Below are 230,686 nucleotides of genomic sequence, written 5' to 3'. Positions count from 1 at the left end.
AGTTCGATGAGGGCCAACCCGGCGCTATCGGGACCGATGGCGCTGTTGATCACCACGTCATTGACGCCGGTAACGTGAATCTCGCCGCTGGCCGAAAGCGTATTCAGACGGCTGGTGCTCTCGGTGGTGACGCTCACTTCGTCCGCAGTGACGTTGGTTCCGCCGCTAATCAGGATCTGGTCCGCCGCCGTCACCGAGCCGCGCAGGGTCAAACTCTGGTCCGAGTGCAGAATCACGTCGGAGCCGTCGCCGCCCGCGTAGAGATCGCCCTTGATCTCACCCACCACCCCGGCGTTGAGCGCAATGGAGCCCGCCACCGTCTCCAGCGAGCCGGTCCAGTCCAGGTCGATATCCACGCCGTCGGCGGATTGACCGGAGTAGAGGTTGATGGCGCTGTAGGCCTGCACCTTGCCGCCGATGTAGAGCTTGCCGTTGGGGCCGTCCGGCGCGCCGATGTTGATCACCGCACCGCTCTGCGCCGCTTGCAGGGCGTAGACCCGTTCGGAGGCGGCGTCGCCGCTGGCCAGTTGACTCAGACCCAGTTGTTCCGCCCCAGTCGACCCCGCGCCCAGACCGATCGCATAGGGCGAGGTGAACAGGATGCGCCCGTCGCGCAGAGCCATCTCCACGTCGGGGTTGCCCGCGTCCATCTGGTAGACCGAGCCCACCGCGTGGTCGGCGTTGTTGGAGCTGACCACGCTGAAGCTGGCGTCGGCCAGGGCGCTCTGGATGTCGGCCAGCAGATCGTTGAGAGTGGCGTTGTCGGCGGCGCTCGCGGCGCTGATGGTCACGCTGCCCGCCACCTGGAAGTCCACCCGGTCGATGCTCAGTTGCAGGGTCACGTCGCTGTTGAGCTGACCGCTATTGCTCACCGCCCATTGGGCGCTGGCGATCTCGTTGACATGACCCGGGGCCAGAATCTCCACCGCGCCGGAGGCGTTGAGGTTGATGCTGGCGTCGTCCATCCAAGTGGACAATTGCGCCGAGCCCAGCAGGCGAATGCCCGAGACCGTGTCGTCATTGGGATCGGCGCCGCCCACCACGTCGATGGTTTGCCCGGCCTGCACATAGGTGCCCAGGCGCACCTGACGGTCGGCCTCGATGCGCAGGGTCGAGGCCCCGCCCAGATTCTGGAACTCCCGCCCCAGATAGCCGCCCGCCGCGTCGCGAATGGCGACCACATCGCCGCCGGAGGCGATCATGCCCTGGATGTCGGCGCCGTCGGTCGCGTCAATGAGAATGTGCGCTGCGGCGTTGTGCGCCGAGACCGCGCTGGCCCCCTGCACGATCACCCCATAGCCGTCATCGCTGCTCCCGCCGACGATCTCCACTTGCTGATTGGCGATGACGCTTCCGCCCACCACCACCGGGTCGTTATTGCTATCGGTCGTGGTCCCGCCGATCATCGCCTGCCCGGCGGCCTCGATGCGCGCCGTGGCCGACTCGGCGGACCAAGTGAAATTCTCGCTGAGCAGATTGCCGTCGCCATCGCGGATCTGCTCCACATTGGCCCCGGCGATCACCCGCCCCATCATCTGCAGGCCGGAATCCGAACGCACTGTGGCTTGCGCGCCGCTACCCGCCGTGGTGTGGCCGGAGACGGTAACGCCGCCGGATGTGGCGATGATCAAGCCCAAGCCATTGTCATCGGCCCCGGCGGTTCCGCCGTGCAGATCCACCACGCCGCTGGCCATCACCCCGGCAGTGAGCAGCAGTTGCTCACCCGCCGTGACGCTCACCGTGGAGTCGGCTCCGGCGAAGCTGACGCCTCCCGCGCCGATGCTCCCCCCGGCCACAAACGAGCCATAGAGTTCAATATCTTCGGCGCCGCTCACCGTGATGCTGGAGCCCGCCTGATTGGTGTTGAACAGCGCCGCTTCGTGCAGGTAGAAGCTCACGCCGTCGCTATTGGCCCCGCGCGCAGCCACGCTGATATCGCCATTGACGTCGGCGGCGCCCTCGTAATAGATCCAGCTATCGGAGTCCAACACCAGATTGCCGTTCGCGCCGGTGACGTTGACGTTGCCGCGGAAGATCAGGTCATCGGCGGAGGCCAGGGTCAGGGTGGCGTTGTCCTGCAACGCGGTGATGGTCCCGGTGACCATCAGGCCGAAGCCGGAGTGGCCAACCAGCGGATGGTCGGCGTCCAGGGCCTGGAAGTAGTCCAGATGGGTATGGAATTTGGCCCCGCCCTCAATGGAGAGCGCGCCGCTGCTGGTCACGCTGCCGGCAATCCACACATCGCGCGCAGCCGAGAGGCTCACGCTGGCGTCGGCGCCGATGATCTGCGCCACCGGCGCGCCGCTGCTGTTGTCGAACGCCACCCCCGCCATCACAGCGCTGCCGCCCTCGGTGTGCAGATAGGTCCCCGAGCGCGCATCCACCGTAGCGCCGTCAGCGGAGGCGGAGAGGATGCCCCCCTCCAGCAGGCTCAGGCCGGTGGCGCCATACACGTCCGCCAACCCGCCCGCGCCGGAGGCGATCACCGATCCGGCGATCTTCACGCTCTGGCTGGCGTTGATGTCCAGCACCCCGCCCGCGCCGGTGATTTCGATGCGGCTGCCCAGGTCAGTGGTGAGGCTGTTGAGGCCGTCATCGTGGTCGATGATATTGCCCAGGCCGGTGGTGCCGGTGATGTTGATCACCACCGCGTTCTCGCCCTCGATCCAGCCGCCGACGAGAATCTGTTCGGCCACGTTGAAGGTCAAATCGGTCCCGCTGACCCCGGCGTCGGGCAGCCCTTCGGGGTCGTGCAGATTCTTCGACTGCAGCGTCAAGTTGCCATCGACGTTGAAGGTGAGATGGCCGCCCGGGGCCTGCACGTCGCCGACGATGGTGAGATCCTCGGTGGTGAAGACCATCTCATCGCGAATGGCGGCGTTGACCACGCGCTCGGCCTGAGAGCCTTTGACCACAAGGGCGTCCTCGGCGTCGCCAATGAACATGTCGGAACCGGCAAACTGATGGCCGATCTCGATGCGGGTAAAGCCATCCTGCAGCGCCGCCAGATCCACCATGGAGAGGTCCAGGCTGCTGGAGTTGAGCACCCCGTCGCCATTGAGATCTTCGCCGTCATCCAGCACGCCGTTGGTGTTGATATCCTCGTCGGCGGTGAGGAAGCTGCGGTCATCGCCGCCCCATTGCTCGCCCGCCGAGCCGATGCGGTAGTTGTACAGGTCGGTATAGCTGCGGATGGTCAGCACCCCCGCGCCGCGCACCTGATCCTCGCCGGAGACAAAATCGATCTCGTCGGCGATGAAGGTCACCCCCGCCGAAGCCGAGGTGGTTTCGATGGCGCCGGACTCCAGGGTGAGCTGCGCATCGCGGCTGGTGAGGGTGATGCTCACCGCGCCGCTGGCCGAGAGGGCATAGGCGTCATCGCCATCCTGCACGCTGGCCACCCACTCGGAACCCGCCGTCGTCACCCAGTTCATGGCGTCGGCCCAGGCGTGGCCCACGCTGGGGATGAACAGACCGGGGTTGTCGTGCACGTGTTCATACTGCGGCGGCGGCGGCTCCACCCCGGGAACCACCTCCTGCGGAATCTCCTGCAGGCCATAGTCAAGCGAGGTCAGGGTGAGGCTGTCGGCCTCCTGCAGGAAGATCTCGCCCGCGCCGCCGGGGGCCACATTGAGGGTGAGCGCAGCCACGTCGGTGAGCAGCGGGTCGATGGCCGAGCTGGCGAAGCCTTTGGCTTTGAGAATCAGATGGCTGCCCGCGCCCTGGAAGGTGAGCCCCGGGGTGCGCAGAATGTCGCCGTCAGGGGCGACAAAGCGCATCCAGCCCGCGCCGTCGCCAGTCACCGCTGTACCCGCCGAAATTACCGGCGCTACGCGCAGATCGATATCGGCGCCGTCGCCCACCGCGCGCACGTCGATGTAGCCGTTATTCTTGGCGTGCAACTGCTGGTCGATGATGAGGGTGTCGCGGCTCTCCAGCACGATGTGGGGGCCGGTGATATCGGTTTGCAGGTCGATGGACTGACCGCTGATCCACAGCCCCACATCGCCCATGTCCAGATTGGCGCTCGCGCTGCGCAGGGTGATGTCGGCGCCGTAGTCAATGACGCCAAAGCGCTCCAACCCGGCGTCGAAGTCGATGCCCTGGGCGCCGTTGGTGATGTGGTTGCCGTTAAACAGCAGGTCGTGGCTGGCGGCGTCCAGTTGCAGATGCACCACGTCCCAGTCGCCGCCCGCGTCGGTGATGGTCACATCATTGCTGTCGGCGGTGACGGTGACGCTGTCGCTGCCCGCGCCCAGCTTGATGGTGTTGGCCGCGCCGCCGTTGGCGTCGGCCAGGGCGTCGGTGACGTTGAGGCCGGTGAGGATGTAGTCGGGAACCTCGCTGCCCTCCACCTCTTGTTCATAGTAGCCGGTCAACTGCGCGCGCTCGGCGCTGATTTCGCCGCTTAAGCCCATGGAGACGGCGGAGAAGTCCAGGGTGTTGGCCCCGCCCGCGTCGCGGAATTCGTCAGTGCCGAAGTTGTCCTGGAAGATGAAGGTATCGTCGCCGGAGCCGCCCACCAGCAGGTCGTTGCCCTCGCCCCCCTCCAGACGGCCCGCGCCGCTGCCGCCGTGGATCAGATAGGCCCCGCTCCAGGGCGCGTCTTCGTCCACGCCGCCGAACAGATCCACATCCGAGAGCACGCCCACGGTCTCGATGTAGTCGAAATCCGTGCCGCCATCGGCGACGATTTTGGAGACCCCGGAGAAGATCTGCCGCCGCCCCATGCCGATCACCAGCACGGTCTCATTGCCCGCCACGCTGGCGACCGGATTGCCGTAGGCGTCGGTGTCCATGTGGATGATGGAGAAGTGCTCCACCGTATCGTTTTCGGCGAAGTTGCGCGACCCCGCCCGATCGCCCATGTTCAGGTGCAACTCGCCGCCGCTGAAGCTGGTGGGATTGTCGACGCTGCCCGCCAGATAGACGGTGGGGATCTTGAAGTTGCCGATGGTGAAGCCCACCGTTTTGCTGATCTCGAACAGCCCCAGGTCGATCTTCACGGTGATGCTGATGGACAGATCGCCCGAGCCGCTGTTGTAGTCGAAATTGAGCGATGGCAGGTTCAGGCTGATGCCGAACAGCTTGGCCCCGGCGCCCATGGAGCCGTGGATGTCCAGCACCTGGTTGACGTAGGAGATGGACAGCTCGCCGCCGCCCCATACGCCGAACGACGAGGTGCCGATCTCCAGCCCGCCGGAGAGATTGAGGGCGAAATCGCCCAGGGAGTTGAAGAAGCCGGAGACCGACATGGAGGCCACGCCGAAGAAGTCGGCGGTGAGCTCCACCACCTGGATGCGCAGCACGCCGCTGCTGACTTCGACGTAGGCCGAACCCTGCATATCCAGCACGCCCAGCAGGCTCACCTCCAGGTTGGACAGGTCCACCCGGTAGAGGTTGGCGGCGATGCCCATGGTGGTGACCGAGCGGGTGTTCATCTGCAGGCGCAGATCGGCGTTGAGGTCGAACACCCCGCCGATGCCCCAGGAGGAGCCCGCCATGAACTCGGTGGCCACCGCCGCATCGATGGCCAGCCCCGGATTGGGGTCAAAGGCGTAGAGCTGCGCGGTGGCGGTGATGGAGGCGCGCAGCAGCAGCGCCTCGAACTGCGGCAGCGAAGCGGCGATGTGCAGTTCGGTGACCTGGGCCGAGAAGAGGAATTTGAACGCCCCCACCAGTTCGAACGCCCCCACCACCTCCAGGCTGCCCTGGGCGTCGGCGAGGAAGTAGGGCTGCGCAAACGCGCCGTCGATGGGCGGCGCAGCGCTGATGGTGATGCTGCGCAGGCCGTCCACGTCGGGAAATTCATCCGGCAGATCGTAGACGATATCCCGCATCAGGGTGTTGGCCTGAATCAGGAAGTCGGCGCTTAGGGAGAGGCCCAGGGCGTCCAGTCCGTCGGCGGCGAGTCCGGCGTCCAGCTTCAGGGCAAAGCCGTTCTCCTCCAGCAGCACCAGGCCGGTGGCGTCCAGGGTGAACAGGGTGGCGTCGCCCAGACCGATGGTGAGTTCGGCGTCGGCGTAGACCTGTAGCGCATCGCCCGCCAGTTCGAACTCCATGGCGCCGCTCAGGCCATACAGCTCTTCGCCCGCCACCGCCAGCCCCATCTCCACCACGCCGGAGGCTTTCAGGTACAGCTCGGAGAAATCCAGGGAGATGAGCGCGTCGGGATCGCCGGTCTCCACCAGGAAGGCGCCGCCTTCCATCTGGGTGAAGTCCACCGCCGCCACGCCCTCCGCCAACCCCAGGCCAAGGTTGAATTGCAGATCCATGGCCTGGGCGTTGGCGGTGACGCCATCCACCCCCACCAAACCCATATAATCAACGCTCAATTTGCCCGCCGCGAAGGCGCCGGGGTTGAGCAGTTCGGTGGACTTCATCAGCACGAAGCCGCCGGTGACGTTCTCCACCGACAGCCCCACCGCCGCGCCGTTGACCGCATCGTCGGCGTCGATGTCGTGGTCGCCGTCGGTATCGGCTTTGTAGGGACCGTCATAGCCCATGAAGCCGTAGGCGTTGGAGATCCCTACCGAGAGGGTCGTAACTGTGCGGGTTCCGCCATTGGTCAGGTTAACCGTCTCGGTGGCGCCCCAGGTGAACGCCGCCGCGCCATAGAGTCCCAGCGCGCCGCCAATCTCCAGCTCCGCCCAGGCGGTCTTGGCCTGCACGATGCGGTCGTCGAAGTCCAGATAGAGGGGATCGCCGCCGGTGGCGATCTCCAGCCCCGCCGGGTCGATCTTGCCGTCGCCGTCGCTGTCCGTATCGGTCTCGGCGGCAAAGCTGGAAGCGAAATCCACCGCCGGGATGAACGGATCCATCCCCGGCGGACTGGCGAACCACGCTGAGCCGCCGTTGAGATTCAGCGTCAGATCGAACGCCTGCGCGGTGACGCCGTCGATGCCCACCAGCCCGGCGGAGCTGACCTGCGCCTTACCGGCGAACAGCGACGGCGCAATGGCGATGGCTTGCGTGGGGTCCAGCAGCGCCAGCCCCAGGTCGATGTCGGTGAACTGGAAGCCGATGGCGTTGGGGTTGATCTCGTAGTCGTTAGTCGCGTCGCCGTCGCCGTCGGTGTCCTCGGTGAGCGCCGCGCCGGGGTCGGCGGCCAGCAGCGCCGCATCGCTGAGGAAGTAGCCCCCCTCGGCCTGACCAAAGAAGCCGTAGGCGTTGGAGACCCCCACGGTGGTGAGCGCCACCTCCAGGCCGGTGATCGTCTGGTAGTCAGCGGACAGGCCGGTTCCCAGGCTATTGGCCAGATCCACAAAGCCGCCCGGCGCCACCGAATCCAGGTCGGTGGGCAGGCCGGTCTTGATGTTCACCTGCGTAGTGGGGCCGCGCTCGAAGGCGAAGCCGCCCACCACGGTGAGGTAGTCGCTGATCTGCAGAATGCCCTGATCTACATAGACGCCAAAACGCTCGTTGCCGTCGAAGTCGATGTAGACCGGATTGAGCGGATCGCCGGTGTTGATCTCAAAGCCCACCGGATCGATTTTGCCGTCGCCGTCGTCGTCCGTGGTCTCCGCCGGGAAGCTGGCGGCCCAGTCGATGGCGGGAGGCCCCAAACCGCCCAACCACGCATCGGCGCTGTTGAGCTTCACTTGGATGCCCGTGGCGTCCAGGGTCAGACCGTCGAAGCCCACCAACCCGGCGCTCTCCACATTGAGCAGTGCGGCGTAGAAGTTGGGCAGCAGGCCGCCATAGCCGGGCAGCGCCGCCGCCGTGGGCTCCATCATCACCACGCCGCCGGTCACGCCGTTGATGGAAAAGCCGGTGGCGTCGGGGTTGATCTCGTAGTCGTTGGCGGCGTTGCCGTCACCATCGCTGTCCTCAGTGAGGACGGCGTCGGGATCGGCGGCCAGAATATCGGCGTCGCAGAGGAAGTAACCGCCCGGCGCATACCCGGCAAAGCCATACACATTGGCCATGCCGATGGTCATGGAGGCGGCTTCCGTGCCGGTGATGTAGGACGGATCGTCGGTGATGCCCAGCGCCGACAGCAGGCCGGAGTAGGCCCCGGAGAGCGGGTGCGAGCCATCGGCGATGTCCGACGGCAGGCCGGTGGCGGCGTTGACCATGTAGGTGGGGCCGCGCTCAAAGGCGAACGAGCCGGACAGGTGCAGATAGTCGGCGATGGTCAGGCGCGCGCTCTCCACATAGACGCCAAAGCGCTCGTTGCCGTCAAAGTCGATATAGACCGGCGTGGCCAGATCCGAGGCCGGGACTTCAAAGCCCGCCGGGTCGATCTTGCCGTCGCCGTCGTCATCGGTGGTCTCCGCCGGGAAGCTGGCGGCCCAGTCGATGGCCGGGGGCCCCAGCCCGCCCAGCCAGGTGGAGCCGCTGTTGACCTTCACCGCGATGTTGTTGGCCTCCAACTCGAACTCGTCCAGGCCCACAGTGGCCACGCGCTGGGCGTCCAGGCGCGCGGCGTAGAAGGTGGGCAGCAGCGCGCCATAGCCCAGATTGGCCGCCAGAGTCGGCTCCATCAACACATAGGCGCCGGCGATCCCCTCCAGCATCAGCCCCATGGCGTTGGGGTTGATCTCGTAGTCGTTGCTGGCGTCGCCATCGCCGTCGGCGTCCCAGGTGTGGGCCAGATCGGGATACTGGGCGGCGAAATCGGCGTCGGAGATGTGGTAATCCCCCTCCACCACTCCGGCGAAGCCGTAGGCGTCGGACACGCTCACCGACAGCGCCGCCACCTCCATGTTGTCGATCCAGGTGGGGTCATCGGTGATGCCCATGGCCGACAGCAGCCCGGAGTACATCCCCGAGAGCGGGTGCGAGCCGTCGGCGATGGCGGCGGGCAGACCGGTGGCGGCGTCGATCTGATAAGTCGGCCCCTTCTCAAACGCAAACGCGCCGGAGACGTGCAGATAGTCGCCCACCGTGAGCGTAGCGTTGTCCACCGAGACGCCGAAGCGCTCGTTGCCGTCGAAGTCCAGATAGAGCGACTGCCCGCCCGCGACCACCTCAAAGCCGGCCGGATCCAGCTTGCCGTCGTTGTCGCGATCTTCGCTGTCCAGCACGCCGTCGTTGTCCAGATCCTCACCGGCGTCCAGCACGCCGTTGCCGTTGACGTCCTCGGTGGTGAGCAGGCCGTCGTTGTTAAGATCCTCGCTGAGGAATGAGGAGGCGAAATCCACCGCGCCGGGGCCGTAGCCGAATGGCCAGGTCTCGCCGCTATTGACCTCAACCGACAGCCCCTGGGCGCTGAATTCCACCCCATCCACCCCCACCAGATCGGCGGCGTCCACATCCAGTTTGGCGGCGTAGAACGACGGCAGAAACGCGCCGGTGATGGGCGCGCGCGAGGCGATGGGCTCGAGGAAAGCGTAGGCGCCGTTGATGCCGGTCAGCGCCAATCCGGCGGCGTCGGGGTTGAGTTCGAAATCGTTGGCGGCGTTGCCGTCGCCATCCAGATCCCACGTGGCCACGGCGTCGGGGTCATCGGCCAGCAGATCGGCGTCGGAGATGAGGAAATCCCCCGGCGCATAGCCGAAGAAGCCGTAGCCATTGCTGATGCCGATGCTCATGGAGGCCATGGGCATATCTTCGATCCGCAGCGGATCGTCCATAATGCCCAGAGAGTCCATCAGGTCCGCACAGGCGGTCACCAGCGGGTGACCGATATCCACTGCGTCGGCGGAGAGGCCGGTGTTGACGTCGAAATTGGTGATTGGCCCCTCTTCAAAGCCGAAGCCGCCGGTCACGTAGAGGTAATCCGACAGCGCCAGCACGCCGCTCTGCACATTGACGCGATTGACGTAGGCGCCGTCGAAGTCCAGCAGGAAGGTCTCCGCCCCGGCGCTGATCTCCATGCCGGTTCCATAGGTGGTGAGGAAATCCACCGCCGGAATGCCGCGCCCGAAGGCCCAAGTCTCGCCCTCGTTGTACTCGATGGTGACGCCGTCGCCAGCGAAAGTCAGACCATCGACGCCGACGAACTCGGCGTGGGATGCGCTGGCCTTGAGCGCAGAGTAGTCGGGCAGGAACGGATTGACCGAAAGGAAATCGACCATGGCCAGGTCGAGATCCTCCATCCACAACCCCACCGCCTCAGAGTTGAAGGTGTGGTCGTTGGTGGGGTCGCCGTCGCCATCGGCGTCGGTGAGGGGGTCGGCGTCCCAGGCGGTGACGTAGTCGCCGCCGATGCCGATAAAGGCGTCGGCGTTGGACAGGCCGATCTTGATGGCGGCGGTGAGTTGATCCTCAATCACCGGGCCGTAGCCGAACAGATCGCCGCCGCTGCCGTTCTGCGCCGTCACCGTCTCCCACGAGGTCTCCAGATTGAAGGCCCCGTGCACATGGATGAAGTCGCTGATGTGGAAGGTGGCCACGCCGCTGAAGGGATCGGCCAGGGTATTGGCGAAGTAGTCGCTGTTGAACTGCATGCCCAGCGCGGTGTTGGCCGCCGCGTCATCGGTCTCGATGCCCAGCAGGCCGCCGTTGACCTGTTTGACCTCCAGGCTGAGGCGGTCGTCATACTGCTCGATGTCGAAGTAGAGCGAGCCGTCGCCAAAGCCGAACAGGCCGGTGGCGTCCTCAAACGCGCCATTGACCGAACCAAAGGTCAGAATGTCGAATGTCTGCCCCACCTCGGGCAGAAAGTCGTTGAGCAGGGTGATCTCCAGCGAACCGGCCAGGTCCGCCGCGCCGGTGATCTGCAACTGGTCGTAGCCGTCGTCGACCACTTCGACGCCGGGACCGGCGGTGAGCCCGCCAATCTCGATCTGCAGCGTCGCGCCGCTGGATTGGGTGTAGGCGTCCTGGGTGATGATGCCCGGCGAGTTGCCCGGACTGACCACGCCGTCATTGAGCACCGCGCCCTGCACCGCGCCGGTTCCGTTCAAGGTGGTCGACGCGTCGATGCGCAGCGCGGCGTCGGCGGGCAGCAGCGGCTGATCCGGGGTCAGATGCAGCGTGGCGGCGTCGGCGGCCTCCTGCGCGGCCAGATCGGCGTCGATATCCGCCGTCTGCGCGTCGTGGGCCAGCGCCGCTGCCGCCAGGATATCCGCCGACAGGAAGATGCGCTCCTCCAGCACCTCGGCCAGACAGCCCAGCGCATTGGGCGCTTGCTCTGTCCCGCGGGCGCTTGACGCTTGGGGACGCGGTTGTTTTGTCAGGCGACGACTCATCACCAGCCTCTTCCCGCCGAACGGGTTCTGCCAGGGGAATCAATGCGCCCAGCGCCCCGCCACCGCGCGCAACACAATAAAAAAAACAGAGAAAACTCTTTTCAAGACCAACATAAACAGGGTAATTATTTGCAGGATCCCTAGCCACAGGAGGAGAATATCCCGCCCTGCATAAGTCGACCACGGCCCAATCCCACGCTTTCCAGGGTAATCAATGGCTGTAACGGTTTGTACCCATCCAATTCTACTCAATACTAACTAACTCTATCCGCCACTCCCAACAAGTCGCCATAATTGGGCGGACTTGACTGAATGATCCCAAAACCGCTCGACGCCACCCTATGACCACACGCACGCCCCTCCTTGCGCTTATCGTGACGCTGCACAGCTGGCTGTACGCCACGCTGGTCCACAGCGCCGTCAACGACGTCTTCCCCGGCGACTACATCGCCCTGCCTGCGGGGGCCTCCAGCGCCACCCTGTATCACTTCCATCGCAAGCAGGAGGGCGCTTACGTCAGCGGCGCGCGCAGCAACGGCTACACTATCGACAGCGACTATCTGGTTCTGCGGGTCAATCATGTGTTGCAGGTGGGATCGCTGCGCGTCGCGCCGCTGCTGGTGACGGGGGCGGCGCGCGGCGCCGTGGACGGGGTGTGGCCCGCCAACAAACAGCGCGATGCGGGCGGCATGCTCGATACCCGTTTCGGCGTCACCCTCTGGCCCATCGCCGACGCCGCCAAGCGGCGCTGGCTGGGATTGACCGCTATGCTCATCGCCCCTACCGGAGAGTATGACGGGAGCGAGTTGATCAACCCTGGCGAGAACCGCTGGCGCGAGGTGGTGATGGCTGGATGGGTGCAGGGGATCGCCCAGCAGTGGACGCTGGAACTCATCGGCGAAGCGGCGTGGTACGGCCAGAACGACGCCTTTGCGGGGAGCAATACGTTCGACCAGAGGCCCAGCCAGGCGCTCACCGGCTACCTGCGGCGCGACGTGGGCGCGGGCCATTCGCTGTACGTGGGCGGACAACTCAACTGGGGCGGGGCGAGCGAACTGAACGGTCAGCCCTGGCGCGGCGGGACGCGCAATCGCCGACTCTTCCTGGGCGGGGTGTGGCGGGTCAGCCCACAATGGCTGCTCAATGGGCGGCTGGCGCGGGACCTCTCCATCGACACTGGCGACCGCATGCACACGGAGATGGCGCTGCGGGTGATTCGGCTGTTTTTTAACCTGAAGTGGAGAGTCTGCGCAGAGTTGGCGGAGCCAGGCGCAAGAGTTTACGCTTCGATCACCCGCAGCGGCGCGTTGCAAGCGTAGCCTTTGCCATAGGCGGTGGCCAGGGGCAGCGGCAGGCCGGTCTCCTTCTCCACCTTGCGGCGCAGACGGCGCACCAGATTATCGAGATTGCGATGCTCAAACACCGTATCCTCCTTACCCAACGCCGCCAGGGCTTCATTACGCCCCAACACGCCGTCGGCCACGCTTGCCAGCGCGTGCAAAAACAGCCGCTCCATATGGGTCAGGCTGACGTCGCCGCCATCGGGAGCGATCAGACGCCAGCTCTTCAGATCCAAGGTCCACCCACTGGCGGGGTCGGAGTGCGGCGCGCCCGTCGCCGACGCCAGTTGCGCCCGCCGCGCCAGAATGTTGCGGATGGTCGCCTCCAGCACCAACAGATCTCCGCCCTTGGGCAGGAACGCATCGGCGCCGCTCTGCAACCCGCGCACATGGTCCTTGGTCTGGCTCAAACAGGTCAAAATCACCGCGCCCAGCGCCGGATCGCGCTGTTTGAGCTGCTGGCAGATGACCATGCCATCTTCGCCGCTGGCCTGCAGCAACACGTCGATCACCACCAGATCCACCCGCTGCGCGCCCAGCAGATGACTCAACTCCGCGCCGGTGGCCGCCTGCAAACAGGCGAAGCCGCGGCTGCTCAAAAACAGCGCGATCTCCTCCCGGAACTCCGGGTCGTCATCCAGCACCGCCAGCGTCTCGCCGCCGCCCATTCGCCCTGTGTCACACTCCGTCGCCATCTTGAGCCGCCTCTCCTCGGCAAAGGGGCATGATTATGATTCGCACTGCGCCCCTTCCTTTAACCCCATACCAGATTGACGCCGTGCAGCGCAATATCGGGCGGCTGTTTTTGCTGGCGCTGCTGGCGCTGCTGAACCTGACCAACGAGCTGGCCGCCGCGCCGGTGACGCCGCCCTTGACGCTCACGGCGCACACCACCCGCGCCGAGTTCCAGGACGCGCTGGACTACTTTGTCGACGACGCCGCCGCGATGACGCTGGCGCAGGCGCAGCAGCAACGCTTCAGCCCGGTGCGCGGCGCGTTCAAATCCGGCTACAGCAGCGCCGCCATCTGGTTTCGCCTGCGCGTGCGGCTGGCGGCGGACGCGCCCGTCGACTGGATGTTGACATTCGGCCCCCCCTACCTGAACCACGTCACGCTCTATGTTGAAAACCCCCGCGCCGCCGATGGCTTTGAGCGACGCGAATATGGCGATCATGCGCTGCAGGAGCATCTCCCCAGCCGCCTGTTCGCCAGCCCGCTGACGCTGTCCCCAGAACGCACGCTCACGCTCTATTTCCGCATTCACAGCAGCAGCACGCTCTATCTGGATGGCGCATTTGTCCCCCTGGAGGCCTTTGGCGGTCAGGAGAGCGGCGCCACCCTGTGGATCGGGCTCTATCTGGGCGCCCTGCTCACCCTCTTCTTCATCAACGTCCTGGCGGGGATGTGGCTGCGTGATCGCGCGCTGATCTACTACGCCGTTTACGTGCTGTCGCTGTTCTTTTTACACAGCGGCTCCAAGGGGATGAGCAATCTGCTGCTGCTGTCCGACTGGCGCATGGACCTGTGGATGGGCGTGGGCGTGTATGGCGGCGTCATCGGCAGCAGTCTGATGTTCGACCAGCTGTTCGACTACGCCCGCCATCGCCCGCTGCTGCATCGCGCCATTCTGCTGCTCACGGCATTGAGCCTCATCGCCCTGCCCTTCTCGGTCACCCCCTACTACAGCCAGCATGTGGGTCTGTTCATCATCGGCGGGCAGGCGGTGGCTCTCTACACCCTGGGGATGCTGGCGCGGCGGGTGTTGCGCCGCCGCGCCCAGCCCCACGACGCGCTCTACCTGTGGGCCTTTGTGCCCCCCGCCATCTCCATGATTCTGAACCTGTTGGCGGTGTTTGGGGTGATGCATCTGGATAACAGCGTGCGGGATTTCTACCTGGTCTCGTCGCTGTTCCATCTGCTGCTGCTCAACTTCGCCCTGGCGCAGCGCATCAAGGATATCGACGCCAATCGCAAAAAGGCCGAGCGCCACGCCGAGGAGATGGAGCGCCGCGCCACCGAGCAGCGCAACTTTCTGGCGGTGCTCTCCCATGAGATCAAATCGCCCCTGGGCAAGATCTCCACCAGCGCACAGATGATCGCCCTCACCCACCCCGATATCCCCGAGGCGGCGCTGACCCGGGTGGGACGCATCCGCAACAGCGCCGTGGGGCTCAGCGATATGGTGGAGCGCATCCTCACCTCCGAGGCGCTGGCCCAGGGCATGCTCACCCTGCGGCGTGAACCGGTCGCGCTCACGCACGTCGTCGACAATGCGCTCACCGCCCTAGCCGAGGAGGAGCGCAGTCGCATCGCCATTCACATCGAGCCGCCGGATCTGCGTTTTGAGGTCGACCCCGACCTGCTGACGCTGGCCCTGAGCAACGCTCTGTCCAACGGCCTCAAATACTCCCCCGCCGACCAACCGGTGACGGTGCGCGCCAGTGTTGCGCACGCGATGTTGACCATTGAGATCACCGACCAGGGCGTGGGCATGAGCCCGCAGGATGTGGCGCGCCTCTCGGCCATGTACGCACGCGGCCAATCGGCCAGCGGCACATCCGGCGCCGGATTGGGCGGCTATATTCTCTATTCGGCGGTCCACGCCCACGACGGCCGGGTGCAGATCGACTCACAACCCGGCGTCGGAACCCGCCTGCGCATCACTCTGCCGCCTCATGCGGAGTAACGCGCAAACGCCCTGCAGACCAGGGCCTGCGGGGCGTTGTGATCGCTCCTCAACTGATGCGCCGGGGCCTCGCAGCCCCGGCGCTCACGCTCCCTACCACATGATCTTCTCGATGCCGTCGAAGTCGATCTCGGAGCCATCCTCCAGGGTGATGCTTCCCGCCGCATCGGCGTCGTCGAACACGATGGCGTCGAACTCCTCGCCGCTCTCGCTGCCCGGCACGTAGGTGTAGCCATCCTCGGTGTTGATGGTCCAGTCGCCCACGTCGCCCAACTCCATCACCGGGTCGCTGGACATGCCGTCCATGCGGATGACGTCGGTATAGCCATCGCCGCCGCTGATGAAGTCCGAGCCCTCGTTCATGCCGAAGATGAACAGGTCGTTGCCCGCATCGCCGACCATGAAGTCATCGCCCGCGCCGCCGGTCAGGATGTCGTCGCCCGCGCCGCCCTCCAGCCAGTCGTTTCCGCTGGTCCCGGTCAGGACGTTGTCGCCGCCATCGCCGCTGACCATATCCTCGGTCACCACCGCATCGACCTGCCCCACCTCACTCACAGCGCCATCAGTATCCGTCACCGAAATGTTGATGCTGCGCGTGCCGCTCTCCTCCACATTGAGTTCGAGGGATTGCAGCAGCGACTGGTAAGTATCGACGTCGTCGGCGCCGCTCAGCGCCAGGTCGCCGTCGCCGCCGAAGCCGCCGCCGCTGACCTGAATGTTGGTTCCATCCACCATGTAGATCGAAGAGCCGTCATCGGCGCTGTACTCGGTGACGTTGAAACCGCTGAAGCTGAAGCTGTCGGCGGCGTCGGCGCCATCGCCGATGCTCACCGTGGCGCCGCTCAGTTGCGTGCTGTCGCTGTCGCTGATGGACAGCTCCGGCATCAACGCCAGCGAGCCCGCACTCTGTTGAATGGCGTCCGGGGCTGCGCCCAGATCCAACTCGGCGCGATCAAACGCCGTCACCTCAAAGCTGAAGCTGCTCTCGTAGGTGTTGACGTTGTTCTGATCCGACGCCACGTTCATGGTCACGTTGAACGAGCCCGCATAGTCCGTCGGCGGGGTCAGCGTCAGCCCCGGCAACTCATCGTTGGTCAGGGTCCAGCTGCCATCTTCGTTCTCCACCCCAGCAGAGAGCGTGGAGCCGTCGGGGATGCCGGTGAGGGTGATCACCGCGCCTTCGCTGGCGTCAAAGGAGTGGGTGGCCAGATCCAGCGCGATGGCGCTGTTTTCCACCCCAGCGGCGTCGTTGACCGTCACCGTAGCGGAGTCAGCGTCAGCGGCGAACTCCACGGTGAAGCTCACCGTATCGGAGCCTTGCAGATCCAACGCTCCACTGTCGGCGTCGCGATCCATGGAGTAGGCCTGCATGTCGATCTGCATGGTCCCGTTGTAGTCCACCGGCGGTTTGATCTGCAGATCAGTCAGTTCGTCCGGCGTCAGGGTCCAGGTGCCGTCGCCATTGTTGGCGCCCGCCGAGAAGGTGGTGCCATCGGGATAGCCGCTGAGCACCACCGACAGGGTTTCGGAACCGCCGCCGTCCAGATGCGCCTCCAGCCCTTGCAGGGTGAACGCCTGATCCTCCACGCCGCCGGTCTGGTCGGCCACGCTGAGGTTGAACGACACGTCATCGGCGTCGGCGCTGACGGTCACGGTGACCGACTGCGTCACCGTCACGTCCGCCGCAGCGCCGGTTCCGCCCTCGCCGCCGGTGACGGCGAAGGTCAGGTCAAAGTCCGCCGAGCTGTCGGCGGGCGGCGTGACGGTGAGATTCGGCACGGTGAACACGCCGTCCGACTCCACCACATCGTCGCCGGAGATGGTCCAGGTTCCATCGCCATTGTCCGTCCCCACGCTGAGCGTCGCGCCGTCGGGAACGCCGCTAATGAGGATGTCGCCGGAGAGCGACTCGCTGCCATCGCCATCCGGCAGGGTGATAGAGAGATTCAGGTCGATGGCGGTGTCCTCCGCCCCGCTGGCCGCGCCGATGAAGACGTTGGGGCCGTCGGTGACCGCATCCACATCCACCGTGGCCACATGGCTCTGACTCAACGCCTCGCCATTGGCCTCGGTGGTGATGGCGGAGATGGACACCTCAAACGTTCCGCTGAAGTCCGCTGGCGGCACGATCTCCAATCCCTCCATCTCGTCGGCGCTGAACACCCACGTTCCATCCAACGGATTGTAGACTCCGCCGGACAGCGCCGCCCCTTCCGGCAGGTCGGCGTCGTCGATGACGAAGACCGTCACCTCGGAGTCGCCATCGTACTGGGTGATGCTGGCGTTCATGGCGATGCTGGCATCTTCCGCCCCGGAAGCAGCGGTGGTCATGTCGACGCCATCCACCACGCCGTCGCCGCCGCCTTCGCGGGCGTTGCCCAGCCCCGGCGCGTCGCCGACGTCGTAGTCGGCGTCCATGGTGATGGTCAGCGTGGTCTGATCGTCATAGCTGTAGTCGCCGTCATTCTCATGGGTCACGGCGGTGATGGTGAGGGTGAACGAATCGCCGTCAGCCATGCCGTCGGCAGGCGCAACGTGCAGATCCGCCAGTTGATCCTCGGTGACGATCCATACGCCGTTGCCCGCGTTCATACCGGCGTGAATGGCGTCGCCAGCGCCGTCCACACCCGCCGCCAGCATGGCGCCATCGGGCACGCCCTGAATCACGAAGTAGAGCTCTTCGGAGCCGTCGGCGTCGATCATGTCGGCGCTGATGTCGATGGCAACCTGGTGCGCGCCATCGGTAAACACTTCGCCGGTTTGCAAGTGGGGCGCATCATACTCCACGCCGCTGGAGTCGAAGGTAACGAACTTGTCCTGATTGGTCAGGCGGATCACATCGCCGCTTTCGGCAAAGTCCCCGGTGGCGTTCCCGGCGGTGAGCACCGAATCGCCCACTCGCACCTCGCCCAGCACCATGTTGGAATCCACGCCCACCGGGCTGATGGTGATGCTGTCGGGATCCACCTGACTGAAGTCGATGGTGTCGATGGTCAGCGATTCGAACCCATCCTGTTGATAGAACACGTCGGTGGAGAAGACGCCAACGCTATCGCCATCCACAAACACCTCGAACTCGTAGGCGTCGCCCTTGTTGCTGCCTTTGGCGATCTCCACATGCAGGGCGGTGTCCGGCTCCTGCATCTGGCCCACTTGGAAATTGCTCACCCCATCGGCCACGCCTGTGAGATTGACCGTCTCGGTCACCGTGTGGGTCTGCGTATCGCCATTGCTGTCCATGGCGGTGGCGCTGACCGAGAGGTCGAAGTCGACGTTGCTGTGCTCCGGCGTGATCAGGGTGATCCCCTCCACGCTATCGCCGCCGGCGATGTCGAACACATACTCGCCATCGACGTTGGCCACCAGCGCCTGGCCGTTCTGCATCAGGGTGACGCCGTCGGGGACGTCATCGATGGTGATGCTGGTGATGGTCTCGGAGCCATCCACATCGCCGCTCAGGGCCGACAGGTTGAGTTCAACGCCGCCCGCCTGGTCCTCCAGGCCGCTGGCGGAAACGTTGATGATGGGCTGGTCGGCGTCGGCGTCGACGGTGACGGTCAGAGTGGTGGTCACCACCTCCTGATCGCCTCCGCGCACCACTTGGGAATCGCCATTGTCATCGGTGTAGACGCCCTTCTCAGTGACCACCACATCGACGCTCAGGTCGAAGGTTCCGCCGAAATCCCCTTGCGGCACCACGTAGACGTCGCCCAGGGCGTCGCTATCGATCTGCCAGCGGCCATTGCCGATGAAGTGCAGACTGTCGGCGTTGGCGTCGTCGATCCACAGAGTGGCGCCATCGGGCAGATCGCTGATGATCACCGACAGCTGTTCGGAGTTGTCGGCGTCATCGCCCAGGGTGATGCTGGTCAGGTCCAGGTTGATGGCGCCGTCGGGGGCGCCGCCCGCATTCACCTGATCCTCCACCCCGTGGGCGCTGAGGTTCGTCGGAACCACCGGTTCATCGGCGTCGCCGGTGACGAATACGGTGAAGCTCTGGCTCACCGAAGCCGAGGCTTCGGCCACGCCGCCAGCATCATCGCCGCTGGTGGTGGGGTTGGACTCGGTGGATGTGGCGGTGACGGTCAGGTCAAAGCTCACGTCAGACTCCGGCGGCGGCGTGACGGTCAGGCCCGCCATGTCGTCGGCGCTCAGGGTCCAGGCGCCGTCGCCATTGTCAGTCCCGGCCGAGAGCGTCGCGCCGTCGGGCACGCCGCTGATGACGAAGCTGAGCGATTCGGAGCCATCCACATCGGCCATCTGCGAGACGATATTGAGCGAGATGGCGCTGTCTTCGGTTCCGATCACATCCTGTGCGGTCAGCTCCGGCGCATCGGCCACGGCGGCCACATCCACGCTCATGGTCCCGCTGGCGATGGCGATATCCTCGCCGTCGTCATTGATGGCCACGGTGAAGTCCAGCTCAAAGTCCGCGTCGCTGTCCGACGGCGGCAGGATCTTCATGCCCGGGAAATCCCACCCGGTGGTCTGCCCGTCGCCATTGGTCACCGCCTCCAGCAGCGCCGTCGGCACCGCCCAGGCGGTGGTGGTGATGGTGGTGGTCATGGGCGCGCCCTGATCATCCAACACCACGTCGCCATTCCCATCGGTCACCGGTTGACGCACGCGGGTGACGGTGGGCTGGATGGTCTGCCCATTCACCTCCAACACAGCGCCCTCGGCGCCCGGGTCGCTGGAGGTGATCAGCACGCTGCTCACCTGCTCGGAGCCATCCAGATCGGCGGTCAGGGAGATGCTGGGATTGAGGTCAATCCAGCTATCCTCATTGCCCGCAGCATCGGCCAGCGACAGGGTGGCGCCGTCGGCGTCGGCGGTCACCTCCACGGTGAAGGTTTTGCTGGTCTCGCGGGTGTCGCCATTGCTGTCGATGGTGCTCGAGGTGATGGTCAGCTTGGGATCGGAGCTGTCATTGGCCGCCGGGGTGTAGGTCAACCCGTCGATGGTGAAGCCGTAATCGACGCCGTCGCCGGTGGTGTGGGTGACCGTGAGCGCGCCCAGGTCGATCTCATAGGAGCCGTCGCCCAGATCGGTGATCAGACCGGCGTTGGGGCCGTCGATGGAGAGCGCCGCGCCATCGGGGATGCCGCTGATGACGATGGAGCCATCCAGCGACTCGGAGCCGTCGCGGTCCTGCAGCATGATGCTGTTATCGATGCTGATGGTGGTGTCTTCAGTTCCCTCGGCGGAGCCCTTGATGGTCAGTTTGTCGGCCACCGCGTCCACAGTGACGGTGAACTGGGTGTCCACATTGCTGCTGACGCTGTCGACGGTGTGGCCATCCTCGTCATAGTCGCGGGTGAAGGCGGAGACGTCGACGTCGAACGACTCATCGGAGTTGGAGGGCGGCGCCATGCGCACATGGCCATTCTCCACATCCTCGGCGGAGACGGTGTAGGAGCCGTCGGCGTTGTCGTCGGCGTTGACCCATTTATTGCCGTTGTAGACCTGCAGCTTGAAGCTCTCGTCGGAACTCAAGGTGAAGAAGCCCGCTTCGGAGCCGTCGGTGTCGATGAGATCGGCGTTCAGCCCCGGGCCATTGTCGGGGTCGTTGAGCAGGAACCATTTGTCCTCGGTGGCGGCCACGTCATCGGCGCTCAAGGAGCTGGCGTCGACGCCGTCGGCCACGCCGGTCACCTCTACGGTGAAGCCGTCGCTGACCACCTCCACGTCGGTGGTCAGGCCATTGGCGTCGGTGATGTTGGCGGAGATGGAGAGATCGAAGTCCACGTTGGAGTCCGCCGGGGCCATCACCTGCATGCCTTCGATATTGAAGGTCAGGCCATCGCCGCTATCGGTGACGTATTGGGCCGGGATGGTGAAGGTATCGCCGGTTCCGGTGGAGGTCCCCAGGTCGATGATAGCGCCGCTATCCGGGTCGACAATCTGCAGCGCCGCGCCATCGGGCAAGCCGCTGATGGTGACCGAATTGACGCTCTCGGAGCCGTCGGCGTCGCCCAGGGTGAAGGCGCCAGTGACGTCGATCCACTGATCCTCCAGGCCGCTGGCCGCGCCGGTGACGCTGATGGCGTCCACGTCGGGGTTCACCGTCACGGTGATGGTCTGCCCGGCGGTGCTGGCGGTATCGCCGTTCTCCGCCTCGGTGGCGGTGGCGGTGATGGTGAGATCAAACGTCCCCGACCAGTCGTCGGGCGGGGTGATGGTCAGATCGGCCAGATCATCGCCGCTGACGCTCCAGGAGCCGTCGGGATTTTCCGTCCCCGCCGACAGCGTGGCGCCATCAGGAACCCCCTCAATGGTGATGGCCAGGGATTCCGAGCCATCCACGTCGCTTAGCGACGAGGCGATATCCAGGCTGATGGCGTGGTCTTCGGTCCCCGCCGAATCATCCACCACCAGCGTCGGCATGTCGGCGTCGGCGGCCACGGAGACCGCGATGGTCCCGGTGGTGGTGGCGCTATCGCCATTCTCCGCCTCAGTGCTGGTGGCGGTCACCGACAGGGTGAAGTCCACATCCGAATCGTGCGGCGGCGTAATGGTCAGGCCGTCCAGCTCGTCGGCGGTGAAGGTCCAACTGCCGTCGCCATTGTCGCTGCCAGCAGAGAAGCTGGCGCCGTCGGGAACCCCGCTGATGGTGATGGCCAGCGTCTCCGAACCATCCACATCGGTGAGCGCCGAGGTCAGATCCAGCGCAATGGGCTGATCCTCGGTCCCCGCCGCGTCATGTAGCGTCAGGATCGGCGCATCGGCGTCGGCGGCCACGGAGACATCCACGGTTCCGGTCACCGTGTTGGTGTCGCCATTCTCCGCCTCGGTGGTGGTGGCGGTGACGCTGAGGCTGAAGTCCACATCGGAGTCGGCGGGCGGCGTGATGGTCAGACCATCCAGATCGTCGGCGGTGAAACTCCACGAGCCATCGCCATTGTCGGTCCCGGCGGAGAAGGTCGCGCCGTCGGGCGCGCCCTCGATGGTCACCGTCAGGGTTTCCGAGTCGTCCAGCGTATTCAGGTCGATCAAATTCAGCGCAATGGGCTGATCCTCGGTCCCGGCGGCGGCGTCATTAAGAACCACCGCGTCAGCCTGGGCGGAGATCGCCACATTCAGCGTGCCCAGAGTGGTGGCGGTATCGCCGTTTTCCGCCTCGGTGGAGGTGGCGGAGACGTTGAGGGTGAAATCGACGCTGGAGTTTTCCGGCGGCGTAATGGTCAGGCCATCCAGCTGATCGGCGGTGAAGCTCCAGGAGCCGTCGCCATTGTCCGTCCCGGCGGAGAAGGTGGCGCCGTCGGGCACGCCGCTGATGGTGATGCTGAGGGACTCGGACCCATCCACATCGGTCAGCGCCGAGGAGAGATCCAGCGCAATGGGCTGATCCTCGGTCCCGGCGGCGTCGTTGAGCACCAGGGTCGGCGCATCGGCGTCGGCGGCCACGCTCACGTCAATCGTGCCCGTGGCGGTGGCGGTGTCGCCATTTTCCGCCTCGGTGGAGGTGGCGGTCACCGACAGGGTGAAGTCCACATCGGAATCGTGCGGCGGCGTGATGGTCAGGCCGTCCAGTTCGTCGGCGGTGAACGTCCAGCTGCCGTCGCCATTATCGGTCCCGGCGGAGAAGGTCGCGCCATCCGGGGCGCCCGCAATGGTGATGCTAAGAGACTCGGACCCATCCACATCCGTCAGCGCCGAAGAGAGATCCAGCGCAATGGGCTGATCCTCCGTCCCCGCCGCATCGTTGAGCACCAGGGTCGGCGCGTCGGCGTCGGCGGCCACGCTCACGTCAATCGTGCCTGTGGTGGTGGCGGTGTCGCCGTTTTCCGCCTCCGTCGAGGTGGCGGTCACGCTCAGAGTGAAGTCCACATCGGAGTCGGCAGGCGGGGTGATGGTCAGCCCGTCCAGTTCGTCAGCGGTGAAGGTCCACGTGCCGTCGCCATTGTCGCTCCCGGCGGAGAAGGTCGCCCCGTCAGGCACGCCGCCGATGGTGATAGAGAGCGTCTCCGAACCGTCGGTGTCGGTCAACGCCGATGACAGATCCAGCGCGATGGGCTGATCTTCGGTCCCCGCCGCGTCATTCAGCACCAGGGTCGGCGCATCGGCGTCGGCGGCCACGCTCACGTTGATGGTTCCAGAGGTGGTGGCGGTGTCGCCATTCTCGCCTTCCGTGGAGGTGGCGGTGACGCTCAGGGTGAAGTCATCGCTGGAATCATGGGGCGGCGTGATGGTCAGGCCATCCAACTCGTCGGCGGTAAAGGTCCATGTGCCATCGCCATTATCGGTCCCGGCGGAGAACGCTGCGCCATCAGGCACGCCTGAAAGTGTGATGCTGAGGGATTCCGAACCATCCACATCCGTCAACGCAGACGACAGATCCAGCGCGATGGGCTGCTCTTCCGTCCCGGCGGCGTCATGCAGCACCAGAGTCGGCGCATCGGCGTCGGCGGCCACGCTCACGTCAATCGTGCCCGTGGTGGTCGCGGTGTCGCCATTCTCCGCCTCGGTGCTGGTGGCGGTCACCGACAGGGTGAAGTCCACATCGGAGTCGGCGGGCGGCGTGATGGTGAGGCCATCCAGTTCGTCGGCGGTGAAGGTCCACGTGCCGTCGCCATTGTCGGTCCCAGCGGAGAACGCCGCGCCATCGGGAACCCCCTCAATGGTGATGCTGAGGGATTCCGAGCCATCCACATCCGTCAGCGCCGAGGAGAGATCCAGCGCAATGGGCTGATCCTCGGTCCCGGCGGCGTCATTGAGCACCAGCGTCGGCGCATCGGCGTCGGCGGCCACGGAGATATCGATGGTCCCGGAGGTGGTGGCGGTGTCGCCATTCTCGCCTTCCGTGGAGGTGGCGGTCACGCTCAGAGTGAAGTCCACATCGGAGTCGGCGGGCGGGGTGATGGTCAGGCCATCCAACTCGTCGGCGTTGAAAGTCCACGTGCCGTCGCCATTGTCGGTCCCGGCGGAAAACGCCGCGCCATCGGGCACGCCTGAAAGAGTGATGCTGAGGGATTCCGAACCATCCACATCCGTCAACGCAGACGACAGATCCAGCACAATGGGCTGATCCTCGGTCCCGGCGGCGTCGTTCAGCACCAAAGTCGGCGCATCGGCGTCGGCGGCCACCGAGATATCGATGGTCCCGGAGGTGGTGGCGGTATCGCCATTCTCCGCCTCAGTGGAGGTGGCGGTCACCGACAGGGTGAAGTCCACATCGGAGTCGGCGGGCGGGGTGATGGTGAGGCCATCCAGCTCGTCGGCGGTGAAGGTCCACGTGCCGTCGCCATTGTCGGTCCCGGCGGAGAACGCCGCGCCATCGGGCACGCCTGACAGGGTGATGCTGAGGGATTCCGAGCCATCGGTATCGGTCAGGGCCGAGGAGAGATCCAGCGCGATGGGCTGATCTTCCGTCCCGGCGGCGTCATGCAGCACCAGAGTCGGCGCATCGGCGTCGGCAGCCACGCTCACATCAATCGTGCCCGTGGTGGTGGCGGTATCGCCATTTTCCGCCTCAGTGGAGGTGGCGGTCACGCTCAGGGTGAAGTCCACGTCGGAGTCGGCGGGCGGGGTGATGGTGAGACCATCCAGCTCGTCGGCGGTGAAGGTCCACGTGCCGTCGCCATTGTCGGTCCCGGCGGAGAACGCCGCGCCATCGGGAACGCCTGAAAGGGTGATGCTGAGGGATTCCGAACCGTCCACATCCGTCAGAGCAGACGACAGATCTAGCGCGATGGGCTGATCTTCTGTGCCCGAGGCGGTGTCGGTGAGGTTCAGCACCGGCGCATCGGCGTCGGCTGCAACCGAGATATCGATGGTCCCGGAGGTGGCAGCGGTATCGCCATTCTCCGCCTCGGTGCTGGTGGCGGTCACCGACAGGGTGAAGTCCACATCGGAGTCGGCGGGCGGCGTGATGGTGAGGCCATCCAGTTCGTCGGCGGTGAAGGTCCAGCTGCCGTCGCCATTGTCGGTCCCGGCGGAGAACGCCGCGCCATCGGGCACGCCCTCAATAGTGATGCTGAGGGATTCCGAACCATCCACATCCGTCAGAGCAGACGACAGATCCAGCGCGATGGGCTGATCCTCGGTTCCGGCGGCGTCATTGAGCACCAACGTCGGCGCATCGGCGTCGGCGGCCACGCTGACATTGATGGTTCCAGAGGTGGTGGCGGTGTCGCCATTCTCGCCTTCGGTGGATGTTGCGGTCACCGACAGGGTGAAGTCCACATCGGAGTCCGCAGGCGGGGTGATGGTCAGGCCGTCCAACTCATTGGCGGTAAAGGTCCACGTGCCGTCGCCATTGTCGGTCCCGGCGGAGAACGCCGCGCCATCAGGCACGCCGCCGATGGTGATGCTGAGGGATTCCGAACCATCCACATCCGTCAGAGCAGACGACAGATCCAGCGCAATAGGCTGATCCTCCACCCCCGAGGCGGTGTCGGTGAGGTTCAGCACCGGCGCATCGGCGTCGGCAGCCACGGAGACGTCAATGGTCCCAGTGGTGACTGCTGTGTCGCCATTGGCCGCTTCAGTGGTGGTGGCGGTGACGCTCAGGGTGAAGTCGTCGCCGGAGTCATGCGGCGGCGTGATGGTCAGGCCATCCAGTTCATCAGCGGTGAAGGTCCACGTGCCGTCGCCATTGTCGGTCCCGGCGGAGAAGGTCGCGCCATCGGGCGCCCCTTCGATGGTGATGCTGAGGGATTCCGAACCGTCGGTGTCGGTCAACGCCGAACTCAGATCCAGCGCGATGGGCTGATCCTCGGTCCCGGCGGCGTCATTGAGCACCAAAGTCGGCGCATCGGCGTCGGCGGCCACGGAGATATCGATGGTCCCGGAAGTGGTGGCGGTATCGCCGTTCTCGCCCTCGGTGGCAGTGGCGGTCACCGACAGGGTGAAGTCCACATCGGAGTCGGCGGGCGGGGTGATGGTGAGGCCATCCAGCTCGTCGGCGGTGAAGGTCCAGCTGCCGTCGCCATTGTCGGTCCCGGCGGAGAACGCCGCGCCGTCGGGGACGCCTGAAAGGGTGATGGCCAGCGACTCCGAACCATCCACATCCGTCAGGGCCGAGGAGAGATCCAGCGCAATAGGCTGATCTTCCGTCCCCGCCGCATCGTTGAGCACCAGCGTCGGCGCATCGGCGTCGGCGGCCACGGAGACGTCGATGGTTCCCGTGGTGGAGGCCGTGTCGCCATTGGCCGCTTCGGTGGTGGTGGCGGTGACGCTGAGGGTAAAATCGTCGCCAGAGTCATGCGGCGGCGTGATGGTCAGGCCATCCAGCTCGTCGGCGGTGAAGCTCCACGTGCCGTCGCCGTTGTCGGTCCCGGCGGAGAACGCCGCGCCGTCGGGTACGCCGCTAATGGTGATGGCGAGAGACTCCGAGCCATCCACATCGGTCAGAGCCGACGACAGATCCAGCGCGATGGGCTGATCTTCCGTCCCCGAAGCGGCGTCTGTGAGGTTCAACACCGGCGCATCGGCGTCGGCGGCCACGGCGACGTCAATGGTCCCGCTGGTGGTGGCGGTATCGCCATTCTCATCGGTGGTGATGGCGGTCACCGACAGGGTGAAGTCCCCATCGGAGTCGGCGGGCGGGGTGATGGTCAGGCCATCCAGCTCATCGGCGGTGAAAGTCCAGCTGCCGTCGCCATTGTCGCTCCCGGCGGAGAAGATCGCGCCGTCGGGGGCCCCCTCGATGGTGATGGAGAGGGATTCGGAGCCGTCGGTATCCACCAACGCGGCGGACAGATCCAGCGCAATGGGCTGATCCTCGGTCCCGGCGGCGTCATTCATCACCAGCGTCGGCGCATCGGCGTCGGCCTCCACGGAGACAGAGATGCTCCCGGTGGATGTCGCGGCATCGCCGTTTTCCGCCTCGGTAGAGGTGGCGGTGACGCTGAGGGTGAAGTCGTCGCTGGAATTCTCCGGCGGCGTGATGGTCAGGCCATCCAGCTCGTCGGCGGTGAAGCTCCATGTGCCGTCGCCATTGTCGGTCCCGGCGGAGAAGGTCGCGCCATCGGGAACCCCTGAAAGGGTGATGCTGAGGGATTCGGAGCCATCGGTGTCGGTCAACGCCGCCGACAGATCCAGCGCAATGGGCTGATCCTCGGTTCCAGACGCGCTCTCGCTGAGATTCAACGTGGGGGTATCGGCCACTGCATCCACGCTCACGTCCACCACGCCGCTCACGGTGTTGGTCGCGCCGTTGGCGGTCTCGGTGCTGGTGGCGGTCACCGTCAGCGAGAAGTCGCTGGCGTCATTCTCCGGCAGAGTCAGATAGAGACCATCCAGATCCTCGGCGGTGAGCGTCCACGTGCCGTCGCCATTATCGCTCCCCGCCGACAGCGCCACGCCGTCGGGCACGCCGCCAATGGTGATGGAGAGGGTCTCCGAGCCATCGGTGTCCGACAAGCCGGTGGAGATATTCAGCGGAATCACGCCATCTTCGCTGCCGGAGGCGTCTTCGGTCTCCAGCGCAGGGGATTCAGCGGTTCCATCCTCCTGCTGCGCAACGTTGGCGTCTTCGAAGGTCTCCTCCTCCTCTTCGGAGTCGGCGTCATCCTCCTGCGCGGCGGCCTGCTCCTCGGCGGGCGCCTCTTCAGTCAGCCCGGAGCCTGCGGCGGCCTGGGCCTCAGGGGCGGCGACCGCGTCCAACTCCGGCGCGGCAGGCGCATCGCTCTCGCCCGGGCCGGTCTCGACGGCGTCCACCGCCACCTCCGGCGTCTCCAGCGGCGCGGCGCCAACCTGTCCGTCGGCGACGACCTCAAACCCGTCCGCTCCGGCGCCGCCCAGGACCTCTTCGCCGCCCGCAGCGCCGCGCAAGGCGCTCTGCTGGGCGCCTTGCGAGCCGATATCGCCGCTCTCCTGCGCCACTTCGCCATCCTCGAGCGCATTGGCGAAACCTGTGTCCGGGATATCGCGGTTGCCCATCTGGATCATGGACATCCCCTGGAGATCTTCCACCTGGCTGCGCTGTCCGTCCTCGCCCTGGTTCTGCTCGGCGTCCAGGTTGACGGTGTTCACCTCCTGGAGAACCGTCAAATCATCGAGTGTCTGTCGCGCCTCGTCCTCATCGGCGGCGGCTTCCTTGACCTCTGTAGAGGGGGTGACTTGTTCTTCAGCCATGGCTTTTCTCCCATCGCGCCATCGCGTGATCTCTTCCGATCCAAACACGACAACGCAGCTATCTAATCAATGGTCTGTTGACCAGCCAGGGAAGCGCTCTCAATGGGCGCGCTGGCGAGCCGGCGATTGCAAATTAAATGTGATTACGACCTCACACGATCAGGAAGTTACGCGCGAAAATCGCACCCCTTGATCGCGTCACGCTCCTGGCCCCGCTGGACGGAAATTGCCCAGAAAAAGCGAGGAGGACTCGTGGCGTTTCAATTTTTAACCACCACTACAGGATACCAAATCGGCCCCAGCTTTCAATTAAATTTTCCCTGCAAAAATAACGACTTAGTTATGCAGGAAAAGCATTCTAACGCGCTGATAACAAAAACAAATGCCGCATACACCTTTATCCTTTTCACCCCCCAGCCTCACGTTTGTTACAAAAAAGATGGAGTGATTCTCAATAACAAGACCACTCCAGATCCAGCCCCTGCACACAGCGCCGACTTTGACTCACTCCTGTTATATACTGAGTCGAATTCAAAATTGGACATTGGCGATTTTGAGAATGGAAGATATCGAGGGCTTTGCCCTCGAACTCCCAAGATCAACAGCCACACCGTGATACGGGCCATCCATGGCCCTCAGCCTACGGGCTCGCTGCGCGAGTCCGATTTGGCGTTCCTGCCAAATCGTGGGCGCCGCCCACACCCGCTGGGGCCCCAGGCCCCAGACCCCGCCGTCGGCCAGCCGACGGCCAATAGTTAGCGCAAGCTGGACCTACGTCACGCAAACATTAGTCGTTCTGTGCAGTTTTGGTTTTGATTTATTATAGTTTTAGATGCAATCGGTTTGGCGAAATTTCCGGATTCCTGCTCAGTGATTTCCATAAAAAAAGTCCCACGCGAATCTGCGTGGGACTTTTTTTTTACATGCAAGACGCGATCAGACCAACGCCGCCGTCAACTCTCCTGGCGGCTCAAGAACTTGCTGATATCCACCTCATCAATCTGCTCGGGAGGCAGGAAGCGCTCGGCATACTGGGTGTAAATGCCTTGGCTGAGGAACAGATCAAACAGCTCGGCGTCGATATGCTGATCGTTGCGCATAAAGGACATGATGCGCAGCGACTCGCTCAAGGTCTTGGGCTTCTTGTACGGGCGGTCGGAGGCGGTGAGCGCCTCAAAGATATCGGCGATGGCCAGCATACGCGCTTGCAGCGTCATCTGCGCGCGCTCCAGCTTCTTCGGATACCCCGTGCCGATCATGGTTTCATGGTGGCCGCCGGCCATCTCGGCGATATTCTGCAACTCCGGCGGGAAGTGCAACTCGCCCAGCATCACCATGGTGTAGATGATGTGCTCGTTGATCTTGAAGCGCTCCTCATTGGTGAGGGTGCCGCGACCGATGCACAGGTTATACAGCTCGCCGTAGTTATACAGATTCTCCGGGATATCGATCTTCAGCCCCAACGCTTCGGGATCGTACGAAATGGGCGATTCGCTGCGGTCCACCACATGTTCAGGCTTGTCGCACAGCAGCTGCTCGGTGGCGGGCAGCGGGGCCGATTCGCCGACCAAACGGCGGGATTCCGCGTGAGAGATGCCCAAACGGTCGTCGAAATAGCGCTGCCAGGTGATCTGCGCAATCTGTTTGAGACGCTCGACCCGCTCCGGGCTCATGAACTCGCCGCCCACATTGCACTCGGCCACAAAGGCGAAATCATCCTGCAACTGCGCAAACGCCGCATCGCGCCGCTCGGCCAGCACGGCGGGATCCTCTTTGCCGTCGAGCATGCCCTGCAGATAGGCGATCTCGGCGTCGCGCCGCAACACCTCAAAACGGGTGCGCACCTCGTGCATGCGGTTGTAGATGGTCTCCAGCTTGGTCGCCTTGTCCACCACATACTCCGGCGTGGTGACCTTGCCGCAATCGTGCAGCCAGCCCGCCAGATGGAAGGCGCGCCAGTCGGACTCATCCATGTCGAAGGCGCCAAATGGCCCCTCCTTGGCGTCACAGGCGGCCTGGGCCAGCATTTTGCCCAGCTCCGGCACCCGCAGACAGTGGCCGCCCGTATAGGGGGACTTGGCGTCAATGGCCGAGGCCAGCACCTGGATGATGGATTCGAACAGCTCCTCCTGAATCTTGATCAGGTTCAGGTTGTCGAGGGCCACCGCGCCCTGCGCCCCCAGCGCTTCGACAAAGCTGACCAGTTCGGGATCGAACGCCTCCACCGCGCCGGTATCGGCGTTGATGGCGTTGATCAACTGCAGTGCGCCAATCACCCGCCCCTCGCGCGCCTTGAGCGCCACCGTCACCATGGAGGTGGTGCGATAGCCCGAAGCAGCGTCGAATTTCTTCGCCCCGGAGACATCGAACTGGCCGGTGTCGCCATACAGGTCATCCAGGCGCACGGTCTCGCCGGTGAGGGTGACATGGGTGGCGACATACTGATGAATGGGCTGTCCCTGCTCGTCATACAGCGGCAGTTTAAACGCCGGCAACGCATCGTTGCTGGACATGTAGGCGAAGCTTAAGGTGTCGTCTTCATTGCGCACATAGAGGGTGGCGCGGTCGGCCTGGGCGATCTCCTTGCCGCCCATGAGGATGCTGCGCAACAGGCGGTCCGGGTCCTTCTCCATGGACAGCGCGATGCCCAACTCCACCAGTTTTTCCAGCTTCTTTTGACTCAGCACCAGATCGCGGGTGCGCTCGGCCACCTTCTCTTCCAACAGCTCCGCGTGGCGCTCCAAGGTGGCGTGGGCCTTCTGCAACTCGGCGCTGTGGGATTCGATGCGCGCCTGCGCCTCCATCAACTGCGCTTCGTTGCGATCGCTCAGCTTGACCAGACGCTTGGTGGTCTTGAACAGCTTTTTGTAATCCTTGAGCAGCGTCTCAAAGGCGCCGGAGAGCTGCGATGCATCGCCGCTCTCCAACAGGGCCTGCCCGGTGGCGAGGACCGCCTCCTCCTCATGAAACGCATCGAAGCTCATGCCTCTTCCACCTCAACCAGATTGAACTCCGCCTCCTCCAGATCCTCGCCAAACTCCTCGCCCAGTTCGGCCATATTGTCGTCGTCGGCCAGGTGGCGCCAATTGATCACCACCGTGTTGCCGTTGGAAGCGGCCTCTTCGAGCATATCAAAAATGCGCATCAACACTTTGGCGGAGCTACTGTTGAAATAGACCAGTTCAAAGTCGAAGGTGATGGCGGCCCCCTCCTGGGCGCGCAGATGGCTCTGCAACGACTCAATGGGCGCGCCAAAAAAGGCGCTGACATCCTCCGGATAGGACTCGCCCTTCATGGAAAAGCGCTGCGCGGCGAAATCAAACCGCAATTCGGGGGCGCGTTCGGTCGCTTCAATCACAATATTTTCCATCAATCCACTCCTGCTTGCGCTAGATATAGGCTGTCAGCGCAAAGAAGGCCTCCCCCTCTTTGAGTTTGACAAAATCATAGTCCAAACCACCGGTGGCGCGGCGGGCGATATCCAACAACCCCACGCCTGCGCCTTTACTGCCCTCGGGCGTTTCGCCGCGCAAAATCTCTTTGTACAGCGTTTTCAGACCTTTGGCATCCAGCGTTTGAATATGCTCAAGTTTATCGCGCATACGCGCCACTTCATTCTGGTCAATGACATTGCCACACGAAACATAGCGTTTGCCATCCACCCGGCCCACGGCGAAAACGCCAAAGGCCATTTCATTAAAACCAAATTCACCGTTCTGCACGGTAATGCGCTCGCGCGAGTAGCGGATCACGTTCTGCACCTGTTCAACGAACAGGCTGAACATGTTGCGCGCCACGCTCTTCTCCTCTTCCTCTTCACGCAATTTCGCTTTGAGCGCCTGACCAACGCCCACCAAAATCTCCTCTGTCACATACCCGGAATAACAAAAAACCACCTCTTCATGATCCATGCCCCGCCTGTAATCCAGCAACTCCTGCGCGTTCATGGCGTTCTCCACAGACTCATCAAATCCCCTCACCGTGTAAATCAAGTTCATCCCAATATATGAGTGCATAGTGTCCTGCGCGCCTGAGCGCATGTCAAGCATTGCGCACACCCGCAAAAACATCCTGCAAAAGCAAAAAGATTGCCATCCTCTTTCGGCCACGCAATCCGCGCGCCGTGCTAGAGATTATCCCCATGACATGATATAAGTGGGATGTTTAGCCCGTTGTTGCATTCCTGAAACAAAACGCCGAACCACCCGATGCGTCGCAAGGGAGCCGCCATGACCTCTTCCGTCTTGCAACATTTCGCCCTGCGCCTGGGCGCACTGGCCGCACTGTGCGCTCTGCTGCTCCCCAGCCCGGCGCGCGCCGCAGATACGTTGGAGTTGCTGGTGTTTGAACGCCCGCCTTACTACGTCAAACAGTTGGATGGCTCCATGGGCGGCTTGGTGGCGGGACGCGCCGGCGAGGCGTTGCGTCGCGCCGGCGTCACGCCAATCTGGAAAGAGGTCGCCTCCAATCGTCATCTGAGTAAGATCAAGCGCAACCGCAAAGCCGCATGCGCGGTGGGATGGTTCAAAAACCCCGAACGCGAAACCTACGCCAAATTCAGCGACCCCATCTATCGCGACCGCCCCATGGCCGCCCTGCGCCGCGCCGAGGACGCCCGCTTTGACAAACTCACCTCTCTGCACGACCTACTGGCGGCGCAAGAGGTCAAACTGGGCATCAAACTGGGCTTTAGCATGGGCGCAGAAGTCGACGCCATGATGGCCGAACTGAAAACGCCGACAGTCAAGGTGGCGCAGGACAACATAGGCCTATTGCGCATGCTCTCCCATGGCGAAATCGACTACATGTTCGTCGCCGCCGAAGAGGCCGAATCGTTGCTGGGCAAGTTCGAGCGCGATGGCAAGAGTCTGACGGAGATGCACCCCGAAGGGGCGCCCGAGGGCAACAAACGCTATCTGCTGTGCAGCCAGAAGACCCCCGACGCCTGGATTGAAAAGGTCAACGCCGCCTTGGCGGATATGACGCCCAATTGATTGGCTGTGCGAGAGAGTCCAAGCATGGGCACTCCCTTCGGATCCGACGCCTTGGCCAGACTGTTGACCAAGCGCATGGTGAGAAAGGCGAAACTCCCGACGCTTTCTGTTCATAAACAGTCTGAATTCGACCGCATTCATTCGCCTGTCAACAGCGGACGCGCCCCATGAAATTGCGCTATAAACTCCCGACGCTGATTGTCGCCGGGGTGATCATCAACACCGTGCTGCTCAGTTCGTTGGCCTATGTGTTCATGGCCGACGCCTTGCGCGTCGCCAAGATCGAGACCTTCTCGGCGCTGCGCAATGACCGCATGAATGCGCTGCGCAAATTCCTTGAGACCACCGAGCGCGAACTGGCCGCCTTCAGCAGCGGCTCCGGGGTAAAGAACGCGCTGTTTGAGCTGGACGCCGCCTGGGCCGAACTGGAGCCGGGGAAGCGCGCCCAGGATCTGCGCGCCCTGTTCCCCGCCGCCCAACCCGAGGGCGTGGCCTCGGCCATGCCGTCGCCGCCGCCGCCAGGACTGGACACCTATTTCCTCACCCATCGCCGCATTCACCCCTGGTTCGCCGACGTCACCCGAGAGCTGGGCTATCATGACATGATGCTGGTCAACCTGGATGGCGACGTCATCTACAGCGCCATCAAAGGGGAGTATTTTGCTCTCAATCTAATCTCCGGCGGCGCCATGAACAGCAAGATCAGCCGCCTGGCGGATGCCGCCCTGCGCGAGGATGGCGCCAGCCGCGCAGAGCTGTTCGCCGACTTCACCCCCTACGCCGGCGATGACGAGATCCCAGTGGCCTTTCTGGCCGCGCCGATCCTGGACGGCGGCGAGAGTGTGGGCGCCCTGATCATCGGCCTGCCGCTGACCGCCATTAACGCCATCATGCAGTCGGAAGAGGGGCTGGGGGCCAGCGGCGAGACCTATCTGGTGGGCGACGACTTCCGCTTGCGCTCCGACTCCCGCGTGGACAAATATCAGCGCGCCCTGCGCGCCTCCCGCGACACCCCGTTGGTATTCCGCGCTCTGAGCGGTGAGCGCGCGGTGGAGCAGGGCGTGGGCATGCATGGCCGTCCCAGCCTGATCGGCTTCCAGGCGCTGGCGTTCCGTGGCGTCACCTGGGTGCTGATGGCGGAGATCGACATCGATGAGATGGAGGCGCCGGTGAATCAGTTGCGCCGGGTGCTGTTGGGGGTCTCGGTGCTGGTGATGATTGGGCTGGCGCTACCGGGCCTGAGCATGGCCCAGCGCATCGCCATTCCGCTGGGACGCATCGCCCAGGCCTTCATCGACTTCGCCAACACCCACAAGGCCGAGGCGATCCCTTACACAAATCGCGCCGACGAGGTGGGCGATCTGGCGCGCACCTTTGTGGACGTCAGTAGACAGATGGCCGAGAATATCGCCGCCCGTCAGCGCGCCCAGGAGCAGTTGGAGGACGCCTATGCGGTGATCACCTCCAGCATCAACTACGCCAGCCGCATCCAGCGCGCCATTCTGCCCGAAGAGCAGACCTTCAACCGCCTCTTCTCCGACTTTTTCATTCTGTGGCGTCCGCGTGACGTGGTGGGCGGCGACATCTACTGGGCCAGCAAGTGGCGCGACGGCGTCATCATCTGCCTGGGCGACTGCACCGGCCACGGCGTGCCCGGCGCGTTCATGACCCTGATCACCACCGGGGCCATGGACCGCGCTCTGCTGGAGACTCCCCAGGGGCGCCCGGATCTGTTTCTGCAAACCATCCACCAGGCGGTGCAGCGCACTCTGGGCCAGGATGGCGAGAGCGGCGAATCTGACGACGGCATGGAGTTGGGGGTGTGCTACTTCCCCCCCAGCGGCGACCGCATGCTGTTCGCCAGCGCCCGTTTCGACCTGTTCATCATCGAAAACGGCCAACTGACCGACCTCAAGCCCACCCGCAAGGGCATCGGCTATCGCGGCATCCCGTTTGATCAGACCTACAAACTCAACGAGATCCCCATGACGCCGGGCAAGCGTTTCTACATGACCTCCGACGGGTTGATCGACCAGATCGGCGGCAAGAAGCGTCGCGCCTATGGCAAGAAGCGCTTCCGTGAGCTGCTGCTCTCCCTGCAGAAGACGCCGATGTCCCAGCAGGAGGAGCGCATCATGGAGTCATTGGTGACGTATCAAGGGGGGGAGCGACGCCGCGATGACGTGCTGGTGATGGGCTTTGAAGCGCGCGGCGGGATTGCTGATGAATCCAACGCGCCTCCGTCAGAGCACGCGCCGACGGCATAGAGCGCGGCCCCGGGCGACCGCCGCAGCCGATTACAACCTTGGCGAGGCCAGCGCCTCAAAGATCTGACCGGCGGCCAGCCCGGCGTCGTTCATGGGGATCTCGCGCCCCACATGGGCGTCAAACCCGGCCCCGCGCAGCGCCGTGAGCGCCCCTTCGCACAGCATCCGATTCTGAAACACGCCGCCGCCCAGCCCCACCCGCAGCGCGCCAGGGTGATCAGCGGCGACGGCCTGAGCCTGAGCCAGCAGCGCGGCGATGAGCGTGGCGTGGAACAGGCCGCTACGTGCGGCGATGGCGTGATCCGCATCAGCCATGGCGGCGACCAGCGGCGCCCAATCGCTGACCCAAACCCCCTCGGCATTGCGCGCCAGCGGTAGATCCAGCGGCGCCGACGCCGCATCGCACACCGCCTCCAGCATCATCGGCCCTTGCCCTTCAAAACTGGCCTCGAGGCACACGCCGCACAGCGCCGACGCCGCGTCGAACAGCCGCCCCACGGCGCTGGTCACCGGCGCGTTGATTCCCCGCTCCCACGCCTGTTTCAGCAACTGGAGCGCCTCACGTGACAGACCGGGAGTCGCGAATGGTTGCTGCAGACTCCAGCAAAGCGCCGCCGCGCTGCGCCACGGCTGCCGCGCCGCCGCATCGCCGCCGGGCAGGGCGAACGGGCGCCAACTACCGACACGCTTCCAGGCGCCGGGACGCCCCAACAGCGCTTCGCCGCCCCACAGCGTCCCGTCACGGCCCAATCCCACCCCATCCCAGGCGAAGATCAGCCAGTCGCCGTCATACTCCGCCGCCAACTCTCCGGCCATCGCCGCCGCATGGGCTTCGTGGTGATACACCGGAATCAACGGCAGATCCTGCGCCCGCGCCCACTGGGTGACGCTGTAGTCGGGGTGGGCGTCGTGGGCGATCGCTTCGGCGCGCACGCCGTAGAGCTGCTGCAACTGCGCGGCGGTGGTCTCAAAAGTGCGCATGCCGCGCTGGGTCCCCGGATCGCCGATATGGGGCGAGAGGATCAACCGCTCCCCCCACGCCAGCGCCAGGGCGTTCTTCATCTGCCCGCCAACAGCCAGCAACGGACGCGCCACCGGCTGCGTCAGACGCAACTCCAGCGGCGCGCAGCCGCGCCCCAACCGCAGCGGACGCGGCGCGCCGTCGATAATGCGGAACACGCCGTCGTCGGCGGGGCGGCGGATGGGCCGATTGTGGTGCAGATAGGCCTGCGCCACGTGGGCCAGACGCGTCTCCACCTCGGCGTTGTCGGTGAGCACCGGCTCGCCGCTGATGTTGGCTGAAGTGCACACCAGCGCGGCGCCGAAATCCTGCGTCAGCAGATGGTGCAGCGGGCTGTAGGGGAGCATTAGCCCCACCTCCCCTAAGCCCTGCGCGATCCCCTCACACAGCGGCGCATCAGCGCGTTTGGGACACAACACCACCGGGCGCAGCGGATCGCGCAGCGCCTCGGCGTGGACAGGAGTTAACTCCGCCAGCGCCCGCGCCGCCGCCAGGCCATCGGCCCCACGCAGCGGCGGCATCACCGCCAACGGCTTATGCGGGCGCGGCTTCAGATCGCGCAATCGCGCCACCGCCCCAGCGTTGGCGGCGTCGCAGATCAGGTGATAGCCGCCGATGCCCTTGACCGCCACGATGCGCCCATCGCGCAGCGCCGCCACCGCGGCGCGCAGCCCCGTCTCATTGCCATTGAGACGCACGCCATCCTGCATAAAGGTCAGCTGCGGCCCACACGTCGGACACGCCAGCGGCTGGGCGTGAAAACGGCGATCCAGCGGATTCTCATACTCGGCGCGGCAGTCGTCGCAAAGGGGAAACGCCGCCATGCTGGTGTGGGGGCGGTCATAGGGTAGATGGTCGATGATGGTGTAGCGCGGACCGCACTGAGTGCAGTTGATGAAGGGGTAGCGGAAGCGTCGCTGGTTGGGGTCGCGCATCTCCGCCAAACAGTCGTCGCAACAGAACTGGTCGGGCGGGATACCCGCTTCCGCCGGATCGCCCTCGGCGCTGTGGTGAATCACAAATCCGCTGAGGCCAATCTCGACATCGATGGTTTCACGCCCCGCCACAGTTGGGCGCGCCAGCGGTGGAGCTTGCGTGGTGATGGCGTCGATGAACGCCGTCAGAGCCGTTTCCGGCGCCTGCGCCACAATCTCCACCCGCCCGGCGGCGTTGCGCACCCAGCCCGCCACCCCATACTGGTGGGCGATGCGATAGATGAAGGGGCGAAACCCCACCCCCTGCACGCGACCGATGACGCGCAGACTCACCGCCGCCAACGCATCAGCCACGCCGCGCCCCTGCATCGTCCGCTCGTAATCGAGGATATGTTGCAGACCGCAAAAGAGTTTTTTTCATAGAGTCAAACTATCAGAGCCCACACAGGCGCCAAAAGGGCAAATGCGCGCCAGCACCATTACAAATCGCACGTCCCCAGCACATCCGGCACGCTGTCATACACCTCCCATGCCGCCTGCGCCTCCTCCTCCGTCATCTTCTCATGGGCGTAGCCCCGCTGCACCATGACATACTCTCCCACCGCCAGGGGTTCGCCCTGCAGCATCAGCAGATTGACCTCACGCCGCACCCCTTTGGCCTCACACTCGGCCAGCAGTCCGTTGAGGCGGATGATCTTCATCGGTATGCCCAGACACATGACCGTCCCCCTTCCCAACAAGTTTGCCACAATTGGCGCTGTTGGCGGAGCAAATATCAGAAATTTCTTATACGCTAATAAAATCTATTGAATCTATATTTGAGAATATACTACACTTCTAATGAATGCAAAGCATATCGCCAGTCTATGATCAGAGTTTCTCAAGCTTGATCATGGAGTTGAGGATATTGCAAGCATGGGTGAGTTGGAGAACAAACGCCTCCCCGGGCGATGGACGGAACGGATTTCGGCGACCGTTCCGCCAAACAACGAGTCGGATATCAGGCCTGACAGGCCGCCCACCGCCTCTGCAATGCCAGCCGCTATTCACCACGCAGTTTGGAGAGCGTTTATCGGGTGAACACCAAAAAGGGGGGAAGCGCGAACGGTCGATGAAGACGCCAGGGTTGGCGCTCTGATCGATCCAGGTTTGATCGCCGCGCTGCGGCGAGCCGGTTCGCGCACTGAGCAATAGAGCGTTCCGAGGAGGTCTTGGGATTCACCCTGACCGCTTCTTCAGGAGGCCGACATGCTTATCCATGCCCCCGCGCCCGCGTCGCGATCCCACGCGCCCGAGACGTCTGTTCTGCCGGTAGGCATCGACAGACGCGGATTCCTCAAGCTCTGCACCACCGTGGCGGCCACTCTGGGTCTGCCCTACAGCGCCGGAGCCAAAATCGCCGCCGCCGCCACCGCGCCGGATCGTCCCATCGTGCTGTGGCTCTCCGGCCAGGAGTGCACCGGCTGCTCCGAGTCGCTGCTGCGCGCCGACCACCCCACGCTCGAACATCTGCTGCTCGACGCCCTCTCGCTGGACTACCACGAGACCCTGTGCGCCGCCGCCGGTCATCAGATCGAGGCGCTGCGCAAGGACACCGTGGAGAACAAAAAGGGGCGCTACGTGTTGGTGGTGGAGGGCGCCATCCCCCTGGCCGATAACGGCATCTACTGCAAAATCGGCGGTCGCACCATGATCGATCTGGTCACCGAAGCCGCCGAAGGCGCCCTGGCCATCATCGCCATCGGCTCTTGCGCCTCCTGGGGCGGCGTGGCCGCCGCCAGTCCCAACCCCACCCACGCGGTGGGCGCGCCCGAGGCCCTGAAGGGCAAAACCGTGGTCACCATCCCCGGTTGCCCGCCCAACCCGCACAACTTCATCGCCACCGTGCTGCATCTGCTCACCTTTGGCAAAGCGCCCGCCCTGGATGACAAGGGGCGGCCGCTGTTCGCCTATGGCAAACGGGTGCACGACCACTGCGAACGCCGCGCCCACTTCAACGCCGGTCGCTTTGCCGAACGTTTCGGCGACGAAGGGCACCGGCAGGGTTGGTGCCTCTACAAACTGGGCTGCAAAGGCCCGGAAACCTACGCCAACTGCCCCAGCCTGCGCTTCTCCGACGGCGCCGGCGGGGTGTGGCCGGTGAGCGTGGGCCACCCCTGCTTCGGCTGCACCGAACAGGGGGTGGGCTTCAGCAAGGGCATCCACCAACTGGCCGAGGTGCAGGAGAAGCTGCCGTCCGGGGTGCATCCCAATGTAGATGAGACCCGCGGCCAGGGGGTGACCACGCTGACCGCCGCCCTCACCGCAGGCGCTGTGGGCGCGGCGGTGGGCGCGGCGGGCGTGGGCCTGTGCAAAATGGAGCGCCGCAATCTGTCGTGCGAACTGCCGCCCGATAAGAGCAGCGACGCCGCCCAACGCAACAGCAAGAAATAGGAGGCGGCCATGGCCATCACCCGACGTGGATTCGTCCTCGGGGCCGCCGCCAGCGCCGCTGCGGCGCTGTCCCACCCCACCCCAGCCCAAGCCGGACGCGCGCCCAAGGAGCGCATCCCCGGCGCGCTGGGCATGCTCATCGACACCACCCTGTGCATCGGCTGCAAAGGGTGTCAGAACGCTTGTAAACGGGAGCTGGGGATGCCCGCCGACTCAGAGGGGCGCGACGACGCCCCCGAGTCGGCGCTGTACGACATGCCCAAAGGGCTCTCCCACACCACCGCCTGCGTCATCAAGCAGAGCGATGCGGGCGACGCGGCTAGCTTCGTCAAGCAGCACTGCCTGCACTGCGTGGATCCCTCCTGCGTGTCGGTGTGCCCGGTCAACGCCATGATCAAGGACCCGGTCACCGGCATCGTCAGCAACGATCCCGACCGCTGCATCGGCTGCCGCTACTGCGTCTACGCCTGCCCCTTCGGCGTGCCGCAGTTCGACTATGTGAGCGCCTATGGCCGCATCCACAAATGCGAAATGTGCCCCGAGCGCCGCGCTGCGGGCGAGCTACCCGCCTGCTGCGACGCCTGCCCCACCGGCGCCACCCTGTTCGGCCCGGTGGAGGAGCTCATGGTCGAGGCCCAGCGCCGCTTGAACGCCAAACCCGGCGAATCTCTGCTCTATCCGCGCGGCGATTTGAGCGGGCGCAAACAGGGCCATGAACGCCCTGCGCCGCTCTACATCCCCGGCGTCTATGGCCAGCGCGAACTGGGCGGCACGCAAGTGCTCTATCTGGCGGGCCAGCCGTTTGAACAACTGGGGCTGCCCACCGATGTGCCCGACGTCAGTTACGCCACCGTCTCCGAGGGCATCCAGCACGCCATCTACAAGGACATGATCGCTCCCACAGTGATCTTTGGCGGCCTGCTGGCGCTGATCCACCGGCGTGAGTCCCACGCCTCCGATGAGGAGAAGCGCGATGACCATTAACCATCGACCGTTAGGCGGGCCCATACTCACGCCGCTGTTCCTCGCCTTCGCCGTCATTGCCCTGGCGGGCGCGGTGGTGGTGATCGAACGCTTCGTGCTGGGTCTGGGCGCAGTATCCAACCTCAACAACGGCTACCCCATGGGGCTGTGGGTGGTGTTCGATATGGTGATCGGCACCGCCATCGGCTGCGGCGGCTTCGCCATGGCCCTGGTGGTCTACGTGATGAACCGTCGCGAGTATCACCCCATGATGCGCCCGGCGCTGCTGGCCGGGCTGTTTGGCTACGCCCTGGGCGGCTTCTCCATCGTCGTCGATCTGGGGCGCTACATGAACATGCTCAACATCTTCGTCCCCAGCCTGATCAACCCCAACTCGGTGCTGCTGGAAGTAGCGCTGTGCGTGTCGGTCTACGTGACGGTGCTGGCGGTGGAGGTCTCCCCGGCCTTCCTTGAAGGCTTGGGGCTGGGCTGGCTGCGCAAACCGCTGCGCAAAGTGATGTTCATCTTCATCGCCCTGGGAGTGCTGCTGCCGCTGATGCACCAATCGTCGCTGGGCACCCTGCTCACCTCGTTGGGCTATCAGCTCTCGCCGCTGTGGCAGACGCAGACGCTGCCGGTGATCTATCTGCTCACCGCCATCGCCATGGGTCTGGCCATCGTCATGGCCAAGGGCGCGTTGATGGCTCAGGGCGGCACCATGGAGATGGGGCTGCTGCACCGCCTGGCGCACCTGCTGCGCGCGCTGCTGGCGGTGTTCCTGTTGATCCGCTTTGGCGACCTGATCTGGCGCGGCGCGCTGGGCCTTGCGCTGGCGCCGGAGTGGAAGTCATTCACCTTCTGGCTGGAAAACGGCCTCTTCTTCGCCGCCCTGGCGTTCATCTGGCCGGGCGCGCGGCGCTCGCGCCACTGCCCGTGCCGGGTGCTGTTTTCCGCCATCTCCACCCTGCTGGGCGGGGCCATGCTGCGGCTCAACTCGTGGCTCATCGGCTACACCGCAGCGGGCGCGGATTGGCGCTACTACCCCTCCATTCTGGAGCTGGTGGTGACGCTGGCGGTGATCTCCTTTGAGGTGGTCGCCTTCCTCTACCTGGTCAAGAAGTTCCCGGTGATGCCGGACTTCGAACACCCGACACATGCGTAGGAGGTTGTCATGACTCAACGTATCGTCATCGATCCGGTTACGCGCATCGAGGGCCACCTGCGCATCGACTGTGAAATCCAGGATGGGCGCGTGGTCAAAGCGTGGTCGTCGGGCCAGATGTGGCGCGGCATCGAAGAGATCCTCAAGGGGCGCGACGCCCGCGACGCCTGGGTCATCACCCAGCGCATCTGCGGCGTGTGCACCACCGTGCACGCCATCACCTCGGTGCGCGCGGTGGAGAACGCGCTGGATATGGAGATCCCGCTCAATGCGCAGTTCATCCGCAACATGATCATGGCCGCCCACGGCGTGCATGATCATATTGTCCACTTCTATCACCTCTCGGCGCTGGACTGGGTGGATATCGTCAGCGCCCTCTCCGCTGATCCGGCCAAGGCGGCGCGCTTCGCCGCCGGTCTGTCGGACTGGGCGGGCAGCTCCGAGCAGAACCTGACGGCGGTGCAAGATAAGCTCAAAGCCTTCGCCGCCTCCGGGCAACTGGGCATCTTCGCCAACGGCTACTGGGGCCACCCGGAGATGCGTCTGTCGCCGGAGGCCAACCTGATGGCCGCCGCCCACTATCTGCAGGCGCTGGAGATTCAGCGCAAGGCCAACCGCATCGTCGCCATCCTCGGCGGCAAAACCCCGCACATTCAGAATCTGGCGGTGGGCGGCGTGGCCAACCCGGTGGACCCCGATAGCGCCGACGCCATCAATATGGAGCGGCTCTATCGCATCAAACAGTTCATCGACGAGCTGGCGCTGTTCGTGCGGCAGGCCTACATGGTGGACGTGGCCGCCATCGCCGCCAACTACCCCGAGTGGCTCACCATGGGCGCGGGCGTGACCCATGCGCTGTCGGTCCCCGACATGCCCATCGACACCCGCGGCGCTGAGTGTACGCTGCCAGGCGGCTTCCTCAAGGATGGCGACATCGCCCAGTTTGAACCCATCACCGGCTTCCATGATCCAACTTTTGAGAGCGCGGTGCTGGAGAGCAGCAAACACGCCTGGTACGCCGACGACGACAAACCGCTGCATCCGTATGAGGGCAAAACGCGGCCCAACTACACCGACTTTGCCGACGACGGCAAGTATTCGTGGGTCAAAGCGCCCACCTACAAGGGCGAACGCGCCCAGGTGGGGCCGCTGGCCAACGTGCTGGCCATGGTCGCCGCCAAACATGAGCCCACCACGCGCCACCTGAACACCCTATTGGGCACGGTCAAGGGGTTGATCGGCGCAGAACTGCCGCTTACGGCGCTGCAATCGACTCTGGGCCGCCATGCGGCGCGGGCGGTGCGCTGCGCGGTGCTGCTGGAGTCGCTGGATGATCAGTGGAACCGGCTGGTGGCCAATATCAGGAAGGGCGATCTGGAGACCTTCAACCAACCGGAGTTTCCCAAGGGCGCGGTGCAGGGGTTCGGCTTCCACGAAGCCCCGCGCGGCTGTCTGTCCCACTGGGTAGTGGTGGAGAAGGGCAAAATCGTCAACTACCAGGCGGTGGTGCCCACCACCTGGAACGCCGGTCCGCGCGACCAGGAGGAGCAAGCTGGACCATATGAAGCCTCCCTGGTGGGCAACAGCGTGGCCGACCCGGAACGTCCGCTGGAGGCGCTGCGCACCATCCACTCGTTCGACCCGTGCCTGGCTTGCGCGGTGCACATGGTGGATCCGCAGCAGCGCGAACTGACCAAGGTGCAGGTGGTGTGATGAACATCGTGGTGCTGGGATTGGGCAACCTGCTGCTCAGTGACGAGGGCGTGGGGGTGCGGGTGGTGGAGGCGCTGGCGCGCCGCGCCCCGCCCCTGCCCGATTGCGTCACCCTGCTCGATGGCGGCACGGCGGCCATGGATCTGCTGGATGAGCTGTGCGCCGCCGACCACCTGATCGTGGCCGACGCCATCAACGCCGAAACGCCGGGTGAGTTGATCACCCTGCGCGACGGCGAACTGGGGGCCTTTTTCCAGACCAAGATTTCACCGCATCAGGTGGGTTTCGCCGACGTACTGGCGGCCATGACCCTGCTGGACGGTGCGCCGCAGAGCATTGTGGTGCATGGGGTGGCGCCGCTGAGCCTGGAGACCGGCATGGCGCTGACCCCCTTGATTGCCGGGAAGGTCGAAACGCTGTGCCAACGGATCGTAAAGGAGATCAACACACTGCTGATTGATGCGCGCCAAGCACAGGCAGAGAGTGTATGAACCTCTGCCACAACCACACTCTGGCGCGCTGTGGCGGTCTACAGAGAGCCGCAAGATTTCTCTGCTCACCCCGACCGCCTGTCTCACGAAGTCAGGTATGCGCTGCTGTTGATGGCGGCGACCGCGCTCATTGGCTCAGAGCTGCCAATGCTGGTCACGCGGTCCCGCCCATGGTGGGATCAACGCATCGGGCGCATACTGGCAGGCGCGGGTCCGTCGATCGTCGAGCGACGGACCCGCGCCACTCCATGAAGCATCAGGGTTTGAAGAAGTGCGCGTTGAGCACGAAGTGCGTGGCGATGCCGCCCGCATAGCCCAAAGCGATCACAGGCGTCCAGCGCAGGTGGGTAAAGAAGGTGTAGCGCCCACGGGATTGCCCCATCAGCGCCACCCCGGCGGCGGAGCCGATGGAGAGCAGGCTACCGCCCACCCCCGCCGTCAACGTCACCAGCAGCCACTGCCCCAGATCCATCTGCGGCTGCATGGTGAGCACCGCATACATAATGGGGATGTTGTCGATCACGGCCGAAAGCACGCCCACGGCGATATTGGCCGCCGTCGGTCCCCAGCCGGCGTACATCGCCTCGGAGATCCACGCCAGATAGCCGATCATACCCAGACCGCCCACGCAGAGAATCACGCCGTAGAAGAACAGCAGCGTATCCCACTCAGCCCGCGCTACGGCGTTGAAGCTGTCAAAGGGGACGACCCCGCCCAGATCCTCATCGGTGACTTCGCGCCCCAGGCGACGGGCAATGGCGCGTCGCGACTGCTGATTGCCAAAGGTCTTGCGCAGATAGAAGCTATAGAATTTCAGATACGCCAACCCCATCATCATCCCCGCCACCGGCGGCAGGTGCAGGAAGTTGTGGAAGCCCACCGCAGTGGCGATGGTGGCCAGGAACAGGCCGATGATCACCAGTCCGCCGCGTTTGACAAACACCTGTTCATCGCTCTGCGCCGGCGCGCCCTGGGGTACGAAGAAGTGCATCACTGCGGCCGGCAGCAGGAAGGTCACCGCCGAGGGGATGAACAGATGGAAGAAGGTCCAGAAATCCACCACCCCCTTCTGCCACACCATCAGCGTGGTGATATCCCCAAACGGACTGAAGGCGCCGCCGGCATTGGCCGCCACCACCACATTGACGCAGCCCAGAGAGACAAAGCGCGGGCTCTCCTGACCCACCGCCAGCAGCACCGCGCACATCAGCAGAGCAGTGGTGAGGTTATCGGCCACCGGCGAGATAAAAAACGCCAGAATGCCGGTCATCCAGAACATCATGCGGTAGTTGAAGCCGCTGCGCACCAGCCACGAGCGCAACGCCTGGAACACCAGCCGCTCCTCCATGGCGTTGACGTAGGTCATGGCCACCAGTAGGAACAGGAACAGCTCGGCGTATTCGAGGATATTGTGGCGCATGGCCGCTTCGGCCACATGGGGCAGCCCATGTTGACTATAGGCAAAGGCGATCATTCCCCAGATCAACCCGGCCGCCAGCAGCACCGGCTTGGATTTGCGTAGTTTGATCACCTCTTCGCCCATCACCACCAGATAGGCGACCACAAACAGCATCACCGCCAGATAGCCGGTGGCGGTATGGGTCAGATCCAGCTGGGTCTCAGTGATTTCCGGCGATGCGGAGGCCCAGGCGCCGCCCGCCAGCGCCACAACCCCAAACAGAGACACGAACAGAGCAATCAGTCGATGGAGGCGCATGGAGATAATGGACGCAGTAAAGGGTGGAGGTGCGGTCTTTTCACAGACCGCACAGGAGGAATCCAGTCATCACACAAGGCAACGCAATTCACGCGCCATACTGGGGCGCCCGCCTCAAAAAACTCACGCCGAACGCCATGCGCGACAACGACGCCAGGGAAGATCTTCACAAACCGCGCGCCAAATCTGAAATTTCAGATGCAAAGAGACGCGCGCAGTTCGATCTTCCGGCACACGACGCGCCACGCATCGGACTGTGCTGATCATTGCCTTGTGCGCACAACTGCAGGCGACGGCTCTCGGCTGTTTAGCAGAGTCTACGCCTTGTGCGCAAGCATCGGCGTTCACGCCTGCCCACACGACTTATTTGGGCAGCGGCACCACCATCAGCGGCTGCTTGAGCTTATCCAGCAGTTTGTCGCTGCGGTTGCCAAAGATGACCTTGTAGAGCATGTCATGGCAGTGGCGACCGATGATGACGAACTCCGGATTAATGGCGTCCACCTCTTTGAGCAGCTTCTCTTCCAGCTGCCCCTCCACCATCACCGCATGACAATCCACGCCGCGCGCAATCAACTCATCGCGCTGGGCGTGAAGCTTGTGGCGCAGCTCTTTGAGCGCCGCCGCCGCATCGCGACGCGGCTGGCCGTCATCCACCTCGTTGCCTACATAGGCCGGTCCGCCCTTGGCGTCATGTGGCGGGACCACGTGCATCACGTAGAGGCGCCAGCCCATGCCCTTGGCCAACTCCTCGGACAGGGCGATGACCGGTTTACAGCTATCGGTCAGGTCCGTCAGCGCAATGATGCTTTTCATGGCACACTCTCCTGTCGCTTCCGGAGTCCCCGCTGCGCTTTTCTTCTGGCCGTCCCCCCCTCAACCCAAGCAACGGGCTGAAGCGGACAGAGCTTAAAAGGCTCTGCGGCTAGACTCACACACCACCACTATGAACGATTTCATAGTAGCGCTTCTCCAACTCCTGCTTGTGCCGGGTCTCCTCATCAGCCAGCCAGATGAACAGCTCCTGAATCGGTCCCGGCTCCGTCGATGCCGCCAGGGCTTGATACTGCTCCATGGCGGTGTGCTCGCGGTAGAGCGCATACTGCAACACCGCCTGATCGTCAGGCTTCTCGCCCAACTCCGGCAGGTGCACGGCATCAGAGAAACGGCCATCGCTCTCGGGCGTCTCCACCATGGCCTGAATCTGCTCGGCCAGATCGGCGCGCGCGCGCAGCTCGGCGAACAGGTCGTAGTGACGCTGCTCCTCGGTCGCCAGCTCCTCCACCAGATAGCGCAACGGCTTGCTCACCTTGTTGACCAAAGCGCCGTAGAAGTCCCGCGCGGTGCGCTCGAACTCGGTGGCCACGGCGAGGATATCATCCAGGCTCTTCTTATCCTTGAGTTGATTGAATCCGCTGCTTGGCGCGCCATTCATGGAAACCCCTCCCTTGTGCTGCGTTGAATGCGGGGCGCTCAGTGCCCAACAACTTCAGTGTGAGCCGCCGCGCCGATGCTTTCAAGCGCCTTTCAGATACGCATCCACACTGGCCGCCACGCGGTGGCCGTCGGCCACGGCGTGAATCACGTCGGGGCCATGCACGCAGTCCCCCGCCGCCCACAACCACGGCTCCGAGGTGCAGCCATCGGCGTCGGCCTTGATGCGTCCGCGATTCCACTCCAGCGCCTCGGTGAGGGCCTCGCCCAGCAGGCTGACGTCGGACATCTGACCGATCGCCTCCACCACCATGTCGGCGTGGTGGATCCGCGCGTCGGACTCATCGTACGACGGCGCAAAGCGGCCATCCTTGTCGAAGATGGAGAGCACCTTGAAGGTCTTCAGCCCCACCAGACCGCCGTTGTCATCCAGCACGATTTCACGGGGTCCGCGCGCGTCGTAAATTGCGATGCCCTCCTCGCCGCACTCGCGAATCTCGTCGGGGTCGGCCAGGAAGTGGGCGCGATCCTCCAGCGCGGTGACGGTCACGTCCAACTTGCCGTAACGTTGGGTCTGCAAGCGGCCCATGCTGCGGGCGATGTCCATGGCCACGTTGCCGCCGCCGATCACCACCAGCTTCTCGGGCACGACCACCTCTTTGCCCTCGGTGATGTCGCGCAGCAGATCCACCGCCTTGGTCACCGCCGGATGCTCGCTGCCGGGGATGCGAGTGCCGCGTCCCAGGTGCAGACCGATGCACAGCGCCACCGCGTCGAACTGCTCACGCAGCTGCTCCATGGTGATGCTCTCGCCCACACGGGTATTGCAGTGTAACTGCGCGCCCATATCCAGAATCACCTGAATGTCGCGATCCATCACGTCATACGGCAGACGGTATTCGGGAATGCCGTAGCGGAACATGCCGCCCGCATGGGGCCGCGCCTCGAAGATCTCCACCGCGTGGCCCATTTTGGCCAGATCGAAGGCGGTGGTCAGACCCGCCGGACCGGCGCCGATGATGGCCACCCGCTTGCCGGTGGCCGGAGCCGCCGTCCCCGCCGCCTGCTGGAAGTCCGCAGCGGTGGCGTTGTCGGTGATGTGGCGCTTGAGCCAACGAATGGCGATGGCCTCGCCCTCGTGGGCCGAGGCGCAGGCGTCTTCGCACTTGTGGGTGCACACCCGTCCGCACACCTGCGAGAACGGATTGGTCTCATACAGCAGCGACACACCGCGGGTGTAGTCGCCGTCGCGCACCGCTTCGATGTAACGGGGGATGGACATGTGCGCCGGGCAGGTGGCGATGCACAGCCCGCAGGAGACGCAGCGGTCGGCCTCGGCCAGCGCCTCCTCCACGGAGTAGCCGTTGACGATCTCGGCAAAACCGCCGATGCGCTGTTCAGGCTCCATTTCGCCCATATGGGCGCGCTTGGTGGGCGTCAAACGATGGCCTTCGGCGCGGGTGTAACCCTTTTCACAACTGTCCCACGCCTTCTTGTCCACCCCGGGGATGAAGCGGTAGGCGTCGGGGTCGCTCTCCACCCAGGTGTAGTGGTTGGACATGGTCAGCGAACTGGTCATGCAGACGTCCACGCACAGCGCGCACCAGCAGCAGCGCCCGTAGTCGATGCGCGGACGCAGCCCGGAGTTGCCGGAGACGGTCTCGATCCCGTCCACCGCCACCATGTCGATGGCGGCGTTCTGGCAGATCGCCTCGCAGGTGCCGCAGCCGATGCACAGCGCCGCATCGTTCTTGTGGAAGCCGCGATAGCGGTCCGCCGCTTCGCGATTGAGCGGATCTTTGATGGTCCCCGGCTCCCGCAGGAGGTTCTTCCAGGCGGTCAGGGGCGAGAGGATATCGCGCAGGGACATGTTATCTCTCCACCTCGGGCGGATAGGTGTGCAGGGAGACCATCAACCCGGCCACATCGGAGATGTTGAGGTTGACCATCATCATCTCCAGCAGCGCCACGGCGTGGGTATAGGACGGACCGCGCACGTTGATGCGACGCGGATAGCCGCTGCCGTCGGTGACCACGTAGTAGCCATACTCGCCGCGCGAGCACTCGCCGCGAATGTAGGTCTCGCCGTGGGGGATCTTCCAGTGCAGCACGTTGGGCAGCTTGGCCATCACCGGGCCGCTGCGGGGCATTTTGATGAGAATCTGACGAATCAGATCCACTGATTGCAGGATGTCGCGACGGCGCACATCGGCGCGGGTATAGATGTCCCCATCCTGGCCGGTGATCGCCTCCAGCTCCAGCTCGGGATAGACCAGATAGGGCTGGTCCAGGCGCACGTCATTGGGGCGGCCACAGGCGCGGGCGTTGGGGCCGGTGACGCCATAGGGCTCGATCCATTCGGGCTGAATCACCGCCTGACCCACGGTGCGCTTTTTGAACACCGCGTTGCAGAACATCACCTCCCACACATCCTTCATCACCCGTTCGATCTCGCGCAGAGTCTCCTCCATGCGCTGCTCGAACCCTTCGGGCAGTTTGCCGCGCACGCCGCCGGGCATGATGTACATGTGGTAGATGCGCGCGCCGGTCAGCTCCTCGAAGCGATCCAGCATCAGATCGCGCACGTAGGTGGTCCACTGCCCGGGCATGGCCATGCCGAACGCCCCCGCCTGACCGCCCATGTACATCAGGTAGCTGTTGATGCGCCCCATCTCCAGCACCATGGCGCGAATCCAGCGCGCCTGCTCGGGGATCTCCAGGCCCGCCAGCTCTTCGATGGCGGCGGCGTAGCAGTATTCGTTGAAGTCCGGCTCTGGCACGCAGACGCGGCAGACGATGGGGAACACCTGGATGAAGCTGCGCCGCTCCATCAGCTTCTCGAAGCCCCGGTGCAGATAGCCGACGTGGGTCTTGGCCTGCACCACTTCGTCGCCGCACACGGTCAGCTCCACCGACATATTGCCGGTGATGCCCGGATGCTGCGGACCGTGCCACAGTTTCAGGTATTTGCCCGAAGTCAGGTCGATATCCAGCGAGCCATCTTCGCGCTTGGCCGGGTATTGGGTGCGATCGGGATGATAGTCGAACATGTCACGCCCCCTCGGGATAGAGTTTGCGCTGCATGTACTCTTCCGGATCTTCGCTGGCGCGGCCCGGGCGATTGGTATAGGTCGCCTCGGCGTAGGCCAGGGTGTCGAAATCACGGCGATAGGGCGGAATCTCGGCCCACCCTTCGAGGATGAATTCGTCATCCACCCCGGGGCTGCCGGGGAAGTCGATGCCGAACATCTCCTTGAGTTCGCGCTGATAGGTGGCGGCGGTGGCCCACATGTCGTGGATGCTCTCCATGGTCGCGGTTTCGCGGTCGATGAAGCAGCGCAGCCCCACGTCCAGCGCAGCGGCGCGGTTGTGCAGCAGATAGGTGAGCTGAAACCGCCCCTCCTCCATCCAGTCCACCGCGGTGAGCAGCACCAGATGGGTGAAGCCCTCGTTATCGCGCAGGTGGGCCAGGGCCGGGCGCACATGGGCCGGGTCCACCGTGACGAACCACAGGTCCGCGCGGCGTTTGTCCAGCTCGCCAAGCGCGCAGCGAGCGCTCAGATTTTTGAGAATCGCATCCATGGCCATCACCAGTTGTAGTCCGGCATGTCCCAATCCAGAATCACCTTCTTCTGGTTGGCTTTGTACCAGTCAAAATTCTCCGCATAACGGTTGGCCCCTTCGGCCTTGCCCGCGCGAATCAGCGTTTTCAGATCCTCAAACCCCGCCAGCAGCGCCTCCGGGCGCGGCATGCAGCCGGTGATGTAGAGATCCACCGGCAGGTAGTCGGCCAGCTGCTTGATGGTGTTGTAGGAGTCCCAATACATGCCGCCGTTGATGGTGCAGGAGCCCAGCCCCACGACATATTTGGGGTTCTGCATCTGCTCGTAGGAGCGCACCACCCGCTTGAGGGTCTTCACCGACAGATAGCCGGAGATGACAAACAGGTTGGCCTGACGCGGGGTGGCGCGCCACTGCACGCCGAAGCGGTAGGCGTCGAAGCGCGGCGTCATCAGCGGACGCATCTCGATGGCCCCGCAACCGGTGCCAAAGCCCAGAATCCAGATGGAGTTGGCGCGCGCCCAGTTGAACAGATCCTCGACGATCTGCATGTAGGCGGGCGGATGAACCTCCGGGCGGGCGTCACAGTAGTAGTCGCGCAGCGGCTCGATCTCGATGGACTGGCCGTCGGGCGTGGTGACTGTGCGTTTTTCCAATTCCTCTTTCATAGCGTCCTCGGACTGCTCTTAAGTCTTTTGTATCCCGCGCGGCCTACACCTGCAGCAGGGCCAACACGCCGATGGGGGTGGCCCACAGCAGGAACCAGAGAATCGATTGCTCCACGCGGAAGCGCGGGAAGCCCACGCCGATGATCACCGCGAACATGTAGATGCAGAACACCTTGATGAACAGCTCCGGCCAGCTGGTCGCGCCGCCAAAGAAGAGGTTCATGTAGACGATGATCTTGGCGATGGAGAAGATCATGCGGTTGGTCTGCATCAGCGCCAGATAGGTGGAGTGGTACTCGGTGGGCGGGCCGATGGGGATCTCCTGGGGCGCCAGCACCACGTCGAACGGCGGACGCATCAGCGAGCCCAACAGCGACAGCATGGCCGCAACCACCGCCAGCGGATTGGTGAACAGGGTCCAGTTGAACACTCCGCCCTGCTGGGCGGCGACGATATCAGGGATGTGCAGGGTTTGATACTGCAACGCCACCGCGAACACCGCCAGCGCCATGGGCAGCTCCGAGGCGGTCACCTGGGACAGCCCCCGGGTGATGCCGATGGCCGCATACGGATGGCCGCTCTCGCCCGCCCCCAGCGCCATGCCCAGCATGCCGAAGAAGACGAAGTAGAGCACCAGCATCAAGTCCCCGGCAAAGGAGAAGTTAGAGAACATCTCCGAGCCGAAAATCGTCGGCGTGAACAGCAGCAGCCCGATGCCGCCGGAGAGGCGGAACACCGGCCCCAGGTAGTACATCACGCCGTGGGTGATGGAGCTGCGCAGGCCAAAGTTCTTCAGCAGGTCGGCGTAGTGCTGCCAGATGCGAATGCCATAGCGCCCCGCCACCCGCGCGGTGATTTTGTAGACCAAGGCGTGCATCAACATGCCGAAGTTGATGACGATGAACAGCGTCAACAGCGCGTAGGGGATTTTGATCCACTCGAAGCCCATATCCGTTCCCCCTGCTCAGGCGCCAACAGTCAAAAGATAGACGAACATCACGTAAGCCACGTAGTGCAGCGCGTAGGTCTGTCCGTTGCCGGTGTAGATGCGTCGCAGAATCTGCGCACTGCTGTGCAGCGCATCGCTGATCCAGTTCCAGAAGCCGGTGGCGATGGGCTGCACCAGGAAGCCCAGCGCCTTGCGGTACGGCGCATAGAAGTTCCACGCGAAGTGGGTGGTCTCGGGCCGGTACGGACGCTCGGCGGCGAAGGCGATATTGAACTGCCCCACCTTCTGCGCACGGCGGTTGGCCAGCACCAGAATGACGAACACCGTGCCGAAGATCCCGGCGACGATGCACATGATGGCGATGGGGTTCCAGTAGCCGAACTGACTGCTGATGGTGGTCCCTAGATCGCCCGCAGCGGACGGATTCCAGGTCAACCCGCCGTCGGGGAAGATCGTCTTCAGGAAGGCGTTGACCTTGCGCAGCGCCATACCCGGGAAGATCGCCACCGCCATGAGAATCGCCACGTAGATCATCTGCGGGGCGATGATCCAGAAGCCCGGATCCTTCACCCGACGATGCTCATCCTTCAACTGCCCCAGGAAGATCGTATAGATCAGGCGGAACAGGTAGAGGAAGGCGATGGGCCCGGCCAGGAAGATCAGCAGCATGGGCAGACGGGTATCGGCGTCCAGAATGGCGTTGTAGAAGATCCAGCGCCCAGCGAAGCCGGTCAGCGGCGGCAAACCGGAGACGGCGATGATGCCAATGAGCACGGCGATGAAGGAGAGCGGCATCAACTTGACCAGCCCGCCCATGCGATACATCTGCCGGGTGCCGGTCATCTTGGCCACGCCGCCCACGGAGAGGAACAGCATCGCTTTGTAGACGAAGTGGCCGATGACAAACATCAGCGCCATCAGCCAACCCAGATGGTTCATTAGCGCCAGACCGAACAGCGCATAGCCCATCTGGCCGATGGACGAATAGGCCAGCAGACGCTTGGCGTCCTCCTGGAAGATCGCCATGAGGTTGCCCAGCAGCGCCGACAGACCGCCGATCCACAGCATCACGTGGGTCAACTCCACCCCATAGAGCTGCTGTTTGCCCATGTTGAGCAACAGGATCAGGATGCCGAACAGACCGGCCTTGAGCAGAATCCCCGACACCATGGGCGACACATCGGTCTCGGCCTCGGCGTGGGCCCCCGGCAGCCAGATGTGCAGACCGATGGAGGCGGTTTTGGTCATGAAGCCCAGCGCCAGCAGGATGAAGATGGCCGGGGCCAGCGTGGTCGGCACCGAACCCAGCGCCGCGATGGGCAGCGCCGCATTGCCCTGCCCGGCGATGGCGAAGCCCGCCAGAATGGCGAACGCGCCGCCCAGGGAGAATAGAATATAGGAGAGCGCGTGGGGCTCGGACTCCTTGCCGCGCAGGATCAGGAAGTAGGAGCCCACCGTGAGCAGCTCCCAGGCGACGAAGAAGTCGAAGCTGGTGTGGGCTTCGATGAGCAGCGCCAGACCGCCATACATCAGCATCGCGCCGGGATAGAAGCCGATGCGCTGACCCTTCACATGGTAGCTGGCCAGCAGCGTCAGCGCGCCGCCAATCAGCATCACCGCGCCGAAGATCATCTGAATGGGATCGTAGTAGATGGTGCGACTGGCGAACCAGGCGACCAATCCGGCGATGGCCAGGGTGTTCTTCAGCGCAACCGGGAAGCGCTCCAGGACCACAAAGGCCAGGGCGAACAGCAGCGGGAATGTGTGCAGCGGGTTGCCGTAACCAGACAGCTCGCCCCACAGATAGCCCAGCCCCCACCCCAGCGCGATGGCCGCGCCCACCACGAAGGCGGCGCCGCTGTCGGCTTCGGGCTTGTCGGCTCCCATGTCGCCCTTGATGATGGCGCCGAACCAGCGCATCAGATAGACCGCTTCCAGCAGCGCGCCCGCCAGGATCAGGAACATCATCCAATAGCGCCCGTCGGCGGCCAGCAGGTGCATCAGATCCCACTTGGCGTAGAAGCCGGGGAACGGCGGCAGGCCGATGAGCAGCGCGGCGAAGGTGACAAAGGCCAGAATCAGCCACGGGCTGTGGCGCAGGGCCGCCCAGTCGCGCAGTTCGCGCCCTTTGACCAGGGCGGAGAGCCAGTAGAGACCCGCCTTGCCCACCCCATGGGCCACCAGCAGACCGCCGATGACATACAGGAATTTGTCGCCCAGCAGATCGCGCTGCGCCATTACCGCCAAGAGCAGGCCGGTCTGGGCGATGGAGGAGTAGCCCAACAGGCGGCGGTCGGCGCGCTGCGCCAGGGCGAACAGGTTGGAGCCGACGAAGCTGAACAGGCCGATGGCGGTGGCCGCCATGGTCCAGCCGCTCCCGCCCAGCAGCAGCATCTTGTCCGCCGCAAACAGCGCCGCCGCCCCCGACGCCACCGAGAAGATGGCGGAGAAGGCCGGGTGGGCCGATTCGTAGAGATCCAGCGCCCAGCCGTTGGCGGGGAACGGTTTGAGTTCGGTGACCACGGCGATGAACAGCAGGAAGAAGGCCAGCGCCGCGCCTTTGGCCACGCCGCCCATCATGCCGACGCTGTGCAGGTCGTCAATATTCAGGCTGCCGCCCGCATGGTAGACGAAGATAATGCCCACCAGCATGAAGATGGAGATCACCTGGGAGACGATCAGATACTTGAAGCCCGCGGTCAGCGCGCGGGAGTCCGCCGACAGCAGCACCAACCCGGCGGTGGCGATCACCACCAGTTCGAAGAAGACGAACAGGTTGAAGATGTCGCGGGTGGCGATGACGCCGCACAGCGCCATGGTGAGAATCAGCAGCACCGCCATGGCGCGCCGTCCCAACCGTTGCAGCGGCTCGCTCAAAGCGATGGCCGACAGCAGCGCGGTAAGGATCACCGTCAGCGACAGCGCCGCCTCGCTCAGCCCCATGCGCAAATTGATGGAGAACGGCGGCTGGAAGCCTGCGGTGCGGATGTCCACCGGCGCGGCGTTGCTGGTGGCGAACAGCCACACGCAGCCGCCCGCGATGAGTCCCATGACGGCCAGCGCCGCCAGCATCACCCGGTAGGCCGCGCCCTCGGCGCGGGCGGGCATCAGCCCCAGGAAGAACGCCGCGCCCAGCGCGACGGCGATGATCAGGATGGCGCTCACCATTTCAACTCCGTGTGGTCGGTGATGTCCAAACCGCCTTTGGTGGCGTGCAGCCGATAGGCGTAGGCCAGCATCAGCGCGGTGACCCCCAGACCGATGACGATGGCGGTCAGCACCAACGCCTGCGGCACCGGGTCGATCACCCGCTGCAGCGCCTCAGTGACGGGAACCGCCGCGTCGAGAATCGGCGCGGTGCGGCCCAGCATCCACCCCACCGCCACCAGCGCCACATTGACGCCGGTGCTGGCGATGGTGAAGGAGACGATCATGCGCAGCATGTTGCGATGGGTCAGGGCGCCGTAGAGACCGATGAGAATCAGCGCAAAGCCCGAGGCCATGGCGATTTTGGCGATCATTTGCGCTCCTCCGTGTCGGCGAGGTTGGCCAGCATGGAGCTGAACTCCGCCCCCACCTTCAATCCAATCAGGCTGTAGATCAGCGGAATCGCCCCCGCCGACAGCAGCGAACCAAAGGTCCCCAGGGGCAGAATGCGGTTATCCAGGAAGCCCCCCGCCAGCACCATGCCCAGCACGCCGATGCTCACGTAGAAGAAGCCGGAGCCCGACTCCACCCGCGAGATCAGCCCATGGCCGAACTTCTTGAGCGGATCGGTGAGCAGCAGCAGCAGCGTGGCCGAGGCCAGAATCGCGCCGCCCTGGAAGCCGCCGCCCGGCGTCAGGTGGCCGTTCAAGAACACATAGACGCCGAACAACACGATGAGCGGCGCCAGCAGGCGCGATCCGGTGGTGAGCAGCTCGCCGCTGGGCGGACGCGGCGCGGCCTGGGGCCGACTCTCCAGCGCCAGCGCCAGACCGAGGATGGCGGCGGTGAGGAACAGCACCGTCACCTCGCCCAGGGTGTCCAGGCCGCGATAGGTGACGATGATGGCGGTCACCACGTTGGCCGAACCGGTCTCGGCGGCGGTGTGCTGCGCGTAGTAGGCGCCGCTGCGGTTGAGGTCGGCGTCGGGGACGTAGCCCATCAGCAGATTGGCGAACACCCCGCCCAACCCCAGCAGCAGCACGATCACGGCGATGCGGTTAGTCATTGTCGCCTCCCCGCACCCGGGCCAGCACAAAAAAGAATAGGAAAGTGGTCAGACCGCTGCCGATGGCCGCTTCGGTCATGGCCACGTCGGGCGCAGCCAGCACCAGAAACAGCACCGAGGCCAGCAGACTGACCAGTCCGGCGGCCAGAATCGACGCCGACAGACTCTTGCTGAAGGTGGCGATCAGCGCCGCCGCCAGCATCGCCAGCACGGTAAATGCGGCGATGGCGAGCATCAGGGAACTCATGGCTCCTCTCCCGTGGCTTCGGCCAGACGATCCACCCGCGTCTGCGGGGCGGGACTCACGCCGCTGCGGTGGGCCGCACGGGCCAGCACCTGCGCCGACAGCGGGTTGGTGAACAGTAGGAACAGCCCCAGCAGCAACAGCTTGTTCCACCAATCCGGGTGCAGGAAGCCCACCCCGATAAGCAGCAACATCAGCCCCAGGGTGGTGGCTTTGGTCCCCGCCTGAATGCGGTTGTAGAGATCGGGCATGCGCACCAGCCCCAACCCGCCCAGCAGCAGGAACAGCGCGCCCAGGGTCATCAACACGGCGCCGATATCGGTCAACATCACAACCCCCGATCCAGATAACGCGCCGCCACAATGACGCCGAGGAAGGAGAGCAGCCCGTAAACCAGGGCCGCGTCCAGATAGATCGCCCGCTCGGCCAGCAGCGCGATCAGCGCAATGCCGCCGATGGAGGCCACCGTGGCCACGTCAAACGCGGCGATGCGGTCCGCCGTGGTGGGGCCGCAGACAAAGCGGTAGAGGGCCAGCAGCAGGGCGATGGCGATCAACACGCCCGCCACGGGAATCAGCAGGTCAGCCATACATCGCCTCCAGGTGCTTCTCAAAGCCGGTGACGATGGCGGCGGTGGCCGCCTCCACGTCGTCGGCCTGGGCGGTGACCCAGTGGATGAAGAGCCACTCGCCGTCCAGTTCAACGGTCAGCGTGCCGGGCGTCAGGGTGATGGCGTTGGCCAGCAGCAGACGTCCCATGCGGCTGGTGAGTTTGGTGCGCACTTTGACGAAACCGGGCGCAATGGGCAGCGACGGCGTCAACACAATGCGCGCCAGACGCAGGTTGGCCTTGACCAACTCCCACAGGAATACGAACAGGAAGGTCACGGCGGCGATGACGCCGCCGGGGGTGGCGCGGAACTCCGTCAACGGCGAGAGGCTGGCGGGCATCAAACGCGCGATAAGCGCAGAGGCCAGCGCGCCGATCAGCAGCACGTCCCACGCCAGGGAGCCGGAGAGCAGCAGCCAGAACAGGAACAGCGTGATCGCTGAGGCGAACACGGCGCGGTTTGCATCCATAACCCCTTCTCCCACCGATATTTTGGGGAGGGCGAATGGACCGACAATCGGCCCGCGCGGAGGTTTCCCCAAAATCTTCCTATCCAGTATAAAATGGAGATCCGGGGGGATGTAAACAGTAAATGCGAATTTTTGAATATACTTATTAGTAAATTTTTAATGACGCCATCATGACGGCCTCACAGGCTCTTGTTTCCATGGTGAAATTCTCTGCCTTCAGCCAGCGATCACGCAGTTAAATGCTGGTAATTTTATTTTAAAATCAGTGACTTTTGCGCAACAACCCAGCTTCAACGAAAGCCCTCGACGGCGCTGACTCGCCACTCTTCACTCCCGGCGCTCCGATACCCAGCACGTGAGATTGGCGATGCGCTCGCCCGCTTGGCGGTTTCGCTTGAGGGGGTGACAGCGGCGCGCGCGCGGCGCATTCTGGAGCCGCGCCGCAACCCCTTGACGCCCAATAGCTTACGCACACAGTCCAGGAGAGTCTCATGCAGTTGAGCGAACCGTCGGTGATGGCCACCGACTACATTCTGGCCGCCTTCGGGATTTTTCTTCTGGCGCGCCTGTGGCCGCGACTGGCGGGCCACAAAACGCGCGTTCTGTGGCTCCTCGCCTTAGCCTGCGGCAGCGTGGCCGCCATCGCTGGCGGAACCATGCACGGTTTTCAGCTCATGCTCGGCGAGACCGCCGCCGAAGCGCTGTGGCTGGCCACCCTGCTGGCCATGGGCGGCTTCAGCTTCTTCCTGCTGCTGTCGCTGGCCTTCTCGCACCTGACCGACAGTTGGCGTACGCTGCTGATCACCATCGCGGTGATCAAGCTGGCGATCTATATCGGCCTCACCAGCATCTCGCGGGAGTTTCTCCTGGTCATCGGCGATTATGGCGTCGCCATGCTGGTGGCGCTGGGGTTCCACGGCGCCAGCCAGCTGCGCGGCAAACGCCCCGGCAGCGCCGCCATCAGCCTCGGCATTCTGCTCACCTTCGTCTCCTCCGGGGTGCAGATATCCGGCTTCAGCCTGCACCAATACTTCAACAACAATGATATCTTCCATGTGCTGCAGATGGGCGCCACCTATCTGTTCTATCGCGGCGCGCTGGCGTTGACCGATCGCTCTGCCAAGTCGGCTTGAAGCGGTCGCGGAACCGGCTTCTGAGAAACAAAAGAGGGTGCTGCGCTGAGGCTCTGCCCAAGGCGCTTCCCCCCTCTGCCCAGAGGTCTCATTGCATGAGGCTCTGCTCCTGACCCGTCTGCAGCGCCCGCGTCGCCGCCTCCAGTTGGCGCACGTTCTCCCACCCCGCCGCCGCATCCGACAACGGCGCTTGCCGGTCGCCGATGCGATCCACAAAGTGACGACACTGATTGGCCAGCGGCATCGACTCCGCCACCGGCAGCGCCAGAGGTTCGTGGGAGCCATCCAGCGCATGGGCGGTGACGCTTTTCTCCGGCCCGTCATCCACCACGATCTGCCGCCGCGCACCCACCAGCAGCGTCTCCCGCGTCTTGCCCGGCTGCACCCGGCTCACATGGATCAACGCCTGCACCCCGTTGGCGTAGCGCACCGCCACATCGGCGGCATCCACTTGCCCGGGGTCCACCAGCGCCGCGCCATGGGCGTTCACACTCACCGCCGCCGCGCCCCCGGCCAGAAAGTGCGCCAGATAGAGGTCGTGACTGGCCAGATTCCACACCACGTCTGCATCCGCACGAAACGCCCCGGTGGAGGCGCGGCGGGAGTGGATATAGCGCAGCGCAAAATCCGCCTCGCCCTGCATCGCCGCCAACGCCGCATCCACCGCCGGGTTGTACAGGAGAATGTGCCCCGCCATGCAGATGCGCCCGCGCTCAGCGGCCAGATCGCGCAGCGCCGCCGCCTGCGCAGCGGTGGCGGTGAACGGCTTCTCCACCAACACATCCTTACCCGCCTGCAGCAGCGCGCGGGCGATCTCAAAATGGGAGGCCAGCGGCGTGGCGACAATGGCGCCCTGCACCGCGTCATCACTGAGGATATCCGCCAGCCGGGTGGTGAAGCGCGCTCCAGGCGGCAACGCAGAGGCCGCAATTACCGTGCGCCGGTTGTATACCCAGCGCAGTCGGCAATCCGCCAGCCCGGTCAACGTGGCCAGATACTTCGCCCCCCAGTAGCCGCAGCCGATCAACGCCAGATTGACCATATCGCTCCTCCCCAAGAATCTGAATTCATGCGACATCCTAACCGCCGCCAGGCTGAGTTGGCCACCTCATTGGATGGCTTTCTCCTGCAAAATCTGCTAGGTTGACTGCGCCCCTCGCCGGATTCACCGCCAGAATAAGCGACCGATCGCATGCCAGAAGAGACCTTGGAGAGCCGCTTCGGTCCGCTCGACCGGTTCGTCAAGTTCATCATTGAGAACCGGCACTTCACCCTGCTGATCATCGCCGTGACCATCGCCTTTGGCGCGCTCTCCTTCTTCAGCATGCCGGTGGCGCAGGATCCAGATACCGACATGCCCATCATCGACGTCCACCTGACGTTGCCCGGGGCCTCGCCGCGGGACTTCCAGCACTCGGTGCTCAAGCCTCTGGAGCGGGAATTCCGCTCCCTGCCGGATCTGAAAAAGGTCACCTCCGACGTCACCTACAATCGCGGCAAGATCGATCTGGAGTTCCAGTTCGGAACCGACCTGAACGCCCAGCGCGACGAGATCACCTCGCGCATCACGCGGATCATCGCGCAACTGCCTGCCGGGCTGGAGTATCACCTGGAGCTGGCGCGCTTCTCTGACTTCCTCTCCCCCTTCCTGCTCAGCATCACCTCAGACAGCGCCCCCACCGCGAAAATGCAGCAGTGGGCGCGGGTGCTCGAGGAGCGCTTGCGCGCGGTCAACGGGTTGAAGAAGGTGGAGGCCCTGACCCCGGATAAGAATATCGTGGTGGCGCTGGATGCGGCGGCCATGACCCATTTGCGCCTGACCCCGCAGCAAGCAGCCGACGCCATTCGCGCCGACAACGCCCAGCCCCCCGGCGGCCGGGTGGATCTGGTGGGGCAGAGCTTCCATCTTCTGGGCCCTGAACAGCGCTATCACAGCATGGCGGATATCGCCGCCACGCGCATTCTCACCGCCCAGGGCGACAGCGTGGCGCTGCGCGATATCGCCCGCATCGAGCCGCAAGCCCTGGGGGCCGACTACCACGCCCGCGATAACGGCGTAGCGGCGATTTTCGTCAAAGCCTCCGCCGACCCCAAGGCCAACATGCTCACCCTTAAGCAGCGGGTGGACGTGGTGCTGGAAACCCTGCGCCAGGAGTTGCCCGCCGGGATCAACGCCGGTTGGACCTTCGATCAGAGCCGCGATGTGGAGCGCACTCTCACCGGCCTGCTGGGCAATATCGCCCAGGGGGTGGCGATTCTGTTCGGCGTGCTGTTGCTGGCGGTGGGGCTGCGCTCGACCCTGATCATCAGTTCAGTGGTGCCGCTGGCGCTGCTGGCCTCGCTGATGCTGCTGTCGTTCACCCCTTACGGCATTCAGCAGGTCACCATCGCCGGCTTCCTCATCGCCCTGGGGCTGATCGTCGACAACAGCATCGTCATTACCGAAAACGCCTATCTGCTCAACACCTATCATGGCTACGACGTCAAGCACGCCGCCATTCGCGGCGCCAGTTCGGCCATCTCGCCGCTGTTCTCCTCCACCCTGACCACCATGCTGGCGTTCTCGCCGGTGTTCCTGCTGGACACCTACGCCAGCATCTACATGCGCAGCCTGTCGGTGACCATCTGGCTCTGCCTGGTCTCGAGCCTGGTGATGGCGGTCACCTTCGCCTCTTTGCTGCTCAGCACCATGGGCACCCGCGGCAGGCTGCTGGGGATCCCCAACCCGCCCAGCTTCCTCAACGCGCTGATTCCGTTTCGCGATCGCATCTACCGGCGCATTGTGCTCAAGCTCACTGCTCTGCGTTGGGTCATCATCCCGTTTTTTGTCGGCGCCCTGATGGTGACAGTCAACCATATGGGAACGCTGCCGGTGGAGATCTTCCCCCACCCCGGCGACGCCAACATGACCATCAACATCACCATGCCTCCCGGCGCCACGGATGGAGATCGCGACGCCCTGGCCAGACGGGTTGAGGAGCGCCTGCGCGCCAACGACGAGGTGCGGCGCTTCTCGGTGATGGTGGGGAGCTCCTATCCGTTTGTGAGTCTGGGACTCAACGAATTCGGCGACGTGGTGTTCCTGCTGGAGACCACCCACAACGACAAACCCGGTCTGGTGGCGCTACAGATGCGGCTATCGCGGGAGTTGGACGATCTGCGCCGCTATGCGCGCTTCAATTTCGCCACCTCCGACCCCGCCTCCGCCGGGCGCAAAAAGTCCAATCTCACCATCGAGCTGACCGGCGCCGACCACCCCGCCCTGCTGCGCTATGGCCGCGCCATCGACGACTTGATCCACCAAACCGCCGATGCGCGTTTGATTCAGAACGGCGCGCTGCCCAGCCGCCGCACCCTGCGCCTGATGCATAACCAACAGAAGGCCCTGGCCAGCGGCGTGGACAAACCGCGCATTGACCAATTGGCGGCCATGCTCACCTATGGCTGGGAGGTGGATCGCTACCGTGACGACACCGGACGCGGCTTCCCCATTCTGCTCAAGTGGGCCATCCCTGAACAGGCCCCGTGGAGCGTGCTGGAGGGGATCACCCTGAGTAACGCCCAGGGCCATGGCGTGCCCGCCAGCGACGTCGCCGCGCTGCGTTTCGATCCCGGTCAGACCGACATCCGCCACGTCAATTTCCAACCGCAGGTGGAGATCGATCTGTGGCTCAACCCCGGCGAGGACGCCGCCACGGTGGGCGCGCGCATTCTGGAGCGCGTACAGAAAGAAGCCCCGCCGCCCGCCGGAGTGAACATCGCCCTGGGCGGCGCGCTGAAGGATAGTCAGGAGAGCTTCCAGGGATTGGGCATGCAGACCGGGCTGGTGATTGCGCTGATCTTCGCGGTGTTCGTGCTGCAGTTCCGCAGCTTTCTGCAGCCCATCGTCATCTTCTCGGCCATCCCCTTCTCCATCATCGGCTCCATCTGGGCGCTCTCCTGGAGCGGTCAGAGCATCTCCTTTATCGCCGCCCTGGGCGCCGCCAGCCTCATGGGCATTGTGGTCAACGACTCCATTCTGATGGTGGAAGAGGGCAACCGCATCCGCCGTGAGAATCCCCATTGGGGCGTCGATCAAGTGGCCGCCGAGGCCGCCTGCAAACGCTTCATGCCGGTGCTGCTCACCTCGGTCACCACCATCGCCGGCATGATCCCGCTGGCGCTGAGCACCAGCATGTTCAAGCCGCTGGCGGTGATCATCATCGGCGGCCTGATCAGCTCCACGGTGCTGCTGCTGTTCCTGGTGCCCGCCCTCTACACCCTCTTCTCCCGCTTCCGCGCCGTCCCCAACGACGCCGCCCCCAGCCAGGATTCCGCCGATGCCGATCCCGCATAATCCTCGTCCGCTGCTGGCCGCCGCGCTGCTGGCCGCCTGCGCCCTGTGCGCCCTCCCCGCGCGCGCCGCTGAGACGCCGTTCCCGGTGGAGGTTCTGCCCTTGAGCCAAACCGAAACGGCGGGCGGCATCGACGCGGTGGGCACGCTGGAGCCGAGCCCGCGCGCGCTCACTTTTCGCGTCGGCGGCGACATGACAGAGATTCTGGTGGAGGACGGGGAGCCGGTGCGCAAAGGGCAGGTGATCGCCCGCCTCGACCCCTTCACCGCCCAGCAGCGTCTGCTACAGAACCGGGAGGCGCTGCGGGTGGCGGAACAGGCGCTCAAGCGAGCGCAGTCGCTGGTGAAGCGGGAGATCGCCTCCCAGGAGCGGTTGGATCAGGCGGAGTTGAATCTGGTGCAGCAGCGCACGGCGCTGCGCGAAGCGCAGGAGCATCTGAGCCGCCACACCCTGCGCGCTCCCGCCGCCGGGCGCATTCTGCTGGTCCACGCCGAGCATCCGGGGCCGGTCGCCGTGACCACGCCCATTGTCGCCTTCAAGGCCGATGACGCGCCGTGGCGCGCATCCATTCGCCTGACGGCGGCGCAGGCGGCGGCGGTGGACCCCGCCGCGCCGGTGGCCATCGCCTTCCCCACCCTGCCGGGCGCCGAGCCGATGACGGGCCGGGTGACGGAGATCGCCCGCGCCAGTGAGGAGAGCGGCTTTTTTTGAGGCCACCGTGGCGTTGACGGGCGCGCCCGCTGCGCCACTAAGCGCCGGGTTGCGTCTTTCCGCGCGTCTGGCCAGTCGGGAGCGCGCGGTGGGCTATCGCGTGGCGGTGGCGGCGCTGCATCTGCCCGAGGGCCAGCACGCCGAACTCTATGTGTTGCGTGAAGGGGAGTCCCAGGTCCATCTCACTCCGGTGCGCTTTGCCCACCTGGAGGCCGATGCGGCCATCGTCACCACGGACCTCTCCGACTACGCGGCGTATGTGACGCGCGGGCAGCATCAACTGCGCGATGGCGATAAGGTCAGGATTCTCCCAACTGAGAGTGAGTAAGCTGGGTTTATGATTGGGAATATATAGTCGCTAGCATCCAAAAGCGAACATATGGGCGCTGGAAGATATCGAGGGCTGCGCCCTCGAGCTCCCAACAACCAAACCGTGGGGCGCCGCCCTTTTTGTGAGATACTGCTTCGCCTGTGGCCGCTGGGGGCGCGGCCCCCAGACGATTTGGCAGGATTGCCAAATCGGACTCGCGCAGCGAGCCCGAAGGGTGAGGGCCATGGATGGCCCGAATCACCCCGCCGCTGACCAGTCGGCGGCCAATAGTCAGCGCAAGCTCCACCTGCGTCACGCAAACATTGGCCGTTCTGTGTATATCGGTTGCGGATGGCGATCGCCTTTCAGGTTCCGCAGAAGGTCTGGTAGACGCGCTCATCGGGCTTGGGCGACTCCTGGTAACGCGCCAACTCCGGCCCCTCCGCATAGGGCTGCGCCAACGCCGCCAACAGCGCCTGCATCGGTCCCAGATCGCCCTCTTTGGAGGCCGCCTCCAGCGCCTCCTCCACCCGATGGTTGCGCGGAATCACCACCGGATTGACCCGCGCCATCACCGCCTGCCCCGCCGCCAAACCGCCCGCATTGCGCTGCAGCCGCGCCAACCAGCGTTGGCGCCACCCAGTCAGCGACAACGCCTGCCCCAATTCGCCATCCAGCGGCAGGCCGTCGCGCAAGCCGTGGAAGGTGCGGGTGAAATCCGCGCCTTCATCCTGCATCCAGTCGAGCAGCTCGCGAATCAGCGCCGCATCGCCCTCCTCTTCGCCCTCCAGGCCGAACTTGTCGCCCATCATGCGCAGCCACAAGGCGTTGTAGCGCGGCACAAAGTCGCTGATGGCGGCTTCCGCCAGCGCCACCGCGCGATTCTGCTCGGCGTCCATAAGCGGCAACAGCGCCTCGGCCAGACGCGCCAGATTCCACTTGGCGATGGTGGGTTGATTGCCATAGGCGTAGCGTCCGGCGTGATCGATGGAGCTGAACACCGTCTCGCGGTGGTAGGCGTCCATGAAGGCGCAGGGGCCGTAATCGATGGTCTCGCCGCTGATGGCCATGTTGTCGGTATTCATCACTCCATGGATGAAACCCACCCGCATCCACTCGACGATGAGCGCCAGTTGCCGCTCGATCACCGCCTCCAGCAGACTCAGCGCCGGATTGGCGTCGCCCAGCCGCTCAGGATAGTGGCGCGCCAGGGCGTATTGGGTCAATTTGGCCAACGCGCTGAGATCCTGCCGCATGGCCACATATTGAAAGGTGCCCACACGCAGATGGCTGGCCGCCACCCGGGTGAGAATGGCGCCGGGCTCGGGGGTTTCGCGATAGACCCACTCGCCGGTAGCCGCCACCGCCAAAGAGCGCGTGGTGGGGATGCCCAGCGCCGCCATCGCCTCGCTGATGATGTACTCGCGCAGCATCGGTCCCAACGCCGCGCGGCCGTCGCCATTGCGCGAATAGGGGGTGCGGCCCGAGCCCTTGAACTGGATATCCACCCGCGCGCCGCTGGGGGTGGTCTGCTCGCCCAACACGATGGCGCGGCCATCGCCAAGCATGGTGAAGTGGCCAAACTGGTGCCCCGCATAGGCTTGCGCCAGCGGTTGCGCCCCCTCCGGCAGACGATTGCCGGTAAACAGCTCCGCCTGCTCCTGCTCGCTCAAAGTCGAGAAATCCAATCCCAGATCTTTGGCCAGAGGAGCGTTGAGCGCCACCAGGGTGGGGCGCGTCACCGGCGTGGGCGCCAGCGGGGTGAAGAGAAGATCCGGCAACGCGCCGAAACTGTTTTCCAATGACCATCCAACGGCTTTCATACGGACTCGCTTTCACAATCAGGCGCTTGCAACGCCATGGTCCCGCAAAAGGGCTTTGAGTGATGGAACCTCATAGGATCGACAAGGTTCCCGCAGGCGGGGAAAAAACTGCGCTGCTTATGCTGAGGCGCACGCTTGGCCAGGGGTTCATTTCACGCTGTGCGTTGCCTATAATCGCCCCATGATCGCGCGTGATGAGAAACCATGCGCACGGACCGCCGCCCGCGCCGGTCCGCCCCTTGGCGCCAGGCAAACGGACCCGCTTGATGCAGGTAGAACCGATTCAACAGGATGATCTGGAGCGCGTCTGCGCCTACTTAAGCGACCGCTTCGCCACCGCCTGCACCGCTGCCGACTGGCTGCGCGGTTTTCAACAACCGTGGCAGCGCAGCGCCCCCAATCATGGCTATATGTTGGTGGATGAGAGCGGCGCCATCGGCGGCGTCATCGGCGCCATCCACTCCCAGCAGCGCATTGGCCAAACCCCGCGCGCGGTGTGCAACATGACCAGCTGGGTGGTGGATCCGCCCTACCGGCAGATGGGCATGAAGCTGTTTCTGCGCTTGATCAAGCAGCGCGAATCCATTATCACCAACTACTCGGCCAGCCCCACAGTGGAGGCGATCCTCAAAGCCTACGGCTTCACCCCCTATCCGCAACAGGTGTTGGCTGTTCCCCATGCGCCACGGCCCTATCTCCCCGGCGGCGGCGTGCGCGCTGCGGAATCGGTGGAAGAGTTTCTGCCCTGGCTCACTCCCGCGCGACAACGCATCGCCTCGGACCATCAGGGGTGTCATGGACTGCGGCAACTGGCCATCGGCGGACCCGCAACAGGATTCGCCCATCTGCTGTTCTTCACCGCCCGCTGTCGCAACCTCCCCTGCATTGACGTCATCGACGTGGACAAACCGGAGCTGGTGAAAAAATATTGGCCGCGCATAGCGAGCCGGTTTCTGTTCAGCCACCGCGCGCTGGTGTCGCGCTGGCCGCTGCAGACCCTCAATGGCCACACGCTGCCCTTTGGACGTCTGCTGCGCACCGGCGGGACCGACTATCAACTCAATCGCGGCGACGATCTGCCGCGCCTGTCGCCACTCTACTCCGAATCGGTGACGCTGAGAGGGTGCTGAATAAGGCGCATTCGGGCAAACAGATCAGCGGCGCCACCTGACGCCAGCGATCTGGCGCCAGTGAGAGCAGACATCGAAAGCTGTGCGATCAAATCACCAGGGCGGTCCCATTCCGCCGCATTGTTCCTGGCGTTCTGCGCGCTTTGCCGCCATCCTGCGCCAACCGAATCGATAACATCTCACGTTTGGATAGTGACCCATGGACACCGCCATTCCCCCCTGCCCCAAATGCAACTCCACCTTCGCCTATGAAGATGGCGACCTGCTCATCTGCCCCGAATGCGGCCATGAGTGGAGCCCCGGCGCCGAGTCCGCCGCCGCCGATGACGAACTGGTGGTCAACGACGCCCACGGCAATCGCCTGCAAGTGGGCGACACGGTGACGCTGATCAAGGACCTCAAGGTCAAAGGCTCGTCGTCCACCGCCAAGGTCGGCACCAAGGTCAAGATCTATCGGCTGGTCGAGGGCGATCACAACATCGACTGCAAAATCACCGGCATCGGCGCCATGATGTTGAAATCGGAGTTCGTCAAGAAGGCGTGATTTCTCCCCTACGAGATATCTGGAATTGGGATTGGGGAGATATAAGATATCGAGGGCTTTGCCATCGAGTTCCCCAAGATCAACTACCACACCGTGGGGCTCCGCCCCACACCCCGCCGCCGACCAGTCGACGGCCAATAGTCAGTGCAAGCGGCGCCGACGTCACGCAAACATTAGTCGCTCTGTACAGTTTTGGTTTTGATTCGCTATAGCTCCGCACACGTCACGCAAACATTGAACACTCTGTGCAATGTATGTTTCATGTGAGTAGACGTTCGCACAATTCAAATGGCGCCTTTATGTCCCGCAAATCCTCCGCATCCGGCATCGTCTACTCCACCGAAACCGGCCGCGTCTGCCCCGACTGCGGCCAGCCCAAGGCCCAGTGCGTGTGCAAACAGGCCGCCGCCCCCAGTGGCGACGGCGTGGCGCGGGTGCGGCGCGAAACCAAAGGGCGCAAAGGCAAAGGGGTGACCACCATCGCCGGACTGGCGCTGGAGCCACTGGCTCTGGCGCAACTGGGCAAGGCGCTCAAGGCGCAGTGCGGCTCTGGCGGCACGGTCAAAGATGGGGTGATCGAGATTCAAGGCGACCACGTGGAGAAGGTCATGACCCACTTGAAACAGCAGGGGTTCAGCGTGAAAAAGAGCGGCGGCTGATGAGCATCACCATCTATGTGGACGCCGACGCCTGCCCGGTGAAGCAGGAGGCGATTCGCGTGGCCGAGCGCCACGGGGTCAAGCTGATTCTGGTGAGCAATCAATGGTTGCGCATTCCGCCCAGCCCGGTGGCGCGCATGGAGGTGGTGCCCGGGGGGTTGGACAAGGCCGATGATTGGATCGCCGAACACATCGGCCCGACGGATATCGCCATCACCGGGGATATTCCGCTGGCGGCGCGCTGTCTGGAGCGGGGCGCGCGGGTGCTGAACCACACCGGCAAGCCGTTCGACGCCGACTCCATCGGTATGGCGCTCTCCATGCGGGAGCTGAACGCGCATCTGCGGGATCTGGGCGAGATCAGCGGCGCGGGCCCGGGATTCCAGAAGAAGGACCGTTCAAGATTCCTCAATGAACTGGAGAACGCCATCCAGGCGCTCAAACGCGCAGGATAAGCTGAGAACTGATTGAATACGCAGAAGCCGCCAAGTGGAAAATCGGGACATTTATGGCCCGATTTTTCGGGGTCTGGGGCCTGCGGCCCCAGCGGGGCGTGGGGCGGCGCCCCACGGTGTGGCTGTTGACCTTAGGGGAGTTTGAGGGCGCAGCCCTCAATATCTTAATTTTTCCAATTCCTTCTATCCAATACAAGACCTCACAAACCCCATCACCAGCGGATGAGGCTGCGCTGGCGTGGAGCGGGTTTGCGGCACGAACAGGGTGGCCAGAAAGAAGCGGTGGTCGGGGAGCTCCACAATGCGCGCTTCCCCCTCGGCGTCGGCGCCGCTGAACACGATGGGCGCGCGCTTGAGCGCCGTCAGCGCATCGGCATGCAGGCCAAAATTACAGTAATAGGCCTCCACCGCCTCCAACTCCCCATACAGATCCGCCGCGCGGGTTCCCGGCGTCAACGCGATAGGCAACTCCCGCCCAGCCAGAGAGCAGGCCAGTTGTGAGATGAACAGCGTGCTGGCGTAGGGGTCATACTCGGCGTGGGCGGCGTCCTTGAGCCCCAGCAGATTGCGCGCAATCTCCAGCACCACATGCTGAAAGCCGCCACAGGTTCCCAATAGAGGGATGTCGTTCTCACGGGCAAAGTGGATCGCCGCCAGGGTGTTGGCCAAGCTCTTATAGGGACTGCCCGGGGCCACCCACACGCCGCTGTAATTCCGCAACGCCTCTGCATCCAGATGGGCGGTGGAGAGCCACTCCCCCGCCACCGCCACCCCGAGCGCCCGGGCAGCGTGTTGCAGCGCCCGCTCGGTGGCCACATGGGGCGCAAAGGCGGGGTCGTACTCGGCGATGAGGGCGATGCGGCGCATGGCCAGAATACCGATGACAATTACAGACAGCGCGCCAGGGCGTCCATGGCGGCGTCCACATCATCCTCATCCTGATAGAAGTGGGCGGCGAAGCGCAGCCCGGCGCCGCGCGGGGCGTGATACACCCCCTGGGCGGCAAGTTTGCGCGACAGCGCCTCGGGCTGGTGTCGCGGATGGGAGAACACCACGATGCCCGCGCCGGGCACGCCGTCGGCGTCCACCGGAGTGTGCACCTTGCACTCCAACTGGCGTAAGCGCCACACGAACTCGGTGGCCAGCGCCGTCACCCGCCCCTGCACCGTCTGCATGCCCGCCTCCAGGATCATGGAGACGCTCTCGGCCAGGGCCAGCACCCCCATCAAATTGGGCGTGCCGGACTCAAACCGCCGCATATCGCCGCGCAACTCGGTGGTGATAATGTCATGATTGCCCGCCGTGGCCACCGAGTGCCAACCCAGAATGCGCGGCGTGATCTGCGCCATGCCCTTGTCCGACAGCCAGAACAGCCCCTGCCCCTCCGGCCCCAGCATCCATTTGTGGCCATCGGCGGCCAGGGCGTCGATGTGCAGCGCATGGGGGTCCAGATCCAACGCGCCCAGAGTCTGGATGGCGTCCACCACAAACAGGGCGTCGCTATCCTTGAGCGCCGCGCCCAGCGCCTTCAGGTCCGCCAGGGCGCCGTTGGAGAACTGCGCCGAACTCACCGACAGCAGCCGCGTGCGCTTATTCACATGCTCCAGCAAGCGTACGGTGGAGACGCGACCATCGCGCTCCAGCGGCACGCGATGCACCGTCACCCCATGGCGCTGGGCGATATCCAACCAGATGATGGCGTTGGAGGGGAATTCGGCGGCGGTGGTGACGATCTCATCACCGGGCTTCCACGCCATGCCCAACGCCACCCAGCACAGCGCCTCGGAGGTGTTGGGGGCAAACGCCACCCGCCCGGGTTCGGTATGCAGTAGCTGCGCGCACACCGCCCGCGCCTGCTCATGCCGCCGCGCCAGTTCGTCATAGCGCGACGCCCCGTAGCGGTTGGCGTGGTCGGCCAACTCCATGATCACCCGCGCGGTGCGCTGGGGAATCGGCGCCACCCCGGCGTGATTCAGATAAACCAAACCCTGGGCAAACGGGAACTCGCTTTTGTATGGTATCGGATCAAGCATCCCTGCACTCCTTAGGAGAGGTCAAACCCATGAACGACGCAATTGATGCGCCCACCGCCTCGCAACGCAAAACCCTGTGGCTGGTGCGCGGCGAAAACGCCGCCCCGGAGACGCTGGCCAGCTGGAGCGATGGCCCGCAAGCGCGCTGGAGCGTGGTGATTGAAGATGGTCCGGAGATCGACCGCAAGCGCTATTTGGCCTGCCTGAGCGATCAACTGGACCTGCCGTTCTGGGCCTTTGCCGTGGCCAAAGCCTATCTGGACGACGTCGGCGAATGGCCACTGTTCGGCATGGCCGCCGAGGTGGCGCTGGAGTCCTATGAGGAGCACCAGGATATCGACCTGGCCGTGCGCGAGATCATCGCCGCCGTGCATCCGGTGTGGCCGGAGGTGACGGTGACGCGTATTGAGCCGATCACAGCCAGCTAACAGCTCCGCCTCTACTTTTCAAAATAGTAGAACGCCAGGAAGGTCAGCACGATAAACAGGATAGCACCAGCCAGAAAAATCAATTTATACGCCAGAGAGAAGCCGCCGCATTGAGGGCAGCGATTATGCTCTTCCGGATCATAACGACAATCACACTGGGTGCACGAACGCATCACCATTTCCGTTCTCCTTTGCCTTCTCCTGGCCCGACTACAGCATGCTGCAAAAGAGACCCCAAAAGCAGCCAAACTCGCGTCATGTCAAGATAATTTTTTGTTGCATTGGGCGCCATTGTGCGCCATGCTTGCACCGTGGCGCTGACGTTTGCCGTTCATACCAGATGTTAGCACCTCTATTTTCGTCCACCAATTCCCATTCTCACTTTTCTTGCGGCGCCCGGATGAATACCGCTCTCACAGAGTCCCTCTATGGCCTATTCCACAGGCGCCTGCAAAAGGTGACCGGAATCAACCTGCCCGAGAGCAAGGGCTATCAGTTGCAATGCGCCGTGGCCGCGCTGGTGGACTCTCTGGAGCAGCGCACCCCGGAAGAGTTGCTCACCCTGCTTGAGCAACGCAACGGCCAGGCCCAGGCCCGTTTCATCTCCAGCCTGACCAATAACGAAACCCGCTGGCTGCGCGACGACTCCTTCTACGCCGCCCTGCGCACCCACGTCATCCCCGGCCTGATTCAGAAGGTCAAACGCACCGGGAAGGCGCGTATCTTCAGCGCCGCCTGCTCCACCGGGCAGGAGCCCTACTCGGTGGCCATGCTGCTGCGCGAGCATGTGCGCCAAAGACCGCTGGATCGAGTCTATGTTGATCAAATTGAACTGATCGCCGGGGATATCGACGCCGACGCTCTGAGCCAGGCGCGATTGGGACGCTACATGGGGCTTCAAGCCACGCGCGGCCTGCCTGAGGCGCTGCGCGATCGCTACTTCCATCTGCTCGATGATGAGATTCAACTGCACGACGAAATTCGCCACATGGTCGCTTTCGTCCCCATCAATCTGGCCGAAGGGGTGCTGCCCAGCGGGCAATTCGACCTGATTCTATGCCGCAACGTGCTGATCTACTTCTCCCTCAACGGCGCTCAGGAGAGCACGGCGCATCTGGCGGCGAAACTCACCCCCGACGGCCTCCTGGGCTTTGGCGCCCTGGAGTCCTGCCGTCCCCATGGCGATTCGGTCAAGCTGCTGGAGATTGGCGGCTACCCCTTCTTCCGCAAACGCCACCTGTAACGCCCAACTCGCCGCTAAGCTAACGCTGCGTGGTCAACTCCGGCGGCTCATGCCCGCCAAGTTCGACTATTTTGCGCAACGCGATGCTGGCCTGCTCCAACTCGTAGCGCTGAATCAAAGGCTGCAACCCCGCCAACTGTTCGCGCAACGTCCCATCGCTCTGATGGGAAAGAATCTCATCGAGCACATCCTCCGAGGCGGCGTCGAATTCGCTGAGCAGCTGCGCCAAGCGCTGCAGGAGTTGCTGCGTACGTTCCTCGCCATACGCTGGCAGCGCCCCACGCGGCGCGTACGCCCACTCCTCCGCCAAACCCTCTTCAATGTTGTGCAGAATGCGCGCAAAAGCGGTCTGTAGCGCAGTGAGAGCACGCTCAATACGCTCGGCGCTGGGCGCGCTCTCCCGCAGCACCATCTCCAGATTGGCGGCGGCATCCTGCAGCGCCACCGCGCCAATAGTGGCGGCAACCCCCTTGAGGGTATGGGCATGCCCCGCCGCCTCATCCTGCCGCCCGCCTCGCACCGCTTCTTCCAAAACCGCCAGCGTGTGCGGCTGCCCTTGGGCGAATTTGGCCAGCAATTGCAGGTAGGCGCGCACCCGTCCGCCCACCCGGGCCACGCCGCGACACACATCCAAACCAGCAATCTGCGGAAGCTCCACCCCGCCTGCATCGGAAACGCGCTGATCCCGCGCCGCCAACGCCTCCGCCCCGCCAAGCCGCGCATTGGGACGAATCCACTTGAGCAACGCCGCATAGAGCTGCTCGGGCTCAATGGGCTTGCACAGGTGATCATCCATGCCCGCCGCCAGACTCTCCTCGCGATCACTGGTCATGGCGTTGGCGGAGATCGCCAGAATCGGCAGCGCGTCACTCGGCTTGCGCAGGCGAATTTGCCGCGTGGCTTGGTAGCCGTCCAGACGCGGCATCTGGATATCCATCAGAATGCAGTCGTAGGGGTTGGCCAGCGCCTTATCCACCGCCTCTTGACCATCACTGGCGGTGGACGCCTCAATGCCGGCGCGCTCCAGCATCTCCCGCGCCACCTGCTGGTTGATCTCATTATCCTCCACCACCAGCACCCGCGCCCCCGCCAGCGCATCGGGCGGGGTATCCTTGTTCTGACACGCGCCCACCGTGGAGACCCCGGTATGACGCTGCTGCAGGGCGAGTTCCAAGCGCCCAAGCATAGAGATAAAGGTCTGCTGCTCAATGGGTTTGACCAACACGCCTGTGATCACGCCACGCTCGCCGAACGCATCGCTGAGCATGCGCTCATCCCCCTGGGCAGTGGCCAGCAGGATCCGGGGCTTGTGCTGGGAATCCGCCTGCTGATGGATCTTCTCGGCAGCGGAGACGCCATCCATCTTCGGCATCATGTAGTCCAGAATCACCAACTCAAACGGCGCGCCCGCATCCGCCTCTTGCCGCGCCAACGTCACCGCCTCCAGACCATTGACCGCCTCCATCACCGGGCAGGAGAGTTCATGCAACAGGGCGCTGAGCACCTGTCGCGCGCTTTTGTTGTCATCGGCCACCAAGGTTTTGAGCGGACGCCACCCATCGGGCAGATCCGAGCGCGACTCCAGCGGCTTGCGCGCAATACGCAGCGGCAGAGTGAATGAGAAACGCGAACCCACTCCCGGGGTGCTCTCCAGTTCGATGCGCCCGCGCATCAACTCCACCAACCGCTTGCAGATGGCCAACCCCAAACCGGCGCCGCCAAAGCGCCGCGTGATGGCTGCGTCGGCTTGGGTGAAGGAGTGGAACAGTTTGCTCTGCTGTTCGGGGGCGATGCCAATGCCGGTGTCGGTGACGGAGAAACCCATGGTCAGCGCGTCGTCGTGCTGCTCGACGATATAGGCGCGCACGCTCACCGAGCCCTGCTCGGTAAACTTGATGGCGTTGCCCGCCAGATTGAGCAGCACCTGTTCAATGCGCAACGGATCGCCAATCAGCGTGGGCGGCGCATCCGGCGCTACGCTGAAACTCAAATCGATGGATTTGTCCTTGGCCTGCACCGTCAAGGTCGCCGCGATGCGCTCCATGGTCTCCTGCAAGGAGAAGGGGGTGGATTCGATATCCAGCCGCCCCGCCTCAATTTTGGAAAAATCCAGAATGTCATTGATAATGCGCAGCAGAGCCACGGCGGAGTCGTGCACCTTGCGCAGATAGTCCTCCTGACGCAACGTCAGGCGCGTTTGCAAACAGAGATGGCTCAACCCGATGATGGCGTTCATGGGCGTGCGAATCTCATGGCTCATATTGGAAAGAAACTGGCTTTTGGTCTGACTGGCCTCCTCGGCCTCCAGACGCGCCTGCTCCAACTGCGCATTGCTGGCGCTGAGCAATTGCATCTGCCGCTGACGATAGCCCTGGAACAACTGAATCACCAACCAGCCCAGAAACAGCGCCACCGCGTGGGTGACCATAATCGGCGCCTGCGTCTGCTTGGCGGGGGTCAGAAACGGTTTGGCGGGAATGGTGACGCTGATGCCGCCGCGAATCTGCCCGATGCGATAGCCCTGCTTGGCGTGGCAATAGAGACAGGCGCGGTGCACATATAGCGGCTCCATATAGCGGAACGTCTCGTCGCCGGAGAAGTACTCCAGCATGTATTCGCGCTCGCGCTCAAAACTCTTGAGCGCCTTGCTCTCCCACGCATCGGCGCCATTCCCCGGACGCAGTGGCTTGAGACTGGTGATGTGGTACTGGATGCCGCTCTTTTCGCGCGCGACTTCAGAAATCTGCCGCGTCATATAGGCGGGATTGATCAGGGTCAGACGCATCCCATCGGTGGTGGTCACATCCCGATGCGGCACATCCAGATAGGGATTGGGGGGCGTCTGCTTGGTAATGGGCGCGTAGAGACCGCCATGGCGGGCATTCCACAGACGGGTGGTTTCGATTTCGCGGAAGAAGGCGCGCCCCACATTGAGGGCGATCTGTTCGGTATTACGCTCGATGGTGTGCAGGTTCCACAACGCCGAGGCGCCAACCAGCAGAAGCCACAACAAGTGAGGCAGTAACGTCATGAGGTTCATGGCTGCACACCGCCCCACGCAGGAGAACGCAACCACGCGCCGTCTCACTGTGACAGCGCGTGACAAACCAGTTCAGACTATCTGTAAGAGATGAGTAAAGTCAAACAGATATCGCGGTTATCACACTTTGACAGCCAATTATCTGTTTTTTTAAATATAAAGCGAGTTCTCTGCGTCCAATTGCGCCAAACGCGCCATCACCCGCTCGAACACCTGATCCACCGACAACTCGGTCAGACAATCGCTCACCTTGCCGCCGCCACAACCGTCGCGCTGACACGGGCGACAGGGGAAGCCGTCATGGGCGATAACGCCGTCGGCGGCGCCCCACGGCCCCCAGTTGGTCTCCTGGCTGGGGCCGAACAGCGCAACCAGGGGGGTGCGCGCGGCGCTGGCCATGTGCATGGGGGCGGAGTCCACGCCGATGTACAGTCGCGCCGCCGCAATGGCCGCATAGAGGGACTTCAGACTCAACTGGCCGGTGAGATCCACGTAAGGGACGTCGATGCCATATTGGATCTCGCGCACAAAGTCCATCTCGCGCCCGTCGGGGCCGGAGGTGAGCACAATGGGCGCATCTGGCCCCAGTTCATGCCCCAAACGGTTGATCAGTTCGGCATTGTGGGCGGGTGGCCACGCTTTGAACATCCAGCGCGAGGAGGGGTGAACCAAGACGAAGGGGCGCTCCAGCAGCCCCTCGCGCCCTTTTCGAGCCAACAGCGTCTCCAGATCGGCGCGCGCCTGGGGATCCACCATCAACACCGGATGCTTCTGCTCGGCGTTGTGCGGCCGCACGCCCAGACGACGCAGCGAGTCCAGATGATTCTCCACATAGTGGCGGTCGCCCCCGGCCCAGCTCACCCAATGGGTCACCGCGCGTTTGTCCAGCCACGCCCGCAGCCACTTGGGTTTGCGCGTCACGCATGAGCGCACCGATGCGCCGGAGATCCACCCCATCAGCACGCCGCGATCCCCCGGGGTGAGGTTGATCGCCAGGTCATAGCGATTACGAATGGAGTCGTAGAGCGCCCATTCATGGCGAATTTTGGCCGCCAGGCCGCGCTTTTCGGGCCATCGCAGCACGATAATATTGTCGATATGGGGATTGCCCTCCAGCATCGACTCGGTGCCCGCGCCCACCGCCACATCGATCTGCAGGTGGGGGAAATTGGCCTTGAGCACGGTGAACACCGGGGTGGAGAGCAGCACATCGCCGATATTGCGCTTGTTGATCACAAGCGCGCGGCGCGCCTGGGACAGATCGGGATAACCGGCGTATTGGGTCAGATAGCGGGAGGCGGCGTTGCTCATCTCTTTTCCGATGCGGGGCGCTCGGGTATGCTCGGCGCCTGGATGGCTGAATAGGAAATTACGGGCCGTGCGGGGCCGCGTCGCCATCATAACGCCTCCCCACGCGCCCCGCCATGGAGCGCCGCGATGATTCACCTGATGATCTGTCCCAACCACCTGGCCTATGGCGGCACCCAACTGAGCGTGCGCCACTGGCTGCCCTATCTGGATCGGGACAAATACCGCGTCACCATCCTGGCCATGGGGCGCGGCGGTCTGTCGGAGTCGTTCGAATCCCTTTGGCCGGTGGTGTATGACGACAACAACTACCCCAACATCGAACGCCATATCGCCGAACTCAAACCGGACCTGATTCACTTCTGCGTGGCGGGCGGGCCGGACCTAGAGTATGTGAGCCGCGCGGCCAAATTGGCGCCAGTGACGGAGACGGTGATGTGTCCGCGCCCGGCCAGCAACGCCGCCGAAGTCAGCGGGGTGACGGTGATCTCCGAATACGTGAAGATTCTACAGCCGCCGGGGCAACAGGTCGCCATCACCGAACTGCCCTACGACCCCAACGCCTACCCCACCGAGGCCAGTTTCGACCGCGCCCACTTCGGCATCCCCGAAGAGACGCTGCTGGTGGGCTCATTCGGCAATCACCGCGCCGAGAACGCCCATTTCATGAAGCTGGTGCGCGACTTCGACCGCCCCGGCGTCCACTTCGCCATCCGCAGCGACATGCGCTACCCCTACTGGCGCGGACGCAATCGCATCACCGTGCTGCGCCAGCGCTTCAGCGAAGCGGAGAAGATCGCCTTCTTCCGTCTGCTGGACGTGTTCCTCTACCCCACCTCCAACGAGGCGTATGGTCTGGTGTTTCTGGAGGCGATGGCGCAAAAGACGCCGGTGGTGAGCTATGCGGATTCCTGCATTCCCGGCACCGTCGGCCCGGGCGGATTGCTGGCGGCGCGGCATGATCGCCGCCACCTGCGCGCGCAGTTGGATCGTCTGTTGGATGATGCCGATCTCAGACAACGCATCGGCGCGGCGGGGGCGCAACTGGTGGCTGAACGCAATGACCCGCAGCACATCGCCGATCAGTTTGACGCCTTCTTCAGCCACGCCCTGGCCAACGCCAAACGCGGTCGATATAGTCGCTAGCATTCAAAAGCGCACATATGGGCGCTGAAAGATATCGAGGGCTACGCCCTCGAGCTCCCAAGGTCAAAATCCAAACCGTGGGCTCCGCCCACACCCGCTTAAGGGTCACAGACCCTTAAGAATCCCGCCAAATTTCCGTAGGAAAATTTGTCCCATAGTCAGCGCAAGACCAACCAGTGTCACGCAAACATTGAGCGCTTTGGATTTGTGTCATTCTGGATTCAAGCGGCTATAGTCACCACGCCCCGTCTTGGCCGGGGAACGGCGCTACTCCTCCATCGCCTTGCGCTTGAGCGCCTGACGCTTGCGATAGATGGTGGAGGGGTTGATCTCCAGCCGCGCCGCCGCCTGCGCCACATTGCCCTGACACGCGGCCAGCGCCTGTTCGATGGCTTGTAGCTCCAGTCGCCACAACGGCAGGATCCCCTCCCCGCTGTCGCCGCCGCCCATGCCGCCGCTGTGGGAGAAGCTGGCGGGGGCGCCGCCCATGGCCGCCGCCACGGCGCTCACTCCTTCACCGCCCAACGGCGGCGGCAGCATGGCCGCAGTGGCCTCTTCGCCATCATGCAGCACCGCCACCTGACGCACCACGTTCTGCAGCTCGCGCACATTGCCGGGCCAGGAGTGCGCCATCAAACGCGCCTCGGCGTCGTCGGCGAAGCGCTCAAACCGCTTGCCCTCTTCCCGCGCATATTCGGCCAGAAACTTGTTGGCGATGAGCAGCACGTCATCTTCGCGCTCGCGCAGCGGCGGCAGTTGCAGCGGCACCACATGCAGGCGGTAGAACAGATCCTCGCGGAAACGCCCGGCGCGCACCTCCTCCAGCGGATCGCGGTTGGAGGCGCACAGAATGCGCACGTCCACGCTGATGGTCTGCTCCGAGCCCACCGGCTGGAACATGCGCGTTTGCAAAAAGCGCAGCAGCTTGCTCTGCAGATCCAGACTCAATTCGCCGATCTCGTCGAGGAACAGCACGCCGCCATCGGCGCGCGCGGCGGCGCCCTGACGATCGCTGGCGGCGCCGGTAAACGCGCCGCGCTTGTGACCGAAGATCTCCGACTCCAGTAGATCCTTGGGGATGGCCGCGCAGTTGATGGCCACGAAAGGCTTATTCGCGCGCGGCGACTCGGCGTGAATCGCCTGAGCGCACACCTCTTTGCCAGTGCCGCTCTCGCCGGTGATGTAGACCGTCGCTTTACTGGGGGCGGCGTTTTCGATCATGCCGTAGACGCCCTGCATCACCGCCGAACCGCCTAAAAATCCATGGAAGCGGGTGCGGTCGAAGCGTTCGCGGTAGTTCTCCACCAGCGCGCTCAGATCGCGCTGTTTGAGCGCGTTGTGCAGCGTCACCAGCAAGCGTTTGGAGGAGAAGGGCTTTTCCAGAAAGTCGAACGCCCCCAGGCGCATCGCTTCGATGGCCACGTCCACCGAGCCGTGGGCGGTGATGATCACCACCGAGATGGGCAACTCGTCGCGCTGAATGCGCTCAAGCAGCAGCATGCCATTCATATCCGGCAGCTTCAGATCCAGCAGCATCAGCGTTGGTGGGTCGCGTTCAATGCATAACTGCGCCGCCTGACCGGTGGCCGCATGGGTCACGCGCCACGATTCCGGGGCCAGATATTGCTGGTAGAGCGCCGCCATGGCGGGGCTGTCCTCTACCAACAGAACGTGGATATGTTCATCACGCATCATTGGAAATCACCTGCGACAAATCGCCTATAACACGTATATGGAATTGAGTATGACTTGTCGAATGGCGTCTCACAAGCCTTGGGACGCGCGGCATGAGTCATCGTCGCTGAAAAGATCGCCGCCGATCACATCACCAGCCAGTAAACGCCGCCTGCGCACAGCGCAAAAATGAGCGCCGCCAGCCACAGCGAGACCAGTCGCGGCGCGGCGAACCCTGCGGGCAGGCGCATCCAACCGGTGATCAGCGGCAGGATCAGGTTCTCTCCCTTGATCCGCCAGTAGTAGAGCGCGGCGGCGATGTGAATAGGAATGAGGGCGTAGAGCAGGCCGCCCCACTCCTCATGGAACTCGGTGAGAGCGTTGCTGATGGGGTAGCCCACGAGTTTGACCAGCGGGGCGTCGAAATAGAGGAAGGTGTTCTCATTGGTGAACAGGCCGGTGAGAGCCTGCACCAGCAGAACGCCCAGCAGCGCCACGATCATCCAGGCGCCCGCTGGGTTGTGTCCAGCATAGCGGGGGGGGCTCGCCGCCGAGCGCCTGGCGCAGATAGGCCCAGGCGACCAGCGGCGAGCGCACAAAGGTGAAAAAGCGGGCGCTGGAGCTGCCCACAAAGCCCCAGATCAGGCGAAACAGCACCAGCGCCAGAACGGCGTAGCCGAAGCGCGCGTGCAGGGTGATATTGGCCTGATTGATGGCCCAGATCGCCCCCCCCACACACAGCGCCAAGCTCCAGTGGAACAGGCGCACGGCCCCGTCCCAGACGCGGATGTTGCTCTCACCCTCTTGGTTCATTGCAGCCCCCCGGTTCAGTGATCAGTGCTTTTCGCGGAAATCGTCGTGGCACTCTTTACAAACTTTGCCCAGCGCCTGCACTGCAGGGCCCAGCGATTGCGGTTCAATGCTGCTGGCGGCGGCTTTGATCAGACCTTCGGTGGCCTCCACCATCTCTTTGTTATCCTTCTCGTAGTCGGCCCAATCGCTCCAGATTTTGGGCAGCGCGGTGGTCTTCACCCCCAGCGGCCCTTCGGTCTTGGCGCGGAACGCCTCCAGATTCATTTTGGCCAGAAAGTGCATGGTTTTGGCTTGGCGAATCACCACCTTCTGCGGCAGATCGCACTGCTTTTTAAGCACGCACACCACGGTTCCCATTCCGGCGCCAATCCCCTCCATCACACTCTGACGGTGGAGGACGATGGCGTCGTCATCGGCGTGGGCCACCACCGGCGCAATAGCCAGAGACGCGCCGAAAGCGGCTAGGGCGAACAGCTTCTTCATGGTCAGACTCTCCTGCAAATGTGATCAATAAAAGGGTATTTCCTGTCTGGCGAACGGCGAAACCACCGCCCACCTTGCGGTACGATTCCATAAGCGTCACAATTTTTCAATTCCCCATGACGCATCCCGTTGGTCGTTTGATGCGCTTTGCCCATCCGCCTCCCCAAGGAGCGCTTGATGATTCTGTTTACCGCCCCATTCCGCATTCTGTTCGTCATCGCCGCCGCATACGGTCTGGCGGCCATCACCGCCTGGAGCCTGTGGTTGGCGTGGGCGGAGAACGGCGTGTGGCCCTGGGACATGCTGCCTGGCGCCTGGCACGCCCATGAGATGATCTACGGCATGGGCGGCGCCGCCCTGGGCGGCTTCATTCTCACCGCCAGCGCCAACTGGACCGCCACTCAGATGCCCCGTGGACGCGTGTTGATCGCCGTGTTCCTGGCTTGGTTGGCCGGACGCCTGGCGCTGCCGCTCAGTCTGTTGCTGCCCGACCCGCTGGTGGCGCTGTTGGGCGCGCTCTACCCGCTGATGATCGTCTATTTGTTGCTGCGCACGCTGTGGGGACGCAGCACCCCCTGGAGCGCCTCGGCCATGTGGAGCGTGGTGGCGTTCGCCATCGCCAATATCCTCTCCCTGCTGGAGATCACCCAACTCTATGCGCCGCCCTGGGCCACCACCGGGCCGCGCCTGGGGGCGATGCTGTTCGTCGTCCTGGCCGCCATTATCGGCGGTCGCATCATTCCGCTATTCACCGCCAACTGGCTCAATCGCTTTGGCGGACGGCTGAAAATCGCCGCCGACCCCGCACTGGAGCGGCTGGCCATGGGCGCGCTGATTTTGGCCATCATCGCGCAGATTCTCGGCGTTGACGGACTGCTCGGCGCGCTGATCTACGCCATGGCCGCCGCCGCCCATGCTCTGCGTCTGGCCGCCTGGCGCGGCGATCTGACCCATAGCGAACCCCTGGTGCGGGTGCTGCACGTGGGTTACGCCGCCATCCCGGCGGGCTTCGCCCTGATCGCCTTCGGCGCGCTCACCGCCGGCGCGGTGGATTCGGTGGCGGCGCTGCACGTATGGACCATGGGCGTGGTCGGCCTACTGCTGTTCGGCATCATGGCCCGCGTCGGCCTGGGCCACACCGGGCGCCCCATCACCGCCAGCCGCCCCATCATAATCGCCTTTCACCTGATTCTCGGCGCCATGCTCCTGCGCGTGGTCACGCCGCTGCTGTGGCCCCAAGGCGAGCCGCTGTTGGCCTATCTGACGGCGGGCGGCGCGTGGGCGGCGGGCGCGGCGCTGTTCCTCATCGTCTACTGGCCCATCCTCAGCACCGCGCGCGTCGATGGCGAGCAGAAATAATCCGATACCGGCGGCGGATTGGCGCAACGCCTGCGCCGACCTTCCCATCACGCCGCTGTTGAGTCCCATTGTCGACGCCCTGGGCGCACACCCCAACGCCGTCATCACCGCGCCGCCGGGCTCGGGCAAAACCACCGCCCTGCCGTTGGCGTTATTGGATGCGCCATGGCTGGGAGAGGCGCGCATTCTGATGCTCGAACCCCGCCGCGTCGCCGCCCGCGCCGCAGCCGCGCGCATGGCCCACCTGCTGGGCGAAAGCGTCGGCGACACCGTGGGCTATCAGGTGCGCTTTGAGCGCAAACGCAGCGCCCGCACGCGCCTGGAGGTGGTCACCGAAGGAATACTCACCCGCCGGTTGCAGAGCGATCCGGAGCTATCCGGCGTGGGCGTGGTGATCTTCGATGAGTTCCACGAACGCGCGCTGAACGCGGATCTCGGTTTGGCGCTCTGCCTGGAATTGCAATCCCTGCGCGATGATCTGCGCCTACTGGTTCTCTCCGCCACCATCGACCCGGCGCCGGTATCCAAACTGCTGGGCGATGCGCCGGTTCTGGACGCCCCGGGGCGCATCTTCCCGGTGCAAACGCACTATTTAACGCGCGAGGATGACGCTTCCGTCGCCGCGCGCGTCGCGGCGGGCGTCAAGCAGGCGCTGCGCGAGGCCGAGGGGGATATCCTGGCGTTCCTGCCCGGCGCGCGGGAGATCCGCGCCGCCCAACGCCTGTTGGATGCGCTCCCCTCGGAAATCGCCGTGCTGCCGCTGTATGGCGATCTGGGCCGCGCCGAGCAGGATCGCGCCCTCGCCCCCGCCGACCACGCTGGCCGCCGGGTGATTCTGGCCACCGACATCGCCGAAACCAGCCTCACCATCCCCGGCGTCGCCATTGTGGTGGATGGCGGTCACTGCCGTCGCCCGCGCTTTCACCCTCCCTCCGGCCTGACCCGCCTGGAGACCCTGCGCATCTCCCGCCACAGCGCCGACCAGCGCGCCGGACGCGCCGGGCGCACCGGCCCGGGGGTCTGCTATCGCATGTGGCGCGAATCGACCCAACGTGGTCTCACCGAGTCCGCCGCGCCGGAGATGTTGGAGGCGGATCTGGCTCCGCTGCTGCTCGAACTGGCGCTGTGGGGCGCGCCCGACCCCCAACAACTCCCCTGGCTCACCCCGCCGCCGGAGGGGGCGTGCGCCCAGGCGCGGGATCTGCTCGTCCGCCTGGACGCCATTGACGACGCTGGCCGCATCACAGAGATCGGGCGGCGCATGGCGGAACTGCCGCTGCATCCGCGGCTGGCGCACATGATTCTCACCGCCCGCGATGACGCCGAACGGGCGCTTGCGTGTGACTTGGCGGCGCTGCTGGGCGAACACGACCCGCTGCGCGATGCGGGCGCCGACGTCGCCGCCCGCCTCAACGCCCTAGCTGCGCTGCGCAGCGGCACAGCGCGCGGACCCGCACTGGACGCCCTGCGCCACTGGCAGCGCGCGGCGCAGGCGGTGCGGCGCATCGCCGACGTGGCGGCGGACGTCCCCGGCGACGGCGATGCGGGCGCGCTGCTGTGTGCGGCGTTCCCCGACCGCATCGGCCAGCAGCGAACGGGGCAGCGCGGCGTCTATCTGCTGGCCAATGGCCGCGCCGCCAATCTGCGCGACAGCGACGCCCTGGCCGGTTCACCCTATGTGGCGGCGGCGCACCTGGACGCCGGAGAGCGTCAGGGGCGCATCTTCCTGGCCGCGCATCTGGATGAAGCCACCCTGCGCCAACGCATGGCGGCGGAGATTACCCAAGCCGATGAGATCGCCTGGGAGAGTCGCCTCGGGCGCGTGGTCGCCATGCGCCGCACGCGCCTGGGCGCGCTGGTCCTGGAGGAGACGCAGATTCCCCGTCCCGACGCGGAGGCGGTGCGCGCGGCGCTGCTGGCGGGGTTGCGGCAATTGGGCGTGCAGGCGCTTCCATGGTCCAAGGCCGCGCAGCAGTTGCGCGCGCGGGTGGGGCTGATGCGTCGCCTGTTCCCCGAGGAGAGCGACAGCTGGCCCGACCTCTCCGACGCCGCCCTGTGGGCCGATCTGGACAACTGGCTGGGACCGTTCCTGACGGGGATCACGCGGCGCGAACAGTTCAGTTCAATCCCGGTAATGGAGGCGCTGATGGCGCGCATTGACTGGAGCATGCAGCAAAAACTGGAGGCGCGATTGCCGACCCACTGGCGCGCGCCCAGCGGCTCCAATCTGCCGCTGGACTATGCCGCAGGCGCAGAGCCCATGCTGCGGGCGCGGGTGCAGGAGATGTTTGGGGTGAGCGAGACGCCGCGTCTGGCCGAGGGGCGCTTGGGCATGGTGTTGGAACTTCTGAGCCCGGCGCAGCGTCCGTTGCAGATCACGGCGGATTTGGGCGGCTACTGGGCGGGGGCCTGGGCCGAGACGCGCAAGGAGATGCAGGGGCGCTATCCGAAACACTATTGGCCGGAAGATCCCGCCAACGCCCAGGCGACCAACCGCGCCAAACCGAGAAAACCGTGAGCCCACGGGGAGAAAAGCGTCTGTGGCGAATTGGTTGTGGGCGGCGCCCCCCCTCTCGCCTAGCGGCGCGACGACGCCCCTCAGACGCCGCATCAGGCGATGCGCGCTGTTTGCGCTGCCGATTCCCGCCTCCCGCTCTAGCCGAGAGAGGCCGCCTCGTCCTGCCGTCGCCGCACAGCAGCTTTACGTGGTAAAATAGTGCGTCGCACCGGGTAGATAGTGTCGCGGATCCAGCTCAGCCCGCAGTGGAGTTTCGCTGCCCACAATGCGCCACCCTTTCATATCCGATGATTCGCACAGATCCAGCCGTTTCGGCGTGGACAGCTTTCTGCCTTGGCCATCTTTCACAATGCGGATTGCCGGATGCAACAGATCTTTCGGGTCATTGCGCAACACCACGCCCAGATAGCCATTCTCAAGCCGCACGAGGGTCCCGGTAGGGTAGATGCCAATACAACGCACGAACTTCTCCACCAACTCCCGATCCAGATGGTTGTCTTGATGGCACGCCTCCATCAAGACGTTCAGCACTTTGCGCGGCTCGACCGCATTATGATAGGCGCGCTCGGAAGTCATGGCGTCGAACACATCACAGATCGCCAGCATGCGCCCCTCCTGGCCGATGCTCTCCCCTCTGAGCCCGTCCGGATAACCAGAGCCATCGAGCCGCTCATGATGTTCCCGCATAGCCCGCAACATCGTCTGCGATGATGGCGCGCTGGGAAGGGTCTGGAGAACTTGCTGCGTAAACGCCACATGCATGCGCAGGAGAGCCCAATCGTTGTCGTTCAACTGCTCGCGTTTTTTCAAGATGTCGATGGGCACGCGAATTTTGCCCAGATCATGCAAAAGCCCCCCCATGCCAGCCTCTTGAATTTGGGCATAGAGCATGCCTTGCCAGAGGGCAAAGGCCATCATGTACACCGCCACGTTAACCGAGTGCAGAAACAGGTGGTCATCGCGGTTTGTTGGGTCCCGGATGATTCCTGACCTGTTTATGGAATAAGTGCGGATGAGTTAATTGCCAAGCTTTCAGAGTGGCGACTGGCGTTTTGTGATTCAAGGCTTTTTGCGGGATCTGCTGATTGTAGAGCCACGCATATCGAGTCAGTGTTGCAGCCAGATCTTGGCGTGAATCAAAGCGTGTGGTGGTCAGGATATCGGCAATGCGGCCATTGAAACGTTCGACCATGCCGTTGGTCTGAGGCGTACGCGGTTTGATGAGCCGGTGTTCGATACCATGGCGCGCGCATTCCACATCAAACAGATGCTTGCCAGTAGGCTGGCGCTCGCCCTCGGCGCTGAAGCGATCCGTGAAGCATTTGTCGTTGTCGGACAGCAACTTGACGATCTTAAAAGGAACTTTGGCCGTCAGGCGTTTGAGGAATCCAGTCGCGGTCTTGGCGGACTTGTCCGGGCACAACTCCAGATAGACCCAGCGGCTGGCGCGGTCGATGGCCACGAACAGATAGCGCCGTGAGGATTCATCAGGCATTTGAGGCAGGTATTTGTAGTCGACGTGAATATAGCCAGGCTCGTAGTCCTTGAAGGTTTTGACCGGCTTCTTTTCGCCTTCCGGTTGAGGGATCAGATCGCGTAGACGGGAGACCTTGTGGCGACGTAGACAGCGGTCCAGACCGGAGCGGCTGACATCGGAATTGACGAACTCGCGCATCACAATCAGTAGGTCGTCCAGGGGCAAAAGGAACGTCCGGCGCAACTCCACCGCCACAATTTCCTGCTCAGGCGTCAACGTCGTGGGCAGATGATGTGGCGTATGGGAATGGTCTTGGGTATCGTTACGTCCCTTCCAGCGTCGAATGGTGTCCACAGTAACGCCAAACTGTGCCGCCAGATGGCTATTGGGCAGGGTAGACTCCTGAATCTGTTTGCGGATCTTCGGCGTCGTGGTGGCGTTGGCGTGCAGACGGATTTCCATCAGATTCCTCCTGTTGCGCTTCCTCTGGCCTGTTGGACCAAATAGGCTCTGGCCTGGAATAGAGGATAGCTCAACACGTTTATGGAATCATCCGGGATTTTACAATTATCGACCCGGATTCAGTCTCACGGCGTTGTTTGCGCAGCGTGCGCCCATCCCAACCACCGCTCCTCACCCCAGACTACTTTGTCGACACCGTTTTGAGCTCGCGCCCCACATGAAAAAGAGGCAGGCGTCGGCGCACAGACGATATTGAACATGTGCGCTCCATTTGACTCAAAGCAGCAAGAGGAGGAGACAACATGAAAAAACTCGATTTCATCAAACGCAGCAACGGGCGCCACTGGGTCGGCGACGGCTTCCCGGTGAGCAACATTTTCTCCTACAGCGATATCGCCGAAACGGTCTCGCCCTTCCTGCTGCTGGACTACGCCGGACCCCACGAGTTCGCCCCCACCACCACGCACAAACGCGGCGTCGGCCCCCACCCCCATCGCGGCTTTGAGACCGTCACCATTCTCTATCAAGGCGGCGTCGCTCATCGCGACAGCGGCGGCGGCGGCGGCGTCATCGGACCCGGCGACGCCCAGTGGATGACCGCCGGATCCGGCCTGATTCATGAGGAGTATCACAGCGCCGATTACGCCGCCCAGGGGGGAATATTCGAAGCGGTGCAGTTGTGGGTCAATCTGCCCGCCAAGCAGAAGATGACCCCACCCGCCTACCAGGCGCTTACCCGTGCGCAAATTCCCCAGGTGGCGCTGCCTGATGGGGCGGGCAGCGCGCGCATCCTGGCTGGTGAGCTGGATGGCCAAACCGGCCCCGCGCGCACAACCACGCCCATGAACGTGTGGGATCTGCGCCTGCGGGCGGGCCATACAGTGAACGTGGCCGTAACGGATGGGCATACCGCATCCCTGTTCGTCTTGCATGGAAAGATTGGCTTTGATGCGGAGAACAGCGTCCAGAGCGCCGAGATGGCGGTGCTGGAGCGGGCGGGAAGTCGGATCACATTCACGGTGGAGGAGGACGCCACCGTGCTGCTCCTGAGCGGTCAGCCCATCGATGAGCCCATCGTCGGCCACGGCCCATTTGTGATGAACAGTGTGGCGGAGATCGAACAGGCTATGCAGGATTACACACGCGGCAGGATGGGCGCTGCGCCTCAATAAGGGTCTGCGCAGTTCGCGTATGGCGATTGCGTCGACGCGCAAAACGTCAAACTGACAGGTGGATACACGTTAAAGCGCCGCTGCAGAGCCCCGCAGCTTCAGCCCTCGGCCCCGCTGTCGAAGGCGGCGGCGCGCGCCTCGCGTTGGGCCTGCGCCCAGTCGGCCTGCGCCATCTCCCGCACCAGCTCGGAGAAGGGGATCTCCGGCACCCATTTGAGCTTTTCCCGCGCCTTGCTGGCGTCGCCCAGCAGGGTCTCCACCTCGGCGGGACGGAAATACATGGGGTCCACCCGCACGATGATCTCGCCGCTGGCGGCGTTGCGCCCCACTTCATTGACCCCCTCGCCGGACCACTCGATGGCCATATCCAACTCGGCGGCGGCGATCTCCACAAAGCTGCGCACCGAATGCTGCTCGCCGCTGGCGATGACGTAGTCGTCGGGCTCCTCCTGCTGCAGCATCAACCACTGCATGCGCACGTAGTCGCGAGCGTGGCCCCAGTCGCGCTTGGCGTCCATGTTGCCCAGGTAGAGACACTTCTGCAGCCCCGCCTTGATGCGCGCCAACGCCAGGGTGATCTTACGCGTCACAAAGGTCTCGCCGCGCAGAGGGGATTCGTGATTGAACAGAATGCCGTTACAGCCATACATGCCGTAGGATTCGCGGTAGTTGACCACAATCCAGTAGGCGTAGAGCTTGGCCACGGCGTAGGGCGAACGCGGATAGAACGGCGTGGTCTCGCGCTGCGGGGTCTCCTGCACCTCGCCATACAGCTCGGAGGTGGAGGCTTGATAGAAGCGCGTTTTGCGCTCCAAGCCATTGATGCGAATCGCTTCGAGCATGCGCAGCACGCCCAGCGCATCCACATCCGCAGTGTACTCGGGGCTCTTGAAGGAGACCGCCACGTGGCTCTGGGCGGCCAGATTGTACACCTCTGTGGGCTGGATCTCGCGCACCAGTTGGATCAGGTTGGACGAATCGGTCAGGTCGCCATAGTGCAGCGTGAGATTGCGCCCCTCATCATGGGGGTCGTGCACCAGGTGGTCGATGCGACCGGTGTTGAAGCTGGAGGCGCGCCGACGCAGGCCATGCACTTCATACCCCTTCTCCAGCAGAAACTCCGCCAGATAGGCCCCGTCCTGACCGGTAATGCCGGTGATCAACGCCCGTTTGCTCATGTCCGCTCCCACTACGTCCGTCGCTTTCCGACTCAATCTTGCTTTGACCTGAATGGCCCACTTGCATCATCAGGCCTCAAAAGAGACCCCTTAACCATTTCACAGGAGGCTATCGCCGCCGCAATGCCGCCAGTGCGGCATCGGCCAAACGCCGCGCCACCTGCTCGCCCGCGATCTGCGCGCGCCACCCCAGCAGCCGTTCGGCCTCGGCGGCGTCGGCCTGCACCCGCGCCGCCTCTCCGGCCCGTTTCAACCCCTCGGCCACATCCACATGCTCGCGCCAGTGCAGACCGCACTGATCAAACGCCGCCGCCACAAACGCCTCCAGCGTAATACTGGTTCCGCTGGCGATGACGCACTCCGCAGCCGAGTCGGGCTGATTGAGCCGCCACATCGCTTCCACATACTCCTCGGCCCAGCCCCAATCCCGCGCCACATGCAGATTGCCCAAACTCAGCCGCTCCCCCGACCCGCCCGCGATGCGCGCAGCGGCGTCGGTCACCTTGCGGGTGACGAAACGCTCGGGCCGCAATGGCGATTCATGATTGGACAGATGCCCCACCGCCACCGGCAAGCCATAGGCGCGGCGATACTCCCGCGCCAGCAGCGTCAGGGACGCCTTGGCCGCCGCATAGGGGCTGCGCGGCGCCAGCGGCGTCGCCGAATTGATGGGCGCGCCATCGCGCGGGTCAAAAATCTCAATAGAGCCCGCCAGAAACAACCGCGCGGACGTCGCGCCCACGCGCAGCGCCTCCAGCAGGGCCAACGCGGAATCCAAATGGCTGCGCCAGGTGCCCGCCGGATCAGCAAACGACGCCCCCACCGAACTCTGCCCCGCCAGATGGTAGATCTCATCGGGGGCGACGCGCTTCACCAACTCCGGCAACGCGGTCAAGGCGTCCGCTCCAGCCGCGCCCGCCACCCAGGCCACCGCCTCCGGCGCGCCGCCAACCGCTTGCAAACGCCGCTGCGTCGTCTCTGGCGGCGAGCGCATCAGTGCATGCACGCCATATCCGCGCGCTTGCAGCAGGCGCATCAGATAGACGCCATCCTGACCGGAGGCCCCGGTGATCAGCGCGCGGGGCATGTCACTCTATACCCACAGCCATGGATCCGCCACGCCCCGGCTTAACGCAATTCATCCAGTTGCGTCTCTTCCTGCTCCTCGGCCCACTTCTCGCGCACCGCCAGGACCTCTTCCATACGCTCAACGAACAACGGCGTTAAGTTGGGGTCGAAGTGCGTGCCCGACTCGCTCTGAAGAAGCTTAATCGTCTCCTCCACGCTCCAGGCCTTTTTGTAAGGGCGCTCAGTGGTGAGAGCGTCGAACACATCGGCAATGGCCACGATGCGCGCCTCAATGGGAATCTCCTCCCCCTTCAAACCGCGTGGATAGCCGCTGCCGTCCCACTTTTCGTGGTGACACAGCGCCACCATGCGCGCCATCTCCAACAGCGGCGCGTCCTGTTCGCCAATGATGCCCGCGCCAATATCCGGGTGCTGACGCATCACCCGCCACTCCTCATCATCCAGCTTGCCCGGCTTGAGCAGAATACGGTCGGCGATGCCGATCTTGCCGATATCGTGCATGGGCGCCGCCTGCAGCAGCAGCTCGGCGCGCTCCTCCGGCAGGCCGAAGGCCAACGCCAGAATCTTGGAGTAGTGGCTCATGCGGATGACGTGCAGGCCGGTTTCGTTATCCTTGAACTCCGCCGCCCGGCCCAGACGCTGAATGATCTGCTGACGGGTGGACTCCAGCTCTTCATTCTTGATGCGGATCTCTTCGGTGCGCTCGGCGACCTTCTGCTCCAGCACCGCATTCTGATTGGCCAGCACCCGCCGCGCGGTGACCAGTTGCAGATGGGTGGAGACCCGCGCGCGCACCACCGGCGGACTGAACGGTTTGGTGATGTAGTCCACCGCGCCCACTTCAAAACCGTGGGTCTCGTCGCTGCTCTCCTGCTTGGCGGTGATGAAGATCACCGGGATCTCGCGGGTGGCGGGATTCTCTTTCAGGCGACGACACACCTCATAGCCATCCATGCCCGGCATCATCACATCCAGCAGGATGAGGTCGGGATTGGTCAGAGGGATATCCTCCAGCGCGCTCTCGCCATCCAGAGCGACGCTGACGTCATACTCGTCGGCCAACGTTTCAAGCAGCACGTCGATATTGGTTTCGGTGTCATCCACCACAAAAATTTTCGACCCTTCGTGCAAGCTCATGCCTCTCCCCCATCAGCGCCCATGGCGCGCATCAGACTGTCCAACAGCGGCAGGGCGTCCTTGAATCGATAGCGCCCCACACACTTCTCCAACTCCGCAGCTTGCGCCGCCAAATGCGACGGCCACTGCGCGCCCGCCAGCCCCTCCAGCGCCGCTTTGCACTGCTTGGCCTGGCGCTTGGTCAACGGTTCGCGCAACCCCGCCAGCAACGTCATCAGCGCCGCTGCATCCATCGGCTCGCTGGGCGCCGTCGCCTGCGCCTGCTCAGACGCGGGCAGATTGGCCAACGCTTTGATCAGAATATCATGTAGCGGCTCCACCGCCAGCGCCGCCGCCATCACCGCATCCAGATCTTCCTGCCCCAGCGCGCGCTCCAGATCCCCCGCCGCGCTCTGCAACGAACGCGCGCCCAGACTGCCCGCCAACCCCTTATAGGTGTGTGCGACCCGCTCGGCCTCGGCGAACGCCCCCGCTTCTGACAAACGACGCATCTCGCCGGGCGCGCCCGCCTGCTCACTGGCGAATCGATGCAGCAGCTCCAGATAGAGTTTTGAGGAGTTAGCGCAATGACTCAACCCCTTCTGCGCATCCAGGCCGGGAATCGCCAGCGCCGTCAGCCACGGGGGCTGCTCGTCGATGATCCCATCCACCACCGGCGACGTCTCGCCGCTGACCCACTGCGACAACACCCGGAACAGCTGGTTGGGGTCCACCGGCTTGGAGACATAGTCATCCATGCCCGCCTCCAGACAGCGTTCGCGATCGCCGCTCATGGCGTTGGCGGTCATGGCGATAATGGGAATTTTATCGCCCAGCAAGGCGCGAATCTGACGTGTGGCTTCAAAACCATCCATGGTGGGCATCTGCACATCCATGAGGATCGCCTGGTAGACGGCCAGCTGCGCCTTCTCCACCGCTTCAGCGCCGTTATTGGCCACCTCCACCGCCATCCCGGCCATCTCCAACAGCTCGCACGCCACCTGTTGGTTGACCGCATTATCCTCCGCCAGCAGAATGCTCACTCCGCCCAACGCCAACGGCTCCACTGCACTTTTCAGCACATTGCTGGCGCTGCGCCGGGTCGGCGCGCGCGCGGCGTCGGCGTCGAACATGCCGATCAGGGCGTCAAACAAGGTGGAGGGGGTCATGGGTTTGATCAACCCCGCCAGCTCCGGACGCAGCTTGCGCAGCTCATCCACATCGCGCTGCTGATGCGGCGCATGCAGCGCCAGCGTGCGCCAGCTCTCGGGCATATCGCGACGCAGCATCTCCAGGGTCAGCGCCAGATCCTGCTGCGCGCTCTCCAGGCTCCACAACAGCGCGCCGCGGGCGCTGGCGCGCCAATCGGCGTCAAGCCCCATGTACTGCGACGGCTGCGTCACCCGTACGTCAAAGCCCATGGAGCGCGCCATGCGGGCATAGGATTGTGTCACCTCCCCCGCCTCCCCCGCCACCAGCATAGGCAGGTCGCGCAGATCCACCCGCGGCGTGGCGTGGGCGACGCCATCGGGGGCGATGCGCGCCTGCACGGTGAAGTGGAAACAGCTGCCGCGCCCCGGTTCCGACTCCACGCCGATCCGCCCGCCCATCAACTCCACCAGGCGGCGACTGATGGCCAGCCCCAGCCCGGTGCCGCCATATTTGCGCGTGGTGGAGGCGTCAGCCTGGGAGAAGGCTTGGAACAGTTTGCCCACCTGTTCGGCGGAGAGCCCGATGCCGGTGTCGCTGACCTCGAACTTCAAGGTGAGCAGTTCGCCCTCGCGCGCGGTTTCGCGCACCCGCACCACCACCGAGCCGCGCTCGGTGAATTTGATGGCGTTGCCCACCAGATTCAGCAGCACCTGATTCAAACGCAGCGGGTCGCCCACCAGTTGGTCGGGCATGCCGAAGGGTTCGTCAAAGGCCAGCTCCAGCCCCTTCTCCCGCGCCTTGATAGCGGTGAGCATGCCCAGATTGCCCAACGCGTCGCTGAGGCTGAAGACGCGATTCTCCATCTCCAGCTTGCCCGCCTCGATCTTGGAGAAGTCGAGGATGTCGTTGATCAGCCGCAACAGCGACTGCGAGGCTTGGTGAATCTTCTCCAGATACTCGCGCTGGCGCGGATCCTCGGTCTTGGCCAGGGCCAGATGGGTCATGCCGATGACCGCGTTCATGGGGGTGCGGATCTCATGGCTCATATTGGCCAGAAAGTCCGACTTGGCCTTGTTGGCGGCTTCGGCTTTGGCCATGGCCGCCATGAGCTTCTGCTCCGACTGCTTGCGCTCGGTGATGTCCTTGTGGATGCCGGTCATGCGCGTCACTTCGCCGCGCTCGTTGCGTTCGGTGGCCTGGCCGGAGGCCAGCACCCACAGCCACGACTCATCTTTGCAACGCAGACGGAACTCCGCCTCGTAGCGCGGGGTGTCGCCGCGCATATGCTGATCCAGCTGCGCCTGCACCGAAGGGATGTCCGCCGGATGCAGCAGCGTCAGCCAACCGCTGCCGGTCTCCTCAATCTCGCCCTTGGCGTAGCCCAACATGCCCAGCCACTGTTCGCTGAAGTAGGCCAGATCGGTTTTCGGATTCCAGTCCCACAGGCCGGTATTGGAGGCATCCAGAGCGATCTGCAGCCGTTGCCGACTCTCGCGCAGGGCGTCCTCCATGATCTTCTGTTTGGTGATGTCGGTGCGAATGGCGATGTACTGAATGGGGATGCCATGCTCATCCAGAAACGGCGTAATGGTGGCCGCGACCCAATAGCGCGAACCGCTTTTGGCGCGATTGCAGATCACCCCGCGCCACACCCGTCCAGAGGAGATGGTCTCCCACATTTTGGCGAAGAAGGCGGGCGGGTGCAGGCCTGAGGCGACGATACGATGATTCTGGCCCAGCAATTCGTCGCGCCCATAGCCGCTGATGGCGCAGAAGTTGTCGTTGGCGTAGGTGATGGCGCCATCCACATCAGTGATGCTGACAATGGCGTGCTGATCCAGCGCAAACTGCTGCTGTTTCAGATCCGCCAGCGCGGCGGAGAGCGCCTTGTGCGCCTTCTCCCGCTCGCGCACCAGACGCTGCATCAGGCTGCTCAATTGGCTGATGTCGGCGCCGCCTTCGGCGTTGAGCGGCGCTTCGCCCAGATCGCGCAGCAGGGCGTTGGCGGTGGCGCTCAGATCATCCACCACCTGGCGTTGAATGCGCGCATCCTCGCGCAGCTTGATATTGGCGTCATGCAGCTCTTTGGAGCTGAGCTCCAACGAGCGGTCGCGCAGGGTCTGATCGCGCTCGTTCTGCTGATAGGCGGCGTCCACGCGCTCGAGCATCTCGCCCATGCGCCCCAGAAACGCCTCCAGCTCTTCAGCGGATGCGCCACCCTGCGCCCGCGCCAGACGGGTAAACGCGCTGGAGATCGACTCCTCATCACTCTCCGGCTGAAAACCGAAGACGCGCTTGAACTGCCGCTTGAGCAGACGATGCACCCGCTTACCCTTCGTTGAGATAGGCGATGGTCATGGTCTGGTTGTGCAGCTTGCAATCCATCAGATCGCTGAAGGGGTTGATCTCGCCATAGGAGTAGAAACCGGTGGCCACCGCGCCGTCGGGCAGGGCGTCGAGTACGCTCTCCACCTCCTCGTCGACCTGATCGCCCATCACCAGCTTACGCCCCACGCAACTCACCAGAATGGCCAGACCGCCGCTATCGGCCTGCGCGCCTTTCATGGTCAAGCGCGCCGCCTCTTCGGCGCCGTCCAGCAGCCCATCCACATTTGCGTGCATCAAGCGCAACATGCCGTCCTGAACCACATCCCCGGCCAGCACCAGGGAGCCGCTGGCTTCATCCACGCTGAGGATGGTGCGAATCAACCCCTGTTCGCCGCCTTTGCCGGTCATCTCAAATGGGAACAGCAGCCCCGAGGCGGGCAACTGCTCGGCGTATTCGCCCAGATAGCTTTTGTAGATGTTGAGCGCCGGTTCGCCATCCAGTTCATACAGAATATTGCCTTCGCTGCGCGTCACCCGGCGCTCCGGCCCAAACGGCGACCAGCCGCCATAGGAGCCGTGGCTGAACTGCAGCGCATCGCCATACAGCCCCAGCAGCGCCACGCCGCGGGGATCGAGCGCCTCATCACACACCGTCAGGGTGCGCGTGAACTGGCCGCCATCGCCCGCCAGGCCGCCGGAGAGCGGGATGCCGCCGCCCAGAGCCGTGCTCACCCCCTGGATCAACGCCGAGCCATTCACCTCCACCCCCGGGGCGTAGATCAGCACCGCTTTGAGCCCCTCCGTGGGAAGCATCTCGCCCACCCGTTTGCCCGCCGCCTCCGAGTCGCCGATATCGGCGATGGCGTCGGCGCACAGCGCCACCGAGACCGACGCAAACCGCACCGCCGTGACCACACATGAGCCGTCGCTGACATCGCGACCGTCAATCTCGCCCGCCGTGGAGCAGCCGATCAGTTTGACAGAGGGCGCCGCCGCGCGCAGCGCGGCATGGAATCCGCCCGCTTCGAGCATCGTCACATCGCCAAACACAAACGCGATTTGGGGATCGATGGCCATCAGAGCGGAAAAATCCCATCCCGCGGCGTCATTTGCTGCAAAACTCTGCTGTTTGATCTGCATCCGCCCCCCCGTCAGGGAATTATTATTGTGTTGATTCAAGGGAACCTTTTGTCAGTTGATCGTGCAACTTGTCAGCCCGAGGCGCCGCCTCTTTGAGCTTATAACGACACACCAGTCGATACAAAGCCTCGATTTCGCCCTTCAGCGGCTCCGGCGGCGACAGCGCCAGCAAAGCCTCCGCTTGCACCCGCGCGGGTTTGGCCCGCCGCGCGCCTAATGACTCACGCAGCGACTCGACCATCTCCAGCGCCTGCGCCCGACTCCACGCGCCCTCCGCCGACGCAGACTGCGTCTCGGCGTCATTGAGCGCCTGCGCCTGCTGCCTCAGCGCCGCCAGCGGCGCAGCCAGAGACTCGGCCAAGATCCGCGTCTGCGCCAGCGCCGCCTGGAGGTCCGGTTGCGTTTGTTCGGCAAGCTCTTCGATACGACCCGCCGCCTGCGCCACCGCATCGAGGCCTAATGCGCCGCTTAACCCTTTGAGGGTGTGGGCCGCGCGCGCCGCCTCCCGCCACTGGGCTTGGTTTACGGAATCATCAATGCGCTGCGCCACATCGTGTTGCCCTTCAAGGAAGCCGCGCAACATTTTACGCATCAACCCCACGCTGCCATTGGCGGAGAGTTTCAGGCGTTCTGGATTAACGCCGGGGATGCTGGCGATCACCGCCTCCAGCGCCGCGTCCGATTGCGTGGATGACAATGGGTTATAATCAGCGCCAAGCGCGTTTACCGCCTCTTCGCCGCACAACACCTGCGCCAGGGTCTGGTACAACAACACCGGCTCAATGGGCTTGCTCACGTGGTCCAACATACCCGCTTCCAGACTCTTACGCCGGTCACCTTCCATGGCGTTAGCGGTCATGGCGATGATAGGCGGCGGCGACTTCAACTTCTGCATCAATTGCCCGCAGGCGGCGTATCCATCCAGAGTGGGCATCTGGATATCCATCAAAATGACGTCAAACTCCTCCTGCAAGCCCAACTCCACCGCCTTCTGGCCATGCTCGGCCACCGTCACCTGCATGCCCGCCATCTCCAACAGCTCCACCGCCACCTGTTGATTGAGCCGATTGTCCTCAGCCAGCAGCGCGCGTTTGCCGCGCAAGCAGAGTGGAGGCGGCGCCCCCCCCATGGGATCCCGCCGCAGCGGCGAGCGCGGCGCGTCTTCGCCATTGAGCAGGGGGTAGATGGCGTCAAACAGATCCGATGGCGTACTGGGTTTGAGCAGCGCCGCCGTCAACGGCGCATCCCCCAGACGCTCGGCGATACTCTCCTGTCCGCGCGCGCCATACAGCGCCACCAGCGCAGGCTTGGGCGTGGTCATGCGCTTGCGGTAAGTGAGCAGATGCGATAGCGCGCCAGCTTCCACAGCGTCAAAATCCACCACCCACAGCGCGCCTTCGCGCCCGGGGGGGATGCTCACCTGGGCGCCGTCGGCCAACGCCTCCTCGGCCACGGTAACGCCGAAACTGCGCAGCATCTCCGCATAGTTGCGTCGTGAAGAGTCGTTGGGGATCGCCAAGCGGGCGCACGCCTCGATATCGGTATGGAAATCCGGCGCGCGACCATTCTGCGGATCGCGCTTAAGCGGCAGCCACAGGATAAAACGACTGCCGCTTCCCGGCTTACTCTCCACCTCGATATCGCCCCCCATCAGCTCAGCCAGACGGCGACTGATGGCCAGCCCCAAACCGGTGCCGCCAAAACGCCGCGCCGCGCTGCTCTCCACCTGGGAGAAGGACTGGAACAGCCGCGCCATCTGCTCCAGATTCATGCCGATGCCAGAATCGCGCACCGAGAACGCCACCACCGGGCCATCGCCCCGCTCCAGAGGCTCAATGACGATGGCAATCTCTCCCTGCGGGGTGAATTTCACCGCATTACTGAGCAGATTGAGCAGAATCTGATTGATGCGCAGCGGGTCGCCCAGGTAGTGGGAGGCGAGGCTGGGGTCGCGATTGAGGGTCAGCTCCAGCCCCTTCTCGTCAGCCAGCAGCGACACCATGGCCAATAGATCGCGAATCAGAGCGTCCAGATTGAAGGGGATGCGCTCCACCTCCAGCTTGCCCGCTTCGATTTTGGAGAAGTCCAGAATGTCATTGATGATGCGCAGCAGCGACTGCGCCGAGGCGTGGATCTTGCGCAGATAGTCCCGCTGCCGCGCATCAACCACACTCTGCAACGCCAGATGGCTCATGCCGATAATGGCGTTCATGGGGGTGCGGATCTCATGGCTCATATTGGCCAGAAAGTGACTTTTGGCGTTATTGGCCTCTTCGGCCATCCGCCGCGCCTGCTCCAGCGCCTCCTGCGCGGCGCGCCGTTCGGTGGCGTCGCGCATCACCGCGGTGAAATAGCGCCGCCCCCCATTGACCCAGATAGAAACGGTCATCTCCACCAGGAAGCGCTCGCCATCGCTTTTGACCGCTTCAAACTCGCGCACCCGCCCCTCATGGGCCAACGCCCCCTGCATCACCGCGTGGACGAAGCCCGCATCGTGCTCGCCATGGCGCTCGGTGGGGATGAGCATGGTCAGCGGTTTGCCCAAGGCGGCGTCGGCGGCGTAGCCGAAAAAGCGTTGCGCCGCCGGGTTCCAAAAGCGAATCAATCCGTCGTCGCTGACGGTGATAATGGCGTCGTGTGCCGACTGCGCCACCTGGCGGAAGCGCGCTTCGCTCTCGCGCAGATTGCCCTCCGCCGCCAGCCGTTCGGAGATATCGCGGAAAGTGAGCACTGCGCCGCTCACACGCCCCTCTTCAAGCACCGGGTGGGCGCCATACTCCACCGGAAAGTGGCCGCCATCCTTGCGCCAGAACCACTCGCCGGTGATCTGCCGCGCGTGTCCGATCAGCGCGCCGCCCACCGGACACTCGGCGGCGGGATAGGCGGAGCCATCGGGCCGGGTGTGATGGGTCAACTCATGGATGCGCTCACCCAACAGCTCGTCACGGCTCCAGCCGAGCATCTGACAGGCGCTGTCATTGACGAAGGCAGCGCGCCCCTGGTCATCCAAGCCGATGATCCCCTCGCCCACCGCATTGAGCAGCAACTCATTGCGCTGATGCAGGGCGAAGATCTGCATATTCTGATGTTTGAGAATCTTCTCGGCGTGGCGCACCGCCACCACCAGCAGCAGCCACACACAGCCGAAGGCGGCGGTGAGCATCAGGCCGATATCCAGGGTCTGGCGTTTGAGATCCGCCACAAAGTCGGTGAAGTCGCTATAGACCTCAAACACCCCTTTGAGCTTGCCGCTCTCCAGATCGTTGACCGGGATGAAGGTCTCCAGCACATAGCGGTCGCGCAGCGGGCCATACAGCGCGGCGAAGGTTGCGCGCTTGCCATATTTGGAGGAGGGCAGACGCCATTTGACCGCGCGCTCAAATCGCGCCACGCCCACTTTACTCTCGCCAATCTGATTAAATTCACTGGAGAAGAGCGTCAGGCCATCGGGGGAGTAGATCTTGACCTTGATGACTTGGGAGTCATGCAGAATCTTCAGCAACTCCACATACACCGCCTGCTTCTGCGGCCGCGCCTTCTGCTTGGCGCCATCGCGGTCGGGGGGCGGGGTCAGATAGTCGGCGTAGCGCGGCCACAGCGTCTCGGTGAGCAAGCGCGCCAGCGCCACATTGCCCTGCTCGGCCATGCGCACATGGCTATCGATCTTACTGTTCCAGAACAGCAGCACCATGGGGATGCTGAGAATCAAAAACGCCAATGCGCTCACCAATGCAAAATAGCGCGTGATTTGAAACTCGCGAGCGATGCGTTTGCCTCTGAACATGGCCACCCATCCGCTGTGCGCCACGATTCCCATAGGCGCAGGATTTATGAGTCAGATATGCTGCATTTTTCGCAGCATAGCATGAGCGTTAGGGCAAAAGCCATTCACCCTTGAAGGGGGCGGGAGTGCGCCCAAACTCGCCAGGCTCGGCGATAGTGCGCCTGGGCGGCGCGAACATAGGCGGGGCCGTCGCCCAACGGCGAGGCGTCAAACGCTGGGCGCAACAAATGACGCTCGCGCGCCAGCAGCTTGATGTCGCTGGCCAAGCGGCGCGCGATGTCCACGTAAGCGTCGGCGTCGTCGGCGATCCACGCCTCCCGACCCAGAGCGCGCAACAGTGACGCGCTGGTGCGGCTGAACGGGACGGCGCCGCGCAGCGCCGCCACAGGAACCCCCATGCGCAGCGCCTCCATGACGCCCACGCCACCGTTTTGCGGAAAGGCGTCCAACAGGATATCCACCCGCCCCAAAGCGCGCAGATGGCTCTGCCGGTCGCCGCCGCCGAGAAAATCGAGTCGCGCCGGATCAATCCTCTGTGCAGCGAACAGATCGCTCACCTGTTGACGCAAAGGCTCGCTCTCCCAATCCGGCCCCTTGAACAGTAGATGGGCGGTGGGGGCCAGACGCAGCAGGCGCGCCCACAAGGCATAGCATTCCGGCGTATTCTTCACTGCGCGATGAAAGGCGCCGAAGGTGATGTGACCGTTGAGCACGCACGGCGGCGGCGCCGGGTCCGGCATCGGCTCCAGATCGCTCAAGTGCAGCACACAGGGCAGATCGGCGATGCGCTCGGCATAGTGCGCGCGCGGGGCGGCGGGCAACCACTCGGGATCCGCCAGCAGCCAATCCACCGCCCGCAGGCCGGTTCCGCCCGGGTAGCCCCAACCACTCATCTGCACTGGCGCCGGTTTGCGCGCCAGCACGCCCAAGCGCCTCCCCCGACTGTGGCCGGAGAGATCCACCAGAATATCGATGCGGTCATCCTGAATACGCTGCGCCAGGGCGTCGTCGTCCAGCCGCCACGCCTCGACCCAGTCGGCGCAACAGGCCGCCAGCCGCTGGCTGATCTCATCGCGCTGCGCATTGCCCGCGTAGGCGATGAGGGTAAATTGCTCCGGATCGTGATGCAGAAACAGGCTAGCGAAGACAAACGCGGCGGAGTGGCGGCGCAGATCCGCCGACAGATAGCCGATGCGCAGGGGGCGTTCGGGATTCCGGTCATTGGCGTGATGCGGCCAGCGCGCCATCCAGGGGTCGCCATGAATCGCCGCCCAGTCGCGCCGCGCCGCCTGCAGACGCGCCACCGACTCGGACTCGGTCAAATCCAGGGCGAACACCCGGTTGAGCAGCGCCTCGGCGTGTTGCGGATCGGCTTTGAGCGCCTGCTCATAGCAGGCCAGCGCCTGGGATGGCTGATTCATCTCCCGCAACAGCAGGCCCAGATTGTTCCAGGCGTCGGCATAGCCGATCTCCAGCGTCACCGCCTGCGCGTAGCAGGCGCGCGCCGCCTCCAATCGGCCAGACTGACGCAACGCATTGCCCAAATTGTTGTGCGCCTGCGGATGCTTCGGGTCCAGCTCCAACGCAGTGCGCAGCGCCTCTTCCGCCGCCGACCATTGGCTGCGCGCCAGATGCAGATTGCCCACAATCAACGCCGCTTCGACATCGCGGCGCGCCAATTCGGCCAACGCCGGGGGAAGCGCCTCATCCGACGCCCGCGCCGCCGCCATCCCCCCCCACGCCAACAACGACTGCCGATGTTCCGGCGCCCGCGCCAACGCCCTCTCCAGCGCCTCTTGCGCCGCCGCCAAACACCCGGCGTCGCGCAGCGTTATCGACAGATTATAGGGCCCCAACGGCGACTGCGGCGCAGCCTGAGCGGCGCGTTCATAGCACGCCTGCGCCGACTCCAACCGCCCCTGGGCGCGGTGCAGATTGCCCCAATTCAGCAGCGCTGCCTCGTGGTTTGAATTGGCCTCCAGCGCGCGCGCAAACGCCGCCTCGGCGCCGGGCGCATCGCCACAGGCTGACAACGCCGCGCCCCAGTGGGTCAGCAGGTCGGGGTTGCGCGGCGCCAGTTCCACCGCGCGCGCCAGCAGCGCCGCCGCCTCCCCCGGGCGACTCTGCGCCAGCGCCGCTGCGCCGCCATAGAACCACCCCTCCAGGCGCGCGGGCGCGCTGCGGCGCAACACGGCGCTCAGCTGCGCGGCCTCATCCCAGGCGCCGCGCTGGGCCGCCTGCGCCACGCGCTGCGTCAGCGCGCGCTCAGAGGCGGCGGCGTCTGGCGGTGTGCCGGGGGTATGTGCCATACCATCCACGCCGAAAGGAGCGCGCCGAAGCGCATTGTTGGGAGCAAAGAAAGGACAACGGACAGGCTACGCGCCGTTGCAGGCGCGTGGTTGGACGATCAGTTGGCCGAGAAGAAACCCTCAACCAGGAAAGGACCGTGAGCAGTCATGAAGTACTGTTTGACGCTGAGCAGATCGCTCTGATAGATCACGCCGTAATCCCGCCCCACAATCACCGTGGGCGGGGTCAGATTGATGTTCTCGTAGTCTTCCGACAGCCGCGTCTGCACGCCGCCGCCGATCATATTGGCCAGCTCGCCCAGTGCGTCGATGGTGGTGGGGTGGCGCAACGCCTCCAGCTCCTCCCCCGCCAGCGCGCCCGCCAGCGACAGCGCGGTATGCTCCGGGGTGGAGAAGTGAATGCCGCCTTGGATGGCGCCGTTGAAATTGACCACTGCAGTCACCTCCGCCTCGGGCGGCGCGTACTCATCATACTCCGGTTTGACCACCACCGGCCCCTCCTGCAACTCCTCCATCAGGAAGGCGATGAACACCTCATTGACCGCATCGGTGATATGCGTGGCCATCTCCTCGCGCATAAAGCCCATATGCACGATGGTCATCTCATTATCGGCGTTGCGGCCCAGCTCGCCCAACAGCGCTTTGGGGGTATCCACATGGGACAGCAGCAGCTTTTTAAACCCGCGGTAGTTCTTGCTGCTGGCTTTGATCAGGCGCAAGCCCACCCCGTCGGGGGCAAAGCGCGCAAAGCGTCCGACCAGGTACACATAGCGCGGCTCAAACCCCTCGCCGCAGTCCACCACGATTTCGCACTCCTCACCCATCGGACAGTCGGGCGCGGCCTCACCTTCCAGGTAGACGCTGGAGAAGCTGATGTTGCGACTCACCCCCATATAGGACTGCTCGGAGCCAAACCGCAACTCAATAGGCAACTGCAACGGCAGCCGCGTATTGATGCGTTTCTCCAGATCCTGGGTGGTTTTTTCGGCTTGGTCGACGCTCTCTTCCATCTTAACCGACGATCCTTTCCGTCAACTGCGCGTCAGGCGAAGGGATATGGCAGTTATGCGGATTTTTCGAGACATACGCAACCCCCTTCCTTGCGAATTTCCCAAATTCTCCACACACACCGGCAGCATGCTGCGACTATTCAACCACGGGAACCGGCTGGTGGTAGCGTGCGCGATAGAGAATGCGTTCGCTGCCTTCAGGACTCTGCGCAAACGCCGCCCGCGTATGCAGGGGGTTATTGCTGATCAGCCCCTGTCCCGCCTCCAGCCGGGTCTGCGCATGCCACGGCGTGTCGCTGTTCATCAACTCCGTCAACGCTGCGCGCGCAGCCGCCAACGTGGCGTCCTGTTTCCAGGAGATGGATTTGGTGCGCGCGGTGTAGCGCATATGCAGCCGTCCATCGGGCTGAACCGAAAACACCGGCCCCACCCGCTCAGGACGCGCGATGCGCTCGCCCTCCATGCGCGGCGGGATGCTCATCGCCTCCTCATCCATGAAGGCGCGGATAAAGTCGGGATCTTTATCGCGCAGCAGAATGTAGGCGATCTCATGATCGAGCAATCGGTTTTCGCCGCCGCTGGGCGCTTGTCGTTGGCAATAGAGGGTGAGTCCGCGCACTTGGCGATCTGCGGGATTATAATAGCCATCGGTATGCCAACCGATGGCCGACGCGCGGTAGGGAATGTAATCCTGGAACTGCGCCTTGGAGGCGCCGCCTGGGGTCAGCGCGGAGACGCCTTGATCATCGGCCGCCTCATTGCGATCCAGATCGCTCACCCCCAGTTGCGCCATCATGCCGGGCATGGGGTTGACGTCGCCCAGTCGCTCCGGCTGCGCCACCGCCACCAGCGCCATATTGGCCCGCGCGCACAGTTGCAGAATCTTACCCCGCTCCGCATCGCTCAGATGCGCCGGGTCGGCCACCTCCACCAGCAACTCTCCAGGCTGCGGATAACGGGCCAGTTTCTGATCGCGCCAGCGTTGGTACGCGCCATCATCACCCAAGGCGAACGGACCTTGGGAAGCGTGCACATGCATTCTATTCCCCTCTCCTGCTCTTCCTGCAAAAGCGTCTTGCACTTGCACAGAGCATAGCAGGATGGACAGGGGAATTCTGGGGAGAATCGCAGCCCCGTGAAGAGAGCGGCCCGATCAGTTGGGCGACGCCATCACGCCAAGCTCTTCGTAGACCTCATCGAGGAACACGCGGCGCTGAATCGGTTGGCTGAACAGCTCCACCGCCTGGGGGTCGGAGGCCAGGAATTGACCGGCGGCGTGGATCAACAGCTTGGAGAAGGTCTGTTTGTTAAACGGACTCGGCGTGGCCACCAGTTTCACCACCTCCAGAAACAGCGCCTGAATCTCCGCCGCCTTGGCCACGGGGTCCACCACGATCAACTCTTTACCGTGTTTTTCCAGCAGATTCAGATAGTCCTGTTTACTCACTTCAGAGGCGGTCATGACGGGCTCCAGCGGGGGGGGGATGGTTGGGAAAACAAAATCGCCGCGCGCAGGCTGGTTGAGAGACCCGCCTACGCGCGGCGAAATATTCAGCAGCTTGAGAAACTTACAGATTGTTCTCAGCTTGGAAGGCTTTGGCCTTTTCGCAGGCGGCGACCAAGTCTTTACTCAGCTCCGGCAGGCGATCGTACTCGCTCCACAACGTATCTTCCACCACGTCATGGATTTCGCCCGCCAACTCGGAGGCCAGGCGCTTGAGTTTGGCCAACTGCTTTTTCAACTCTTTTTCATCAGACACGATCTTAACTCCTCTTGCGTCACTTTTCCGGCAAATCACACGGATCCGCTTCACGAGTCGACAGACCGGTTTCGAACTGGTCAAACTCCAGCGGCTCTTCGCCGGGCATCAGATCGCTCAGATACTCTTTGAAGCAGCGCTCGCGATAGCGCTCCAAAGAGGCTTCGTCGCTCTCTTGCGCAGGGCCTGTGACGCCATCCAGTTCAAACCGCGCCCACGCCGCCATGGCGGCGATTTCGCTTTCACCGGCCCACGGATGACCGCCGCCCACCTCTTCAAAGTGCCCCTCATCGTCCACCCGCAGAACCCAAAACGCACTCTGCAAGCCGACCTCTTCGGGGGTTTTGCCAATCCAGTCGAGCTTCTTCAACGTCTCGGCGTCAACCACGCAGGTGGCGGTCCACTCGCGCGCTTGCGCCGGTTCGTAGGTGAAGTGCAGCGCGCCCGACTGGCTGGAGGTGAACTTATGGTAATCCGTGGCCGGCGCCTCCTGAATCAGCTTGCGCTGATAGGCGACAAAACGACCATTGCGGAACCCCACATGAAGCGAATACTCCGGCTTGGCCGCCGGGTCCGGCTCCGCCTTCGGCTGCGCCGCAGGCACAATGGGGATCACGCCAATACCGCTCACGGCGCTTCGCCCGCTTCGCCGTTGAAGGTGACGATGATGTCTTCGTCGCGCACGATGTACTGGCAGGCCAGACGGTGCGACGGCGCAATATCACGCACTTCAGCGTCTTCGATCTCGGCGTCGGTGAGCAGCTTCTTCTCTTTGAGGATCTCTTTTTCCTTGTCGGTCAGCGCGGAGCCCATTTTCTGGTCTTTGCTCAACAGGCTGACTTTGATCACGCAGGAGCCGCACTCACCATCCTGGCAATCAAACGGGATCTTGATCTTGTTCTTTTCCGCGATGGACAGCAGCGTCCCATTGTGACCGGCCACGGCGTAGACGGTTTTGTCGTTGGACATGGACGGCGAGGTAAAGGTGATATTGGGCATTACGGCACTCCTCTAATGGGATGATGGATTCACAACTTGGGATTACGCGCCAAGCGGCGCCGGGCGGTCGAGCACGCCCACATACTCTTCGGTGTACTCGCGACGACGCTCCTCGGCAATCTCCGGCGCTTCGGTCAAGGCGCGCTCGGGGATGCGAAAGTGACGCTCGCCAAACTGCACCGTATAGGCGACCTTTTCAGGGTTCTCATCGTGGATCTCCTCCACTTCGCCCACTTCGCCTTCCGCCACCAGCACCTCTTCGCCACGGGCCAGGGTGATGATGGGCATGACGCGATCGCGCTTGTCAAACACGGTCTCCACCCAGGGCTCTTCGGCGTCCTGCAACTCCTGCTCGCGACAGCCAACGCGCAGGTCCATATCGATGAAGTGCACCTCGTAGATCACCTGATCCTGCAGGAAGGTGCCCACATTGCGAACATAACCCAACGCGCCGCGGGGAGCCAGCTTCTCGCCAGGACGACGGCCGGGGAAGGTGCCATCGTTGCGAATGGCGCGAATCAAGCGCACCTGCTGGCCATATTCAAATTTCTGGTCGATCATATCCATGGGAACTCTCCTGCGGGGTGGGTCGGCGTGAATGGGCCCGAATGGGCGATCAGGCGGCCTGTCCGGCGGCGTCCAACAGCGCGTCGCGCTGCCGGGCTTCGGAGTAGGCCTGGTGGAATTGACGCATGCGCTCGGCGTCGGGCGCATGCTTGTGCAAGCTCACATAGTGGCGGATGGCCCCCAGCAACGCCAGGGCCTCGGCGCGGTCGATGAACAGACCGATATTGGCGTAGGCGTTGACCACGCCCTGGCTGCCGGAGTGTTTGCCCAACACCAGTTCGTGGGCGCGGCCCAGCAGCGCCGGATCGACGCCTTGATAGTTGCGCGCATCCTTGAGCAGACCATCTACATGGATGCCCGACTCGTGCATGAACACGGCGCTGCCCACCAAACTCTTCTGGCACGAGAGCTGCCGCCCGGAGGCGCGCTCCACATAAGCCGACAGGTATTGCAGGCGGTCGGCGGCCACGCCGGTCTCCACGCCGTGGATGTTCTTCAGGCCCACCGCCACCTCTTCCAGCGGGGCGTTGCCCGCGCGCTCGCCCAGCCCGTTCACCGTGGTGTTGGCGTGGGTGGCGCCGCCGCGAATGGCGGCCAGGGTGTTGGCGGTGGCCAGTCCCAGGTCGTCATGGGCGTGGATCTCCAGATCGATATCCAGAGCCGCGCGCAGACGTTGGAACTTCTCATAGGTGGCAAAGGGATCGAGAATGCCCAGGGTGTCGGCGAAACGCAGACGCTCGGCCCCGGCGCGCTGGGCGATCTCGCCCACGCGGATCAGAAAGTCCATGTCGGCGCGCGAGGCGTCTTCGCAGCCCACCAGGACATTCAATCCCATATCCCGGGCGCGGGCGGTCTGGGTGGCCACTTGGCCCAACACCCAGGCGCGATCCCGGTTTAACTTGTGACGGATCTGCTGGTCAGAGACGCTGATGGAGAGATCCACCAGATCCACCCCCAGATCCTGACTCAACTGCATATCGTCGGCGCGCATGCGGCCCCAGGCCACCAGACGCGCATTCAAACCCAAATCGGCGATGGCGCGAATCGATTCGCGCTCCTCTTCGCCCATGGCGGGAATCCCCACTTCCAGCTCCGGCACCCCCGCCTGGTCCAGCAGGCGGGCGATCTCCAACTTCTCTTCCAGCGTAAAGGCCACGCCAGCGGACTGTTCGCCATCGCGCAGCGTGGTGTCATCGAGAATGACGGGACGGTCGATGAAATTGTCGGACATGGGGGGGGCTCTCCCGCTCCAGGGCGTCGAGGAAACGATTACGCAGCGATCTGCATCGGCGCGTGGGTGTGGCAGTTCTTCGGGCACACACGCGAGCAGGAGGCGCAACCAATGCAATCATCGGCATTGGAGATGGTCATGACGTAAGCCACATCATCATCAAAATCGTCATCATCATCCATCAGATCGTCTTCCAGATCCAACTCGTCACGCTCGACCAGTTCGAACACGTCGCGGGGGCACACTTTGTAGCAGCGCCCGCAACCGATGCAGTTCTTATGGTTGAGGGTCTCCACATACTCGGGGGTCCACTCTTCGCCGCCACGGGTCAACGCGGTCATCACTTCCATTATTCGTCTCCTGGTTGCGCAGCGGGCCTTACAGCTCCGCCACCTCTTTGAACTGGCCGATGCGGCCCAGCGCCACATTGAGAAGCTTGTCGGCGTCATCCTTCATCTTCGACAACGACTCGAAGCTGAAGCGATGCACGTCGCGCACGTTGCGGTCCACCGCCACCAGCGCGCCGACGATGATCAGAACCGAACCGAAACCCTCGTGGGAGATGTTCACCACCGGGCGCGCCATCAAACCGCACTCCTGCTCGATGAGCATGGCGATGGCGTTGTAGTAGGCGCCCACACGCGACAGCGTGATGGGATCGGGATCGCCCACCACGGGGATCTCTTTGCGCTGCGCCTTGGTCATGATGAACGGCTTGAGCAGATCCTGGGGATTCAACTTGTCCTGCACGCCATAGGTGTCCAGGGCGCGCATCTGCTTGACCATCTCCTGCACAAACGCCGACTCGTAAATCGGATCATCAACTGCTGCGTCACTCATTGTCTGTCCTCATCTCCGAAGAAGTGGGGCGCGCCCCAGAATTATCGTTATGGTTGCTGATCACTCTTCCCAGGACTCTTCGAGCATATCCTCAAAGCGTCCCGGATCGCGGCGCGACTCGGCGTCGGCGGCGCGACGCATCCAGGGGGCGGGATCCCCCTGCATGCTGTGCTGGATGTCGCGGATCAGGGATTCAATCTGCGCGCTGTGCTCCAAACGCACCGGATTCACCCCCCGCGCCAGCATCTGTTTGGCCGCCGAGCCGCCCACCGCCAGGCAGTAGACCGCTGCGCATCCTTCCAACGCCGCCAGCCGCACCGGCAGCTTGTTCTCGTTGCCGTCCATCGCCTCACTGGCGAATTCGGCCACCTCTTTGAGGCTGGCCGCCTCAGGGTCGATATCGTAGATGGCCAGTTGGCGGGTGGCGCCGAAGTGCTGATTGACCTGTTTCAGATCATCGGTGGCGAATGCGACCTGCAAGCCCATGGCGGCCTCCTGTACGCTGTGATTAATGACGCGCAGCCGTCTGGAGAGGATGGCCATGGGGTGTCGTCTCCTGATTGTCAGCCTCGGCGTTATAGACAGAGCGATACGGCGCAACGTTGTGCATCTCGCGATGCATCAATTGATTGGCCAGCTCGAACAGGGCATCGCGGGCGCCGCGATAGCCGATCCAGCTTTTGGTCTGGGCGCCGATCCAGTCATACACCGGCATGCCGCAGCGCAGCGCCGCCAACCCCATCTCAGCGGCCAGATCGGCGACGTGGGTGTTGCCGATGAGCAGATCCGCGCCGTGCTTGTTGACCAGATCCTCCAGATCCTCCAGATCGCCGATCTTGACCTGGGCGTAGCTGCTCTCCTTGAGCCCCAGGGAGCCGGTGGAGGTGACGGCGGCGGTGACATTGGCGCCCACCTCGTCCAACAGCCCCTTCCAGGCGATCAGATGATCGGGATCGGAGGCGATGGCCACGCGGCGGTGGGTGAGGAAGAAGTGGGTGTCGAGCATGCAGTCCTGCAACTGACGGCGCTGCCGGTCGTACTTGGCCGGAACCGGCTGACCGCTCAGTTTGTGCAGCGCCATCAACAGCTCGTCGGTGGCTTTCATGCCCATATGCCCGCTCAGACGGGTGTGAGGCAGACCGGTCTTCTCCACCATCAGATTGGCCGAGTAGTCCTGGGTTTCGCCGAAGGAGATCAGCCCCAACGCCTGATGCGCGGTTTCGAAATCCTCAATGGTGGCGCCATCTTCGCTCACCGGGTTGAACTTGGCGTCGCCCAGGTGGCCATCCAGGGAGACCGACAGATCGGGAATGGCCACCGGCTCCAGCCCGAAATCCTCCACCATCTCCTTGAGGACCTCCACATCGGCGGGGGTCATGTGGGCGCTGGGCATCAGAATCACGCGACGGGTTTTCGGCGCGCTGGCGTCGGCGGCGTTGGGCACCAGATCCCGCACGCAGGCGCCCAGCACGTGGGCGTAGCCGGTCTCCAGGGAGCCTTTGAAGTCCGCCGTATTCACCGCCACCACACGGCAGTGGGCCAAATCGGGATTCTGCTCGCGGAAGTCCTTGACCACGCGATGGATGTCGGCGCCCTGGCACTCGGACAGACCGGTGGAGAGCAGGGTGATCAGCCTGGCCTTGCCCGCTTTGGCGAGCACGCCCAGACCTTCGTGAATATTCTCATCGGCGCCCATCACCGTGCTGACCTGATCCATGGCGGTGGTCTGCAGCGGGATCGGCTCGCGGAAGTGGCGCACGAAGAACACTTTGGCGAAGGCGGTGCAGCCTTGGGAGCCGTGCAGCATGGGGATCGCTTTGGACAAGCCCAGGGTCGCCAGGGAGCCGCCCACCGGCTGGCTCGATTTCGCCGGACGCACTGCCAAAGCTTTGTTGCGTTTGATCATTTCAGCCATTGGTCGCGCTCCTTACTGGTCCCACGGGGCTTTGGAGGTCACCGATTCCCAAATGGGGCTCTCCATGGTGTGGCACAGTTGGCGCGCCAGTTCGATCATGCCGTCATACCCGGCATAGGCGTATTCACGCTCCTGATTGATATCCAGGAACGGCAGGCGCCCTTTGAGCGCGGTGTACATGTTGCGCCCGCCCGCCATCAGCAAATCCGCCTTCTGCTGCGCGGCCACGTCCAGCAACGCCTGGGGCTTGCCATCCTCCAGCATGATCGCCTCATCGCCCATCAACTCCTTGATGCGCGCCTTGTCGTCTTCGGTGGACTTCTTGGTGCCGGTGGCCACCACGGTCACGCCCAGATCCTGCAGCGCCGAGACCACCGACCACGACTTCACGCCGCCGGTATACAGCAGCACGCGCTTGCCGGTCAGGCGCTCGCGCCAGGGCTTCAGCGCTTCGTGGATGCGCGCCTCTTCGCGGGCGATCACCGCTTCGGTGCGCTCGGTGAGGCTGGGGTCGTTGATGATGCGGGCGAACTGGCGCAGGGCGTCGGAGACGTCGCGCACGCCGTAGAAGCTGCCCTCGAACCAGGGCACGCCGTAGGACTCCTCCAGTTTGCGCGCCACATTGATCAGCGCTTTGGAGCAGACCAGCATGCTGGCCTCGGCGCGGTGCATGGTCTGCACTTCGCCAAAACGGGCGTCGCCGGAGAGGCTGCACAGCAGGCGCAGGCCCAACTCGTCGAACAGCGGCAGCACGTTCCAGAACTCACCGGCAATATTGAATTCGCCAATCAGGCTGATGTCGTGGACTTGGATGCCGTCCCGCTGCAGATGCGTCGGCACCGGGTCGGGCTCGCGGGTGCCGATGACGTGCTTGACCATGGTTTCGCCGGCGATGCGGTTGCCCAGGTTCTTGGTGCCGTAGAAACCGGCGGAGTCCACTGGAACCACCGGCACGCCGAACTTTTCCGAGGCGATTTGGCAGGCGGCGTCCAGATCGTCGCCGATGAGGGCCGGGATGCAGGTGTTGTAAACGAACACCGCTTTGGGGTTGTAGCGCTGCACCGCCTGTTTGATGCCGTGGATGAGGCGCTTTTCACCGCGCCCCATGATGATGTCCTGCTCGGTCAGGTCGGTGGTCATGCCCAGTTTGTACAGGGCCGGACCCGAGGAGCGCGCGCCGCGTCCATCCCAGGAGCTGCCCGCGCAAGCGATGGAGCCGTGGGTGATGTGGGCCACGTCGCCCAGGGGAAACAGGGTGATCATCGCGCCGTCGTAGCTGCACCCACCCGCCGCCGCCCCCGGTTTGGGTTTGGCGCAGCCCGATTTGGACTTGGTGTTGTGTTCGCAGGCCGGTTCGTCCAGCAACTCGGCGATCTCAGCGGGTTTCATCAGATGCTCTCCCGGTACGGCGAAATGTCGGATGCCAACGCCCATCACCACAGGCGCTGCTCACGGCTTCCCTACCGCAACCGGAATGCCAATTTTATCTCATTGTATTTGCACGTTTTTATTGAACACAAACAATGTCGCAAAAACGCCATTGCCCACGCTTTGTCGCATTTGCGACATCAACTTATACTTTTATGATTCGTAGTGAAATTGATTTAATTTCACTTTTATGATATTTTTATGATTCTATTCGCAGAGCGTCCACCCCGACGCCCCCAGCCCGATTTTTTCAGGAGAGACACGATGTACCCAACAAACCGTTTTTTCACATGGGAAGAGATGCAGGAGGATCCCGACCTGCGCCGCCAGGCCGAGCAGATGTACGTCGATTTGCGCGGCCCGGCGTTGGCCGAGAAGATCACCTACCCAGGCGCGCATCCAATCACCCAAGGCAACCTCAAAGCGCGCGGCGAGTTTCAATCGGCCAATCTGCTGGATCAGCAGACCTTCAACACGGTGGCGGCCAACATGGCCGGGCAGCGCGCCGACGACCAGGGCGTGGTCATGGGCTATGAAGGGCCCTCCACGCGCGACAGGGAGGGAATTCGCCTCACTTACACCGATGAGAATGTCCCGCCTGTGGGGTGGGATGACCCCACGCCGCGCGGCCACTTTGCCGGCGCGCAGGCGCCTGCTGTTCCGGCGCAGGTTCCCGAAGAGACGCTGGCCGCCGCGCTGCCGCACCTGGCGCGCCCCGGTTGGCCCGGCGCCGCTCCCGCAGCGCCTTTGCAGCAAGCGGGCGCCCAGGGCGGCGCGCCTGTCGCTCCCAGCCACCCGTTTGCTCCACAGACTCAACCCAACGCACAGCCGCCTGCTGCGCCCGTCCCGTTGAATGATCTCTCCGCCTACAAACCGCCACTGCCGTTTGCGCCCACCGCGCAGCAAGCGGCTGTACAGCCCGCTCCCAACCTCGCCGCCGCCAAGCCGCCGCTGCCGTTTGCGCCCACCGCGCCACAGCAGGCCGCGCCACAGCCAAGCGCGCCGACGCCCGACCTTTCAGCTTACAAGCCGCCGCTGCCGTTTGCCTCGGTGACGCAACCGGCCACCACGCCCGCCGCCCTCCCCCCACAGGCGAATGGGAGTCTGCTCCAGCCTGGCGCCAGAGCGCCTGCGCTGGCGCAAGAGCAGCTCTTCAACATGATGCAGATGGCCACCCTGCAGCCGGGCTCCGCCGAACATCAGGCGTTGCAGAATCGGCAGCAGGAGATCGCCGCACAGATGCAGCCCCCGTCGAACAGTCTGGAGGATCTTTTACAGCAACCGCAACGCCCGTGGGATGGCGATATTCGTCCAGCGCCCAGTCAATTTGAGGAGTTCCGTCAGGATGCGCGGGACGCCATTGGCGGCGTGTGGGACGGCGCGACTTTTGGACAGTTCTCCGAATGGATGAACAGCGGTGAAAACGGACCGCGCGTGCGGACGGACACGCCGCTCTATCAAGGCGCGCGCGATATCTCTGATGTCGCCACGCTGTTTGTTGGCGGCGCGGGATTGCTCAAAGGCGGGGCCAAATTAGGCGCGTGGAGCGCCGAGCAGGCAGGCAACTGGCTCCCCAGACTCCTCAATACCGGCGCTTACATTGCGGAAACCGCCGGTGAAAACGCACTGCTGGATGCCTCAAAGCGGAGCGCAGAGATCTTGACCGGACAGAATACTACCGATGCGCAAGGGCAACCGGCTCACGGCCTGCCTGCTGAAGTCAAAGCGATGGCGGACGCCACTTTAGCCGCCGACGCCCAGGGCCAACGCAATATTGGAAATACTCAGCAAGCCGCCAGACTTGACCGCACAGGGAAACAACTCAGCTATGCCAACGCAACATTAGCCTATAACGACGCCATTGCCGCAGGAAAATCCCGCACAGAAGCTTCTGGAGAGTTCGCCAAAGCGCTTCTTGCAGACAAATTGGGGGAGAAAGCACTCCAACTAACTGAAAAATATTGGCGGGTCCTCCCTAACCCTCTTGAGAAGGGTATTGGAGCTGGGCTCACAAGCTGGATTGGCTCTAAAGCGACAAACAGCTTGTTATCTGATTCACCAAACAACGAGTACGAAGAGGAGTATGGATATTATGTAGCACCATAAACACGTGATTGGCGGGAGCTACTCTGTTGGCTCCCGCCATCCAAAAAAAGTCGTAACAGAAAGAGGAATCAAAGACAACTGAAATAAAAAATGTGATCCTAGATGCTGAGCATAAAACATATGATCTGTGGAATATGCCCCAATATTTGACAAAGCCCCTCCATGCTCTTGTGATGCGTCACTAAACCCAAAATATAAAGGGATAATCAACAACAGGTATGGCATCCACTTATCCCACCACCACTCACCTTTATTTATATGATAAACATCACGCCACTCTTCATGAAAAATTAGTACGATAAAATGAACAAATGTGATACCCAGCGTGATGCAAAGCATCAGAAATTTCACTTGGTAAACAATATGCCCATAGAGTGAGTATTGCTCCCAACCAGGCAGATCCCATACGGATTTGGTCAATACGCGAATCTTCTCCAGCCACCCCACCCACGGCTCACTGGTGGGATAGAAATAGACTAACCACGTAATCATGCCAAACTGCAATGCGTAGCCCGTATAGACAATCCAGTTCTCTGGCTTGTTATGCAGCGGATAGTTGGCTGGGTGCTTTTTCATCACATAACCACACAATATTGGCAGCAATTATTACAGGACAGGCGCTTTCCAGGCACAGCCACATAAAAGCATCGCGCCGCGCCCAGTTTAACACTTCATCTGTCACTAGAAATACATCAATTTACACGACTCACACAGCAGTCAGTTCTTACCAGAGACAACAATCAATGAATAAAGCCACCATATTACGCCATAGACAACATGGGCGGGAGCTACTCTACACGCTCCCGCCCACCACACACAATCGTTACAGCATATGACACCAACAACAAATGGGTAGTGGCTCTGCTTAGCTGATTTTGTATAAATCTTGCATGAGTTTGACCATCGTTCTCACATGGACAGTGGAGAAAATAGATGGCCATGGTTCCCGTGCATTGCCCTGAATGTGGCAGCCAAAACGTTGTAAAGAACGGCAAACAGTCCAATGGAAAGCCGCGCTTTCGCTGCGACAATCCTGACTGCAAACGCCGCTATTTCCAAATGACCTATACCCACAAAGGGCGTCAACCAGAGGTAAAGCATCAAATCCTTGAGATGACTCTGAACGGAGCCGGGATTCGTGACACCTCTCGAGTCCTGGGCGTTGGGCGCAACACTATCACCCGAGAAATAAAAAAACACCGGAATCTCGCAGGTGAATCATCAGCTTCTGGCTGAGCTGACTCCTGAGACGCCGGTTGACGTCGTTCGGGTTGATCAAGCTGAAGCCGATGAAATGTGGTCCTTTGTCGGCAGCAAGGCCAACCCCCGTTGGAGTTGGCATGCCATTGAGCGCCAGTCAGGCCGCGTTCTGGCTTATGTCTTCGGGACTCGGAAAGATGCTGTGCTCAAAGAGCTGCGTAAACTGCTGGAGCCTTTTGGCATAGTCAAGCTGTTTACCGATGATTGGGGCGCTTACCATCACACCCCATTGGCCTCAAAGCATTTTGTGGGCAAGCGCAACACTCAGCGTATTGAGCGTAAGCATCTGACGTGGCGCACTCGCATCAAGCGACTGGCCAGAAAGACCATCTGCTTCTCCAAATGCGAGGTGATGCACGACACGGTCATCGGCCTGTTTATCAACCGCTACGAGTTTGGTTTAGAAATATAGCGATCAGCTAAACGGAGCCACTACCATTTTTTTGTTCGTTATTTTTCAATTTCTCGCTAGAGTAGAAGTTGACTGAATGCACACTATTTTTGAGCAGATCGTAAAAACAGACAGGACAGATTGGAACTGACTTGTTAGCAAGCCAACAAGTTGGCCCGCAGATTATGCGCGCGCCCAATCTTTGTTTATCTGACACATAATTTTGACCGCTCATTCTCACACAACTCAACACTCTCTTTCATTTGCAGGCTCGCCATACGGCGAAACACTCGCTCAGAACCCTCTATATATAGAGAGCGCGCCTGATGCTCCGATTCACACAGCTCGCCATCTTCATGGTGTTACTTACTGCGTTTAACTGGATGCAGGTTTCGCACTTTCTGCAAAAAGAGCGACTGCACTCCGCAGAACATCTTTCGCAGATTCAAACCATTCACAACGCCAGCATCATGATGCACCAGGCCATTGGCGACGTGGCCTATCAAGAGATCATCAATAATCCCAAAACGCTTGATCTGTTTGAACAAGGTGTCTCCTCCAGCGGCGCGGAGCAAGAGCGCTACCGCCAACTGTTGCGCCAACAACTCACCCCCCTTTACACCCAGTTGCGCAAAGAGGGCGTTATTCTGTTCCATTTTCACACCCCCGAATCCCGCAGCTTTCTGCGCTTTCATCTGCCGCACAAGTTCGGCGACCCGCTGGACGCTGTTCGCCCTTCTCTTCACTTGGCCAACAGTGAAAAGCGCCGCGTCACCGGCTTTGAACTGGGGCGCGTCAAATCGGGCTATCGATTCGTCTACCCGATCATTCGCCAAGGGCGCCATCTGGGCAGTGTTGAAACCAGCGTCTCCTTCGACCAGATTCGCGCCGCCATGGCGCGGATCGTGCCGGACCATCAGTTCCAACTGATCCTCAATCGACAAGCGGTCTATAACGCCCTGTTTGAGAGATGGCGCAGCGCCTACCCTGACTCCCAAATCAGCGATGACTATGTCTACGATGCGGTTTTTCACGCCTCGGCCCAAGAGAGTCCAGACTTCCGTAATACCCAATCGCTCAATCAGCAACTCACGCTCGACGCCAATCTGGCCGAACAGCTCGAACAAGGGACCCCGTTCGTCAAGCATCTCAAACAGGCGGGCGACACCTGGTCCATCGCCTTCCTCCCGCTGTTTGACCTCACCGGCGCCAAAGTAGGGCACATCGTCTCCTACGCCCGCGACAACCAGTTCGGTTTGTTTCAACAAGAGTCCCTGATCAGCACGACGCTGGGTAATCTGGTCCTCATTATTGTCCTCTTTCTGTCGTGGCTTCTGCTCAAATCACGGGAGAAAATGCGCGTTGAGAGAAACTTCCAAGAGTCCATTATTCAAACCATTGGCGATGGGCTCTACATCATGGACAACAGCGGCGTCATCACCGCGATCAACCCCTCTTTTTGCGAAATTCTGGGGTATGACAGCGATGAGATTATCGGCAAGGTGGGACATAATATTTTTCACTTTCACAATCATGAACAACACCGCACATCTGTTGAAGAGTGCCCCATCTTCAAACACACCTCACAAAGCGGCTCTTACCGCGGCGAGGAGACCTTCCTGCATCGGAGTGGTCACGCCATTGTTGTTGACGTCAGCAGTCGCGCGTTTTTCCTCAAAGGCAAGCGCGCTGGCTCAATCTCCGCCTTTCGCGATATCTCCGACAAAAAAGAACAAGAGAAAAACCTGCTGACGGCCATGCGCCAACTCAAAGAGAACAGCAAACTGTTAACGGCGCACCAAAACGAACTTAAGCGCCTTGTGGCGACTCGCAGCGACTCTTTGGAGCGCGCCGAATCCCTCGCCCACATTGGCAGCTGGCACCTGGATTTTGCCTCCAACTCACTCTCCTGGTCCAAGGAGGTCTACACCATATTCGGTCTGCCCAGCGACGCCGTGATCAGCATGAACCGATTTTGGTCACTGGTGCACGAAGAGGATCGACAACGCCTGAAAGGCTCCTGGCGCGCAGCCCTCAACGGCGCGCCGTACGACATCACCCACCGTATCCGTACGCCATCGGGCGTGAAGTGGGTCAACGCGCTGGCGCAGCTGGAGTTCGACGCTTTGGGAAGACCGCTGCTGGCCCACGGCGCGGTGCAGGATATCTCCGACAGGGTCAGTGCAGAACAGCAGATCAAGGAGAGCGAGATCCGCTTCCGCTCTCTGTTTGAAAACACCGCTGACGCCGTTTTGTTGCATCGCGATAAAATGGTCATTGATTGCAATCAAGCCGCGGTGCAGCTGTTTGGCGCGAGAAATATCGCCGAGATGATGCATCTACAGCTTCAGGACTACTCGGCGCCGACCCAAACCGACGCCGCACCCGCCGTAGTTCGCGCCGACGCCTTGTACGATGAGGCGCTGTCCAAAGGGAGAAAATCATTTGAGTGGATCTGCCGGCGACTGGATAACGGCGCCGAGTTCTCGGTGGATGTGCTGCTGACCGCCATCCCCGTTGGCAAAGAGATTGTGGTGCAGTCGGTGATTCGGGATATCACCGCACGCAAAGAGGCGGAGGAGCGGCTACGCAAGGCCAAACTTGACGCCGAACTCGCCAGTAAAGCCAAAAGTCTGTTCCTGGCCAATATGAGCCATGAAATCCGCACCCCCATGAATGGGGTCATCGGCATGCTCGACGTTCTCACCCACAGCGACCTCCAGCCAGCGGATCATGCCGCCGTTCAGACCATTAAAGACTCGGCCAATCATCTGCTTGGCGTCATCGACGACATCCTCGACATCTCCAAAATCGAGGCGGGTAAACTGGAGTTGACCTCAGCGCCCTTCAGCATTGAGGAGGCGGTGGATCAGGTCGCCCTGCTGATGGAGCGCGTGGCGGCGCAAAAAGAGGTGCGACTGAACGTGTTTGTGGACCCGGCCATCCCCCAACGCACGCTCGGCGACATCCTGCGTCTGAAACAGTGCCTCACCAACCTCACAGGCAACGCCATCAAATTCTCCGCCGGACTCCCGCGGCCGGGCAAAGTCAGCATTCACGCCCATCTGGAGCATAGAGATCAACGCGAAGCCCGCGTGGCGTTTATCATCCGCGATAACGGTATTGGCATCGCCAAAGAGCAGCTGGAAAAACTCTTTTTACCCTTCGAACAGGCGGACGCCAACACCACCCGCCGATTTGGCGGCACCGGTTTGGGTCTGAGCATCAGTCGCAATCTCATCTCCATGATGCAGGGCGATATCTCGGTGCAGAGCGAGCAGGAGCAGGGCGCGGCATTCACCCTATCCATTCCGTTCCAAGTCATTGCAGACACAACAGATGATCAACCAACCCTGGCCAATGTCGCCGTGGCCATTGTCGACCCAGACGGCGCACTGTGTGACCCTCTTTCGGCCTATCTCTTAAGCGCCGATGCGCAAGTCATCTGCGTCGACAGCGTGGCGCAGGGCGCACGCCACTTGGCGGAGCAACGCGCCATGGCTGACGAACGCTGTCTGCTGATGGTGGCGCCAGCATCTTGGGACGACCCCCAAGCGCAAGTGAAAAACACGCTCACAGACTGCGATACAGAGGGCGCCGTGACCTTGCTGTTGTCACAGCCAAGATTCAACCAAGCTGGCGACCGACAGATCCACAAAGTTGACAAGCAGTTGTTCCAAATTGATTGCTGCGTATTAAATAGAACGCGTCTGATTCAAACCATTTTAACCGTGCTGGGCTCCCACCAGCCTTTGGCCCTGCAACAGATCCCCATCATCCCGACCGATGCGTCTTCCCCCACCCTCTGCGCCTTGCCAAAATGCGGCGCGCAAACCTGCATCCTGGTGGCCGAGGACAATGAAATCAACCAAGAGGTCATTCGGCGACAGTTGAAACTGGTCGGCGTGTGCGCAAACTTTGTCAACGACGGTGAAGAGGCGCTGGCGTGTTGGGACCCGAACAGATACGCCCTGCTGCTGACGGACCTGCACATGCCCAATTGTGATGGCTATGCATTAACACGCGCCATCCGCCAGCAAGAGGCGCAATCTGGCGCCGCGCCCAGCCCCATCATCGCTCTTACCGCCGACGCCCAAAAAGAGGTGATGGATCAGTGCCGCGAAGCGGGCATGAATGGCTTTTTAACCAAGCCCATTGAAGTGGAGCGATTGCGCGCCGCGCTGGAGGAGTACCTCCCCCTGGCCCCGGCCAGCGCGCCACTGAGCGCCGAGACTGAGAGTAGAGAACAGGACCAGCAATCCGCCTCAGGAGCGCCGCAAATCCCGGGGTTCGAGTGTCAGAGGGCAATCCAACGCCTTGGCTCGCAACGGACGTATCAGGAGATTCTGCGCAAATTTCCACAATCCCATGCCCAAGCCATGGAGCAGATCGAGCAAGCTCTGGATGTTGGCGATCATAAGCTGGCGATCCACCACGCCCACACGCTCAAGGGGGTGGCGGGGAATTTAGGCGCCGTTGCTCTTCAAACCCAAGCGATGGCCCTGGAAACCGCCCTCAAACACGACGCCGACCTCACGGAGATTGAATCTCTCCGAGGCCAACTGAGCGACGAATTTTCGCACAGTTTGAAGACGATTATTGAACAGATTCTGCCCGCCTTCGCCCCCGCCCCGTCATCGTCCTCAGCGCAGGAGGCGCTTTCACCACAGGCGCTCATTAAGGAAATTCACACGCTTCACAAGAAATTACTGACCTATGACGCCAACAGCGACGACCACATCAAGGAGATCTTGGCCAGAATGGCGCCTGGAGATGACAAGTCCGAACTGGAAGAGATTGCCGCCTGCGTGGAGCAGTATGACCTGGACAATGCCGCGCAGATGCTGACCGCTTGGAGCGAAAAACATCTGGCGGAAGCGTGCGTAGAATCAGCTGTTTCATAGCCTTATAGGCGTGCATTGTGGTCCGCCCCACCGCGAATTGCGCATCTGAGCAGCATCCAACGAACCATCCTGCATTGGTCTAATTCTCGCATAATCAACTGGCGTTGCTTCTCATGTGTCGCTCTCCTACCGGCCAGTTTCGATGACGTCTCTGTTCTCTTCACGCGCTGGACGCATTGGCCTGCCCCTGTTGGTCTGCGCCATTGTGGCGCTTTACGCCGTTCTCACCGTGGACTCCCGCTTCAGCGCGCCGCGCTGGATCTATGCCGTTGGCGTCTCCTACTTCCGCATGCCCGGCGACCAAACCCTGCTCAACGGCTTCGGCCCCGCTTCGGTGTGGCTGTTCACGCTACTCTATCTGATCGCCGCCACCGCTCTGGGTCGACTACTGCTCACCGGCCCGGCGCGCGCCGCGTTTGACCTGCGCGATGCGCCCTATCTGTGTGTGAGCCTGGATATTCTGGCCGGATATCTGATCAGCATTGCGCTCAATCGCCTCATCACTCTGGCGCTGCCCAACCAGTACGCCGCGCCGCTCATTGTGGCGATTCACGCCGCCGCGCTGTTATTTCTGCTTTGGCAAGCGCGCGCGACGACGAAAGCGGTCGCCATGCGCGCAATGCTGCGCGTAGGACTGCCGCTCTCCGCGCTATATGGCCTGTTTGCGATTCTGGCCATACAGTATAAAAAAGCCCATGTGGCGGGCGATGGCGGCAGGTTCTTCTTTCGCTTGATCGACGATGGCGCCGCCTTCGCCGCGAGCGTCCACTTTCCGATCATCTCGCAACACTATGATGAGATTCTGTTCCTCTATCCGGTGCTGGCGCTGGGACGCGAACTGCCTGATTTCAATCTGCTGTGGCCCTATCTGCTGCTCTATGCGCTGATCAAATGCGCCGCCTTCATCGGGCTGACCTGGTTGATTTGGCGACTCTCGCAATCACGCCTGTTTGCCGGTGTTCTTGCCTATTGGCTCTTCTTTGGCAATCTTTCGCTGGACCCGTCTCACGTTTTATTGCTGTTTGACTCCGGCAACCCGATCTTCGCCATCCTCCACCCGGGCCGCGTCTATTCCGTGCTGCTGCCCGGCCTGATGATCTACGCGGTGTTCGCCGCGCAGAGCCGAAAGCTGGATGTCACGCCCGCCTTGCTGCTTGGAGTGGCCCTGGCGGCGCTGGGATTCGCCTCTACAGTGGTGAGTAATGCTTTGATTTTCGGCATGCTGGGAGCCAGCCTGGGCATCATCTCCATCGCCGAACGCCTCCAGCCGCAACCAGCAACTCCGGTCGCTCCGATTAATCCGCCGCTCACCCTCCTGACCGCCCTGACCCTGGCCACTACGCCCCTGCTGGTGGCCAACAACCAATTTCACTTACGCTTTGTCGCTGGCGGCGTACTGTTAACGACGCTGGGCATGCTGCTCTGGAGCGTACTGCGCTATCGCGCCCCAAACGAGCCTCCCACAGAGCAGAGCGCTCTGGACAGGCTGTTGCTGCTGGCGGGAGTCGCCCTGTTCGCCTATCTGCTTGGGCAGTTGTTGCTCGGCAATGCCGGCGTGGCGCTACTTTGGCATGACCATGTGTTTAACGCGCAGATTCTCGCCCGAGTGCTGCCTTTCCCACCCCTACAGCCAACCAGTCTACTGGACAACATCGGCCCGAATCACTTCTGTAACATCTTCCCCACCGAACATTGCGGCTATACAGGGCAGTACGTGCAGCACTATGGCCTGCCCTTCCTATTGGGATTTTTGGGACTCGTCCTGCTGGCGCGACGCAATGGAACAACCGTGGCGACGCCGCTGCAGCAGATGATGTTGCTGGCGCTGCTGCTGTTTGTGGGCGGCGTGCTGCTCTACGAATACACCAATGGCGCCGTATTGCAGGAGAATCAGAAGCTGGCGGTATGGTTGAAATCGCGGCTGGCGGAGCCGGGGTTCTATCTGGTGATCATCACTGTGGGCAGCGCATGGGTGCGCTGTGGCGGTCTGTGGCGCATTGCCATGGGAGGCGCATTGGCGGCGGCCATCGTGTGGGACGCCGCCGCCAATGTGGGCGCCATGCCGACGGATCAACTGCTGCTCAACGCCCGCTTTGTGTGGGGGTTGATCGCAGGCGGCGGCTAATCCGACTCACCGCCTGCGCGCCAAATATAGTCGCCGCAGAAGAGAATGAGACATTTGAAGCGAGAAGATATCGAGGGCTCCGCCCTCGAGCTCCCAAGATCAACAGCTACACCGTGATTCGGACCATCCCTGGTCCTCACCCTTCGGGCTCGCTGCGCGAGTCCGATTTGGCATTCCTGCCAAATCGTGGGCTCCGCCCATGTATGGTCCGCTCCGCCACGGCAAGAGAAAATGTCCATGTATGGTCCGCTCCGCCACGGCAAGAGAAAATGTCCATGTATGGTCCGCTCCGCCACGGCAAGAGAAAATGTCCACTGATGTGTGAGGCTTAGTCGCGCCCATGTATCCGGCCTGTTGATGAGGGGCTTGTCGCCCTCTGGCCCTGATGGAATTTGCGCGTGGCCCTCCTCAACACACCCTCGGCCTCTATGGGCCCTTGGGCGAAACAGGTTCTTGACCACGCAGGGCTATGCCGTTTCACGCCATCAATCTCGACTCTCTCTCGCAACCTGGCTGGTGGGATCTCTTTCTCTTTCCTTATCGGCCTGTTTTTCTTTTAGAGTTGTATTGCGCTCTCTCTACACAGCGGCGCTGGCCCCATAGGCCTCCTGCTTCACCAGCATCGCCCACGCGCTGCGCGCCATGCGGTTGGCCAGCGCCACCACTGCTCTATTTGCGCCGCGACGTTCCGACACCGACACTGCCCACTGGCTGCGGCGATCCGGCTTGTTTTCACACACGCGCAAAGCCGCCCGCGCCCCATGAATCAACAGGGTGCGAAGATAACCGTTTCCCCGCTTGCTGATCCCCGTCAGCCACGCCTTGCCCCCTGTGGAGTGCTGATTCGGAACCAACCCTATCCATGCCGACAGCTCCCGGCCATTCTTAAACGCCCGCACATCCCCCACCGACGCCAACAGCGCCGTCGCCGTGATCGGTCCCACTCCCGGGATCGTCATCAGCAATCGACACTGCGGCTCCGCCTTGGCCAGCGCCTCAATCTCACGCTCATATTTGCCGATGCGCTCATCCAAATGCGCCAGCTCATCGCGCTCATCCTCCAGAATTACGCGAAAATTGGCGCTCATTTCCGAGCTCTCATCACTCAAAATCAGCACAATCGCCCGCCGCGCCTGCTTGATGCTCTTGGGAAAGACAATCCCATACTCGGCAAGCAGTCCGCGAATCTGGTTCACCAACGCCGTGCGGTTCTTCACCGCCAGACTGCGCACCCGATGCAACGCTAGAATTTCTTGCTGGGCAACGCTTTTGATCCCCACAAAACGCATATTCGGACGCTGTACCGCTTCACATATCGCCTCAGCGTCCACGCTGTCGTTCTTGTGCCGCTTCACGTAGGGCTTCACATATTGCGGCGCCATCAAACGCACTTCATGCCCATATCCCTGAAATTTCCGCGCCCAGTGATGCGCGCCGCTACTGGCTTCCATCCCCACCAGGCACGGCGGCAGTTGCGCCATGTACTCCAGGAGCTCGTCTCGTTTCAGTCGCTTCTTGAGAACGCTTTTGCCGCGCGCATCGACGCCATGCAACTGAAACACGCTCTTGCCCAGATCAATCCCCAGTACCCGTACCTGTCCGTTTTCGATATGATTGCTCATGGTCCGCTCCGACTCCGTTTAGATGGAAAAACACACCACCATCTTGGCCCATTGCGAGGCCGTTTGGGTAGCGGAGCGGACCATTCCATTACACCCGCTTAAGGGTCACAGACCCTATGACGATTTGGCAGGATGGCCAAATCGGACTCGCGCAGCGAGCCCGCAGGGTGAGGGCCATGGATGGCCCGAATCAATCCCGTCTCCGGCCAGCCGGAGGCCAATAGTCAGCGCAAGCTTTACCTGTGTCACACAAACATTGAGGAGCCTGTGCAATTCTGAATTGCGGTGACTATATCAGAGCAGACACTCCTTGTGCGCCAGCTCCTCGGTGAGCACACGCTGGTTCTCACTGTAGTCCACCGGCAGGTCGATCACATGCACCCCGGGGGTCTGCAAACACTGGGTCAACATCGGTCCAAACTGGTCAGCGCTCTCCACACGACAGCCATGGGCGCCGTAGCTGTTGGCGTACTGGACGAAGTCCGGGTTGCCGTAGTCCAGACCAAACGATTCAAACCCCATCGCCTCCTGCTTCCACTTGATCATGCCGTAGGCGTCATCGCGCAGGATGATCACCACCAGATCCAGCTTCAGCCGCACCGCCGTCTCCAGCTCCTGACTGTTCATCATGAAACCGCCGTCGCCGCACACCGCTGCCACCTTTCGCTCCGGGCAGGTGATTTTGGCCCCAATGGCCGACGGCAACCCGGCGCCCATGGTCGCCAACGCGTTATCCAGCAGTACCGTATTGCGTTGATAGGCCAGGTAGTTGCGCGCCACCCAGATTTTGTAGATGCCGTTATCCAGGGTCAGGATGCCATCTTCGGGCATGGCCGTGCGCAGATCGCGAATGAAACGTTGCGGTTTGATGGGGAAGTCGTCGGAATCGCCGCGCTCGGCGATGCGCAGACGATTCTCACGACCAACCTTGTGGTAGTAATCGAAATCCCAGTGGGGCTGCGGCGTCACCTGCTCCACCAGCCGCTCGATGCTGCCCGCCACATCGCCGATCACCTCCAGCGTGGGGTAGTAGACGTCATCCACCTCGGCGGCGTAGAAGTTGATGTGGATCACCCGCGCGTAACCGCGATGGCCCATGATGGCCGGCGGCTTCTCCATCACATCGTGGCCCACGGCGATGATCAGGTCGGCGCGGTCGATGGCGCAGTGCAGGTAATCCCCCTCGGTCAGCGCCGCCGTGCCGAGGAAGGTCTCTTGGCGCTCATCAAGCACCCCCTTGCCCATCTGCGTATTGAAAAACGGGATGCCGGTTTTATCCACCAGCGCCTGTAGACTATCCGACACGCGGCGGCGATTGGCCCCGGCGGCCAGCATCAACAGCGGACGCTTGGCCTCCATGATGCGCTTGGCGGCGCGTTCGATGGCGATGGGGTCTGGCTGTGGGCGTCGCAACCACACTTTGGCCATATGGCAGTTATCGCTGCGCTCGCGGGCGATATCCTCCGGCAACTCCAGATGCACCGCGCCGGGACGCTGCTCCTCGGCGCGTCGGAACGCCTCGGAGACCATGCAGGGGATCTTGTCCGCCGACGGGATCTGCTCGGCGAATTTGGTGATGGGCTCCAACGTCGCCACCACGTCGATAATCTGAAACCGCCCCTGCTTGCTGCGTTTGATGGGTTTCTGACCAGTGAGCACCACCAGCGGCATGCCGCCCAACTGGGCGTAGGCCACGCCGGTGGTCAAATTGGTCGCCCCCGGCCCCAAGGTGGAGAGCGCCACCGCCGGGCGCCCTGTCAAGCGCCCATAGGTGGCGGCCATGAACGCTGCGCCCTGCTCATGCCGCGTCACAATCAGCTTGATGCTGCTGCTGCGCAGCGATTCCAGAAAATCCAGATTCTCCTCGCCGGGCACGGCAAAGATATACTCCACCCCTTGCGCTTCCAAACAACGCACCAGCAGGTCCGAGCCCTTGATGGACTCAGCGGCGTCCGTCTCCATATTCATCCCCCGTTTTGTGTGTGGCGACGCCCTGCGTCGCATGGTCAAACCGATACTCCGCCCTCCTCCTTAATGACCACATAAACACAGATTTCGTTCAACACTCTGTGTCACCCGCGCCAAGCACGGACAAACAAAAAAGGCGAGCCCTGCGGACTCGCCTTTTTGCCTGATCCCATCACTGGGTGACTGCATTTACAACAACGCTTTACGCCGCGTCATCCTCCTCGTCCCAATCGTCATCCTCATCGGTGAACGACAGGGTCGGTTGAATCCCCATGGCTTTGGCCAACCACGGCGGCGGATTGTTGCGGATCTTCTCCTGCAACCCGGCGATCAATTCGTCAATGGCGCCGCCGGTGGGAATCTTCAGCGGGTGGGCGCCCGAACGCACCACCTTGGCCGCCGCCGGACCGCCAATAGAGCACAGGTACATCAGGTCGCAGTCGGACATCATGCGCGCGCGCTCGGTGTTCTTGACGGCGGGATCCGGATCGCTGTCCTCCACCAACAGGTGCAGGGTGCCGCGGCTCTCCACCATCTCGGCGGAGTCGGCGGTGATGTCATAGACAATAAACTGTTTGCAGGAGCCGAAGTGGCCGTCCATCTGGCCCTCTTTGTTGGAGGCGAACGCCACCCGCACCGAGCCTTCCGCTTTGGGCTTCTGCCCATATTGCGGCGCCAGCGCCTTGGCCACGTTGTCATCCAATCCATCAGCCAAGCAGCGCGCCGCTGCGGTCACGCCCTCATTCACCTCAAGGCCCAGCGTCTGCGCCAGCATCTCCGGGGTGATCTTGGAGAACTTGTGCGCGGAAAACGGCGCACCCACCATCTCTTCGAGAGCCGCCACCAGGGTTTTGGACTCAATTCCAGGCAGGTCGCGCGCCGCCACGCCGATGCGCAGCGCCAGTTCGATGTTCTTGGCCATGGGAGATCTCCATGCAGGCAGGAAGAAAACAGACAAACATTATGACATAAAAAACGGGGGCCGCGAGGCGGCCCCCGGAAAGGCTGACTTTATTCTGCGCGCTTGGCGCGCAGTTCTGTCGGAAGATTGGGTTTGGGCATGGGGTCGATCATCAACGCCTCCCCATCATCCAACTCCATACGTCCGCCCCACTTTTCATCGCTGTCGAACTCCAGGGAGACCACCTTCGCTTCCAAGTCTTTCTTGGGCACGTAGCAGGTCATGACACCCTCGGGGTCCACGCGCAGCATCACTTTGGGCATCGATTCGCTCCTTAGCGGACGAGGTCGAAGTTGTAGTCGGTGGTGCCGTAGCCCTTGGTCTTGCTGTCCAGATCCTCGAGCACCGCGTTGACCAGGGTGGTGAGGATGTACATGGCGCCGTCGTAACCCAGGATCGAATTCCGATGCAGGTGGTGACGGTCATGGATGGGGAAGCCGATGCGAATCAGTTTGACTTCGTGCTCGGGGCCCTTGTGCGCAGTGTCGCGCTCCATGAATTTGCCGTAGCTGTTGCCGATCATGAAGTCGGGGCGATCGGTGAACAGCAGCGAACGGAAGTGCCACAGGTCTTTCTGAATGTGCACTTCGGCTTGCTGACCGTAGGGGTTGTCCTTGAGCATTTTGCTCAACTGCTTGGCGAAACGCTTGTTGGCGTGGTTCACCAGCACGTGCTTGGGCTCGGCGCCCAACTCCATCATGAAGTTGCACATGCCCATCACGAAGTCGGCGTCGCCGTAGATGCTGAAGGTCTTGCCGTGCAGCCAGGAGTGGGAGTCGGTGATCATGTCGACCAGACGACCGCGCTCCAGCTCGATGGAAGCCGGGATGGGCTTGCCGGTCAGCTCGGAGACCTTCATCAGGAACTCGTCAGTCCAACCCAGACCCATGGGGGGGTGCACCGCAGTGCAGTCGTGCTCGAGGGTCTCGGTGAAGTACTTCTTGGTCTTGATCAAGCCCCAGGGTTGCAGCAGCAGAGTATCGATGGCGTTGCCGCAATCCTTGACTTCATCGATGGTGGTGCCGGTGGAGTACATGCGGTACTCGCCGTCAGCCGGGGTGTCCAGCACTTCAGTGGGATCAGACAGCAGGGTGTAACCCACGCCCATCTCTTGCATGTAGCGCTTGAGGGTGCGGTAGCTGCCCAGGTAGGTCTCGAAACCGGGGACCAGATTGATCTTGCCGTTGGAGCCCTTTTCGATCTGGCCATTGTTGGCCTTGTCCACGGTGAAGTAGCGGACGATGCCTTCGAGCATGTTGTCCCAACCGGTGGTGTGGGAGCCGACGAAGCTGGGGGTGTGAGCCGAAGGAACCGGGTACTCTTCGGGGATCGCGCCGCGCTTCTTGGCGTTGGTGATGAAGGCGTGCAGGTCGTCGCCGATCACTTCCGCCATGCAGGTGGTGCTAACGGCGATCATCTCGGGCTTGTACAGGGCCAGAGCGTTCTCCAGACCGGCATCCATGTTCTTGTGGCCGCCGAACACCGCAGCGTCTTCCGTCATGGAGTCGGAAACACAGGCCACCGGCTCTTTGAAGTGACGGTTGAAGTAGGTGCGGAAGTAGGCCACGCAACCTTGCGAGCCGTGCACGTAAGGCAGGGTGCCCTGGAAGCCCAGGGAGCAGAGCACCGCGCCCAGGGGCTGGCACGCTTTGGCCGGGTTGACGGTCAGCGCTTCGCGCTTGAAGTTCAGCTCTTTGTACTCTTCCGTCGTGGTCCACTGGAACATCTCTTCCAGCTTGCCCATGTCGGCTTTTTCTTCGAATTTGTCCGCTTTGTTCTTGAGGATCTCTTTGTATTCCTCATCGCGGAACAACGGAAAACACGGTTTGGTCTCTTCGACGGTGTTACCCATGACGTCCTCGCTTCCCGCGCCACTAATCCGTGGACATCGGGATCACGTTAAAGTTGAGTTTGTCGCCCGCTTGCGGCAGGCATGGGGAGTCCGACCGGACCGCGCGCGGCGCGCGCGGTCCGTCAACCGGATGCCTCTCCCCAACCGAGGGAATGGCGTTGACCCACCCGGCGCCCAGAGGGCGGCTGCCGGGACAAGCGGGTCAGGATCCGCAGATCCTTACTTCCAAGGCGCCTTCATCTGGCTCCAGCACGGATTGTTCACAGTCATATCCATGTCGCGAGCGAAGATGGCGAAGCCGTCATAGCCGTGGTAAGGACCGGAGTAGTCCCAGGAGTGCATCTGACGGAAGGGGATGCCCATTTTCTGGAACACGTACTTCTCTTTGATGCCGGAGCCGACCAGGTCGGGCTTGACGCGCTCAACGAACTTCTCCAGCTCGTAGCCGGTGACGTCGTCATAGATCAGGGTGGCGTCTTTCATCTCGGGGATGGTGCGATCGTAGTCGTCGTTGTGGGCGAATTCGTAACCGGTGCCCACCACTTCCATGCCCAGATCTTCGTAGGCGCCGATGACGTGACGGGGGCGCAGACCACCCACGTACAGCATCACTTTCTTGCCTTCCAGACGGGGACGATACTTGGCGATGACCGCTTCCATGATCGGGGTGTACTTGGCGATCACGCGCTCGGCGCCTTCTTTGATCTTGTCGTCGAAGTTGGCGGCAATGGCGCGCAGCGACTCGGCAACCTTGGTGGGACCAAAGAAGTTGTACTCCATCCAGGGAATGCCGAACTTGGCTTCCATGTGACGGGAGATGTAGTTCATGGAGCGGTAGCAGTGGATCAGGTTCAGCTTGACCGAGGGGGTGTTCTCCATCTCGGCCAGGGTGCCGTCGCCGGACCACTGCGCTTTGACGTTCAGGCCCATCTCTTCGAGCAGGATGCGCGAGGACCAGGCGTCGCCGCCGATGTTGTAGTCGCCGATGATGGCCACGTCGTAGGGGCCGGCTTCGGGCAGCTTGCCTTCACGGTTGTCCAGCACCCAGTCGCGCACGGCGTCGTTGGCGATGTGGTGACCCAGGGACTGGGACACGCCGCGGAAACCTTCGCAACGCACGGGCACAACCGGCTTTTCGATGGCGGCGGAGGTCTTGCGGGCGACCGCTTCGATGTCGTCGCCGATCAGACCGATGGGGCACTCGGACTGCACGGAAACGCCTTTGACCAGCGGGAACAGCTCGTTGATCTCGTGGATCATCTTTTCGAGCTTCTTGTCGCCGCCGAACACCACGTCCTTCTCTTGGAAGTCGGAGGTGAAGTTCATGGTGCCGTAGGTGTTAACCCCGGTGTAGCCCACATAGTAGTTACGACGACCGGCGCGGGAGTACTGACCGCAACCCACCGGACCGTGGGAGATGTGGATCATGTCCTTGATGGGACCCCATACCACACCTTTGGAGCCAGCGTAGGCGCAACCACGGATGGTCATCACGCCAGGCAGGGACTTACGGTTGGAGGTAATGCACTTCTTGGCTGACTCCAGACCGGTGTCGTTGGGGGTCAGGTGCTTGGCGCGATCTTTCTTGGCCTTCTCGGGGTAAACCTCCAAGACCTCGTCGATCAGGCTTTGCGCTTCTTCACGCGTCAGAGCTTGAGACATGGATGGGACTCCTGGTATGGGAAAAAACGGCGCAGAGTTCCCGCCCCCGTCCGAGGACGGGTTTGGGAAACAGGCTCTGCAGTCGTGTGATACGGAATTTTAGCGCGATCCGCGTGATCAGGCAGTCGCTTCTTCTTGAGCGGTCTTGCCGACGATGGACTCGTCTTCTTCTTCCATGATGCCGAATTCCATCAACAGGTCTTCCAGCTCGTCCATGGTGATGGGGGTCGGGACTTGCAGGTTCTTGTTGGCGATGATCTTGTTGGCCAGCTGACGATACTCATCGGCTTGTTTGGCCTGGGGATCATACTCGATCACGGTCATGCGGCGGATTTCAGCGCGCTGCACCACGTTGTCGCGGGGCACGAAGTGAATCATGGTGGTGCCCAGCTTCTCGGCCAGCGCCATGATCAGCTCGTCTTCGCGGTCGGTGTTACGGCTGTTGCAGATCAGACCGGCGATGCGCACGGAACCGGAGGAGGCGTACTTCACGATGCCCTTGGCGATGTTGTTGGCGGCGTACATGGCCATCATTTCGCCGGAGACCACGATGTAGATCTCTTGGGCTTTGTTCTGACGGATGGGCATGGCGAAACCGCCGCACACCACGTCGCCCAGCACGTCGTAGAACACGAAGTCGAGGTCTTCTTCGTAAGCGCCCTCTTCTTCCAGGAAGTTGATGGCGGTGATCACGCCGCGGCCAGCGCAGCCGACGCCGGGCTCAGGACCGCCGGACTCGACGCACTTGATGCCGCCGAAGCCTTCTTTCAACACGTCGTCCAGCTCCAGGTCTTCCACGGAACCGGCTTCAGCAGCCAGGCTCATGATGGTCTCTTGAGCTTTGGAGTGCAGGATCAGACGGGTGGAGTCAGCTTTGGGGTCGCAGCCGACGATCATGATTTTTTTGCCTGCTTCGGCGATGGCGGCGCACAGGTTCTGGGTGGTGGTGGATTTACCGATGCCGCCTTTACCGTAGATAGCGCATTGACGCAGAGCCATGGGAACACTCCTTCATTTCAACGTGAATTCGTTTATGATGTGTCAGCCGCGCCTCTGTTGGTCACGGCGGGGTTCGCTTCTTGCCCCTCACTAGCGCAACCCCGGCGCCAATTTTGAAATTTTTATTAGAGCACTGTTTTTATTTATGTTTTTTTACTAACAACAACCCCCAGACACGAAGCGACAAATGCGACAAAGCACAAACAATTGTAGCGTTGTGGACAATTTGGACGAGCTGGATCTGGCGATCCCCAAACGCGCGCGCAGTCTGTTTAACCGATGCACCCTGCCCGCCGCCGCTTTGGGGGGGCTCCTCTACCAGCGCAAGCCCGCGCCATTGGCTCTCACCGGCGTGTTGGAGCTGCACAAGACGCTGTTTCAAACCTTGGAGCTGCTGGATAACCCGGGCCAGCGCGCCAAACTGTTCATGGATTACATGGACGCCACCTTCATGCTGAAGAACCCGGAAGAGATGGGGTATGCGCCCGGCGGCAAGAAGCAGCGCATCAAGGCCGACTACCTGCGCATGCTGCGCGGTTGGCTGTTCAATCCCGATGGCAGGGAGGCGGCGGTGCTCAAAGGGTGGGTTGCTTCGCGCTTTGGCTTGTTGCCGCGCTACCATGAAACCCAACTGGATGACTATGAGAGCGAGGCCTACCAGAACTTCCTTGCCATGCAGTCCGCCGGTCTCTATGGCACCAGCGCGCTGGAATCGCAACTGGACGTGCTCTACCACTACTGTCAATACGAGCTGAAAAAGCGCTTTGGCGATGAGGAGGAGTTCTGGCCGCTGTTTCGCGGCGTCAACGCAGTGGATCAGTATGAAGTGCTGGCCAAGGCGAAAAAGGGGCGTCGTGTGGTGTTGCTGAATAACCTCAGCTCCTTCTCAGAGGAGCGTGAGCGCGCTGATGAGTTTGGCGACTACATTCTGGAAGCCAAAATCCCGCTGACCAAGGTGTTCTTCTACAACCATCTGTTACCCGGCATGCTCAAAGGCGAAGAGGAGGTGTTGGTCATCGGCGGCTTGCTGGAGGTGCGCATCACCACGCTTTAAAGGCGTGTCGCATGTACGACAATCATTATAATTCAATTGCTTAATGCGTGACAAATGCAATTTTCAGGCGTCTGTGCGCGATTGTCATCCTGTACTCGTGAACGCGGATGGATGCGTGTTGCAGTTATATTAATGTTTATAAATCGCCATGCAAAAGTTCACGTTGCGCTCTTTGACGGAAATGATATGATTTGCATCTTTCCCCGGTCTTTTATTGACCTTACATGCGTGGCGCCAGACCTCTAAACACCGTCTCATAAGTGCGCCGCCGGAGATTAAGGCGTCGTTAACATGCTCTCTCGCCTCTCTTTTAGCGCAAAAATCGTCCTCTCCATCAACCTGCTGGTGATGTGCTGGTTCAGCGGAAACATGACAACCGTCTAAACCAAAATATCAGTTAGCTGTTCGCCTTTTCAGCCATTTTTTGGGATGGCTGAAAAGACTGCTTTTGGTGCGTCGTCCGACGCCGTTCTCTGGCCGCCTCAAGCTTTTCATCTCGTTCGGCCAGGATCTGCACATGCCGCCCTTCCAGGCGATCCTGTGGGGTGACGTAGTCGATGGCGCTATGGAGCCGCCGGGTGTTGTAATGCTCGACGTACTTTCCCACAACCCGTTGGGCATCTTCCAGCGATAATGGCGTCTGAGGCCGAATGCACTCACGCTTCAAACTACCGTGAAAACGCTCCAGTTTTCCGTTGCTCTGCGGATAGTAAGGCGAAGTCCTCACATGCGTCATGCCGGATTCCCGGATGAACGCCTTAAAATCGTTGGCAACGAACTGCGGCCCATTGTCTGAGATCAGCCGCGGCTTAGCTTCCGGATAGGCCTCCTGAGCTCGGAGCAGGACCACTTCAACCTCATCTTCCTTCATCGACTCACGAATCTCCCAGTGGAGGATAAACCTGCTACATCCATCCAGGACACTGCACAGATAGTAGAACGTCCCCTGGATATTCAGATAGGAGATGTCCACATGCCAGTGTTTATGCGGCTCCGAAGGCTGTTTGAACCCTGTGCCCTTCTGCGAGGGCGGTGGGCTCCAACGACGCATCAGCCCGGCAGTTCTGAGCACACGCAGCACTGAAGAGGGGCTGACCGCCACCACGCCTGCATCCAGCATCATGTAGGTCAGGCGCCGATAGCCCTCTGACGGATGTTCATAGGAAAAAGGCGACAATCGCTTCCCTCTCCCAATCGTCCAGAGCCAAAAATCTCGGGGAATACGGCCATTGTGGTCGTTAACCATTCCATAGCGCTTGCGCCATGAATAGAACTTGCCCCTTTGCACGCCTATCCAGTTGATAATCCGGCTCGTGTCGATTTCGCTCTTGTCTGACCAAAACGCCACGAAATCCACCACCGAATCCCGTATGTCCGGCTCCACCCAGCAGCCGTTCAGCTCACCCCAAGACTTTTTTTTAGCGCAACATGCGCCTCAAGAAGCTCGGACATAACCTCATTTTTGGTTGCCAACTTCGCTTCTAGTTCGGCAATCTGTCGATCACGAGCCTTTTGGCCGCGTTTGTCAGCCAAAGCCGCTTCGCCATTCTCAAACAAAGCCTTTTGCCAGCGATAGTACTGGCTGGGCTGAATGCCCGCCTCGTCACACAGATCCGAGAGAACCACCTTCTCGACCAGGTGACGGCGCACATAGCCTACCTTCTGCTCAGCCGTAAATCTCCGCTTCTTCCGTTCCATACAAACCTCCGCTTATTATCTACACATTATAAACGGCTTGTTTGTCATTTTCCAACTGAACCGAAACAGTGATGCTGGCCCTGGGCGTAATCTTCATCGCCTGGACCGGGCAGGCCAAAGAGGAAGAAGAGCTTGCATTCCTGGATGAAGCGCGCGCCATCACCGCCCAGGTGGAGGCGGCGCGTCAATACATGGAGACGCTGCAGAACGAGAAAATCTTCAATCCGGAACTTCTCCACGAAGCCCAGCAAATGGTCGCCAAAAGCGGGGCCAAAACCCCGGAACAGATCATTCAGGCCGCGCGCGGCTCGCGCTACTATAAATCCATTCCCATCGTCGCCAGCTGGACCATCGGCAACCACAAAGCCGAAGGCGCTGGCTATCAGTTCCGCGTGGTGCGCGAAAACGCGCGCAACCCGGACAACGAAGCCAAAGGCGTCGAGCGCGAAATGCTCGAACAGATGAAGCGCGAAAACGCCAAAGAGATCTGGCTCATCGATGATGACCTCAAAGCGATGCGCTACATGCGCCCCATCGTCCTCACCAAAGGCTGCATGGCGTGCCATGGCGCAAAAGAGGATGATGACAATGGAGACGGCCTTGATACGCTGGGTCTGAAAATGGAGGGGTGGAAAGTCGGCGAAGTGCGCGGCGCCTTTCAGATCATTGCCGATTTGGGCCCTCTCCATGCGCGCCTAAACAAAATCCGTCTGCATATCCTCGGCATTGGCGCAGGAATTTTGCTGGTGGTGGCGCTGCTGGTGATCTTCCTGGTGCGCTCCTTCGCCACCCACCCCCTGGCCCAACTGCGCCAGGTGTTGTTGCGCTTGAGCCAAGGCGAATTGACGGTGCAGACGCCCAAGCGCGAGGGCAATGACGAGATCGCGCTGATCACCCAGGCGGTCAACTCATTGGCGAATCAATTCCTGAGCATGATCGAAAAGGTGTTCCTGCATGTGAACTCCATCACCGCCTGTGTGGGCGAGCTCTCCATCGCCCGCGACGGCCTCTCCACCGACTCGCATAAGAACCATGCGCTGGCGCAGGACATCGTCGACGAGCAGCACCAAATCGACCAGGCCATGTCCGCCATCACCTCGGCGGCGCAGCAATCCTCCGCCAGCGTCGGCGAGATGAACGAGGCCAGCGAACGCGCATCAGTCAATATTCGCGGCATCGCCGACAATGCGGAGGTGATCTCCGGCAACATCAACACCATGGCCTCCGCCGCCGAAGAGATCACCGCCAACATTGCGGGCGTCAACGGCAGCCTGGAGCAGGTGGACACCTCGGTGAAGGAGGTCGCCACCTCCATCCGCGATCTGAACCTGGCGTTGAGCGGCATTCGCGATCTGTGTCAGGAGGCGCGTTCAGCTTCGGAAGAGGCCAATGTTGAAGCTCAGGGCTCTGCCAAAGCGATGCAGAAGCTGCACGACTCGGCGCGCGCCATTGGCGCCGTGGCCGACTCCATCAGCGGCATCGCCCAGCAAACCAACATGCTGGCTCTAAACGCCTCCATCGAGGCCGCTGGCGCCGGTGAGGCGGGCAAAGGCTTTGCCGTAGTGGCCAATGAGGTCAAAGAGTTGGCCGCGCAGACCTCCGAAGCCACCAAGCAGATCGCCAAAACCATCCATGAGATTCAATCCAGCGCCGATGCGGTGTCCCAGGCCAATCAAGGGGTGCTCACGCGCATTGAGGGGATCTTCAAAGCCAACGATGAGATCGCCGATCAGGTGCGCGAACAGAACGACAATATCGGCGGCATCTCCGGCAATATGGATGCGGTCTCCACCGCTGCGGCGGAGGTGACGGCGCGCGCCCAGGAGCTCAACGCCGCCGCTGAAGAGGTGGCGCGCTCAGCGCTGGAAGCGGCCAACGGCGCCAGCGACATCGCGCATTCCGCCAGTGAAGCCGCCAACGAAGGCGCCAGCCTGCTGCAACGCAGCGAAGAGGTGCGCGCAGGCTCCCAGGAAGTGCTGAAATCCGTTGAGTCCGCACGACAATCCATGACCGCCTCCGAAGCGCGCCTGAAAGAGATGCTGGAGAACTCCGGCCTGATTGACGGCGCCATTCACCACACCTCCCTACTGATCAGCACCACAGCGATTCCCGCCAAAAAGCTAGTGGAGTCCGCCGCCCAGTTGAATGCGGGGGATCAGCCGTTCGATGTGGCCAGCATTAAGAGCGCCCACTTGAAGTGGCTGGGCAAGTTGGAGGATGTCATTCGCGGGCGCACGGCGCTCAAACCCGAAGAGGTGGCCAGCGGCCGTGAATGCGCCTTCGGCAAGTGGTACTATAGCGATGGAGAGCAGTGCTTCGGGGCCATGCCCATCTACCAGAAAGTGGGCGAGGTCCATCTGCAAGTTCATGAACTTGCCAGGGAAACTGTCTCATTGGTGTCCAGCAAGCAGGTGGATCAGGCGTTGGAGAATATGGATCGCTTCAACACGGTCAAAGATGAACTGTTTGACCTGCTTGATAATCTGTATGACGAAGCCTGCGCCCAAAAAAGCACGCTGAACTGTATGAACAAGTAACGTTGCCGCTTGCTGCCGGGAACGACTGCGGATACAGAGGCCCCTATGCCCTACTCACTGGACGAAGGCCACAGCTCCGAGAGTGACATTCTCTGTCGCTTGGATGACATTGAAAACCCGGGGGGCGTGGTGATTCCCCCTTCACCCCTCACACCGCCAGGCGGTCTGGTGATCATTCGACACGGCGCCATGGTGCGCGCTTTTGAGAACCGTTGCCCCCACTTTGGCGTGGGCTTGGATGCGGAGACCGGCTCCCTACTTTTTGACTGGGAAGCCAAGCACTTGAAGTGTCGCAATCACTACGCGCGCTTTGCCATTGATGATGGCTCCTGCCATAGCATCGACTGCGACGAAGCCCCTCTGACGCCATTCCCCATCCGCGTGGAGCGCGGCGCCATCTTTCCGGCATAATCCCTGACCGAGTCGTTGCTGTCTCGCTATGCAATCGAAATTGTTCGGGCGATTCACCAAGCATTCCCGGACAATCGGCGCCCACGCTATGCACAATTCTGCGCAGGAGCCGTCTGATCAAAGAGGCAGATGGGCGCGACAGACCAACTGGTCAGATGGGCGGTTGGCGAATTCAGCATGACTCCTGCGGCTGACGCAGCATCAGGTCCAACGCATGAGGCCCGGCGCGGCCGAGATCCTCCAGGCAGGAGTGGGTGGCCTCCAGATCGCGCAACAGACCATCGTGCAGGCCATACACCAGCCCATGCACCGAGACCTTCTGACCACGTTCCCAGGCGTCCTGGACAATGGTGGTGCGCGCCACATTGGTGACCTGGTGCACCACATTCAGTTTGCACAGCCGCCGCCAGCGCTCCTTAGGATCGATAGCGTCGTCGATGAACTGTTTGTGGAATCCGTACACATCGCGCACGTGCTGTAACCAGTTGTCCACCAAGCCGTGGCGATTGCCCTCCAGCACCGCCTTGACGCCGCCGCAGCCGAAATGTCCCACCACCAGGATGTTGGGCACTTTGAGCACCTCCACAGCGAACTGCAACGCGCTGAGAAGATTCAGATCCGAGTGGTTAACCACATTGGCCACATTGCGGTGGACGAAGATCTCGCCTTGCTGTAGCCCGGTAATCTGATTGGCCGGCACCCGGCTATCGGAACAGCCAATCCACATATAGTTGGGCGTTTGTCCCTGCTCCAGCGTGCGAAAGACGTCCCGGTAATCCTCGGACATCCGTTGCGCCCACTCCTGATTGTTGCGAAACACCCGATCCATGTTGCACATGCGTCTTCCCTTTACCACACAAAAACAGCGCAATGGCCCCTGTATAAAGAGCCTTTACGACTGAAAGCCGATTTCAAACAGTTTATCCAATTTGGCTTTTTTCAGGGATTCCAATGTTGTGGGATTCGGATCCATCAACTTGACGGGGGCGGCGCTCACCTCGCGCAACAGCAGCAAAACGCCAAAGAAAAAGCTGTTGAGATAGGGTGCGCCAGCCAAGTCCACAGTCACCTGTTCATAGCGCTTTTTCTGCTCCATCTGGGCTTCGAGAAAATCGGTCAATGTCTTGAGCATGCCGAATGTGACGCTCGCCTCGATATGCAGACGCCGCCCGCCATCCATCTCCATGTGCCGACAGAGCAGATCCTGCTCATCCGTACGCCCGCTCATGGGAACACCCTCATGAAACATTCCGTCATCTGACAACCCATTGGTAGCATCGCTTCATTGTGTCAGTTTGCCGCCGCAGAGCCAACCTCTTTTGCATGATCAACAGGCGGATTATGGCTTCTGCATCCAGAGCCCCACAAACACCCCTTCGGCGCGCGCCGCATGAATCTGAAATGCGCTTTTGCTTTTGGGCAAATTTCGCGTCTCATGCAGATGCGCCGCCGCACTGGCGTCGGTCATGCCGTCCTTATAGCGCGCCATGAGGATCTCCGCCTCATCCGGGAAGATCCGCTGCATAGCGACCAGCACCTTCTCCACACTCTCAGCTATGGCGTCTGGACACGGCGCAAAACGATTATGCTCCACCGGCGTCAGACCATAATCCTGCAGGCGCGCCATGCCGCCCCCGGCCATGCGCGGCAACGGCACGCCGCGCGCCGCCCAGCGCCCCCAGCGTCGCAGCGCTTGTCGCGCCTCGCGCAGGAAGTCATTGTCTGTTTGATTAAACGATTGTGTGGCGGCCTGCATTGTCCTCGCGCTCCTTGATACAGAAAACCAGGGGGGATTTGGAAATCGCGCTGCGCAAACCGGCGGTGGCGACGCGCCTCACCCACAACATCTCAAATCAATATAATATTATAATGATTTTCTCGCAAGCCATTCGTGTCGGTCAACAAGAGAAAAATAGCGAAATATCTGATATTTTCTTGATTCCGCCCTAAAATCGTCACACCCTTCGGCTATATTTTTTCGGTTATTTCTGCAAATCCTTTCACACCCTCTTGGAGTCCTTGCCCATGTCATCCGCCCGCCGCGCAAAAATCATCGCCACGCTGGGGCCCGCCTCCAACTCCATCGATCAGATCGTGCGCCTGATCGACGCCGGCATGAACGCCGCCCGCATCAATATGAGTCATGGCGATCACGCCACCCATAAACAGACCATCGACAACATTCGCCAAGCCAGTCGGGAAACCGGTCAGGAAGTGGCGATTCTGCTGGACTTGCAGGGGCCGAAAATCCGCGTGGGCAATCTGGATGAGCCGCTGCAACTGCGCCCGGGACAACGCTGGCTGATCCTGCCGGAAGCGGTGTTGGAGTCCAACGGGGCGCCATCCAGCTTCCAGGATCGCATCATCCCCACCACCTATGCGGCGCTGGTTAACGACGCCAACGCAGGCGATCGGGTCATGTTCGACGACGGCAAACTGCTGGCGCGGGCGGTGGAGAAGGTGGAGACGGGTTTGGTGGTGGCGGTGGAGCATGGCGGATTGCTCAAGTCCCACAAGGGCATCAATCTGCCCGACTCCGACGTCTCCGCCCCCTCCCTCACCGCCAAGGACCAGAAGGATCTATTCTTCGGCATCAAGCATGAGGTGGATTATATTGCGCTGTCGTTTGTGCGCGATGATCGCTGCGTGAAGAACGTGCAGTACATGCTGCATGAGCGCAAACTGTTCATCCCCATCATCGCCAAGATTGAGCGACCGCAAGCCATTGAGAATATTGATCGCATCATCCGCGTGGCCGATGGCGTGATGGTGGCGCGCGGCGATATGGCGGTGGAAGTGGGCAACCACCGCGTACCCGCGCTCCAGCGCGACATCATTGAGCGCTGCCGCCGTGCAGGAAAATTGGTGGTGTGCGCCACGCAGATGCTGGAATCGATGATCTCCAGCCCGGTGCCCACCCGCGCCGAGGCCACCGACGTGGCCAACGCGGTGTGGGACGGCGCCGACTCGGTGATGCTATCGGCGGAGACCTCGGTGGGCGAATACCCCATCGACACCGTGGCCACCATGAGCCGCATTGTGGAGGAGGCGGAAGCCACTCCGCGCAGCGCCCCCATCTATCCGGACAACCACTCCATCGGCGGCGCCGCCATGGCCGCCAGCGCGCGCATGGCCGAACAGGTCAACGCCAAGTGGATCCTCTCCCTCACCGTCTCCGGCAACGCCTGCTGGGAGTTGGCGCAGTTCCGCCCCGGCTCGCCGGTGCTGGGGGCGGCGCGCTCGGTGGGCGCGGTGCGCCGCATGAGCCTCTACTGGGGGGTGCAACCCGCTCTGTTCAACTACACGCGGGAGGAGCATCCGGAGATCGAGCCCATCGTCATGCAGTTCATGCGCGACAAGCGGTTACTGGATGTGGGCGATAAAGTGGTGGTGACCAAGGGCACCTCCAAACTGGTCACTCACGGCTCCTCGGTCTCCATCCGCGTGGAGATTCTCAAGGACAACTTCGCTGAAGACACCGGCAAGCGTGGCGGACAGATCAATGAGGAGTCCATTGCCGGTAAAGGGCTGCTCTCCATCGACAATGGCCTGTGCGTCAGCTGCGGCAACTGCGCGGCGATCTGCCCCCATGAGATCTGGACCAACCCGCGTGAGGCGCAACCGGCGGTGATCGACCGCGCCCGCGTCGACGCCTGCAGCCTGGATGATGAGTGCATGCGCGTCTGCCCCACCGGCGCCATCACCCTCACCAAGGCCAGCGATATGGCCCTGGCGGTGGAGATTGAAGACGCCGATATGGCGACCACCTGACGCTGACGCGTCAGCCGATAAAAAAGCCGGGCGAATCTGAGATTCGCCCGGCTTTTTTATCGATCAGAGCAGTGGATTAGCGACTCACCCCCCACGCCCAAACAGCTTCTTGCGCAGACCGCCGAGGAAACCGCCGCTCTTGGGCGTCTCCTCCGCTTTCTCCTGCTCCCGCTGCGGCGGCTGCAGACCACGCGCCAGAGCATCGCGGAAGGCGTCATAACTCTCCTGCGGATCATCCCCCGGCTCCGCGCGCACCTTGTTGATCCATGCCTGCATCAGGATGCGGCAGGGATCGGGCATGCGGTCCAGCAGCGGCTGCATATCGTCGTAGTTCCACCCCGAGGGGATCAACTCTGGATCCTCTTGAATGGCGCTCAACTCCGCATGGGCGCGCGCTACCGCATCGCCGCTCTCCCGCGCCAGCCCCAGGGCCAGACGCATCATGTGGTGACTGCGCGACTGACGCGCATCGGTCAACATGGGAACCGCCTGATCCAGCGCCTTCTCACAGGCGTCCAGATCGCCATGCGTCAACTCCATCTCGGCGATATTGTGCAGGTAGTCCGGGTTATCCTCATCCTCTTCCAACGCCGCCAGCCACGCTTTGCGGGCGTCCTCCAGACGCCCTTGCCGCGCGGCGGTCTTGCCCAGACCGTCCCAGGTAAAGGCGTCGTGGGCGTCCAGTTCATTGGCCTTGCGCAGCGCCTCCTCGGCGTCGGCGGCGCGATCGGTGTGCATGCGCAACAGCGTGCCCAGAGTAAACCAGAGATTGGGCGCATTGGGGGCCAGGAAGATCGCCTTGCGGTAGGACTTTTCCGCCTCATCGAATTGACGGCGGTGATCGCGTTGCAGATTGCCCAACCCCAGCCACGGCGGATAGAACAACGGATCCAGGTCAATGGCGCGGCGATAGCACGCTTCGGCCTCGTCCACCCGCCCCAGATGGTTCTTGAGCAGATGCCCCAGAGCGTTCCAGGCCATGGCGTAACCGGCGTCGATCTCCACCGCGCGGCGGTAGGACTTCTCCGCCAAATCATAATACCCACGCTGCTCCAGGGTATCGGTGATCTTAAACCAGAACGCGGGGAAGCCGCCCCAGTCGCCCAGGGTCTCATCGCGCTCGCCGTTGATCACCGCCTCCAGCACCGCGCGCTCGTCCAGCTCGCGCCGCTTGATCCAGGCGTCGAGCCAATCGAACCAGGAGACGATGCCGCGCTCAAGCAGGTAGTACCAGTAGAGTTTGGAGACCTCGCGATATTTATTGGTCTCATCATTGAGGATCTGCTCGAGCTCCTCGAATTGGTGCGAACCCAACTGCGAGGCCAACGCCATGATGCGCAACCGCGCGGTAATGGAGAGAGAACGCGAGAAGGCCGGCAGCATGGCGTCCAGCTTATCGGCCACGCCCGGGGTGAACTCCTCCGGCGTGCAGGTGGGGTCAGGCCAGTTCCAGTGCGGCGGATTCTCCCACGGATGATTGAGCACCCCGCGGGAGATCCGGTTGCGGTCGGCCATCAACAGCTCGCCGCTTCCCTCCCCGCTGGTCGGGGCGTTGGGATCCGACGATTGCTGTGACTGGGACGCAGTATTATCCATCAGGCGCTCCGCGAATGAGGCCGCGCGCAAGCGGCACAAACATATTGGGTCATCAGTATTCCAGCATACAACGTCCGGCCGCCTGACAGAAACAAAAACCGCCATTTTTGATCACTTCAACACCCCTATCAAAACTGTGCGCATCAGCCGACATCACGCCCCATACGCGCCAGGATGCGCCGGGCAAAGGTCTCGTAGGAGTAGGCCTCGGCAATCTCATACGGGTCGCTTTGGGGCGTGCGCTCAAAGCAGGCCTTCAACTCCGCCTTATTGCGATAGAAGAGAATATGGTCGTCCCAGTGAGGCCCTTCGGCGTTGGCGCGATCATCATTGATGATGGGGTAGACGCCGCAGGCCGCCAACTCGGCCAAGCGCTGGGACTTCACCATATGCGGATGCGGAGAGAAGGAGTAGCGCGCTTCGTTGTACTTGGCCACCACCGCCTCGCCATAAGGCAACTCGCCTTTGAAATAGGGCGCAACGATGGGGTTCTTCTCCCAGAAGCGGCCCCACACCTCCACCTCATAATCCAACTCCGGAGCCAGTTCACACAGCCACTCCACGCTGGTGTCGCGCACCACTGAGGGGTAGAGATAGTCAAACACGTGCATAAACGGCAAATTGTAGCGCTGCGCCAGCGCCTCGACTTCGGCGCGGCTATAGTAGTCGCCCACTTCAAAGCGCTGTTTCACTTCCGCCAACAGCTTGGCCTCCTCCGCGCCCCCATTGCGGAAGTTACAGTGCGAGGAGCCCACAAAGACGATTTTACGACGCTCTTCACGGGGCGTGGTGAACGTGAAGCGCTGCAGATCCACGCACAGATCCTGCCGCTCAACGTTTGGAGCGTCGGTCTCGCGCAGCAGCACATCGAACTGGGGATAGGCGGAATAGCACAGATCCCGTTCGCGCCATGGCAACGGCTTGCCTGCACTGATCTGGGGCATAGGGTCCTGCCACCAGGAGACGTTCCACACCTCCGGATGCAACCACTCGTTATTCAAGTGGTTGATATTCACCACCAGATCTGGCTGAAACTCCCGCTGCTCCCGGAACCAGTGCGAGACATCCAGCCCTTCCAGTTCGTTCTGCTCGATGACAAAGCGCACAGGGCAGCCTAATTTCTCAAACGCATGAGCCAGGTTACGCGAAGCGTGTTGCATCACCGTGGTCATGCGCGAGGCCGCCAGCATCACCCGCGGAAGCCCGGCCTCATTGCGCGGCGGCAGTTGTTTGAGTTCCGCCGCCACGGCTTGGACACGCTCATTGCGACGCATGCGCGCCCCATCCACCAGCATCGCCGCCTGTATCGCCAACTGACGCTCATCGGCGCTATCGAGATTGAACTCAATGCGCGCAGGCAGGCGTAAACGGGTCTCCACCAGAAAATCCAGCATCGCGCCCTGCAGCGCGATGAGGGTCTCCGGCGCGTCGTCCTGGGGCGAGCCCAGATAGTAGCAGAGCCGCGGCGCGCTGATCGCCTGGTTCTGTTGAAACCGAACGCCCTTGCGCGCCTGCTCGGCGGCGCGCTGCGCATTGAGAAACAGCGTATCGCCATCGGCCATGGCCAGAGGCTGGGCATGCGCTGGTTTGGCGTGATTGTAGAACTGCTTGTACAGATCGGCCAGTGTCGCGCGCCCCGCCTCATCGTGCAGTTTGACCAGATAGGGATAGACCCCATACAGCGCTGGGTTAAGACTCACCGCGCGATTGAGCGGCTCAAGGGCCTCCGTCTCACGCTCAGTGGCCATAAGGACAATTCCCAGGTTGGCTTGCGCCTCGGCCAGATTGGGGTCCAAACGCAACGCCTCCCGGCACGCCGTTTCGGCCCCGCTCAGATCGCCGGTCTCCTTGCGCAGCGCGCCCAAGGTGCTGTGGTAGTGAGGATTGTCGCCATTGACCGCGATGGCGCGCTCCACCAGGATGAGCGCGCTATTCTGGTCGCCGCGCTCATCGTGCACGCAGGCCAGTAGATGCAGCGCATCCTCCTGGCGCGGGTCGCGATCGATAATCTCCAAATAGAGCCGCTCAGCATCGGCCGTGCGTCCGTTTTGATGCGCGGTCACAGCCTCTTGCAGGCGGGATATAATCTGCGGGTCCATAAGTCCCTCGCTTTCGTTGATTTCCGTTGGGATATAATCCGGAGCCAAGTGGTCCAGAGTGCGCATCGCCAGGGAGGCGACGCGATCATCCCGCGCCATGGCCAAGCGCGCGCCACGACCGATCAACTCGGCCGCCTGCGCGCCGGACTCCGCCCAACACACTGCAGGCCGGGCCCAGGCCAGATCCTTGGGAGACTCCGGTTGGCGCCACCACACAGCGTAGGGCAGTTGTGGATGCAGATGCGCGGGCTCCAGGCAATCCACATCAATGGCCAGGTGGGGGGCAAACTGAATGTACTGCGCTAAAAAGGCGTCATCTTCGATCAACAGCCCGCCGGGATCCGGCGACTCCACCCGCGTGTCGCACCCCAGCGCGGCGAAACTGTTGGCCAGATTGGCCCCCGCCGCTTCAGCGCGACCACGGGCGCCATGGATAAACACGCGCACCCGCTCACCGGGTTTGCGCGTGGGATTGAGCATTTGCGCGTGGGTCAAAAGGCGCGCGGCGCGCAAACGACGCATGGCCCCCACCTCATCCAGCAGCAGCGCCGCGCGCACCGCCTGCTGACGCTGCTCGGCGTCACCGGCGTCAAAACCGATGCGCCGCGGAAACAGCGGCGCGCGCTGTTTTTGGAAGAATGCGTACGGATCGCCGGTGAGCGGCATCAAGGTTGGCAATCCGCGCGCGCTCCAAGGATCCTTGCTGGGGACATAAAACACATGGCTTGAGCAGTCGCCTATATCCTGCTTCTGCGCCGCCTCGGCGCGCCCCTGCGCCTCATTCAGGAAAAACACCCCGCCCGCATAGGGTTCACAGGCTTGACCAACGGCAAAAGCGCCGATCTCGCGCCACACCTGCGCCAGCAGGGTCAACCCTTTGCGCTGGGCCGCTTGTTGAATCAGGGCGCAGGTGGTGGGATCGGGCGCCTCGGCGCCAGCGCAACGGGTCTGCCGCGTCAGCGCGCTCTCAACGCGCCCCTCCTCCAGATCCAGCGCCGCCAATTTGCCCCATCCGGCGCCATAGCGGGGATCGCGCCCCGTGGCGGTCTCATAGGCGATGCGCGCCTCGCCCAGGGCGCCGGTGGCGCGCAGGATATCCCCGCGACACACCCACAGGGCGGCGGCGTTGGGATCGATCTCCAAGGCGCTCTCCAAACTACTCAGAGCGTCGTCAAAACGGAGCTGCGCAGCCTGGGTGGTGGCGCGCATACGATACAGATCGGCGCGCTGGGGATATTGCGCGATCAGAAGGTTCAACTCTTTTTCAGCGCGCGGCAACGCGCCCAGAGTCAAGGCGTGGGAAACGCGATCCAACCCGTCGAGAAGCGCCTGGGCCGGTTTTGCGCTGTGGGTGGCGAACTGTTGGCGCAGCATGATGCACACTCTCCCGTCTTGCGGCAAAATTCGCCGCGTTGGCCGCCAGAGGGCGGCAGATGGCGCCGAATTCCGCTGACCTGGAGGCGGATCCTGGACGCTCTGGGAGAGACTCAGCAAAAAGCGTGCACAAACCCGCGATACGCGGCGGAGCTCTACTCGGACTGCTCAACGATGGTCCATATGTGACCATCGGGGTCGCTCAAGGTGAAGCCGGGGGCCTCCCACGCCGCCAGCGTTCCCATGGGGCTGGGCTCCAAACCGCGCCGCAACAGTTGCGCGTGCAGCGCGGCCGTATCAGCCACGCACAACCATAAAGCGCCCACCTGGGCGGCGCTCTGGGCGGCGGCGCGCGCCTGATCTTGCAGAATCACCTGGGCGCCGTCGCCGCGCAGCAGCGCCCACACCGGCTTGCCGTCGGCATGGCGCGCCGCCACCGCTTCAAATCCAAACGCTTCGGCATAAAACGCCGCGGATAGCGGCGCATTGCGCACCAACAGGCTCGGCGCCATCCACTGAAAACTGGGAGAATGCCCCATTCCTCTTGCTCCTCAATCCGTTTACGTTCAATCCAATCAAGCAAATTTTGGCGTGCAAAAAGGGGGGATGGTCACCCATCCCCCCTTTTGGTTCGACACCGCTGGCCACGCTTAACCGTTGACCACTTTCATGAAGCGGCCATTCTTATCCAGCAGGCCATTTTTCGGCGCGTCGGACGTCGTCATGGTCTGCTCTTCGGTATTGGCGTAGTCGACCCCTTCGGCGCCGGGGAAGTAGACGCCCAGGTTGCGGATGGTGTTCTTGCGCCATTTGGCCAACTCCTCCAGGCTGACCCCGGCGATTTTGGCGAAACGGCGGCGCTTCTCTTCGCTCTTGAAGTTAATCCGATCCCACTCCAGCGCGCGCAGCATGTGCAGATCCCGCGCGGTGAATTCGTCGGTCTCCATGGAGCCCTTGCCAAAGCCGAAGAAGGAGGTGTCGGCGAAGCTGAAATCGCCCGGCAGCGCGCCCATGTCCTTGGCCATGTGATACATTTCGGTCTGCGGCAACGGCGTGGCGATGTGAAACGACACCATATCCACGTCGATCTCCTCGGCCACCCGGAACGAGTCGCGAATCTGGTCCCAGGTCTCGCCGGGCGAACCGATGATAAAGTCGGAGCAGATCTCAAAGCCCAGCTTCTTACCATGCTCGATAATCTTGTAGGCATGCTCCAGATTCAGAGGCTTTTTCAGAATGTTGTCCAGCACCCACTGATTGCCCGACTCGATGGGAAGAATCAACTGGTAGGTTTTCGACGCCTTCATCTTCTCCAACAGCTCAGGCGTCAGCAGGAAGGTGGCGAGATTCACCGACTTCCACAGCAGATCGTAGTCACGCTCAATCAAGCCATCCAAAATGGCGTTGAAGCGTTTGCGATTGATCACCAACTGGTCATCAATAAACAGAATCTCGCGAATTCCCCACTCATTGTAGAGAATATCGATCTCCTCGAGCACATTCTCAGCCGAGCGCAGACGCACCTTCTTGCCGTCAATGGAGTGGGTGCTGCAGTAGGTGCAGTCGTAGGGGCAGCCACGACTGGTGACAGTGATGGCGTAGGGCTCGCGGCGCGCGTTCATCACATTGCCGTAGCTGTTGTTGCCCTGGAAATACTCGCGCATGCGGGTTTTGTGGTAGTTGGGGAACGGCACCTCATCCAGGGGCCGAATCTCCACCGTCGGCTTCTGGATCAATTGCTCGCCGTCCTTCCAGTAGGTCAGCCCTTCGAAGTCGCTCCAATCGGTGCGCCCGGCGTTGAGATCCTCCAGCAGTTTGGGCAGTCGACGCTCGCCCTCGCCCAACACGGCGAAATCGGCCACGCGGTCGCGCATGGCCAGTTCCGGCGAGGTGGTGGCGTAGACGCCGCCAAAACAGATAATGGCGTCCGGCAGCGCGCGCCGCACCGCTTTGGCGTATTCGTGACTGGAGTGGGCGTACTCCAGCGACATGCAGGTAATGCCGACAAATTGCGGGTTGAACTCGACGATGCGGTTGATCGCCTGCTCCATGGTGAGATTGCCGAGATTGGGATCCAGGGGCTCGACTTCGTAGGCCTCCTCCACCACGGCGGTGAGGATGCCCAAAGTGTACGGCGGGACCACCCATTGGCGTTTGCCAAACCAGGTGGAGTTGGGCTGCGTAAGCAGCACCCGTTCAATGGATTGTTGGGCCATGATGCGTAGACTCCCGTATGGTGTGCCTCTTTTGGGACCGCGTCCGTTGCGGGCGCCGGTCGCGCGACGTTGCGGCGACGGACTGACGCGCTCACAACGTGGGTTTGCCAGGGCGGTCACGCAATTGACGTGCCGCCTGCGCCGCCAGCGGGAGATAAAATGCAAACGCTTCTCACTCCCCGTCTTTTTTTGGATGCGCGCACAGCGTGCTTGTTCCCGCAAACAGAGCCATGGAACCCCTTTTTCAGCTGCGCGGCAAGGGACGTTATGACAACGCTGCGCAGAGCGCCCCTACCCCGTGGAATAACGATTGCATATACTGCGGCGGATCCGCCAAAGCCCGCGCCAGGATGCGCCAATCGCCTCGATTGGGAAAAATTCGCCCACCAAATCGCCTTTTTGCGAATAAAGCGGCAATTTTCTCCTGGACGGTCAAGACAACGCCACAGCCTGTACAGAGCCTGTTATGAGTGAAATCGACGCCCAAACTGACGCCCCGCCACTGGATTTTGGCCCTTTTTTGACCAACGGCTTTGGCGATCGCTATCTTCCGGCCATCAACCGCGAAGCGTTCTCCCGCCTGGGAGCAATGGCGTTCTATAAAGGTCATTTTGGCGAGGAGCTGGAGCGCGAAGACCATCTGTTCGTCTGTGTGGGGACCGACGGCGGCCTACTGATTCGCTATGTCATTGACCGCGGCGTTCCCCCGGGCAGCCGTTTCCTGTTCATCGACTTCCCCGAAATGATCGAACGCCTGCGCGAAGAGGGCCTTGAGGCGGACGATTTGCCCAAACGCATTCATCTGATCTCACCGGAAAATTGGGCGGAGTTCGCCATCAAAGAGTGTAGCGCCTCAGACTACCTCTATCTGGACAATATGGCGCAGACCAAGTCCATCGCCGTGCTGGACGCTGAATTCGCCCCCTATCTGGACCTTTGGCATCAGGTCAACAACGAGATCCAGCAGCTGCGCACCCACATCAATATGAGCGTGGGCACGCAGATCTTTATGCTGCGCTGTTTGGAAAATCTGCCGGAGAACCATACGCCAACAATCTGTTTGCGCGACTCCATGAAAGGGCGCGCTGCGGCGTTGCTGGCTGGCGGCCCCTCACTGGATGAGGCGTTGCCGTGGGTCAAGGCCAACCGCGACCGACTGGTGGTGCTGGCGGTGTCGCGTCTGGCCAAAAAGCTGCAAAACGCGGGCATCGTTCCCGATATCGTGTTCGCCATCGATCCCCACGACATCGCCTTCTTTGCCGCCCGCGAGATGCTCGAAGCCTACGAGCGCACCCTGTTCGTCAACATGTACCACTGCAGCTCCCTGCTGGTGGGACAGTGGCGCGGTCGGCGCGCCTACATCGGCACGCTGTTCCCCTGGGAGTGCGAACTGAACCCCGACAACCCCGTGTTCCCCGGCATCACCGTGTCGCACCAGGCGCTGGGCACGGCGGTGCAGATGGGCTTTGAGCAGGTGGTCCTGTGCGGCTTCGACCTGTGCTTCAGCAAAGAGGGCTTCACCCATGTGGCCGGCACCGTGGAGAGCGCCCACGGCCCCTTTATGGAGCAGACCCAATATCAGGTGGAAACCAATGGCGGCTGGATGGCGGAAACCCGCCACGACTTCTTCAACGCCATTCCCAGCCTGAGCCTTCTGGCGCAAGCGGGCGAAGCCAACGGCACACACGTGCTCAACCCCTCCCCAGCAGCGGCGCGCATCGACAGTGTCGAGCACGTCCCCTGGGAAAAGATCTCCTTGCCTGAGCCCTTCGACGCTTGGCAAACGCTGCTGGATACGCTGCCGCCAGACACCCCCGCAGCGCGACTGGAGCACTACAATATTGTGCTCAAAGAGCTTGATCGCGCCCGTGCGGAGATGCAGAAGGTGCGCAAGCTGGCGGTGGAGGGCATTGAGTGCAATGCGCGCTTCTTCGGCCGCAAAGGCAAACCGGCGGACTTCAAGTGGAAGCAGCGCATGGACGCCATTGAGGAGGAGATCAATGGCCAGCACCAGGAGATGGCGGTACTGGCCAAACGCTGGGGCATGCGCGAGTTCCTCAAACTCTCGCGGCCGGATAAAGAGAAGGAGTGGACTGACGAGGAGATCGAAGAGACCGGTCGCCGCTACTACGAAATCTTCCGTGAAAACGCCGCCTCGGTGATCAAGTGGCTCAACGAAACCCGCTCGCGGGTGGTGGCGCGTATTGAGGAGGAGAAGCCCAAGCCCAACCTCAAGATGATCATCAAGCAGTGGGAGGAGGATCATCAGCCCGCACGCGCGCAGCTCTATCTGCAAAAACGCGGCGAGAGCCTTGAGCAACTGCATGAGAGCCACGCCAAGCGTTTCCGCAACCTGTTTGACGAATATCAAAAGATGCTCGCCGAAGAGGATAACCCGCACAAACACTTCATCCAGCAAATGACCAACCCCATGGCGGCGGCGGGCAAGGCCAAACAGCTGTTCCAACACAAAGATATCGAACGCCTGAAGTTCTACCTGGAGGGATTGCGCCGCAGCGCAGTGGAGTTCCAGGAGGAGCATGTGGCCATGGCCGAAGGCTACCTGGCCGAGTTGGAGGGCCGCGACGCCGACGCCCTGGTCGCCTACGAGAAGGTGACCTATCCGCTGCTGATGCTCGATGCGTTGACCCGCATCAGCGGTCTGCACCTGACCTCGCACCAGATCGATAAAGCCCTGCCGGTAATGGAAAAACTGGCTGAAATGTCGCCCATTCGCCGACCCCACTACGCCACCCTGCTGGCCCTGACCGGGAATGGCGACAAGGCGATTGAGATCTATACCGAGTACCTGGAGCTGGCGCCGGAAGATCTGGTCACTCTGCTGAAACTGGCCAAGCTCCACGCCCAACGCAGTGAAGTTGAGCAGGCGCGCGCCGCGCTGGACAAGGTGCTCAAGATCGATCCCAAGAACCTGCCCGCCAAGGCGCAACTGGCCGAACTGGACGCCCTGGAGGCGTAAGTCAACCCGCAAGCCGGGACGCGCTGCGTCCGTCAACCCAAGGAACTGTCGAATATGTCCGAAACGATTCTGGTCACCGGCGGCGCCGGTTATGTGGGCTCCATCCTGGTGCGTCGTCTGCTCGAGCGCGATATCCGCGTGGTCTGCATCGATAATCTAATGTTCGGCGGCGAGGCGCTGCTGGATGTCTGGGGCCACCCCAATCTGCGCTTTGTGCGCGGCGACATCCGCGATGAGCAGTTGATGCAGTCGATCTTCAATGAAGAGTCGTTCCACGCGGTCATCCATCTGGCCGCCATTGTCGGCGACCCCGCCTGCGCCCGCGAGCCGGAGGTGACCCGCTCCATCAACTGGGACGCCTCGGTCAACCTGCTCAACCTCACCCGCGCACACAAAGTGCGTCGCTTCATCTTCGCCTCCACCTGCTCCAACTACGGCAAGATGGCCGACCCCGATGGCTATGTGGTGGAGGACTCCACCCTGGCCCCGGTCTCCCTCTACGCCGAACTCAAGGTGGCGTTCGAAAAGCTCCTGCTGCACGAAATTGAAAAATCGCCCGAGTTTGTCCCCACCAGCCTGCGCTTCGCCACCGTCTATGGCCTGTCGCATCGCATGCGCTTCGACCTGACCGTCAATGAGTTCACCAAGGAGCTGGCCCTGGGCAAGGAGCTGGTGGTGTTCGGCGAGCAGTTCTGGCGCCCTTACTGCCATGTGGCGGACTTCTCCAACGCCATGCTGGCGGTGCTGGACGCCCCCGAAGAGAAGGTCGCCTATGACGTCTTCAACGTCGGCGACACCAGCGAGAACTACACCAAAGGCATGCTCATCACCGAACTGCTCAAGGTCTACCCCGACGCCAACATCAAGCGGGTGGAGAAGAAAGAGGACCCGCGCGACTATCGTGTGCGGTTTGAGAAAATCGAGAACACCCTGGGCTTCAAAATCTCGCGCACCGTGCCCGAAGGGATCCGCGAAATCCACGATGTGGTGACGTTGGGAATCATCCCCGAGCCGGAGAATCAAAAGTATTACAACATTCCACACAGCGCGTAAGCCTTCGCGCCCGCGCTGTCAGGAGACCGCCGTGACCACCGTGCGCGCCATCGTCTACATCTCCCTGCTGCTGATGCTGGCCGGTGTGCTCTACGTCTCCATTGAAGTGTGGAGCGAGCATCAACAGACGCCCAAACTGGTGGCGGAAGCCCAAGCCCTGCTGCGCGCCGACCGCGAGCGACCCGGCGCGGTGACGCCCGCCGATCTACCGGACGCCTGGCGCACTGCGCTGCTTCAGGCGGCTGATCCGGGCTTTGCCGAGCACGATGGGTTGGATCGCAGCACGCCGGGCGCCGGAACCCACACCATTGCGCAGAACGTCGCGGCGATCATGCGCCTGCACATGGGGTTGGAGACGCGCGCGCGGGGCAAGCTCACCCTCTCGGCGCAGGCGCTGACCAAACAGTTGGGGCGCGATGCGGTGCTCACGCTCTATCTCAACCACGTCCCGTTGGGAGAGGCCCACGGCGCTGCGGTGGCCGGATTACCGGACGCCGCGCGCAGCTATTTTCAGACCAGTCTGAGCCAGCTGAGCTTCGATCAATTCCTTCAGTTAGTGGCCATGCTGGAGGATCCGGCGCGCTACCATCTGCAGGATCAGCCCGAGGCCAACGCCGCCCGCGTGGCGCGCATCCACGCGCTGCTGGATGGCCGCTGCAAACCCGACGGCGTGTTGGACGTGGAGTATGCGCGTTGCCCTTCCAGTGTACAGAACAAATGATTGGGGAATAAAAGAGACTGGGGCTTCGCCCTGGACCCACGAGGGCGCCGCCCTCGACCCGCACGGGCTCTGCCCGTGACCCGCCAGGAGGGACGCCCTCCTGGACCTCGATTCGTTGACTCCGTGCGCGCTTGGCTTTTCGTGCGCGTGCGACCCTTTTTTATGCCCTGTCGCGAGAGATCCTTATGGGACAGCCCCGGGAAAATCCGTTCAAACCGATCTATGCAGCCTGCAACAGCGGCAATTCGGCCCACAAACTGGCCAATCTGCCTGACGCTCCGCGCTATATCGATATCGAACTGACCAACACCTGCAACTTCCGCTGCCTGATGTGCCCCACCGGGACCCACATGCAGCAGCGGGACTCGGGCTTTATGTCGGAGGAGACCTTCAATCGGGTGCTCGAGCAGATCGCGCCGTACAAAATCCCTCTGCGCTTTATCCGCTGGGGCGAGCCGACCCTGCACAAACAGTTCGTCGAATTCCTCACCCGCGCCAAAGCCTTGGGCATTCCGCTGCATATGAACACCAACGGCAGCAAAATGGATGACGCCCTCATGGACGCGCTGCTGGCGATCCCCCTGGACAGCATCAAATTCTCCTTCCAGGGAGTGGATGCGCCCAGCTACGAAGAGATGCGCAACACCGACTTCTTCGCCGAACTGATGGATGTGATCAAAGCCCTGCACGCCAAGCGCGGCGATGGACGTTTCCCCTATCTGCACGTCTCCACCACCATCACCTATGAGGACGCCGAACGCGTGGCCGCCTTCCGCGCCGCCATCGAGCCCTACGCCGATATGGTCACCGTGGGCCGCACCATCCTCGAACACATGGACCCCAAGTCCATGCGCTGCTCGCAGAAGGACTTGGACACCCTGCTGCGGCTCAAGGATGCGGAGTCGGTGGTCAAGAAGCACCCCGAGTGCCCGGAGGTGTTCGACAAACTCTCCATCAACTGGGATGGCTCGGTCTCCGCCTGCTGCGGCGACTTCGACCAGCAGATGGTGGTGGGCGACATCAACGCCCAGAGCCTGGACGCCATCTGGCGCAGCGAACAGTTGAACCGCTATCGCGAAATGCTGGCGCAAATGCGACACGACGAGCTGCCCTTGTGTCGCACCTGCTACGACTACATGGGGCTGCAAACCCCCGGACTGCAACAGACCTGACGCCAATTGCGTCGGCCTTCACACCTCGAGTCGCCATCTATGCGTGAATTTCGCTTCTCTCCTGCGCGCGCGCTGCTGCTCTGCGCCACCCTCCTGCTGTGGGCGATGAGCACCCCGACCCATGCCCAGGGACGCGCCGCTGGGCCTCAGACAAGCGCCGCTTACGCCTTGGCGGTGTCTCAGGTGGCCAACTCCGCCCGCGTGCGCTTTATCAACGACTTCACCACCTCTTTTATGCAGACCCTGGAATCTGGACTGGCGCAACAGAATCAGAGTATTCCGCAAACCAAACGCGACGCCATTGAACGGGACATCCGCCGCGGCATCACCGAAGCCGTGGACGCCAACATGCGCCCTCTGCGCGCCATCGCCGCCGACTTGGTGCGCAGCGAAATTCCCCCGCAGATCCTGCGCGGACTGGATCAACTCCCCATCACCCAGCGTCAGGCCGCCATCCGCAGCCTCTCCTTCGAAGAGACCGAGCAGAATATGCAGCGCCTCTCCGCCTGGGGTGAACAGGTGATGCGCAATGGCGGCAACGTACGGGTCCGGATGGTGATGCAAAAGCATCTGCCCAGCCTGTTCCCCCCCTCGCGCTAACGCAACAGTCGGACCCGCCCGCCTCGCCGCCACCTCCTCTGCGCCCGCTTCCCTTTTGTTTCTATTATGTTACATTTTTCTTTCCATTCCCCTCCAACCTCCATAACAACAATTCGATCATGCAAATATAAATCTCAGCAAATTATTGATTTCTTATATTAATTCCATTCAATCCCATAAATGATTTTTGCATTGCGCCCCCCCAACAGAAACCGTTACATATAGAGTGTGTCTGTTACCAATCCGGGGGAGCTTTACCATGAGTCAGTCTGAAATGTTCGCCGCTTTCGATCACCTCAAAGCGCTGCTTGACAAGTGCAAGCAGGAGAACAATCCGCACAAACAACTCTGCCACATGCAGGCGCTCAAGACCTTTCTGGTCGCCTATGTGATCCAGCAAAACACCATCGCCCACCAAATGCGCAGCGGGACCGTGGTTGAAGGGGAGTTGGAAGAGGAGATCATCGCCAAATGCGCCGACTGCGCAGGCGACAGCCAGAAACTGGCGCAAAAGCTCCACAAGCTGCTCAAGCAGTATGAGGACGAAAAAGGGGTGGACTCCATGGAGTTCCGCGCCAAGGCATCGCAACTGATCAACAAATTCGACAAGAACCTCAACAAGTTCCGTGAGGTTATGACGCGCGCAGCCGCGTAAGAGGGGGGAATCAGCTCACGCGCAATACGCCACGGGGGGTGGCGGCGTCAAACCCGTTGCAGACCAGTTCTGCAACGGGTTTTTTCTTGCCTGAATGCGCCTGCTCCGCTGCGTCAACTTGTGCGACAAGCACGTTGAATGGACATCGAGCGCAAGGAGGCCCCCACCTCAATATTGTATCTTGCAAAAAATTGAATGATTTGACAGCTTAAGTGGCTGATATTTTCGCTTGCTGGCATCACGGCTTCGCTAGCAGACTCGACTTGATCATATTGCACAAACCATAGGTCACACAGCCAATGCCTTCAACCCGGACAGCACGCTTGTTTCGTCTCTTTTGCGCCGCCATTTGCCTGCTCCTGGCGCTGCCCGCACAAGCCTTGGCGCAAGAAGACGCCCCCACACCCGCAGCCCTCGAACTCGCCGCCATCGTCGCAGGCCAGCAGCAGTTGCAAAATGTCCTCAACGCCACCGCTATCAATCTGGAAAAGGGACTGCAGCCCATCGTCAAGCGCGAACTGGCTGCACATTTGGTTGACGACCCCATGATCATTCGCATCGTGGCGAAGAACATCAAAAACCGCCTGATCAGCGCTATGGCCGGAGAGTATGCCGACTTTCAAACGCGCAGCGCGCACATCTACATGAAGCACTTCAGCGATCAGGAGATTCACGACATGATCGCCTTCTATCACACGCCAACCGGCAAGAAACTCAGCGAGGTCACCCCCACGCTCACCGCCGAAAGCATCGCCATGGGCCAGGAGTGGGCGAAAAACGCCCTCCAAGGGCGCTTTGATGAGATTCTGCAACAGGAGCTGTCCGGGTTCGTGAAATAGATCAGGAAACAACCAATGCAGGACACGCCCCGATTAACAACTTTTGCTTTTCTGCTTTCATGATATAAATAGTTTTGCTTGGAGGACGCGACCTCTCTTTCGCGAAAAATGCAGCAACAGCAAAGGTCAGCGGTCAGCGCAAGAAAAAGCATAACGCAAAATGTTTATGCAAAACCTCCTTAGCCAGTGAGGATCGGGTCCAAGCCGACTGAATGGAACACCGCCACAGGAGCGCCACGCATGCCCCTGGAACAAACAGACGCCGCCACGCCTTCACCCGCCTCCCGCAAGCGCAGCCGACGCATCTCTTCGGCGTTTACCCGCGCCCTGCGCCGCCGCCATCGACAGCGCAGCGCCAAGGAGAAACGCATTGGGGTTATTCTCCTGAGCGTCTCTTCGCTGGTGTTTCTCTTCTTTCTGACCCACAGCATCATCACCGAACGCGCCCTGCCCGGCATCGCGCGCAGCGCCATCATGCTGGAGCCCAGCCGCGCGACCCTGCGCCGGGAAAACGCCTCGCCGCTGAAAAAGCGCTTTGAAAGCCTGGGCAATCGCGGCGTGCCCCGCATCATCCGCAGCGGCGATCTTATCCGCGTGGGAAATTACCGCCTGCGCGCCAACATCATTCGCGAAATGCGCGACTCCGGCAGAGCGGGACTCTACAATCCGAGCTTGGCGCAACTGGGCATGCACCCAGGAGAAAACTACTGCGTCATCACCGACTCCGTGGATAACTTCCCCTCCCCCGGCACGGGAAATCGCTTATGGATCGTTGCGCGCGGCTGTCGATCTCTCTGACCAGCAACACTCATCAAGATAAATTGTAAAAAATACCTCTCTGATGCCGCTCCAGACAGCGGGAAATCACACGCTTGCCAAATACAATGCGCGTGTTTGAGAATGGCACCGTAAAAATGCATCACTGAAACAGCTTGGATCGTCCAAAAATGGCGGTCCAAAAATCCCACACCAGAAAAAGCTCTCTAACTCAGAAAACTCAGTCATAGAGTTTCCGGGTCAGGGGTGGGAGGATGTATTCAGTGAGCATGTACAGAGAAGTGCGTTTGGCGGTAACCAGAGGCGGGATGAGCAAGCGCAAGGCGGCGGAGGCCTTTGAGCTGGATCCGCGCACGGTGCGCAAAATGATGGAGAACCCTGAGCCGCCAGGCTACCAGCGGAGCAAGCCGGTCAGATTGCCCAAACTGGGGCCGTTCACCGGGTTCATAGATCAGATTCTCAAGAACGATCTGGAGAAGATCAAGAAGGAGCGCCACACCGCGCAGCGGATATATGAACGGCTGTGCGATGAATACGGCTACGACGGGAAATATGGCGCGGTCAAGGAGTATGTGCGCGGCAAGCGTCTGCATCTGAAAGAGAAGTTTGTTCCCCTCAGCCATGCGCCCGGACACGCCCAGGTGGACTTTGGGCAAACGCACGGCGTGATCGGCGGCGTGGAGCGCAAGATCCACTTTTTCTGTATGAGTCTGCCCTACAGCGACGACAGCTTCGTTATGGGCTTCCCCGCGGAAACCACGGAAGCGTTTTGTGCGGGGCATAACGCCGCCTGTGATCACTTCGGCGGCGTTCCCCAAAGCATTCTGTACGACAACACCAGCATCGCCGTGGTCAAAGTTTACCGGGATGGTCGCCGAGATCTGACCGAAGAGATGATCCGGCTGCAATCCCATTACCTGTTCGATAGCCGCTTTGGCCGCCCGGCGCGAGGTAACGACAAAGGCAAGGTCGAGGGGCTGGTCGGCTACGCCCGACGCAACTTCATGGTCCCGGCTCCCCGCTTTGAATCGTTTGATGCGCTCAACGCTCACCTGCGCCAGAAATGCCTGGAGCGTCGTCAACAGACATTGCGAGGCTGTCAGCGGAGTATCGGAGAACGATTTTCCACAGACCAGGCGGCGTTCCTGCCGCTGCCGCCAATTCCCTACGACGCTTGCGAGAAGGTGAGCGCCAAGGTCACATCCCAGGCGCTGGTGCGCTATCGAACCAATGACTATTCGGTTCCGGTGCGTTATGGCTTTCACGATGTGCAGGTGCGGGGCTACATCCACGAAGTGGTGATCGCCTGTGGCGCTGAGGTGATTGCCCGGCATCCACGCTCCTATGCGCGTGAGGACGCCATCTATGACCCCTTGCACTATCTGGCGCTGCTGGAGGAGAAACCCAGGGCGCTGGATCAAGCCGCCCCGTTGCAAGGATGGGAACTGCCAGATGAGTTCGCCACCTTGCGCCGTCTGATGGAGTCCCGCCTGGGTAAAAAGGGCAAGCGGGAATATATTCAGGTTCTGCGCCTATTGGAGACGTTCTCCTTTGAACAGGTCCATTTTGCCGTGCAACAGGCGTTGAAGTTGGGCGCCATTGGCTTTGAGGCGGTCAAACATCTGCTGATCCGGCACATTGAACAACGTCCGCTCCGTTTGGATCTGTCCCGATATCCCTTTTTGCCCGAAGTGCATGTGGCGCGTACATCCGCCAGGGATTACGCCGCGTTGACGTCAGGAGAGCAACCATGAACGACTCTCCGCAGATCCTCCTGGCGCACCACCTCAAAGCGCTCAAACTGCCCACATTTTATCGAGAATATGAAAAGATCGCCAAACAGTGCGCGGCGGAAGGCGTTGATCATAGCCGATACCTGCTGCGACTGAGCGAACTGGAGTTGATTGAGCGGGAGCGGCGCATGGTGGAGCGACGTATCAAACAAGCCCGGTTTCCCACCATCAAGAGCCTGGACTCCTTTGATTTCCTGGCCATGCCCTCATTGAACAAGGTTCTGGTGATGGAGCTGGCGCGTTGCGAATACATTCAGCGCCGAGCCAATATCATCGCCTTGGGCAACAGCGGAACCGGGAAAACCCATATTGCGTTGGGATTGGGCCTGGCCGCCTGTCAGCAGGGGTTGGCGGTTGGCTTCACCACTGCCGCGTCGCTGGTACACCAGTTGATGGAGGCGCGCGACGAAAAGCAGCTGCAGCGTTTCCAGAGTCAGTTGAGTAAACACAAGCTGTTGATCATCGACGAATTGGGCTTCGTCCCACTCTCCAAAACGGGGGCTGAGCTGCTCTTTGAGGTGATCAGCCAGCGCTATGAGCAGGGTTCAGTGATGGTGACCAGCAACCTGCCGTTCGAGGAGTGGACGGAGGTCTTCGGCTCCGAGCGCCTCACCGGCGCCCTGCTGGATCGGTTGACCCATCATGTCCACATCCTGGAGATGAACGGCGAAAGCTATCGACTGAATCAAAGCAAACGGCAAAAGCGCGCTGCAGAAACAAAAGCTTCCTGCTCAAATAGCAAAACCGACCCTTCCTGAAACTGGCGATCCTGCCCACTTGCGGCTCCGGGAGAGGCGGACGCTCCGCTATCCCTGTGGAAAACGAAAACACGTTTCCCACAGGTCTGCCGCCTCTCCCTCATTCTGAATCTCAAGTGTGTTGAAAAGATGTTTTTGTTCGTTTTTTTAAAGACAAAGGAAAACGGCAAACCCCGTTGTGCGCTACGCGCCCAACCAATGCCCAAGTGATGCATTATTGCGGCGCCATGGTGCTGCATTTTTCAGGCGCCATTGACACGTGTTCACAATGGCTACACGATTCATTCCAATTTGGGGAAATTTATATGTTGAAAAAACTCTCTTTATTCCTGGTAATAACTCTTCTTCTTGGGGCGCAGCTGCCGACTTCGGCCCAGGCCGGGGACGCCCAAGCGATTCCACCGGAAGCCCATGAACTGGCGGCGTTGACCTACACGCGCGCCCAGTTTGAACAGATCATGACCACCATGACCACGATTATGACCCGCTCCATGAAGCCGCTGGTCACGCGTCTGGTCAAAAAAGAGTTGCCCAACGCCGCGCCGCAAAAAGTCGCCGGGATCGCCGGGCGGATCCAGGAAAAGGCCAGTGAAGAGATCATCCAACTCTTCAAGGCCAATTATGATGACTTCCTGACAATGGCCACCGGACTGATGACCAAACACTACACCCCCAATGAGATGCGGGAAATTGTGGCGTTTCTCAAAACGCCCACCGGCGCGAAAATGATCCGCACCGCCCCGGTGATGATGCAGGAGGGCGCTGTGATGGGACAGATGTGGGCGCAGAAACATCTGAAAGGGCGCGCAGGCCCCATCGTCCAAAAGCACCTCACCGCACAACTCAAACAGGCCGAAACCACCGTGATCCAGTGACATCGTCGGCGCTTCCCGCCGCATACTGAGCGCGAGGCGCGCCACCACGCCGAAATCCGCAGAACAGTCGCTCCTCCCAAGGCTGCCCTGCGCTTTTCGGCGCGGCCGCGCACAATCTCTACCCCCCTCGGCCACCCTCGCATTGGGCAAGATCAGTCAGCCGCTGACGCTTCCGCCATACGCCCTATTCCCACCCGCCACGCATCCACGAACTCCTCCAGGCTTTCGATAAAGTCCGGCTCATGATTCTCGCGGTTGATGGTCGCATGCACCACCACCGCATCCAGATCTGGCGGCAGACCTGTCGTCACGCTCCAGGTCAGGGCGTTGGGGCAATGCGGCAGCAGATATCGGTAGCCGCCGCGTATGGGCATACGCGTGATCTCAAACACCCCCCAGATGGTGTCATAGCGCCCCCAACTGGCGGCCTCATCCGATTCCAAATGCGCCTCAATGGCTTCGCACCACTTGGGCAAGTCCGCCATGGAGAGCGCGGCTTTCAGCCCCTGTTCATCCCAAGTCGATGCGGTTTGTGTGAAAAACTCCATTTTCTCTTCCTCCTCACCTCTGTTCGCGACTGCGCGAACGATCACGCATGTGCGTTTGCTTATAGCGAGAATCACTTTAATATTGACTGGTAATATATTAATTTGATATGTTGAACCCCTGATTTGCGCCGACCGTCCCCTGCGTCGCTCCAGACGCCCTGCAGCTTGTCGCCGCCCCACTCCGGCCCCGGCGCGCCCATCCCGTCACAATGGAGTACAAGATGAGTATTATCGAACACGACGCGGCCAATGCGTCGCCCCACTGCGATGCGCCCCACTGCCCCATGGAGGGGCGGATGCAGCGCGAAATCGCCAGCCTGCGCAACGAACTGCACGCCTCTTTACAAGATGGCGCCAATGTTCGCGAAGCGCTGGAAAATCATACCCGCCAGTTGGACAAAATGTGGCAAAAAATGGACGCCTTCATGCCCGCCTGGATGGGGTTTAAGGGCGTTGCCTGGATGCTGCGCCTGGTGGGTCAGATGCTGTTGATTCTCGCCACCGTGTGGATGGCCATCAAAAGCGGCATCGCCACCCCCAAAGGGTAGGAGGCGATCATGGCACAGACCCCTCCTGGGAGCAAAACAGGTCGTAAAAACAACCGCACAAAAGCGGATATCGCGAACGCTTCTCCGCCCCAGAACAGACCCAAGGATTGGCGCTACCGCGCCCAATACGCCGCCGAAGTCAAACAGCGTCTTCTGCGCGGACAGTGCTTGGCCGAGGCGGCGCGAGAGATGGGCTTTGATCTGGAACGCTTTAACAGATGGTTGCATCAACGTCCCGGCTTTGCCCGCGCGGTGGACGAGGCCGGTCATGCCATCGCCGCGCGCTCCGATGGCGCGCCTATGCGCTACCGGCCAGAGTATGGCGAGAAAATTCATGACCTCATGGCCGAAGGGTGCTCGTTGATCGAAGCGGCGGTCACTCTGGGTCTGCCCATCGATCGCTTCGACAAATGGCGCGCCGACCATCCGGCGTTTGCCGCCGCTCTGGTTCAAGGCGAGCGCGCCAGCCGCGCCTGGTGGCTCAAACTGGGCCGGGAGCATCTGCACGACAAAAGCTTCAACATTCGACTGTGGCAGGAGAATCTGAAGATCCGTTTTGATTTGACCGGCAAGTCCGAGGCCGAGACGGCAGCCGCGCCGCCGCAGGACCATCGGGCGTTTATCCCCCCCACGTTTGAAGAGTTTCTCAGGAGGTTGGAAGATGACGGCGTGGACCCCCCAAGCCGGGCCGCAAACCACCGCAATCGCGGCGCAAAGCGTTCCTGAACTGTTCTTTGGCGGCGCCCGTGGCGGCGGCAAGACCGACTTTCTGCTCGGCGACTTCCTGCAAGGCGTGCATCAAGGCCCGCAGTGGCGCGGGGTGCTGTTTCGCCGCCACATGCCGGAGCTTGACGAGGCGCGCCACCGCGCCGAGCAGATCTACCCCAAAGCCGGTGGCGTGTGGAGCGCCTCCCACCGCCGCTGGACCTTCCCCTCCGGCGCCACGCTCTCGTTGCGCCATCTGGAAAACGAGAGCGACGCCGACCGCTATCAGGGCCACCAATACGCCTGGATCGGCTATGACGAACTGGGCAGTTGGAGCAGCGACGGCCCCTATCGGAAATTGATGGCGTGTCTGCGCTCGGCCAGCGGCGCAGAGAATCTGCGCATTCGCGCCACCGGCAACCCGGGCGGTCCGGGGCATCAGTGGATCAAGGCGCGGTTTATCGACCCCGCGCCCACCGGTTTCCGCGTGTTTCGCGACACCGACACCGGACTGCCGAGGATGTTCATCCCGGCGCGGGTGGATGACAATCGCATCCTGTTGCACAACGACCCCGACTATGTGGCGCGTCTACGCGGGGTGGGCTCCAAAGCATTGGTCAAGGCGTGGCTGGGGGGGGATTGGAGCGCCATCTCCGGGGCCTACTTCGACCAGTGGGATAGCAGTCGCCACATTATCGAACCAGTGGAGTTGCCCACCCATTGGACCCGTTTTCGCGCCTTCGACTGGGGCTCGGCAGCGCCCTTCTCGGTGGGCTGGTGGGCGGTCTCCGACGGCTCCCTGCCACACATCGCCCGCGGCGCGTTGGTGCGCTATCGGGAGTGGTACGGCGCCACCGGGCCCAATCGCGGGTTGCGGCTCACCGCCGAGGAGGTGGCAGACGGCATTCTGGAGGCGGAGCTCCCCGGCGAGCGCATCCGCTACAGCGTCGCCGACCCCGCCATCTTCGCCACCGATGGCGGCCCCTCCCTGGCCGAACGCATGGGACGGCGCGGCGTCCCATTTCGCCCCGCCGACAACGCCCGCATCGCCGGCTGGGACCAGATTCGCGCGCGTCTCAAGGGCGACGCGGAGGGGCGGCCTCTGCTGCTCTGCTTCTCCCTCTGCGCCGACTCCATTCGCACCCTACCGTCGCTCACCCACGACATGGCGCGGCCAGAGGATCTGGACACCAGCGCCGAGGACCACGCCGCCGACGAGTGGCGCTACGCCTGCATGTCGCGACCCATCACCCGTGACGCCGACGCCGTGGGCGGCAAGCCGCGTTTCGAACGCGATCTCAGCTTCGACGAGCTGCGCGAACGCAACGCCAAACGCCAGCACAACGCCATGCTATAGCGATGCGACACAAAACCGCACAAAACGACCAGCGCTTGAGTGACACAACACCGGCTTGCGCTGACTATTGGCCGCCGACTGGTCGGCGGCGGGGTGATTCGGGCCATCCATGGCCCTCACCCTTCGGGCTCGCTGCGCGAGTCCGATTCGGCAATCCTGCCGAATCGTCTGGGGGCCGCGCCCCCAGCGGGTGTAATGGAATGGTCCGCTCCGCTACCCAAACGGCCTCGCAATGGGCCAAGATGGTGGTGTGTTTTTCCATCTAAACGGAGTCGGAGCGGACCATGAGCAATCATATCGAAAACGGACAGGTACGGGTACTGGGGATTGATCTGGGCAAGAGCGTGTTTCAGTTGCATGGCGTGGATGCGCGCGGCAAAAGCGTTCTCAAGAAGCGACTGAAACGAGACGAGCTCCTGGAGTACATGGCGCAACTGCCGCCGTGCCTGGTGGGGATGGAAGCCAGTAGCGGCGCCCACCATTGGGCGCGGAAATTTCAGGGATATGGGCATGATGTGCGTTTGATGGCGCCGCAATATGTGAAGCCCTACGTGAAGCGGCACAAGAACGACAGCGTGGACGCTGAGGCGATATGTGAAGCGGTACAGCGTCCGAATATGCGTTTTGTGGGGATCAAAAGCGTTGCCCAGCAAGAAATTCTAGCGTTGCATCGGGTGCGCAGTCTGGCGGTGAAGAACCGCACGGCGTTGGTGAACCAGATTCGCGGACTGCTTGCCGAGTATGGGATTGTCTTTCCCAAGAGCATCAAACAGGCGCGGCGGGCGATTGTGCTGATTTTGAGTGATGAGAGCTCGGAAATGAGCGCCAATTTTCGCGTAATTCTGGAGGATGAGCGCGATGAGCTGGCGCATTTGGATGAGCGCATCGGCAAATATGAGCGTGAGATTGAGGCGCTGGCCAAGGCGGAGCCGCAGTGTCGATTGCTGATGACGATCCCGGGAGTGGGACCGATCACGGCGACGGCGCTGTTGGCGTCGGTGGGGGATGTGCGGGCGTTTAAGAATGGCCGGGAGCTGTCGGCATGGATAGGGTTGGTTCCGAATCAGCACTCCACAGGGGGCAAGGCGTGGCTGACGGGGATCAGCAAGCGGGGAAACGGTTATCTTCGCACCCTGTTGATTCATGGGGCGCGGGCGGCGTTGCGCGTGTGTGAAAACAAGCCGGATCGCCGCAGCCAGTGGGCAGTGTCGGTGTCGGAACGTCGCGGCGCAAATAGAGCAGTGGTGGCGCTGGCCAACCGCATGGCGCGCAGCGCGTGGGCGATGCTGGTGAAGCAGGAGGCCTATGGGGCCAGCGCCGCTGTGTAGAGAGAGCGCAATACAACTCTAAAAGAAAAACAGGCCGATAAGGAAAGAGAAAGAGATCCCACCAGCCAGGTTGCGAGAGAGAGTCGAGATTGATGGCGTGAAACGGCATAGCCCTGCGTGGTCAAGAACCTGTTTCGCCCAAGGGCCCATAGAGGCCGAGGGTGTGTTGAGGAGGGCCACGCGCAAATTCCATCAGGGCCAGAGGGCGACAAGCCCCTCATCAACAGGCCGGATACATGGGCGCGACTAAGCCTCACACATCAGTGGACATTTTCTCTTGCCGTGGCGGAGCGGACCATACATGGGCGGAGCCCACGGTGTGGCTGTTGATCTTGGGAGCTCGAGGGCAAAGCCCTCGATATCTTCCATCGCCAAAACCGCTAATGTCCAATTTTGAATTCGACTTACAATATAGTTTCGGCACACAAAAAGCCGCGCCTGATTGCATCAGGCGCGGCTCTCTTTGCCCTTCCTGGTTGAGTTTAAAAGAGCTACTTATTGGCTCCCTTCTCCTCCGGATAGACATCGTCATAGCCGGTGATCATCGCCTTGACATACTGCATCGGCGGATGCCCGGTGAACGCCATGTAGACGTGGGCGATGAAGAAGATCAACATGGCGAACGCCGCCGCCACATGCACCAGCGCCACATCGCCCAGAGTCAGCCCCCAATTGGCGGGCCAGTCGTTGTAGTACATGTAGAGCAGGCCGGTGATCCAGATCACCGGGGTGATGGCGATATTGAAGCTCAGATAGGCGATGCGCTGCAGCGGGTTGTGCTTGAAGCGCACCGTCTTCTTATACGGGTGCGGCACGCTGTGGTCGAAGATCCCCACCGAGTAATACTTCATCACCGCCATCAGCCGCTCGGTGGTGGGGATATACTGCTTCCACTCGCCGGTAACCAGATGCCAGAAGATGGCGAACACCCACAGCCAGATCAGCACCCAGGCGCACGCCCGATGCCACCCCGCCGCCTCTTCATACCCCACCAGCGCATAGGCGCCGTTGACCTCGAAGCCGGTGATCATCAGGGCGATGATCAACACCGCCTGGAACCAGTGCCAGAAGCGTTCAAAGCGGGAGAATACCCGTTCACGTGTTTTCATGATCCATCCCCCCTCTCTCAAGAGCGCCGCATGGCTGCGATGATGCGAATCGCGCCGTGCAGCCCCACGCCGATCAACGCCAGCAGCGCGCCATACCAACCCAGAGTCGACAACCAGGGGATGCTGTCCCGCCCTGGCATGTAGAAACCGGTGAGCGACTCCAGACGTCCGTTCTTGGCGTGGCACTCGTTGCACCCCACCGCCTGCGCCTTGGGCGCCACCATGTGGGTGATGGGCCAGAAGTAGCGCGTCTCAACAAAAGCGTGCTCGCCGGAGTAGCTCACCCCGCGCGCCTTGAGTCCCGCCTCCAGCGCCTTATCCCAGTCATAGTGCTTCCAGAACGCCGCCTCATCCTTGCCGAACAGATGCGGCACGGCGAGGATGCGGTTCTTGACGTCGTACGGCTGCTTGCCGCGCATTACCTTGAATGGCCAGATGCGCGCATCGGCATCCGTCGAATCGCCGCCAAAAGCGTTGATGTTGACCACGCCTGTGGGGTCGATCTTATCCTCCAGCAGTTGATAGCGAATATTGCCGTTAAACCAGTAGTACTCGGGACGTACGTTGGCTTGCCAGACGAAGTCGCCCTTCTTGGGATGGTAGGTGGCGTAGCCGTCGGCATCCTTGATCACCTTTTTGGACTGGCCCGCCGTGGACCAATCCCACCAGGTTTTGGTCTTGCGTCCGCCACGGGCGAACTCGGGAATGTGGCAGGTCTGACACGCCACGCGGTCGGTATGGTCGTTGAGTTTGGGATGGTTGCTCTCCGGGTGCGGCGTCAGCCCATGACACGACTCGCAACTGGAGCGGGTGAAATCGGTCTTGCCCGGCACATCCACGCCGATGCGATCCACCGCCTTGGTGGCGTAGCGCGAACCGGTGACCTCATGGCCGCCCGTGGTGTGGCAGGTTTGGCAGGTAAAATTCAGCCCCTTGGCGTCCATGTGCACATCCAACGCCTTGTCGGGCTTGAACATGCTGGAGTCCAGATCGCCGTGCTTGACGCCGTCGCCGCCGCCGCCGAAGAAGTGGCACGCGCCACAATTGGCGCGGGTGGGCTGACCCACCTTCTGCGCCACCATGGCCAGATCCACCGGCTGCCAGATCTTGCCGGATTTGGGCGGAAACTCCTTGGGCTCATACACCGGATGGCCCGCCCCGGCGGGGAACTTCTTATATTTGCCGGTGGCGTCGTGGCACACCAGGCAATCCACGGCGTCCTGATTGGTCAGGTCGAACGCGGCGTTCTTCCAGCCATAGCCGATGTGGCAACTGGTGCAGCGCGGCCAGTTGGTCGCCGTGGCCACGCAGAAATTGTTGATGACGTTCTTTTTGCCCAGCATCTGCCCGGTGAGTTTGTTGTCAAACGCCCAGGTCCAGTGGGTTGTGCGCATCAGTTGATGCGAGGCTTTGGTGTGACACTTCAGGCACGCTTTGGTCACCTCCGGGCCATTCGCAAATGGTCCTTTCAGTTCAGCAAAGGCGCTGTGGTCCGCCGTCGACGGCGCGTTTTGTGGTCGTATCTCGCGATCTCCAGCCGCAATGGCTGACGTTGCGACGCCTCCCACCGTCGCCATGAGAACCATCCCTATGAGGATGTGCGCCACAGTGCGCCACCCCGATCCCCCCCGATCGACTCTGTTCATGGCCGCCCTCCCGTGTGATGCCGCTCTACAACATCGGATTGATAGAACTTATAGCGCCATAAACCAGAAACTTTTGCAACATGAACCGGTGAATGACTGATATTGCCTGGATTTATTAACCACGCAACAACCATCCTGAGCTTCTAAAAGTGATATCAATACATGGTGATTTTATGAGGCGCCGAATTCGGCTTTGAGGGCTTCCACCTGAGGCAGGATCTCCAGGAAGGCGGTGGCCAGTTGCGGATCGAACTGCTGGCCTGCGCCATCGCGGATCAGCGCAGCGGCGTCCTCCACGCTCCACGCTTTTTTGTATGGGCGCACGCTGGTGAGCGCATCATACACATCGCACACCGAGGCGATGCGCGCGGCCAGGGGAATCGCTTCGCCAGCCCAGCCGTGGGGGTAACCTGCCCCATCCCAGCGTTCGTGATGACCCGCAATGATCTGACGCGCCAGTTGGAACAACTCCGCCGGGTGGTCGCCCAGAATCTCCAGCCCGTAGACCACATGCTCGCGCATCAGGGCCATCTCTTGATCGTCCAGACGCCCTGGCTTGAGCAAAATGGTGTCGCTGATGCCGATCTTGCCAACGTCATGCATGGGGCTGGCATAGAGAATGTCGCGACTCTGCGCCTCGGACAGGCCGATGCGCAGAGCCAGCAGTTGGCAACTATGGCTCATGCGCAGCACATGGGCGCCGGTCTGGTCGTCGCGAAACTCCCCCGCCTTACCCAGACGACGGATCACCTCCAGCCGCGTCTCGTTGATCTCGGCGGTTTTTTCATTCACCTGGGCGTCCAACAACTCGGCGCGCATCTTCTGGCGTTTGAAATAGATGCGCGAACGCAGCATATTGCGCGCGCGCAACATGACTTCCCAGTTATCGAAAGGTTTGGAGAGGAAATCCTGCGCCCCTTCACGCAGCGCCCGATGGCGCGTCTCGGCGTCGGTCTGCGCGGTCAACGCCAGCACCGGCAGGTACTCCGCCTCGCCCACCGTGCGCCGCAACGCCGCCATCACCGCATAGCCGTCCAGCACCGGCATGCGGATATCCAGCAGCAGCAGATCCCAGGATTGCGTCTCAAACAGCGACACCGCCTCGCGTGGATCCTCCACGCCGTAGACCTTGTCGAACCCTTCCGCCTGCAGCATCGCCTCCAGCAGCGCCACATTGGCCGGATTGTCATCCACGATCATAATGCGCGAAGCGAGAATCTCCGCCTCCATGGCGTCATTGAGCTGCATACGAACTCTCTCTCAATAGCGGAAACACAAACCTGTGAAACACCCTCTTTGCGCCGCAATAACGGCGCCTAACGATTCGCCGCGCCACTCTGGATCAAGGCGCGCGCAATCAGCGTCTCCAGTTCAGCGAAATCCAATGGCTTGGTCAAAAAGCCAAAAAAGCTGCTCGCTTGCGCCTGGGCGCGCGTCGCCTCGGTGGCGTCGGCGCTCACCGCGATGACCGGCATATCGGTCAATGCGGTGGTCTCGCGCATATACTCCAACACCTGGAATCCATCCATATCCGGCAACCCCAGATCCAGCAACACCAGATCGGGCCGCTTAAGCGCCGCCTCGCGCAGACCGCTGCGGCCATCGGAAACCACCCGCAGCGTGGCTTGGGGAATGCGCTTGAACCACGCCTCCATCAAGCGGGCATTGACCGGGGCATCCTCCACATAGAGCGCCTCGAATGGCGTGGAGGGCAACTGCGGCGTCTCCTGCTCGGCCTGCGCTTCGCCGGTTTCTCGCAGCGGCGCGGCCCCCGCCCCGGCCAACGACGGCGCGTCCAACCAAAATACCGCGCCCACGCCTGGGGTCCCCATCACCTGCAAGTCGCCGCCCATCAACTGCGCGAACTGCCGACTCAACGCCAAGCCGATGCCCACCCCCTCCACTGCGCTGCGCTCGGCGCCCAGGCGCTGGAACGGCTCAAACACCCGACTCAGTTGATCCTCCGTCAGCCCCAGACCGGTATCGCTCACCACCACCCGGGCCGGATCCTCCGCCGTCGCCTGCAACAGCTCCACCAGCACCACGCCGCCTTCGCGGTTGTACTTGATGGCGTTGGAGATCAGATTGAGCACAATCTGCTTGAAGCGCAATGGATCCACATAGGCTGAACCCGCCACCCCCTGCAGAGGCGCCAGGGTCACCGCAACGCCCCGCTTGCGCGCCATCTGCGCCAGCAGGTCGATGCACTCGCGCACGATCTCCGGCAACGCCACAGTGCGCGGACTCAGGCTCACCTGGCCAGCTTCGATACGCGCCAAATCCAATACGTCGGTGATCAGCGCCAACAGGTGGCGGCCCGATTTCTCGATGTAGGCCAAGTGGTCATGCTGGCGTTGTGACAGCGTCTCCTGCGCCTCGCGCCCGAGCAGTTGCACAAACCCCAATATGGCGTTGAGCGGCGTGCGCAACTCATGGCTCATGGCCGAGAGGAACTCCGACTTGGCGCGGTTGGCTTGCACCGCCTGTTCGGTGACCCGCTCCAACGCCCGTTGGGCGCGGCGCATCTCGGTGATGTCCTCGCCGCTGAGCAGCACCCCTTCCACCCCATGGACCTCATCACGCAGCACCGCCTGCCCCCAGCGAATGCGGCGCAATTCGCCATCCGCCGCACGCAGGCTCATCTCATAGCGACGCCTCTCATCGCCCAACTGCGCCATGGCGGCGTCGAACTCCGCGCGCGCGCGGTCACGATGCCCTCCACTGGCGGGCGCGGCGTCAAACCACGCCATGCCATGGGCCTGCTGCGGCGACACCCCCAGCAGATCGCAGCCCACATTATTCAGCAGCGTCACCCGCCCCTGCCGGTCCAGCGACAAGATCACCGTATCGGCAATGGCCAGCAGCTTCTCGGCGCGGGATTTGACCGCCGCCAAATCCTCCTGGTCGCGCATGCGTGTGGTGTCATCGCGCACAATGCCGCTGAGGCGCCGCCGCCCCTCCTGGAGCTCGCCGCACAGACCACCGCGCATGGTGACCCAACGCGCCGCTACGCCGCTCACGCGGTGGGTCACATGGAGTGGTCCCGCGCCCTCCAGACACGCCTGCCAGGCGAACTCCGCCAGCAAGCGATCCTCTTCATGCACAGCGCCCAGATAGCCCCTCAGCGTGGCTCGCCCCTCGCGCCCATCCGTCACCCCCAGGAGTCGGGCCGCCGTGGCGTTGCACACCAGCGCGTCATCCGCCTCGCGCCACTGCCACACCCCCACGCCCGCCTGCGCCAAACCTTGCGCCAACGCATCGTCGCTCCACTGGGCTGAATCTTCCGTCACGTCGACCGCCTCACCCCTGCCTCCAATCTGCTCCTCTGCGCCAACTCAACACGTCCATCATGGCAAATTTCCACGGATTATTCCAATCATGCAAAACAGATTCTCCGGCGTTTGCGCCGCACTATTTGCGATTCCCTCCACATGGGGCATACTGAAGGCTCTCTTATCGCCCCACTTAGCAGGAGAACCCCCATGCGATTTCTCCACACCATGGTCCGGGTCGCCGATCTGGAGGCCTCGCTCCGTTTCTATCGCGATCTTCTGGGTCTGCAGGAGACCCGCCGCAGCGTCCACGAAAAAGGGCGCTTCACCCTGGTCTATCTGGCCGCGCCCGAGGATATCGAACGTCTCGGCGACGCCGCCGCGCCGCAGGTGGAGTTGACCTACAACTGGGACCCTGAAGAGTACTCGGGCGGACGCAACTTCGGCCATATGGCGTTTGCCGTGCGCGATATCTACGCCCTGTGCGCCGCGCTGCAGGATGCGGGCGTGACCATCAACCGCCCGCCCCGCGATGGCCACATGGCCTTTGTGCGCTCGCCCGATGGCGTCTCCATCGAGCTGCTGCAACAGGGCGAAGCGCTGGAACCGTGCGAGCCCTGGGTCAGCATGGACAACACCGGCTCCTGGTGAGACACGCAGACGCCTGACGCGTTCCTTCAATCACGCGGGGAGAGTTTTGTGGATAGCAGTTTGAAAGAGGCGATCCTCCGTCAACGGGAGATGCTCACGGGCCTGTTGATCAAACCCATGCGCAATCTGGCCAAAACCTGCGCCGGATTGATGAACGACCGCGCCGCCATGGAGGCGCTGCTGCAACGCATGTTGCCGGCCATCGACTACTGCCAACATCTGTTTGTACTCGACGCCAATGGCGTTCAGTTCACCGACAACATCACCCATGAGGGCCATGATGCGCGCCACTATGGCCGCGACCGCTCACAACGGCCCTACATGCAGGACATCATCGCCACCGATTTCAAACTCTCCGACGCCTATATCAGCCGCTACAACAAGCGCCCGTCGCTCACCGCCATGCAGGTGATCCGCGATGAGAACTTCAACGTCATCGGCTTTCTGGGCGCCGACTACGACCTGCGCGATCTGCCCGCCACCCAAGGGGTCTACCAGGAGCCCGCCGCCTGGCGGCAGATCAAGGGCGACCCGGCCATTCGCAGCGGCATCTTTCTACAAGAGCGGGTGCAGAGTCAGATGGACGCCCACATGGATGACGTGCTGGCGCTGATGGTCTCTCTCATCTGCGGTTATGGGGTGTTCCACGGCAAGCTGCACTTCTCCAGCAGCCGCGCCTCCATCTGGCTGGTCAACGATCCCTTCCGCTACCGCATTCTGAGCATCGACGAGTTGCAGGATCCTGATATTCTGCTCACCCTTCCGCCGCAAAAGTACATCGACCAGGCCATTGTTCCCATTGGCGACATCGAGCCGATCTTTGAGATGTTGCGACAGCTGCGATTCGCCGATGAAACCATCTATCTGCGCGCCGGTTCGCTCAATATCTGCAACGGTATGGTGTCGCTGAACTTCTCCTGCGACGGATCCCACTACATCCGTTACGATGAATTTTTGGGCAAAGGGTTGGATTTCTGGTTTGGCGCCGCCGCCAGCAACGACGCCAAATGCGCGCCCTGTGGGTGACGCCTCGGCTCTGCGTGAGCGTGTTGTCTGCGCTGTGTCCATTTGATTGTATGAGGCCTTCCTATGTGGATTTTTCTTGAAGGGGGACGTTTTCTCTCCCTGTCCGCCGATCCGAGCGATCCCGATCGCGTGCTGGCGCGCGCGCGCCTGCCGGGCGACCTGGAGACCGATTTTCCCGGCGCGCGGATCACCGAATCCGACGACACCGACTACCGCTTCAGCGCCAGCGTCACCCGCGCCCAGGCGTTGGCGGCCATCGCCCATGAGATTGAGGACATGGCCTACCCCAGCTTGCGTCGCACCGTGTGCAACGCCAATCGAGTCACCGCCATCCAAACCTGCAATCAGGCCATGATTGACGCGCAACAGCGCGCCCTGAAAGGTCAGGACCAGGTCTCCACCTGCGGCATCAATCCGCAGCATGATGACGACCTGCCGTACAAATAGACATGGCGCAAATTCACCACAAGACTCAGATTGGCGATGGATGATGGGTGCGGAACATTCGAACCGAGAAGCAGCCACGGGAATAGGGCGCGCCCTGGCGCGCCTGCTGACCGCTCTGGCGTTGCTGGTCAGTCTGTTTGCCGCGCCGTCCGCCCAAGCCGACGCCAACCCCATTACCATCGGCGTCACCCTGGGGTTGAGCGGCAAGTTCGCCCCCATGGCCGCCATGTCGGCAAATGGCTACCGCTTGTGGGAGGCTCACGTCAACGCCCAGGGCGGTCTGCTGGGACGCCCGGTCAAGCTCATCATCTATGATGATCACAGTGACAAACAGCGCGCCATCGCTCTGTATGAGAAATTGATCAACGCCGATCGGGTCGATCTGCTGTTTGGCCCCTACTCCAGCAGCGTCACCGCCGCCGTGGCGCCGCTGGCCGAACGCCATGGCTACCCCATGCTGGCCGCTGGCGCCGCCGCTGACACGCTTTGGCGCCAAGGCTACAAACATCTGTTCGGTCTGTTTATTCCCGCCAGCCGCTACGCCGTCGGCTTTCTGGAGATGATCGCATTAAACGGAATTCAGCATATCGCCCTCGTTGGCGCAGATGACCCCTTCTCTCAATCCATCCTGGACGGCGCCCGCGATTGGGGCCGTAAATTTGGTCTGCACGTGACGATTGAGGAGAGTTTTCACAAAGGCGAACACCATCTCACACCACTGGCGGAACGCCTGGCCAAAGCCGCCCCAGAGGCGGTGATCATGTGTGGCCACTTTGATGAAGCGGTGGACCTGCGCCGCGCCCTGGCCGCCGTCAAGTTCTCTCCACGCGCCTATTTCGCCACCGTGGGGCCCGCCATGGAGAGCTTCCGCGAACGCCTGGGCGCGAAACTGGCCGAGGGCGTATTCTCATCCTCCCAATGGGAGGTTGGCGCACGCTACACGCCAAATGATGAGGAGATTTTCCTGCATCCGTTTATTGAACGCTTTGGCGTTACGCCCTCCTATCAAGCTGCTGACGCCTTTGCCGCTGCACAAATTCTCGCCTATGCAATCCGCAAAACCGGCTCGATTGAGCGCCCGGCGCTGCGCGATCAACTGGCGAAAATGAATGCTGTGAGCATCATCGGTCACTACGGAGTTGACAGAAACGGCATGCAGATTAAACATTTCTCGCTCACAACCCAGTGGATTCAAGGACGCAAACAGATCGTCTGGCCGGAACAACTGGCCAGTGCGCCGCCACAATTCGACTCTTTGAGTCCATTACAGTAGACTCTGCGCCTATGCCGCATCGTCCTTTCAAACCGCTTTGGCGCAGCCTCACCTTTCGCATCGTGCTCATCGTCATGCTGTTCGCAGCATCACTGGCGGCCGCCCTGCATATCTCCCTGCAAAACAGCCTCGCCTGGTACCTGCAGAGCAACATCGCCCAGGATCTGAAACGTTTGGCCGATGACGCCCACCTGATCAGCGATGCCGGGCTGGAGGAGTTGTTGCGCGGCGGCGGCAGCGACAACCCCATCAAAGCCCGCATCGCCCGCGCCAAAACCGCCGGGCAGATCGATAATTTCATGCGTCAACGCAGCCTCATGTGGCTGCTGTATGCCGAAGATAAACTGTTTTTCCGCTCCCCGGATCTTGCGCCGCAACAGATCCCCAGCAGCTGGCGCAGCGTGCAATTGGAAGAGCCCATTCCCATCTCGTTTGCCCAGCGCCAGCTCTTCCTCTACCGCTTCACCTTCGACCCCTGGAATTGGGAGATCATCCTGATCAAGGATCGCAACGAATATGACGCGCTGCTCAGCCATCTGGATCACACCAAGCGCATCATCGCCCTGCTTCTGCTGCTCTCGACGCTGCTTCTGTTCGTGGTGCTGCAGCGGGTTATTCGCAAGCCGGTCAACGCCATCATTCATGATCTCAACCGCGGACGTCGTCCCGACTATGTTGGCATTTATGAATTTCAGTTCCTAGCCGAGCATATAAGCGGCATCATACGGAATTTGCAGGATAAAACATTCGAGGCGGAAAGCGCAAACCAAGCCAAAAGCGCATTCCTGGCCAAAATGAGCCATGAGATCCGCACCCCTCTCAACGCCATCCTCGGCATGGGCGAGTTGCTGGCGGACTCTCCCCTCAACGAGGAACAACGCCGACATCTGACTGTGCTCAACAACGCCAGCGACGGCCTGATGGCGCTGATTAACGACCTGCTGGATCTCTCCAAAATTGAGGCCGGACAGCTCACCCTGGCGGAAGAACCGTTTGAACTCCCTCCCCTCCTGACCAGCGTCCTGAGCCTGTTTGAAACCAGTTGTCAGGAAAAAGGCCTGCTGCTGGACATCAGCATCAACCCGACCACGCCGCAGTGGGTTGTGGGAGACGCCCAACGCCTGCGCCAAGTGCTGCTCAATCTGCTGGGCAATGCCGTGAAGTTCACCACCAAAGGCTACGTGCGCTTGAAAGTGGCGCCTTGGGAGGAGAGCCAGATCTTCTTTGAGGTCAGTGATAGCGGGATAGGCATTACTGAACAGGAACTTACACGCATATTCCTGCCCTTCCGCCAAGCCGACGACTCCATTACGCGCCGGTTTGGCGGCACGGGTCTGGGACTCTCCATCAGCCGCCACCTGGTGGAAGCCATGGGCGGCGCCATGGAGGTGCAGAGTACGCCTGGGCGCGGCAGCCGATTTCACTTTGTCCTGCCTCTACGGCCAACCTCGCGCGTGGTGATTGAACCGCGTCAAGATCAATACTCACCCTCGACGGATGAGCCCGCCGCCCCCCTTGACCGTCCTGTCGACATTCTTCTGGCCGATGACTCAAAAGATAACAGGCTGCTGATTCAAGCGTTTCTGAAATCATCACGATACCGTCTAACACTGGCGGAGGATGGCGCCCAAGCGCTCACCTTGATGAAAGCGCGTCCGTTTGATCTGGTGTTGATGGATATCCAGATGCCCATGATGGACGGCGTCACCGCAACCAAGGAGTTCCGCGCCTGGGAAGCGCTTAACCGCTCGACATCAACGCCCATCATCGCACTCACCGCCCACGCGATGAAAGAGGATGCCGAACGCTCTATAGCCGCTGGCTGTGACCGTCATCTAACCAAACCCATCAGTAAAAAACAGCTTCTCAACGCTCTGGATCACCATGTGGCAAGCCAATATTAAATCATTATGATACTTTTGCTTGACTGGCCGGTCAGCCCTGGCTACAGTGCAGACACGCTCGTCACATCTCTCTGCTCACCAAGCCTCCCGTCTCATCAAACACACGATACTGCTCGTTTTCTGAACCGCCTCTGGGCGGTTTTTTTATTGCCTGTTCCACCCGTCATCACTTTAGGAGATCGCGGCATAACCCCCGCGATGCGAACCCCCATGTCCTCTTCCAACCTGCAAGATCCCATGGCCCATGCGCTGGATGCGCCCGAAGACGCCGGCGTCGGCCCTGAAGGCGACGTGCAACGCTGGATGGCCGAACTCACCCTGGCCGAACGTCAGGAGAATCAATGGCGCAAAGAGGCGCGCATGGCGGTCAAACGCTATCGCGCCGAACGTCGTCTCGACCCCGATCATCAAGCCCCGCCCCTGTTCAACATCCTCTACAGCAACATCCAAACTCTGGCCCCGGCGCTGTATGGCCAGACGCCGCGCCCGGACATCCGCCGCCGTCACGCCGATGAGGACCCCATCACCCGCACCGTGGCGGAGACCCTGGAGCGCGCCGTCAACTGGCACATCGAGTCGGTGGACTTCGACGAGCAGATCAAGAATGCGCTGCATGACGCGCTGCTCACTGGACGCGGCGCGGTGCGGGTGGGTTTCAAAGCCGACTTTGACGTGTTGGTGGATCCGGCCACCGAGGAGTCGTTCGAAACCCCCATTCAGGGGCAGGCGACGCTGCAATACGTGCCGTGGGAGGATCTGCGCATCGGTCCGGCGCGCACCTGGGCGGAGGTTCCCTGGGTGGCGTTCCGCCATCAACTCACCCGCGCCGAGCTCAAACAGGCCTTTCCGCATCTGAAAAGCGATGATCTCACCTTCACCTATGCGCCGGAGAAGTGGAATCGGGCGGATGATGAGGATCTGCGCCAGGCGGATCTGTTCCGCCGCGCTACCGTGTGGGAGATCTGGGACTTGGAGACCCGCCAGGTGCGCTTCATCTGCCCTGGTTACATCAAGGCGCCGCTGCGGGTGATGGAGGATCCGTTGGGGCTGGAGGGGTTCTTCCCCATTCCGCGCCCCATGCGCTTTATGCGCGACACCTCCAGCATGATCCCCATGGTGGAGTATGGCCAGTATCGCGATCAGGCCCGTGAGCTGGACCGCCTCACCGGGCGCATCAACCGCATCATCGAGTCCATCCGCTTTCGCGGCATCTACGACCCCACCCTGGGGGAGGATTTGGAGAACGTGCTGGACGCCAGTGACGGCACCCTGGTGCCCGCCGGTGACGGCGCCACGGCGCTGCTGGCCCAAGGCGGCCTGAGCAACGCCATCTGGATGCTGCCCACTGAGTCCGCCGCCGCTGTCTTGGCGCAGCTCTATGGTCAGCGCGAGATGGTGAAAAACGAGGTGTGGGAGATCACCGGCATCGCCGACATTCTGCGCGGCGTGACCCAGCCCAATGAGACCGCCCGCGCCCAGAGCATCAAAGCCAACTTCGCCTCCATGCGCATTCAGGAGCGGCAGAAGGAGGTGGCGCGCTACTGTCGCGACTTGATCAAACTGATGGCGGAGGTGATCGCCGAACAGCTTCCCGCCGAGCGACTGACCGAGATGAGCGGCATCGTGCTGCCGCCGCCTGCCCTCAAGCTGTTGGGCTCGCAGCAATTGCGCGACTATCGCATCGACATCGAGACCGACTCCACCATGATGGCCGACGAACTGGCCGACCGTGAGAGCGTCACCACCGCCTTGACCAGCGTGGTGAGCTATCTGACCGGGGCCACGCCGCTCATCACCGCCGGGGTGCTCACCCCTGACGGCGCCATGAAGATGCTGCTGGCCGCCGTGCGCCGCTTCCGTCTGGGTCGCGATGTGGAGGAGGCGTTGGACGATCCGTCGAAGATGTTGCAGAGCGCCATGAACCCGGAGAAAGCGCAACAGATGCAGCAGATGCAGATGCATGCGGCGGTGCAGACAGCGCAGACCCAGGCGCAGCTGCAGGCCCAAGCCACCCAAATGGAGGCGCAGAACGCCCAGCGCAAGGCGCAGTTGGAGGCGATGCAGTTGCAGCTAAAAATGGAGCAGGTGGCGCTGGAGCGGCAGAAGTTGATGGTCAAAGCGCAGGAGGTGGCGCGGGATCAGCAGGAGGCGGTGGCCGAGGCCCACCAAGCTCAGGCCGAGCAGGCGGAAGCCGAACGCAAAACGGTGGAATCCATCGAAGCGGCGCGACTTGCCGAGGCGGAACAAGCCGAAGCCGAGCGCGCCGCCGTCCAGCAGGCTCAAGCCGAGGCGATGAGACAACAAGTACTGCAAGAAAAGACCCAGCAGCACGCTTACCATGAAGATCCCGCCATGGTCGGCGTGGAGCCGCCCTATGTGCGGCTGACGCCGGAGCGTGAGGCGTACTAATTGAAGAGACTGGGACTTCGCCCCAGTCCCCCGACCAGGGCGCCCTATAGCTTTGGACAGACCCATGTGGAACAGGAAAGATATTGAGGGCTGTGCCCTCAAACTCCCCTGAAGTCAACAGCCAAACCTTGGGGCGCCGCCCCAAACCCCGCTGGGGGCGCAGCCCCCAGACCCCGCCGCCGACCAGTCGGCGGCCAATAGTCAGCGCTAGCTCGAGCTGTGTCACGCAAACATTCGTCGTTCTGTGCAGTTTTTCGTTTCGCATGGCGAGAAAACGTCTCACCTCCACCTCTACCACACAATTTGCTCAACATTTCACAGGAGTTCCCATGGCTCGACAACGCTACTGGTGGCATGGGCCGCGCGATGTGCGCCCCTATCCGCCGGAATCCATCCAAGAGACCGCCGCGCGCAAAAGCGATCTGCAACTGCTGCGCGATCTGGACGCCACCATCGGCGGCTACCACAGCCCGGTGGATGGGCGCTGGATCGACTCCCGCCAAGCGCGCCGGGAGGATCTGAAACGCCACGGCTGTCGCGAATACGACCCCGGCGAAAAACGCGCTTTCCTGCAAGAGAAGCAGTCGCGGGAAAACGCCTTGGTGGATCGCGCCCGCGCCACCCTGCATCGACGCTTCCACGACAGCTGATCGCTAACGCTCAAACCCACACCGGACGGCCCGGCTTTTCTGCTTGCCGGGCCGCCCAATGCGCGTTAACAATTATCATCGGATAATACAAATGAGCAGTTTTTACTCACCCTGGTTGCGTGAAGAGCCAGCGCCCGTCTCCCGCGCAAATGACAGGATCGATCCGGAGCTGGCGGACGCCTATCACGACAACTACCCGGACCACTTCGAACGCCAGAACAACATCAGCCCCGACACCATGGGGCAACTGCGTCAGGAGTATGAAGCGCAACGCATCAACCACTATGTCAACGAGGAGAACGGCTCCTATCGCGACCCCAAGGCGGCGAAGATGGCCGCCATCTGGGATTGGAACATGGGCGGCGGTCGCAAAGAGACCGCGTTGCGCCACGCCTCGCAGATGCGCTTAATGGCGCAAAACGCCGTATCCGAGCAATCCGCTGCCCCCTCTGGACAAGGGTTTGCGCCTCCGGCGCAACCACCGCTTGGTCAAGGCGGTAACGGAGCGCCACAGTTCCAAGCGATCTCCCCTTGAGGGCAAGCTTGGTTTAAAGCGGCGCAAAAATATCCTCTACACATTGTCGAAACGGGACAAAATTCCGCCAATCCAATGGTGAATGGGGCCCATCAGGCTCAAGAGCACTCGACCATCGCCCCATCTTGGCTTGCGGCAGCGAGGAAAAACCCATACCAAATCTTTACAATGCCTGCCAACACTGCGCCTACCACCATTGGCCCCCAGCCGGTCAATGATGAGCAGTTCGGCGTGAATGGCAATACGCAAGAAGATTGGTTTGCTCTACAACGCCAATTACAGCCGGACAAAGAACGCGTCAATCGAAACTATGCGCAAAATGTAGCGAGAACAAAAGGAGACAACACCACCGGCATGATGCAACTTGCCAAAGATCCATTTGTGTTGGGTCCCGGATGATTCCTGACCTGTTTATGGAATAAGTGCGGATGAGTTAATTGCCAAGCTTTCAGAGTGGCGACTGGCGTTTTGTGATTCAAGGCTTTTTGCGGGATCTGCTGATTGTAGAGCCACGCATATCGAGTCAGTGTTGCAGCCAGATCTTGGCGTGAATCAAAGCGTGTGGTGGTCAGGATATCGGCAATGCGGCCATTGAAACGTTCGACCATGCCGTTGGTCTGAGGTGTACGCGGTTTGATGAGCCGGTGTTCGATACCATGGCGCGCGCATTCCACATCAAACAGATGCTTGCCAGTAGGCTGGCGCTCGCCCTCGGCGCTGAAGCGATCCGTGAAGCATTTGTCGTTGTCGGACAGCAACTTGACGATCTTAAAAGGAACTTTGGCCGTCAGGCGTTTGAGGAATCCAGTCGCGGTCTTGGCGGACTTGTCCGGGCACAACTCCAGATAGACCCAGCGGCTGGCGCGGTCGATGGCCACGAACAGATAGCGCCGTGAGGATTCATCAGGCATTTGAGGCAGGTATTTGTAGTCGACGTGAATATAGCCAGGCTCGTAGTCCTTGAAGGTTTTGACCGGCTTCTTTTCGCCTTCCGGTTGAGGGATCAGATCGCGTAGACGGGAGACCTTGTGGCGACGTAGACAGCGGTCCAGACCGGAGCGGCTGACATCGGAATTGACGAACTCGCGCATCACAATCAGTAGGTCGTCCAGGGGCAAAAGGAACGTCCGGCGCAACTCCACCGCCACAATTTCCTGCTCAGGCGTCAACGTCGTGGGCAGATGATGTGGCGTATGGGAATGGTCTTGGGTATCGTTACGTCCCTTCCAGCGTCGAATGGTGTCCACAGTAACGCCAAACTGTGCCGCCAGATGGCTATTGGGCAGGGTAGACTCCTGAATCTGTTTGCGGATCTTCGGCGTCGTGGTGGCGTTGGCGTGCAGACGGATTTCCATCAGATTCCTCCTGTTGCGCTTCCTCTGGCCTGTTGGACCAAATAGGCTCTGGCCTGGAATAGAGGATAGCTCAACACGTTTATGGAATCATCCGGGATTTTACATCTACCCAAACGATGGGTTTGTTCACGACCTTGCGTGGCTGATGCAGACGGATGAGACCCATTGGACCCAGCGACTTCTCTTTGACCCCAAGGCACGCCTCTATCAGTACAAACATGAATAATCCAAGCAAAAAGGAATCCGCGCCGCACGCCACAAGCTGGCTCTCCAAAGCGCTCCAGGGAACGCGCGCTTTTGTGCGGGATCTGGTGGCTGAATCCCTGGGAGAGATGCATCCGGCTCTATTCCCCATTACGGGAATTCTGCTGACGTTTTACATACGCCTCTTCCCGCCGCCAGACAGTGAAAACAGGGTCTACAAAACCGTTGTCGCCCTTTTGAATACGCTGTCGATTCTGCTGTGGTTACTACTGGCGTGGCTGGTTCTGATGGTGGGATTAGCGTTCATAGCGCCCTGACGCCCCGAGAGCAGATCGCCGCCAGAGAGTTCAACGCTGCTCAGTGAGCGCCAACTTGAGCCCGAAGCCGGCGAAAGCCAGGGCAAAGGAGCGTTGAATACGGCGCACCAGTCGTGGCGATGAAAGCACACGCGCCCGCAACGACGCCGCCAGCAGCCCATACACGGAAAACACCGCCCAGGTGAGCGCCATGAACGTCAGCGCCAAGCCGGTCATATGCCACAGCGGATGCGGATGACTCGCCGGAGTGAATTGCGGCAGGAAGGCCAGGAAGAAGATGGTCAGCTTGGGATTGAGCAGATTGAGCAGCACGCCATCGACAATGATGCGCCGGGCGCTGTGAGACTTGGGCTGCGTCATGGCGATCTGACCGCCCGCGCGCCACAGGCCCCACGCCATATAGAGCAGATAGGCGATGCCCAGCCATTTCATGGTCTGAAACAGCAGTGCGCTGGCGTGCATCACCACCGCCAAGCCCATCAGAGTCGCCAGCAGATGCGGCACAATGCCCAGCGTACACCCCACGGCGGCGATCAGGGCGGCGCGTCGCCCTCGAAACACCCCTTGGGAGAGGGTATAGATCACCCCGGTTCCGGGGATCAGCACCACCACCAGGGCGGCCAGAAGAAAGGCGACGGTCATGCTTGGCTCCTCCGATCTCTACCGATTTAGCGCGCTAACCACACCAGCCGAGCACGGCGCTCACCCCAGGTGGGCGCACGCCACCACTCGGCGTCACGCTGGTGGTAGCGGGTGACAAATTCGCTGTCATGGCTGAAGAGAATATCTGGGAACGCCTGCTTCAAGCGACTTAGCAACTCCGTCAGCAGCGCCAGCGAGCGATCGCGCTGGTTGACGTGGCGGCTGATGAAGTTGATGGAGTGGGTGCTGATGATCAACGGTAACCCGGCGCTGACCAAATCACGCGCCTGAGCCAGAATGGCGTCCAGATCCGTCGCCTTCAGGGCAGGCTCAAACTCCAAATTACGCGCCAAGTGCAGCATGCCATCGCGCTCTTCCGGTAGAGCGCCGCCAAACCACTGGACGCCTTTCACGCCATAGGACGCGGCCAGCGCCACACTCACCGCATCGCCACGGTAGCCAGGAAAGCAGGCCGACAGCGGCGCGCGGCCAAACGCCTCTTGGAACAGCGCCATGCCCTGGGCGAACCACGCCGCTTGCACCGCCTCCTCCATAGGCTGCTCAAACCCTCCTTGCCGCTGGCAAAGGGCGAAATTGAGCTCAGGCGTATAACTGGCCAGGTAGGGGATATCCCTCTCCGCCAGCGCGCGCAGCCGGTTGGCCAGATCGCCGCCCTGGCGCATCGCCTGTCGGTAGAGATGGTCGGAGAAGTGGGTGAATCCGTGAAAGCAGGGATCAAATACGCCCGACTGCGCCAAGCGCCGATACTCCGGCAGCAACACATCGTCCCACGGTTCAGGAAAACCTTGAGTGATTGGAATAACATGGAAAGCGTCGCCCCCCTCACGCCGCATGCGGCGCAGGTCGGGATTGGCGAGAATAAAATTGGCGGTGATGCAGGCAGGGCGGCCAGCGCTATCGCGCACATTGAGCAATGCGCTCTCAATGGCGTGCAGATCCACTGCCGACTCCAGCCCATAGAGGTTCCACGGCGTTTTGGGATCGACGCTCCCGCCAAGCCCCTGCAACCCCTCGGCTTGCGGCATCCCTGCCCGCCCCCAGTCATCACTCTGGATCAATAAAACGGGGCGCTTGAGAGATGGCCAATTCAGAACGCCCTGAGCTCTGCGCGCGATGCGCTGCAATCGGTGCAACAACCTCTCCCTTGCCAGGTGAAGCCCGGCGATACGTGATCAAAAACCTTTCCCATCACGAAAAATGGAATGCCTATTGCTGAAACATGGCAAACAAAGCCGCATCATCCGCAGTTCACATATGCGATTCAACTCTAACGCATTTTGCAATTATTGATCAAAAAAACAAGCTCATAGAGTGACGTTTGACGCCTGACCGACAGATCTTAATATCGACGGCATACTGATAGATTAAAATATATGCATATTGAACGAGTTTATGTTGTTTCTGGCGCCATCTGAACTTATCATTCATGTGTACTTACCACAATATACGCCTCTAATGACCCGACTGACTTAGGCTTCACCCCGTTTTAAGGAGGAAGACGATGAAAGGTTTGAGTCTACGCGCACAAATAATGTTGAGCTTGGGCGCTGTTCTCACGGTCACCGTCGTCGTTCTCACAACTGTGATGCTGAACTCCGCCAACTCGTTGATTGAGGAAAACGAGCGCGAGCGGTTGGAAAACATCTACGCTGCAGTCAACGCCGCCCTGGATGACCAGGAGCGTTCCGCCATTGTCATGAGCCAGTTGGTTGCGCGGATTCCAGCCGTAACACAAGCCATGGCGGACAATGATCGGGAGCCGCTCAAAGCCCTGTTCGCTGAAGGGTTCCCCAAGATGAAGGAGGAGTATGGCGTTCGCCAATTCCAATTTCACAAAGCCCCGGCCTTCTCCTTCTTGCGCGTACACAAACTCCAAAAGTTTGGCGATGATCTCTCCAGCTTCCGCCATACCGTGGTCAAAACCAATACGGAGAAGGTCCCTGTCAGCGGCCTGGAGCGCGGGGTCGCGGGCATTGGCATCCGTGGCGTAGCGCCGATTTTCCACAACCGTGAGCATGTGGGCTCAGTGGAGTTTGGCCTGAGCTTCAAGAAGTCCTTCTTTGATGCGCTGAAAAAAGAGTACCACGTCGATTTCCATCTCAAACTCCCAAAAGATGGCAAGTTCGAGACCTACGCCGCCACCCTCGACCCCAAATTCACCCTGGATAATGAACATACCCAGGAGGTGCTGGATGGGGAAAAACTGATCCACCCGGGTGAAACCGATAACGGGCCCGTCGTGATCTACGCCGCGCCAATTCAGGACTACTCCGGCAAAGCCATGGGCGTTTTGGAGATTATTGCCGATCGCTCCAAGACCGAAAGCATGCTGGCGCAAACCGTCTGGACCATCATTGTTTTGGGCGTATTGTTCATCCTGGTTGGGCTCGTCATCGCCTACATCATCGCGCGGCGCGTGCATCGCTCGCTGGGGTGTGAACCTGCGAATATCGCCTACATCGCCTCGGAAGTGGCCGATGGCAATATTCATGTCGATACGTCGCACTTCAACCCGGAGAATGTTGGCGCGTATTTGGCCATCCGGAAGATGATCAACACGCTCAACAAGTTGTGGTTGAGCATGTCGATTACGGCGCAAAGCACCATGGCGGTGGTCGATGAGATGGTGGGCACCCGCGACAGCCTCAACAAAGACGCCGATGAGAGCGAAAAGCTCTCGATGCAGGTTATTGAAGACAATGACCGCCTGGACCGAGAATCGCAAAACCTCACGGAAAGCATTCATAAAACCAAAGAGCACTTTCTCCAGGTATCTGAAGCCGCCGACACGCTCTCACGGGACGTCAAGCTCATCGCCCAACAGGCGGAGATGGCCAGCGGCAACGTCAACACCATGGCCTCCGCCGCCGAACAGATGGCCGCGAACTTGAGCCAGGTGAAAAGCAATCTGCAAAACGTGACCGAGGCGATTCACGGCGTCAACAATGCGGTTGGCCAGATGAAAACCTCCCAGAGCCAAGTGCTGCAGATGGCGCAACAAGCCAACGCCATCTCCAATGAGACCAACACGCAAGTCCAACAGGCGATTACGCAAATTGACAATCTCAACGTCTCCGCCAATGAGATCGGCAAGGTGGTCAACATCATCAACAACATCGCCAGTCAAACCAATATGCTGGCCCTCAACGCCTCCATCGAAGCCGCCGGAGCGGGCGAAGCGGGCAAGGGCTTTGCCGTAGTGGCCAATGAAGTCAAGGAGTTGGCCAGTCAAACCAGCGAAGCAACGCAGATGATCGCCAAGCAGATTGGCGCCATCCAAAATGACACCAAACAGGTGGTCGCCTCCATCCATGAGGTGACGGAGACCATTGGCAAAGTCATTGAGTCCAACCGCAGCATCAGCGACTCCACTGAAGCCCAGGGCGCGTTGGTGGAGAACATTCTGCAAGCCGCTCAGGATGTCTCCAACGCCACCGATGAGGTGAGCCATAACGCCACGGAATTGAGCACCGCTTCCGACGAAGTGGCGCGCGCGGCGCTGGAAGCGGCCAACGGCACCAACGCCATCGCTGAAGCCACCGACGGCATGAACCAAAAAGCGCAACTCGTTGCAGAACAAAGCAAAACAGCAAACGAACAAGCGCAGAGCATGGATGTCTCCTCCCAGGAGATTCTCTCGGCATCGGTGGCGGTGCAGAAGAAGATGATTGACGTGATCAGCCTCATGGGCTTCCTACACGGCACCATTCGCCACCAGAATCAGCTCACCCAGGTCATCGAGGAGAGCGCCACGCGCTTGAACTCAATTGCCCAGGAGATGTCCGGGAGCGGCCAGAGCGCGTTTGACCTGCGTACGGTGAAACAGGCCCACCTCGCGTGGCTGGGCAAGCTGGAGCAGGTAATTGTTGGACGTCTGGAGCTCTCGCCTGATGGCGTCACCGACCACCATGGCTGCGCTTTCGGCCAGTGGTGTGACTCCGGCGCGCCGGAAGAACTCAAGGCGCTGCCAAACTTCCAGAAAATGTACGCCACCCACGCCAAAGTGCACGAAGTGGCGCGTGAAGTGGTCAACCTGGTAGATCAAAACCAGGCGGACGAAGCCAAAGTCATGATGAGTCGATTCCAGAAGATTCGGGAGCAGCTGTTCAATGAGCTCGACGATCTGTACTACGATATTGAGAGTGTGGTGCAGTAAGCTGAGTACGCCGACATTTCTCTGAAGCTATCTTCAGCCCTGACGCCCTTCTCTCCGAAGGGCGTCGCTGTTTACAGTCTGCGCAACAATCCTTGGGCTATCGACGCAATAACCGATTGCGCGCCATCTCCAGCACCCACCGATCCTCCTCTTGCACCCCAAGCAGAAGCAGCGGGGCCACTAAGAAGGTGATAAACATGGCCAGCAAAGGCGCCAACAACCATGCGCCCGAGAGCTGCGGCCAGAATATCTGAGTGGCGGCGCCGACCACCACGCTACTCACGCAGCCCAGGGCCCACCCCCAGTAACGGCTTGACCACCATGTGATCTGCAAGTTCTTGCGCGCAATCCACAAGGGTTTGAGATTGCCGTAACACTGCCCGCTAGCCAAAGCCGCCGCCGCGCCATTCAACCCCCATAAAGGCGTGAATGCCGCCAATAGCAACGCCACCAAAATGGCAGCTTCCACCTCCATGCGGAATATTGCCCTCTCCTGCCCGCACATGATCAGCAGGTAGCCAATTGGACCCGTTACCAGTGTCACGACTTGACCGATTAACAGAATCTGCAACGCCCCCTGGCCCAGTTGAGAGAACGACTCTCCATATAGCGCCAGAAGCGGCTCGCCATACATCCACATAAAGAGAATAAGCGGTAGACCAATGCGACTGATCCAATCTGTGGAGACAGTGTAGAGGTACTGTGTTTTATCTCGACCATGTTCAGCCCAAGATGCTGAAAACATAGGCGTAATAACCATAAGAAGCGCCTGCAGAATCAATTGCGGTAGACTGATCAGCGCCTCTACGATGGCCAGAACGCCCAGAGCCTGCATGCCGCCGAAGCGGGCAATGAGCAATCGACACAATGGGCGCTGAACCAGCGTCACCAAAGAGGCGGAAAATCGATTCACCGTATAAGCGCGCCACTGCACTACGCCCTCGACTGCCGTTTGTGCGTCGGATTGCGGCAAACGTTGCAACTGACGATGAATATGCCGCCCCAAAAACAGCGCCATCACCCCTGTGGAGAGAACAACCGCCGCTACGTAACCGGGAAGCCCAAACCCAAAACTCAGCGCCACCCCCACCAACACAATACGCACAACAATCTGATTCAGTTGGGTGGTCTTGACCACTTGTGAAACAAGACCAAAGCTACGCAAAAGACTCGCGCCAATCCCGCTGATCACTTGCAATGGAATCAATGCAATGAAGATCCACCCCAACCACATCCATTCAGCGGGAATAGAGAACGCCGCGCTCCAAAATCCGGTGTCAATACCAATTGCCCAGAGGGCGCAGGTCGCCATTGTGGCAATCGTCACGGCCCGGAACGCGCTGCGCAGACAGCGCCGCAAGGTCAACAGCTCGCCACGCGCGACATGCTGGGGAGCAAAGCGCAACACGGTCTCGCCCATAGCCAGACCGGCAAACAGAATCAGCACGCCCACGGCGGTTTCAAACGCCGTAAACACCCCATATCCCTCTGCGCCCAGATGGTTGGTGACAAAGATTTTCAATAGAAATCCACCAACGACAGTCACTGCTGTCCCAAGCATGAACAGAGCGCTTTGGCCGAACATCTGTTGCACCATGGACTTGGACATCGTAATAGCTGACTGGTCGCAGAAGGTGGAACGCTCGCTATGCGCTGACGTTATGAGAGCGTTGAGCTTAGGCTTGGCGCAGGCCGGAGAAAAGGGGCGTTGAGCCCAATACGATGTTTGAGATGCATCTTACCGTGCAACGCAGCAAAACAAATCACTATGAATCTAAAAGATTGACTGGCCGGTCGCTTTATAGTATTATACAGATATGATGCAGAACACTTCGTCGTTCTCTCTCTTCCAAACGCCGCTGAGATCTCAGCGGCTTTTTTGTGTCTGGAATTCAATCCCAGCGCTAATGCCATTTCGCCAGTGTGAGGAGTCCCCATGCAAGACATCATCTGGAAACACCCAATCAAACGTCCGCCGCCGCCAGAAAGTTTGCAACCATCCGACATGAGCCCTTCAAGGCCAACTTCTGCGGCCGGCGTGAAACCAGAAATCTCACCGCCTCCAGTCGCTCCCGCCATGGAGCCCATGCCCAGCGCTCAGCCAGAAATCAACTCTCCGCCCCCCAATCCGCCTGAGCAGCAAGAGACGACGCCCTTTTCCGAATCCTCCTATACGCCGCAAGAGGTGGAATTGTTCAACGCCCTACCTCCTCAGGTGAAAACACTGTTTGAAAAGCGCGACGCCCAATGGGATCGCGCTTTTGAAGAGCGCCTGGGGCAACTTGGCGAGGCCCTGGAAAACATCAAGGGCATGGAGAAGCATCTGGTGGAAGAGGCCAAAGCCATTGGCAAAAGCCCGGACGCCTTGTTCAAAGAGATGCTTCAGGGTCATCGCGCCATGCGGGAAAACCCGGAGCAAACCGCACAGCTTCTGCAATCGGCTCTACAGCAGCGTTTTGCCAAACTTCGGCAGAAGCATCCCACTACGGCGCCGGAGAATTTGCAACCCACCCCGGAGATCGCCGCTCTGGCGATGCGTCTGCAACAGGTTGAAGCGCTGCTTCAACAGCAGAACCATCAACGCTATACCCACGCCGAAGGGCTAACCCGACACGCCATCGAGGCCTTTCTCAAAGAAGCCCATGACGACGGGCAGACCAAGCACCCTCACGTGGAGAGCGTCATGACGGAGATGATTCCGATCCTGCGCCTGATTCGTGAAACAAAACCCTGGCTCAACCCTATGGAAGCGCTTTCAGAAGCCTACCAACAGGCGCTGTGGCTCTCCCCGCGCACGCGCGGCGATCAGCTTGCCGAAGAGAGTAAACAGTGGCGCGACAAAGCGTCCAAACAGGCCAAGAAAGCGCGTTCCGCCATTAAGGGGGGAGCGCCGGCCTCCAAAGGTCAAGGACCGGGTCAGGCCAAACCCAAAACCATCAAGGAGACCATGCTGGAAGCCTATGATCGAATGAATGGCGAATACTAATCCCACCTTCGCGGCGCACGCCCGCACACAGCTCTTATAACTGTAATCATCACCAGGAGAATGAACACGATGTCTTCCCCCAATAGCACCTTCAGCGAAATGGTTGCCTCCACGCTGCGCGACCACAGTGACGAACTGCACGATAACGTCAGCAAGAACAACGCCCTGCTGCACCGCCTCAACGCCAACGGAAAAGTGGATCAGCGCGACGGCGGTTTGGAGATCGTTGAGCCCCTCGATTACGATGAAAACTCCACCTTCCAGCGCTACAGCGGCTATGACACCTTGAACGTCTCGCCGTCGGAGGTGATCAGCGCCGCCAAGTACGACTGGAAACAGGCCGCTGTGCACGTCACCGCCTCCGGTCTGGAGATGCGTCAGAACGCCGGTCGCAGCCAACTGTTTAAGCTGGCTGAAGCGCGCGTGGCCAACGCTATTCGCTCCTTCTCCAACAAGCTCTCCCAGGACGTCTACAGCGACGGCACTCTGCCCAATCAGATCAACGGCCTGCAGGCGCTGATCGCCGACTCCGGCCTCGGCACGGTGGGCGGCATCGACGCCAGCTCCTGGGCGTTCTGGAAAAATGCGGTGCAGTCGGCTGCGGCCCCTCTGGGCGGCGGCGCCGCCGTCACCCCCTCCAAAGACACCATTCAGGGGCTGATGCTGCCGCTGTGGCTGGAGCTGACCCGCGGCGGCGACAATCCCGACCTGATCGTCGCTTCCAATGACTACTACAGCTTCTATGAGGAGTCTCTCTCCGAGTACAAACGCTACGCTCCCAGCGACGAAAAGGCCACTGGCGGCTTTGTCTCGCTGAAGTACAAAACCGCCGACGTGATCTTCGACGGCGGCGCCAAGGGCGGCGGCATCCCCGACGCCCATATGTACTTCATGAACACCGACTTCCTGAAACTGGCGGTGCACAAAGACGCCAATCTCACTCAGGTGGGTGAACAGCGCTCCATCAATCAGGATGCGGTGGTGATCCCCATCATCTGGCAGGGCAACCTGATCTGCTCCAACCGCTCGCTGCAAGGCGTGCTCAAAGCCTGATCTGGTTACACTGACTGATCCCTTCCGACCCTGCTGATCGCGTCAGTGGGGTTTTTGCGTTTTGGGGGCGCTCCGCCCCCACTTTTTCACCTCAATTAAGGAGAGTTTCATGTCTCACTTTGCCACCGACGGCGCCTTGGGCGTCGATCTGAGCCATAGCCATGATAGCGCCATGTTTGCGCTGGGAACCCAGGTGCAAGGCTCCCAAGGCACCGTCTGGACCTACATCAAAGCCTCCGCCGCCATCGCTCAATATGACGCCGTGGGCATCGATGCCGACTTCACCGCCGCACCGCTGACCAAAGCCATGGCCGACGCCAACTACGGCGTGGGCTTTGCCCAAATCGCCATCGCCGCCGACGCCTACGCCTGGGTGGCGCGCTCCGGCGCCGGCATCCTGGTGACCGCACTGGCCAATTGCGCCAAAGAGGTCCCGCTTTACACCAGCGCCACGGCGGGCTCGGTGGACGATGACGCCACCTCGCAAACCCAGATTCTGGGTCTGACCCTCACCGCCGACAATGGCGGCTCCGCCGCCGCCGTGGCCGCCATCGCGCACCATCCGCGCGCGGCGGTCTAATCCCCACCGTTATTCCACTGAGTCTCCTCTTGGCCCCCGGCGCAACGCCGGGGGATTTTTTTCTCCCTTTTCCACAAGATGTGACGCCATTTGGCGTTCGCCGCTATTTATTGTCAGGAGAGTTCGCATGAACCCGTTTGCTATCGCCCCACCTCGTCCCAGCCATGTGGTGTTCAGCGCCCAGGCGGTGGAGGATCGCACCGCCTCCATTGAGGCGGGTCACTATGTGGCCAAAGAGATTCACATGGCCAAAATCACCCCGCCCGGCGGCCACTTGGTGGTGGAGCGCCCAGTGGCGGATTGGCTCGCCGCTCTGCGCTCCCAATGCGACCCCAATTTGGAACACTACGAGAACGCTTACGCCGCCTGGCGCAATAATCAGGATGCGCCAGTTCAGGGCACGCCGCTCAAAGAGTGGCCGCCCATCGGCGTGGCGCAGTTGGAGGCGTGCCGACAAGCCGATATCCACAGCGTGGAGGATCTGGCCAATATCTCCGATGGCGCGCTGGTCAAGCTGGGAATGGGCGCCATGGCGCTTAAGCGCAAGGCGCAGACTTGGTTGGAGAGCGCCGCCACCACCGGTCGCGCCACCGAAGAGGCGCTGGCGCTGAAAACGCGCATTAAAGAGCTGGAGCAGCAGATAGCCAAACAGAAACAGACCATTGAATCGCTGCAAACCAGCGCCAAACCCGCCACTCGCCGCCCCCGCGCGCGCAAAGCCGCCAGCGCCAAGACTCAGGAGTAAGCCCCATGAGCATGTTGGAAATTATTCAGGAAGCCTCGGATCTGTTGGGACTCTCGCGACCCGAAGTTGTCATCTCTTCGGTGGACAAAACTGTACGCGCGCTGCTGGCGGCGCTCAACGCCGAAGGCAAAGCGCTATCCCGTCGAGCGGACTGGAAAGCGCTGCATCAAGAGGTCACGTTCGGCACATCCGCAACATCTGAACAATACCGACTTTCCGATATTGCGGCAGACTTTGGACGACTCATCAACAACTCCATCTGGAACCGCACGACCAAACAACGCATTCATGGGCCGTTGAATCCACGTGAATGGCAGCAGATTCAAGCCACCAGCAATCCTCCCATGAATCCCACATATCGTATCGGCGGCGGGATGCTCTATCTCTATCCGCCCCCTGAAGCTGGGCAGAGCGTCAGTTTTGCCTACATTTCCACCTTTTGGTGCGAAACGCCAGATCATTACGGACGCACAAAATTTATGGCTGATAATGATGTGGGGCGACTGGATGAGCATCTATTGATGCTGGGGACGGTGTGGCGCTTTCTGCAGAGCAAAGGGCTTCCTTACGGCGAGCCGTTCGCACAGTACGAACGCGCCGTGCACAGCGCGCTGTCCCGGGACGGCGGGCGGCATGAGCTGGAGATGATTCCGGGCCTGGGGCAGTTCAGCGCCCCGCGTGCGCCGGATGGCAACTGGAACGTGTAAGACCGCATTCACAGGAGAAGATCATGAACTTTGGCTTTTTTGACCCACAGGATCACAAACGGCGCAGCGTCGCTGCGCTCCTTAAACAGCGCGACATCGATACGGGCGCGCCGCTGCAAGCGGACAAGAACTACTCCATGATGGCGGCGCAGGAGTTGGCTGACCCGGAGAACGCCACGCTCTCCCCACAGGAGATCCATTTCGCCGCGCAGGCGATTGACCCCACCATCGCGTTGGAGGCGAGCAGCGGCGGTGCGAACTATCTGCATTTGGCCGCTGAAAATGGCATCTTGTCCGCCAACGACCCACGCCCAGAACAACCAGCCAACGCGCCTATATATCTCGCGCAACGTTACTCCTCTTATGATTCAGAGGCTCAACAAAACCGATTCCAAGCCAGATCTCGTAGTGATGGGCCGCTCATTCGAAAACAACCGCAGCCTCAAGAAGAAAGCGCACCTTTTCGTCAGCCCAACACCTCTGCGGAATTAGGATTACATGACCCTGTTCCGCAACGGAACTTTATGGGCGTTCCCACTCAAAATGGAACACCGTCACACCCAGGATACACGGCTCAACCTCCACAACCCAACTCGGCAAGCGGCCCCCAATGGCCGAAAAATGACTTGGATAAGGATCTTTCTCGTGGAGAGCGCATGGGCGCTGTTTTGAATTCTGTGGAGGGGGAACGCAGACCTGTTTCGGTTCAGATGGAAAATGACAAACCAATCGTTCATAATGTAGAGATATTGAGCGGAGGTTTGTATGGAACGGAAGAAGCGGAGATTTACGGCTGAGCAGAAGGTAGGCTATGTGCGCCGTCACCTGGTCGAGAAGGTGGTTCTCTCGGATCTGTGCGACGAGGCGGGCATTCAGCCCAGCCAGTACTATCGCTGGCAAAAGGCTTTGTTTGAGAACGGCGAAGCGGCCTTGTCTGACAAACGCGGCCAAAAGGCTTGTGACCGACAGATTGCCGAACTAGAAGCGAAGTTGGCAACCAAAAATGAGGTTATGTCCGAGCTTCTTGAGGCGCATGTTGCGCTAAAAAAAAGTCTTGGGGTGAGCTGAACGGCTGCTGGGTGGAGCCGGACATACGGGATTCGGTGGTGGATTTCGTGGCGTCTTGGTCAGACAAGAGCGAAATCGACACGAGCCGGATTATCAACTGGATAGGCGTGCAAAGGGGCAAGTTCTATTCATGGCGCAAGCGCTATGGAATGGTTAACGACCACAATGGCCGTATTCCCCGAGATTTTTGGCTGGACGATTGGGAGAGGGAAGCGATTGTCGCCTTTTTCCATGAACATCCGTCAGAGGGCTATCGGCGTCTGACCTACATGATGCTGGATGCAGGCGTGGTGGCGGTCAGCCCCTCTTCAGTGCTGCGTGTGCTCAGAACTGCCGGGCTGATGCGTCGTTGGAGCCCACCGCCCTCGCAGAAGGGCACAGGGTTCAAACAGCCTTCGGAACCGCATAAACACTGGCATGTGGACATCTCCTATCTGAATATCCAGGGGACGTTCTACTATCTGTGCAGTGTCCTGGATGGATGTAGCAGGTTTATCCTCCACTGGGAGATTCGTGAGTCGATGAAGGAAGATGAGGTTGAAGTGGTCCTGCTCCGAGCTCAGGAGGCCTATCCGGAAGCTAAGCCGCGGCTGATCTCAGACAATGGGCCGCAGTTCGTTGCCAACGATTTTAAGGCGTTCATCCGGGAATCCGGCATGACGCATGTGAGGACTTCGCCTTACTATCCGCAGAGCAACGGAAAGCTGGAGCGTTTTCACGGTAGTTTGAAGCGTGAGTGCATTCGGCCTCAGACGCCATTATCGCTGGAAGATGCCCAGCGGGTTGTGGGAAAGTACGTCGAGCATTACAACACCCGGCGGCTCCATAGCGCCATCGACTACGTCACCCCACAGGATCGCCTGGAAGGGCGGCATGTGCAGATCCTGGCCGAACGAGATCAAAAGCTTGAGGCGGCCAGAGAACGGCGTCGGACGACGTACCAAAAGCAGTCTTTTCAGCCATCCCAAAAAATGGCTGAAAAGGCGAACGGCTAACTGATATTTTGGCTTAGGCGGTTGTCATGTTTCCGCTGAACCAGCACACGGGCCGCTGCTGTACGGCTGGTATTTCCATTACATGTTCACCAGCGGGGGGCTCTGAGCGTGTTTCTGCTGGGGGTGACCGGCTCCATGGGGTGTGGCAAGAGCCGCGTATCCAAACGCTTGGTGGAGCTGGGCGCGCACTTGCTGGACTCCGACCAACTGGCGCGGGCGGCGGTGGCGCCGGGCAGCGAAGGGTTGCGGCGGGTGGCCGAGTATTTTGGCGCCGAGGTGATCCAAGAGGATGGTTCACTCAACCGCCGCCGATTGGGCGAGCTGGTGTTTGAGAATCCCGCGCGGCGTAAGGAGCTGGAGGGGATCATTCACCCGCAAATTTGGCGCATGCAGGCGGAGAGTCTGACCCGCTGGCAGGCGGAAACCCCTGACGCGGTGGTGGTGCTGGAGATTCCGCTGCTGTTTGAGACCGGCGCCCAGCGCAAGTGCGATCTGACGGTCACGGTGGCGTGCGGTGAACAGCAGATGGCGCGGCTGGCGGAGCGCGGCAATATGGACGAGGCGACCAAACGGCGGGTGATTGCGCAGCAGACGCCGGAGGCGGAGAAGAAGCGACTGGCGGATGTGGTGATCGACAACAGCGGCCAATGGGAAGCTACTGAGGCGCAGATTCAAGCTCTGTGGGGCCAAGTGAATGGTCGCCAAGGGAAGGCGTGGCCCTGGCCTGGCGCGGAGTAGAAGTGTGTGCGGGAAATAGTGCGGTCTAGCGCTATTTAAGGTGGCAAATTTCCGTAGGAAATTTGACGAGGTCCAGGAGGCTGGCCTCCTGGCGGGTCGAGGGCGGCGCCCTCGTGGGTCCAGGGCAAAGCCCTGGTGGGGTCTGGGGCGAAGCCCCGGCATCTTTCATCTTTCCAACACATTCTGTGTTAATCTGATTGCGCAAAGATAGGCGACATCGGAGGGAGCCATGCCCAACACCATTCTGGAATCCATAACAGTGAGAGATCTGCCCGAGGCGTTGCGTCGCGCGGGGTTTGATCCTGATGAACCGGTGACGATAACCGTGCAGACCGAGCAGGAGCGCCGCATTGCCGCGCAAGCGTTGCAGGCGTGCATGGACCGGATCAGCATTCAGGCGCGGGAAAATGGTTTAACAGACGATAAACTTGAAGAAATCTTGAAGGATATCTGATTGATGCGGGTGGTTGTGGACACCAATGTCTTGATCAGCGCCGCACTCTCTTCCTCTTCCGCGCCGCGTCAGGCGCTTGATCGCGTACTTCACGACGGCATTTTGCTGATATCCGACAACTGTTTGGAAGAGTTGGCGGAGAAACTTCACCACCCCAAACTTGCGCGCTATCTGGATGCGGCGGAACGGGACACGCTGTTGCGCTTGATCCATCGGGTGGCGGTGCGGGTGGTGATCACTGAACCGGTGACGGCGTGTCGTGATTCCAAGGACGATAAATTCCTGGAATTGGCCGTCAATGGCGCCGCCGAGTGTCTGGTCACCGGTGATGCGGATCTCCTGGTTCTCCACCCATTTCGCGGTGTGCAGATCCTCTCTCCACGCCAGTTTTTGGATTATCCAACCCAATGACATGGTTGTTTAGCTGGAGAACATCTTCTCCAGCAACCGCCGGTAAACCTCAGTCAACGTCTCCAAATCCGCAATAGGCACGCACTCATCGACTTTGTGCATGGTCTGCCCCACCAGGCCGAACTCCACCGTTTGCGGGCAGACTTGGGAGATGAAGCGGGCATCGGAGGTGCCGCCGCCGGTGGCCAGTTCAGCTTGTTGACCAGTGGTGTTGCGCACCACTTCGCACATGGACTCCACTAACTCCCCGCCATCGGTGAGGAACGGCAGGCCGGAGACGGTCATGGTCAGGTCGTAGTCCAGATCGGCCAGTTTTTCGCGAATCAGGGCCTCCAGGGAGTCAGGGGTATGCTCAGTGGAGAAACGGATGTTAAAGCGCGCTTCCAGAGCCCCTGGGACCACATTTGTTGCTGCGCCGCCCCCTTCGATGCGGGTGAACTGCAGTGAGCTGGGCTGGAAGTATTGATTGCCCTGGTCGAACTCAATGGCGGAGATGGCGGCGATGGCGGGGGCGGCCAGATGGATGGCGTTTTTGGCCAGATGGGGATAGGCCACGTGTCCGGCCATGCCGCGAATGGTGATGACGCCGTTGACCGAGCCGCGCCGGCCGTTTTTGACCACGTCGCCCAGCACGGCGGCGCTGGTGGGTTCGCCCACCACGCAGTAGTCGAGGGTTTCGCCGCGCTCGTTCAGCCAATCGAGAATCTTGATGGTGCCGTTGACGGCGTCGCCCTCTTCATCGCCGGTGATGAGGAAGGAGAGGCTGTTGTGTTGGGCGAAGTGGGGGCGTTCGGTCAAAAAGCGCGCGGCCCCGGCCAACATGGCGGCCAGACCGCCTTTCATATCGCAGGCGCCGCGGCCGATGAGCAGGCCATCGACGATATCGGCGGCGAAGGGTTGGCTGCGCCATTTGGTCGCATCGCCGGGGGGGACGACGTCGGTGTGACCGGCGAAGCAGAAGTTTTTCCCGGTTTCGCCGATGCGGGCGTAGAAGTTCTCGATGTCGCCGAAGCGCAGGTGGTGGATGGTGAAGCCGAGGTCTTCCAGGTGGCGGATGAGGATGTCTTGGGCGCCGTGATCTTCCGGGGTGATGGAGGGGGCGCGCAGCAGCTCCAGGGCGATCTCCAGGGGGTCGCCGGAGCCGGCGGGGGCGATGGGGGAGGCGTTCATAAAGTCGTTTTGGTCCTTAAACGTGCCGGAGGCGGACATTTATGGCCGCCGCAGGCGGGATTCTTAAGGGTCCGTGACCCTTAAGCGGGTCCAGGGCGGCGCCCTGGCGGATTGTTAAGGCGGAGCCTTAACGTGTAATTCTTTAAATCGCGCCCCTATTTTCAAAAGCAAAATCGCAGATTTTGCTGGGGCGCTTCCTGACTCAATTTGCTCTGGCAAATTGAGAGAGGGGTCTGGGGAGGAGGCCTCCCCAGTATGCCGCCAACGGCGGCGGTGTTGGGCTTGCTCCCAGGCTTCCCAAAGGCGGCGGTGTTGGGCTTGCTCCCAAGCGTGATGTGCGCGAATGCATCGATGATGGCTTGTCAGCGCGTTATATGCTCACGCTGTATGGTATTTTAAATATATAAAATAATGTAGATTATACAGAAAACACTTTTCCATTGTTCCTGACCGATGACTTTTCTCCCGTCAGGCTTTCCCGCACACACTTTTCAACTTTCCCGGGCCGTGAGTCCGAGAGCATTCGCCGCCCTGCGGGCGACGGCCCTACGGGCCTGCTCACCGCCGTTTCCCCGTTTGCCTCCGTGCTGGCTGCACGCTTCTAGCCTCTCATGCAGTCCCGTGCTGGCTCCACCTTCTGTGGATGGGGAAACGGCCAAAAACAGGGCCAAAGATAACGGCAACTGCGCGGGGCTTTGCCCCACACCCCAGCAGGGCTTTGCCCTGCACCCACCAGGAGGATGATCCTCCTGGACCTGCGTAGCTCGGGACGGCTTGCGCCGTCCCGACCCAAAAGCATGTTCTTAGAACTCGCGCAGCAGCTCGTTGATGCCTGTCTTCGAGCGCGTCTGCGCATCAACAGTCTTCACGATCACCGCGCAATAGAGGTTCGGCCCCGGCTCGCCATTGCCCATGGGCTTGCCCGGCATGGCGCCCGACACCACCACCGAGTAAGGCGGCACATAGCCCATGTGAATCTCACCGGTGGCGCGATCCACAATCTTGGTGGATTTGCCCAAGTACACGCCCATGGAGAGAACAGAACCCTCGCCCACAATCACGCCCTCAGCCACCTCGGCGCGCGCGCCAATGAAGCAGTTGTCCTCAATGATCACCGGGTTGGCCTGCAACGGCTCCAACACCCCGCCAATCCCAGCGCCGCCGGAGATGTGCACGTTCTTGCCAATCTGCGCGCAGGAACCCACCGTGGCCCAGGTGTCCACCATGGTCCCGGAATCCACATACGCGCCAATGTTGCAGTAAGAGGGCATCAGCACCACGCTGGGCGCCAGATAGACCCCCTTGCGCGCCGCCGCAGGCGGCACCACGCGAATGCCCGCAGATTTGAAACGCGCCGCATCCCAACCATCGAATTTCAACGGCACCTTGTCGAAGAATTGACCATGGCCGCCCATGGGAACGTTGTCGTGCAGCTTGAAGAACAGCAACACCGCCTTCTTGGCCCATTGATTCACCACCCAGCCATGTTCGGCTTCCGGGTGATCCGGGTTCTTCTCGGCTACGCGCAATTCGCCCGCGTCCATCTTCTCGATGGTTTCCAACACCGCCTCGCGCACTTCGCCCTGGGTGCCGGAGTTGATTTCCGCGCGGTTGTCCCAGGCGGTTTCAATGATCTGCTGCAAAGACATGAGCGTTCCTTCCCTGTTTCACGAGCCATGTGAATTTAAAATGCACAGGGCGTTGAATGTTTGCGTGACGTTGGCTGGGCCAACGCTGACTACTGGACAAATTTTCGCAGAAAATTTGTCGGGATTCTTAAGGGATGCGTCCCTTAAGCGGGGTGTGGGGCGGCGCCCCACGATTCGGCAGGATTGCCGAATCGGACTCGCGCAGCGAGCCCGAAGGGTGAAGGCCATGGATGGCCTGAATCACGGTTTGGCTTTTGATCTTCAGGGGAGTTTGAGGGCGCAGCCCTCAATATCTTTCAGCTCCCGAATATTTTCACTCCAAACATCAATGCTTAGAGCGTAAAGGTCTGCGCCGCCTGCGCAATGCGCTGCATCGCTTCGCGGTTCTGCTCCGGCGTGGCCACCAGGGCGATGCGCACGTAAGGATCGCCCGGATTGCCCGCGCCGCCCAGGCAGTTGTCCCCGGTGCGGCCCAGATAGCCGCCCGGCAACACCGTGACGCCATAACGCCCAAACAGATGTTGCGCAAAGCGCTCGCCGCCGCCGGGAACCTCCAACCAGAGGTAGAAGCTGGCCTCGGGGCGCCGCACGTTCAGATGCGGGGAGAGAATCGCCTCGGATTCATCGAGCTTGGCGCGGTAGAGGGCGCGGTTGTCGGCCACGTGGGTTTCGTCGTTCCAGGCGGCGATGGCCGCGTGCTGGATGAACGGCGGCTGGGCGCAGCCGGTGTAGGTGCGCAACTGGAAGTAGCGCGCCAAAAGTTCGGCGTCCCCCGCCACGAAACCGCTGCGCGCGCCGGGCATGTTGGAGCGCTTGGAGAGGGAGTGGAACACCACGCAGCGTTTGAAATCAGTCCGCCCCATGGCCCAGGCCGCCTGCAGCAGTCCGGCGGGGGGTTCGCCGTCGTAGTAGATCTCCGAATAGCACTCGTCGCTGGCGATGACGAAATCATGGCGGTCGGCCAGCTCGATAAGGCTCTGCAACTCCTCGAGCGGATGCACCGCGCCGGTGGGGTTGGAGGGGGAGCACAGATAGAGCAGTTGGGCGCGGTCCAGAATCGCCGGGTCAAGATCCTGAAAACGCGGGCGGAAACCGGTCTGCGCCGTGGCGTTGACATGGATCGGCGTAACCCCGGACATGAACGCCGCCCCCTCATAGATTTGATAGAAGGGGTTGGGGGTGAGGATCACGCCATCCTGGACGGTGCGATCGCACACCGCCTGGGCGAAGGAGAACAGCGCCTCGCGGGTGCCGTTGACCGGAATCACGTGACGATCCGGGTCGATGGCCGAAGCGTCAGGGCCAAAACGGCGACAGATCCAGCCGCTGATGGCCTCGCGCAATGCCCGCTCGCCCCGCGTGGTGGGGTAGATGGCGATGCCGTCCAGGGCGTCGATCATCGCCTCGCGCACAAACGCGGGGGTGGCGTGCTTGGGCTCGCCAATGGAGATGTTCAGCGGCGTCAAATTATGCTCCACCGGGGTATTGCCCAGCAGGTTCGCCAGCTTTTCAAAGGGGTAGGGTTGCAGACGGTGCAGATCGGGATTCATGAGCCTCCCCGTTTGGGCAGGGGCGGCGGCGCAGGCGCGCGTCGGCTGTCCGCCCCGGAGTCGGTGGATGCGTTGACGTTGGGAGAGTAAATTGTGCTGGGATTATAGATATTTTGCGACAGCCAGCGCACCAGATCGCCCCAGATGTGACGGCTCTCCATTTGCGATGGCATGATCCCTGCGTGTTTCAGCTCGATGGTGATGATGGGGATGCGCTTGTGCAAACCGGCGTAACGCCCCAAAGAGCCCGGATAAGTGCCCAACAGGGACAGATAGAGCGGTCCGAAGCGTTTGGGCGGATTTTTTGGCGGACCGTCAAAATCCAGAATGCCGAATGGGGCGTGGATGGAGACGATGCAGTCCGGTTGGAACGCTTCGATCTCTTTGGCGATCCAACGGGATTCAGGCTCGGAGAGCGGCGCGCTTCCCGGATAGCGTCGCGGGTCGCGCTTGGTGCTGTTGATCCAGTAGTCCGGCGCCTCGGCGGCCCAGTTGGGGGTGGGGAAGTTGCGGTTCAAGTCCACCCCATTGGCGTTCATGCGCTGGGACTCCATGCGCAGCAGGCCATCGGGATTGGTCAGCGGGGCGATGCGCCAGTGGAACAGCCCGGAGTGGTGTTCGTTCAAGGTGCGCAGCCAGCGAAACACCACGCTGACCGAAGAGTACTCATCGCCGTGGATGCCGCCGATCACCAGAATGCGGCCGCGCGGTTTGCGTTCCGGCAGCGGCGGGTATTCCTTGATCAAGATGGGCAGGCCGTTGACCGAATAGGAACCGGTGGGCTGGAGATTCTCAGCCAGGCAGTCACGGGTGCTGACGCTGCCCAGTTTGGTTCCGATGAGCTGACAGGTTTGGTCAGCGTTGAGCAACGGTCCCGGGCTCTCCTGGTAGGGGTTGGCGCGCGCCGACTCCACGCTCAACGTCAGGAGCGCAAAGAGCCAGAACAGTCGCCACAGACGGCTGATGGGTGCACGGGCCATACGGGTTCTCAGGAATTTAAACGGTCTTGAGCCAACCGAGTGGTTGTACTGTACCAGCAATAGGCGCGTCAAACGGGAAAAAGATGCGCCCGTCGCCTTCAACATAATCGGGGCTGGGCGACAAGTCAGGCGGAATGCCATATTGTTCGCGGGTAAAGTTTCGGGTATATAATGGCCCGTTGGACTCTATCCGCGTGGGATCGGGTCATAGCAGGGAGCGGTAAGGCCGATCGGTATCAGATGATGCAACGGCGGAAATTTCTGCAATCCATGGTGGTTGGCGGAGCGAGCGCATTGGGCGGAAGCCTGATTCTGCCCGGCGCGGCGCAGGCGCGTTACCGAGCCGACGCTCGGCCCAACATCGCCCCGCGCATCAAGCCGCAGTTTGCGCAGTATCGCAGCATGGACGAGATGCTCAAACGGGTGCGCGATTTCAATAGCGCCCACCCCGGCGACATCTACGTTGAGCGCTGGCGCATTGGGCTGCTGCGGCGCGCGCACCATCGTTTCGATCAGATGGAGCGGGTGGTGGGCCACGCCAATTTCCATCTGCTCAGCTTCGACGAAGCGCTGAAGGTGGCCAATCGCTACAGCAAAGTGGGCCAGTTCACTGCCGAAGAGATGGATTTTCTCGAAGAGATCTTCTATCGCTCGGCCGATGAGTACGGCTTTATGGGCGACAAGCCGGTGCGCAACCTCACCGAAGCGGTGCCGCGTCGCGAAGTGGCCAAAGTGCCCTACACCGGCAACTATCTGTACCGCGGCGACGCCATGCGCGTGTACGACAAGATCCGCAAAGAGGTGGGGCGCAAAGTGGTGCTCACCTCCGGCGTACGCAGCGTGGTCAAACAGTTCCACCTGTTCCTGGCCAAGGCGGTGGAGAGCGACGGCAACCTGTCGTTGGCCTCGCGCTCGTTGGCGCCTCCGGGCTACTCATTCCACGGCGTGGGCGACTTCGACGTCGGCCAGCGCGGTCTGGGCAAGCTCAACTTCACCGTGCACTTCACCCAGAGCGAAGTGTTCCAGGGGCTGGCCGAACGCGGCTATCTGAAACTGCGCTACACCCGTGACAACCAACTGGGCGTGCGCTTCGAACCCTGGCACATCAAGGTGGTTTCCGCTTAATGACGGCTGTGCGCGGCTGATGGGCGGAGCGAATCCCTGGTTCGACGCCTGTGTGGCCATCGGCGCCAATCTGGGCGATGCGCTGGCCGTCTGCCGCGCTGCGGTCGCCGAGCTGGAGCGTCTGCCCGGGGTGCGGCTGATGGCCTGCTCCCACTGGTATCGCACTGAACCCGTCGGCCCCCCTGGACAGCCCTGGTATGTGAATGGCGCGGCGCGCGTGGAGACCACCCTCACGCCGTCGGCGCTGCTCAACACGCTGCTGTTGATCGAGCGCGACCACGGCCGCGACCGCACGCGCGAAGTCCCCCTGGGGCCGCGCACGCTGGATCTGGATCTGCTCTACTACGCCGACCGGCAATTGGACGCTCCGGATCTCACTCTGCCCCATCCCCGTTTGCATCAGCGCCGCTTTGTGTTGACCCCTCTGGCCGACGTGGCGGGCGCCTGGCGTCACCCGGTGGCGGGCAAAAGCGTTGACGAGATGCTGCGGAATCTGGATGATGGCGAGCGCGTAGAGCGTTTGGCCTGACGGAACCGAGGAGCGACGCGCCGGTGGGCGCGCGGTCAAATGGTTGTCATCCACAACGCAGACGCAATTGATACGATCAGTGGAAACAATAATCGGACGTTTTCCCACAATCTGGAAACTCGAAAATTCGGACATTTATGGCCGAATTTTTGGGGGTCTGGGGTCTGTGACCCCAGCGGGGTGTGGGGCGGCGCCCCACGGTTTGGTTGTGTGGGAGCTCGAGGGCGAAGCCCTCGATATCTTCCAATCTCCCAAACGACAACGCCCGCTTATTGTGTTCAACTGACCACAACATCCGCATTCTCAGGAGAGAGACAGATGCCTGGATCCGCCGTTGGGGGGACCGGGACGACCCTGTCGGCGCTCCGATGGGCTCGCGCCCGTCTCGCCATCCGTCTGGCCGCTTATGGTCAGTCGTCGTCCCCGTTATGCATCATCGTCCCGGACGCGCTTGTCAGCGGACAGGAGACGCCCCATGTCTCTTGACGCCGCCCCCGTGACCGCCCCCGCCCTGGCCCGTTTCAAGGCCGAGGGGCGCAAAATCGTCACCGTCACCGCCTATGACTACCCCTTTGCGCGCCTGTTTGATCAGGTCGGCGTCGATGTGCTGTTGGTGGGCGACTCTCTGGGCATGGTGGTGCAGGGCCAGGAGACGCCGCTGCCGGTGACCCTGGATGAGATGATCTACCATGCGCGCATGGTGGCGCGCGCCGCGCGTCGGGCGCTGGTGGTGATGGATCTGCCCTTCGGCGCCGCGCAGATCTCGCCAGAGCAGACCATGGCCGCCGCCGTGCGCGCCATGCAGGAGAGTGGCTGCGGCGCGGTCAAGCTGGAGGGCGGCGCAGTGATGGCCGAGACCATCGCGTTTCTCACCGCGCGCGGGATTCCGGTTGTCGCCCACGTGGGGCTGACGCCGCAGTCGGTGCGCGCGTTTGGCGGCTTCAAAGTGCAGGGACGCGGCGCCGCAGCGTCACAACGGGTGCTGGACGACGCCCTGGCGGTGGCGCAGGCGGGCGCCAGCGCCATCGTGCTGGAGGGGATTCCCGCCGCCCTGGGGGCGCGCATCACCGCCGAGGCGGGCTGCCCCACCATCGGCATCGGCGCCGGCGCGCAGTGCGACGGCCAGGTGTTGGTGATGCACGATCTGCTGGGCCTGTACGACGGCGTGCGGCCCAAATTCGTCAAACAATATCTGAACGGCGGTCAGCTGGTGAGCAACGCCATCACGCAGTTCGCCGATGAGGTGCGCAGCGGCGCGTTTCCCAGCGCCGAACACGCATTCAAAGGGGAGTAGGCATGCGATTACTGGAGAGCCGGGCCGATCTGAGCGCGTGGCAGAGCGAAACCTTGAGCGGCGGCCACAGCATCGGCTTTGTCCCCACCATGGGCTGCCTGCATGACGGGCATCTGTCGTTGGTGCGCACCGCCGCCGAGGAGAATGGCCGCGCGTTGGCGTCGATCTTCGTCAATCCGGCCCAGTTCGCCGAGGGCGAGGATTACGACCGCTACCCGCGCACCCTGGAGGCGGATATGGCGCTGCTGGAGCAGAGCGGGTGTGACGCGCTGTTCTATCCGCGTGAATCCGATATCTACCCGGAGGGGTTCCAGAGCATCATCGCGGTGGAGCCGCTGAGTTCGGAGCTGTGCGGCGCGGCCCGCCCCGGCCACTTCCAGGGGGTGGCCACGGTGGTGGCGATTCTGCTCAATCTGACCATGCCCACGCGCTGCTATCTGGGTTTGAAGGACTACCAGCAGTTCACCATTCTGCGGCGCATGGTGCAGGATCTGGCCATGCCCTACACCCTGGTGGGGATGCCCACCGTGCGTGAGGCCGATGGTCTGGCCATGTCCAGCCGCAACCGCTATCTGCAAGGCGCCGAGCGCGAGCAGGCGGCGGCGCTGTATCGCGGTTTGAGCGCCGCGCGCAGCGCCTGGAGCAACGGCGAGCGCGACCCGCAGCGCCTGGAGGCGACGGCGCGGGCGGCGTTGACCGAGGCGGGCATTGAACGCATCGACTACGTGGCGGCGCGGCATCCGCTGACGCTGGCGCCGTGGCAAAGCGCCGACCCCATTGCGCCGGTGGTTCTCATGGCCGCCCACGTGGGCGCGGCGCGTTTGATCGATAATCTGCGGCTGGATGACGCCGCCGCGTAAACACCTTGCATTGCCAGCCGTTGCAACGGCGCGGCGATGCGTTATGCTTTGTCATTGAGATTCTGTCAGGAGATCGCAGCAATGGATGTTTCCCTTCTCAAGTGCAAGATCCACCGCGCCCGGGTGACCGAGTGCCATCTGGATTATGAAGGGTCGTGCGCCATCGATGAGGATTTGATGGAGGCGGCGGGTCTGCACGAGTTCGAAGAGATTCATATCTGGAACGTTAACAACGGCGCCCGCTTCACCACCTACGCCATTCGCGGCGAACGCGGCAGCGGTATGATCTCCATCAACGGCTCGGCTGCGCGCATGGCGGAGATTAACGACTTCGTCATCATCGCCGCCTTTGCCCGCGTGCCCGAGGCGCAGGCCCGCGCGCATCAACCGCGCTTGGTCTACATCAACGGCTCCGAGGGCAATCGCATTGTCGGCGTGGGTCAACAGATCCCGGCGCAGGCAGCCTGATCGCGCCCTAATTATTCAGTCAACAGGCCTCCATGAGACGTAATCGGCGCAACCGCTTCGACTCCTCCTTGAACAAGCGACGCTTCGGCGGCGGGCCGCGGCGCAGCTGGCCCAAGTGGCTGTTGCTGCTGGTGCTGCTGGCGGGCGGCGCGGCTCTGGCCTTAAAGAGCTGTGACAGCCGTAAGGTGGAGCCCACCACCCGTTATGAGCGGCTGCCCACGCCGCCGCCCACCCAGTGACCCACGCTGCGCCCCTGCGCGCGGCGGCGCTGTGTGTGACGCTGACGGCGCTGCTGTGCATTGGCGTCACTCCCCAGGCGCGCGCTGCGGGCAGTCTGGTTGCGCCGCGCATTCAGGCTTATGAGTTGAGCGCCTCGGGCGCAGGCGCGGCGCTGGCGCCGGCCATGGCGCAACGCATGCTCGACGACGGCCAGGCCCTGCTGGCGCTGCGCATCGCCGAAGAGGCGCTGGGCGTGGGCGGCTCGCCATTGGAGGCGGCCCAGTGGCGGCGGGTGCAGGCCAGCGCCCACCAACGCCTGGGCCACGCCGCCGAGGCGTTGGCTGCACTGTCGGCGTTTCCCCCCGAAGCCATTGCCAATGACGCCGAGCTGAGTCTGCTGCGCGCCGACGCCTTGATGGGCGCCGAGGAGTTCGACAAGGCGCGTCAAGCCTATGCCGAGTTCCTGGTCAATCAGCCGCGCCATGCCCAGCATGCGCGCGCCCAGTTGGGGGTGGCGCTGTGTCATCTGCGTCTGGGCAATCTGGAGCAGGCGACCCTGCAACTGAATCTCTACGCCGCCCGCGCCGGGCGCCCTGAGCCCGATGTGGCTTTGGATCTGGCGCGCATTGAACTGGCGTTGGCGCAGGGGCGTTCGGCTGAAGCGCTGCATCGACTCAAACAGTTGCCGCAAGCGGCGGCGCAGGGGGAGCGGGCGCAGCGGGCGCGGCGTCATCTGGCGCGTATGGAGGCCGATCATCTGGCGCGCTCGGCGCGCTTTGACGAGGCCCTGGCGCTATTGGAGCAGAGTCTGGCTGCAGGCGGCGATGAACCCACCCGCGCGTTGCACGCCAAACTCTACCGCGATTGGCTGGCGCCCAGCGCCACCGTGACCGTCTACCGTCCGCGCAAACGTCCCGAAGCGCGTCAAAAGGAGCAGCAGGCGTGTCCGCCCGCCCTGCGCGCGGCGCATCAACGGCGCGACTGGCTGCGCGAAGCGCTGACCGGCCCCGAGCCGCTGGAGCGCAGCTTCTATCTGCGCGCGCTGCTGGAGTGGGAGCGGCGCGAGCCGTTGGGGCTGTTGCAGCCGGGCGGTTTGCTGACGCCGCAGGGGCTGGGTTTTGACGCCGACGCCCTGCCCGCGCCATTGCGCGCGCCGTTGGCCGAGGCGGCGCTGCAGGCGGGTCACGGGGAACAGGCGCTGACGTGGTTGGGCGCCGCCGACGAGCCGGAGGCCGACGCCCTGCGCTTGCGTCTGCTGGCTGAAGGGGTGTTGAACCAACAGGCGCACTCGCTGGATGCGCTGTTGGAGCGTTTGATTCCCGATGCCCGCAGCGTGTGGCCTGCGTGGCTGTTGGATGCGGTGACCGATGCGATGTTCCGTTTCACCCGCCAGGGCGCCGAGCGTGATGCGGGTCGATTGCGGCGTCTGCTGCGCGCGCAGCGGGCCGATGCGGCGGTGGATCTGGCGGCGCGCTTCCAACGCGCCTACGCCCAGGAGATGATGGGCGAGCGGCAGGCGGCGCTGTTGGGCTATTTGAACCTGATCTATGGCGAGGCGCCGCCGCAACCTCAAGCGCTGCGCTATCTGCCCATTACTCCACGGGCGGCGGCGGCGCGGCTGTTGGAGGCGCAGGGGCGGCGTGAAGAGGCTGCGACGCTGCGCCGCGCGGCGCCAAACGCGGTCACTCCTTCTCCTTGAGCTCCTTGAGCTCGGCCTTGATCAAAGCGCGCGCCGGATCTTTTTCCGGGAGTTTCTGCAACGCCTGCTGGTAGTGCCAGCGGGCGTTTTTGCGTTGCAGCAGCAGCGCATAGTAGCGCGCCAGCGCCAAGTGGCTGGCGCCCAGCCGCCCCTGCTGCCCTTCGATCACCCCCAGCACATAGAAGGGATCGGCCTCGTCGGGATGCTCCAGGGTCAGGCGTCGCAGCATGCGCGCCGCCTCTTCGGGCTCGCCATCGGCCTTGAGCGCCTGGGCCAGCCGCAAACGCAGGTCCGGATGGTCAGGACGTTGCGCCAGGGCGCGGCGCAGATCGCGCCGGGCGCGTTTGGCGTCGCCCATCTCCAGATAGGTCAAACCCCGGTGGCGCAGAATATAGAGGTCGTCGGGGGCCTCCTTGAGCAGCCCATTGAACTCCTCCAGCGCTTCAAGCAGACGCCCGGCGTAGAGCAGCGCCAGGGCGTGGCCGTAGCGCCAGGCGAAGCGTTCAGGGTCGGTGGCGGTGTAGCGCCCCTGCTTGAGCAGCTCCACAAAGTGGTTGGCCATGGCGTTGGGGTCGGAGGCGGTGCCCGCCATCAGTTTGGCCCGCGCGCGCAGCAGCCGTTCGCTCTGGTGGTCGGGCCGCACGGTTGTCGCCGGGGCGTGGGCCACCAGATCCTCAGCGGCGCTCAGACGCTCCTGGCCCAATGGGTGGGTCACCAGATAGGCGGGGGGTTTGACGCTCATGCGCTGTTCGCGATTGAGCAGATCCATGAAGCTGGAGACGCCGTGGGGGTCATAATGGGCGCCGCCCATATAGTTCACCGCCAGTTGGTCGGCCTGGCTCTCCTTCTGCCGCATGGCCGCCAGCAGACCGCTGCGCGCGGCCGCCTGTCCGCCGACCATGCCGGCCTGCACCGCTTTGGAGTTGCCGGAGGCCAGACCGGCGGCCAATCCCGCCGCCATGGTGATCAGCGACTGGATGGAGGCGCGGCGCAAGTCGGACTTGAGTTTGATGTGGTGACCGGCGGCCAAGTGCGCCAGTTCGTGGGCGATCACCGCCGCCAATTCGTCGCGGTTGCGCGCCATGGCCAGCAGGCCGCTGTGGAAGACGATCCGTTGATCGGCCAGGGCGAAGGCGTTCAAAGTGGGGTTGAGCACCACATAGTAACGCACCGAATCCTTGGGCAGACCGGCGGCGGCGACCAGCGGTTGGGCGATCTCATCGATCAGATCCAGCGTCTCCGGATCGGTCACCAGACGCAGGGGCTTGGCCGCCAGCGGCGAAGCGGCGCCCAGCGTCAGGCCCAGTGTCATCAGCAGAGTCAACAGCGCGGTGCAGCGGGGAAATCGCAACATAGAGCCTCGTGCGCGAGGGCGGGCGGGGGGAGTGGATTCTCATTCAACGCGTTCAGCCTAAACAATCGGCGAGAATATTGCTAGTTACCGACTGGGGCCGGTTAACACGCCCTGGAGACGGCCAATGGCGGGGCGAAGACCCGCGCATGGGGTCGCCGAGACGGAATTTTGGCGCTTGCGCAATGGAGGGTGTCCTATGACCAATCGATTCACCCGACTGGTGCACTTACGGCGTCTGCGGGAAGAGGCGTTGGGCGGCGAGTACGCCCGCACCCTGGCGCAGGTGCGCGATCTGCACGGCCGTATGCACGATCTGGAGGAGCAGACGCTGCAGGGCGAACGCGACGCGCGCGACGGTTTGAGCGATGTTGAACGTCCGCCCACGGCCCTGATTGATGGCTTTGCCCGCGGCCAGGCGTTCCGACGCAAGCGGCTGGAGCTGGAGATCAATCAGGCCCAGGCCGCCAGCGATCGCGCGCGCACTGTGTGGCTGTCGGCGCGCACCCAGTTGCAGCAGGCCGAAAAGCTCAGCGACCGGGCCGAGAACGAGCGCCGTAAAGAGATGTTCCGCAAAGAGTATCGCGAACTGGATATGGCGGGGGTGGTGCGCCACCATCGTCAGGGGGAATAAAAGGCGAAGATCATGCAGGCAATCGAACAACCCAAAGCGCTCCTTCCCACCCGCTGGGCCGCCTTTGTCGTCGGCTGGATGACGGCGCTGCTGCTGTTGTTGGCGCTCACCACGTCGGCCAATGCGCAGCAGGCCGCGCCCGCTCCCGGTCAGCCTCCGGCCGCGCCGGGGGACGCCATGGAGAGCGCTCCGCCAGCGGCGGTCGTGACCGATCAGGACAAACGCATCAAGGATCCGATTCAGCTGCTGCAGGCTTTGGAGAAGCGCCGCATGAATCTGGATGCGCGCGCCAAGCTGCTGGAGACCCGCGAAGCTGAAGTCAAGCGCATGGAGGAGCAGCTCTCCCGGCGCATCGCCGCCATGGAGGCGCTGCGCGCGGAGATCCGTCGCGATCTGGAGGAGGAGAAGCGCATCGATGACGCCAACATCGCGCGGCTGGCCAAGGTTTTCTCCAGCATGAAGCCGAAACAGGCGGGCGCGCAGCTCGAAGGCATGGAGCGCGCCACCGCGGTGAAGGTGCTGCGCGTATTGCGCGAGAAGACCGCCGCCAAGATCCTCGACAAGATGAACCGTCCGGCCGCTGTGGAGCTGGCCGACGAGATCGGCCTGACCATGGGCGAGCGCCGTCGTCGCCGCAATCAATAGGCGCGCGCAACAGCCCATCGACCCAAGCAAAAAAATGCTTAAGACGGGCGCGTGTGCTGACGATACTAACCTTGTTGGACGTCACTGGGCGCCGGGCGGATACAAAAAAAATCACGCCAGCGAAAAAAACCCTCAAGGGGCCCGCCGACGAACCGATACTTAACTCACCCGGCGGCGCTGAGCGCCAAGGGAAGCCGGGGAGAAAAAAAGATCGAACTCCAAAAAGAGCAATCGCCGCAGGAAGCGGACGAAAGCCGCAAAGAGAGTTCGGCGCAGAAATAAACTGAATCGTGTCGTAACTGGTGATAGGGAAACTCAAACAAGGGAACACGCCGAAAATTCGCAATACCCACTTGGCAGTCGAATACAGAAATTAGGGCAGGGTTGGCCCTATAAAATAGCTCAGCCCACCTCCATCCATGGAAGGAATTAACGCGCATTCCATTCTGGATAGCGCTTGATGGAGGTGATTTACCATGGCCTTGTACATCAATACCAATGTGACTTCGCTGAACGCTCAGCGAAATCTGATGAAATCCACCAACTCCCTGGGGAGCACGTTCCAACGCCTCTCTTCGGGTCTGCGCATCAACACCGCCAAGGATGACGCGGCGGGTCTGGCCATCAGCCAGCGCATGACCGCACAGATTCGCGGCCTGAACCAAGCCGTCCGTAACGCCAATGATGGCATTTCGGTGGCTCAGGTGGCCGAAGGCGCCCTGGAGGAGACCACCAACGCGCTGCAACGCATCCGTGAACTGGCGGTGCAGGCGGCCAACTCCACCTATAACTCGGACGACCGCGAGAACCTCCAAAAAGAGGTCAACCAGCTGTTGTCTGAGATCTCCCGGATCTCCGAGCACACCGAGTTCAACAAACTCACCGTGCTCGACGGCACCTACACGGCGCAGAACTTCCATGTGGGCGCGTTCTCCGGGCAGACCATCTCCATCACCATCACCGGAGCGTCGATCAACCATCTGTTCTCCAACACCACGGGGAACCCGGTTGTGACCATCAGCACCGTCAACGGGGCCAACTCCGCGCTGCGTCAAATCGACCAGGCGCTGGACAGCATCGCTGACATTCGCGCTGGCTTGGGCGCGGTGCAGAACCGGTTCGAAGCGGTGATCAACAACCTGTCCAACATCGTTGAGAACATGTCGGCCTCGCGTTCGCGCATCATGGATGCCGATATCGCCGCCGAAACCGCTCAACTGACGCGGGATTCCATTCTGCAACAGGCGGGCACGGCAGTGTTGGCGCAAGCCAATCAGCAGCCGCAATTGGCGCTGCAACTGCTGGGCTAAGGGATTCCGGCGCAGCTGGGTAAGGAATCGCGATGAGCGTGCTCACCGCCAACGACCCCCTGCGCCTTGATCCAGACAAAAGGGCATCGAGTATTGGGCAACGTCACAGCGGGCGAAAACCCAAGGCATGCGCAAGAGGTCCCAGGAGGACTGGCAATGACTGTTCACGGCACTGAGCGCGCAGCATGGCGCATTGGCCGTCGCGATGAAGAGGCGGCGGCGCCCCTTCAAGCATCGCAGAACGGTTTCGGTCGCCTGAGCGCCCATGTGTGGGGCGTCCAGCGCAGCGAAGGGATTGCCGGTCTGAGCATGATGGGACGCTTTTTGGAGATGCTGGGACCGCTGCGCGCGGCGCCGAAGTTGGGCATTGAGGGCATGGTCTTTTTGGCCGAGCTGGCCGATCTGGGCCGTCCTCAAGGCAATGCCCGGCAACGGATTCGGGATCTGGCCGATCTGGCGCTGCGCGGCGTGTTCACGCAGCGGGATCGGGATCTGCTGCGCAGCGCGGTGGCCAGGCTGATGGCGGAGCTGAATCGGGCGTCCAATGACGACCCCCATCTGGCGCGCAGCGAGGAGCTGTGCATCGTGACCCCGGATGGGCGGGCGCAGCCGTCGCAGAACGTCAGCTGGGCTTGCTTGAGCCTGGCTCCGACTCTGGACGCGCTCAATGACGCCACGCAGATCGCTGCCCACAATGAGGAATCCAACGCGGAAGAGATTTCGCGCATGTGAGAGGCGGGAATGATGTTCTTGATCCACAAAACGCGTACATCCGGCACACGCCTTCCGTTGGCGCAGCACACTGCGCTGCCGCAGGGCGAGATGATGGAGTTTGCGCGCGCCAATCAGCGTCAGACCGCCGCACAGGGCGCCAAAGCGACCACTCGGGCCGATGTGATGCTGGCCAACGGCGCGGCGCGGAATCGTCGGCATGCGCAATCCCGCTTGAGCGCCAACGTGCGTCAAACGCGGATCGAGCAGGGCGCGCTTGGCGGCGCGCAGCGGCAAGCCATGGCGCTCGGCGGCGTTGCGTCGCTGATCCAGGAGCCGCCGCAGGCGGAACAGACACACGAGCAGCGGACCCGGTTGCAGACGTTGGGGGCGGCCATGCGCGAGCTGGAGGGGCTGTTTGTCGACGCCTCGCCCTCGCCCAGGAGCCAACCCATTGGCGAGTGGCGCATTCGTAACGGTCGTCTGGTGCGCAGCGGCGCGCTGAACCGTCGTCGCCCATTGGCCAGACGGCGCCCGGCGCCGGAGCGTTCGCAGGAGGAGCAGGGCGGCGTGGCGGATGGCGAATTGGGATGGCTGATCGTCAATGAGGACGCCTCCCTGCTGCTCGATGGCTTGGGCTGGCATTCGGCCGGGGTGGCGATCCCCGCCTCTGCGCCCACGCGTCCCATCGTCGAAGGGTCGGCGATGCGGTGACCAACAGACACAGCGCAAAGGGGTTGGCGCAGACAATCGGTCTCAGGAAGAGACCCCAACGCCACAAAACCCACTTGCGCAGTTGACCCGCACAGTCGGGTCGGGGTTCGGGACTGGCCTCAGAGGTAAAGCGAACAGTTTCAATGCGCCAGGGATTCGGCGCGCAAGACCGCCGCAAGGGGCGGGCGTGACAATCGGTCTGACGCAGAGACCCCAACGCCACAAAACCCTTGAACGCGGTCGGCCCGGAAGATCGGGATGGGGTCCGAGACTGACCCCAAAGATGAGCGAACAGTCTCAGTGCGCCAGGGATTCGGCGCGCCAAACCGCCTCAGAGGGCGGGCGAGGAATCGGTCTCAGGATGAGACGTCAACGCCACAAAACCCTCTTGATGCGGTCGCCCGTTTGGTCGGGCCAGGGTTGGGATTGGCCCTGCGCAATTGAACATCCCGGCGCGCCATGGATTCGGTGCAACGCCCATCTTGGGGCCAGAACTCGGGTCGGTTCTGAAATTGGAAGAGACCCACCCCAGCCAAGGATGGAAATGTTTCGGATCAATCCGAAAAGACCACGCTGGGAGTTGTTGAGAGTGAAGATTGAGCAGATCAACGTCAGCGCCAAAACCCATCGGAAGATGGGCGGCGGCGGACTCCGCTTGGCGGGACGCCAGCGGCTGAATGAACAAGCATGCGCACGGGACGCCATGGAGGGCGGCCTGACGCCGGACGATCTCGCGAAGACGCTCGGATGCGCGCGCGCTTGGAACACCGCCCATAATCCGACCCAGGAGGGGTCGATCATGCGGCGCCATCATCAGGAAAAGTTGATGCGCAATCAACGCTTGACCAGCTTCCGCCAGGCAGTGGCCACGGAACGACTGGATTGGTTGGAGACGAAAACACAGGACGTTTGCGCCATGGAGTGCGCGACGTCCGCCGGGACCGGGATGCCGTTTTGGGCGGTGATGGGCTTGGCCGAGGATGGCCTGCGCATCGCCCGAGGCGCCGGAGTCAGGGTTTCATGACCCCGCGCCAGCAGCCCAGACGGAATCCATGCAGGATGCAACCGACCCTGATGCGCCATCAGGCCGGGCCCAGGATGGCCCAGCGGCGCCAGGGAATCGACGGTGGGACGGGAACGCCCGCCAACGGAGGATTCCACAATGGCTCTTTACATCAACACCAACGTTGCTTCTTTGAACGCCCAACGCCGCTTGAACCAGAGCACCACCAAGCTGAGCGGCATTTATCAGAAGTTGTCCTCGGGTCTGCGCGTGAACAGCGCCAAGGACGACGCGGCGGGTCTGTCCATCTCCACCCGCATGACGGCGCAGGTGCGTGGTTTGAACATGGCGGCGCGCAACGCCAACGATGGCATCTCGCTGGCCCAGGTGGCCGAGGGCGCCCTGGAGGAGACCACCAACGCGTTGCAGCGGATGCGCGAACTGGCGGTGCAGGCGGCCAACGGCACCATGACCACCAGCGACCGCGACGACCTGCACGCCGAGTTTGCGCAGTTGGTGTCGGAGATCGACCGGATTGCGCATACCACCAGCTTCAACGGCAAGGTGCTGATGAGCACCGCGGGCTACTCCGCCAAAATTCAGGTGGGAGCCTATAGTGGCCAGATGATTTCGTTCGTGATCAAGGCGGCCACCGCCAATGCGCTGGCCATCAGCGCGCTGACCATCAGCGGCACGGGCCCGAGCCGGGCGGCGTCGGCCATCAGCACGCTGGATTTGGCCATCAACAGCATCACTGACATCCGCGCCACCTTGGGCGCGATGCAGAATCGCTTTGAGGCGGTGGTCTCCAACCTGAGCAACCAGTCCGAACAGATGTCGGCTGCGCGCTCGCGGATTCTGGATGCGGATATCGCCTTTGAGACCGCGCAGTTGACCCAGCAGTCGATTCTGCAGCAGGCGGGTACGGCGATTCTGGCGCAAGCCAACCAGCAACCGTCGCTGGCGCTGCAACTGCTCGGCTAAGAGCGCGCAGTGAGGAGTTGAACGAGTAAGACAGCATTCATGACCGATGGGGGCCCGTGTGGAAAGCCTGCGGGCGCGCCAAGGATGGCGCACAAACACGGGCCCGGTTCGGCATGAAATCCCCTTCCGGCAAGGAGCGTCGGGAGGTCCCAGGGAGGGAGCCGTCAGGAGGACGGAGCGCCAGGGAGCTGACCAGGATCGGTCGGCGCGCCAGGGAGCTGACCAGGATCGGTCGGCGCGCCCAGGATAGGCGCGGCGCAAACGCAATGCGGCCCAAGGAGCGGGCCGCGCCCTTGAGCCTCCAGGAGGGATGGCGCAAGGGAACGGAGCGAGGAGAGCTCTTCGCTTCGCGGCAAAAAAGAGCGCGTCATGTATCGGGGCATTGCCCCGATGACCAAGGATCGGTCAGGGCGCGTTCTTACCGAACGGGAAGGAGTCCCGTTCAGCATGGCCACGGGAAGGCCATGTGGCGGCAGGACGCCAGGGATGGCGAAGGAAGGCCATAGGAAGGACCTTCAGAGCAGTACGGCGCCACGGAGTGGTTCTGGATGAACCGGCAGGGCGCGCTATTGAGGGGCTGGAAGCTCCGCAGAGAACGGATGGACTGGAAACGGCATGTGTCATCACATGCGTGCGTGAGCCCACGCGCCTTCAGGATGAAGACGACGACGGGAGCGCGCATCACAGAAAAATTCCCACAGGGGAATTGTGCTGTAAGCGAGGACAGGACGTCCTGCGGGCTGAACGGAAACAGCCCCGACCAATGGACTTAGGAATGATAGCGCCGGAACCACCGCGTTCCGATCATGGAGGATCATCATGGCTCTTTACATCAACACCAACGTTGCCTCTTTGAACGCCCAACGCCGCTTGAACCAGAGCACCACCAAGCTAAGCGGCATTTATCAGAAGTTGTCCTCGGGTCTGCGCGTGAACAGCGCCAAGGACGACGCGGCGGGTCTGTCCATCTCCACCCGCATGACGGCGCAGGTGCGTGGTTTGAACATGGCGGCGCGCAACGCCAACGATGGCATCTCGCTGGCCCAGGTGGCCGAGGGCGCCCTGGAGGAGACCACCAACGCGTTGCAGCGGATGCGCGAACTGGCGGTGCAGGCGGCCAACGGCACCATGACCACCAGCGACCGCGACGACCTGCACGCCGAGTTTGCGCAGTTGGTGTCGGAGATCGACCGGATTGCGCATACCACCAGCTTCAACGGCAAGGTGCTGATGAGCACCGCGGGCTACTCCGCCAAAATTCAGGTGGGAGCCTATAGTGGCCAGATGATTTCGTTCGTGATCAAGGCGGCCACCGCCAATGCGCTGGCCATCAGCGCGCTGACCATCAGCGGCACGGGCCCGAGCCGGGCGGCGTCGGCCATCAGCACGCTGGATTTGGCCATCAACAGCATCACTGACATCCGCGCCACCTTGGGCGCGATGCAGAATCGCTTTGAGGCGGTGGTCTCCAACCTGAGCAACCAGTCCGAACAGATGTCGGCTGCGCGCTCGCGGATTCTGGATGCGGATATCGCCTTTGAGACCGCGCAGTTGACCCAGCAGTCGATTCTGCAGCAGGCGGGTACGGCGATTCTGGCGCAAGCCAACCAGCAACCGTCGCTGGCGCTGCAACTGCTCGGCTAAGAGCGCGCAGTGAGGAGTTGAACGAGTAAGGCAGCATTCATGACCGATGGGGGCCCGTGTGGAAAGCCTGCGGGCGCGCCAAGGATGGCGCACAAACACGGGCCCCTATCCCTCATGAGATCCCTTGATGGTAAGCCAAGCAAGAGCGCCGCTGGCGTGGCGACAAATTGGCGGCGCATGACGGGAGCGGTAAAGCGCAAGACAGGATGCATGATCGATGGGGCCCGTGTGGAACAGCCTGCGGGCGCGCCAAGGATGGCGCACAAACACGGGCCCCATCGCTGATGTAATCCCTCGCCGGCGCCTACGTCGGCAAGTTTTCGGGCAAGAGTCGTCAACAAGACGCCAAGCCCGGGATGGATGGGGCCAGGTTTTGATTCACTTAGGCGCAACGCCATGGATGAAAGGGAGAGCGTATTGGGCGAAGAGAAGAGATATAAATCTTGAATATACAATCGGATGCGATATCGCTATTAGATCGACAACGCGCGCCGCACGGCGCAGCAGTTGGGGTCTTGCGGCGAGACGTGAACGCCAACATCGCTATGTTGATCACGCCATGGCATCCAGGCGACGAGCCAGACGTTTGATGATGTGCATCAGCGCTGCTCTTCGGAGATGCGCGACAGCGGCGTCCAAGGGGTCTGTGCATCGTCAGCTGCATGATGGCGCAGGCGCGTGGTCTGCCCGTCGCAGCGTGAGCAATGCGCGCGCACTCCCAGGGGCGCGCTGGAAAGCCATGGGATGGACTTTCCAGCGGTGGGAACGCTCAGGAGTGTGGGTTCAAGAAAAACCGGCAGGCGTGTAAAGGGGTTGGACGCCCCGTAAACCAGCAGGGCATGGGGTCAATGCAAACGGCATAGTTGGGTTGACTTCAGCCACGCAGGCGCGTTGACGCGTTGTTGATTCGCCATGGATGGCGAGGGAGGGCCAAAGAGTGGTCTTCTCCATATCAACGATGTGAAAGCGCAAGGGAGGGGTTCTGGATGGAACCGCTCTGACGCCATCGGGAGCTGGAGGCTCCTTAGGGATCGCGTCATTGGAATGTGACGCGTGCGCATGCCCGTCGGTCGCCACAGTGTGGGCTATGGCGCGCAATCGCCAGGGATGGCGAAAGAGGTCCAAGGGATTGGACTTCTGGCAGTGTGGCGCCAAGGAGAGTGGTTCAGGAGGAACCGGCAAGGCGCGTGAACAGGGGCTGGACGCTCCGCAAACAAGCAGGGCATGGAGTCAACGACATGCGCAGAGCGACCGTGGGTTGGCCGTATTCAGGATGAAAACGGCGGGTGTTGCGTTAATCAGCGATCCGTTCAGGATTGCGCCACTGCGTGCGGGGACAATGTCCAGGGGGGCCGGGTTTATGGCTCCAAAGGGAATCAAAGCACCATTAGCAGTAGGAACAGGAAGCGTTCCGATCATGGAGGATCATCATGGGACTCTACGTTAACACCAACGTCGCTTCGTTGACCGCGCAACGGAATCTGAACAAGACCAGCCAAAAGCTTGGCAACGTCTATCAACGCCTCTCTTCGGGCTTGCGCATCAACAGCGCCAAGGACGACGCGGCGGGCCTGTCCATCGCCACCCGCATGGGCGCGCAGGTGCGTGGTCTGAACATGGCGGCGCGCAACGCCAACGACGGCATCTCGCTGGCCCAGGTGGCCGAGGGCGCCCTGGAGGAGACCACCAACGCGTTGCAGCGGATGCGCGAACTGGCGGTGCAGGCGGCCAACGGCACCATGACCACCAGCGACCGCGACGACCTGCACTCCGAGTTTGCGCAGTTGGTGTCGGAGATCGACCGGATTGCGCATACCACCAGCTTCAACGGCAAGGTGCTGATGAGCACCGCGGGCTACTCCGCCAAAATTCAGGTGGGAGCCTATAGTGGCCAGATGATTTCGTTCGTGATCAAGGCGGCCACCGCCAATGCGCTGGCCATCAGCGCGCTGACCATCAGCGGCACGGGCCCGAGCCGGGCGGCGTCGGCCATCAGCACGCTGGATTTGGCCATCAACAGCATCACTGACATTCGCGCCACCTTGGGCGCGATGCAGAATCGCTTTGAGGCGGTGATCTCCAACCTGAACAGCCAGGCGGAGAACACCACGGCGGCGAAGTCGCGCATCATGGATGCGGATATCGCCTTTGAGACCGCGCAGCTGACCGCGCAGTCGATTCTGCAACAGGCTGGCACCGCCATCCTGGCGCAAGCCAACCAGCAGCCAGCCTTGGCGCTGAGTCTGTTGGGTTAATGGAAAGATTGGGCGGAGCCGCACATGCGTCTCCGCCCGTGTTCTCCCCTTATGGAGGCGCACGGGTTTCGCGGAAGCGCGTGTGTTGTCATGGCGTGGGGAAGCGTAGCGCTGGATGTGCTATGTAGCGGATAAAATGGGATTTTGTCCGCTTAAGACGCGAAACCGCCAGGGACCGGCAGTTTCTCGTCTGCAAAACATGACCAGGGACGGTCATCCATGCGTTGTTTGTACACAACGCACAGTTGTCAGGAGTCGGATATGGCGTCGCCAGACCATGCAGGCAAACGCGGCGTCATCCATGGAAGGATGGTCGGCAAGGAGTGTCGGCCACACAGCTAAGGAGTAGGCATCATGGGCTTATATGTGAACACCAACGTTGCTTCGTTGACCGCGCAACGGAATCTGAACAAGACCAGCCAAAAGCTTGGCAACGTCTATCAACGCCTCTCTTCGGGCTTGCGCATCAACAGCGCCAAGGACGACGCGGCGGGCCTGTCCATCGCCACCCGCATGGGCGCGCAGGTGCGTGGTCTGAACATGGCGGCGCGCAACGCCAACGACGGCATCTCGCTGGCCCAGGTGGCCGAGGGCGCCCTGGAGGAGACCACCAACGCGTTGCAGCGGATGCGCGAACTGGCGGTGCAGGCGGCCAACGGCACCATGACCACCAGCGACCGCGACGACCTGCACTCCGAGTTTGCGCAGTTGGTGTCGGAGATCGACCGGATTGCGCATACCACCAGCTTCAACGGCAAGGTGCTGATGAGCACCGCGGGCTACTCCGCCAAAATTCAGGTGGGAGCCTATAGTGGCCAGATGATTTCGTTCGTGATCAAGGCGGCCACCGCCAATGCGCTGGCCATCAGCGCGCTGACCATCAGCGGCACGGGCCCGAGCCGGGCGGCGTCGGCCATCAGCACGCTGGATTTGGCCATCAACAGCATCACCGACATCCGCGCCACCTTGGGCGCGATGCAGAATCGCTTTGAGGCGGTGATCTCCAACCTGAACAACCAGGCGGAGAACACCACGGCGGCGAAGTCGCGCATCATGGATGCGGATATCGCCTTTGAGACCGCGCAGCTGACCGCGCAGTCGATTCTGCAACAGGCTGGCACCGCCATCCTGGCGCAAGCCAACCAGCAACCGGCCTTGGCGCTGAGTCTGTTGGGGTAATTGTTCTGAGCGCATGATGCCTGGCGGCGCCTGAGCCCATGGATGGGCTATACAAGGCGCCGCCGCGCTCTAACTTCCGGCGCTGGCGCGCTGGGAGCTCGCCGTGGACAGCAGGAGCGTTCAGCGGCGACCGGATGGAGTCGATTCGGTATTGGGAACGGCTCATGAGCCATGGATGGCGATCGTTATGTCGCGTGAGCTGCGCCATGACGTTGACGGAGTAAGTTGCACAGGTGAGCCCCTCTCCTGACAGGGTGGGTGGGTTCGCATGGCCAGGGAAGGCCACACGACAGGCGTGTTCCGCTGTCGTTGTACTGATGGGAAGGAGCCCCGTTGCCGCAGCGTATGCGGTTGAGTTGGGTTAAGGAATCCAATGCAGTGATGTCATGCGCGGGCCAAGGGCCCGCCATTGACAGGGGGATTGGCGGCCACAGGCCGCCAGCGCCCCGCCTCCAATCATGGATGTCGCGCGCTGTGCCGCGCGTGATCAGGGGAGGAAGAGATTATGGCAATGACCATCACCACAAATGTGGTGTCTTTACATAAGCTTGACACATTGTCGCCAAGCTCGTTCGCAACCGGCTTGTCGCGTTTGGCCACAGGGCTGCGCGTCAATGGACAGGCGCACGCGCATGCGTTGACCGCCAGTCGGCGCCTGGAGACGCGTTATTTGGCGCAGGTGTTGGCGGGCTCCAACGTCATGGCCCAGTTGATGGGCCTGAATCTGGATCCACAGGCCAACTGTGATCCGGAAGAGTCGGCGTTGTGGCGGTTGGTTGAGGAGATCGACCAGGCGGCCAATCGATCTGGTTTACGCCAAAAGCGTATCGGTTTTGGGTTCTCCGATTTTGCAGAGGAGGAGCAGGCTGCGGGCGTGGATCGACACCGTTTTGAGAATGTTCTCAGCGCGTTGCGGCGTGAGGCGGACCGGGCGCTCATGCAGCAAGCCCAGCGCGCCGATGCGCGGCGGGCGCAGGAGCATGTGCGCCATGCCACCGAAGATATCGTGCGTCAGGCGGGTCTGGCGATTTTGGCGCAGGCCAATCAAAGCGCGCAGGCGACCCACTCTCTGCTGACGTGACGATGACAGCCAAGTTGAGCGGAAGGCGACGGTTTGTGCGCGCCTTTTGGGCGCCGAGAGCGCCGCTGAGGAGATCGCCAACCTGATCCGGTTGTGACGTATCGGGCAAACAGGGACGGCGATTGTCAGGCGGCTCACATAACACGCTGCGCCGAGGCTCGGCGTGTTGTGTGGATGATGTTGTGATGTTTGGCGACGCTCAGGTCCAGAACGGGGCCAGAGGTTGATGGCTTGAACGCCAAGGCCGCCCTATGCATAGGTGGAGCGGGAGAAGTGTGCGCTCTTTTCGCCAACAGAGTTGATGGGATCAACGGTGAACAGGGATGACGCATCCGTTTGCGCATGCTGCGAGCGGTCGTGTTCTCAAGGAGGAGTGCTATCGCATAGAGATCAGGGATGAGACGCGTATACGCGCGTAATTTTCGGACAGGGTTGGTCCGATGAAACGAACAGCCCACCTCCACCCATGGATGGGAACCAGACACGAAACACGATCTTGGTACGGGGGTAGACTATGTTTTCCATCAATACAAATGTGCAAGCTATTCGGGCCCAACGCAGTCTGTCGAAGGTGTCGACGGATTTGAGCACGACCTTTCAACGGCTCTCTTCGGGGGTGCGCATCAATAGCGCCGCCGATGACGCCGCTGGTCTGTCCATCGCCACCCGCATGAGCGCACAGATTCGCGGCCTGAACATGGCGGCGCGCAACGCCAACGACGCCATTTCGTTGGTGCAGGTGGCCGAAGGGGCTCTGGACGAAACCACCAACGCTCTGCAACGGATGCGGGAGCTGGCGGTGCAATCGGCCAATGGCACCTTGACCACCACGGACCGCACCAATCTGAACACCGAGTTCACGCAACTGGCTTCGGAGATCAACCGCATCTCCAGCGCCACTCAGTACAACGGCAAAACGCTGCTGAGCGTTGGTGGGTACTCGGGCAAGATTCAAGTGGGGGCCTATAGCGGGCAGAAGATCACGTTCCAGCTCTACAGCGCCACGGCGACTGCTCTGCAGGTGAAGACGCTGTCAATTGGCGGCAACTCCGCTTTGCCAGCGCAGTCGGCAATCTCGGTGTTGGACAATGCTCTGAACAGCGTGAGCAGCATGCGCGCGACGTTGGGTGCGGTGCAGAACCGGTTTGAGTCGGTGATCGCCAACCTCAACAACCAAGCCGAACAGCAGACGGCGGCGCAGTCGCGCATCATGGATGCCGACATCGCCTCCGAGACCGCCAACCTGACCCGGTTGTCGATTCTGCAGCAGGCGGGCACGGCGATATTGGCCCAGGCCAATCAACAGCCCGCCTTGGCGCTCAGTCTGTTGGGGTGATGTAAACGACATTCGGCGACGCCCAGGTCCAAGGACGGACCAGGAGTTGATGGCTTGAACGCCAGGGCGTCGCCCTATGCATCGGCATGGCGGGCGGGGATATTCCCGCTTGGCCAATGGCATTGGCTGAATGGCGAGCAGGGATGACGCATTCGTTTTCGCATGATGCGAGCGGCCGTGTTTTCTCAAGGAGGAGTGCTATCGCATAGAGATCAAGGATGAGGCGCGTTCGCGCGCAATAATTCGGACAGGGTTGGTCCGATGAAACGAGCAACCCACCTCCACCCATGGAATGGGAGCCATAACAAGCAACAGCAATTGGTGCGGAGGTAAGACCATGTTTTCTATTAACACGAACGTTCAAGCCATTCGGGCGCAACGCAGTCTGTCTGGTGTGTCGACGGATTTGAGCACGACCTTTCAACGGCTCTCCTCGGGGGTGCGCATCAACAGCGCCGCCGATGACGCCGCCGGTCTGTCCATCGCCACGCGCATGAGTTCGCAGATTCGCGGCCTGAATATGGCTTCACGCAACGCCAACGACGCCATTTCGTTGGTGCAGGTGGCCGAAGGCGCCCTGGACGAAACCACCAACGCTCTGCAGCGTATGCGGGAGCTGGCGGTGCAATCGGCCAATGGCACCATGACCACCACGGACCGGGATAATCTACAAACCGAGTTTGCGCAGTTGCAGTCGGAGCTTGACCGCATTGCGCAACACACCACGTTTAATGGCAAGTCGCTGTTGAGCGTGGGCTATAGCGCCAGATTGCAGATTGGCGCCTATAGCGGTCAGTTTATCTCGTTCCATATCAAAGGCGTGAAAGCCTCCACCATTGGCGTGAGTACGGGCGCGACTATCAGTGGCACCACCACCACCAGTCACGCAACGGCGGTCATTGGTTTGTTGGATACGGCGCTGAGCAGCATTACGTCCATTCGCGCGACGTTGGGCGCGGTGCAGAACCGCTTTGAGTCGGTGATCGCCAACCTGGATAACCAGGCGGAACAGCAGACGGCGGCCAGGTCGCGCATCATGGATGCCGACATCGCCGCCGAGACCGCCAATCTGACCCGGTTGTCGATTTTGCAGCAGGCGGGCACGGCGATTTTGGCGCAAGCCAATCAACAGCCGGCTTTGGCGCTCAGTCTGTTGGGATGATGTGACGATGTTTGGCGACGTCCAGGTCCAGGGAAGGACCAGGCGTAAGCCATGGCGTGAGCGCCAGGGCGTCGCCAATTTTGCCACCGTGATGGAGGAAATCCGTCACGGCAAGCCGCGTTGATTTGGCTGGAGCCAGGGATGACGCAAGCGCGCGCGTCGCATGAGCCGCCGCGCGTCTCAAGGAGGAGTCCTATCGCATAGAGATCAAGGATGAGGCGCGCGTGCGCGCGTAATTTCGGACAGGGTTGGTCCGATGAAACGAGCAACCCACCTCCACCCATGGAATGGGAGCCATGATAAGGGAAAAAACACTTGGTGCGGAGGTAGACCATGTTTTCCATCAATACAAATGTGCAAGCCATTCGGGCGCAACGCAATCTGACAAGCGTGGCGACGGACTTGAGCACGACCTTTCAACGGCTCTCTTCGGGGGTGCGCATCAACAGCGCCGCCGATGACGCCGCCGGTCTGTCCATCGCCACCCGCATGAGCTCGCAGATTCGCGGCCTGAATATGGCTTCACGCAACGCCAACGACGCCATTTCGTTGGTGCAGGTGGCCGAAGGCGCCCTGGATGAAACCACCAACGCCCTGCAGCGTATGCGGGAGTTGGCGGTGCAATCCTCCAATGGCACGTTGACCACCACCGATCGGGAGAATCTGCGGGTCGAGTTCGACCAGCTGCTCTCCGAGATCAACCGCATCAGCGGCGCCACCCAGTACAACGGCACCACGCTGTTGAGCAAGGGGTATACGGTCAAGTTGCAGGTGGGGGCCTACAGCGGTCAGAAAATCGCGTTCAGCATCAAGAGCGTGACCGCCACCGGGCTGGGCATCAGCGCCGATGTCACCATCAGCGGCACCAGCAACTACCAGGCGCAGGCGGCGATTACGTTTTTGGACAATGCGTTGAGTAGCGTGACGTCTATTCGCGCGACGTTGGGCGCGGTGCAGAACCGGTTTGAGTCGGTGATCGCCAACCTCAACAACCAAGCCGAGCAGCAGACGGCGGCGCAGTCGCGCATCATGGATGCCGACATCGCCTCCGAGACCGCCAACCTGACCCGGTTGTCGATTCTGCAGCAGGCGGGCACAGCGATATTGGCCCAGGCCAATCAACAGCCTGCGTTGGCGCTCAGTCTGCTTGGGTAGGCGTTGATGACTGCTTAAGGATGGGCGGAAAAAAGGGGGGTGCGCGGCTCTCGCGCCGCGCGCTCTCCCGGCCATGGATGGAAGGAGAGCCCCCATGAAGCATGCATTTCCTCACAAGACGGTGTGCGGCGTGAGCTTGAGCGGACCCCGCTCCGTCTCCAGGGCGCGTCGTCAGCAGCGGCCACAACAGGCGGCGATGGCGCAAGAGTCCTGGGATCTGGTGCGCCAGGAGTTGGGCCACGCCACGCGGGAGCTGGAGAGCCTGGATGCGCAGATGCGTCAAAATGGGCGCCGTGGGCGCGGCGTCCAGGGCGTCAATGCGCCGCATCGGGCCGAGGTGGCGGCATTGATTCGCGCCATGCGCGAGCTCTCGGGCATGTTGTCGTAACGACCAACGCAGACAGATGTTGGCCCGCTTGCGATGTAAACCCATAAAACTCTGAAAATAAGAGAATTATTTTAACGAATTGCGGCACAAAGCAGGGTTTTCCGGCATTGCGACGAGATAAACCAACGCAAAAATCGCGTTATGTTGAAAAAAACGCTCATGCTGACGTCAGAGCGTTCGATAAACAAACCGATAGGCCCGAAAAAACCAACGCAGGGCTTATCCAGATAACGGGAATTAAAGTGCTGATTTAAAGTATGAAATGATGTTTAGGGCGAAATTGCCCATAAGGAAAGCCAACGCGCCAGGGAGTGGTGAGAGCGTGGATGCGCAGAGCGAAAAATCGCCTGCTGTCCGCGCCGATGGCGTTTGCCATCCACGTTCCCCAACGTGCGTTGGCTTTTTGCGTTTTGCGCGCGGGAGTGCGCGGCGGAAAGGAGGCTGTTGAACATCCAAGGGAGCAATTCGGGCAGGGTTGGCCCAAGGAGCAACCCCTATTCGACCAAGGAAGGCGCGCTTTATAGAAGGAGGCTGGGACCGTGACGATACACCTTCACGGCAATGTCACCTCCCTGAAAACGCGGCGACAATTGGGACGAGGCGCCAACGCGTCAGCGTCGGCGGCAATGCGTTCGCGCGTGTCCAGCGCGGCGCGTGCGAGCAGAAGCGGCGAGATCCCCGAGGGGATCGCTTTTTCGCCTCAATTCATGTCGCGACTCAGGGGGAACAACCAAGCGATACGCAACGCCAATGACGGCATCTCCATCATCGACGTGGCCGATGAGGCGCTGCAGGAGACCGAGAGCGCCCTGACGCGTCTGCGCCGGGTGGTCATGTTGGTGGAGCGCGGCGGGTTTGCCCCCGCCGAGCAGCTGAGTCTACAGACCGAAGTGGACCAGTTGGTGGCGCGTATCGACCAGGCGGCGCAGCGGGTCAAGTGGCATGAGTCACAACTGCTGCGCGGCGGCGCGAATAGCGCGGGCGCCAGTCTGGATCTGGGATCCGGGCGCGTGGTGAGCTTTTCGTGGGATAAGCTCGGCGCGCAGGGTCTGGGTCTGGGCGAAGAGCCCGCAGCCGCCGTCAGCGCGCAGGCGCAACCGGACGTTGAGCGCGTGGAGAGCGCGCTGGCGGACGTGGGCGATCTGCGCATGGATCTCGGTTTGGCGCGCAATCGTCTGGAGCAGGTGATTGACGATCTGCAGGACGCTTCTGCGCGCGCCCTGGAGGAGCGGCAGGCGCGACGTCTGGACGGCGCGCAGGCGGCGTCCGTGGCCAATCTGACGCGCGACGCCATCGAACGCTATGCGCAGGGCGCCATCGACGCGCAGGCCAACCAGCATCCCATGCTGGCGCGGCTGCTGGCGGCGGCGCCCCTGGACGCGTTCGGGGAGAGGTAAAAGAGACAGCCGCGCCCTGGGCGCGCGCTGCGCGGGATTTGGATTGGTCCCGATAAGAGAATCAATCCACAGGCCAGGGGAGCGGCCGCACAGTCGAGCGCACGGCGACGATCAAGCCGTCAGCGCAGCGCTTTGGATGAGCGCGTCAGACTGTCCAACAAGCGGAGGCGTTCCGCACGGGGCCCGGGTTGGCCCGCGACAATGATTAACCCACCTCCGCCACGGATGGGGCAACGGCTTCGCTCATGGGGAGCGACGCATGCGGAGGAACCGCTATGCCAATATCAATCAATACCAACACGCTGGCGTTCAGCGCTGCGAATAATCTGAATAAGACGTCAAAGAGTCTGGCCAGAAGCTTTCAACGCCTGTCGTCGGGGTTGCGCATCAACAGCGCCGCCGATGATGCGGGCGGTCTGGGCATCGCCACCAATATGACGGCGCAGATCCGTGGTCTGAACCAGGCGATCAGTAACGCCAATGACGGCATTTCCATGGCCCAGGTGGCCGAAGGCGCCTTGAATGAAACCGATGATGCGTTGCAGCGCATCCGCGAATTGGCGGTGCAGTCGGCCAATGGTTCGTTGAGCACCACCGACCGGCAGAATCTGCAAGTGGAGGTCTCAGCGCTGATCTCGGAGATTCAGCGCATCGCCACCTCCACCGAGTACAACGGCTCCACGTTGATGTCCACTGAGGGCACCAGCGTGACGTTCTTTGTGGGCGCCAATCAGAGCCAAACCATCTCTCTGACCATCAAGGGGGCGCGCACCACCGACCTGGGGATCTCCCTGGTCAGCATCGGCACCAGCGCCTCCTGGGCCAGCTCCGCCATCACATTGGTGGATACGGCGCTGTATAGCGTGTCGGAGATTCGCGCCACTCTGGGCGCGGTGCAGAACCGGTTGGATATGGTGACGTCGGTGTTGGCCACCACCGCGCAGAACCTCACCGAGGCGCGTTCCAACATCATGGACGCCAACGTGGCCGCCGAAACCACCAATCTGACGCGTTCGGCCATTATTCAGCAGGCCGGCGTGGCGGTGTTGGCGCAGGCCAATCAGCAACCCAGCGTTGTGTTATCGCTATTGGGCTGATCGCCCTTTTCACACGCCGTTTTCCGAGATTTGCAAAACCGCTTTTCAACCCCGCCTCTGGCGGGGTTTTTTTTGTCTGCGCGCTCGGTTTGCGCGCCACTGAAGCGTCACAAACACACCATACCGTTATGTTTGCAAACCGGCTTTGGCAGAGTCTTTTGGAGTTATATAGTTGCTTGAATCCAGAATGACACACATCCAAAGCGCTCAATGTTTGCGTGACGTAGGCTGAGCTTGCGCTGACTATGGGACAAATTTCCAACGGAAATTTGTCGGGATTCTTAAGGGTCTGTGACCCTTAAGCGGGTGTGGGCGGAGCCCACGATTTGGATGTTGACCTTGGGAGCTCGAGGGCATAGCCCTCGATATCTTTCAGCGCCCATATGTTCACTTTTGGGTAGTGGCTCCGTTTAGCTGATTTTGTATAAAACTTGCATGGATTTGGCCATCGTTCTCACATGGATAGTGGAGAAAACAGATGGCCATGATTACCGTGCATTGCCCAGAATGTGGAAGCCAAAACGTTGTAAAGAATGGAAAACAGTCCAATGGGAAGCCGCGCTTCCGCTGCGACAATCCAGACTGTAAACGCCGCTATTTCCAAACGACCTACACCCACAAAGGGCGTCAACCAGAGGTAAAACGTCAAATCCTTGAGATGACTCTTAACGGCGCTGGGATTCGTGACACCTCTCGCGTCCTGGGTGTCGGGCGCAACACCATCACCCGAGAGATAAAAAAACACCGGAATCTCACAGGTGAATCTTCCACTTCTGGCTGAACTGGCTTCCGATACGCCGGTCGACGTGGTTCGGGTTGATCAAGCAGAAGCTGATGAAATGTGGTCCTATGTCGGCAGCAAGGCCAACCCTCGATGGATTTGGCATGCCATCGAACGCCAGTCAGGCCGCGTCCTGGCATATGTCTTCGGAACTCGGAAAGATGCTGTGCTCAAAGAGCTGCGTAAACTGCTGGAGCCTTTTGGCATCGCCAACCTGTTTACCGATGATTGGGGCGCTTACCATCGCGTCCCATTGGCCCCAAATCATTTCGTGGGCATGTTTCGGTTCAGTTGGAAAATGACAAACAAGCCGTTTATAATGTGTAGATAATAAGCGGAGGTTTGTATGGAACGGAAGAAGCGGAGATTTACGGCTGAGCAGAAGGTAGGCTATGTGCGCCGTCACCTGGTCGAGAAGGTGGTTCTCTCGGATCTGTGTGACGAGGCGGGCATTCAGCCCAGCCAGTACTATCGCTGGCAAAAGGCTTTGTTTGAGAATGGCGAAGCGGCTTTGGCTGACAAACGCGGCCAAAAGGCTCGTGATCGACAGATTGCCGAACTAGAAGCGAAGTTGGCAACCAAAAATGAGGTTATGTCCGAGCTTCTTGAGGCGCATGTTGCGCTAAAAAAAAGTCTTGGGGTGAGCTGAACGGCTGCTGGGTGGAGCCGGACATACGGGATTCGGTGGTGGATTTCGTGGCGTCTTGGTCAGACAAGAGCGAAATCGACACGAGCCGGATTATCAACTGGATAGGCGTGCAAAGGGGCAAGTTCTATTCATGGCGCAAGCGCTATGGAATGGTTAACGACCACAATGGCCGTATTCCCCGAGATTTTTGGCTGGACGATTGGGAGAGGGAAGCGATTGTCGCCTTTTTCCATGAACATCCGTCAGAGGGCTATCGGCGTCTGACCTACATGATGCAGGATGCAGACGTGGTGGCGGTCAGCCCCTCTTCAGTGCTGCGTGTGCTCAGAACTGCCGGGCTGATGCGTCGTTGGAGCCCACCGCCCTCGCAGAAGGGCACAGGGTTCAAACAGCCTTCGGAGCCGCATAAACACTGGCATGTGGACATCTCCTATCTGAATATCCAGGGGACGTTCTACTATCTGTGCAGTGTCCTGGATGGATGTAGCAGGTTTATCCTCCACTGGGAGATTCGTGAGTCGATGAAGGAAGATGAGGTTGAAGTGGTCCTGCTCCGAGCTCAGGAGGCCTATCCGGAAGCTAAGCCGCGGCTGATCTCAGACAATGGGCCGCAGTTCGTTGCCAACGATTTTAAGGCGTTCATCCGGGAATCCGGCATGACGCATGTGAGGACTTCGCCTTACTATCCGCAGAGCAACGGAAAACTGGAGCGTTTTCACGGTAGTTTGAAGCGTGAGTGCATTCGGCCTCAGACGCCATTATCGCTGGAAGATGCCCAACGGGTTGTGGGAAAGTACGTCGAGCATTAC

At 61.9% G+C, this 230,686-nt stretch carries 182 protein-coding genes (1 of these 182 cut by a window edge); 95 read left to right on the top strand and 87 right to left on the bottom strand.

What is annotated here, in order from left to right; translation table 11 throughout:
• A protein-coding gene (locus tag MAIT1_RS10360; protein WP_085442208.1) for a hypothetical protein crosses the window boundary here: on the bottom strand, positions 1-11,138 show its start. Its footprint begins 14,047 nt before the window's first position; only the first 11,138 of its 25,185 coding nucleotides appear in the window; it begins with the start codon at positions 11,136-11,138; its stop codon lies beyond the left edge, outside the window.
• A gap of 374 nt (positions 11,139-11,512) precedes the next feature.
• Here MAIT1_RS10360 and MAIT1_RS10355 point away from each other — a divergent pair, with 374 nt between their 5' ends.
• A complete protein-coding gene (locus MAIT1_RS10355; protein WP_158089423.1) occupies positions 11,513-12,457 on the top strand; it encodes a transporter in 945 nt (314 codons plus the stop codon).
• On the opposite strand, the gene MAIT1_RS10350 is transcribed toward MAIT1_RS10355, so the two are convergent.
• Positions 12,418-13,173 (bottom strand): response regulator transcription factor, encoded by a 756-nt coding sequence (locus tag MAIT1_RS10350; protein WP_085442206.1) that lies wholly within the window; start codon positions 13,171-13,173, stop codon positions 12,418-12,420. The genes MAIT1_RS10355 and MAIT1_RS10350 overlap by 40 nt on opposite strands.
• 83 nt (positions 13,174-13,256) lie before the next feature.
• On the opposite strand from MAIT1_RS10350, the gene MAIT1_RS10345 reads away from it, so the two are divergent.
• The gene (locus MAIT1_RS10345) at positions 13,257-15,164 is read left to right on the top strand and encodes a sensor histidine kinase (RefSeq protein WP_158089422.1); all 1,908 of its coding nucleotides are present in this window, start codon (positions 13,257-13,259) and stop codon (positions 15,162-15,164) included.
• 93 nt (positions 15,165-15,257) lie between these two features.
• Here MAIT1_RS10345 and MAIT1_RS10340 read toward each other — a convergent pair whose 3' ends face one another.
• The 4 genes from MAIT1_RS10340 to MAIT1_RS10325 all read right to left on the bottom strand — a co-directional run bounded on the left by MAIT1_RS10340 (position 15,258) and on the right by MAIT1_RS10325 (position 32,353).
• Positions 15,258-28,244, bottom strand: a complete 12,987-nt coding sequence (locus MAIT1_RS10340; RefSeq protein WP_085442204.1) for a hypothetical protein — start codon at positions 28,242-28,244, stop codon at positions 15,258-15,260.
• Between the two features lie 953 nt (positions 28,245-29,197).
• A complete protein-coding gene (locus MAIT1_RS10335) occupies positions 29,198-31,228 on the bottom strand; it encodes an HD family phosphohydrolase (protein WP_085442203.1) in 2,031 nt (676 codons plus the stop codon).
• Positions 31,225-31,614, bottom strand: coding sequence for a DUF1987 domain-containing protein (locus MAIT1_RS10330; protein ID WP_085442202.1), 390 nt, complete (start codon positions 31,612-31,614; stop codon positions 31,225-31,227). Before MAIT1_RS10330 ends, MAIT1_RS10335 begins: the two co-directional genes overlap by 4 nt.
• Before the next feature lie 19 nt (positions 31,615-31,633).
• Positions 31,634-32,353, bottom strand: coding sequence for a SiaB family protein kinase (locus tag MAIT1_RS10325; protein ID WP_143814772.1), 720 nt, complete (start codon positions 32,351-32,353; stop codon positions 31,634-31,636).
• A gap of 120 nt (positions 32,354-32,473) precedes the next feature.
• On the opposite strand from MAIT1_RS10325, the gene MAIT1_RS10320 reads away from it, so the two are divergent.
• Together MAIT1_RS10320 and MAIT1_RS10315 are read left to right on the top strand one after the other, a co-directional pair.
• Entirely contained in the window at positions 32,474-33,238 is a 765-nt protein-coding gene (locus MAIT1_RS10320) for a substrate-binding periplasmic protein (protein WP_158089421.1), read from the top strand.
• 167 nt (positions 33,239-33,405) lie between these two features.
• Positions 33,406-35,505, top strand: a complete 2,100-nt coding sequence (locus MAIT1_RS10315) for a SpoIIE family protein phosphatase (protein WP_085442199.1) — start codon at positions 33,406-33,408, stop codon at positions 35,503-35,505.
• A gap of 30 nt (positions 35,506-35,535) precedes the next feature.
• Here MAIT1_RS10315 and hypF read toward each other — a convergent pair whose 3' ends face one another.
• Positions 35,536-37,815, bottom strand: a complete 2,280-nt coding sequence (hypF, locus tag MAIT1_RS10310; protein WP_241893454.1) for a carbamoyltransferase HypF — start codon at positions 37,813-37,815, stop codon at positions 35,536-35,538.
• A 125-nt stretch (positions 37,816-37,940) separates the two neighbouring features.
• Entirely contained in the window at positions 37,941-38,180 is a 240-nt protein-coding gene (locus MAIT1_RS10305; protein ID WP_085442197.1) for a HypC/HybG/HupF family hydrogenase formation chaperone, read from the bottom strand.
• A 529-nt stretch (positions 38,181-38,709) separates the two neighbouring features.
• Here MAIT1_RS10305 and MAIT1_RS10300 point away from each other — a divergent pair.
• Genes MAIT1_RS10300 through MAIT1_RS10280 form a run of 5 tightly spaced genes read left to right on the top strand, consistent with a single transcriptional unit; the run spans position 38,710 to position 44,223 of the window.
• Complete coding sequence (locus MAIT1_RS10300) at positions 38,710-39,894, top strand: hydrogenase small subunit (protein ID WP_085442196.1); 1,185 nt, start codon at positions 38,710-38,712, stop codon at positions 39,892-39,894.
• Between the two features lie 9 nt (positions 39,895-39,903).
• Positions 39,904-40,878, top strand: coding sequence for a hydrogenase 2 operon protein HybA (hybA, locus tag MAIT1_RS10295; RefSeq protein ID WP_085442195.1), 975 nt, complete (start codon positions 39,904-39,906; stop codon positions 40,876-40,878).
• Positions 40,868-42,019, top strand: coding sequence for a polysulfide reductase NrfD family protein (locus tag MAIT1_RS10290; RefSeq protein ID WP_085442194.1), 1,152 nt, complete (start codon positions 40,868-40,870; stop codon positions 42,017-42,019). The genes hybA and MAIT1_RS10290 overlap by 11 nt, the downstream gene beginning before the upstream one ends.
• A 9-nt stretch (positions 42,020-42,028) precedes the next feature.
• Complete coding sequence (locus MAIT1_RS10285; RefSeq protein WP_085442193.1) at positions 42,029-43,732, top strand: nickel-dependent hydrogenase large subunit; 1,704 nt, start codon at positions 42,029-42,031, stop codon at positions 43,730-43,732.
• The gene (locus tag MAIT1_RS10280; protein WP_241893471.1) at positions 43,732-44,223 is read left to right on the top strand and encodes a HyaD/HybD family hydrogenase maturation endopeptidase; all 492 of its coding nucleotides are present in this window, start codon (positions 43,732-43,734) and stop codon (positions 44,221-44,223) included. The genes MAIT1_RS10285 and MAIT1_RS10280 overlap by 1 nt, the downstream gene beginning before the upstream one ends.
• A gap of 256 nt (positions 44,224-44,479) precedes the next feature.
• On the opposite strand, the gene nhaD is transcribed toward MAIT1_RS10280, so the two are convergent.
• The 15 genes from nhaD to MAIT1_RS10205 form a co-directional block, all read right to left on the bottom strand.
• Positions 44,480-45,940, bottom strand: a complete 1,461-nt coding sequence (nhaD, locus tag MAIT1_RS10275) for a sodium:proton antiporter NhaD (RefSeq protein ID WP_085442191.1) — start codon at positions 45,938-45,940, stop codon at positions 44,480-44,482.
• A gap of 363 nt (positions 45,941-46,303) precedes the next feature.
• Complete coding sequence (locus MAIT1_RS10270; RefSeq protein ID WP_085442190.1) at positions 46,304-46,756, bottom strand: universal stress protein; 453 nt, start codon at positions 46,754-46,756, stop codon at positions 46,304-46,306.
• A 115-nt stretch (positions 46,757-46,871) separates the two neighbouring features.
• Positions 46,872-47,375 (bottom strand): ferritin family protein, encoded by a 504-nt coding sequence (locus MAIT1_RS10265; RefSeq protein ID WP_085442189.1) that lies wholly within the window; start codon positions 47,373-47,375, stop codon positions 46,872-46,874.
• 81 nt (positions 47,376-47,456) lie between these two features.
• The gene (locus tag MAIT1_RS10260; RefSeq protein WP_085442188.1) at positions 47,457-49,244 is read right to left on the bottom strand and encodes an FAD-dependent oxidoreductase; all 1,788 of its coding nucleotides are present in this window, start codon (positions 49,242-49,244) and stop codon (positions 47,457-47,459) included.
• 1 nt (position 49,245) lies between these two features.
• Entirely contained in the window at positions 49,246-50,424 is a 1,179-nt protein-coding gene (locus tag MAIT1_RS10255) for an NADH-quinone oxidoreductase subunit D-related protein (RefSeq protein ID WP_085442187.1), read from the bottom strand.
• 1 nt (position 50,425) lies between these two features.
• Positions 50,426-50,989, bottom strand: a complete 564-nt coding sequence (locus MAIT1_RS10250; protein WP_241893452.1) for an NADH-quinone oxidoreductase subunit C — start codon at positions 50,987-50,989, stop codon at positions 50,426-50,428.
• Positions 50,962-51,603, bottom strand: a complete 642-nt coding sequence (gene nuoB, locus MAIT1_RS10245) for an NADH-quinone oxidoreductase subunit NuoB (RefSeq protein WP_085442185.1) — start codon at positions 51,601-51,603, stop codon at positions 50,962-50,964. The genes MAIT1_RS10250 and nuoB overlap by 28 nt, the downstream gene beginning before the upstream one ends.
• Positions 51,604-51,646: 43 nt before the next feature.
• On the bottom strand, positions 51,647-52,552 hold the full coding sequence (locus tag MAIT1_RS10240) for a respiratory chain complex I subunit 1 family protein (RefSeq protein ID WP_085442184.1): 906 nt from the start codon (positions 52,550-52,552) through the stop codon (positions 51,647-51,649).
• 15 nt (positions 52,553-52,567) lie between these two features.
• Positions 52,568-55,720: a proton-conducting transporter transmembrane domain-containing protein gene (locus tag MAIT1_RS10235; RefSeq protein ID WP_085442183.1), complete on the bottom strand. Its 3,153-nt coding sequence runs from the start codon at positions 55,718-55,720 to the stop codon at positions 52,568-52,570.
• A complete protein-coding gene (locus tag MAIT1_RS10230) occupies positions 55,714-56,073 on the bottom strand; it encodes a sodium:proton antiporter (protein WP_085442182.1) in 360 nt (119 codons plus the stop codon). Before MAIT1_RS10230 ends, MAIT1_RS10235 begins: the two co-directional genes overlap by 7 nt.
• Entirely contained in the window at positions 56,070-56,765 is a 696-nt protein-coding gene (mbhE, locus tag MAIT1_RS10225; RefSeq protein ID WP_085442181.1) for a hydrogen gas-evolving membrane-bound hydrogenase subunit E, read from the bottom strand. Before mbhE ends, MAIT1_RS10230 begins: the two co-directional genes overlap by 4 nt.
• Positions 56,758-57,012, bottom strand: coding sequence for a Na(+)/H(+) antiporter subunit B (locus MAIT1_RS10220; protein WP_085442180.1), 255 nt, complete (start codon positions 57,010-57,012; stop codon positions 56,758-56,760). The genes mbhE and MAIT1_RS10220 overlap by 8 nt, the downstream gene beginning before the upstream one ends.
• The gene (gene mnhG, locus MAIT1_RS10215; RefSeq protein WP_198947878.1) at positions 57,009-57,338 is read right to left on the bottom strand and encodes a monovalent cation/H(+) antiporter subunit G; all 330 of its coding nucleotides are present in this window, start codon (positions 57,336-57,338) and stop codon (positions 57,009-57,011) included. Before mnhG ends, MAIT1_RS10220 begins: the two co-directional genes overlap by 4 nt.
• Positions 57,338-57,598 (bottom strand): MrpF/PhaF family protein, encoded by a 261-nt coding sequence (locus MAIT1_RS10210; protein ID WP_085442179.1) that lies wholly within the window; start codon positions 57,596-57,598, stop codon positions 57,338-57,340. The genes mnhG and MAIT1_RS10210 overlap by 1 nt, the downstream gene beginning before the upstream one ends.
• Entirely contained in the window at positions 57,591-58,088 is a 498-nt protein-coding gene (locus MAIT1_RS10205) for a Na+/H+ antiporter subunit E (RefSeq protein WP_085442178.1), read from the bottom strand. Before MAIT1_RS10205 ends, MAIT1_RS10210 begins: the two co-directional genes overlap by 8 nt.
• Positions 58,089-58,579: 491 nt before the next feature.
• Between MAIT1_RS10205 and MAIT1_RS10200 the strand changes: the two genes are divergently transcribed.
• Entirely contained in the window at positions 58,580-59,221 is a 642-nt protein-coding gene (locus tag MAIT1_RS10200) for a DUF6962 family protein (RefSeq protein ID WP_085442177.1), read from the top strand.
• Between the two features lie 88 nt (positions 59,222-59,309).
• Here the strand turns inward: MAIT1_RS10200 and MAIT1_RS10195 are convergent, their stop codons facing one another.
• Positions 59,310-60,263, bottom strand: coding sequence for a Gfo/Idh/MocA family protein (locus MAIT1_RS10195; protein WP_158089420.1), 954 nt, complete (start codon positions 60,261-60,263; stop codon positions 59,310-59,312).
• 150 nt (positions 60,264-60,413) lie between these two features.
• Here MAIT1_RS10195 and MAIT1_RS10190 point away from each other — a divergent pair, with 150 nt between their 5' ends.
• Genes MAIT1_RS10190 through MAIT1_RS10180 form a run of 3 tightly spaced genes read left to right on the top strand, consistent with a single transcriptional unit; the run spans position 60,414 to position 64,594 of the window.
• Complete coding sequence (locus MAIT1_RS10190; protein WP_085442175.1) at positions 60,414-63,557, top strand: efflux RND transporter permease subunit; 3,144 nt, start codon at positions 60,414-60,416, stop codon at positions 63,555-63,557.
• Complete coding sequence (locus tag MAIT1_RS10185; protein ID WP_085442174.1) at positions 63,541-64,266, top strand: efflux RND transporter periplasmic adaptor subunit; 726 nt, start codon at positions 63,541-63,543, stop codon at positions 64,264-64,266. Before MAIT1_RS10190 ends, MAIT1_RS10185 begins: the two co-directional genes overlap by 17 nt.
• A 7-nt stretch (positions 64,267-64,273) precedes the next feature.
• A complete protein-coding gene (locus MAIT1_RS10180; protein ID WP_085442173.1) occupies positions 64,274-64,594 on the top strand; it encodes an efflux RND transporter periplasmic adaptor subunit in 321 nt (106 codons plus the stop codon).
• Positions 64,595-64,941: 347 nt separating this feature from the next.
• Here the strand turns inward: MAIT1_RS10180 and MAIT1_RS10175 are convergent, their stop codons facing one another.
• Positions 64,942-66,399, bottom strand: a complete 1,458-nt coding sequence (locus MAIT1_RS10175; RefSeq protein WP_085442172.1) for a protein adenylyltransferase SelO — start codon at positions 66,397-66,399, stop codon at positions 64,942-64,944.
• Between the two features lie 266 nt (positions 66,400-66,665).
• On the opposite strand from MAIT1_RS10175, the gene MAIT1_RS10170 reads away from it, so the two are divergent.
• The 4 genes from MAIT1_RS10170 (at position 66,666) to MAIT1_RS10155 (ending at position 69,187) form a co-directional block, all read left to right on the top strand.
• Positions 66,666-67,529: a hypothetical protein gene (locus tag MAIT1_RS10170; RefSeq protein WP_143814771.1), complete on the top strand. Its 864-nt coding sequence runs from the start codon at positions 66,666-66,668 to the stop codon at positions 67,527-67,529.
• A 199-nt stretch (positions 67,530-67,728) separates the two neighbouring features.
• Entirely contained in the window at positions 67,729-68,073 is a 345-nt protein-coding gene (locus tag MAIT1_RS10165) for a zinc ribbon domain-containing protein YjdM (protein WP_085442170.1), read from the top strand.
• 299 nt (positions 68,074-68,372) lie between these two features.
• Positions 68,373-68,732, top strand: coding sequence for a translation initiation factor Sui1 (locus tag MAIT1_RS10160; RefSeq protein ID WP_085442169.1), 360 nt, complete (start codon positions 68,373-68,375; stop codon positions 68,730-68,732).
• Positions 68,732-69,187, top strand: coding sequence for a YaiI/YqxD family protein (locus MAIT1_RS10155; RefSeq protein ID WP_085442168.1), 456 nt, complete (start codon positions 68,732-68,734; stop codon positions 69,185-69,187). The genes MAIT1_RS10160 and MAIT1_RS10155 overlap by 1 nt, the downstream gene beginning before the upstream one ends.
• A 183-nt stretch (positions 69,188-69,370) precedes the next feature.
• On the opposite strand, the gene MAIT1_RS10150 is transcribed toward MAIT1_RS10155, so the two are convergent.
• Together MAIT1_RS10150 and MAIT1_RS10145 are read right to left on the bottom strand one after the other, a co-directional pair.
• Complete coding sequence (locus tag MAIT1_RS10150) at positions 69,371-70,054, bottom strand: CTP synthase C-terminal region-related (seleno)protein (RefSeq protein WP_085442167.1); 684 nt, start codon at positions 70,052-70,054, stop codon at positions 69,371-69,373.
• A gap of 20 nt (positions 70,055-70,074) precedes the next feature.
• Positions 70,075-71,220, bottom strand: coding sequence for an aminotransferase class V-fold PLP-dependent enzyme (locus MAIT1_RS10145; RefSeq protein ID WP_085442166.1), 1,146 nt, complete (start codon positions 71,218-71,220; stop codon positions 70,075-70,077).
• A gap of 29 nt (positions 71,221-71,249) precedes the next feature.
• Here MAIT1_RS10145 and MAIT1_RS10140 point away from each other — a divergent pair, with 29 nt between their 5' ends.
• Complete coding sequence (locus tag MAIT1_RS10140) at positions 71,250-71,648, top strand: hypothetical protein (RefSeq protein WP_085442165.1); 399 nt, start codon at positions 71,250-71,252, stop codon at positions 71,646-71,648.
• Positions 71,649-71,659: 11 nt separating this feature from the next.
• Here the strand turns inward: MAIT1_RS10140 and MAIT1_RS21830 are convergent, their stop codons facing one another.
• Positions 71,660-71,827, bottom strand: coding sequence for a DUF8122 domain-containing protein (locus MAIT1_RS21830; RefSeq protein ID WP_158089419.1), 168 nt, complete (start codon positions 71,825-71,827; stop codon positions 71,660-71,662).
• 278 nt (positions 71,828-72,105) lie between these two features.
• On the opposite strand from MAIT1_RS21830, the gene MAIT1_RS10135 reads away from it, so the two are divergent.
• Entirely contained in the window at positions 72,106-72,891 is a 786-nt protein-coding gene (locus MAIT1_RS10135) for a CheR family methyltransferase (RefSeq protein WP_158089418.1), read from the top strand.
• Positions 72,892-72,910: 19 nt separating this feature from the next.
• Here MAIT1_RS10135 and MAIT1_RS10130 read toward each other — a convergent pair whose 3' ends face one another.
• Together MAIT1_RS10130 and rfaQ are read right to left on the bottom strand one after the other, a co-directional pair.
• Positions 72,911-75,922, bottom strand: coding sequence for a response regulator (locus MAIT1_RS10130; protein WP_158089417.1), 3,012 nt, complete (start codon positions 75,920-75,922; stop codon positions 72,911-72,913).
• Between the two features lie 159 nt (positions 75,923-76,081).
• Positions 76,082-77,242, bottom strand: a complete 1,161-nt coding sequence (gene rfaQ / locus MAIT1_RS10125; protein WP_158089416.1) for a putative lipopolysaccharide heptosyltransferase III — start codon at positions 77,240-77,242, stop codon at positions 76,082-76,084.
• Positions 77,243-77,368: 126 nt separating this feature from the next.
• Here rfaQ and MAIT1_RS10120 point away from each other — a divergent pair, with 126 nt between their 5' ends.
• A complete protein-coding gene (locus MAIT1_RS10120; RefSeq protein WP_085442161.1) occupies positions 77,369-78,385 on the top strand; it encodes a glycosyltransferase family 4 protein in 1,017 nt (338 codons plus the stop codon).
• Positions 78,386-78,652: 267 nt separating this feature from the next.
• Here the strand turns inward: MAIT1_RS10120 and MAIT1_RS10115 are convergent, their stop codons facing one another.
• The 4 genes from MAIT1_RS10115 to MAIT1_RS10100 form a co-directional block, all read right to left on the bottom strand.
• A complete protein-coding gene (locus tag MAIT1_RS10115) occupies positions 78,653-80,077 on the bottom strand; it encodes a sigma-54-dependent transcriptional regulator (protein WP_085442563.1) in 1,425 nt (474 codons plus the stop codon).
• 128 nt (positions 80,078-80,205) lie between these two features.
• Complete coding sequence (locus MAIT1_RS22465; RefSeq protein ID WP_085442160.1) at positions 80,206-80,562, bottom strand: cytochrome b/b6 domain-containing protein; 357 nt, start codon at positions 80,560-80,562, stop codon at positions 80,206-80,208.
• Positions 80,501-80,872, bottom strand: a complete 372-nt coding sequence (locus tag MAIT1_RS22460; protein ID WP_085442159.1) for a cytochrome b/b6 domain-containing protein — start codon at positions 80,870-80,872, stop codon at positions 80,501-80,503. The genes MAIT1_RS22465 and MAIT1_RS22460 overlap by 62 nt, the downstream gene beginning before the upstream one ends.
• A 21-nt stretch (positions 80,873-80,893) precedes the next feature.
• Positions 80,894-81,355, bottom strand: coding sequence for a c-type cytochrome (locus MAIT1_RS10100; RefSeq protein WP_085442158.1), 462 nt, complete (start codon positions 81,353-81,355; stop codon positions 80,894-80,896).
• Between the two features lie 177 nt (positions 81,356-81,532).
• Between MAIT1_RS10100 and MAIT1_RS10095 the strand changes: the two genes are divergently transcribed.
• The gene (locus MAIT1_RS10095) at positions 81,533-82,714 is read left to right on the top strand and encodes an NnrS family protein (RefSeq protein ID WP_085442157.1); all 1,182 of its coding nucleotides are present in this window, start codon (positions 81,533-81,535) and stop codon (positions 82,712-82,714) included.
• Positions 82,698-85,232: an ATP-dependent helicase HrpB gene (gene hrpB / locus MAIT1_RS10090; protein ID WP_085442156.1), complete on the top strand. Its 2,535-nt coding sequence runs from the start codon at positions 82,698-82,700 to the stop codon at positions 85,230-85,232. Before MAIT1_RS10095 ends, hrpB begins: the two co-directional genes overlap by 17 nt.
• A gap of 183 nt (positions 85,233-85,415) precedes the next feature.
• Here hrpB and MAIT1_RS10085 read toward each other — a convergent pair whose 3' ends face one another.
• Entirely contained in the window at positions 85,416-86,177 is a 762-nt protein-coding gene (locus MAIT1_RS10085; protein WP_275531633.1) for an HD-GYP domain-containing protein, read from the bottom strand.
• A gap of 10 nt (positions 86,178-86,187) precedes the next feature.
• Positions 86,188-87,171, bottom strand: a complete 984-nt coding sequence (locus MAIT1_RS10080) for an IS481 family transposase (protein WP_085442154.1) — start codon at positions 87,169-87,171, stop codon at positions 86,188-86,190.
• 302 nt (positions 87,172-87,473) lie between these two features.
• Here MAIT1_RS10080 and MAIT1_RS10075 point away from each other — a divergent pair, with 302 nt between their 5' ends.
• Positions 87,474-88,343 carry a pirin family protein gene (locus MAIT1_RS10075; RefSeq protein WP_085442153.1) on the top strand — a complete coding sequence of 290 codons (870 nt, stop codon included), beginning with the start codon at positions 87,474-87,476 and terminating at the stop codon, positions 88,341-88,343.
• Positions 88,344-88,441: 98 nt separating this feature from the next.
• On the opposite strand, the gene gmd is transcribed toward MAIT1_RS10075, so the two are convergent.
• The 20 genes from gmd to nifE all read right to left on the bottom strand — a co-directional run bounded on the left by gmd (position 88,442) and on the right by nifE (position 112,150).
• Complete coding sequence (gene gmd / locus MAIT1_RS10070) at positions 88,442-89,521, bottom strand: GDP-mannose 4,6-dehydratase (RefSeq protein ID WP_085442152.1); 1,080 nt, start codon at positions 89,519-89,521, stop codon at positions 88,442-88,444.
• A 109-nt stretch (positions 89,522-89,630) separates the two neighbouring features.
• Entirely contained in the window at positions 89,631-90,608 is a 978-nt protein-coding gene (locus MAIT1_RS10065; protein ID WP_085442151.1) for a GDP-mannose 4,6-dehydratase, read from the bottom strand.
• 41 nt (positions 90,609-90,649) lie between these two features.
• Positions 90,650-91,747 (bottom strand): response regulator, encoded by a 1,098-nt coding sequence (locus MAIT1_RS22455; RefSeq protein WP_085442150.1) that lies wholly within the window; start codon positions 91,745-91,747, stop codon positions 90,650-90,652.
• Entirely contained in the window at positions 91,744-95,202 is a 3,459-nt protein-coding gene (locus MAIT1_RS10055) for a PAS domain-containing protein (RefSeq protein ID WP_085442149.1), read from the bottom strand. The genes MAIT1_RS22455 and MAIT1_RS10055 overlap by 4 nt, the downstream gene beginning before the upstream one ends.
• Before the next feature lie 4 nt (positions 95,203-95,206).
• Positions 95,207-96,283 (bottom strand): FIST signal transduction protein, encoded by a 1,077-nt coding sequence (locus MAIT1_RS10050; protein WP_198947860.1) that lies wholly within the window; start codon positions 96,281-96,283, stop codon positions 95,207-95,209.
• Positions 96,284-96,368: 85 nt separating this feature from the next.
• Positions 96,369-100,130 carry a hybrid sensor histidine kinase/response regulator gene (locus MAIT1_RS10045; RefSeq protein WP_158089414.1) on the bottom strand — a complete coding sequence of 1,254 codons (3,762 nt, stop codon included), beginning with the start codon at positions 100,128-100,130 and terminating at the stop codon, positions 96,369-96,371.
• A 104-nt stretch (positions 100,131-100,234) separates the two neighbouring features.
• A complete protein-coding gene (locus MAIT1_RS10040; protein ID WP_085442146.1) occupies positions 100,235-102,439 on the bottom strand; it encodes an O-linked N-acetylglucosamine transferase, SPINDLY family protein in 2,205 nt (734 codons plus the stop codon).
• Positions 102,440-102,537: 98 nt separating this feature from the next.
• Positions 102,538-103,449 carry a chemotaxis protein CheX gene (locus MAIT1_RS10035; protein ID WP_085442145.1) on the bottom strand — a complete coding sequence of 304 codons (912 nt, stop codon included), beginning with the start codon at positions 103,447-103,449 and terminating at the stop codon, positions 102,538-102,540.
• A gap of 136 nt (positions 103,450-103,585) precedes the next feature.
• The gene (locus MAIT1_RS10030; RefSeq protein ID WP_085442144.1) at positions 103,586-104,488 is read right to left on the bottom strand and encodes a TauD/TfdA family dioxygenase; all 903 of its coding nucleotides are present in this window, start codon (positions 104,486-104,488) and stop codon (positions 103,586-103,588) included.
• Positions 104,489-104,602: 114 nt separating this feature from the next.
• Complete coding sequence (locus tag MAIT1_RS10025) at positions 104,603-104,911, bottom strand: hypothetical protein (protein ID WP_085442143.1); 309 nt, start codon at positions 104,909-104,911, stop codon at positions 104,603-104,605.
• A gap of 106 nt (positions 104,912-105,017) precedes the next feature.
• Entirely contained in the window at positions 105,018-105,209 is a 192-nt protein-coding gene (locus MAIT1_RS10020) for a CCE_0567 family metalloprotein (protein WP_085442142.1), read from the bottom strand.
• 19 nt (positions 105,210-105,228) lie between these two features.
• Positions 105,229-105,840: a hypothetical protein gene (locus MAIT1_RS10015; RefSeq protein ID WP_085442141.1), complete on the bottom strand. Its 612-nt coding sequence runs from the start codon at positions 105,838-105,840 to the stop codon at positions 105,229-105,231.
• The gene (locus MAIT1_RS10010; protein WP_085442140.1) at positions 105,837-106,208 is read right to left on the bottom strand and encodes a 2Fe-2S iron-sulfur cluster-binding protein; all 372 of its coding nucleotides are present in this window, start codon (positions 106,206-106,208) and stop codon (positions 105,837-105,839) included. The genes MAIT1_RS10015 and MAIT1_RS10010 overlap by 4 nt, the downstream gene beginning before the upstream one ends.
• A gap of 42 nt (positions 106,209-106,250) precedes the next feature.
• Positions 106,251-106,775 (bottom strand): nitrogen fixation protein NifZ, encoded by a 525-nt coding sequence (locus MAIT1_RS10005; protein ID WP_198947859.1) that lies wholly within the window; start codon positions 106,773-106,775, stop codon positions 106,251-106,253.
• Between the two features lie 49 nt (positions 106,776-106,824).
• Positions 106,825-108,006 carry a homocitrate synthase gene (gene nifV / locus MAIT1_RS10000; protein ID WP_085442139.1) on the bottom strand — a complete coding sequence of 394 codons (1,182 nt, stop codon included), beginning with the start codon at positions 108,004-108,006 and terminating at the stop codon, positions 106,825-106,827.
• A gap of 38 nt (positions 108,007-108,044) precedes the next feature.
• Entirely contained in the window at positions 108,045-108,356 is a 312-nt protein-coding gene (gene fdxB / locus MAIT1_RS09995; protein ID WP_085442138.1) for a ferredoxin III, nif-specific, read from the bottom strand.
• A gap of 28 nt (positions 108,357-108,384) precedes the next feature.
• Positions 108,385-108,846 (bottom strand): NifX-associated nitrogen fixation protein, encoded by a 462-nt coding sequence (locus MAIT1_RS09990; protein ID WP_085442137.1) that lies wholly within the window; start codon positions 108,844-108,846, stop codon positions 108,385-108,387.
• A gap of 60 nt (positions 108,847-108,906) precedes the next feature.
• Positions 108,907-109,389, bottom strand: a complete 483-nt coding sequence (nifX, locus tag MAIT1_RS09985; protein WP_085442136.1) for a nitrogen fixation protein NifX — start codon at positions 109,387-109,389, stop codon at positions 108,907-108,909.
• On the bottom strand, positions 109,355-110,761 hold the full coding sequence (nifN, locus tag MAIT1_RS09980; RefSeq protein WP_085442135.1) for a nitrogenase iron-molybdenum cofactor biosynthesis protein NifN: 1,407 nt from the start codon (positions 110,759-110,761) through the stop codon (positions 109,355-109,357). The genes nifX and nifN overlap by 35 nt, the downstream gene beginning before the upstream one ends.
• A gap of 12 nt (positions 110,762-110,773) precedes the next feature.
• Positions 110,774-112,150 carry a nitrogenase iron-molybdenum cofactor biosynthesis protein NifE gene (gene nifE / locus MAIT1_RS09975; RefSeq protein ID WP_085442134.1) on the bottom strand — a complete coding sequence of 459 codons (1,377 nt, stop codon included), beginning with the start codon at positions 112,148-112,150 and terminating at the stop codon, positions 110,774-110,776.
• Between the two features lie 303 nt (positions 112,151-112,453).
• Between nifE and MAIT1_RS09970 the strand changes: the two genes are divergently transcribed.
• Complete coding sequence (locus MAIT1_RS09970) at positions 112,454-114,295, top strand: hypothetical protein (RefSeq protein ID WP_085442133.1); 1,842 nt, start codon at positions 112,454-112,456, stop codon at positions 114,293-114,295.
• An 18-nt stretch (positions 114,296-114,313) separates the two neighbouring features.
• On the opposite strand, the gene MAIT1_RS09965 is transcribed toward MAIT1_RS09970, so the two are convergent.
• Positions 114,314-114,874: a hypothetical protein gene (locus tag MAIT1_RS09965; protein ID WP_143814768.1), complete on the bottom strand. Its 561-nt coding sequence runs from the start codon at positions 114,872-114,874 to the stop codon at positions 114,314-114,316.
• A 354-nt stretch (positions 114,875-115,228) separates the two neighbouring features.
• Here MAIT1_RS09965 and MAIT1_RS09960 point away from each other — a divergent pair.
• From MAIT1_RS09960 to MAIT1_RS09950, 3 genes are all read left to right on the top strand, one after another.
• A protein-coding gene (locus MAIT1_RS09960) for an IS1 family transposase (protein WP_414673639.1) occupies positions 115,229-115,967 on the top strand; the annotation gives its coding sequence in 2 pieces (ribosomal slippage) (positions 115,229-115,506 and positions 115,505-115,967; 741 coding nt in all).
• 305 nt (positions 115,968-116,272) lie between these two features.
• On the top strand, positions 116,273-120,850 hold the full coding sequence (locus tag MAIT1_RS09955; RefSeq protein WP_085442131.1) for a PAS domain S-box protein: 4,578 nt from the start codon (positions 116,273-116,275) through the stop codon (positions 120,848-120,850).
• A 142-nt stretch (positions 120,851-120,992) separates the two neighbouring features.
• On the top strand, positions 120,993-122,975 hold the full coding sequence (locus tag MAIT1_RS09950) for a hypothetical protein (protein ID WP_085442130.1): 1,983 nt from the start codon (positions 120,993-120,995) through the stop codon (positions 122,973-122,975).
• 578 nt (positions 122,976-123,553) lie between these two features.
• Here MAIT1_RS09950 and MAIT1_RS09945 read toward each other — a convergent pair.
• The 7 genes from MAIT1_RS09945 to nifH all read right to left on the bottom strand — a co-directional run bounded on the left by MAIT1_RS09945 (position 123,554) and on the right by nifH (position 132,039).
• Entirely contained in the window at positions 123,554-124,597 is a 1,044-nt protein-coding gene (locus MAIT1_RS09945; RefSeq protein WP_085442129.1) for an IS110 family RNA-guided transposase, read from the bottom strand.
• Between the two features lie 294 nt (positions 124,598-124,891).
• On the bottom strand, positions 124,892-126,559 hold the full coding sequence (locus MAIT1_RS09940; RefSeq protein ID WP_085442561.1) for an acetolactate synthase large subunit: 1,668 nt from the start codon (positions 126,557-126,559) through the stop codon (positions 124,892-124,894).
• A gap of 208 nt (positions 126,560-126,767) precedes the next feature.
• Complete coding sequence (locus MAIT1_RS09935) at positions 126,768-127,487, bottom strand: NifB/NifX family molybdenum-iron cluster-binding protein (RefSeq protein ID WP_085442128.1); 720 nt, start codon at positions 127,485-127,487, stop codon at positions 126,768-126,770.
• An 89-nt stretch (positions 127,488-127,576) separates the two neighbouring features.
• Complete coding sequence (gene nifT / locus MAIT1_RS09930) at positions 127,577-127,789, bottom strand: putative nitrogen fixation protein NifT (protein WP_085442127.1); 213 nt, start codon at positions 127,787-127,789, stop codon at positions 127,577-127,579.
• An 11-nt stretch (positions 127,790-127,800) separates the two neighbouring features.
• The gene (nifK, locus tag MAIT1_RS09925) at positions 127,801-129,378 is read right to left on the bottom strand and encodes a nitrogenase molybdenum-iron protein subunit beta (protein ID WP_085442126.1); all 1,578 of its coding nucleotides are present in this window, start codon (positions 129,376-129,378) and stop codon (positions 127,801-127,803) included.
• A gap of 219 nt (positions 129,379-129,597) precedes the next feature.
• The gene (nifD, locus tag MAIT1_RS09920; RefSeq protein ID WP_085442125.1) at positions 129,598-131,040 is read right to left on the bottom strand and encodes a nitrogenase molybdenum-iron protein alpha chain; all 1,443 of its coding nucleotides are present in this window, start codon (positions 131,038-131,040) and stop codon (positions 129,598-129,600) included.
• A gap of 117 nt (positions 131,041-131,157) precedes the next feature.
• Positions 131,158-132,039 (bottom strand): nitrogenase iron protein, encoded by an 882-nt coding sequence (gene nifH, locus MAIT1_RS09915; protein ID WP_085442124.1) that lies wholly within the window; start codon positions 132,037-132,039, stop codon positions 131,158-131,160.
• Between the two features lie 217 nt (positions 132,040-132,256).
• Between nifH and MAIT1_RS09910 the strand changes: the two genes are divergently transcribed.
• Positions 132,257-133,093, top strand: a complete 837-nt coding sequence (locus tag MAIT1_RS09910; protein ID WP_241893451.1) for an NAD(+)--dinitrogen-reductase ADP-D-ribosyltransferase — start codon at positions 132,257-132,259, stop codon at positions 133,091-133,093.
• 397 nt (positions 133,094-133,490) lie between these two features.
• Here MAIT1_RS09910 and MAIT1_RS09905 read toward each other — a convergent pair whose 3' ends face one another.
• Together MAIT1_RS09905 and MAIT1_RS09900 are read right to left on the bottom strand one after the other, a co-directional pair.
• Positions 133,491-134,477: an IS3 family transposase gene (locus tag MAIT1_RS09905; protein ID WP_198947858.1), complete on the bottom strand. Its 987-nt coding sequence runs from the start codon at positions 134,475-134,477 to the stop codon at positions 133,491-133,493.
• 11 nt (positions 134,478-134,488) lie between these two features.
• Positions 134,489-134,791, bottom strand: a complete 303-nt coding sequence (locus tag MAIT1_RS09900; protein ID WP_085440272.1) for a transposase — start codon at positions 134,789-134,791, stop codon at positions 134,489-134,491.
• A gap of 71 nt (positions 134,792-134,862) precedes the next feature.
• Between MAIT1_RS09900 and MAIT1_RS09895 the strand changes: the two genes are divergently transcribed.
• Positions 134,863-137,328, top strand: a complete 2,466-nt coding sequence (locus MAIT1_RS09895; RefSeq protein ID WP_085442122.1) for a methyl-accepting chemotaxis protein — start codon at positions 134,863-134,865, stop codon at positions 137,326-137,328.
• Positions 137,329-137,373: 45 nt separating this feature from the next.
• Positions 137,374-137,739, top strand: coding sequence for a Rieske (2Fe-2S) protein (locus MAIT1_RS09890; protein ID WP_085442121.1), 366 nt, complete (start codon positions 137,374-137,376; stop codon positions 137,737-137,739).
• Between the two features lie 172 nt (positions 137,740-137,911).
• Here MAIT1_RS09890 and MAIT1_RS09885 read toward each other — a convergent pair whose 3' ends face one another.
• The 3 genes from MAIT1_RS09885 to MAIT1_RS09875 all read right to left on the bottom strand — a co-directional run bounded on the left by MAIT1_RS09885 (position 137,912) and on the right by MAIT1_RS09875 (position 139,495).
• Positions 137,912-138,577, bottom strand: coding sequence for a carbonic anhydrase (locus tag MAIT1_RS09885; protein WP_085442120.1), 666 nt, complete (start codon positions 138,575-138,577; stop codon positions 137,912-137,914).
• Between the two features lie 54 nt (positions 138,578-138,631).
• A complete protein-coding gene (locus MAIT1_RS09880) occupies positions 138,632-138,967 on the bottom strand; it encodes an STAS domain-containing protein (RefSeq protein ID WP_085442119.1) in 336 nt (111 codons plus the stop codon).
• A gap of 111 nt (positions 138,968-139,078) precedes the next feature.
• Positions 139,079-139,495, bottom strand: coding sequence for an antiterminator Q family protein (locus MAIT1_RS09875; RefSeq protein WP_085442118.1), 417 nt, complete (start codon positions 139,493-139,495; stop codon positions 139,079-139,081).
• A gap of 269 nt (positions 139,496-139,764) precedes the next feature.
• Here MAIT1_RS09875 and pyk point away from each other — a divergent pair, with 269 nt between their 5' ends.
• Positions 139,765-141,510, top strand: coding sequence for a pyruvate kinase (pyk, locus tag MAIT1_RS09865; RefSeq protein WP_085442116.1), 1,746 nt, complete (start codon positions 139,765-139,767; stop codon positions 141,508-141,510).
• Positions 141,511-141,594: 84 nt separating this feature from the next.
• Here pyk and MAIT1_RS09860 read toward each other — a convergent pair whose 3' ends face one another.
• From MAIT1_RS09860 to MAIT1_RS09845, 4 genes are all read right to left on the bottom strand, one after another.
• On the bottom strand, positions 141,595-143,106 hold the full coding sequence (locus MAIT1_RS09860; RefSeq protein ID WP_158089413.1) for a tetratricopeptide repeat protein: 1,512 nt from the start codon (positions 143,104-143,106) through the stop codon (positions 141,595-141,597).
• Positions 143,107-143,249: 143 nt separating this feature from the next.
• Positions 143,250-146,579: a tetratricopeptide repeat protein gene (locus MAIT1_RS09855; RefSeq protein WP_085442114.1), complete on the bottom strand. Its 3,330-nt coding sequence runs from the start codon at positions 146,577-146,579 to the stop codon at positions 143,250-143,252.
• A 155-nt stretch (positions 146,580-146,734) separates the two neighbouring features.
• The gene (locus MAIT1_RS09850) at positions 146,735-147,118 is read right to left on the bottom strand and encodes a VOC family protein (protein ID WP_085442113.1); all 384 of its coding nucleotides are present in this window, start codon (positions 147,116-147,118) and stop codon (positions 146,735-146,737) included.
• A gap of 111 nt (positions 147,119-147,229) precedes the next feature.
• Positions 147,230-148,795, bottom strand: a complete 1,566-nt coding sequence (locus MAIT1_RS09845) for a B12-binding domain-containing radical SAM protein (protein ID WP_085442112.1) — start codon at positions 148,793-148,795, stop codon at positions 147,230-147,232.
• Positions 148,796-149,261: 466 nt separating this feature from the next.
• Between MAIT1_RS09845 and MAIT1_RS09840 the strand changes: the two genes are divergently transcribed.
• From MAIT1_RS09840 to MAIT1_RS09790, 11 genes are all read left to right on the top strand, one after another.
• Positions 149,262-151,775, top strand: coding sequence for a motility associated factor glycosyltransferase family protein (locus MAIT1_RS09840; protein WP_085442111.1), 2,514 nt, complete (start codon positions 149,262-149,264; stop codon positions 151,773-151,775).
• A 54-nt stretch (positions 151,776-151,829) separates the two neighbouring features.
• Positions 151,830-152,828 carry an NAD-dependent epimerase/dehydratase family protein gene (locus tag MAIT1_RS09835; RefSeq protein ID WP_085442110.1) on the top strand — a complete coding sequence of 333 codons (999 nt, stop codon included), beginning with the start codon at positions 151,830-151,832 and terminating at the stop codon, positions 152,826-152,828.
• 31 nt (positions 152,829-152,859) lie between these two features.
• Positions 152,860-153,549, top strand: coding sequence for a transglycosylase domain-containing protein (locus MAIT1_RS09830; RefSeq protein ID WP_085442109.1), 690 nt, complete (start codon positions 152,860-152,862; stop codon positions 153,547-153,549).
• Positions 153,550-153,734: 185 nt separating this feature from the next.
• Positions 153,735-154,721: a radical SAM/SPASM domain-containing protein gene (locus tag MAIT1_RS09825; protein WP_085442108.1), complete on the top strand. Its 987-nt coding sequence runs from the start codon at positions 153,735-153,737 to the stop codon at positions 154,719-154,721.
• A gap of 39 nt (positions 154,722-154,760) precedes the next feature.
• A complete protein-coding gene (locus MAIT1_RS09820) occupies positions 154,761-155,321 on the top strand; it encodes a hypothetical protein (protein WP_085442107.1) in 561 nt (186 codons plus the stop codon).
• A gap of 259 nt (positions 155,322-155,580) precedes the next feature.
• Entirely contained in the window at positions 155,581-155,976 is a 396-nt protein-coding gene (locus MAIT1_RS09815; RefSeq protein ID WP_143814766.1) for a hypothetical protein, read from the top strand.
• A gap of 323 nt (positions 155,977-156,299) precedes the next feature.
• A complete protein-coding gene (locus tag MAIT1_RS09810; protein WP_158089412.1) occupies positions 156,300-156,815 on the top strand; it encodes a DUF2059 domain-containing protein in 516 nt (171 codons plus the stop codon).
• 240 nt (positions 156,816-157,055) lie between these two features.
• Positions 157,056-157,613, top strand: coding sequence for a hypothetical protein (locus MAIT1_RS09805; RefSeq protein WP_085442104.1), 558 nt, complete (start codon positions 157,056-157,058; stop codon positions 157,611-157,613).
• Positions 157,614-157,846: 233 nt separating this feature from the next.
• A complete protein-coding gene (istA, locus tag MAIT1_RS09800; protein WP_143814765.1) occupies positions 157,847-159,346 on the top strand; it encodes an IS21 family transposase in 1,500 nt (499 codons plus the stop codon).
• Complete coding sequence (gene istB / locus MAIT1_RS09795; protein WP_085440234.1) at positions 159,343-160,143, top strand: IS21-like element helper ATPase IstB; 801 nt, start codon at positions 159,343-159,345, stop codon at positions 160,141-160,143. Before istA ends, istB begins: the two co-directional genes overlap by 4 nt.
• A 305-nt stretch (positions 160,144-160,448) precedes the next feature.
• Entirely contained in the window at positions 160,449-161,018 is a 570-nt protein-coding gene (locus MAIT1_RS09790) for a DUF2059 domain-containing protein (protein WP_158089411.1), read from the top strand.
• 152 nt (positions 161,019-161,170) lie between these two features.
• Here MAIT1_RS09790 and MAIT1_RS09785 read toward each other — a convergent pair whose 3' ends face one another.
• Positions 161,171-161,566: a hypothetical protein gene (locus tag MAIT1_RS09785; protein WP_085442102.1), complete on the bottom strand. Its 396-nt coding sequence runs from the start codon at positions 161,564-161,566 to the stop codon at positions 161,171-161,173.
• Between the two features lie 221 nt (positions 161,567-161,787).
• Between MAIT1_RS09785 and MAIT1_RS09780 the strand changes: the two genes are divergently transcribed.
• The 4 genes from MAIT1_RS09780 to MAIT1_RS09765 all read left to right on the top strand — a co-directional run bounded on the left by MAIT1_RS09780 (position 161,788) and on the right by MAIT1_RS09765 (position 165,504).
• Complete coding sequence (locus MAIT1_RS09780) at positions 161,788-162,114, top strand: hypothetical protein (protein WP_085442101.1); 327 nt, start codon at positions 161,788-161,790, stop codon at positions 162,112-162,114.
• Between the two features lie 9 nt (positions 162,115-162,123).
• Entirely contained in the window at positions 162,124-162,840 is a 717-nt protein-coding gene (locus MAIT1_RS09775) for a hypothetical protein (protein ID WP_085442100.1), read from the top strand.
• Entirely contained in the window at positions 162,776-164,176 is a 1,401-nt protein-coding gene (locus MAIT1_RS09770) for a terminase large subunit domain-containing protein (RefSeq protein ID WP_085442099.1), read from the top strand. The genes MAIT1_RS09775 and MAIT1_RS09770 overlap by 65 nt, the downstream gene beginning before the upstream one ends.
• Positions 164,177-164,460: 284 nt before the next feature.
• Positions 164,461-165,504 (top strand): IS110 family RNA-guided transposase, encoded by a 1,044-nt coding sequence (locus tag MAIT1_RS09765; protein ID WP_085440579.1) that lies wholly within the window; start codon positions 164,461-164,463, stop codon positions 165,502-165,504.
• Between the two features lie 491 nt (positions 165,505-165,995).
• On the opposite strand, the gene MAIT1_RS09760 is transcribed toward MAIT1_RS09765, so the two are convergent.
• The 4 genes from MAIT1_RS09760 to MAIT1_RS09745 form a co-directional block, all read right to left on the bottom strand.
• Entirely contained in the window at positions 165,996-166,613 is a 618-nt protein-coding gene (locus tag MAIT1_RS09760; protein WP_085442098.1) for a cytochrome b/b6 domain-containing protein, read from the bottom strand.
• Positions 166,614-166,630: 17 nt separating this feature from the next.
• The gene (locus tag MAIT1_RS09755; protein WP_085442097.1) at positions 166,631-168,259 is read right to left on the bottom strand and encodes a tetrathionate reductase family octaheme c-type cytochrome; all 1,629 of its coding nucleotides are present in this window, start codon (positions 168,257-168,259) and stop codon (positions 166,631-166,633) included.
• Positions 168,260-168,430: 171 nt separating this feature from the next.
• Complete coding sequence (locus MAIT1_RS09750) at positions 168,431-169,507, bottom strand: HD domain-containing phosphohydrolase (RefSeq protein WP_085442096.1); 1,077 nt, start codon at positions 169,505-169,507, stop codon at positions 168,431-168,433.
• Between the two features lie 68 nt (positions 169,508-169,575).
• Complete coding sequence (locus MAIT1_RS09745) at positions 169,576-171,549, bottom strand: PAS domain-containing hybrid sensor histidine kinase/response regulator (protein WP_085442095.1); 1,974 nt, start codon at positions 171,547-171,549, stop codon at positions 169,576-169,578.
• A 192-nt stretch (positions 171,550-171,741) separates the two neighbouring features.
• Here MAIT1_RS09745 and MAIT1_RS09740 point away from each other — a divergent pair, with 192 nt between their 5' ends.
• From MAIT1_RS09740 to MAIT1_RS09705, 8 genes are all read left to right on the top strand, one after another.
• On the top strand, positions 171,742-172,182 hold the full coding sequence (locus MAIT1_RS09740; protein ID WP_085442094.1) for a VOC family protein: 441 nt from the start codon (positions 171,742-171,744) through the stop codon (positions 172,180-172,182).
• A 48-nt stretch (positions 172,183-172,230) separates the two neighbouring features.
• A complete protein-coding gene (locus tag MAIT1_RS09735; protein ID WP_241893449.1) occupies positions 172,231-173,208 on the top strand; it encodes a PDC sensor domain-containing protein in 978 nt (325 codons plus the stop codon).
• Between the two features lie 63 nt (positions 173,209-173,271).
• Positions 173,272-173,655 (top strand): hypothetical protein, encoded by a 384-nt coding sequence (locus MAIT1_RS09730; protein WP_085442093.1) that lies wholly within the window; start codon positions 173,272-173,274, stop codon positions 173,653-173,655.
• A gap of 43 nt (positions 173,656-173,698) precedes the next feature.
• Positions 173,699-174,928 (top strand): amino acid ABC transporter substrate-binding protein, encoded by a 1,230-nt coding sequence (locus MAIT1_RS09725; RefSeq protein WP_158089410.1) that lies wholly within the window; start codon positions 173,699-173,701, stop codon positions 174,926-174,928.
• 11 nt (positions 174,929-174,939) lie between these two features.
• Positions 174,940-176,832 (top strand): hybrid sensor histidine kinase/response regulator, encoded by a 1,893-nt coding sequence (locus MAIT1_RS09720; RefSeq protein WP_085442091.1) that lies wholly within the window; start codon positions 174,940-174,942, stop codon positions 176,830-176,832.
• A 210-nt stretch (positions 176,833-177,042) separates the two neighbouring features.
• Positions 177,043-179,241, top strand: coding sequence for a hypothetical protein (locus MAIT1_RS09715; RefSeq protein ID WP_085442090.1), 2,199 nt, complete (start codon positions 177,043-177,045; stop codon positions 179,239-179,241).
• 329 nt (positions 179,242-179,570) lie between these two features.
• On the top strand, positions 179,571-179,891 hold the full coding sequence (locus tag MAIT1_RS09710) for a hypothetical protein (RefSeq protein ID WP_085442089.1): 321 nt from the start codon (positions 179,571-179,573) through the stop codon (positions 179,889-179,891).
• A gap of 91 nt (positions 179,892-179,982) precedes the next feature.
• Positions 179,983-180,426 (top strand): hypothetical protein, encoded by a 444-nt coding sequence (locus MAIT1_RS09705; RefSeq protein WP_085442088.1) that lies wholly within the window; start codon positions 179,983-179,985, stop codon positions 180,424-180,426.
• Between the two features lie 308 nt (positions 180,427-180,734).
• Here MAIT1_RS09705 and MAIT1_RS09700 read toward each other — a convergent pair whose 3' ends face one another.
• The gene (locus MAIT1_RS09700; protein ID WP_085442087.1) at positions 180,735-181,781 is read right to left on the bottom strand and encodes an IS481 family transposase; all 1,047 of its coding nucleotides are present in this window, start codon (positions 181,779-181,781) and stop codon (positions 180,735-180,737) included.
• A 299-nt stretch (positions 181,782-182,080) separates the two neighbouring features.
• Between MAIT1_RS09700 and MAIT1_RS09695 the strand changes: the two genes are divergently transcribed.
• Positions 182,081-182,302: a hypothetical protein gene (locus tag MAIT1_RS09695; protein WP_143814764.1), complete on the top strand. Its 222-nt coding sequence runs from the start codon at positions 182,081-182,083 to the stop codon at positions 182,300-182,302.
• 30 nt (positions 182,303-182,332) lie between these two features.
• Here the strand turns inward: MAIT1_RS09695 and MAIT1_RS09690 are convergent, their stop codons facing one another.
• Both MAIT1_RS09690 and MAIT1_RS09685 read right to left on the bottom strand, forming a co-directional pair.
• Positions 182,333-182,944 (bottom strand): LysE family translocator, encoded by a 612-nt coding sequence (locus MAIT1_RS09690; RefSeq protein ID WP_085442085.1) that lies wholly within the window; start codon positions 182,942-182,944, stop codon positions 182,333-182,335.
• Positions 182,945-182,970: 26 nt separating this feature from the next.
• Positions 182,971-183,990, bottom strand: coding sequence for a hypothetical protein (locus tag MAIT1_RS09685; RefSeq protein WP_085442084.1), 1,020 nt, complete (start codon positions 183,988-183,990; stop codon positions 182,971-182,973).
• A 476-nt stretch (positions 183,991-184,466) separates the two neighbouring features.
• On the opposite strand from MAIT1_RS09685, the gene MAIT1_RS09680 reads away from it, so the two are divergent.
• Complete coding sequence (locus MAIT1_RS09680) at positions 184,467-187,121, top strand: methyl-accepting chemotaxis protein (protein ID WP_085442083.1); 2,655 nt, start codon at positions 184,467-184,469, stop codon at positions 187,119-187,121.
• A gap of 97 nt (positions 187,122-187,218) precedes the next feature.
• Here the strand turns inward: MAIT1_RS09680 and MAIT1_RS09675 are convergent, their stop codons facing one another.
• Positions 187,219-188,730 carry a lipopolysaccharide biosynthesis protein gene (locus MAIT1_RS09675; RefSeq protein WP_085442082.1) on the bottom strand — a complete coding sequence of 504 codons (1,512 nt, stop codon included), beginning with the start codon at positions 188,728-188,730 and terminating at the stop codon, positions 187,219-187,221.
• 477 nt (positions 188,731-189,207) lie between these two features.
• On the opposite strand from MAIT1_RS09675, the gene MAIT1_RS09670 reads away from it, so the two are divergent.
• The 11 genes from MAIT1_RS09670 to MAIT1_RS09620 all read left to right on the top strand — a co-directional run bounded on the left by MAIT1_RS09670 (position 189,208) and on the right by MAIT1_RS09620 (position 196,858).
• Positions 189,208-190,107 carry a hypothetical protein gene (locus MAIT1_RS09670; RefSeq protein ID WP_085442081.1) on the top strand — a complete coding sequence of 300 codons (900 nt, stop codon included), beginning with the start codon at positions 189,208-189,210 and terminating at the stop codon, positions 190,105-190,107.
• A 69-nt stretch (positions 190,108-190,176) separates the two neighbouring features.
• Complete coding sequence (locus MAIT1_RS09665; protein ID WP_085442080.1) at positions 190,177-191,160, top strand: phage major capsid protein; 984 nt, start codon at positions 190,177-190,179, stop codon at positions 191,158-191,160.
• 109 nt (positions 191,161-191,269) lie between these two features.
• Positions 191,270-191,740, top strand: a complete 471-nt coding sequence (locus MAIT1_RS09660; RefSeq protein ID WP_085442079.1) for a hypothetical protein — start codon at positions 191,270-191,272, stop codon at positions 191,738-191,740.
• Positions 191,741-191,867: 127 nt separating this feature from the next.
• Positions 191,868-192,485: a hypothetical protein gene (locus MAIT1_RS09655; RefSeq protein WP_085442078.1), complete on the top strand. Its 618-nt coding sequence runs from the start codon at positions 191,868-191,870 to the stop codon at positions 192,483-192,485.
• A 5-nt stretch (positions 192,486-192,490) separates the two neighbouring features.
• Positions 192,491-193,192 (top strand): phage adaptor protein, encoded by a 702-nt coding sequence (locus tag MAIT1_RS09650; RefSeq protein WP_085442077.1) that lies wholly within the window; start codon positions 192,491-192,493, stop codon positions 193,190-193,192.
• A gap of 23 nt (positions 193,193-193,215) precedes the next feature.
• The gene (locus tag MAIT1_RS21510; protein ID WP_143814763.1) at positions 193,216-193,989 is read left to right on the top strand and encodes a hypothetical protein; all 774 of its coding nucleotides are present in this window, start codon (positions 193,216-193,218) and stop codon (positions 193,987-193,989) included.
• Positions 193,958-194,260, top strand: coding sequence for a transposase (locus MAIT1_RS09640; protein ID WP_085440078.1), 303 nt, complete (start codon positions 193,958-193,960; stop codon positions 194,258-194,260). The genes MAIT1_RS21510 and MAIT1_RS09640 overlap by 32 nt, the downstream gene beginning before the upstream one ends.
• Before the next feature lie 11 nt (positions 194,261-194,271).
• Positions 194,272-195,255, top strand: a complete 984-nt coding sequence (locus MAIT1_RS09635; RefSeq protein ID WP_198947775.1) for an IS3 family transposase — start codon at positions 194,272-194,274, stop codon at positions 195,253-195,255.
• 108 nt (positions 195,256-195,363) lie between these two features.
• The gene (gene coaE, locus MAIT1_RS09630; RefSeq protein WP_085442075.1) at positions 195,364-195,993 is read left to right on the top strand and encodes a dephospho-CoA kinase; all 630 of its coding nucleotides are present in this window, start codon (positions 195,364-195,366) and stop codon (positions 195,991-195,993) included.
• A 229-nt stretch (positions 195,994-196,222) separates the two neighbouring features.
• A complete protein-coding gene (locus tag MAIT1_RS09625; protein WP_085442074.1) occupies positions 196,223-196,447 on the top strand; it encodes a hypothetical protein in 225 nt (74 codons plus the stop codon).
• A 3-nt stretch (positions 196,448-196,450) separates the two neighbouring features.
• The gene (locus MAIT1_RS09620) at positions 196,451-196,858 is read left to right on the top strand and encodes a putative toxin-antitoxin system toxin component, PIN family (RefSeq protein WP_085442073.1); all 408 of its coding nucleotides are present in this window, start codon (positions 196,451-196,453) and stop codon (positions 196,856-196,858) included.
• Between the two features lie 9 nt (positions 196,859-196,867).
• On the opposite strand, the gene dapE is transcribed toward MAIT1_RS09620, so the two are convergent.
• The 4 genes from dapE to MAIT1_RS09600 all read right to left on the bottom strand — a co-directional run bounded on the left by dapE (position 196,868) and on the right by MAIT1_RS09600 (position 202,207).
• The gene (gene dapE, locus MAIT1_RS09615; RefSeq protein WP_085442557.1) at positions 196,868-198,028 is read right to left on the bottom strand and encodes a succinyl-diaminopimelate desuccinylase; all 1,161 of its coding nucleotides are present in this window, start codon (positions 198,026-198,028) and stop codon (positions 196,868-196,870) included.
• A gap of 803 nt (positions 198,029-198,831) precedes the next feature.
• Complete coding sequence (gene dapD, locus MAIT1_RS09610) at positions 198,832-199,677, bottom strand: 2,3,4,5-tetrahydropyridine-2,6-dicarboxylate N-succinyltransferase (protein WP_085442072.1); 846 nt, start codon at positions 199,675-199,677, stop codon at positions 198,832-198,834.
• Positions 199,678-200,009: 332 nt separating this feature from the next.
• On the bottom strand, positions 200,010-201,227 hold the full coding sequence (gene dapC, locus MAIT1_RS09605; RefSeq protein ID WP_085442071.1) for a succinyldiaminopimelate transaminase: 1,218 nt from the start codon (positions 201,225-201,227) through the stop codon (positions 200,010-200,012).
• Positions 201,224-202,207, bottom strand: coding sequence for a M14 family murein peptide amidase A (locus MAIT1_RS09600; protein WP_085442070.1), 984 nt, complete (start codon positions 202,205-202,207; stop codon positions 201,224-201,226). Before MAIT1_RS09600 ends, dapC begins: the two co-directional genes overlap by 4 nt.
• Positions 202,208-202,501: 294 nt before the next feature.
• Between MAIT1_RS09600 and MAIT1_RS09595 the strand changes: the two genes are divergently transcribed.
• The 7 genes from MAIT1_RS09595 (at position 202,502) to MAIT1_RS09570 (ending at position 208,401) form a co-directional block, all read left to right on the top strand.
• Positions 202,502-203,332 carry a M15 family metallopeptidase gene (locus MAIT1_RS09595; protein ID WP_241893448.1) on the top strand — a complete coding sequence of 277 codons (831 nt, stop codon included), beginning with the start codon at positions 202,502-202,504 and terminating at the stop codon, positions 203,330-203,332.
• Positions 203,333-203,351: 19 nt separating this feature from the next.
• Complete coding sequence (folK, locus tag MAIT1_RS09590) at positions 203,352-203,861, top strand: 2-amino-4-hydroxy-6-hydroxymethyldihydropteridine diphosphokinase (RefSeq protein ID WP_085442068.1); 510 nt, start codon at positions 203,352-203,354, stop codon at positions 203,859-203,861.
• A 475-nt stretch (positions 203,862-204,336) separates the two neighbouring features.
• Complete coding sequence (gene panB, locus MAIT1_RS09585; RefSeq protein ID WP_085442067.1) at positions 204,337-205,155, top strand: 3-methyl-2-oxobutanoate hydroxymethyltransferase; 819 nt, start codon at positions 204,337-204,339, stop codon at positions 205,153-205,155.
• Positions 205,156-205,157: 2 nt separating this feature from the next.
• Positions 205,158-206,015 (top strand): pantoate--beta-alanine ligase, encoded by an 858-nt coding sequence (gene panC / locus MAIT1_RS09580; RefSeq protein ID WP_085442066.1) that lies wholly within the window; start codon positions 205,158-205,160, stop codon positions 206,013-206,015.
• A gap of 81 nt (positions 206,016-206,096) precedes the next feature.
• Positions 206,097-206,483: an aspartate 1-decarboxylase gene (panD, locus tag MAIT1_RS09575; protein WP_085442065.1), complete on the top strand. Its 387-nt coding sequence runs from the start codon at positions 206,097-206,099 to the stop codon at positions 206,481-206,483.
• Between the two features lie 32 nt (positions 206,484-206,515).
• The gene (locus MAIT1_RS21505) at positions 206,516-206,722 is read left to right on the top strand and encodes a hypothetical protein (protein ID WP_143814762.1); all 207 of its coding nucleotides are present in this window, start codon (positions 206,516-206,518) and stop codon (positions 206,720-206,722) included.
• A complete protein-coding gene (locus MAIT1_RS09570) occupies positions 206,719-208,401 on the top strand; it encodes a tetratricopeptide repeat protein (RefSeq protein WP_085442064.1) in 1,683 nt (560 codons plus the stop codon). Before MAIT1_RS21505 ends, MAIT1_RS09570 begins: the two co-directional genes overlap by 4 nt.
• Here the strand turns inward: MAIT1_RS09570 and MAIT1_RS09565 are convergent.
• The gene (locus MAIT1_RS09565) at positions 208,385-209,755 is read right to left on the bottom strand and encodes a M48 family metalloprotease (protein ID WP_085442063.1); all 1,371 of its coding nucleotides are present in this window, start codon (positions 209,753-209,755) and stop codon (positions 208,385-208,387) included. The two genes, MAIT1_RS09570 and MAIT1_RS09565, sit on opposite strands and share 17 nt — an antisense overlap.
• 196 nt (positions 209,756-209,951) lie before the next feature.
• Between MAIT1_RS09565 and fliJ the strand changes: the two genes are divergently transcribed.
• The 21 genes from fliJ to MAIT1_RS09455 form a co-directional block, all read left to right on the top strand.
• Entirely contained in the window at positions 209,952-210,386 is a 435-nt protein-coding gene (fliJ, locus tag MAIT1_RS09560; protein WP_158089409.1) for a flagellar export protein FliJ, read from the top strand.
• 12 nt (positions 210,387-210,398) lie between these two features.
• The gene (locus MAIT1_RS09555) at positions 210,399-211,031 is read left to right on the top strand and encodes a MotE family protein (RefSeq protein WP_085442061.1); all 633 of its coding nucleotides are present in this window, start codon (positions 210,399-210,401) and stop codon (positions 211,029-211,031) included.
• Positions 211,032-211,507: 476 nt separating this feature from the next.
• The gene (locus tag MAIT1_RS09550) at positions 211,508-212,341 is read left to right on the top strand and encodes a flagellin N-terminal helical domain-containing protein (RefSeq protein ID WP_085442060.1); all 834 of its coding nucleotides are present in this window, start codon (positions 211,508-211,510) and stop codon (positions 212,339-212,341) included.
• Positions 212,342-212,497: 156 nt separating this feature from the next.
• On the top strand, positions 212,498-213,073 hold the full coding sequence (locus MAIT1_RS09545; protein WP_085442059.1) for a hypothetical protein: 576 nt from the start codon (positions 212,498-212,500) through the stop codon (positions 213,071-213,073).
• A gap of 9 nt (positions 213,074-213,082) precedes the next feature.
• Positions 213,083-213,766, top strand: coding sequence for a hypothetical protein (locus MAIT1_RS09540; protein WP_085442058.1), 684 nt, complete (start codon positions 213,083-213,085; stop codon positions 213,764-213,766).
• A 544-nt stretch (positions 213,767-214,310) separates the two neighbouring features.
• A complete protein-coding gene (locus MAIT1_RS09535) occupies positions 214,311-214,790 on the top strand; it encodes a hypothetical protein (RefSeq protein ID WP_143814761.1) in 480 nt (159 codons plus the stop codon).
• 138 nt (positions 214,791-214,928) lie between these two features.
• On the top strand, positions 214,929-215,753 hold the full coding sequence (locus tag MAIT1_RS09530) for a flagellin N-terminal helical domain-containing protein (RefSeq protein WP_085442056.1): 825 nt from the start codon (positions 214,929-214,931) through the stop codon (positions 215,751-215,753).
• 819 nt (positions 215,754-216,572) lie between these two features.
• On the top strand, positions 216,573-217,397 hold the full coding sequence (locus MAIT1_RS09525) for a flagellin N-terminal helical domain-containing protein (protein ID WP_085442056.1): 825 nt from the start codon (positions 216,573-216,575) through the stop codon (positions 217,395-217,397).
• A gap of 1,430 nt (positions 217,398-218,827) precedes the next feature.
• Positions 218,828-219,652: a flagellin N-terminal helical domain-containing protein gene (locus MAIT1_RS09520; protein WP_085442055.1), complete on the top strand. Its 825-nt coding sequence runs from the start codon at positions 218,828-218,830 to the stop codon at positions 219,650-219,652.
• A gap of 354 nt (positions 219,653-220,006) precedes the next feature.
• Positions 220,007-220,831 carry a flagellin N-terminal helical domain-containing protein gene (locus MAIT1_RS09515; RefSeq protein ID WP_085442054.1) on the top strand — a complete coding sequence of 275 codons (825 nt, stop codon included), beginning with the start codon at positions 220,007-220,009 and terminating at the stop codon, positions 220,829-220,831.
• Between the two features lie 511 nt (positions 220,832-221,342).
• Complete coding sequence (locus MAIT1_RS09510; RefSeq protein WP_085442053.1) at positions 221,343-221,912, top strand: hypothetical protein; 570 nt, start codon at positions 221,343-221,345, stop codon at positions 221,910-221,912.
• Between the two features lie 514 nt (positions 221,913-222,426).
• Positions 222,427-223,248, top strand: coding sequence for a flagellin N-terminal helical domain-containing protein (locus tag MAIT1_RS09505; protein WP_085442052.1), 822 nt, complete (start codon positions 222,427-222,429; stop codon positions 223,246-223,248).
• A 337-nt stretch (positions 223,249-223,585) separates the two neighbouring features.
• Positions 223,586-224,410: a flagellin N-terminal helical domain-containing protein gene (locus MAIT1_RS09500; protein ID WP_085442051.1), complete on the top strand. Its 825-nt coding sequence runs from the start codon at positions 223,586-223,588 to the stop codon at positions 224,408-224,410.
• Positions 224,411-224,743: 333 nt separating this feature from the next.
• A complete protein-coding gene (locus MAIT1_RS09495; RefSeq protein WP_085442050.1) occupies positions 224,744-225,565 on the top strand; it encodes a flagellin N-terminal helical domain-containing protein in 822 nt (273 codons plus the stop codon).
• A gap of 94 nt (positions 225,566-225,659) precedes the next feature.
• Positions 225,660-225,953 (top strand): hypothetical protein, encoded by a 294-nt coding sequence (locus tag MAIT1_RS09490; protein WP_085442049.1) that lies wholly within the window; start codon positions 225,660-225,662, stop codon positions 225,951-225,953.
• A gap of 539 nt (positions 225,954-226,492) precedes the next feature.
• Positions 226,493-227,350 carry a flagellin N-terminal helical domain-containing protein gene (locus MAIT1_RS09480; RefSeq protein ID WP_085442047.1) on the top strand — a complete coding sequence of 286 codons (858 nt, stop codon included), beginning with the start codon at positions 226,493-226,495 and terminating at the stop codon, positions 227,348-227,350.
• A gap of 275 nt (positions 227,351-227,625) precedes the next feature.
• Positions 227,626-228,447: a flagellin N-terminal helical domain-containing protein gene (locus MAIT1_RS09475; RefSeq protein ID WP_085442046.1), complete on the top strand. Its 822-nt coding sequence runs from the start codon at positions 227,626-227,628 to the stop codon at positions 228,445-228,447.
• A gap of 478 nt (positions 228,448-228,925) precedes the next feature.
• On the top strand, positions 228,926-229,228 hold the full coding sequence (locus MAIT1_RS09470) for an IS1-like element transposase (protein WP_085440798.1): 303 nt from the start codon (positions 228,926-228,928) through the stop codon (positions 229,226-229,228).
• Positions 229,206-229,559 carry an IS1 family transposase gene (locus MAIT1_RS09465; protein WP_143814760.1) on the top strand — a complete coding sequence of 118 codons (354 nt, stop codon included), beginning with the start codon at positions 229,206-229,208 and terminating at the stop codon, positions 229,557-229,559. The genes MAIT1_RS09470 and MAIT1_RS09465 overlap by 23 nt, the downstream gene beginning before the upstream one ends.
• Positions 229,560-229,574: 15 nt before the next feature.
• The gene (locus MAIT1_RS09460; RefSeq protein ID WP_085440272.1) at positions 229,575-229,877 is read left to right on the top strand and encodes a transposase; all 303 of its coding nucleotides are present in this window, start codon (positions 229,575-229,577) and stop codon (positions 229,875-229,877) included.
• Positions 229,878-229,888: 11 nt separating this feature from the next.
• The coding region (locus MAIT1_RS09455; protein ID WP_143814759.1) for a DDE-type integrase/transposase/recombinase at positions 229,889-230,686 on the top strand (798 nt) is incomplete at its 3' end.

The organism is Magnetofaba australis IT-1 (genome assembly GCF_002109495.1).
GTDB classification, from domain to species: domain Bacteria; phylum Pseudomonadota; class Magnetococcia; order Magnetococcales; family Magnetococcaceae; genus Magnetofaba; species Magnetofaba australis.
The sequence above is the reverse complement of the archived record's forward strand: the minus strand, read 5'-3'. Positions and strand labels throughout refer to the sequence as shown.

Coding starts and splice junctions, on each gene's coding strand:
- MAIT1_RS10320 (WP_158089421.1), top strand. CDS start 32,474: ATGACCTCTTCCGTCTTGCAACATTTCGCCCTGCGCCTGGGCGCACTG.
- MAIT1_RS09650 (WP_085442077.1), top strand. CDS start 192,491: ATGAGCATGTTGGAAATTATTCAGGAAGCCTCGGATCTGTTGGGACTC.
- MAIT1_RS22465 (WP_085442160.1), bottom strand. CDS start 80,562: ATGATCGTGGCGCTGCTGGGCGTTCTGCTGGTGCAGGCTCTCACCGGC.
- MAIT1_RS10005 (WP_198947859.1), bottom strand. CDS start 106,775: ATGGATATGATCGACCAGAAATTTGAATATGGCCAGCAGGTGCGCTTG.
- nhaD (WP_085442191.1), bottom strand. CDS start 45,940: ATGCGCCTCCATCGACTGATTGCTCTGTTCGTGTCTCTGTTTGGGGTT.
- MAIT1_RS09875 (WP_085442118.1), bottom strand. CDS start 139,495: ATGCAGGCCGCCACACAATCGTTTAATCAAACAGACAATGACTTCCTG.
- MAIT1_RS10290 (WP_085442194.1), top strand. CDS start 40,868: ATGACCATTAACCATCGACCGTTAGGCGGGCCCATACTCACGCCGCTG.
- MAIT1_RS09900 (WP_085440272.1), bottom strand. CDS start 134,791: ATGGAACGGAAGAAGCGGAGATTTACGGCTGAGCAGAAGGTAGGCTAT.
- MAIT1_RS09885 (WP_085442120.1), bottom strand. CDS start 138,577: ATGTGCAACATGGATCGGGTGTTTCGCAACAATCAGGAGTGGGCGCAA.
- nifX (WP_085442136.1), bottom strand. CDS start 109,389: ATGGCCATCCTCTCCAGACGGCTGCGCGTCATTAATCACAGCGTACAG.
- fdxB (WP_085442138.1), bottom strand. CDS start 108,356: ATGGAAGTGATGACCGCGTTGACCCGTGGCGGCGAAGAGTGGACCCCC.
- MAIT1_RS10260 (WP_085442188.1), bottom strand. CDS start 49,244: ATGTCCCTGCGCGATATCCTCTCGCCCCTGACCGCCTGGAAGAACCTC.
- MAIT1_RS09720 (WP_085442091.1), top strand. CDS start 174,940: ATGCCGCATCGTCCTTTCAAACCGCTTTGGCGCAGCCTCACCTTTCGC.
- MAIT1_RS09715 (WP_085442090.1), top strand. CDS start 177,043: ATGTCCTCTTCCAACCTGCAAGATCCCATGGCCCATGCGCTGGATGCG.
- MAIT1_RS09815 (WP_143814766.1), top strand. CDS start 155,581: ATGAGTCAGTCTGAAATGTTCGCCGCTTTCGATCACCTCAAAGCGCTG.
- MAIT1_RS09530 (WP_085442056.1), top strand. CDS start 214,929: ATGGCTCTTTACATCAACACCAACGTTGCTTCTTTGAACGCCCAACGC.
- MAIT1_RS09935 (WP_085442128.1), bottom strand. CDS start 127,487: ATGGCCAAGAACATCGAACTGGCGCTGCGCATCGGCGTGGCGGCGCGC.
- MAIT1_RS09945 (WP_085442129.1), bottom strand. CDS start 124,597: ATGAGCAATCATATCGAAAACGGACAGGTACGGGTACTGGGGATTGAT.
- MAIT1_RS09495 (WP_085442050.1), top strand. CDS start 224,744: ATGTTTTCCATCAATACAAATGTGCAAGCCATTCGGGCGCAACGCAAT.
- panC (WP_085442066.1), top strand. CDS start 205,158: ATGCGATTACTGGAGAGCCGGGCCGATCTGAGCGCGTGGCAGAGCGAA.
- MAIT1_RS09505 (WP_085442052.1), top strand. CDS start 222,427: ATGTTTTCCATCAATACAAATGTGCAAGCTATTCGGGCCCAACGCAGT.
- gmd (WP_085442152.1), bottom strand. CDS start 89,521: ATGAGCAAACGGGCGTTGATCACCGGCATTACCGGTCAGGACGGGGCC.
- MAIT1_RS10255 (WP_085442187.1), bottom strand. CDS start 50,424: ATGTTCGACTATCATCCCGATCGCACCCAATACCCGGCCAAGCGCGAA.
- panB (WP_085442067.1), top strand. CDS start 204,337: ATGTCTCTTGACGCCGCCCCCGTGACCGCCCCCGCCCTGGCCCGTTTC.
- MAIT1_RS09620 (WP_085442073.1), top strand. CDS start 196,451: ATGCGGGTGGTTGTGGACACCAATGTCTTGATCAGCGCCGCACTCTCT.
- MAIT1_RS09845 (WP_085442112.1), bottom strand. CDS start 148,795: ATGGCCCAACAATCCATTGAACGGGTGCTGCTTACGCAGCCCAACTCC.
- MAIT1_RS10050 (WP_198947860.1), bottom strand. CDS start 96,283: ATGGCCATCGATCCCCAAATCGCGTTTGTGTTTGGCGATGTGACGATG.
- MAIT1_RS09655 (WP_085442078.1), top strand. CDS start 191,868: ATGAACCCGTTTGCTATCGCCCCACCTCGTCCCAGCCATGTGGTGTTC.
- MAIT1_RS10205 (WP_085442178.1), bottom strand. CDS start 58,088: ATGGATGCAAACCGCGCCGTGTTCGCCTCAGCGATCACGCTGTTCCTG.
- MAIT1_RS10155 (WP_085442168.1), top strand. CDS start 68,732: ATGAGCATCACCATCTATGTGGACGCCGACGCCTGCCCGGTGAAGCAG.
- MAIT1_RS09555 (WP_085442061.1), top strand. CDS start 210,399: ATGCAGGCAATCGAACAACCCAAAGCGCTCCTTCCCACCCGCTGGGCC.
- MAIT1_RS10210 (WP_085442179.1), bottom strand. CDS start 57,598: ATGGCTGACCTGCTGATTCCCGTGGCGGGCGTGTTGATCGCCATCGCC.
- MAIT1_RS09780 (WP_085442101.1), top strand. CDS start 161,788: ATGAGTATTATCGAACACGACGCGGCCAATGCGTCGCCCCACTGCGAT.
- MAIT1_RS09990 (WP_085442137.1), bottom strand. CDS start 108,846: ATGAGTGACGCAGCAGTTGATGATCCGATTTACGAGTCGGCGTTTGTG.
- nifV (WP_085442139.1), bottom strand. CDS start 108,006: ATGTCCGACAATTTCATCGACCGTCCCGTCATTCTCGATGACACCACG.
- MAIT1_RS10165 (WP_085442170.1), top strand. CDS start 67,729: ATGGACACCGCCATTCCCCCCTGCCCCAAATGCAACTCCACCTTCGCC.
- MAIT1_RS09665 (WP_085442080.1), top strand. CDS start 190,177: ATGTCTTCCCCCAATAGCACCTTCAGCGAAATGGTTGCCTCCACGCTG.
- MAIT1_RS09750 (WP_085442096.1), bottom strand. CDS start 169,507: ATGCAGCTCAATGACGCCATGGAGGCGGAGATTCTCGCTTCGCGCATT.
- MAIT1_RS09515 (WP_085442054.1), top strand. CDS start 220,007: ATGGGCTTATATGTGAACACCAACGTTGCTTCGTTGACCGCGCAACGG.
- MAIT1_RS10120 (WP_085442161.1), top strand. CDS start 77,369: ATGATTCACCTGATGATCTGTCCCAACCACCTGGCCTATGGCGGCACC.
- nifK (WP_085442126.1), bottom strand. CDS start 129,378: ATGGGTAACACCGTCGAAGAGACCAAACCGTGTTTTCCGTTGTTCCGC.
- MAIT1_RS10315 (WP_085442199.1), top strand. CDS start 33,406: ATGAAATTGCGCTATAAACTCCCGACGCTGATTGTCGCCGGGGTGATC.
- MAIT1_RS10270 (WP_085442190.1), bottom strand. CDS start 46,756: ATGAAAAGCATCATTGCGCTGACGGACCTGACCGATAGCTGTAAACCG.
- MAIT1_RS10035 (WP_085442145.1), bottom strand. CDS start 103,449: ATGGAAGAGAGCGTCGACCAAGCCGAAAAAACCACCCAGGATCTGGAG.
- MAIT1_RS09895 (WP_085442122.1), top strand. CDS start 134,863: ATGCTGGCCCTGGGCGTAATCTTCATCGCCTGGACCGGGCAGGCCAAA.
- MAIT1_RS10190 (WP_085442175.1), top strand. CDS start 60,414: ATGCCAGAAGAGACCTTGGAGAGCCGCTTCGGTCCGCTCGACCGGTTC.
- MAIT1_RS09755 (WP_085442097.1), bottom strand. CDS start 168,259: ATGAACAGAGTCGATCGGGGGGGATCGGGGTGGCGCACTGTGGCGCAC.
- MAIT1_RS21830 (WP_158089419.1), bottom strand. CDS start 71,827: ATGGTGATGCGTTCGTGCACCCAGTGTGATTGTCGTTATGATCCGGAA.
- MAIT1_RS10240 (WP_085442184.1), bottom strand. CDS start 52,552: ATGGGCTTCGAGTGGATCAAAATCCCCTACGCGCTGTTGACGCTGTTC.
- MAIT1_RS09475 (WP_085442046.1), top strand. CDS start 227,626: ATGCCAATATCAATCAATACCAACACGCTGGCGTTCAGCGCTGCGAAT.
- MAIT1_RS10025 (WP_085442143.1), bottom strand. CDS start 104,911: ATGACCGCCTCTGAAGTGAGTAAACAGGACTATCTGAATCTGCTGGAA.
- MAIT1_RS10115 (WP_085442563.1), bottom strand. CDS start 80,077: ATGCGTGATGAACATATCCACGTTCTGTTGGTAGAGGACAGCCCCGCC.
- fliJ (WP_158089409.1), top strand. CDS start 209,952: ATGACCAATCGATTCACCCGACTGGTGCACTTACGGCGTCTGCGGGAA.
- MAIT1_RS10160 (WP_085442169.1), top strand. CDS start 68,373: ATGTCCCGCAAATCCTCCGCATCCGGCATCGTCTACTCCACCGAAACC.
- MAIT1_RS09500 (WP_085442051.1), top strand. CDS start 223,586: ATGTTTTCTATTAACACGAACGTTCAAGCCATTCGGGCGCAACGCAGT.
- MAIT1_RS10235 (WP_085442183.1), bottom strand. CDS start 55,720: ATGGTGAGCGCCATCCTGATCATCGCCGTCGCGCTGGGCGCGGCGTTC.
- MAIT1_RS10140 (WP_085442165.1), top strand. CDS start 71,250: ATGAACGACGCAATTGATGCGCCCACCGCCTCGCAACGCAAAACCCTG.
- MAIT1_RS10185 (WP_085442174.1), top strand. CDS start 63,541: ATGCCGATCCCGCATAATCCTCGTCCGCTGCTGGCCGCCGCGCTGCTG.
- MAIT1_RS09790 (WP_158089411.1), top strand. CDS start 160,449: ATGTTGAAAAAACTCTCTTTATTCCTGGTAATAACTCTTCTTCTTGGG.
- MAIT1_RS10045 (WP_158089414.1), bottom strand. CDS start 100,130: ATGTTCAGAGGCAAACGCATCGCTCGCGAGTTTCAAATCACGCGCTAT.
- MAIT1_RS09710 (WP_085442089.1), top strand. CDS start 179,571: ATGGCTCGACAACGCTACTGGTGGCATGGGCCGCGCGATGTGCGCCCC.
- istA (WP_143814765.1), top strand. CDS start 157,847: ATGTATTCAGTGAGCATGTACAGAGAAGTGCGTTTGGCGGTAACCAGA.
- MAIT1_RS10150 (WP_085442167.1), bottom strand. CDS start 70,054: ATGCGCCGCATCGCCCTCATCGCCGAGTACGACCCCGCCTTTGCGCCC.
- MAIT1_RS09520 (WP_085442055.1), top strand. CDS start 218,828: ATGGGACTCTACGTTAACACCAACGTCGCTTCGTTGACCGCGCAACGG.
- MAIT1_RS09660 (WP_085442079.1), top strand. CDS start 191,270: ATGTCTCACTTTGCCACCGACGGCGCCTTGGGCGTCGATCTGAGCCAT.
- MAIT1_RS09640 (WP_085440078.1), top strand. CDS start 193,958: ATGGAACGGAAGAAGCGGAGATTTACGGCTGAGCAGAAGGTAGGCTAT.
- MAIT1_RS09835 (WP_085442110.1), top strand. CDS start 151,830: ATGTCCGAAACGATTCTGGTCACCGGCGGCGCCGGTTATGTGGGCTCC.
- hybA (WP_085442195.1), top strand. CDS start 39,904: ATGGCCATCACCCGACGTGGATTCGTCCTCGGGGCCGCCGCCAGCGCC.
- folK (WP_085442068.1), top strand. CDS start 203,352: ATGGGCGGAGCGAATCCCTGGTTCGACGCCTGTGTGGCCATCGGCGCC.
- dapD (WP_085442072.1), bottom strand. CDS start 199,677: ATGTCTTTGCAGCAGATCATTGAAACCGCCTGGGACAACCGCGCGGAA.
- MAIT1_RS09550 (WP_085442060.1), top strand. CDS start 211,508: ATGGCCTTGTACATCAATACCAATGTGACTTCGCTGAACGCTCAGCGA.
- nifD (WP_085442125.1), bottom strand. CDS start 131,040: ATGTCTCAAGCTCTGACGCGTGAAGAAGCGCAAAGCCTGATCGACGAG.
- MAIT1_RS09820 (WP_085442107.1), top strand. CDS start 154,761: ATGCGTGAATTTCGCTTCTCTCCTGCGCGCGCGCTGCTGCTCTGCGCC.
- MAIT1_RS10300 (WP_085442196.1), top strand. CDS start 38,710: ATGCTTATCCATGCCCCCGCGCCCGCGTCGCGATCCCACGCGCCCGAG.
- MAIT1_RS09880 (WP_085442119.1), bottom strand. CDS start 138,967: ATGAGCGGGCGTACGGATGAGCAGGATCTGCTCTGTCGGCACATGGAG.
- MAIT1_RS09700 (WP_085442087.1), bottom strand. CDS start 181,781: ATGGAAATCCGTCTGCACGCCAACGCCACCACGACGCCGAAGATCCGC.
- MAIT1_RS21505 (WP_143814762.1), top strand. CDS start 206,516: ATGAGACGTAATCGGCGCAACCGCTTCGACTCCTCCTTGAACAAGCGA.
- MAIT1_RS10010 (WP_085442140.1), bottom strand. CDS start 106,208: ATGCCCAATATCACCTTTACCTCGCCGTCCATGTCCAACGACAAAACC.
- MAIT1_RS09690 (WP_085442085.1), bottom strand. CDS start 182,944: ATGACCGTCGCCTTTCTTCTGGCCGCCCTGGTGGTGGTGCTGATCCCC.
- MAIT1_RS22460 (WP_085442159.1), bottom strand. CDS start 80,872: ATGAACCAAGAGGGTGAGAGCAACATCCGCGTCTGGGACGGGGCCGTG.
- nuoB (WP_085442185.1), bottom strand. CDS start 51,603: ATGAAAGAGGAATTGGAAAAACGCACAGTCACCACGCCCGACGGCCAG.
- MAIT1_RS10280 (WP_241893471.1), top strand. CDS start 43,732: ATGAACATCGTGGTGCTGGGATTGGGCAACCTGCTGCTCAGTGACGAG.
- nifE (WP_085442134.1), bottom strand. CDS start 112,150: ATGAAACCCGCTGAGATCGCCGAGTTGCTGGACGAACCGGCCTGCGAA.
- MAIT1_RS09525 (WP_085442056.1), top strand. CDS start 216,573: ATGGCTCTTTACATCAACACCAACGTTGCCTCTTTGAACGCCCAACGC.
- dapE (WP_085442557.1), bottom strand. CDS start 198,028: ATGAACGCCTCCCCCATCGCCCCCGCCGGCTCCGGCGACCCCCTGGAG.
- MAIT1_RS10100 (WP_085442158.1), bottom strand. CDS start 81,355: ATGAAGAAGCTGTTCGCCCTAGCCGCTTTCGGCGCGTCTCTGGCTATT.
- MAIT1_RS09940 (WP_085442561.1), bottom strand. CDS start 126,559: ATGGAGACGGACGCCGCTGAGTCCATCAAGGGCTCGGACCTGCTGGTG.
- MAIT1_RS10130 (WP_158089417.1), bottom strand. CDS start 75,922: ATGACGTTACTGCCTCACTTGTTGTGGCTTCTGCTGGTTGGCGCCTCG.
- MAIT1_RS21510 (WP_143814763.1), top strand. CDS start 193,216: ATGAACTTTGGCTTTTTTGACCCACAGGATCACAAACGGCGCAGCGTC.
- MAIT1_RS09840 (WP_085442111.1), top strand. CDS start 149,262: ATGAGTGAAATCGACGCCCAAACTGACGCCCCGCCACTGGATTTTGGC.
- mbhE (WP_085442181.1), bottom strand. CDS start 56,765: ATGACTAACCGCATCGCCGTGATCGTGCTGCTGCTGGGGTTGGGCGGG.
- MAIT1_RS10175 (WP_085442172.1), bottom strand. CDS start 66,399: ATGAAAGCCGTTGGATGGTCATTGGAAAACAGTTTCGGCGCGTTGCCG.
- MAIT1_RS09775 (WP_085442100.1), top strand. CDS start 162,124: ATGGCACAGACCCCTCCTGGGAGCAAAACAGGTCGTAAAAACAACCGC.
- MAIT1_RS10330 (WP_085442202.1), bottom strand. CDS start 31,614: ATGGAAAATATTGTGATTGAAGCGACCGAACGCGCCCCCGAATTGCGG.
- mnhG (WP_198947878.1), bottom strand. CDS start 57,338: ATGTTGACCGATATCGGCGCCGTGTTGATGACCCTGGGCGCGCTGTTC.
- MAIT1_RS10265 (WP_085442189.1), bottom strand. CDS start 47,375: ATGAATGGCGCGCCAAGCAGCGGATTCAATCAACTCAAGGATAAGAAG.
- MAIT1_RS10065 (WP_085442151.1), bottom strand. CDS start 90,608: ATGCCCCGCGCGCTGATCACCGGGGCCTCCGGTCAGGATGGCGTCTAT.
- MAIT1_RS10200 (WP_085442177.1), top strand. CDS start 58,580: ATGCAGTTGAGCGAACCGTCGGTGATGGCCACCGACTACATTCTGGCC.
- MAIT1_RS10145 (WP_085442166.1), bottom strand. CDS start 71,220: ATGCTTGATCCGATACCATACAAAAGCGAGTTCCCGTTTGCCCAGGGT.
- MAIT1_RS09805 (WP_085442104.1), top strand. CDS start 157,056: ATGCCCCTGGAACAAACAGACGCCGCCACGCCTTCACCCGCCTCCCGC.
- MAIT1_RS09855 (WP_085442114.1), bottom strand. CDS start 146,579: ATGCTGCGCCAACAGTTCGCCACCCACAGCGCAAAACCGGCCCAGGCG.
- MAIT1_RS09680 (WP_085442083.1), top strand. CDS start 184,467: ATGAAAGGTTTGAGTCTACGCGCACAAATAATGTTGAGCTTGGGCGCT.
- MAIT1_RS09890 (WP_085442121.1), top strand. CDS start 137,374: ATGCCCTACTCACTGGACGAAGGCCACAGCTCCGAGAGTGACATTCTC.
- MAIT1_RS22455 (WP_085442150.1), bottom strand. CDS start 91,747: ATGAGCTTGCACGAAGGGTCGAAAATTTTTGTGGTGGATGACACCGAA.
- MAIT1_RS10080 (WP_085442154.1), bottom strand. CDS start 87,171: ATGGAAATCCGTCTGCACGCCAACGCCACCACGACGCCGAAGATCCGC.
- MAIT1_RS10030 (WP_085442144.1), bottom strand. CDS start 104,488: ATGCATGTGCACGCTTCCCAAGGTCCGTTCGCCTTGGGTGATGATGGC.
- MAIT1_RS09770 (WP_085442099.1), top strand. CDS start 162,776: ATGACGGCGTGGACCCCCCAAGCCGGGCCGCAAACCACCGCAATCGCG.
- MAIT1_RS09825 (WP_085442108.1), top strand. CDS start 153,735: ATGGGACAGCCCCGGGAAAATCCGTTCAAACCGATCTATGCAGCCTGC.
- MAIT1_RS09685 (WP_085442084.1), bottom strand. CDS start 183,990: ATGCCGCAAGCCGAGGGGTTGCAGGGGCTTGGCGGGAGCGTCGATCCC.
- MAIT1_RS09760 (WP_085442098.1), bottom strand. CDS start 166,613: ATGAAAACACGTGAACGGGTATTCTCCCGCTTTGAACGCTTCTGGCAC.
- MAIT1_RS09850 (WP_085442113.1), bottom strand. CDS start 147,118: ATGGGGCATTCTCCCAGTTTTCAGTGGATGGCGCCGAGCCTGTTGGTG.
- pyk (WP_085442116.1), top strand. CDS start 139,765: ATGTCATCCGCCCGCCGCGCAAAAATCATCGCCACGCTGGGGCCCGCC.
- hrpB (WP_085442156.1), top strand. CDS start 82,698: ATGGCGAGCAGAAATAATCCGATACCGGCGGCGGATTGGCGCAACGCC.
- MAIT1_RS09490 (WP_085442049.1), top strand. CDS start 225,660: ATGAAGCATGCATTTCCTCACAAGACGGTGTGCGGCGTGAGCTTGAGC.
- MAIT1_RS09670 (WP_085442081.1), top strand. CDS start 189,208: ATGCCCAGCGCTCAGCCAGAAATCAACTCTCCGCCCCCCAATCCGCCT.
- MAIT1_RS10340 (WP_085442204.1), bottom strand. CDS start 28,244: ATGGCTGAAGAACAAGTCACCCCCTCTACAGAGGTCAAGGAAGCCGCC.
- MAIT1_RS10095 (WP_085442157.1), top strand. CDS start 81,533: ATGATTCTGTTTACCGCCCCATTCCGCATTCTGTTCGTCATCGCCGCC.
- MAIT1_RS10305 (WP_085442197.1), bottom strand. CDS start 38,180: ATGTGTCTGGGCATACCGATGAAGATCATCCGCCTCAACGGACTGCTG.
- MAIT1_RS09565 (WP_085442063.1), bottom strand. CDS start 209,755: ATGTTGCGATTTCCCCGCTGCACCGCGCTGTTGACTCTGCTGATGACA.
- MAIT1_RS10230 (WP_085442182.1), bottom strand. CDS start 56,073: ATGATCGCCAAAATCGCCATGGCCTCGGGCTTTGCGCTGATTCTCATC.
- istB (WP_085440234.1), top strand. CDS start 159,343: ATGAACGACTCTCCGCAGATCCTCCTGGCGCACCACCTCAAAGCGCTC.
- MAIT1_RS10075 (WP_085442153.1), top strand. CDS start 87,474: ATGAAAAAACTCGATTTCATCAAACGCAGCAACGGGCGCCACTGGGTC.
- MAIT1_RS09860 (WP_158089413.1), bottom strand. CDS start 143,106: ATGGATAATACTGCGTCCCAGTCACAGCAATCGTCGGATCCCAACGCC.
- MAIT1_RS09725 (WP_158089410.1), top strand. CDS start 173,699: ATGGGTGCGGAACATTCGAACCGAGAAGCAGCCACGGGAATAGGGCGC.
- MAIT1_RS10285 (WP_085442193.1), top strand. CDS start 42,029: ATGACTCAACGTATCGTCATCGATCCGGTTACGCGCATCGAGGGCCAC.
- MAIT1_RS09970 (WP_085442133.1), top strand. CDS start 112,454: ATGTACCCAACAAACCGTTTTTTCACATGGGAAGAGATGCAGGAGGAT.
- MAIT1_RS09765 (WP_085440579.1), top strand. CDS start 164,461: ATGAGCAATCATATCGAAAACGGACAGGTACGGGTACTGGGGATTGAT.
- rfaQ (WP_158089416.1), bottom strand. CDS start 77,242: ATGAGCAACGCCGCCTCCCGCTATCTGACCCAATACGCCGGTTATCCC.
- MAIT1_RS10220 (WP_085442180.1), bottom strand. CDS start 57,012: ATGAGTTCCCTGATGCTCGCCATCGCCGCATTTACCGTGCTGGCGATG.
- nifT (WP_085442127.1), bottom strand. CDS start 127,789: ATGCCCAAAGTGATGCTGCGCGTGGACCCCGAGGGTGTCATGACCTGC.
- MAIT1_RS09545 (WP_085442059.1), top strand. CDS start 212,498: ATGACTGTTCACGGCACTGAGCGCGCAGCATGGCGCATTGGCCGTCGC.
- MAIT1_RS10350 (WP_085442206.1), bottom strand. CDS start 13,173: ATGGCGACGGAGTGTGACACAGGGCGAATGGGCGGCGGCGAGACGCTG.
- nifH (WP_085442124.1), bottom strand. CDS start 132,039: ATGGCTCTGCGTCAATGCGCTATCTACGGTAAAGGCGGCATCGGTAAA.
- MAIT1_RS09600 (WP_085442070.1), bottom strand. CDS start 202,207: ATGGCCCGTGCACCCATCAGCCGTCTGTGGCGACTGTTCTGGCTCTTT.
- MAIT1_RS10335 (WP_085442203.1), bottom strand. CDS start 31,228: ATGAGCTTCGATGCGTTTCATGAGGAGGAGGCGGTCCTCGCCACCGGG.
- MAIT1_RS09950 (WP_085442130.1), top strand. CDS start 120,993: ATGACGTCTCTGTTCTCTTCACGCGCTGGACGCATTGGCCTGCCCCTG.
- MAIT1_RS09730 (WP_085442093.1), top strand. CDS start 173,272: ATGTGGATTTTTCTTGAAGGGGGACGTTTTCTCTCCCTGTCCGCCGAT.
- MAIT1_RS09955 (WP_085442131.1), top strand. CDS start 116,273: ATGCTCCGATTCACACAGCTCGCCATCTTCATGGTGTTACTTACTGCG.
- nifN (WP_085442135.1), bottom strand. CDS start 110,761: ATGGCTGAAATGATCAAACGCAACAAAGCTTTGGCAGTGCGTCCGGCG.
- MAIT1_RS09625 (WP_085442074.1), top strand. CDS start 196,223: ATGCCCAACACCATTCTGGAATCCATAACAGTGAGAGATCTGCCCGAG.
- panD (WP_085442065.1), top strand. CDS start 206,097: ATGGATGTTTCCCTTCTCAAGTGCAAGATCCACCGCGCCCGGGTGACC.
- MAIT1_RS09675 (WP_085442082.1), bottom strand. CDS start 188,730: ATGTCCAAGTCCATGGTGCAACAGATGTTCGGCCAAAGCGCTCTGTTC.
- MAIT1_RS10170 (WP_143814771.1), top strand. CDS start 66,666: ATGCAGGTAGAACCGATTCAACAGGATGATCTGGAGCGCGTCTGCGCC.
- MAIT1_RS10040 (WP_085442146.1), bottom strand. CDS start 102,439: ATGGCACATACCCCCGGCACACCGCCAGACGCCGCCGCCTCTGAGCGC.
- MAIT1_RS09470 (WP_085440798.1), top strand. CDS start 228,926: ATGGCCATGATTACCGTGCATTGCCCAGAATGTGGAAGCCAAAACGTT.
- MAIT1_RS09705 (WP_085442088.1), top strand. CDS start 179,983: ATGAGCAGTTTTTACTCACCCTGGTTGCGTGAAGAGCCAGCGCCCGTC.
- MAIT1_RS09740 (WP_085442094.1), top strand. CDS start 171,742: ATGCGATTTCTCCACACCATGGTCCGGGTCGCCGATCTGGAGGCCTCG.
- MAIT1_RS09535 (WP_143814761.1), top strand. CDS start 214,311: ATGTTTCGGATCAATCCGAAAAGACCACGCTGGGAGTTGTTGAGAGTG.
- MAIT1_RS09540 (WP_085442058.1), top strand. CDS start 213,083: ATGATGTTCTTGATCCACAAAACGCGTACATCCGGCACACGCCTTCCG.
- dapC (WP_085442071.1), bottom strand. CDS start 201,227: ATGAATCCCGATCTGCACCGTCTGCAACCCTACCCCTTTGAAAAGCTG.
- MAIT1_RS10195 (WP_158089420.1), bottom strand. CDS start 60,263: ATGGTCAATCTGGCGTTGATCGGCTGCGGCTACTGGGGGGCGAAGTAT.
- MAIT1_RS09785 (WP_085442102.1), bottom strand. CDS start 161,566: ATGGAGTTTTTCACACAAACCGCATCGACTTGGGATGAACAGGGGCTG.
- MAIT1_RS09460 (WP_085440272.1), top strand. CDS start 229,575: ATGGAACGGAAGAAGCGGAGATTTACGGCTGAGCAGAAGGTAGGCTAT.
- MAIT1_RS09510 (WP_085442053.1), top strand. CDS start 221,343: ATGACCATCACCACAAATGTGGTGTCTTTACATAAGCTTGACACATTG.